Source organism: uncultured Nocardioides sp., from assembly GCF_947488025.1.
Taxonomy (GTDB): domain Bacteria; phylum Actinomycetota; class Actinomycetes; order Propionibacteriales; family Nocardioidaceae; genus Nocardioides.
On the sequence record NZ_CANKYS010000003.1, the window covers coordinates 1 to 226,159 of the forward strand.

A 226,159-nucleotide genomic window follows, 5' to 3' on the forward strand; every position below is an offset into this window, starting at 1 on the left:
CCGATTTTCCCAGCACGTAAGGGCATTCTCACTTCACGACGCGCTCACAACCCCAAGCCCATCGGTGGATCGAGGCTAAGGACTCCACCGTCGGACGGATACTACGCACACTCATGCCCGAACGTGTGGATGCGATCGTTACATGTCACCACGGATCGGTGTGCACCCAGTCGGTCGCGCCGCGGGAGTCGAGCAGGCGCTGGTCGGTCGTGCTGCCCTCGTGCACCTGGCCCCGGCGCTCGATGACAGGACCCGCCACGCGGTCGCCGTGCCGGTCGCGTCCTGGGGTGCTCATGCCAGCCACTCCTTGAGGATCCGCTCGCACCGCTCGATGTGCTCGACCGGCACGTGCTCGTCCTGCTTGTGGGCGAACATCGGGTCACCGGGGCCGAAGTTGACCGCCGGGATCCCGAGCTTGGTGAACTGCGCGACGTCGGTCCAGCCGAACTTCGGGGCCGGCTCACCGCCCACCGCATCGACGAACGCCTTGGCCGCGGGCCGGTCGAGGCCGGGCATCGCGCCGGCGGCCATGTCGGTCACCGTGACGTCGTAGCCGTCGAAGAAGTCGCGGACGAAGGCCTCGGCGTCGGCCTCGCTGCGGTCGGGGGCGAAGCGGAAGTTGACCTCGACGACGCACTCGTCGGGGATCACGTTGCCCGCGACCCCGCCGCGGATGCCGGTGGCGTTGAGCCCCTCGTGGAAGGTCAGGCCGTCGATCTCGGGCCGGCGGGCGACGTAGTCGTTGAGCCGGCCGAGCACCGGGCCGGCGAGGTGGATGGCGTTGACGCCCTTCCAGCTGCGAGCGCTGTGCGAGCGCTCGCCCGTGGTCCGTACGTCGACGCGCATGGTGCCCTGGCAGCCCGCCTCGATCGCGGCGTTGCTCGGCTCCATGAGGATCGCGAAGTCGGCCTCGAGCAGCTCGGGGTCGCTCTCGGTCAGCTTGCGCAGGCCGTTGTGGACCGAGTCGACCTCCTCGGCCTCGTAGAAGATGAAGGTCAGGTCGCGGTCGGGCTCGGTGAGGTCGGCGGCGAGCTTGAGCATCACCGCGTCGCCGCCCTTCATGTCGCAGGTGCCGAGACCGTGCAGGATCCCGCCCTCGAGCCGCGAGGGCAGGTTGTCGTTGAGCGGCACCGTGTCGATGTGGCCGGCGATCACCACCCGCTCACCGCGACCCAGTTCGGTGCGCGCCACGATCGTGTGACCGCGACGGGTCACCGCGAGGTGCGGGAGCGCCGCCAGGGCCGCCTCGACGGCGTCGGCGATCTCCTGCTCCTGGTGGCTGACGGAGAAGATGTCGACGAGCTGCTGGGTCAGGGTGACGACGTCGGCGGACAGGTCGAGTGAGGCCATGGCCCCATCCAACCAGCCCGCCGACCAGCCGTCGGCTCTCAGGCCCGGGCGACCTGCACGTCCACCTCAGCGGCGTCGGCGTACGTCACCGAGGTGGCGAGCGTCTCGTCGGCGATCATGGCCTCGTGGGTCCGGGCCGCGGCCAGGGTGGCCTCGGGACCGGTGATCGTGAGGCTGATCCGGTCGCTCACCTGCAGGCCGGCGTCCTTGCGGGCCTGCTGCACCGCGCGGACCAGGTCGCGCGCGGCGCCCTCGGCCTCGAGCTCGGGCGTGACGGCGGTGTCGAGGACGACGAAGCCGCCGCGCGGGAGCATGCCGATCGCGGTGGCCTCGTCCGACGACCCGGCCACCGTCTCGAGGGCGTACTCCCCCTCGACCAGCGCGAGCCCGCCGGCCGTCACGGTGCCGTCCTCGGCGACCGACCAGTCGCCGGACTTCGAGCCCTTGATGGCGAGCTGGACGTCCTTGCCCAGCCGCGGGCCGGCGGCGCGGGCGTTGACCGTGAGCCGCTGCGAGACGCCGTACGACGCCGCCTCGGGCGCGTCGGCCGCGAGGACCTCGACGGCCTTGAGGTTGAGCTCGTCGGCGACCAGCGACTCGAAGCCGGTGAGGTCGGCGTCGGTGACGACGGTCAGCTGCGAGAGCGGCAGGCGGTTGCGCAGGTTGGCGGCCTTGCGCAGCGCGGACCCGGCCGAGCAGACGTCACGGACGGTGTCCATGGAGGCGACCAGCGACTCGTCGGCCGGCAGGTCGTCGGCGGAGGGCCAGTCGGTCAGGTGGACCGACCGCTCGCCGGTCAGGCCGCGCCAGACCTCCTCGGTGGTCAGCGGCATCAACGGCGCCGTGGCACGACAGACGACCTCGAGCACCGTGTGCAGGGTGTCGAAGGCATCGGGGTCCTCGTCCCAGAAGCGCTCGCGCGAGCGCCGGATGTACCAGTTCGTCAGCACGTCGAGGAAGCCGCGCGTCGAGTCGCACGCCGCGGCCACCTCGTAGTTGTCGAGCTGGTCGGTCATCGCGGCGACGTAGTCGCGCAGCTTGGCCAGGATGTAGCGGTCCATCGGGTGCGCGCTGTCGGTGCGCCAGATGGCGTCGTAACCCTCGCCGCCCTTGGCCGCGTTGGCGTAGAGGCTGAGGAACGACCAGCTGTTCCACAGCGGGATCAGCACCTGCCGCACCGAGTCGCGGATCCCCTGCTCGGTGACGACGAGGTTGCCGCCGCGCAGGATCGGGCTCGACATGAGGAACCAGCGCATCGCGTCGGCGCCGTCGCGGTCGAAGACCTCGCGGACGTCCGGGTAGTTGCGCAGCGACTTCGACATCTTCTGGCCGTCGTTGCCGAGCACGATGCCGTGGCTCAGGCACGTCGAGAACGCCGGCCGGTCGAAGATCGCGCCCGCCAGGACGTGCATCGTGTAGAACCAGCCACGCGTCTGGCCGATGTACTCGACGATGAAGTCGCCCGGGAAGTGGTTGTCGAACCAGTCCTTGTTCTCGAACGGGTAGTGCACCTGCGCGAAGGACATCGAGCCGGAGTCGAACCACACGTCGAGGACGTCGGTGACGCGGCGCATCGTCGACTTCCCGGTCGGGTCGTCGGGGTTGGGACGCGTCAGCTCGTCGACGAACGGGCGGTGGAGGTCCGGGTTGCCGTCCTTGTCGCGCGGCAACGTGCCGAAGTCGCGCTCGATCTCCTCGAAGGAGCCGTAGACGTCGACGCGCGGGTGGTGCTCGTCGTCGGACTTCCACACCGGCACCGGGGAGCCCCAGAAGCGGTTGCGGGTGATCGACCAGTCGCGGGCGTTCTCCAGCCACTTGCCGAACTGGCCGTCCTTGATGTGCTCGGGCACCCAGCGGATGTCCTGGTTGAGCGCCATCAGGCGCTCCTTGACCTTGGTCACCTCGACGAACCACGACGAGACGCCCTTGTAGATCAGCGGCTGCCGGCAGCGCCAGCAGTGCGGGTAGGAGTGGTCGTACGTCTCGCGGCGCACCAGGACGGTCCCGGGGGTGACGCTTCCCGTCTCGCCCTCGGCCTTGGTGGCCGCCTTGAGGTGGTCGATGATCTGCAGGTTGGCGTCGAAGACCTGCAGGCCCTCGTAGTCGGTGACCGGGAACGTGAAGCGCCCGTCCTTGCCGACCGGCATGACCGCCTCGATGCCCTCGCGGTCGGTGACGACCTTGTCGTCCTCACCGAAGGCGCCGGCGGTGTGCACCAGCCCGGTGCCGTCCGTGGTCGTGACGAACTCGGCGGGCACGAGGCGGAAGGCGCGCTCGTGGCCGGCGTAGTAGGAGAACGGCGGGGCGTACTCGAGGCCGACGAGGTCGGCGCCCGTGCCGCGCCAGGTGACCTCCGGGCTCTCGCCGAGCTCGCGGGCGTACGACGCCAGGCGGGCCTCGGCGATCAGGTAGCGCTCCGGGCTGCCCGTGGGGCCGTCGGAGGTGACGACGACGTAGTCGATGTCCTCACCGACCATGACGGCGAGGTTGGACGGCAGGGTCCACGGGGTCGTCGTCCAGACGAGGACCTTGACGCCCTTCATCGGGCCGTCGGTGGTGACGTCGTAGCCGACGGTGACGGCCGGGTCCTGCCGCATCTGGTAGACGTCGTCGTCCATCCGCAGCTCGTGGTTGGACAGCGGCGTCTCGTCCTGCCAGCAGTAGGGCAGCACGCGGAAGCCCTCGTAGACCAGGCCCTTGTCGTGCAGCTGCTTGAAGGCCCAGATGACCGACTCCATGAACTCCGGGTTCATGGTGCGGTAGTCGTTGTCGAAGTCGACCCAGCGCGCCTGCCGGGTGACGTAGTCGCGCCACTCGCCGGTGTACTTCAGCACGCTCTGGCGGCACGCCTCGTTGAACTTCTCGATGCCCAGCTCGACGATCTCGTCGGTGGTCTTGATGCCGTTGAGCCGCATCGCCTCCAGCTCGGCGGGCAGGCCGTGGGTGTCCCAGCCGAAGCGGCGCTCGACCTTGTGCCCGCGCATCGTCTGGTAGCGCGGGATGAGGTCCTTGACGTAGCCGGTGAGCAGGTGGCCGTAGTGCGGCAGGCCGTTCGCGAAGGGCGGGCCGTCGTAGAAGACGAACTCGTTGGCGCCGTCCTGGCCGGCGTCGCGCTGCTCGACGCTCGCGCGGAACGTGTCGTCGGACTCCCAGTAGGCGAGCACCGCCTCCTCGATCTCCGGGAAGCGCGGGCTGCCGGCCACCGTGGTGGCTCCGGTGTGGCTGACCTTGGGGTAGGTCATCTGGGTGCTCCTCGCGGTGCGTCGTACGTCTCGGTCTCCTGACACGAGGACGACGTCTGCCGCGGTACCACCTCGCTTGGGATCCGGGGATCCCCGCTTCGTTGCGGCTGTGTCGGGCCGTACCCGTCGGGGTCTAGTGAGGTCGCGGCCGGATCGCCGTACCCGTTCTTCCCGAGGCTCGCCGCTGATGACGGCTCAGACGCCTGCGGCGATCGTACGGCGCTCGCGCGCGGGCGCGCCAATCGATTGCCCAGTATTCAGTGTTGCCAAGTACCAGTAGTCTGTGGCACAGTTTACTGGTACTCAGCAACACCGAATACCAGTGGCACCGACTACCGAGAGAGAGGGCGGCCACATGGGCAGCAAGCAGCTCACCGAGATGCTCAAGGGCACCCTCGAGGGGATCGTCCTCGCGGTCCTGGCGACCCGGCCGGCCTACGGCTACGAGATCACCGCCCGGCTCCGCGAGCAGGGCTTCACCGACATCGTCGAGGGCACGGTCTACGCCGTCCTCGTGCGCATCGAGCGGCGCGGGCTCGTCGACGTGGAGAAGGTCCCGTCGGAGAAGGGGCCGCCGCGCAAGGTCTACACGCTCAACGCCGAGGGCCGCACGGTCCTCGACGAGTTCTGGAGGAACTGGGAGTTCCTCGCCGCACGCATCCACCAGCTTCACGAGGAGAACTGACATGGCCGCCAGGTGGCTCGAGGCGATCACCGGATCGCTGGAGCAGAAGAAGCAGTACAAGCAGGCGAAGGCGCGCGTCGAGTCCCTGCCCCAGCCGTACGCCGCCGCCGCAGAGGCGGTCAACCGCTACCTGATGTACTTCGGCGGCGTCGTCGACGGGGACGTCATCGTGCAGATGTTCGTCGACCTCGCCGACCTCTGGGAGCGCGCGGCGCTCGACGGGACGCCGGTGCGGGAGATCGTCGGGGACGACCCGGTCGAGTTCGCCGAGAACTACGCCGAGTCCTACGGCGGCAAGCGCTGGATCGACAAGGAGCGCGCCCGCCTGGTCCGGGCCTTCGACGACCTCGAGAAGGGGGACCGGTCATGAGCACCGCGACCCCCGCCCCGGCGATCCGGGTGCAGGGCGTCGAGAAGGCCTACGGCGACGTGGCCGTGCTCCGCGGGGTCGACCTCGACGTCGCCCCGGGCAGCATCTTCGCCCTCCTCGGTTCCAACGGGGCCGGCAAGACGACGCTCGTGAAGATCCTCGCGACCCTGCTCCGCGCCGACACGGGAGCGGCCGAGGTCAACGGTTTCGACGTCCGGGAGCGCCCCGGCGACGTGCGCGAGTCGATCAGCCTCACCGGGCAGTTCGCCGCCGTGGACGAGGTGCTCACCGGACGCGAGAACCTCGTCCTGGTCGGCCGGCTGCGGCACGTGCGGGAGCCGGGCGCGGTGGCCGACCACCTGCTCGAGCGGTTCGACCTCGTCGACGCCGGCGATCGCAGGGCCGGTACCTACTCCGGCGGGATGCGCCGTCGTCTCGACATCGCGATGAGTCTCATCGGCGACCCGCCGGTCGTCGTCCTCGACGAGCCGACGACGGGGCTCGACCCGCAGGCACGCATCGAGGTCTGGAGGACCATCCGGCAGCTCGCCGAGTCGGGGACCACGGTGCTGCTGACCACCCAGTACCTCGACGAGGCCGAGCAGCTCGCCGACCGCATCGCGATCCTCCACGGGGGTCGCATCGTCCAGAACGGCACCCTCGACGAGCTCAAGAAGCTGTTGCCCCCGGCCCGGGTCGAGTACGTCGAGAAGCAACCAAGCCTCGAAGAGGTCTTCCTCGCCCTCGTCGGCGAGCAGGTCCCGTCCGCGGCAGGAGAGGAGTCCTGATGTCTGCCACCCACGCCGTCGCCGACACCGCCGTCCTCACCGGCAGGTCCCTGCGACACATCCTCCGCAGCCCCGACACGATCATCACCACGGCCGTCACCCCGATCGCCATGATGCTGCTGTTCGTCTACGTCCTGGGCGGAGCGATCGAGACCGGCTCGGACGAGCCCTACGTGACCTACCTGCTGCCCGGCATCCTGCTGATGACCATCGCATCCGGCGTCGCCTACACGTCGTACCGCCTCTTCCTCGACCTGCAGGGCGGCATCGTCGAGCGCTTCCAGTCGATGCCGATCGGCCGGTCCGCTGTGCTGTGGGGCCACGTGCTGACCTCGCTGGTGGCCAACGCCGTCTCCCTCGCCATCGTCGTGTCGGTCGCGCTGGCGATGGGCTTCCGGTCCGGTGCAGGCGTCCTCGCCTGGCTGGGCGCGGCGGGCATCCTGCTGCTCTTCACCGTCGCTCTCACCTGGCTGGCGGTCGTGGCCGGTCTGTCGGCGAAGACCGTGGACGGCGCGAGCGCGTTCAGCTACCCGCTGATCTTCCTGCCGTTCATCAGCTCCGCGTTCGTCCCGACCGACTCGATGCCGGGCCCGGTGGCGTGGTTCGCCGAGAACCAGCCCGTCACCTCGATCGTCAACGCGATCCGGGCCCTCCTCGACGGACATCCGGCCGGATCGGACCTGTGGGTCGCACTCGCCTGGTGCCTCGGCCTGCTCGTCCTCGCGTACGCCTGGGCGGTCGCGACGTACCGCAGACGCCTGCGCTGACCGAGCCCTCCGGCCAATCCGTTTGCGCCGTGGCGGCGTGGGCGGGTTGGCTGCTGCCATGGCGAACCCCGGGTACGACGGCATGTGGCTCCCGACCGACCAGGACCCGCGGATGCAGATGGGTCCGACGCGCGGGGAGCGCGAATGCCTCGTCGGCTACCTCGAGCACTACCGGCAGACGCTCGCGCTGAAGTGCGACGACCTGACCGCGGAGCAGCTGGCGACGAGGGCCGTGCCGCCGTCCAACATCTCGCTGCTCGGGCTGGTCCGGCACATGGCGCGGGTCGAGCAGAGCTGGTTCCGCCGAGTGATCGAGGCACGGATGGACATCCCTCGGCTCTTCCAGGACGAGGCCGAGGACGCCGGGTTCACCTTCCCCGGCGCCGACGACGACCTCGTACGCGCCAGCCACGCGCTGTGGCAGTCGGAGATCGCGTACGCCCGCGAGGTCCTCGACCGCACCGACCTCGACGCAGTCGTGGACGTGCACGGCGACCCGGTCGAGGTGCGCGACATCGTGGTGCACATGATCGAGGAGTACGCCCGCCACTGCGGGCACGCCGACCTGGTGCGGGAGTGCCTCGACGGCCGCGCCGGCCAGTAGGCCGCCACCCGGTCGGGTGGAACGCGCTCCGTAGGCTGTGCGCGTGACTGCTGCTTCCGGATACGGCCTGCTGACCCTGCACGGCGACACCGTCCTCGACGCCTGGTTCCCCTCCCCCGCCCTCGGCACGACGGAGGGCGACGCCCCGACGGAGCTGTCCGCGCTGGAGGGCGACGACGGGGTCCGCGGCGTACGACGTGAGGTGCGGCTGGTCGAGATCGCCGACCTCGACGACGCACCCGCGTCGACCCAGGACGTCTGGCTGCGGCTGCACCTGCTCTCCTCCCGCCTGGTCAGGCCCCACGGGCTGAACCTCGACGGGATCTTCGGCCTGCTCACCAACGTCGTGTGGACCTCCGCCGGCCCGTGCGCGGTCGAGGGCTTCGAGTCCACCCGCACCCGGATGCGCGCGAGCGGCCAGCACGTCACCGTCTTCGGCGTCGACAAGTTCCCGCGGATGGTCGACTACGTCGTGCCCAGCGGCGTACGCATCGGCGACGCCGACCGCGTCCGCCTCGGCGCCCACCTCGCCGAGGGCACCACGGTGATGCACGAGGGCTTCGTGAACTTCAACGCCGGCACGCTCGGCACCTCGATGGTCGAGGGTCGGATCTCCGGCGGCGTGGTCGTCGGCGACGGCTCCGACGTCGGCGGCGGCTCCTCGATCATGGGCACGCTGTCGGGCGGCGGCAAGGAGGTCATCTCCATCGGCGAGCGCTGCCTGCTCGGCGCCAACGCCGGCATCGGCATCTCGCTCGGCGACGACTGCGTCGTGGAGGCCGGCTGCTACGTCACGGCGGGCACCAAGGTGACCGTCAAGGACATGGACGGCAAGCCGGCCGTCGTGAAGGCCGCCACCCTCTCGGGCGTCGACAACGTCCTGTTCCGCCGCAACTCCGTGAGCGGCGCCATCGAGGCCGTGCCGTGGAAGGGCGAGGGCATCGCCCTCAACGCGGCGCTGCACGCCAACTAGGACTCCCTCGTGCCCTCCCTCCGCACGGCCGCCGTCGGCACGGTGGTCGCGCTCGGCGCCGTGGCGACCGCCGTGGTCCTCGTGGACCGCGGTGCGGTGCCGCCGCTGCTCGAGACCAGCGGGTGCACCGCCGAGGTCGACGGCCACACCGTCGAGGTGGACCTCGAGCAGGCCGAGAACGCCGCGCTGATCACCGCGATCTCCGCCGAGCGCGGCATGCCCGCGCGGGCGGCGAGCATCGCGCTCGCGACGGCCTACCAGGAGTCGAAGCTCTACAACATCGACTACGGCGACCGGGACTCCGTCGGGCTGTTCCAGCAGCGGCCGTCGCAGGGCTGGGGCAGCGTCGAGCAGCTGACCGACCCCGTCTACGCCACCAACGCCTTCTACGACGCCCTGCAGAAGGTCGACGGCTACGACTCGATGGAGATCACCGTCGCCGCGCAGGAGGTGCAGCGCTCCGGATTCCCCGATGCCTACGCCGACCACGAGAAGGACGGCCGCGCCCTCGCCTCCGCACTGACCGGCAACTCCCGCGCCGCGCTGTGGTGCGACGTCCCGGGCGACGCCGACGAGGCCGGTGACGTGCTCGACGAGGCCGGGCTCGTCGCCCGCGCAGCCGTCGTACGCCGTGACCTCGAGGAGCGGTTCGGCGCGCTGTCCCTCGGCGGGTTCGAGCCGGGAGGCGTGTCGAGCGGCCACATGGAGGGCTCGCCCCACTACGAGGGCCGGGCCATGGACGTGTTCTTCCGGCCGATCAACGACGAGAACAAGAAGCGCGGCTGGGCGATGGCGTCCTACCTCGTCGCCAACGCCGACCGGCTCGACGTGAGGACGATCATCTTCGACGACCGCATCTGGCGCGCCGGGTCGTGGGCGGGCGACGGCTGGCGCGACTACCGCGTGCCGTCGTCCTCAGCTGGCGACCGGGCGATCCTCGAGCACCGCGACCACGTCCACGTGGACGTCTTCGACTGACGCGGGTCGGCGTCCCTCGCGCCCGTCGAGTCCCCGCTCGAGCGGGGACTCCGTCACTTCGGGGCCTTTACAACCCCCACCAGGTGTCGGACTTCCCCAACAGGTCGGGGATCAGCCGGCGAGGCGCGCGACCGCGGCGGCGACCCGCTCGTCGGTGGCCGTGAAGGCGACGCGTACGTGCTCGCGTCCCGCCGCGCCGTAGAACTCCCCCGGCGCCACGAGGATGCCCTGCTCGGCGAGGTCGGCGACGGTCCGCCAGCAGTCCTGGCCCTTCGTCGCCCAGAGGTAGAGCGAGGCCTCCGAGTGGTCGATGCGGAAACCGGCCGCCTCGAGGGCGTCCTTCAGCTGCGAGCGGCGCGCGGCGTAGGTCGCGTGCTGCTGCTCCACGTGGGCGTCGTCGTCGAGGGCGGCGATCATGGCGCGCTGCTGGGGGCCGGGCATCTGGAGGCCGAGGTTCTTGCGGACGGCGAGCAGCTCGCCGACGAGGGCGGGGTCACCGGCCAGGAACGCACAGCGGTATCCGGCCAGGTTGGAACGCTTGGACAGTGAGTGGACGGCGAGGATGCCGTCGAGGGAGCCGCCGTTGACCTGCGGGTCGAGGATCGACAACGGCCGCTCGGCGGGGTCGTCGGACCATGCGCACTCGATGTAGCACTCGTCGGAGACCAGGACCGTGCCGCGCTCGCGGCACCAGTCGACGACCTTGCGGAGGTGCGGCAGCGGCAGCACCCGTCCGGTCGGGTTGGCCGGGCTGTTGAGCCACAGCAGGCGCGGGGTGCGCGGCCCGAAGGCGGTGAGCGAGTCGGTGGCCAGGCTGTCTGCGCCGGCCAGTGCCGCGCCGACCTCGTACGTCGGGTAGGCCAGGGCCGGGTAGCCGACCAGGTCGCCCGGACCGATGCCCAGGTGGAGCGCCATCGACCCGATGAGCTCCTTGGAGCCGGTCACCGGCAGCACGCCGTCGAGCCCGAGGCCGGTCACGCCGTGGCGCCGGGACAGCCAGTCGATCGCCGCCTGGCGCGTCGCCTCCAGCCCGATCGTGGTCGGGTAGCCCGGGGAGTCGGCCGCCGCCCGCAGCGCGTCCTGGACGACGGCGGGCGTCGGGTCGACAGGCGTGCCGACCGAGAGGTCGCAGACCCCGCCGGGGTGCACGCGCGCCGTCGCGGCGTACGTCGTGAGCTTGTCCCAGGGGAAGTCCGGGAGGCGCTGCGAAACCTTCCGGTGGTCTCGTGACGGTCGCTGCGCGACCTCCTCGACCAGCGGAAGGTCAGTCACTCGTCGTGCTCCTGCGGGGGCAGCGCGGCGACGAGCTCGTGGTCCTTGTCGATGACGCCCATCTTGGCGGCGCCACCGGGCGAGCCGAGGTCGTCGAAGAAGTGGACGTTGGCGTCGTAGTAGCCCTTCCACTCCTCCGGGGTGTCGTCCTCGTAGAAGATCGCCTCGACCGGGCAGACCGGCTCGCAGGCGCCGCAGTCGACGCACTCGTCGGGGTGGATGTAGAGCATCCGCTTGCCCTCGTAGATGCAGTCGACGGGACACTCGTCGACGCACGCGCGGTCCTTGAGGTCGACGCACGGCTGGGCGATGACGTAGGTCACCAGGTCCTCCTGAAGGCGGAAGGGATCGGGGGCTTGCAGTCCTCTCACTCTAGTATCCGGCGGGTGCCCGACACGCCAGAACCCCACCCCGGCGAGACGGACGAGGCGCGCGTGGGCCGACACCGCCTCGGCCCCCACGTCGTCGGCCAGCGCGTCGTCGTACGCCACCTGCTGCCCGACGGGCGCGCGAACGACGTCCTCGGCACGTGTACGTCGTGGGGTGCGGACTCGCTGACCATCGACCGGGACGGCCACGGGCCGGTCGTCGTGGCGCTGGCCGACATCGTGACCGGCAAGCCGGTGCCCCCGCGCGCGTCCGTGCGCTCGCGGGTGTCGCCGCGGGAGGCCGAGGGGCACGGGCTGGGCCTGTGGCCCGACATGGAACGGGTCGACCTCGGCGCGTGGGTCCTCCGGGCACGCCCTGCCGCTGGCGGCGACCGACCGCGCAAGCGCGCGAACTCCGCCCTGGCGATGGGCGACGCCGGCATCCCCCTCTCGCACGCCACCAACGAGGTACGCCGCTTCTACGCAGACCGCGGGCAGGCGGCCATGGTGCAGGTCGAGCTGCGCTCGAGCTACGCCCGCTGGTTCACCTCGCTGGGCTGGCAGCCCGTCCCGGGTGGCGACGCGCACTTCCAGGTCGCCTCCGTCTCCCGGGCTCTGCGTGCCGCCGGGCGCGGGCTCGATGACGCCCGGATCACCGAGACCGGCTCGTCCTGCCTGGTCGAGGTCGGCGGCGACACGGTGGTCGCCCGCGGAGAGGCGCACCTCGACGGCGACTGGGTGGGGTTGCACACCCTCGAGGTCGACCCGGCCCGGCGGCGCGAGGGCCTCGGCACGGCGGTCGTCGCCGACCTCCTCGACTGGGCCGCCTCGCTTGGCACGACCACGGCGTGGCTGCACGTCGAGGTCGACAACACGGCGGGCCTGGCGACGTACGACCGGCTCGGCTTCGTCACCCACCACACCAACCGCTACCTCGCGGCCCCGTAGCGCTCCTCGCGTCTCCGTCCTCACCTGGCGTCCTGTTGGATGGCGGCGTGAGCACCGCGCAGCGCACCGCCCCCGCCGCCACCGGAGCCGACCGCGGCCGCCAGGTGGTCGTGACCCTGGCCGAGGTCTTCTGCATCGTCGGCACGCTCGTCGGGGTCGGCGTCATCGGCACCCGCGTCGAGGAGTCCTCCGGCGGCGCGCTCGCCGCCGACGCGACCCTGCTGGCCCCGCTGGGCCCAGCCTTCTCGATCTGGTCGGTGGTCTACGCCGGGCTGGCCGCCTACACCGTGTGGCAGTGGCTGCCGCCTGCGACGACCGACCCGCGCGCCCGACGGACCGGCTGGCTCGCCGCAGCGTCGATGGTGCTGAACGCGGGCTGGCTGCTCGTCACCCAGCAGGGGTGGCTGTGGGCCAGCGTCGTGGTGATCCTCGCGCTGGTGGTCGTGCTGGGGGTGCTCGTGCAGCGCCTGGCGGACCTCGGTCCCGCGCCCTCGCTCGTGCAGCGCGTCGTGGTCGACGGCACCTTCGGGCTCTACCTGGGCTGGGTCGCGGTCGCCACCTGCGCCAACATCACCGCCACCCTCGTCGCCGACGGCGTCGAGACGTCCACGCTCGTGGGCGAGCTCGTCGCCGCGCTGGTGATCGCCGTGGTCGTCGTCGTCGCGGCGGTGGTCGTGGCGCGTACGGGCCCTCGGTGGAGCTTCGCCGTGGCTGCCGCCTGGGGACTGGCCTGGATCGCCGTCGGCCGGCTCACCGACGAGCCCGCCTCCACGCTGGTCGGTGTCGTCTCGGCGGTCGCCGCCGTCGCGGTGCTCGGGATCACGGCCCGCGCCGCTCTCCGTGACGGTCGAGTGCCGGGCCACGCGGCGACCACGACCGCGTAGGCACTCGACCCGCCGCGGATAACCGGTCGCGCATTGTCATCCGGCCCATCTAGGCTCGCCCCGACGACCGCGGGGCCTGACGAACCCCCTGCGCAGCAGAGCAGCGGCCGTCCGCGCGTCCGGCGTCACCGACGAGAGGCCGGCACCCTCCGGGGCCGCCGGCGAAGGTGTGGTGGCACCGCGATCTTGCCCCCGCCCACACCTCCAGGGCCGACACCCACTGGAGGACACATGCGAACGCTCTGCCACGACCTGCCCGCCTCGACGCCCGGCGAGGAGGTCACCCTCGAGGGCTGGGTGCACCGGCGCCGACACCTCTCCCGCGTCACCTTCCTCGTCCTGCGCGACCGGAGCGGGCTGGCGCAGGTCGTCCTGCCCGCGGGCACCGCGGTGCCGTCCGAGGAGACGACCGTGCGGGTCACCGGCACGGTGACCGCCAACGAGCAGGCGCCCGGGGGCACGGAGGTCACCGACGCCACCGTGGTGGCGTTGACCGACGAGGCGGCAACACCGCCGGCCGAGCTGTGGCGACCGGCCCTCGACGTCTCGCTGCCCACGCTGCTCGACCACGCCCCGGTGCTGTGGCGCCACCAGGCCCAGCGCGCTCGCTGGGAGCTCGCCGCCGCATCGCTGCGCGGCTTCCGGTCCACCCTCGACGGACTGGGCTTCACCGAGGTGGCCACGCCCAAGATCGTGGGTACGGCGACGGAGTCGGGCGCGAACGTGTTCCCGGTCGACTGGTTCGGGCGACCGGCGTACCTCGCCCAGAGCCCGCAGTTCTACAAGCAGCAGCTGGTCGGCGTCTTCGAGCGCGTCTACGAGGTCGGACCGGTCTTCCGTGCCGAGCCGCACGACACGGTGCGCCACCTGGCCGAGTACCGCTCGCTCGACGTCGAGCTCGGCTTCATCGAGGACCACCGCGACGTCCTGGCGGTGCTGCGCTCGGTGCTGGCCGGGATGGTCGCAGCGGTGGCGACCGAGGAGGCCGCCGTCGACCGCACCGGCGCGCGGCTGCCGGTCGTGCCTGAGGAGATCCCGGTCATCCACTTCCGCGACGCGCTGGCGCTCGTCGGGGCCCCCGCCGACGAGCCCGACCTGGCACCCGAGCACGAGCGCGCGCTCGGCGCGTGGGCGCTCGCCGAGCACGGCAGCGACTTCGTGGCGGTCGAGGGCTACCCGATGGCGAAGCGGCCGTTCTACACGCACCCGTGGCCCGGCGACGAGCAGTGCTCCCACAGCTTCGACCTGCTCTTCCGGGGCCTGGAGCTGGTGACCGGTGGCCAGCGCCTGCACCGTCCCTCGGACTACGAGCACAAGCTCCGGGCCCGCGGCGAGGACCCGGCTGCGTACGACTCCTACCTGCAGGCGTTCCGCCACGGGATGCCGCCGCACGGCGGGTTCGCGATCGGGTTGGAGCGCTGGGTCGCCCGGCTGGTCGAGACCGCGAACGTCCGCGAGGTGACGCTCTTCCCGCGCGACCTCCACCGGCTGACGCCGTAGGTGGGTTATTCGTCGACGGCGTCGGGATTGGTGCAGATCACCGTGTCGCTGGGGGTGTAGGTGGTGCTGAACACCTCGTCCGCGCGGTCCTCGGTGTTCTCGCCGACCGGCTCGAAGTAGCGCACCACGTCGATGTCGAAGCCGCCGAAGCCCTCGTTGGGGTGGCAGGTCAGCGAGTCGATGCGCCGGGTCTCGGGCTGGGTGAGGTTGTGGCGCTCGCCGGTGCTGGTCGTGATGTCCCACCACTTGGTGGAGTACATCGTCACGGTCACCGCACCGGACGACGACGGGGTCGAATTCGTGAACGAGGTGTCGATGAGCACGCCGTAGGGGGTGTCGTTGCGGAACCGCAGGTCGACGGCACCCCACGCGACGGTCGCCTCGCGCCCGATCGGGTAGCGGTCGATGTAGAACGAGTGCGGCTTGTGCTCGACGTCCTCGAGGCCGGCGAAGAACATGCCGTTGAACAACGTCGTGGCCATCTGCGAGACGCCGCCGCCGAGGTCCTGCACGAGGATCCCGTCGTTGATGACGTAGCCCTTGGTGAAGCCGTTGGCCTCGGTGCGCTCACCGACGGTGTCGTTGAGGGAGAAGGTCTCCCCCGGCTTGAGCAGGGTGCCGTCGACGATCTCCGCGGCGCGCCCGATGTTGACGTTGCGGTACTCCGCGTAGGGGAAGTAGGTCGTGAACGTCGAGACCTCTTCGCGGACCCGCAGGTCGCGGGCCTCCTTGGTGGTGAAGTCCGGCTTGGCCACCTGGGCGGTCAGGGCGAGGGTCCGCTCGCCCTGCGGCTGGGCCACGACGCCGAGGAAGCCGGCCTCGAGCTCGGCCGGGTCGAAGGTCACGCCCGGCTTGGCCGGCACGACCTGCGGACGGCCCCCGACCAGCGCGACGGTGGCGTCGACGGGAGCGCCCTGGGTGACCCGGGAGCCGACGACCTCCGACAGCTTCGCGCCGTCGAGCGTGGGCACCAGCTCGCCGTCGGTCGGGACGAGGGAGAGGGCGGTGGTGTAGTCGGCCGGGAACACCTTGACGGTCGACCCCTCGAACGTCAGCGTGACCGGAGCGGCGACCGCCGGGGACGCGAACTGGTCGAGCGCCTCCTGCACGTCGGAGCCGTCGATGGCGGGCTGCACCTCGGCCATCTCGAGGGCGACGACCTCGGGCGACTCCTCGAGGAACGCGCCCTCGAGGGCCGTCAGGGTGTCGCTCGGGTCGAGCGCCCGGCCGGGGCGCGGGTCGGTGGTCTCGATGCGTGCGCCGGCGAAGGTGATCGCCCCGTCGCGCGCAGTGGCGCCGTGCTGCTCGTCGAGGCCGGCCAGGAAGGCGTTGAAGGTGGGCTCGTCGACCTCGACCTCCGCCTCGGAGGTCTCTCCGCCGGTGAAGTAGCTCCAGAGCCGGACCGGGTCCCAGCTCTCCTCGCCGCCGGCCTCGGCGACGGACGCCTCGTAGTCGACCGAGAGGCCGGCCTGGGCGGGGTCGACGGCCACCTGCTCGCCGTCGACGGTGGTCGCGATGTCGCGCGCGACCCGGTCGGCGAGCCCCGCACGGAGCCGCTCGGCGGCCTCGTCCTGGGGGTGCCCGCCGATGCGGACACCGGCGACCGTCGTGTTGCGCGGGACCTTGTCGCCGGCGACGTAGTGCGCGGCGACGTAGAGCCCGCCGAACAGCACCACGAGCCCGAGGAGCAGCCACAGCACGACCTTGGCGCCCGCCTTCTCGCGGGGCTGCGCGTCACTGGTCTGGTTCTTCGGCACGCGGCGAGTCTAGGAGGGCAGACCCCGAACTCCCGGATCGTCGGCGTGTCCCCGGGCGTCCGGCCCGGGCGTACGACGTCCCGCTCCCGCGGTCGTCACCGCCGCCACCAGCAGCACCGCCGAGCCGGCCAGGAACGACCACCCGATCGCGTCGCCGCTGATCAGGAAGCCACCTCCCGGACGCTCCAGGGCGCCCCGCAGCACGGGCACGCACCAGCCCGCCGCGAACGCCAGCCGCACACCCCCTGCAGGCAGCCAGGCGAGCGTGGCGAGCGCGGCGCCGAGGGCCAGGGCGAGGCCCCACCAGCGCTGGTGCACGAGCGTGCCCGCGGCGCCGGACACCAGCCCGACGACGAGGGCCGCCAGCCCGAGTCCCGCTCTCACCGGGCCGCCCTCACAGACCCGCGAACAGGTCCTCCTCGAACCCGTCCGCACCGGCCGCGCCGGGGGTGCCCTTGGCCAGGCGGTAGTACTCGTCGGACCACCACGAGTGGCCGCTCTCGGCGCCGGCGAAGAAGTGCCCGTCCTGCTCGACCTGGGTGGCGTGCTTGGCCAGGGCGTCCATCTTGCGCTGGACGGTCGCGGCGCCGTCGACGCGGGCGCTGATGAGCTCGTCGGGGGTCACGAACGGCGGCAGCTTGCCGTCCGGCTCCATCCCGGCGAACGTCTCGGTGTCACCGGACTCGCGGAGCTGGCGCAGGCTCTCCCGCATGCGCGACTCGCTCATCGCGGTCCAGTAGATCTTCGCGACGTCGTGCGGCTCGCCGAGCTCGAGCCGGTAGGACGGCACGGCCGCCAGCTGGGCGGCGTACATCGCGACCCGGTGGGCCTGGATGTGGTCGGGGTGGCCGTAGCCGCCGAACTGGTCGTAGGTGACGAGCACCTGTGGGCGCACCTCGCGGATCACCTTCACCAGCTCGTCGGCGGCCTCGGTGAGGTCGGCGTTCCAGAAGGCGTTCTCGGGGATCTCCTCGGCCGCGATCGCGTGGCCCTCCTCGTGCCAGGCCATGCCGGAGTCGTGGTAGCGGCCGAAGCCGCCGAGGAAGCGGTGGTCGGTGACGCCGACGACCTTCATCGCCTCGTCGAGCTCGCCGCGGCGGTGCTCGCCCAGCCCACCCTTGTCCTCGTAGGCGAGGTAGGACAGCTCGGGCACGAGCACCTCCCCCATCTCTCCGGCGGTGCAGGTGACGAGGGTGACGCCGACACCGTCGTCGACGTAGCGCGCCATGGTGGCGCCGTTGTTGATGCACTCGTCGTCGGGGTGGGCGTGGACGAGGAGCATGCGGCGGTCGGGACGGTGCGTCATGGGTGTCAGCCTAGGTCTGGGCGCTTGATGCGCTTGGGCGCGGTCGGCAGGTGCAACGGCGGCGAGGGGGCGCCCTGTTCCCGAGGTGGCTCGGCGCCGTCGCCCTCGTCGAGCCAGCCGTCGTGCGTGTCGACGAGGACCTCGAGCATGAACGCCGGGGCATCGCTGAGGACCGCCCACGGGTGGTCCTCGTCGTCGTCCTCGCCCGCCAGCCGCTCGCGCTCGACGTGTGCCTCGAAGCCGTCCGCGCGGAGCCGGTCCACGACCGCCCGCGCGTCGTCCTCGTCGAAGAAAATCGCCCTCACGGGGGCCATTCTCCATCGGGCCGGGTCTCCCCCGACGCCGCTGGCTAGTGTCGTGGGATGACCACCGCCTCGGAGTCGCCGTACGTCGAAGGGGTGCACCTGCGCCGCACCGACGAGAACGTCCGCGAGATCGCGGCCCTCGCCTCGGTGCTCGGCGAACCGACGGGGCTCGACGGGCTGCTGGACGACCTCAAGTACGACGTCCGGCGGGCCCGGGTCGTGCCCCGGCTGCTCGGCCGGGCCGTGCGCGAGGCCTACCGCTGGGACGACTACGACGAGCGCGACGAGCAGTGGTACCCCCAGGGCATCTCGACCAGCGCCGACTCCTCCGACACCGAGGACATCGGGGGTCGACGGGTGGTGGTGACGACGTGGTACTCCACCGGCCGGGACGGCGTGAAGCGCGGCTCGCGGGTGACCTTCGTCGACCTCGACTCCGGGAAGTACCGCCACGTCCTGCTGGTCTCGCCGGTCTTCGACAAGACCGGCCGCCTCACCCTGCGGCCGATGAAGATCCACGCCGGCGGCATCGTGTGGGCCGGCCCCTACCTCCACGTCGCGGCGACCGGACGCGGCTTCGTGACCGCGCGCGTCGACGACATCATGCGGGTGGCCGGGGACGACGACCACCCGGACCGCTTCGGCATCGAGGGCTCGACCCTCTACTCCTACGGCCACCGCTACGTCCTGCCCGTGCGCTTCACCTACCAGGCCTTCGCCGACGAGGGGCACGAGAAGCTGCGCTACTCCTTCATGTCGCTCGACCGGCGCTCCGAGCCGCCGGCGCTGCTGGCGGGTGAGTACGCCCTCGACCCCGACGCCACGACCCGGCTCGCCCGCTACGAGCTCGACCCGGCGACGTGGCAGCTCGCCTCGGGCGACGACGGCTTCTCCCGACCGCTGGCGATCGACGAGGGCGGGGTCAGGCAGATGCAGGGTGCCGTCCTGGCCGGGGGCCGCTACCACGTCACGGTGTCGCACGGTCCGTGGATGCCGGGCAGCGTGTTCGCCGGCCGGCCCGGCTCGATGCGCGAGCGACGCTGGGCGCTGCCGATGGGCCCCGAGGACCTGACCTACTGGCCCTCCACCGACCGGATCTGGTCGCTCACCGAGCACCCGCGCCGGCGCTGGATCGTGTCGATGGACCGGCGCTTCTTCGACTGAGGTCAGGAGCGCGGCTGCATCGCCAGCTGGCGGCTCTGCGCGACGAGCCGGCCCGCGGAGTCCCAGACCTCGCAGTCCTCCTCGAACATCCCGCCGGCGACGTTGCGGGTGCGGTGGGAGACCTTGAGCCAGCCGGGCGCCGGGACGGCCCGGACGTGGACGGTGAGCTCGAGGGTCGGCGCCCAGCCCGGACGTCCGAGGTCGAAGGTGACCGGCGGCAGGGCGTCGCACACCATCAGCAGGCCGACCGCGTCGACGTCGTGGCCGTCGGCCATCCGGAACCACGCCTGGATGTGGCCGTTGCCGCTCGGCGCGCCCATCGCCCACCCGACGCAGGCGGGGTCGAAGCGCATGTCGAAGCGCTCGAGCAGCGGCGCCGTCCGGCGTACGTCGTCGGGCGCGAGGGAGGCCGCGACGCACTCCTCGATCGGCGGCAGGGTCGGCTCCTCGGCCGTGGTGGCCACGTCGGACGGCATCGACCGCAGGTCGCCGTAGGTCGCGAGGGCGGTGAGGCGGGTGTCACCCTCCTGGCCGAGCTCGGCCGCCACGGTCGCGACCGAGCCGCCCTCGCGGAGCACGCGGGTGGAGACCTGCGCGGGACCGGGGCGGGAGGCGGAGAGGTAGTAGGCGCTGACCGTGAGCGGGTGCGGCTTGGCCGGTACGGCCTCGGCGACCGCCCGGCCGACGACACCGAGGAGGTAGCCGCCGTTGACACCGCCCCCGACCACCCAGCCGGGGTCCAGGTCGGCGCCGAAGAGGCCGTCGCCGGCCGCGGTCACGGAGGTGTGGGTGTCCCACTCGGAGGCCATCCTCCGAGCCTAGGTCCGGCTCACCTCAGCGCGCGCGGAGCCACCTGGTGACCTGCGGCACACCGTCGAGCCAGCCCAGCTCGGCGGCGTACAGCGCCCGTCGCCCGCGCTGTCGCGGCTTGTGGTCCCACTTCCCGGTCCCGGAGCACGGGAGCGCGGTGCCGCGGCAGGTCCAGCCGTGGAGGAACATCGTCAGCTCGCCGTCGCGCCGCTCGACCAGGTCGGCGCCCCCCGGCCCGCACAGGCCGGTGGTCGTCGTGTCCAGGAACACCCCGCCCACGGCCGCCGTCCAGTCGAGCAGGGCGGTCGAGCGGCGCCAGGTCGTCGCGTAGCCGCAGCGCGTCCAGTCGCCCTCGGAGGACAGGAGCACGTAGCCCTCAGGCCGCAGGGTGAGCACGGGGTTCTCCAGGACGCCCTCGGAGCGCACCAGCTCGAGGCTCGTCGCCCCGGGCTTCACCGACTGCCCGTCGCGGGTCAGGGCGACGAGGCGGACGGTGGACGGGATCCGGTCGGTCTTGTAGAGCAGGTACGACGACCCGTCGGCGTCGCGGAAGAAGGACGGGTCGATCACCCCGGCGCGCGGCAGCGTCGGGTCGCGCGGCAGCAACGGGTCCTGCGCGGTCGGCGTGCCGGCGTACGACGGGCACACGAGCGGGGCGCTCCCCACGGGCCGGAACGGGCCGCGGGCGGCGCGCGAGCGGGCCACCCCGATGCAGCGGCCGTGCTCGCCCATCCCCTTGACCGGGGTGGCGTAGTAGAGGAGCCAGCGGCCGCGCACCCGCGCCACGTCGACCGCCCACACCCCGCCCTGGCGCGACCAGGACGGCTTGTGGGTCAGCAGGCCGGGTCCGCGCCGCCACGGGCCGTCGGCCTGGCGCGACCAGGCGTGCGGCACCAGGTCACCGGTGGCGTAGGCGACCAGCCCGCCGGGCGCGGCGACGACCGCCGGATCGGGGAAGTCGACGTTGAGCACCGGGCGCGGCACCCACTCCTCGGCCGACGCAGCCGACGCGGCGGACGCGGGACGGGCCAGCGTCAGCAGGGACGCGGCGAGCAGCAGCACGAGCAGGCGCGCTGCTCCTCGGTTCGGCACCGGGGGAACCTACCCCGGCGTCGGTTCACGCGGGCAACATCCGGCGCAGTGCCTCGATGCTCCAGCGGGGCGCGACCCCGTCGGCGGCCGCCAGGTAGCCGGCGCGGGCGTCGGCGTCCAGCCCGAACCCGTCCGTCAGGCCCTCGAGCATCGTGCGGACGTACGCCGCCGACGGGGCGGCGGCCGCCGGGACGCGCGTGCCGGTGAGGGTGAGGAGGCGGTGCCCGTCAAGCTCGCCCAGGTCGAGCAGGACGTCGTAGGTGCGGGAGAGCCCGTGGCGGGTCGGCCGGCCGTCGGCGGCGAGGACCAGGTCCGCGCCCACCGGTCGCCGCGCCTCCTGCGCGACGAGGTCGCCGAGCTGGTCGAGGCCCAGCAGGTAGGCACGCGCGTGGACGACGCCGTCACCACCGGGGACGAAGAAGGCCATCCCGCCTCCCCACACCCCCGACTCCCCCGCGAAGGACAGGCGACCGGGCAGCTTGACGGGCCGGTGGGCCCGGGGCGGGGACGGGTCGCGGCACCCGTCGTAGTCGCGGGCGGCTCCCGGGGGCCGCCCGCCGGAGAGGTAGCAGCCCAGCCGCGCGGGAGACAGGTTCGTCCCGTAGGCGGCGTACCAGACGTGGGTCCCGGGGTCGGTCACGTGGCCGTGGTCCCCGGCACGAGGGCCAGCGTGGCCTCCTCGAGCAGTGCCTCCGTGGCGTCCTGGTAGGTCTGCCAGGCCTGCTCGGGGCTGTCTCCGATCGCCGTCATGCCGAGCCTGCCGCACTCGGTGACGCAGCTGAGCATGTGGAACACCACGCCCGTCTTGCGGGAGTGGTCGAAGTGCAGCCGCTTGCGCACCACGACGTCGAACACGTCGCGCGGGGTGAGCGCCTTGAGCCGGTCGTCCTCGAGGTGGTCGGTCGCGACCAGGAACTTGGGGGTGCCGGACGCGTCCCGGTAGAGCCCGGCTGCGCCGTCGTACTCCCCTTCGACGAGGAACTGCAGGGTGAGGAAGGGGTGCGTGGTGCCGCCCTTGCGGAGGTTGAGCTCGATCGCGTGGGCGGTCCAGTCGCCGGCGCCGTCGCGGACGGTGACGAAGTCGACGGCGAAGCGCCCGAGCACGCCGCGCGCTGCGAGGTCGCGCCCGACGACCATGGCCGGCTCGGAGATCAGGCGGGAGTACGCCGGGTCGGCGGGGAACACGCAGCCGAGGTACTTCTGCCCGCTCGCTCCCCCGAGCAGCTGGTCGTGGGTCGACAGGAGCTCGACGGTCCGGTCGGGCAGCACCCGCATCTGGACGCTCGGGCTGGTGAGCGCCGTCCCCGTGATCCGCTCCTCGACCACGCCGCCGAGGCGCTCGAAGCCGGCGAGGAACTCGCTCACGGCCAGGTCCGCCGCCTCGGGCTGCAGCCCGCCGATGCGGCCGCGCACGGCGGGCTCCTCGTCGGGATCGCCGGGGGCGGGCAGCCCGGTGACGTCGACGAGCGCGTTGCCCGACCCGGACACGCCCTCGTTGATCTTCACGATGACCTCCGCCAGGGACGGCATCGCGGCCCGCATCCGCCTCGTCGCCGACACGAGGTCGTCCACCGTGCGGAGGCCCTCGGCCCCGGCGGGCGCACGGACGCCGGCCTCCGCGAACAGTCGGCGGCACCCGGACTTGCTGCCGAGCGACGCCAGCCGCGGGTCCGACCCGTACATCGGGATGCCGAGGCTGATCGCGACGTCGCGCTCGAGCTCGGTCGTCGTGTAGGGGATCAGGTGGCTGATCGATCGGTCGGGGACCAGGTCGCGGATGCGGTGCAGCACCCGCGGCCGGTCGAGCACCTTCTGGCTCAGCGGCCGCACCGACGCGTCGCCGACCGACACCAGCCGCAGCCGCCGGCGCGCGTTGCTGGGGATGACGCCGGGCAGCAGGCCGAGGTAGTAGTCGACGATCTCGTCGGCGATGGGCGAGGAGGTGACGTAGACGAGGGTCAGCATCGGCTGCCGCAGGAGCAGCAGCTGGAACAGCGCACGCTCCTCCATCGCCTGCATCAACGTCCCGCTCGTCGCCGTCGAGCTCTCGAGGCTGATCGACGGCACGACGACCGCCGACTCCTCGGGCCGGTCGGTCCGCATGGCGTCCCACACCTGCGGCAGGTGCTGCTGCAGGTCGTCGAAGACGGCGTAGCGCTGCTCCTCGTCCAGGTCCGCCAGGGTCGTCGCAGCGCCCGCCACCGTGTCCATCCGCCTACCTCCCGGTCGTCTCCAGCACGTCGTGGACCCGCACGGGCCGGCTGAAGCCCTTGGGCTGCACGTCGCCGACCACGTCGGCCGCGACCAGCTCCTCGACCTGCGCCAGCACGCGGTCGGTCACCAGCACCTGCCACGGACCGGCGTCGGAGCAGAGCCGGGCCGCGAGGTTGGTGACGCTGCCGATGGCCGCGTAGTCCGAGCGACCGGGATAGCCGATCCGGCCCAGCGTGGCGAACCCTTGCGCCACACCCACCCCGAGCGACAGGTCGTGCCCGCGGCGCGCCCAGCCGGACGCGAGACGTCGTACGTCCTCACGCACCGCGAGCGACATCGCGATCGCCGCCCCGGCCGGCTCGGGCACAGGGACGGGGTCGTTGAAGAACACCATCACGCCGTCACCGGTGAACCGCTCCAGCGTCCCGCCGTGCTCCTCGATCCGCGTCCCGAGCGCCAGGTGGAACTCGCCGAGGACGTGCATCACCTCCTCGGGCTCCGAGGCCTCGGCGAAGGAGGTGAAGCCGCGGAAGTCGCAGAAGACCACGACGATCTCGCGGCGGTGGCTGGCCAGGAGTCCCTCGTCGTTGACGACGACGTCGGCCAGCTGCGGGGACAGGAAGCGGCGCAGCCGGCCCATGCGCTCGATCTCCTCGACCTGGGCGGCCACCCGGGCCTCGAGCTCGCGGTTCCAGGTGGCGATCTCGGCCGCCTGGCGGCGGACGGTGTCGTGGTAGCCCTTGATCCGTGCGAGCGACCGGACCCGCGCGAGCAGCTCGGACTGGTCGAAGGGCTTGGTGATGAAGTCGTCGGCGCCGGCCTCGAGGCCCTCGAGCCGCTGCGCGCCGCCACCGGCGGTGATCATCACGACCGGGAGGAACTCGGTGCGGGGGTCCTGCCGGATCCGCCGGCAGACCTCGCACCCGTCCATGCCGGGCATCTGCACGTCGAGCAGGACGACGTCGACGGCGGTCGACGCGAGCAGGTCGAGGGCCTCCGGCCCGCTCGAGGCCGACAGGACCTCGAAGCCCCGCGGCGAGAGCACTGCGTCGAGGAGGCGGAGGTTCGTCGGCTGGTCGTCGACCGCGAGCACGGTCCGGCGGGGCAGGACCTGGCCGGTCACGACCCTCCTCCGGCCAGGAAGCGCTCCACGTGCCCGGGGAGCGATCGCGGACTGATCGGCTTCTCCAGGTAGCCGTCGAACCCCGCGCTCCGTGCCCGGTCGCGGTCCTCGGCCATCGCCAGGGCGGTCACGGCGACGACGGGCACGCCGTCTGGCAGGACGCCGTCACGCAGCCGGCGCAGCGTCTCGTGGCCGTCGATGCCCGGCAGCTGAAGGTCGAGCAGCACGAGGTCGGGCGGCTCGCTCGCCGCGGACGCCACCCCCAGCTCGCCCGTGGCCGCCGCTGCCACGTCGTAGCCGGCATGCTCGAGGACGTCGCGCACCAGCTTGAGGTTGAGCGCGTTGTCCTCGACCACCAGGACCTTGGGGCTCACGACACACCACCGCCTCGGGCCTTGTTCCATGGCACCGTCCTTGCAGCCCCCCGCTTGTCGAGTGTGCTCCCGCGGTGCGGCACCGGCAAGCCCCGAATTGGGGGAACGGCCGGGACGTCATGGACTTCCGGGGTTCGCACCGGCCCTTTCCATGACGTCCCGGGTCGGGGACGGTGGCCGATCAGGGCCGCAGCGTGGCCGGCAGCGTCTCGAAGCCGCGCAGGATGCGGGTCTCGCGGCGGCGGGCACCGGACTCGAGCCGCAGGTCGGGGAAGCGCTCCCAGATCGCCCGCAGCCCGACCTCGCCCTCCATCCGCGCGAGCTGGGCGCCGAGGCAGTGGTGGCGACCGGCGGAGAAGGAGATGTGGTCGCGCGCGTTGGGGCGGGCCACGTCGAAGCGCAGCGGGTCGGCGAAGACGTCGGGGTCGCGGTTGGCACCGCCGAGGATCGCGGTGACCATCGACCCGCCGCGCACCACCCGGCCCGCGACCTCCGTGTCGCGGACCGCCATGCGGCCGGTGAGCAGCACGGGCGGGTCGAGCCGCAGCGCCTCCTCGACGACGTTGGGCCACAGGGACGGGTCGGCCCTCACACGGGCGCGCTCGTCGGGGTGGTCGTGCAGCAGCGCGATGCCGTTGCCGAGGAGGTTGACGGTCGTCTCGAAGCCGGCGGCCAGGACCAGGCCGGCCGTCGCCTTCAGTTCGGTCTCGTCGAGCCCGCGGCCCTCCTCGCGGACCGCGACGAGCTGGCTGAGCAGGTCGTCGCCCGGCGTCCGGCGCAGCGTCTCGAGGTGCCGGCCGAGCCAGGCGTCGAACTGCGCGAGCGCCCGCGTGACGGACCGGTAGCGCCGGAAGCCCAGCCCGAGGTCGAGGCTCGGCGCGGCGGCCGAGCCGAAGTCGAGCACCTGGCCCCGCTCCTGCTCGGGCACCCCGAGGATCTCGGCGATGACGGTGACGGGCAGCACCGAGCAGTAGGTCTCGACGAGGTCCACGGGGTCGGACGCCCGCGCCTCCAGCGAGTCGAGCAGGTCGGCGGCGATCTCCTCGGTCCGCTCGCGCAGCCGCTCCACCGCCCGCATGGTGAAGACGCGGGTGACGAGCTTGCGGTAGCGGGTGTGGTCGGGCGGCTCGGTCACGAGCAGCGACGGCGGCTCGACCGGGTGGAGCGTGCTCGGCGCGGCCCACCGGGAGACCCGGCCGAGCGGACCCTGCGCCGTGGGCAGCCCGGTTCGGAAGTCGTCGCTGGTCAGCACGTGGCGTACGGCGGCGTGGCTGGTGGTGACGTGGCCGATGCGGGAGCGGTAGAGCGGGCCGTGCGACCGGATCTCCTCGACGAGGTCGAACACCTCGTAGGAACCGGTCGCGCCGAGCCGGATGAGCCGGGCCTGCAGGTCGCCCCGCGCAGCCGCGCGACGCAGGAACAGCGTCGGCAGGCCGTGCGCGACGCCCCAGTGCACCGCCGACCTGAGCTCACTGGTGGGCGCCGCCATGACCCGAGGGTAGTGCTGCCTAGGCTGGCGGCCATGTGGCTCGCGGTCGACCTCCTGCTCGTCGCCGTCTTCACTGCGATCGGGCGGTCGAACCACGACGAGTCGCTCACCGTCGCCGGCTGGTGGACGACGGCGTGGCCGTTCCTCGCCGGCACGCTCCTCGGCTGGGCGGTGCTCCTCGCCGCCCGGCGGCCGCCGGCCGCGGTGACCTCCGGCCTCGTCGTGTGGGCGGGAGCGCTCGTCGGGGGGATGGTGCTGCGTCAGGCGAGCGGGCAGGGAACCGCGACCGCGTTCGTCGTGGTGGCCACCCTCGTCCTGGGTGCGTTCCTGGTGCTGCCCAGGCTCGGTGCCAGGTTCCGCGCCAGGTTCGGCGCCCGTGGCTGACGCCGACGCCCGCCCCCGCGGCGCCGTACGCTCCACCGGCCTCGCGTTCGGCGTCCTCCTCGCCGCCGTGGCCCTGGTCTCGGTCAACCTGCGGCCCGGCGCGTCGTCGGTCGGACCCGTGCTCGAGGAGCTGCGGACCGGGCTCGGCATGAGTGCCGCGGTCGCCGGAGCCGTGACGGGCCTGCCCGGCCTGGTCTTCGGCCTCGTCGGTGCCGTGTCGGTGGCTTTCGCGCGCAGGGTCGGGATGACCGCCGGCATCACGCTCGGCCTCGTCGCGGCTGCCCTGGGCCTGCTCCTGCGCGTCACGGCGACCGACGTACCGGTGTTCCTGCTGCTCACCGTCGTCGGACTGGCCGGGATGGCCGTCGGCAACGTCCTCGTGCCCGCGTGGATCAAGGCCCACGGGCACACGGTCGCGCTGATGACCGTCTACGGCACCGGCCTCGTCGTCGGCGCCACCCTCAGCTCCGTGGCGACGGCGCCGGTCAGCGAGGCGGCCGGGTCGTGGCGGGCCGGCCTCGGCATGTGGGGCCTCCTGGCGGTGCTCGCCCTGCCGCTGTGGGCATGGCTCACCGTCCACGAGCGCCGCTCCCCCGCCGAGCACGAGGTCAGCGGCGACGCGGCCCCCAGCGGGCGCATCGTCCACTCGCCGACCGCGGTGGCCCTGACCGTCCTGTTCGGCGTGCAGTCGATGCACGCCTACGTCCAGTTCGGCTGGCTCCCACAGGTCTACCGCGACGCCGGGATCTCCGCCTCCCACGCCGGGGCGCTGCAGGCGCTGCTATCGAGCGTCGGCATCGCTGGCGCCCTCGTCCTGCCCACGATCATCGCCCGCGGACGCGGACTGCGGGCGATGGCGGTGTCGTTCGGGGTGCTCCTCGCCCTCGCCTACACCGGCCTGCTCCTCGCGCCGGCCACCCTCCCGTGGCTGTGGGCGCTGATGCTCGGCTACTCCGGGCTCGCCTTCCCGACCGCGATCGCCCTCATCGCCGCCCGGACCCGCCACCCCTCGGTGACCGCGCAGCTGTCCGGGTTCGTGCAGCCGGTCGGCTACGCCCTCGCCGCCGTCGGTCCGTTCCTCGTGGGCCTGGTCCACGAGGCCACCGGCGGCTGGACGCTCATCCTGGTGCTGCTCGCCCTCACCTCGGTGCCGCTGACCGTCGCGGGCGTGCGCGTCGCGCGACCGACGTACGTCGACGACGAGATCTGACCCGCGCGCCGCGCCCCTCTGTCAGGATCTGCGCGTGAGGCAGTGGGTGGTGGTCGTCGGCGGCACCAACATGGACGTCGTGGCCCGCACCTCGGCACCTCTCGTCCCGGCGACCAGCAACCCCGGGCACACCCGGATCTCCCCCGGCGGCGTCGGCCGCAACATCGCCGCCTGCCTCGGCCTGCTCGGCGCTCCGGTGCGGCTGGTGTCGGCCGTGGGCGACGACGCCTTCGGCGACGAGGCGCTGCGGGTGACGGCCGCGTGCGGTGCCGACGTGTCGGCCGTACGCCGCGCGACCGGCACGACCGGCACCTACACCGCCGTGCTCGACGACCGCGGCGAGCTCGTGGCGGCGGTGTCCGACATGGCGATCGTGGACGAGCTCGTGCTCGAGACCGTCCACCTCACCGACGCGGCGCTGGTCGTGCTCGACGGCAACCTCGCCCACGCCCAGGCGGCCCGGGTCGTCGCCGCGGCAGCGGACGCAGGCGTCCCGCTCGCCTTCGAGCCGGTCTCGGTGGCGAAGGCCGCTCGACTCGCCGACCTGGTGCACGACCTGTTCCTCGTCACGCCCAACACCGACGAGCTCGCCGCCCTGACCGGCCGGCCAGCCGCCGACTGGCGCGCGTCGGTCGGCGACCTGCACGACCGCGGCGTCGAGCACGTGTGGCTGCGGCAGGGCGCCAGCGGCTCATGGGTGTGCAGCCGCGGCGACGAGCCGACCCACCTGCCGGCCGCTGCGGCCACGGTCGTCGACGTGACCGGAGCGGGCGACGCGATGCTCGCCGCCTGGGTCGCGGCGTGGTTGCGCGGGGCCGATCCGGTCACCGCCGCCCACCTCGGGCACCGCGCCGCGGCAGCCACCGTCGAGAGTCCCCACACCGTCCGCCCCGACCTGGGCGACGTGCTCGCGCGACCCGAGGAGAGCCCCTGATGCTGACCGTCACCGACGAGGTCCGCGACGCGCTCGCGTCGGGGCAGCCCGTCGTCGCGCTGGAGAGCACGATCATCAGCCACGGCATGCCCTACCCGCAGAACGTGGCGATGGCCCGCACCGTCGAGGGCATCGTCCGCGACGGTGGCGCGGTGCCGGCGACGATCGCGGTGCTCCACGGCCGGCCGACCATCGGCCTGTCCGCCGACGACCTCGAGCTGCTGGCCTCGGACGCCTCGGTCATGAAGGTCTCGATCCGGGACCTGCCCTACGTCGTGTCGCGCGGCCTGCACGGCGCGACGACCGTCGCGTCGACGATGCGACTCGCGGCCCTCGCCGGCATCAGCGTCTTCGTGACCGGCGGGCTCGGCGGTGTGCACCGCGGTGCCGAGACGTCGTACGACGTGTCGGCCGACCTCACCGAGCTGTCGAAGACGTCGGTCGCGGTGGTCTGCGCCGGGGTGAAGAGCATCCTCGACATCGGGCTGACGCTGGAGAAGCTCGAGACCCTCGGGGTGCCGGTCCTGGGCTTCGGCACCGACGAGTTCCCGTCGTTCTACTCGCGCTCGTCGGGCTTCGGCGCCCCGATGCGCGTGGACTCCCCCGCCGAGGTCGCCGCGCTGATGCAGGCCAAGTGGGACCTCGGACTGGCCGGCGGCGTCGTCGTGGCCAACCCGATCCCCGCCGAGTCGGAGATCCCGGCCGAGGAGATCGGCGGCATCATCGAGCAGGCGCTCGCCGACATGGACTCCCTCGGCATCACCGGCAAGGACGCCACGCCCTACCTGCTGGGCCGCATCGTGGAGATCAGCGACGGCGCCTCGCTCACGGCCAACATCGCGCTCGTCGAGCACAACGCCCGGCTCGGCGCGGCCATCGCGCGCGAGCACGCCTCGCGCTAGCTCTGCTAGCGCCGCCGGTCGAACTCCCCGTCGCCGGTCGGCACGATGTCCTTGCCGAGCGGCGCCAGCGAGATCGGGATCAGCTTGAGGTCGGCCAGCGCGAGCGGGATGCCGATGATCGTGACCGCGAGCGCCACGGCCGACACGACGTGGGCGATCACCAGCCACCACCCGGCCAGGACGAACCAGATCACGTTGCCGACGAAGGACCCGACGCCGGCCGACGGCTTCGCGACGATCGTCCGGCCGAACGGCCACAGTGCGAAACCCGCGATCCGGAAGGACGCGATCGCCCACGGGATCGTGATGATCGGGATGCACAGCAGCACCCCGGCCAGCACGTAGCCGAGGAACAGCCAGAAGCCGCCGAAGACCAGCCAGATGACGTTGAGGAGCAGGCGCACGTGGCGATCCAACCAGACCGTCGGCTGCCCTGGCAGGCCCTCAGAGCGCGGCGACCACCGCGCGCGGCGGCGGGTTGGTGCGCGCAACACCGTCGATGACGACCGTCGGCACGACCTCGTCCCCGCCGTTCACGCTCCTGACGTACGCCGATGCGTCGGGGTCGGCCCACACGTCGACCCACACGACGTCGGCGACCCGCTTGCCGAGCACCAGCTGGAGCCGCTTGCAGAAGGGGCAACCCTTGCGCCAGTAGACGACCACCCGGCCGTCCCCAGCGGCGCGCGCACCCTCGGCGGCCGACACCGATGCGGGTCTCCGGTTGAACACGTGGGCCAGTATGCCTGGGCCCGGAACGCTGCTTGGATCGATGCATGGCCTCCCGACTGACCGAGATCTCCCTCGACTGCCACGACCCCGACCTGCTCGCGGACTTCTGGTGCGCCGTCCTGGGCTGGGTCGTCGTGCACCGCGAGCCGGGCCTCGTGGAGATCGGCCCCGAGCGGGTCGAGGACCAGGCCCTGCTGGACGCCGTACGTGCCGGACCGGTCTGCCCGACGATCTTCCTGGCGAAGGTGGACGAGCCCAAGGCGGTGAAGAACCGCTCGCACTTCGACGTCTCCCCCGTCGACGTGTCGCAGGAGGAGGAGGTCGAGCGCATCCTCGCCCTGGGTGCCACCCACGCCGACGTCGGCCAGACCGGCGAGGAGTCGTGGACCGTGCTCGCCGACCCGGAGGGCAACGAGTTCTGCGTGCTGCGCAGCCTCGCGCCCGGTCACTTCTCGCTGTGAGCGGGCTCGACGTCGTCCTGCCGATCGGCACGGAGCGGCTGCTGCTGCGCCCGCACCGGATGGACGACCTCGACGACCTCGTCGCCTTCCACTCCGACCCCGACGTGGTGCGCTACGTCCCGTGGCCGGTGCGCGACCGCGCGGCGACCGAGGAGGCGCTGCAGGTCAAGCTGACCCAGACCGAGCTCGTCGCCCACGGCCAATGGCTCGTGCTGGCCGTCGAGCTGCGGTCGACCGGCACCGTGATCGGCGAGGTGCTGCTCAAGTGGGCCTCGGACGGCCAGGGCGAGGTCGGCTTCGCCCTCGGCCGCGAGCACCAGGGGCACGGCTACGCCGCCGAGGCCGCCACGGCGATGCTGCGCCTCGGCTTCGACGACCTCGGCTTCCACCGCATCACGGCCGTCTGCATCGAGGACAACACCCCGTCCGCGCGGCTGCTGGCCCGGCTCGGCATGCGGCAGGAGGCCCGCCTGGTCGACAACGTCCACTTCAAGGGCGCGTGGACCACCCAGCTGGCCTTTGCGATGCTCGAGGACGAGTGGCGCTCGCGGACCGCCACGACCTGAGGCCACGTCGTACGCCTCAGCCCTGGGCCATGAAGTCCCGCAGCACCCGCGCGAAGCGGTCGGGATCGTCGAGGTGCGGGAAGTGGCCGGCGCCCTCGAAGAGCTCGACCCGGCACTGCGGCAGCGCCCGCTGCGCGCTCAGCGCGTGCCAGGCCGGGATCATCCGGTCCTTCGAGCCCCACACGATCAGTGTCGGCGGTGGCGTCACCCCGGCGAGGTGGTCGTGTGCGCTGATGCTCTGGCCGCCGATGTCGATCACGGCCCGGGTGGTCGCCAGGAACGCGCGGCGGCTCTCGCGGTCGCCGAGCGAGGTGAAGCCGCGCCAGATCGCGCCGATGTCGGCGCCCGGCTTCCAGCCGACCTTCTGCGCTCCCCGGCCGAGCGCCTCGACCCGCTCCAGGACGGGCCCGGAGGCGATCACGCCGAGCACCTGCTCGGCGCCCGGGAGCGTGGCCGAGCGCAGCACGAGGTTGACCTCCCGCCCGAGTCCGCCGCTGGCGACGAGCACGAGCCTGTCCACCCGCTCGGGGAAGAGGTAGTAGAACTGCATCGCGATGCCGCCGCCGAGCGAGTGGCCCACGAGGGTGACCCGCTCGACGCCGAGGTGGTCGAGCAGGTCGCGGAGGGTCGCGGCGTGCGAGCCGAGCGAGTAGTCCCCCGTCGGCTTGGCCGAGTCGCCGTGCCCGAACAGGTCGGGCACCACCACGCGGTGGTCCTCGTCGACCTCGTCGACGAGGTGGGACCACTGTCGCTGCGACCCGAGGATGCCGTGGATGAAGAGGACCACGGACCCCGAGCCGCTGTCGACGTACGACAGCTCGTGGCCGTGGAGCACGACCGTCTGTGGAGCCAGGGGGATCATCGTTCCTCCGCGGTCGTCGGTCGGTTACCCCACGGTAACCCCGAACTCGCCCGCAGCGGCGGCGCTGGGGCCAAGATCACGCCGTCGATCGCCGATCGGCCGGCGGAACATCGAGGCGACGGGGGGCGTTCGGGTCGTCATGACCACACTCGGAATCGTCGGAGCAGGACACATCGGCAGCACCGTCGCCCGCCTGGCGGTCGACGCAGGGGTGGACGTGGTGCTGGCGAACAGCCGCGGCCCGGAGACCCTCGCCGACCTCGTGGCCGACCTGGGGCCCCGTGCCAGGGCCGGGACCGCCACGGACGCGGCCTCCGCCGGCGACCTGGTCGTGCTCACCGTGCCGCTCAAGGCGCTGGGCGACCTTCCGGCGGACGCCTTCGACGGCCAGGTCGTGCTCGACACCGGCAACTACTACCCGCAGCGCGACGGCCGGATTCCCGATCTCGACGACGGCTCGAGCACCGCGAGCGAGCTCACCGCGCGTACGCTCCCCGGCGCCCGCGTCGTGAAGGTGTTCAACAACATCTTCTTCGAGCACCTCGGCGCGCTCGCCCGCCCCGAGGCGCCGGCCGGCAGCGACGAGCGCAGCGTGCTCGCCATCGCCGGCGACGACACCGCCGCCAAGCAGGCTGCGACCGAGCTTCTCGACACCATCGGGTACGACGTCGTCGACGCGGGGCCGCTCGCCGAGGGCTGGCGCTTCCAGCCCGACACCCCGGCGTACGGCCTCCCCTACGACGGCAGTTCCGACGGTACGTGGAGCGGTGCGACCGCGAAGCGGGTCGGTGCCCAGGAGCTGCGCGACGCGCTCACGGCCGCGACCCGGGGCTGACCGGGGAACCGACGGGTCGTACGGCTCGGGCTCCATCGACCCGACCGTTCCCCAGGCGGTCAGACGTTGAGGGGGAACGATGCGGACCGCTGGACGATCGGACTCCCTCCGGATCCGTCGGAATCCGGGGCCGGGCCATCGCGGGTCATTCGTCGCGGACGGCCGCCTCCCAGTCCTGACCGCCGTGGAAGACCCCGAGGACGTTCACCACGAGCTCTCCGGAGGACTCGTCGAGCTCGTAGGCGATCAGCGTCCGCTTCTTGAAGGTAGCTGTGCGCATCCCCGGGCGGACGTCGTCGCGTGCTCGGCCGGCACGAGGGAAGTCGCGGATGCCGTCAATGTGATCGAGGATCGCCGAGACGTAGCGCTGGGCGACGTCAGGCTAGGCCTTCTCGGTGATCCAGTCGTCGAGAGCGTTCAGCTGCTGCTGTGCCTCAGGGGTGTAGTTGATCCGGCCCGTCATGGACGGGCGGCCCACTTGGCCTCGAGACCGGCGCGGATGTTCTCAGCCGGGATCGCCGTGGATGGGTCCACCTTCAGCGCGTCGTAGGCGGCGGCAGCTTCGGAGTGCAGCCACGAATCCGAGGCAAGGTCGAACGCCTCCTGCGGGTCGACCGATTCGAGCAACCGGAGAGCGACGTGCTTGCGCACGTCGGGAGGCAGGGACATCCCGGCCTCGTAGAACTCCGATTCGCTCAGCGACACGACGTCAGGTTACTCCGAGCGCCGGGGTCAGCCCCAGAAGATCGGGTCGCTGCTGCTGCCGATGTGGTCCAACAGTGCTTGGACGTTCTTGGTCGGGCGCTTGCGCCTGTACTCGTGGAACTTGAGGTTGCGGTCGCGCCAGTAGATCGCCCACACGCCAGTCGACTTCGTGTAGCGCAGCCGCGCGATCGGGAACCGGGTGTGCTTGCCGACGCCGTCCCACGGTGGCCGCACCTCGACGATGTCGACGTGTCGGTCGGAGACGTCGGCCTCGACCTTGAGCTCTTCCCACAGGTGCTCGGGCACCCGCTCCCGCGCCCAGAGGCGGATGCGGTGCAGATCAGTCTCGGGAAGTGCCATCACAGCAGCATCCTTTGAGAGCTGCCCGGCTGGCCAGCGGTCGACGCGCTAGGGGGTGGACAACGGCCCCAGTCCTCGAACCTGCCTTCCCACAAGCGGATCGCTCAACGGAACGTTCAGATCAGCCAGATCGACGCCCGTCGCGCGCGAGGGCCCGTGCACGTGGACGGTGGTGCGTCAGCCGAGAAGTGCCTCGACGTCGGGGAGCCCCTCGAACCGGGAGAATGTTCCGGCCTCGGCGATCTCCCCGGCGGCCTTGAGGAACCCGTCCCACGCGGTACGGGCGACCGTGCCGCCCACGCTGATCCTCCGCACCCCGAGCTGCGCCGCTTCCGCGGCCGTCGTGAACGGGGCGTTTATCAGCAGGTTCACCGGCTTGGGCGACACCGCGGCCACGATCGCCGACACATGTTCGAGGTTGTCGATGCGGGGTGCGTAGAGGCAGTCCGCTCCGGCTTCGGCGTACGCCTGGAGCCGACGGATCGTCTCGTCGATATCGGGGCGTCCGTAGACGAAGCCCTCTGAGCGTCCCGTCAGGAGGACGTTGGTGCCACTCTGGTCGATGGCGCGTCGGGCGGCGACCATGCGTCGCACGGACAGGTCGAAGTCGAGGAGCGGGTCGCCGTCGTTCCCCGAGGAGTCCTCGATGGAGAGCCCCGCAATCCCCGTCTCGACAGCCATCGTGACGTTGGTCGCCACCCCCTCAGGGTCGACCGCGTAGCCGTCCCGGAAGTCGGCGTTGACCGGCACGTCCACCGCATCGGCTACGAGCCGGAGATGGGCCAGCGCCGCGTCCAGGGTGACCTCCGCGTCGCCGCAGCCCAACGACCAGGCCAGTCCGGCGCTCGTCGTGGCCAGGGCCTCGAACCCCAGCTGCTCCAGCACGCGCGCGCTGCCCACGTCCCACGGGTTCGGCATCACGAAGCATCCCGAGGTGTGCAGTCGGTGGAACTCGTCGACCCGATTCTCATGCGAGCTCATGCCACACCGTCACTCTCATCGGGAGCACTGGCGAGGAAGTACGAGGCACGACGTGCTCATGCGTAGACGCTTCGCAGTGACGACGTTCGGCGAATTACGGCACGGTTCCTCCGTGCCACGTCACGGGCGGTCGCCAACGTCAGGTCGTGGAGCGCCGCCGCCGCGGCGGCGGTCTCCCGCTCCATGGAGAGGTCGAGGGCGGCGACCATCTCCGCGACGTGTGCGGCGGCGTCGGTGACTGCTTGGGCGACGCGGGCTGCCGCCAGCTCGTCCGTCTCTGGCGGGCACCCCGCTCGGCCCCTGGCACGAGACCGCATCACCGCAGCGGCGCCGGCCGCCTCCGTGGCGACAAGCTGCGCTGCCGCAAAGGCGGCCCGCGCCCGGGTGCGCCGCGCCTTCGCCGCTGCCCAGGCCACCGTCCGGGCGGCCGCGACGACGGAAGCGGCGGTGTCGAGGACTGCCTCTGCTGCCGCGGCCTGTGCGTCCAGAGCGATGGCAACGGCTTCCGCGACGGCCTGGTCCACTGTTGCGCGCCCGACGTCACTGTCCTGGACCTGACCTTTGGGAAGGAGTGCCTCGACGTCGGAATGGCGGAATCGCCGGTGTCCCCCGGGCGTGCGGGTGGAGGGGATCTTGCCGGCGCTGGCCCAGCGGCTCACTGTCTTGGGGTGGACGAAGACGAGGGCGCCCACCTCCGCAGGCGTCAGGAGGTGCTCGTGCGGTACCTGCACTGCGGTCATGGGAACCCCCTACCGGATGGCTGCCGACCCTTGCTCCCCTCCCGGAAGCCGGTGGGCAGCCTTGTCACCCTGTGTCGACAGTAGCCCCGTGGGGTCCCTTTTGACCCGCACGAGTGGCGCGAACCTGGGTCATACCTCAAAGTGGACAACCGCGTGCCGGCCTCCCGAAGGTCGTCCCTTTACCGGTCCAGGGTGTCCTATTCCGAGCGGCTCCTTTCGGTTGAACCACGCGTAGCGTCGGAGGACAGGCACGTTGTCTCGCCGCCCAAGCTGCAAGCTCCAGTGTGCTCCGATCTAGGAGTTCCTCATGGAGCGCTTCGCCCGCCTCGTCATGCACCATCGCCGCATCGTCAGCGCTATCTGGTTCGTGCTGCTCGTCGGGGGCGTCGTCTCGACCGGCCCGTTGAACGACCGCTGGTCGGTGGACTTCTCGCTGCCCGGACAGCCCGGCGACGTCGCCGAGCAGCAGCTCATCGACACCTACGGCGTCAGCACCTACGACTCCTACATCGCCGTCGTGACGGTGCCGCAGGGCCAGACCGTCGAGGGGAGCTCCGAGGCCGTGGACGGCGTCATCACCACTGCCGTCGCGGCCGTCCCCGACGTCGAGCTGCGCGTCGTGGACTTCGCCAGCACCCAGGACCCGGGCTTCCTCACCGACGACGGGCGGACGACGTACGCCCTGATCCAGGCCCCGGTCCCCGTGACCTTCGGGGCGCAGATCGAGACACAGCTCGACCCCGCCTTGGCCGAAGCAGCCCAGGCAGCGGGCTTCGAGAGCGGACTGACGTCCTACACCCTGCTGTCCGCGGGCGGTGAGCCGGCGAGCTCCAGCGTCCTGGTCGAGACGTTGCTCGCCGGTGCGGCGGCACTGCTGGTGCTGCTCTTCGTGTATGCCTCGTTCCTGGCCCTGCTCCCTCTCCTCATCGCCGCGGTCTCCATCCTGACGACGTTCATGCTCGTGCTGGCGATGACGACGTTCACCGACGTCAACATGATCGTCCTGTTCCTCGTCGCGCTCATCGGGCTCGGGGTCGCGATCGACTACTCGCTGATCGTGGTCTCGCGATGGCGGGAGGAGCGGGCCCACGGCCGCACCAACGAGGAAGCGGTCGTGGTGGCGATGAAGACCGCTGGTCGTGCCGTCATGGCCTCGGGCGTCACCGTGGCGATCAGCCTGCTGGCGCTGCTGATCCTGCCCGTGCCGGCGCTGCGCAGCATGGGTCTGGCAGGCATGCTGATCCCGCTGGTCAGCGTGGCCGTCGTGCTGACCCTGCTTCCCGCGCTGCTCTCCAGCGTCGGACCGCGCATCGACTACCCCCGCATCCGCAAGGAGAACACCGCCTCCCGCGGCTGGTCCGCGTGGGCACGCCTCATCGTCCGGCACCGCATCATCGCCACCGTCTCGGCCGTCGTCATGCTCGGCCTCCTCATCGTGCCCGTGTCCGACCTCAAGATCGGCCCGGGCTCCAGCCTCGAGTCCCTCGCGGCCGACGGACCCCGCGTCGAGGCCCTCCAGACGCTCACCGACGGTGGCGTGGGGGCCGGAGTCCTCACCCCCATCACGGTGCTGGTGCCGGCCGCCGACGCGCCGGGGGCTGTCGAGGCAGCTCGCGGCGTCGACGGCGTCCAGACGGCCGTCGCCGGGACCGCTCGCGGCGACACTGCCGTCATCGACGTGTTCCCGACCGAGGCGACCCTCGACAGCGACACCTCCGCGATCGTCACCGACATCCGGACAGAGGTCGAGGCAGCCGTGGACGGCGAGGTCGCCATCACCGGTGTCGGTCCCACCATCGAGGACTACCTCACTGCCGTCTACGACAAGTTCCCCTACGTGCTGGGGCTGATCGCCCTGATCACCTACGTCCTGCTGGTCCGCACGTTCCGATCCGTGCTGCTCCCGCTCAAGGCCGTGCTGGTCAACCTGATCTCCCTGGCCGCCGTGTTCGGCTCGATCGTCTTCTTCTGGCAGCTCGGCCACGGCTCCGACGTGATCTTCGACGTCGCACCCAGCGGTGCGATCAACTTCTGGCTCCCGGTCGTGATCTTCGCCTTCCTCTTCGGACTGTCCATGGACTACGAAGTCTTCATCCTCAGCCGGATGCGTGAGGAGTACGACCGGACCGGCGACACCGCGATGGCGGTCATCACCGGCATCGGCCGGACCGGTCGACTCGTCACCTCGGCTGCGCTGATCCTCTTCTTCTCCTTCTCCGCCATCGCGACTGGTCCGGGCACCGACACGAAGGTCCTCGGGACTGCCCTCGGGGTCGGCATCCTCATCGACGCCACCATCGTCCGTGCGCTGTTCGTCCCGGCTCTGGTCAGCCTGTTCGGCAGGTGGAACTGGTGGTTGCCGGGCTGGGTGGCCCGCCTCCTGTTCGTGGAGCCATCTCCCCTGCACCCCGTCCGCGTCGTACCTCCCGACGTGCTTCCCGAGCCCGACAAGGTGCCCGCGGGCACCAGCTGACCCCACCTGACCCACAACGACCCGCAACGACCCGCAGGGAGCACGCCGTGATCGCCATCGAAGGACTCACCAAGAAGTACGGCACGACACTCGCCGTCGACGACGTCACCTTCACCGCCGAAGCCGGACGCGTCACTGGGTTCCTGGGACCGAACGGCGCCGGGAAGTCGACCACGCTCCGGATCATGGTCGGCCTCACCCGCCCCGACACCGGGAGCGCCACGATCTCCGGGCGGCGCTACGTCGACCTGCCCAACCCGGGGCTCGACGTCGGTGTGCTGCTGGACGCCTCCGCCCAGCACGCCGGGCGCACCGGTCGCGAGATCCTCACCCTCGCCCAGCAGTACATGGGCATCCCCCGGTCCCGGGTGGAGGAGATGCTCGAGGTCGTCAGCCTCACCCCGGCCGAGGCGTCGCGCCGGGTGGGCGACTACTCCCTCGGGATGCGGCAGCGACTTGGTATCGCAACCGCGTTGATCGGTGATCCCGAGGTGCTGATCCTCGACGAACCCGCCAATGGGCTCGACCCGGCCGGGATCCGGTGGATGCGCGACCTGCTCCGCGGCTACGCAGACCGCGGCGGCACCGTCCTCCTGTCCTCGCACCTGCTCCACGAGATCGAGGTCATCGCCGACGACATCGTGATGATCGGCCTCGGCCGGATCGTCTCCATGGGGACCAAGACCGCGCTGCTCCACGAAGCCGGCACCGTCGTCCGGGCGGTCGACCTGCTCGCGCTGGAGCTTGCTCTGGCCGCGAGCGGTCTGACCGCCGCCCCCGCGGACGGCGGTGTCCTGTACACCGATGCGGACGCCGCCCTCGTCGGGCGGGTCGCCCTCGATGCCGGAATCGCGCTCACCGAGCTGCGAGCGGCCACCGGCGCCGGGCTGGAAGAGATGTTCCTCGAGCTCACCGCCGCCACCCAACGAGAAGGAGCACCGGCATGAGCACCATCGCCGCCGACCACGTCCGCACTGTGCCCGTGACGACCACCAAGCGGATCCCGCTGACCCGCATCACCGCGGTAGAGCTCCGCAAGATGTTCGACACCCGCTCCGGCTTCTGGTTGATCGCCAGCATCGCGATCACCTCGGCCCTCGCCGCCGGCGGCGTCATCCTCTGGGCGCCGGAGGGCGAGCTCACCTACTCGACCTTCGCCACCGCCATACGGTTCCCCGTGGTCATCATCCTTCCTCTCATCGCGATCCTCTCGGTGACCAGCGAGTGGAGCCAGCGCACCGGCCTGACCACCTTCACCCTCGTCCCGCACCGCGGCCGGATCATCACCGCCAAGGCGATCTCCGCGGTCGCCATCGCCATCGCCGCGATGGTGCTCGCCTTCGCGGTCGGCGCACTGGGCAACGTGCTGGGTGCCGCCATCAGGGGCACCACCCTGGTGTGGGACGTCACCCTCACCCAATGCCTGTACTACGTCCTCGGCATGGTGCTGAGCCTGCTCGTCGGCTTCATGCTCGGCGTGCTCATCCGCTCCTCGACCGGCGCTATCGTCGCCTACTTCATCCTCACGTTCCTGCTGCCGACGATCTTCGGGCTGCTGGCCAGCAGCCAACAGTGGTTCTTCGACCTGCAGCCCTGGGTCGACATCCAGTTCGCCCAGGCCGGGCTGTTCGTCTTCGAGCACACGCTCACCGGTACCGAGTGGGCACACATCGCCGTCACCGGTGTCACCTGGCTAGTCATCCCCCTGCTCATCGGCCTCGCACTGGTGATGCGCTCCGAGGTGAAGTAGCCGCCCGGGAATCTGACACCATCCCCACATCAGATGGCCGACAACGGCCAGGTCGCGGTGATCATCGTGGTCGTCTTCGCAGGATTCGCCGCCACGGTGCAGGGATCTCGCCCTCTTGCTGGCGAGAGTGGGCCACCGCCTCCGGTGCCCCCAGTCCCATGGCCCTGACGGCCGCGGCGCGCGCCGCGGTCTTCACGCCGCGGTGCGGGGCCAATGACCCTCCCGCGATCCCTCCGATCGAGGCTGCGAAGACCGCGGCCGACGGGGTGGACACCCTCGCAACCTTGGTCCGATCCTGGACGGGCAGCCCCAAGCGGCCGAACATCCCTTCGCCCCGGGTCCCGAGCTGGGCCCCTGAGCGGCCAGATCGCGTCCATGGCACCAAACATGTGGCGGACTCTGTGCGGGACTGGAAGGGGACACGCCCCCTCTGACCTGCGGAACGCGCGGATTCAGACGTTGAAGCGGAACTCCACGACGTCGCCGTCGGCCATCACGTAGTCCTTGCCCTCCATGCGCACCTTGCCGGCCTCGCGGGCCTTGAGCATGGAGCCGGCGGCCATCAGGTCGTCGAAGGAGACGATCTCGGCCTTGATGAAGCCCTTCTGGAAGTCGGTGTGGATGACACCGGCGGCCTCGGGGGCGGTGGCGCCCTTCCTGATCGTCCAGGCCCGCGTCTCCTTGGGTCCGGCGGTCAGGTAGGTCTGCAGGCCGAGGGTGTCGAAGCCGACGCGGGCGAGCTGGTCGAGGCCGGACTCGGTGATGCCCATCTCGGCGAGCATCTCGTGCGCCATCTCGTCGTCGTCCATCTCCGCCAGGTCGGCCTCGAACTTGGCGTCGAGGAAGATCGCCTCGGCCGGCGCGATGATCTCGCGCATCTTGTCCTTGAGCGCCTCGTCGGCGAGCTCGTCGGCGTCGCAGTTGAAGACGTAGATGAACGGCTTGGCCGTCAGCAGCGACAGCTCGCGCAGCAGGGAGCGGTCGATGTCGGTGGCGATGATCGGGGTGCCGGACTCGAGTGCCTCCTTGGCGGCCCTGGCAGCCTCGAGGTTGGCGACGAGGTCCTTGACCTTGCGCGACTCCTTCTCGAGCCGGGCGATGGCCTTCTCAACGGTCTCGAGGTCGGCGAAGATCAGCTCGGTCTGGATGGTGGAGATGTCGTTGGCGGGGTTGACCTCGCCGTCGACGTGGGTGACGTCCTCGTCGCGGAAGACGCGGGTCACCTGGCAGATCGCAGCCGACTCGCGGATGTGGGCGAGGAACTTGTTGCCGAGGCCCTCACCCTGCGAGGCGCCGCGCACGATGCCGGCGATGTCGACGAACTCGACGGTGGCGGGCAGCTGCTTGGCGGACTCGAAGACCTCCGCGAGCTGCGGCAGCCGCTCGTCGGGGACGCCGACGACACCCACGTTGGGCTCGATGGTGGCGAACGGGTAGTTCGCCGCGAGGACGTCGTTTTTGGTCAGTGCGTTGAAGAGCGTCGACTTGCCCGCGTTGGGGAGACCGACGATGCCGATGGTGAGAGCCACGGGCGGGGAGTCTACGGCTGCGCGCGGCGCGCGAGCGATTCGCGGCCGGCTGGGAAAGGGGGACGGCAGAGGGCCCGACCGAAGCGGCCGGGCCCTCCCTCCTGCGCGCCGCGGCGTCCGTCAGGAGCCGTGGACCGACCGCACCCCCGCGCGATCAGCCCCCGGTCTTCGACGAGTCACTGGAGGACCCGTTGGCCCCGCCCACGAAACCGCCTGCGGCCCGTGACGGGGAAGGTGCGGGCAGGGTCAGGTGTGTGCACTGCACGAACCTGCAGAAGTCCTCCGCCCGGCCCACGCGGGCTCGCCGTTGCACGAGTTCGCGGCGTCCGGTCCCTCGGGGCGACCTGCAAGACTTCCGGTCATGACTGACGTGGGGGGTACGGCGGTGCTGCGCGAGCCGAGCCAGCAGGTGTCGCCGCGGGCGATCCCGTTCTGGACGGTCTCGGCGCTCATCGGCGACGCCGTCCTCGTGCTCGCCGCGACGGCCGCATACGTGCTGGTGCCAGGCGTCCCGGGGTGGGTCGGACTGCTCGTCGTGCTGCTGGCGCTCCTCGCGACCGTCCACGTGCTGGCGATGCCGCGCATCCGGTTCCGGGTGCACCGGTGGGAGGTCACCGACACGGCCGTCCACACGCGCGAGGGCTGGATCGGCCGCGAGACCCGCATCGCGCCGATCAGCCGCGTGCAGACGGTGGACTCCCGGCAGGGAGCCCTGATGCGGCTGTTCGGGCTCGCCTCGATCACCGTCACGACCGCGTCGGCCGCCGGACCGATCACGGTCGACTGCCTCGACCAGCACGTCGCTCGCGACGTGGTCGCCCGGCTCACCGCCATCACCGCGGCCACCGAGGACGACGCCACGTGATCCCCGAGCCCGGCGAGGGCTACGTCCGGCTCAGCCCGCGCAAGCTCCTGCTCGACCCCGTGAAGGCCGTCGGCCAGGCGATCGTGCCCGTGGTGATCGCGTTGGTCGGGATCAGCCGGAGCGACACCCAGTTCTGGCCGATCATCATCCCGCTCGCCATCATCGGCCCGCTCCTCCTCGGTGCCCTGCCGTGGCTGACCACCCACTACCGCCTCACCGCCACACAGATCCAGGTGCGCAGCGGCGTCCTCAACAAGACCACCTCGACCGCGCCGCTCGACCGGGTGCGCAGCGTCGACCTCGAGGCATCGCTGATGCACCGCATCCTCGGCCTGCAGAAGGTGCAGATCGGCACCGGCGTCGACGACGACCGCATCACCCTCGACGCCCTCGCCGCGCCCGACGCCCAGGCACTGCGTACGACGCTGCTGACGCGTCGCGCGGTTGCCGAGCAGGCCGCCGAGCACGCCGCCCGGTCCGACGACCTCGTGACCGAGCGGTCGGACGAGCCCGTCGCCCCGCCGCCTCCGGCTCCCGCGCCCGCGGTGCCGCTGGCGCAGATCGACTGGTCGTGGCTGCGCTTCGCGCCCTTCAGCCTCGGCCGGCTCGTCCTGGTGCTCGGCGGGCTCGGCGTGCTGTCGCAGTTCGCCGACGACCTGCCGATCTGGAACGAGGAGACGGCCACCTCGGTCTGGCAGTGGCTCACGCAGTTCGCCGTCGCCGCCATCGCGCTCGTGCTCTCCGTCGGCGCGCTGGTCCTCTGGCTGGTCGTGTCGGTCGCCGGCTACGTCCTGCAGTGGTGGGGCTTCCGCCTCGTGCGCGAGCACGGCTCGCTGCACCTCACCTCCGGTCTGGTGACCACCCGCTCGATCACGGTCGAGGAGGCGAAGGTCCGCGGCGTCGAGATCACCGAGCCGGTGCTGATGCGGCTGGTCGGCGGGGCCGAGCTGTCCACGCTGGCCACGGGCGTGGAGGACGGTGTCACCCAGGTCCTGCCGCCGTGCCCGCGCGACGTCGCCGTCGCGGTCGGCGAGGCGGTGCTCGACCGCCCCGGGCCGCTGGTCGAGCCGCTCGTGGAGCACGGGCCGAAGGCCCGCCGGCGCGCATGGTTCCGCCAGCTCCGCAACGCGCTGGACGTCATCGTGCTGCTGGCCGTCGGCTGGTGGTGGTTCGACCTCACGTGGTGGTGGCTCGCCGCGGTGGCAGTCGGGCTCCTCGTGCTCGCGGCGGCGGCGGGCGAGGCGACGTACCGCCACCTCGGGCACGCGCTCTCGGCGGACCACCTCGTCGCCGGTGGCGGCACGTTCGCCCGGATCCGCACGGTGCTCGAGACCGAGGGCATCATCGGCTGGGTGGTCTCGCAGTCGTGGTGGCAGCGCCGCATCGGGCTCGCCGACCTGACGGCCACGACGGCCGCGGGCGCCGAGCGGGTGCTGGTCCGCGACGTACGCCTCGACGTGGCCGTGGCGCTGGCCGACCGGGCCACGCCCGGGCTGCTCACCGACTTTCTGGCGCCAGCGAGGACCCCGCAACCGGCCCGGAGCCACGCCCGCAACTCGGCCTCGAACTCGGCCTAGAACCAGGCGTCGCGCATCTCCAGCGTGGTGGTGTCGCCCGAGGCCAGCAGGTCGAGCATCGGGCCCACCTTGGGCAGCTCCCAGCGGAAGAAGTAGCGCGCCGCCGCCCGCTTGCCGTCGTAGAAGTCACCCGTCTTCTCCCCCACCGCGACGAGCTGCTCGAGCCACATCCAGGCGACCACGACGTGGCCGGCGGCCTCGAGGTAGACCGTGGCGTTGGCCATCGTGCGCTCGGGATCGCCCAGCCCGGCGAGCGCGAGGGTGACCTCGCCCAGCCGGTCCACGGCCGCCTGCAGCGCGTCGGCGTGGACGGCGGGCTCGCCGCCGAGGTCGCGGGCCCGCCCGACGGTGTCGGCGATGCGGGCGGCGAGGGCCGTCAGCGAGGCGCCGCCACCGCCGAGGACCTTGCGGCCGAGGAGGTCGAGCGCCTGGATGCCGTGGGTGCCCTCGTGGATGGGGTTGAGCCGCTGGTCGCGCCAGTGGGCCTCGACGTCGTAGTCGCGGGTGTAGCCGGACCCGCCGAGCACCTGGATGGCCAGGCTGTTGCTCTCCTGGCCCCACTGCGAGGGCCACGACTTCGCGATCGGCGTGAGCAGGTCGAGCAGCCGGCTGCTCTCGGTGCGCTCCTCCTCGTCGCGCGCGGTCGCCTGGATGTCGAGCAGACGCGAGCAGTAGAGGTTGAGGGCCAGGGCGCCCTCGACGTAGGACTTCTGCGCGAGCAGCATGCGCCGCACGTCGGCGTGCTCGATGATCGGCACCTGCGGCGCGCCGGGGTCGGCGCCCGTCAGCCGGCGGCCCTGCGGGCGGGAGCGGGCGTACTCCAGCGACTTGAGGTAGGCGGTGTAGGCCGTGGTCGTGGCGGACATCCCGACCCCGAGCCGGGCCGCGTTCATCATGTGGAACATGTAGGACAGGCCCTTGCCGGGCTCGCCGACGAGGTAGCCGATCGCTCCGGGTGCGCCGCCGGGCGTGAAGGAGCCGCCGCCGAAGACCGGTGCGGTGTTGACCGTGCCGCGGCTGCCGAGCTTGTGGTTGATCCCGGCCAGCGCGACGTCGTTGCGCTCGCCGATGGAGCCGTCCTCGCCGACGAGGTGCTTGGGGACCACGAAGAGCGAGATGCCGCGGGTGCCGGGCGCAGCATCGGGCAGCTTGGCCAGGACGAGGTGGACGATGTTGTCGCCCATCTCGTGGTCGCCGCCGGAGATCCACATCTTGTTGCCGAAGATCCGGAACGTGCCGTCGTCGGCGGGGACCGCACGCGTGAGGACGTCACCGATGCTGGAGCCGGCGTGCGGCTCGGACAGCGTCATCGTGCCGAAGAAGCGTCCCTCCAGCATCGGGGTCACGTAGCGCTCGACCTGCTCGGGGGTGCCGTGGGCCAGCAGCAACCCGGCGTTGGCGACGGTGAGGAAGGAGTACGCCGCGGTGCCGATGTTGGCCGCGGTGAACCACGCCATGCACGCCGACGCGACCACGTGCGGGACCTGCTGACCGCCCACCTCCTCGTCGAGGCTCAGCGTGAGCAGGTCGGCCTTGGCGAAGGCCTCCAACGCCGTGGCGATCTCCGGGATGAGGTGCACCTTCTCGCCGTCGAACACCGGCTCCTCGGTGTCGCTGCGACGGTAGTGCGGCGCGAAGTGCTCGGTGGCCAGCTGCTCGCACAGCGCCAGGAGGGCGTCGTACGTCTCCCGGTCGTGCTCGGCGAACCGGGGCCGTTCGGCCAGCTGCTCGACGTCGAGCCACTCGAACAGCAGGAACTGCAGGTCGCGTGCGGAGAGGATCGTCGAGGGCGAGGAAGGGGTGGGCACACGCCGAGGTTACCCGGAAGTAGCCCGGGCGTCCCGACGGTCCGGACAGGCCGAACGCCCCTCCGCTCGGGACGGAAGGGGCGCTCGGGGCTGGGTGAGGAGGGTGCGTCAGGGGTAGGCGATGGCCGCGCCCTGGCGGTCGGTCGCCGTCATGCTGAGGTTGCTCGACGTGCCGTTGCACTGGGGGTAGTGCATGATCGACGAGGAGTCGTACGGCGTCAGCGAGACCCAGTTGTTGTCCTCGAAGCACGTGCCGGCCTCGGGCCGGGTGTGCTCGTGACGGAAGCCCAGCGTGTGGCCGAGCTCGTGGCCCATGATGTTGGCCGGGGTCCACGAACCGGAGGTCCAGATCGAGTCGTCCACCAGCACGTTGCGCGAGCGCTTGGGAGTGCTCGGGAAGAATGCGCGGGCGATGTACTGCGTGGTCTGCACCGGCTCGACCGAGAAGAGCACGCTCTTGTTGCGGGTGGTGCAGCTGCCGTCCTGCGAGGAGACGTGGACGTAGTTGATCCGCGGCGCGGCGCCCTCCCACAGGGCTGCACCGGCGGCCATCGCGTTGACCACGTCGGTGTAGCGCGAGCCGAACTTGGTGCTCACGCAGTAGGTCAGGTTGCCGACCTGCGCCGTGGACCACTTGTCCTGGACGCCGCCGACGGTGTTGACGACGAGCCCTTCCTCCATGGCCTCCTCGGAGCCGTGGACCATCCGGTCGTAGTAGTCCTTGAGGTCGCCGGTGGTGCTGACCGGCTCGTCGCCGTTGACGATGTACTGCTGGTCGACGTCCTTGTAGGACGACGACTGGAACTCCTGGAAGGACGGGATCTCCGAGTCCGTCATGGCCATTGCCGGTGAGGCGAGGGCCGCGCCGAGGAGTGCGGCGGAGCTGAGGGCGATCGCCCCGAGTCGACTGCGCTGCATGCTGTTTCTTCTCTCCTGATGGGGGGATTGGCACACGCCATCTCGGAGTCCTGAGCAGCGCCGGCGATGACCAGGTCAGCGTCCGACAGGGTGGAGCAGGTGGTGGCACGAGTTCCCGAGACAGGTGCGTGCCGATGAACCTCCCCCACGGAGCCCCGATCTGTAAAGAGTTTCCTGCGTAAAGACTTCCTCGCCCCACGGCGTACGGCCCGAACTGCCCTCCTTAGGGTGGAGGCGTGCGCATCGCGACCTGGAACGTCAACTCCCTCCGCTCCCGCATCGACCGCGTCGAGGCGTTCGTGCAGCGCCACGACATCGACGTGCTCGCCCTGCAGGAGACCAAGGCACGCGAGGACCAGCTGCCGCTGATGGGGCTGCAGGCGCTCGGGTACGACGTCGCCGTCGCCGGGCTCAACCAGTGGAACGGCGTCGCGCTGCTCTCGCGCGTCGGCCTCGAGGACGTCGAGGTCGGCTTCACCGACATGCCCGGCTGGGGCGACCCCCTGGCGGCCGAGTCGCGCGCCATCGGGGCGACCTGCGGCGGCGTGCGCATCTGGTCGCTCTACGTCCCCAACGGCCGCAAGCCCGACGACCCGCACTACACCTACAAGCTCGACTGGCTGGCCCGGCTGCGCGCGACCGCGAGCGGCTGGCTCGACGGCGAGACCGCGCTGGTCGGCGACTGGAACATCTGCCCGACCAACGACGACGTCTTCGACGTCAAGCAGTTCGCGAAGTCGACGCACGTGACGCCGCCCGAGCGCGCCGCCTTCCAGGGGTTCCTCGACGACGGGTACGCCGAGGTGACCCGCGCCCACGACGCCGGCTACACCTACTGGGACTACTACCGGCAGCGCTTCGAGCGCGACCGCGGCCTCAAGATCGACTTCGTCCTCGCCTCCCCCACCCTCGCGTCGCGGGTCAGCGGCGCCTTCGTCGACCGCGACGAGCGCGACCCCGCCCAGGGCTCGGGCTCGCCGTCCGACCACGCGCCGGTCGTCGTCGACCTGGACTGAGACCCAGCGCGGATGCTCCCCCACGCCGAGGAGGTCGCGGCGACCTTCGGGCTCGGGACCGTCCACTCCGCCGCACCGGTGGCGGGCGGGCTCTCCAACGACCTGTGGCGAGTGGACACCGACACCGATCGCTACGCCGTGAAGGTGATGCGCACCAACGCCGGCGCGCCCAACTTCACGGCCAACGTCGAGGCGGCGTACGCCGTCGAGCAGGCCGCGTTCGACGCCGGGGTCCCCTGCCCGGAGCCCGTGCCCGTCGACGGGCGCTGCCTCGTCGCGGTCGGGCCGGAGCTGGTGCGCGTGCACCTTTGGGTCGAGGGCCGGCCGGTGTCGCCGGCAGACTGGCTCGATCAGGCAGGTGCGCTGGCAGCCCACATCCACGCGGTGGCCGACCACGTCGAGGCCCCGCTCGACGACCGACCGCGGGGCGCCGACGGGTGGGCCGCCCTGGCCGGGCGCCCCGACGTCCCGACAACCCTCGCCGCCCGCCTGCACCGGCACGCCGGGGACCTCGCCGAGCTGGAGGAGCGCACCGCAGCCACCGGTCTCCACGTCACCCACGCCGGCACGCACGGCGACCTCGACCCCAAGAACACCCTCGCCCTCGGCACCACCCTGCTCGCGCTCGACTGGGACGCCGCAGGTCCGCGGTCGATCGTCCGGGAGGCCGTCGCGGTCGGGCTCGACTGGAGCACCGACGTCGCCGGGTTTGCGCGCGTGCTGACGGCGTACGCCGCAACCGGCGCCTCGGTGCCGGCCGAGCCCTGGGTCTTCGGCGGGTGGGTCGCGGCGACCACCGGCTGGCTCGCACACCAGGTGACGGCGCCCGTCGACACCCCGCACGGCGCCGCGCTCGGCGCCGCCGAGGCGACCCTCGCCCTCGACCGGCTGCTCCGCCTGCGCGCGTCGCTCCCCGAGCACCTCGCCGTCCTGGCCGACGCACGCTGAGCGACCGACGTCCGCGGGACTGTCGGTGCCCACCTCCATGCTGGTCACATGGACACCTTCCCCCTCGTGCTGACCCTGGCGGTCGTCCTCACCGTCGGGCTGGCCCTCGGTGCCGTGATCGGCGTGCTCTGGGCACGCAGCCGCCCGGCCGACGACACGGCGGTCGCCGCGCTGCAGCAGCGGGTCGCCGACCACGCCGTCGTCCAGGACGGGCTCGAGCGGCTCCAGGACCAGCTGAGCGACCTGGCCCACGACCGCACCGCGTGGCAGGCCCAGCTGCACCAGCAGGTGGCCGACGTCCGCCACTCCACCGACGTGCTGCGGCACGAGACCCACACCCTCGCGACGGCTCTGCGCAAGCCGCAGGTGCGGGGGCAGTGGGGCGAGCTCCACCTGCGCCGGACCGTCGAGCTGGCCGGCCTGGTCGACCACTGCGACTTCGCCGAGCAGACGCGGCTCGACGACGGGCGGCTGCGGCCCGACCTCGTCGTCACCCTCGCGGGCGGGCGCACCATCGCGGTCGACGCCAAGGCGCCGCTCGCCGCCTTCCTCGACCTCACCGGGGCCGACGACCCCGCCGAGCACGAGCGGGCGCTCGCCCGGCTCGGGGAGCACGTCCGCAAGCACGTCGCCGACCTCGGGTCGCGGCGCTACTGGGAGGCGCTGGCCGGGACCCCGGAGTTCGTCGTGCTGTTCCTCCCCGGCGAGGCGATCCTCCAGGCGGCCCTGCAGGCCGTGCCCGACCTCGTCGAGCAGGCGGCGGCCCGCAACGTCGTGCTGGCCACCCCGTCGACGCTGATCGCCCTGCTGCGCACGGTCGCCCAGGGCTGGCAGCACGAGGTGCTCAACGCCCAGGCCCAGGAGGTGCAACGGCTCGGGCAGGAGCTCCACGCGCGGCTGGGCTCGATGGCCGGGCACCTCGACAAGGTGGGCCGCTCCCTCAACGCCAGCGTCGTCGCCTACAACCAGGCGATGGGGTCGCTCGAGGGGCGCGTGCTGGTGTCCGCGCGCCGCTTCGCCGATCTCGGCGTCACCAACGACCAGCTGGAAGGCCCCCGCCAGGTGGAGACCGTGCCTCGCTCGGCCGCCGCCCCCGAGCTGGGTGTCCTCGACGGCGTACCTGGTGCCACCGGCGAGCCGACGCTCGACGACCTCCTCGACCAGCACTCCGGCACGGCACCCGCCGCGGCGCGCCGCGCGCAGGGCGCCTGAGATCGGTCCTAGGTTGGAGCTCGTGACGCGGGCCGGTGGGTTCTGGCAGGTCGGGCAGGAGCCGGGCCGTCAGGTGGTGCTGCTGGGAGTCGCCCTCACGCTCACCGCCGTCGCCGTCGACGTGCTCCTGGTGGGCAGCCTCTCGCTCTTCTTCGACCTCTGCTTCATGGCGCTCTGCCTGGGGCTGGCGGCGCTCGTGCGACGGCAGGACTTCTACCTCGTCGCGCTGCTCCCACCGGTGCTCATGGTGGTCGTGTTCGGGTTCATCGCCCTCGTCGCGCGCGACGCGGTCGCCGACCCCCGCGACAGCGTCCTGCAGGCCGTCGTCTCCGGGGTCGCCACCCACGGCGTCGCCCTGTTCATCGGCTACGCGCTGTGCCTGGGCTGGCTCGGCTGGCGGCTCCACCGCAAGGGCGACCTCGCCTCCGAGCTCGAGCGCGAGCTCGGCCAGCCCGCCGGCTGACCGCCTCAGGCCTCGAAGCGGGAGGGGTCGCCCGCGCCACGGCGTACGACGACCGGCTCGGCGTCGGACCAGTCGATCACCGTCGTGGGCTCGGCCGTCACCTCGCCCGACTCGACGACGATGTCCACGGCGTGGTCGAGGTCCTCCTTGATCTCCCACCCCATCGTCCGCGCCTCGGTCTCGCCGGGCAGGATCAGGGTGCTGGTGAGGATCGGCTCGCCGAGCTCCTCGAGCAATGCGCAGACGAGCGTGTGCTCCGGGATGCGGACGCCGACCGTGCGCTTCTTCGGGTGCATCAGCCGCTTGGGCACCTCGCCCGTCGCGGGGAGGATGAACGTGTAGGGCCCCGGGGTCGCTGCCTTGATCGCCCGGAACGCGTTGTTGTCGACGTGGACGAACTGCCCGAGCTGGGAGAAGTCCTTGCACATCAGCGTGAAGTGGTGACGGTCGTCCAGCTCACGGATCTTGAGGATCCGGTCGCGGCCCTCCCGGTTGCCGAGCCGCGCCCCGAGGGCGTAGCCGGAGTCGGTCGGGTAGGCGATGAGCTGGTCGGCGCGCAGGGCCTCGACGACCTGGGAGACGAGCCGCGGCTGCGGGTTTTCCGGGTGGATGTCCAGGTAGCGGGCCATCGTGCGCTCCTCCTCAGGCCTTCTGCGCGGCGCGCAGGTCTCGTCGCAGCTCCGGCGGCAGCGCGAAGATGAGGGACTCCTCGGCCGAGTGCACCGCGCGCGCGTCGGGATAGCCACGCTCGGAGAGGAACGCGAGCACGCCCTCGACGAGGTCCTCAGGCACCGAGGCGCCCGACGTGACGGACACGGTCTCGACACCCTCGAGCCAGGCCTCGTCGATCTCGGTGTGGTCGTCGACGAGGTAGGACGCCTTGGCGCCGGCCTCGAGAGCCACCTCGACCAACCGTACGGAGTTCGAGGAGTTGCGCGAGCCGACCACGATCACCAGGTCGGCGGCCGAGGAGATCTCCTTGACGGCGAGCTGACGGTTCTGGGTGGCGTAGCAGATGTCGTCGCTCGGCGGGTCGAGCAGCAGCGGGAACTTCTCCCGGATCGCCGCGACCGTCTCCAGCGTCTCGTCCACGCTCAACGTGGTCTGCGAGAGCCAGGCCACCTTGGCGGGGTCGCGGACCTCGATGCGGGCGACGTCGGCCGGGCTCTCGACGAGCTGGATGTGGTCGGGTGCCTCGCCCGCCGTGCCCTCGACCTCCTCGTGCCCGGCGTGGCCGATGAGCAGGATGTCGTAGTCGTCGGAGGCGAAGCGCTTGGCCTCGTGGTGCACCTTCGTCACCAGCGGGCAGGTGGCGTCGATGGTCTTCAGGCCGCGCTCGGCGGCCTGGGCGTGGACGGCCGGCGAGACACCGTGGGCGGAGAAGACCACGGTCCTGCCCTCGGGGACCTCGTCGAGCTCCTCGACGAAGATCGCGCCACGCGACTCGAGGTTGGCCACCACGTGCTTGTTGTGCACGATCTGCTTGCGCACGTAGACCGGTGCGCCGTAGAGGTCGAGCGCCTTCTCGACCGTGATCACTGCGCGGTCCACACCGGCGCAGTAGCCGCGGGGAGCCGCGAGCAGGACGTTCTTGGCGGTCTCGGGATCGAGGACCGGAGGAAGGCCGAGGTCGGTGCTCATGGCGCTGAGTCTACGGGCGTGTCCGTTGCCTCCCCTATCCTCGCCGCGTGCCCTCACTCCGCGACGCCACGGCAGAGTCGCCGGCCCCGGTGCGGGCCGTCGCCAACGCCGTCGCGCAATGGATCGACAAGCTCGGCGGCGTGTGGGTCGAGGGCCAGATCGCGCAGGTCAACCGACGCCCGGGCATGCAGACCGTCTTCATGACGCTGCGCGACACGGTCGCCGACATCTCGGTGACGCTGACCTGCTCGCGGTCACTGGTCGACTCGATGAACCCGCCCCTCGTCGAGGGCGCGAGCGTCGTCGTGCACGCCCGGCCCAGCTTCTACGCCAACCGGGGGTCGTTCTCCCTGGCCGCACGCGAGATCCGGATGGTCGGGATCGGCGAGCTGCTGGCCCGGCTCGAGCGCCGCCGCCAGCTCCTCGCCGCCGAGGGCCTGTTCGCCGCCGAGCTCAAGCGCGACCTGCCGTTCCTCCCCGGCCGCGTCGGCCTCGTGACCGCGCCCAACAGCGCCGCCGAGCGCGACGTCCTCGACAACGCGCGCCGCCGCTGGCCGGCCGTGCAGTTCGAGGTCGCCTACGCCGCCATGCAGGGCACGCGGTCGGCGGCCGAGGTGATGGAGGCACTCGACCGGCTCGAGCGCCACGCCGACGTCGACGTCGTGGTCGTGGCGCGCGGTGGCGGCTCGATCGAGGACCTGCTGCCGTTCTCCGACGAGGCGCTGATCCGCGCCGTGCACCGGATGCGTACGCCGGTGGTGTCGGCGATCGGTCACGAGCCCGACCAGCCGCTGCTCGACCTGGTCGCCGACGTCCGGGCCTCCACGCCCACCGATGCCGCCAAGCTGGTCGTGCCCGACATGGCCGAGGAGGTCCAAGGGGTCACCTGGGCCCGCGACCGGCTGCGCCAGGTGATCACCCATCGCATCGCCCGGGAGGAGGAGTGGCTCGCCCAGGCGCGCTCGCGTCCGGCCATGGCCGACCCGCGCAACCTGCTCACCGCCCGCTCCGACGAGCTCGACGAGCTGCTCGCGCGCGCCCGTCGTACGCTCTCCCACCGACTCGACCGGGCCGCCGACGACATCGGCCACCAGCGCGCCCGGGCACAGGCGCTCTCGCCGCTCGCCACCCTGCAGCGCGGCTATGCCGTGCTCCAGGACGCCGACGGCCACGTCGTCACGTCCGTCGCGCAGGCCGAGGTCGGCGCCGCGGTCTCCGTGCGGGTCGCCGACGGACGCATCCATGCCACGACAGACCGCATCGACACTGACCACACAGACATAGGCACGTTGGTCGAGGAGGACCCCGATGAGTGACGCCACCCCTGACCAGCCGAGCTATGAAGAGGCCCGCGAGGAGCTCATCGAGGTGGTGCGCACCCTCGAGGCCGGCGGCACGACCCTCGAGGAGTCCCTCGCCCTCTGGGAGCGCGGCGAAGCCCTCGCGAAGATCTGCCAGCAATGGCTCGACGGCGCCCGCAAGCGCCTCGACGACGCGATGGGCGCCGAGGACTCCTGACCTCGTGTCGTCCTGGGCTTTGCCCGCTCCGTCGGTCGAGCGGTGGCCCACCCACGTTCGGCGGCTGGGGACTGTGGGCCAGCCACCGCTGGAGCGCGGCGGTGAGCCACGCAGGTTCCGGAGCCCGAAAACCTGCCTCAGCCACCGCTCGTACGCCGACCCGCGGCCGGGCGGTGAGCCACGCAGGTTCCCCAGCCCGAAAACGTGCCTCAGCCACCGCTCGTACGCCGACACGCGTGCCGCGCCGACCAGCGGTGCTCCACCCCCATTCGACGGTTGAGGAATGTCGGTGGACCACCGCCACGCCGGGCGGTGAGCCACGCAGGTTCCCCAGCCCGAAAACCTGCCTCAGCCACCGCTCGTACGCCGACCCGCAGCCGGGCGGTGAGCCACGCAGGTTCCGGAGCCCCAGAAGCTGTCCCACCCACCGCTCGGCCGGCGGACGGGAGCGCGGGCTAGCGGGTCAGCAGCCCGAGGTAGGCCTCGATGTCCTCGGCGGGAGCCGAGCCGTAGACCAGGAGGGCCTCGTCGCCGAGCTCGGTGGAGTAGCCGATGTCGCCGCCCTCGTCGGACCAGGTCTGCCAGGTGTCGGCGATGTCGGAGTCGACGGTGACGTCCTCGCCGGCCACGGCGTCCTCGTCGACGTAGAGCTCGACGAGGTCGGCGACCGAGGTGCCTTGCTGCCGGATACCGACGAAGCGACCCTCGTCGTTCAGCACCCCGAGGCTCCAGCGCGGGTCGTCGCCCGCGGCCAGCTCGGTGCTCGTGGCCGTCCACCCGGCCGGCAGCTCGCGGGGGTGGACGACCGCGAGGTCGGCCTGCTGCGCCAGCTCGACCCGCGCCTGCCAGTCGACGGCCTCCGGCTCGTCGTCGACGTCGGTGCGCCAGAGCCCGCGCCACACGACGAACGCCAGCACGGCGATGACGGTGACGATGAGGGCGCCGGTCATCCCGCTGAACGAGCGCGTGTAACGGCTCGGCTGTCCCTGCCCACTCACGCCGGCCATCCTCCCAGCCCGCCCGAAGCGCTGTAACGCCGGGTTGGTGGCTGTACCGACCCTGATGCATCTGGGTGGGTAGTTGCAGCAACCCGGCGTTACAGCGGACGAGGGAAGTGGCGGCGAGAAACCGCAGGTGCGGGACGATCTGAGCAGACGATCCGCACGTGCGGCATACTCGCTGCGTGATCACCTACCGAATCGCGGAGGCGGCCGAGGTGCTGGCCGTCAGCGACGACACCGTACGTCGCTGGGTGGAGGCCGGTCGCCTCCCCTCCCACCGCGACGGTGGCCGCACGACGGTGGCCGGCCGCGACCTCGCCGAGCTGGCCGAGCACCTGGCCGAGTCGGGCGAGCTCGCCGAGCGCGACCGCACCCGCGCCGGCACCGTGAGCGCGCGCAACCGGATGAGCGGCATCGTCACCCGGGTCAAGCGCGACCCCGTGATGGCCCAGGTCGAGATGATCTGCGGCCCCTACCGCGTCGTGTCGCTGATGAGCACCGACGCCGCCGACGAGCTCGGCCTCGAGCCGGGCGTGCGGGCCATCGCCAGCGTGAAGTCCACCAACGTCGTCGTCGAGGTCCCGAGATGAGGCGGCTCGCCGCCCTGGCCCTGCTGCTCCCCCTCGCCGCCTGCGGCGGCGGCACCAGCGACGAAAGCGGCAGCGACGAGCTCACCGTGCTCGCCGCCGCGTCGCTGACCGACGCCTTCGAGGAGCTCGCGCCGCCGTTCGAGGAGGAGCACGGCGTCGACGTGACCTTCAGCCTCGGGTCCAGCACCGACCTCGCCGCGTCGGTCGCCGACGGCGCCCCCGGCGACGTGCTCGCCACCGCCGACGAGGCGTCGATGGCGCTCGCCGAGGAGGCCGGCGTCGCGTCCGACGTCGAGACCTTCGCGACCAACGTGCTCACGATCGTCGTACCGACGGGCAACCCCGCCGGCATCGAGTCGCTCGACGACCTCGCCGGTGCCACCTGGGTGCGCTGCGCCGACGAGGTGCCGTGCGGCAAGGTCGCCGCGGCCGTGCTGGACGCCAACGGCGTCACGGCCGAACCGGTGAGTCTCGAGGAGGACGTCCGCGCCACCCTCGACAAGGTCGTCTCGGGCGAGGCCGACGCCGGCCTGGTCTACGCGACCGACGCGGTCTCCGCGGCCGGTGACGTCGAGGCCGTCGCGATCCCCGGCGCGGAGGACGAGCCGACGTCCTACCTCGTGGCGACGCTGGAGCAGTCCGAGGACCCCGACCTCGCCGCCGACTGGGTCGCGTGGGTGACGTCACAGGAGGGCCGGGCGGTCCTCGCAGACGCCGGGTTCGGCGTCCCGTGAGGGACCGCCTCGGCCGGCCGCCGGCGCTCCTGGTGGTGCCGGCAGCCCTCGCCACGCTCCTGCTCCTCGTCCCGCTCGTGGCGATGGTCGCGGCCACCGACTGGCAGGCGCTGCCGGACCACCTGACCTCCCCCGCCGCGCTCGACGCCCTCCGGCTGTCGCTGGTCACCTCGACGGTGGCCATCGCCTTCTGCCTGCTGCTCGGCCTGCCCCTCGCCTGGCTGCTCGCGCGCGTCGACTTCCGTGGTCGCGGCGCCGTACGTGCCCTCGTCACCGTGCCGCTCGTGCTGCCGCCGGTCGTCGCGGGCATCGCGCTGCGCAGCGCCTTCGGGCGCACGGGCGTCATCGGCGAGCCCCTTCTCGAGCTGACCGGGTTCGCCTTCCCCTACACGACCTACGGCGTCGTGCTCGCGCACGTCTTCGTGTCGATGCCCTTCGTGGTGATCGCCATCGAGGGCGCCCTGCGCTCGGCCGACCCGAGGTACGACGAGGCTGCCGCGACGCTCGGCGCGACCCGCTGGACGACGTTCCGCAGGGTCACCGTGCCGCTCGCCCTGCCGGGCGTGGTCGCCGGCACCGTGCTCGGGTGGGCGCGCTCGTTCGGCGAGTTCGGCGCGACCATCACCTTCAACGGCAACTATCCCGGCACCACGCAGACCATGCCGACGCTGATCTACGTCACCCGGCAGGCCGACCAGGACGCCGCCCTCTCGCTGAGCCTGGTGATGCTGCTGGTCTCCGTCGGCATCCTCGTCGCCCTGCGTGACCACTGGCTGGGTACGCCGTGAGCGCGGCGCCGAGCAGACGGCTCGTCGCCGACCTGCGCGTCGCGGACCGGGTCGAGGCTGCCTTCACCGCCGAGCCGGGCGAGGTACTGGCGGTCATCGGTCCCAACGGGGCCGGCAAGAGCTCGCTGCTGCACGCCCTCGCCGGGCTCGTCGACGTGGAGGGCAGCGCCCGGCTGGGCGACGCCGACCTGCTCACCCTGCCCGTCCGCGAGCGACGGGTCGGACTGGTGTTCCAGGGGCAGCTGCTGTTCCCCCACCTCTCCGCCCTCGACAACATCGCCTTCGGCCTGCGCGCCCGCGGCGAGCGGCGGACGACGGCGGACGCCGTCGCGCGGGACTGGCTCGAGCGCTTCGGGATCGCCGACCTCGCCGACCGCCGCCCGCGCGAGCTCTCCGGCGGTCAGGCGCAGCGGGTCGCCATCGCGCGCGCCCTGGCGACCGAGCCCGACGTGCTGCTGCTCGACGAGCCCTTCACGGGCCTCGACGTGTCGGTCCAGATGGCGCTGCGGATCGAGCTCGGCCGCCACCTGCGCGACTTCCCGGGGATCGCCCTCCTCGTCACGCACGACGCGATCGACGCGCTGACGCTGGCCGACCGCGTGGTGGTGCTCGAGGACGGCCGCGTGGTCCAGGTCGGCCCTCCCGCCGAGGTCGCCGCCGAGCCCCGCACGTCGCACGTGGCGCGGCTCGTGGGGCTCAACCTGGTGGCCGACGGCGACGAGCTGATGGCGTTCACGCCCGACGCGGTCGTGGTCTCCCTGCACGAGCCCGAGGGGTCGACGCGGCTGCGCTGGCACGGCCCGATCGCGACGCTCGCACCGCACGGCGACGCCGTACGCCTGCTGGTGCACGCCTCCCCCGACCTGCTCGCCGACCTGACGCCCGCCGCGGCGACGGAGCTCGAGCTGGTGCCGGGCCGGGAGGTGTGGCTGTCGACCAAGGCGACCGCGGTGAGCCGCTACGCCGCGCGCCGCTAGCATGCGCGACATGAGCTCCAGCGCGCCCCAGCCCGAACGCAACCTCGCCCTCGAGCTGGTGCGCGTCACCGAGGCGGCCGCCATGGCGGCCGGTCGCTGGGTCGGGCGCGGCGACAAGAACGACGCCGACGGCGTCGCGGTCGAGGCGATGCGCGTGATGATCTCCACGGTCGAGATGCGCGGGACCGTGGTGATCGGCGAGGGCGAGAAGGACAACGCCCCGATGCTCTTCAACGGCGAGGAGGTCGGCGACGGCACCGGACCCGAGTGCGACGTCGCCGTCGACCCGATCGACGGCACGACGCTGACCGCCAAGGGCATGAGCAACGCGATCTCGGTGCTGGCCGTCTCACCGCGCGGCTCGATGTACGACCCCAGCGCGGTGTTCTACATGGACAAGCTCGCCACCGGGCCCGAGGCCGCCGACGTCGTCGACCTCCGGCTGCCGGTCAAGGAGAACATCGCCCGCGTCGCCAAGGCCAAGGGCATCTCGATCCACGACGTCACCGTCGTGCTGCTCGACCGACCGCGCCACGCCCGGCTCGTCGAGGACATCCGCGAGACGGGTGCGCGCATCAAGTACATCACCGACGGCGACGTCGCCGGCGCGATCATGGCCGCCCGCCCGGACACCGGCGTGGACCTGATGCTCGGCGTCGGCGGCACGCCCGAGGGGATCATCGCCGCATGCGCGATGAAGTGCATCGGCGGCAAGATCCAGGGCCAGCTCTGGCCACAGGACGACGACGAGCGACAGCGCGCCCTCGACGCCGGCCACAACCTCGACCGCGACTTCGTGCTCGGCACCGACGACCTGGTCACCGGTGACGACGCGTTCTTCGTGGCCACCGGCATCACCGACGGCGAGCTCATGCGAGGCGTGCGCTACCGCGGCAACGGCGTCACCACCGACTCGCTGGTGATGCGCTCGCGCAGCGGCACGGTGCGCTCGATCACCGCCGAGCACCAGCTCTCGAAGCTACGCGATCTCTCCACGATCGACTTCGACAACTGACGCTGAGACCGCCGGCCGCAGCGCGGCCGACACCGCGCTGATCACGACCGGGTCGAACGCCATCCCCACGTGGGACGAGCGCACCTCCACCGGCCGCGCGGCCGGGTCGACGCACGCACGCCAGTCGACGATGCCGTCACGGCGGGAGAAGATCGCGGTGAAGTCGACACCCTCCGGCAGCGCCGCGCGCGCCTGGTCGAAGCTCTCCTGGGCGCAGTGCCCGGCGACGCAGTCCTCCGCCATCAGCCCGCGCATCCCGGCCCGGTTGAGCCGGACGAGCAGGTCGACGCTGCGCGCCAGCGACACGTGGTGCGCTCCCGGCGCCAGCATCGGGCTGCCCATCGTCACGATGCCCGCGACGAGGTCGGGACGCCGGGCCGCGACGCCCCGGGCCAGCATGCCGCCGAGGCTGTGGCCCACGATCCGCACGCGTGAGCCGCGACGCTGCGCGATCCCCTCGAGCCGTTCCTCGAGCTGCGCGGCGGCCGAGAGCGTGCAGCCGACGTTGGCCCGGACGTCCGCACGGTAGGTGCGAAAGCCCTCGTGGCGCAGCGCCCGGCTCATCGGCCCGAGGGAGGAGTCGCCGGCCAGGAAGCCCGGCACCAGCAGCACCGGCTCGCCCATCCGCGGCGGGCGCGCGCCCAGCGGCGTACGACGACGCGCACCCCGCGAGCCCCACGCCGAGACCGCGTAGCGACCCGCCTCCGTGATGACCGAGCCCTCGCGCAGCACCGCCACCACGGAAGGCTGCGAGAAGCCCTCCGGCGTGAGGAATGCCGCCACTGTGCGCTGGGTCACAATGTTCGAACCTAGCCCAGAACCCGCGCCGGACCGGGGATGCGGGCCTCTTTGCGTGTAATTGGGGACGAGCGCGTTTATTTGGCGACGGCCTTCGTGTTCACTGGCTGCATGCCCGAGTCGCGCCCCGACCGCACCCAGCCGCCTGTCGCCTCCGACGAGCTCCGCGCGCCGGTCGGCAACGAGGTCGAGCTCTGCTACCAGACCTTCGGCGATCCCGACGACGATCCGCTGCTCCTCGTGATGGGCCTGAGCGGCCCGATGACCTGGTGGGACCAGGTGTTCTGCGAGCAGCTCGCGTCGACCGGGTTCCACGTCGTGCGCTACGACAACCGCGACGCCGGGAAGTCGTCGCGCATCGCGGCCCCGGCCCGTCCCGACCAGCTCGTCAAAGCCTTCGCGACGGGCCGCGCCAACGCCCCTTACACGATGTCGGACCTCGCCGGCGACGCCGTCGCGCTGCTCGACCACCTGGGCCTCGAGTCCGCGCACCTGGTCGGCGTCTCGATGGGCGGCATGATCTCCCAGACCGTCGCCGTCGAGCACCCGAGCCGGGTCCGGTCGCTCACCAGCATCAGCTCCACGACGGGTCGCCGCACCGTCGGCTGGCAGCACCCGTCCCTCCTGCCGCGGCTCATCGCGCCGCGCAGGGCCGGGCGGGACGCCTACGTCGAGACCAGCCTCGCGATGTGGTCACTGATCGGCTCCGCCGCCTACCCGTCGGACCCCGACGCCCTGCGCACCCGCGCGGAGACGACCTTCGACCGCGGCGTGAGCGCCAGCGGTGCGGTGCGGCAGATGCTCGCCATCCTGACCCAGGACGACCGCACGACGCGGCTGCGCAGCCTCCGCGTCCCGGCGCTCGTCATCCACGGCACCGCCGACAAGATGGTCCACGTCAGCGGCGGGCGCTCGACCGCCGCCGCCATCCCCGGCGCCGAGCTGGTGACCATCGACGGCATGGGCCACGACCTGCCGCCCGAGCTCTTCGGCACCTTCGTCGAGGCCATCCGGCGCACCGCCGACCGAGCCTCCTGACCCCGCGGGGAGAGCCCTAGCCCCGACCAGCGACGGGGTGGGCGCCCTGCGACGGCTCGGCCGTGAAGAGGTCGGGCTCGCCGAAGCCCGCGTCGGCGAAGGCACGGCGTACGGCGTCGCTCGCCGCGTCGACGGACCGCTCGGGCACCAGCCCGATCACGCAGCCGCCGAAGCCGCCGCCGGTCATCCGCGCCCCCAGCGCACCCGCCTCGAGCAGGGCGTCGACGGCCGTGTCGACCTCGGGCACGGTGATCCGGAAGTCGTCGCGCATGGACCGGTGCGAGGCGGTGAGCAGCGGGCCGATGTCGGCGAGGCGGCCCTCGTCGAGCAGCCGGACGACGGACAGCACGCGGTCGTCCTCGGTGACGACGTGCCGGACGTAGCGACGCAGCTCGTCGTCGTCGAGCCCGCCGAGCGCGGCGTCGAGATCGTCGGCGGTCACGTCGCGCAGCGCCGCGACACCCAGCCGACGCGCGGCCTCCTCGCAGCCCCGGCGCCGGGCGCCGTACTCGCCGTCGGAGTGGCGGTGGGGAGCGCGGGTGTCGGCGACCAGCACCGTCAGCCCGTTGCCGGCGAGGTCGAGCGGCACCGACCGCGTGTCGTGGCTGCGCATGTCGCAGAACAGCGCGTGTCCTGCCTCGCCGCGGAGGCTGACCAGCTGGTCCATCCCGCCCGTCGGCGCACCCACGGCGTCGTTCTCGACGTCGCGCGTCAGGGCGAAGAGCGCGTCATCGTCGAGCCCGAGCCCGAGGTGGTCGTCGACGGCCCGGGCGACCGAGCACACGAGCGCCGCCGACGACGACAGCCCGGCACCTGACGGCACGTCGGAGTCGACCTCGACCTGGAGGGGCGGGACGTCGACCCCGCGGTCGGTGAGCAGCCACAGCGCGCCCAGCACGTAGCGGGACCACTCGGGGACGACCTCGAGGTCGGCACCGGCCAGGCCGGAGCGGCGTACGACCACAGGATCGGGCTGCTGCACCGAACGCACGGTCCAGGCGTCCGAGCCCGCGGAGACCGTCGACACCGAGGCCGTGCACCCGACCTCGAGGGCGAAGGGGAGGACGAAGCCGTCGTTGTAGTCGGTGTGCTCACCGACCAGGTTGATCCGCCCGGGGGCACGCCAGACCGTCATCGAATTCCTACTCGTCTCCGCTGTGGGCCGCATACCCGTTGGAATGGGATGCATGTTGCCAAAAGGTGTCGAGGACCACTAGACCAGAGGCCCGAACCAAACAAGGAGGGCGCGGATGTCCCGAGCACCGTCGATCCGGCAACGAGGCCGGCCAAGGGGGCGACGGAGGGTGGCGCCGCTGGCCGCGCTCGCGCTCGCGAGCGGTCTCCTGTCCGCCTGTGGAGGCGACAGCGGTCCGCCCGAGCTCACCTGGTACATCAACCCCGACAGCGGGGGGCAGGACGCCGTCGCCGAGAAGTGCTCCACCGACGACTACACGATCTCCACCCAGGTGCTCCCGCAGGACGCCGGCCAGCAGCGCATCCAGCTCGCGCGCCGGCTCGCCGCGAAGGACCCGGAGATCGACCTGATGTCGATCGACCCGCCGTTCACCGCGGAGTTCGCGGACGCGGGATTCCTCGCCGAGGTGCCGCAGGACGCGCGCAGCCAGCTCGAGGAGCAGGGCACCTTCAAGGGCGCGATGGACGCGGCGACGTGGAAGGACAAGCTCGTCGTCTTCCCGTTCTGGTCCAACACCCAGGTCCTCTGGTACCGCAAGTCCTTCGTCGAGAAGGCAGGCATCGACATGTCGAAGCCCGTGACGTGGGACCAGATCATCGACGCGGCCAACGAGAACGACGCCAAGGTCGGCGTGCAGGCCAACAAGTACGAGGGCTACGTCGTGTGGATCAACGCCCTCGTGGAGGGCGCGGGCGGCCACATCCTCCAGGACGCGGACGCGGGCGTCGACGCCGACATCACCATCTCCGACGACGCCGGCAAGAAGGCCGCGGAGATCATCGAGAAGCTCGCCACGTCCGAGGCCGCTCCGGCCGACCTCAGCGTCTCCAACGAGGGCACGGCAGGGTCGACGTTCGGCTCCGATGCGGGCTCGTTCCTCGTCAACTGGACCTACATCTGGACCAACTACGACGAGACCGCGCCCGACGTGGCCGACGACATCGGCTACACCCGCTACCCGCAGACGGTCGAGGGCGAGGAGTCCCGACCCCCCTACGGCGGCATCGGCATCGGGGTGAGCGCCTACTCCGACGAGAAGGACCTCGCCCTCGAGGCGGCGCAGTGCCTGGTCAGCCCGGAGTCGCAGGGCATCAACGCCGACCTGACCGGCAACATGCCGGCCAGCACGGACGGCTACGACTACCCCAAGCTCAAGGAGACCTTCCCCGAGGACCTGCTGCAGCTCTTCCAGGAGAGCGTCGACGCCGCAGCACCCCGCACGGTGACGCCCTACTGGAGCGACGTGTCGGGATCCATCCAGAACATCTGGCACCCGCCGCGGTCCGTCGACACCGACACCCCGGAGCAGTCGAAGGTGTTCATCGAGGACGTCCTGAAGGGGGATGACCTGCTGTGAGCACCACGACCGCACCCGAGACCCCCACCCGGACCAAGGACAAGGCCAAGGCCATCGCCTCCGACCGCACCGCGGCGGAGAACAGGCTGGGGCTCAAGCTGGTCGCCCCGGCCGTCGTCCTGATGCTGCTGGTCACCGCCTGGCCGATGATCCAGGCGCTCTACCTCTCGCTCTTCCGCTACCGGCTCACCGCGCCGGACGACCGGGCGTTCGTCGGGGTCGACAACTACCTGACGATCCTCAGCGACGACCAGTTCTGGAAGAGCACGCTGACCACGCTGCTGATCATGGTCGTGACGGTGGCGGTCGAGCTGGTCATCGGGTTCGCGTTCGCGATGGTGATGCACCGCATCGTCTTCGCCCGCGGCCTGATGCGCACCTCGATCCTGATCCCCTACGGCATCATCACCGTCGTCTCCGCCTTCGCCTGGCAGTTCGCGTTCTCCCTCAACAACGGCTTCGTCAACGCGTGGTTCAGCTGGCTGCCGTGGATCGCGGAGGACACCAACTGGTTCGGCGACTACTGGCACGCGATGTTCGCGATCATGGTCTCCGAGATCTGGAAGACCACGCCGTTCATGGCGCTGCTGCTGCTGGCGGGCCTGGCCCAGGTCAGCGAGGACATGCTCGAGGCCGCCAAGGTCGACGGCGCGACGTGGTGGCAGCGCCTGACCAAGGTGATCCTGCCCAACATGCGTGCGGCGATCATGGTCGCGGTGCTGTTCCGCGCCCTCGACGCCTACCGCATCTTCGACAACATCTTCGTGATGACCAAGGGAGCCGAGGGGACGCAGTCGATCTCGTTCCTGACCTACCGACAGGTCATCGAGCAGATGCAGTTGGGCCTCGGCTCGGCCATGTCGGTGCTGCTGTTCCTGTCCGTGCTGCTGCTGGCATGGCTGATCGTGAAGTTGTTCCGCGTCGACCTGGCGCAGGCGAGGGGTGAGGGCTGATGGCCGGCAACCAGAGCGGCAAGACCGCTGTCGGCACGTGGATCGGGTTCGCCCTGATCATGCTGTGGTGCCTGTTCCCGGTGGCGTGGATCATCTCGCTGTCGTTCAAGTCCGAGGGCGAGACGGCCGCGGGCAGCGCGCAGTTCCTGCCCAAGGAGCCCACCTTCGACAACTACAAGGCGATCATCGACAACCCCGACTTCATGCGGGCGCTGATCAACTCGTTCGGCATCGCGCTGATCGCCACCTTGCTGTCGGTCATCTTCGCGACGCTGGCGGCGTACGCCATCGCGCGGCTGGAGTTCAAGGGCAAGCGCCTCGTGCTCTCGCTGGCGCTGGCGATCGCGATGTTCCCGGTGGTCGCGCTGGTCGGCCCGCTCTTCGACATGTGGACCACGTTCGGGCTGTTCAACACCTGGCCCGGCCTGATCATCCCCTACATGTCCTTCACGCTGCCGCTGGCGATCTGGACGCTCTCCGCCTTCTTCCGCGAGATCCCGTGGGAGATGGAGCAGGCGGCCCAGGTCGACGGCGCCACGTCGTGGCAGGCCTTCCGGAAGGTCATCGTCCCGCTCGCCGCACCCGGCGTGTTCACGGCGGCGATCCTGACCTTCTTCTTCGCGTGGAACGAGTTCGTGCTCGCGATCTCGTTGACCTCCACCACCGCCTCGCGGACCGTGCCGGCGCAGATGTCCTTCTTCGTCGGTCCCGACCCGTTCAACCCGCCGTACGCGCAGCTCGCGACGGCGTCGGTCATCGTCACTCTGCCGGTGATCGTCATCGTCCTGCTGTTCCAGCGCAAGATCGTCGCCGGCCTCACCTCCGGCGCAGTGAAGGGGTGATCAGCTCATGGCTGCCATCGAGATGAAGAACATCGTCAAGCAGTACGGCGACGGCTTCCCCGCCGTCAACGACGTGAGCATCGACGTGGAGGACGGCGAGTTCCTGATCCTCGTCGGGCCCTCGGGCTGCGGGAAGTCCACGCTCCTGCGGATGATCGTCGGGCTGGAGGACATCACCGACGGCGACATGATCATCGGGGGGAAGAAGGTCAACGACCTCGCGCCGCGCGACCGCAACCTGTCGATGGTCTTCCAGAACTACGCGCTCTACCCGCACCTGACGGTCTACGAGAACATCGCCTTCCCGCTCCGGCTGGCCGGCAAGTCGGACTCCGAGGTCGACGAGAAGGTGCGCGACGCGTCGAAGACGCTCGAGCTCGACGAGCACCTCGAGCGCAAGCCCGGCAACCTGTCGGGTGGCCAGCGCCAGCGCGTCGCGATGGGGCGCGCGATCGTCCGGGACGCCGAGGCGTTCCTCTTCGACGAGCCGCTGTCCAACCTCGACGCCAAGCTCCGCGGGCAGATGCGCACCGAGATCTCGCGCCTGCAGAAGCGGCTGGGCATCACCACGGTCTACGTCACCCACGACCAGACCGAGGCGATGACGCTGGGCGACCGCGTCGCGGTGATGAAGCGTGGCGTGCTCCAGCAGCACGCCACGCCGCGCGAGCTCTACGAGAACCCGGCCAACCTGTTCGTCGCCGGCTTCATCGGCTCCCCGCCGATGAACTTCCTGCCGGCGAAGGTCGACGGCAACCGCGTCGAGCTGCCGTTCGGCACAGTGACGATGCCGGAGGAGCGGGCGTCGAGGGCGCAGGGCAAGGACCTGCTGATCGCCGGCATCCGACCCGAGCACTTCGAGGACGCCTCGGTCGTCGACAGCGACAAGGTCACCGACGAAGCGACCTTCAAGGCCACCGTCGACGTGGTGGAGTGGCTCGGCAACGAGGCCTACGCCTACATCCCGTTCGAGGCGCCCGACGAGGTGCGCGAGCAGCTCACGCAGCTCGAGAAGGACCTCGACGGCGAGTCGCTGCGTACGCAGCTGGTGATCTCGCTCGACGGGGCCAGCCGGATCAGCGAGGGCGACGAGGCCACCATCTGGGTCGACGCCCGCAAGATCCACCTCTTCGACCCGAGCACCGGCGAGAACCTCACCATCGACGCCGACAGCGCCGGCATCATCCCCGACGGCAACGCGATGGCGAAGGCCGAGAAGGTCGGCGAGGAGCAGGACGGCGTCAAGCCGGGAGCCGACCAGGCGACCAGCTGACCGCAGCACGGATGTCCGACCCCGCTGGTCGGCGCGGAACCGAGGCCCCGGGAGCACCGCTCCCGGGGCCTCGCCGCGTCGCGGGAGGGGCGTCGTACGACCGCGCGCGTCGGTGCGGCAGGACTCGGCGGGGACTTGGTGGGGACTTGGCGGGGACTTGGCGGGGACTTGGTGGGGAACTCCGACACCTTGTGGGGGTTGTACGCCCCTCCCAGTGACGGACTCCCCGCTCGAGCGGGGACTCTGCGAGAGGGGTGGCCCGGAAGTCCGGTCCGGTCCCGGGACGACTCAGGCAGGCGAGGACGGCGCCGCGTGCAACCACGCGGCCGCGTAGGGCTCGAGCCGGACGGCGCCGTCGTGGAGCTCCGGCCGCTCGCCGGTGAGGGCGTCCACCAGGTCGTCGGTGTGCAGGCCGAGCCAGAGCAGGACGTCGGCGGACACCCACGCCTCCCGGTCGGTGACGTTGGCGGCGGCGAGGAGCGGGCCGTCCGGGTGCCGCCGGACGACGAGCAGGACGCCGGGGTCACGGGGGTCCCAGATCTCGGTGGGCGAGGCCGCGTGCAGCTGGGGGAGCGAGCGTCGTACGTCGACCAGGTGCCGCAGCCCGGACGTGATGCCGTGCGGGTCGTCGGCCACCGATGCCCACGGCATCACCGGCCGGTGCACCCACCGGTTGTCGGCGGCGTGGTCGGGGACGTCGGCCCACCCGATGTCGTTGAGCAGACCGACCTCGTCGCCCATCCAGATCACCGGCAGGCCGCCGAAGGACAGGATGATCGCGTGCGCGAGCAGGATGCGCGCGGCCGCTTGCGGGTCGCCCGCCTCGAGGCCGGCGAGCGAGGCCAGCGACCCGGAGATGCGCCGGTCCCCCGTCTGCTCGTTGTGCTGGAAGACCAGCCCGCGCGCCCACGAGCCGGGGAAGGACCCGGAGTACCAGTCCGACAGGAAGCGCCGGTGGGCGACGGGGTCGAGGCCGACCGCGCGGGCGTCCTCGTCGGAGATCGCCCAGCCGATGTCGTCGTGGCAGCGCACGTAGGTGATCCAGGCCGTCGTCGACGGCGGCTGCGGCAGCTGCTGGAGCGCGTACGTCGCCAGCCTGGCGTCGCGGGACGCGAGCATCGACCAGACCTGCACCATGAGGCCGTTGTGGTAGGCGAGGTCGCTGACCTTGCCGGCGTGCTCGCCCACGCCGAGGTAGGCCGGCAGGTCCGCCGGGCCGACGATCGCCTCGGCCTTGAAGAGCACGGCGGGTGCGGCGATGCGGGCCACCGTGCGCAGCGCGCGGGTGAGGAGGTGCACCTCGGGCTGGTTCTGGCAGTCGGTGCCGAGCCGCTTCCAGATGAAGGCGATCGCGTCGAGCCGGAACACCTCCACGCCCAGGTTGGCCAGCGACAGGATGAGGTCGGCGAACTCGCACAGGACGGCGGGGTTGGACCAGGCCAGGTCCCACTGGTAGTCGTTGAAGGTCGTCCAGACCCAGCCCGCCAGCTCGTCGTCCCAGGTGAAGCTGCCGGGCGCGAAGTCGGGGAAGACCTCCGGCAGGGTCGCCTCGTAGGCGTCCGGCACCTCGCGGTCGGGGTGGACGTGGAAGTAGGCCCGCTTGGCCTCGTCCCCCGCCCGCGCGGCGACCGCCCACTCGTGCTCGCGCGCCACGTGGTTGAGCACGAGGTCCAGGCACAGGCTGATGCCCTCGCCGCGCAGCGTGGTCGCGAGGTCGCGCAGGTCGTCGACCGTGCCGAGGTCGGGCCGCACGGAGCGGTAGTCCATGACCGCGTAGCCGCCGTCGTTGGGCGCCGGACGTGGCGTCAGGAGCGGCATCAGGTGCAGGTAGCCGACGCCCAGCCCCCGCAGGTACGCCGCCCGCTCACCCACCCCGCGCAGGGTGCCGGCGAAGCGGTCGGCGTAGGCGGCGTAGCCGACCATCGACGGCCGCTGGAACCAGTCGGGGTCTCGCAGCCGCTGCTCGTCGAGCGCCCGCAGCTCGGCCGGACGGGCGTCGTGCGCGGCGCGGGCGACCTCGACCAGGGCCCGGGTCACCTCCGGCGCGGCCTCGGCGCCGTAGACCCGCGACACCGTGTCGTGGAGGTCGGGCTCGAGGGTGGCGAGGCGCTCCTCGAAGTCGTTCACGCGCCCAGTATGGCGAAGTGCGGCGACCTACGCTGGGGTCGTGAGCCACGACCCGTCCCTGCGCCCACGCGACCACTTCACGCCGCGCCGGGGCTGGCTGAACGACCCCAACGGCCTCGTCCTGCACGACGGTGAGTACCACCTGTTCTTCCAGCACCTGCCCGACTCCCTGGTGCACGGGCCGATGTCGTGGGGCCACGCGGTGAGCGAGGACCTCCTCGACTGGACCGAGCTCCCGGTCGCCCTCGCCGCCACCGACACCGAGCACGTCTGGTCGGGCAGCGTGGTCCACGACGCGGCCGACACCTCCGGCCTCGGCGGGGACGGCGCCGGGCCGCTGGTGGCGTTGTGGACCGCCTTCGAGCCGGTCGGCGGGATGCAGCGCCAGTCCGTGTCGTGGAGCGTCGACCGCGGCCGCACGTGGACGTCGTACGCCGCCAACCCCGTGCTCGACATCGGCTCCACCGCGTTCCGCGACCCCAAGGTCCTGCGGGACGGGAACGAAGACGGGGCCGGCTGGCTGATGGTGCTCGTGCTGTCCGAGGAGCGCAGGGTCGAGACCTACCGGTCGCCAGACCTGCTGCACTGGGAGCACGCGTCGTCGTTCGGGCCGACGGGCTCGGTCGAGGGAATCTGGGAGTGCCCCGACCTGCTCCGCGTCCCGGTCGAGGGGCTCGACGAGACAGCGGTGGTGATGCTCGTCAGCGTCCAGGAGGGGGCCCCGGCCGGCGGGTCGGGGATGCAGTACTGGGTCGGCGAGCTCGACGGCGCCGACTTCCGCCCCACCCAGGACGCACGGTGGATGGACCACGGCGCCGACTTCTACGCCGCGGTGTCCTACGCCGACGCGCCGGAGCCCCTCGTGCAGGGCTGGATGAGCAACTGGCGGTACGCCGACCTGGTGCCCGCCGCGACCCACCGCGGCGCGATGACGCTGGCCCGCACCCTCGCGCTGCGCCCCCGCGACGGCGAGCTGGCCCTGGTGCAGCGGCCGGTCGTGCGCCACTCCCCCGTCGTGCACGAGCTCCGCGACGAGCCCCTGGCGGGCACCCGGGTGCTGCCCGTCGCGGCCCGCACGTGCCGGGTCGTCCTCGAGGTGGAGCCGGGCGACGCCGACCGGGTCGGGGTCCACGTCCGGACCGGCACCGGGACCGGGCACCGCACGACGGTGTGGGTCGAGCCGGGCTCCGGGACCGTCGGGCTCGACCGGCGCGCGTCGGGCGAGACCGGCTTCCACGAGGCGTTCGCGGCCGTGCACACCGCCCCGCTGGTCCGCGGTGACGGGCCGGTCCGCCTCGAGGTCGTGGTGGACGAGTCGTCGGTGGAGGTGTTCGTCGGCGGCGGCGAGGTCGCGCTCACCGACCTGGTGTTCCCCGACCCCGGGGACGACGGCCTCGCCGTCTTCGCCGAGGGCGGCACGGCGCTCGTGCGGCACCTCGTCGTGCACGCCTGAGCCCCCGGGAGCGGGGCTCCCGGGGGCTCGAGAGGCGGTCAGTCGGAGAGGCGCTCGCCCGTGTCGGTGTCGAAGACGTGCACGTGCTGCGGGTCGGTCGTGACGTAGAGCGTCTCGCCCTTGCGCGGCTGGGTGCGGCCCACGACGCGGATGATCACGTTGGACGGAACGCCCTCGACGTCGCTGGTGCCGTAGACGAAGCTGTCGGCACCGAGCTCCTCCACGACCGTGATGCGCACCGGGAGCCCGCCCTCGGAGTCGGAGACGAGGCGCCAGTTCTCCGGACGCACGCCGACGGTGACCTTGCCGGACATCTTCTTCTCCGCGGTCGGGTCGACGGGCACCTTGTAGCCCCCGACCTTGACCGTGCCGTCCTCGGCCGCGACACCCTCCAGCAGGTTCATCTGCGGGGAGCCGATGAAGCCGGCGACGAAGAGGTTGGCGGGCTTGTCGTAGAGCTTGAGCGGGGTGTCGACCTGCTGCAGCACGCCGAGCTTCATCACCGCGACCCGGTCGCCCATCGTCATCGCCTCGACCTGGTCGTGGGTGACGTAGACGGTCGTGACACCGAGGTCCTGCTGCAGGCGCGCGATGTCGGTGCGCGTCGCGACGCGCATCTTCGCGTCCAGGTTGGACAGCGGCTCGTCCATGCAGAACACCTGAGGCGCCCGCACGATCGCACGACCCATCGCGACCCGCTGGCGCTGACCACCCGAGAGCGCCTTCGGCTTGCGCTCGAGGTACTCGGTGAGCTGCAGGATCTCGGCCGCCTTCGCGACCCGCTCCTTGCGCTCGGCCGCCGGGACCTTGGCCATCTTCAGCGAGAACGCCATGTTCTCCTCCACCGACATGTGCGGGTAGAGCGCGTAGTTCTGGAACACCATCGCGATGTCACGGTCCTTGGGCGGGACGTTGGTGACGTCACGGTCACCGATGTAGATCTTCCCGTCGTTGACCTCTTCCAGCCCCGCGAGCATCCGCAGGGTCGTGGACTTGCCGCACCCCGAGGGCCCGACGAGGACCATGAACTCGCCGTCCTTGATCTCCAGGTCGATGCCGGGCACGGCCGGCTCATCGGCGCCGGGATACCACCGCTGCGCCTTCTCGAACGTCACTGATGCCATGTTCTGCTCCTTCACCGGCAGGTACGTGCCGGACGATCCGTAGTGAAGTGACAGGGGTCACAGTAGCGCGATTCATGCCGGGCGGACCGAACCGCCTGCGCGCACGCGCATCGGGACGGAGTCGGTGCCTCCGTGGTCCGCCGGGTCGAGGAGCCGGCGTACGGCGAGCGCGCCGAGCTCGGTGAAGGGGAGCTCGACCGACGTCAGCGCGGGTCGCAGCCAGCCCGCCAGCGCGGAGCCGTCGAAGGAGACCACACTGACGTCGTCGGGCACGCGCAGACCTGCCTCGGCGAGCGCCTGGTAGACGCCCATCGCGAGGCGGTCGTTCATGCAGACCAGGCCGTCGGCGCGGCCGCCGCCCGCGAGCCAGCGGCTGGTCGCCTCGAACCCCTCGGTCACCGACCAGTCGCAGCGCACCAGGCCTGCGACGTCGAGGCCGTGGGTGGCGAGCTCGGCGCGGATCCCGGCCATCCGGCGTGGACCCGCCGTCGCCTCCGGCACCGGGTCCTCGCCCACGACCCACACCTCCCGGGCGCCGGCGGCCAGCAGGGTGGCCACGGCGGCCCGGCCCCCGCCCTCGTCGTCGGGCACCACCGACGGGAGCCGCTCGTCGAGGTCCTCGCAGTTGAGCAGCACCGACCGCACGCCGCGCAGGCCCTGCGGCAGGTGGACGGTGCGGGCGGTGCGGGTGGCATAGACCACTCCGTCGACGTCGCGCTCGAGCATCTCCTCGATCAGCAGCCGCTCGAGCTCGGGGTCGCCCCCGCTCTCCCCCATCACGACGAGGTGGTCGAGCTCGCGTGCCGCCAGGCTCGCCCCGGTCAGCATGCTGCTGCCGTACTGCTCGCCGGCGATCTGGTCGGACACGAGCCCGACCGTCGCCGTACGCCGGGTGCGCAGGCTGCGTGCGCTGCGGTTGGGCCGGTAACCCAGGTCGGCCACGGCCGCCTGCACCTTGGCCACGGTGGCCGGCGCGATGCGCATCTCGTCGGCGCGGCCGTTGAGGATGTAGGAGGCGGTGGTGGGCGACACGCCCGCCTCGGCCGCCACGTCCGCGAGCATCACGCGCCGTCGTGTTCTCACTGCCACTCCCTCGTGTCCCGGTCGTCCCGTCGTCGCGGGTCCGTCGACGCGCGCCGAAGCATGCCGCAGCGGCTGTGCGCCTGCGGCGGGAACGTGTCCGAACCGTTGCTTGACACCGGTCCCGCCCGGCGCACATGATGCGGCTGATTCGATTCAGCAGTGGTACACGTCACACTACGACACACAGGCTGAGCGGGACAGACCCCGCCATCCGAGGAGGCACCCTCATGCGACTGACTGCGACACGGCGCCGGACGGCGTTCGCCGCGACGGCGGCGGCACTGGCCCTGACCACGACCGGCTGCCTCGGCAGCGACGACGACGGTGGGGGCGGGGGCGAGAGCGGCGGTGACGACGGCGTGGTCGAGATCCTCGCCACGACCGACCCGCTCGTCTTCGACGGGCTCAAGGCCAAGGTCGAGGAAGAGGCCGAGGCCGCGGGCATCGAGGTCAACATGGAACGCGTCGACAACATCAACCAGCTGATCCTCACCCGCATCCAGGCCGGCGACCCGCCGGACATCGCGGTCATCCCGCAGCCAGGCGTCATCAAGCAGATCGTCGACCGCGGCGAGGGCGTCGAGCTCACCGACGACATCGTCCCCGCAGACCTGATCGCCGACATGACGCCCGGCACGCTGGAGGCCGGCCAGATCGACGGCACCCAGTACGGCCTGATGATCAGCATGAACGTCAAGAGCCTGGTCTTCTACAACAAGCAGGCCTGGGAGGAGGCGGGCTACGAGGCTCCCGAGACCCTCGACGACCTGGCCGCGCTCACCGAGCAGATCAAGAGCGACGGGGGCACCCCGTGGTGCTTCGGCATCGAGTCCGGTGCCGCCACCGGCTGGCCGGCCACCGACTGGTTCGAGGACCTGATCATGCGCTACGGCGGTGCCGACGTCTACAACCAGTGGGTCACCAACGAGGTGAAGTTCGACTCCGACGTCGTGCGCCAGGCCGCCGACTACCTCGAGACCAACGTGCTCGCCGAGGGCAACGTCCCGGGCGGGCGTAGCTCCATCGCCAGCGTGGCGTTCGGCGACGCCGAGGACACCATGTGGGAGGACGAGCCGGGCTGCTGGATGTTCAAGCAGGGCAACTTCGTCGTCTCCGCCGACTTCATGCCGCAGGACGTCGTCGACAACGTCGACGAGCGGATCGGCGTCTTCGGGTTCCCGCCGGCCGAGGCCGGTGGCGAGAACCCGGTCCTGGGCGGCGGTGACCTGGCGACGCTGCTCGAGGACAACGACGACTCCCGCGCGATCATGGAGATCCTGGCCGACGTCGAGCTCGGCACCACGGCGGCACCCGAGAGCTCCTTCATCTCGCCTCACACGGAGTTCGACACCTCGCTCTACCCGAGCGACCTCACCCGGCAGATCGCCGACGTGGCCTACCAGGCCGACCCCTTCCTCTTCGACGGGTCGGACCAGATGCCCGGCGAGGTCGGTGCCGGCAGCTTCTGGAAGGAGATGACGGCGTGGATCAGCGAGCAGCAGGACCTCGACACCACGCTGACCAACATCGACGACAGCTGGCCCTCCAGCTGAGCGATGCCCGCGGGGAGGGGGCGGCCGCCGCAGCGGGCGGCCGTCCCCCCTCCCGGCACCCGTCCTCCCCCGTCACGTGCCCATCCAGGAGCGAGACACATGGTCCTGAAGATCCTCAACACCCTGATCACCGTCGGCGTGGGCATCCTGGCCGCGCTCGTCCTCTACTGGTTGCTCAACAAGCTCGCAGAGCTGCTGCCCGGTCCGTGGGAGGACCGGATCAAGCCCTACCTCTACATCCTCCCCGCCTACGCCGCCCTGGTGTTCTACCTCGTCTATCCCGCCGTCCAGACCGTCGTCTTCAGCTTCGCCAACCCCACAAGCACGGCATGGGTGGGATGGGACAACTACACGAAGCTCCTCCAGAGCGAGAACTTCCAGGACACGCTGTTCAACACGCTGCTCTGGATGATCGTCGTCCCGGTGGTCGTGGTGGCGCTCGGGCTGGCCATGGCCGTCCTCGCCGACCGGCTCAACCCGCGGTGGGAGAGCACGTCCAAGACGATCATCTTCCTGCCGATGGCGATCAGCGCCGTCGGCGCCGGCGTCGTGTGGGGGCTGGTCTACGACTACCGCCCGGAGGGACGCGAGCAGATCGGCCTGCAGAACGCCATCGTCACCGCGCTGGGCTTCGACCCCGTGGCGTGGCTGCAGCTCGACCAGCTCCACATCAACAGCTTCTTCCTGATGATCATGCTGATGTGGGCCCAGGTCGGCTTCTCGATGGTGCTGCTCTCCGCAGCGGTGAAGGGCGTCCCGGAGGACACCCTGGAGGCCGCCCGCATCGACGGGGCCAACGAGCGCGACATCTTCTTCCGGGTGGTCGTGCCGCAGATCTGGGGGACGGTGCTGACCGTCTACGTCACGACGCTCATCGGCGTGATGAAGATCTTCGACATCGTCTACGTCATGACCAACGGCGGCTTCAACACCAACGTGGTCGGCAACGAGTTCTTCAACCAGCTCTTCAGCAACTTCAACAACGGCGCGGCCGCGGCGATCGTCGTGATGCTGATGCTGGCCACCGTCCCGATCATGTTCTACCAGGTGCGCAACTTCCGTCGCGAGGAGATGATGGGATGACCTCGACACAGACCACGATGGCAGCAGCCACGCCGACGGAGAAGACGCGCAAGCGCGCCTCGCGCGAAGGACAGCCTCAGAAGGCGGGCTGGTTCGCCAGGATCGTCGTCCTCACCCTGTGCTTCCTGTGGATCGTGCCGGTGGTCGGGCTCTTCCTGACCTCCTTCCGGCCACGGGACGACGCCAACGAGACCGGCTGGTGGACGCTGTTCTGGACCCCGTCGGCATGGAGCCGGCTGAGCTTCGACAACTACGTCACCGCCTGGAACGACGCCGGGCTCGACATTGCGTTCGTGAACACCCTCGCGATCGCGCTGCCGGCGACCTTCATCCCGATCCTGGTCGCGGCCTTCGCGGCCTACGCGTTCGCCTTCATGGAGTTTCCGGGCCGCAACTTCCTGTTCCTGGCCGTGGTGAGCCTCCTGGTGGTGCCCAACTACATCGCGTTCGTGCCGATCCTGCGCATCTACAGCGACCTGGAGATCGCCGGCACGTTCCCGGCGGTGTGGCTGGCGCACATCGGCTTCGGCATGTCGCTGGCGATCTACATCCTGCGCAACTACATGGCGACCCTGCCCAAGAGCCTCATCGAGTCGGCGAAGATCGACGGCGCAAGCCACTTCCAGACGTTCTTCCGGCTCGTGCTGCCGATGTCGGTGCCGGCACTGGCGGCGTTCGCGATCTTCCAGTTCCTCTGGGTCTGGAACGACCTGCTGGTGGCGCTCATCTTCGTCGGTCCGGGCGACAACGCACCGATCACGGTGGCGCTGCGCAACAACCTGATGGGCCAGGCCGGGGCGGGCCAGCACCTGGTCACGGCCGGCGGCTTCATCTCGATGATCCTGCCGATCATCGTGTTCCTCTTCATGCAGCGGTTCTTCGTCCGCGGCCTCACCGCCGGCGCGGTCAAGGGCTGACCCGCACCCCGTACGTCGTCCGGCGCCGGTCGCCGGACGACGTACGGCGTGCGTGTGGCCGGGTGCGTCAGTAGGTGCCGAGGTACTTCTTCGGGGTGCCCGGCGCGGGCTGTCGCTGCACGGTGACCGAGCCCATGAGGGCCATCCCGCGGATGCGCACGACCGGCGACCCCGGGCCGATCTCGGCGGGCACCTTGTCCTTGGCCTGGGTGAACTCGCCCATGATCGGGGTGCCGTCCATGACGACGTGCATGTCGGCCGGCACGATCACCTTGACCTCACCCATGATCGAGCTGGCGTTGATGAGCGTCTCGTGGGCCGACAGCTGCGCCTGACGCAGGTCGATCACGACGCTGCCCATCATGGCGAACGCGCTGTGGTGCTCAGGCACCGACCAGACGCCCTGGCGCTTGCACTCGCTCATGATCGCGACCGACGAGTTGTGCCCGACCGCCGGCACCGACGACGGCGTACGACGCACGGGTGAGCCGGCCGGTGGCGCCACGGGCCCGCTGGGCTGCAGGTCGAGCGTGATCGGCACGAGCTCGCCGTAGGTCTTGGCCTGCCAGGTCAGCTCGAGCCGCTCCTCGAGCTCGTCGAGGTCGATGCGACCGTCTCCCGCGGCGTCGCGCAGCACGTCGGAGACGCGCTGGCGGTCGGCGTCGGAGATGCGCATCTGCGACGGGTCGTGCGGGCGGTTCTCGATCTCCCCCATGGCTCCAGCCTAGCGAGGAGCAGCGGCCGCGACCCGTGACGGGCGTCAGGGGGGCGACCCGCCTGCCCGCACTGGGTAAATCCGTGGACATGCGGGTCCGGTCGTCGGATTCTGGGAGGACGACGTCTCGGGCACTGCACCACTCGCTGCCGGAGGTGACATGGGCGCGCTACCCAGCCCGGACCTGCCGCCGGGCGCGCACCAGGACCTGGCCCGAGCGCTGCACGACCTGCACCACCGGGCCGGCTGGCCCAGCCTCCGCTCGCTGGCCCGCCGCACCGGCGTCTCCCACACCACGGTGTCCAAGGTCCTCTCCGGGAGGGGCCTCCCGCCTTGGGGGAACGTCGAGCTCCTCGTGGAGGCGATGGGTGGCGACCGGTCGGAGTTCCACGAGCTGTGGCTCGCCGCGTCGTCGACCGACGACGAGGCGCCTTGCCCTCCGCCACCCGCGATCGCGGGTCGTCGTGCCGAGCTCGCCGTCGTCCGCCACCACCTCGACGGCGACGGCGGCCTCCTGGTCGTGACCGGTGAGGCCGGCATCGGCAAGTCCACGCTCGTGGACGCTGCCGCGTCGCTGGCGGACGGCTACGTGGCGGTCGGGCGCTGCCTGTCGTTCTCCACCGAGGTCCCGCTCATGCCGGTGGTGGAGCTGATGCGGTCGATCCACGACTCGGACGACGGGCGATGGATCGACGACGCGCTGGCGGACTGTCCCGGCTACGCCCGCGAGGCGCTGGCCCGGTTGCTGCCGGAGCTCGGCGTGGACGCAGCGACCACCGACGACGTGGACTTCGCGCAGCAGCACCTGTACGCCGCCGTGGCGGCGGTGCTCGCCCGGCTCGCGGCGTCGCGACCTTTCGCCTTGGTGGTGGAGGACCTGCACGTGTCGGACGCCACCACCCTCGACCTGCTGGAGTACGTCCTGTCGCGCGGCCCGCACGTCCCGGTCGCGGTGACGTGGCGCGTCGACGACCCGAAGGTCCCGCAGTGGCGCAGCGAGTGGCTCGCACGCATGCAGGCCCTTCCCGGGACGCGGACCGTCGCCCTGGGCCCGCTCACCCTGGAGGAGACACGCGACCAGCTCCGGCTGGCCGGGTGGCCCGACGGCACCCCGGACCGCGCCCAGCGCATCCACCGGCGGTCGCGGGGACACCCCCTCTTCACCGCGCAGCTCGCCATCCAGGGGGACGACCCGAGCCTCCCGCCGCTCCTGGCCGACCTCCTCGACCGACGCCTCGGCGACCTCTCTCCGGACCAGGACCGGGTGACCACTGCGCTCGGCGTGGCCGACCGCCCGGTCGACGTCGAGCTGCTCTCGGACGCGACCGGCCTCGACGAGGACACCGTCCTGGTCACGCTGAGGCAGCTGGCGGCGCGGCACCTGGTGAGCGTGGGCCCGACCGACATGGTCCGGCTGGCGCACCCCCTGCTGGCCGAGGCCGCTCGTCGCCGGCTCCTCCCCGGCGAGGTACGGCGACTCCACCGCACGTTCGCCGAGCTGCTCGGACGCGCCGGCGGGGCGGACCCGGCCGTCGTCGCCGAGCACTGGCGGCTCTCGGGCGGGGCGTCGGAGGAGGCCCGGTGGCGAGCCGCCGCCGCCCGTCAGGCGCGCCGCCGTACCGACCCACGCTCGGAGGCCGAGCACTGGCTGCGGATCCTCGAGCTGGGCCGCCAGCACGTCGTGGCTCCCGAGGGCCTGGTGACCGCGTGGCTCTCCGCCTTCGACGCGCTGCAGCTCTCGGGCCGGCTCGAGGCGTGCGCGGCGCTGGTGGACGACGCCCAGCCGGACGTCGACGCGCTCCCCGACGAGCAGGCCGCCAGGGTGATCCGGCGCGCGGCGCAGGTCGTCTGGCTCGTCGGGGACGACCCGGAGGCCTCCGTCGTGCTGGCCGACCGGGCACTCGACCGCCTGGCCGGCCACCCGGTCGGCGCCGGCCTCGTCCACGTCCTGGACCAGCGCGCCGACGCCCTGATGGACCTCGCCCGCTACGACGAGGCGACGCGCGACCTGCAGAGCGCGCTCGACGCCTGCGCGGAGCTCGACGACGACGCGCTGTACTTCCAGACCGCCGCCACCCTGGCGTGGCACGTGGGCCACCTCGGCGACCTCGCCGCCGCGCTCGAGCTGTTCCGCCGGGCGCGGAGCCGGGTGGACGGCACGGCCGGCCCGTGGCGGGAGGCGCACCTCGCGATGATGCACACCGATGTGCTCCTGCAGCACCACCGCCCGCCCCACGAGGTCGAGGCGGCCGCCCAGCGGGCGCTGGACCTCGCGCGGGAGTGGCAGCTCGACTTCCACATGCTCACCTTGGTCAAGGCCAACGTCGTGGAGGCCTACCTCGACGCCGGCCGGGCGCGCGACGCCGCTTCGCGCCTGGTCGACGTGCCCCGCTCGCAGAGCTACGACGACTGGCCGGGGCAGTGGGTCGCGGCACGCCTCGACATCGTCCAGGGCCGGACGGCCGACGCGATCGGGACCATGCGCGGACTGATCAAGGTCGGCGGCAGTCCACGCAACCGGCTGAACCGGGCGGTGTGGGAGGCGACGGCGCTGTTGTGGCAGGAGGAGCCCGAGAAGGCATGGGTGGTCCTGCGCGATCCGCTCGAGGGGTTCGTCGACTCACCCGGGATCGTCGACTACTGGCTCGCCTTCCTGGTGCTCGCCCGCGCGGCGGCCGACATGCGCACCCCTGGAGGGCGGCCGTCGGAGCCCGTGCCGGCGCAGGAGGCGCTCGAGGTGCTGGAGGACCTGCGTCGGCGCGCCCGGCTCGACCCGCTGGACCCCCAGCGGTCGTCGGCCGGGGTCGCGGCCGGGACGTCCTGGGACGCCGAGCTCGACCGTGCCCGCGGCGTCGACACCGTGGACCAGTGGTCGCGCGCCGCGACCGCCTGGGGTCATCTCGGTCGACCGCACGCGGCGGCGTACTGCCGCTGGCGAGCGGCCCAGGTGGCGCTGCGCGAGGACCGGGGCGTCGTCGCCGCGCGGCTCCTGCGGCGCGCCGCGGGCGAGGCCCGCGAGCACGTCCCCCTGTCCCGGGCGATCGCGGAGACGTCCCGGTGAGGACGCGGACAGATCCCCGCTCCTGAGGAGCGGGGATCCATCGGGTGGACCCGGCCAAGGGACAAGGACCGGACGCCCCCCGACGGCGTCCGGCCGGCCTCCTCACAGGCCGTTGTCCCGGAAGTCCAACCGGTTCAGGTTCCGTTCGTCGGGCGGATCGGTCCTGCGGTCCTTCGCCGGCGCCTTGCCGTACTCGTCACCGAAGTCGAGGCGGTTGCCCGTGGTGTGGTCCGGCACGGTGACCGTGTCGGTCTTCTCGGCCTTGTTGCGGCTGATGTCCTGCGCCGGCGGGTCGATGTCGGCCCCGCAGGCGGCCAGGGCGGGGAGGACGACGGCCACCGCGGCCCAGGCAGCGAGACGGCGGCGGACGGCGTGCGAGTTCTCATTCATGTGGTGTCCCTTCGTGGTCCCGGACCTCGAGCGGTCCGGGGGTGTCCCTCCACGGTGGGACCGGTGGGCGGCCGGTTGACACGGGTTGACGAACGCTGACAGCTGGTCCGGCCCCGGTCTGGACCGGCCGCCCGGGACCCGTCTGGACAACCCCCCGCCCCGGGTCGATCCTGAAGGAGACCCTGGGAGGGCCGATGGGCCTGCTGCACCAGCCCGAGCTCGAGGCCGGACCGCACCGCGACCTCGTCGACGCACTGCACCGCCTGCACCACGAGGCAGGACGGCCCAGCGTCCGCGCCATCGCCCGCCGCGCGGGGTGCTCGCACACCACCGTGTTCCACCTCTTCACGCACCCGCGCCTGCCCGCGTGGTCGCTCGTCGAGGTGGTGGTGCCGGCGCTCGGGGGCGACCCGGCGGACTTCCGCGACCTCTGGCTGGCCGCGACGGCGGACGGCGTGCGACACCTGCCCCCTCCCGCCCGGAGCATCGCGGGGCGCCGCGCCGAGCTCCTCGTCGTACGCCGTCACCTCGAGGCCGGTGGCGGGCTGCTGGTCGTCACCGGCGAGCCGGGGATCGGCAAGACGACCCTCCTCGCCGCGGCCGCCCAGCAGGTGTCCACCTTCGTGGCCAGGAGCAGCGGGTTCCCCCTCCTGTCCGACGCACCCTTCGCGGTCGTGTCCGACGCGCTGCGCCAGGTCTGGCTCGCCGACGAGGGACGGTGGTTGGGCCAGGCACTGGCCCGCTGCCCCGACTTCGTGGCACCGGCGCTGGCGCGGGTCCTGCCGGAGATCGGGCTGCCCGGTCGCGACGTCGAGGACCGGTTCGCGACCGCCCGCCTCTTCGCCGCCGTCGAGTCCGCCCTGGCAGCCCTGACCGCGCTCCGTCCCCTGGCGCTCGTGGTCGAGGACCTCCACTGGGCCGATCCGAGCTCACGCGGCTTCATCGAGCGGCACGTCGTCGGCGGCCGGGGCGTCCCGATCGTCGGCAGCCTGCGCACGGGCGAGTCGCCCGGGGCCGACGCGTGGCTCGTCCGCACGCGTCGTGAGGCAGCGCTCGTGCTCAACCTGGCGCCCCTCACACGCAAGGAGACCCGGGAGCAGCTCCGGATGCTCCTCGGGCCGCGGCTGCGCCGCAGTGACGTCGAGCGGGTGCACCTGCTCGGGCAGGGGGTGCCACTGTTCACCGAGGAGCTGGCGCGCTCGACGACGGCCGACACGGTCCCGGAGCCGCTCGCCGACCTGCTCGCCCGACAGCTCGACCAGCTGGGCCCGAGCGCCCGGGCCGTGCTGCTCGTCGCGGCGCTGGCCGACCGTCCGCTGACCCCGCAGCTCCTCGCGGACGCGACATCGATGGACCAGCCCGAGCTCACCGACGCGCTGCGCGAGCTCGTGGCCCGCCACCTGCTCGCCGACCCCTACACCTCGACCGACGTCACCGTCCGGCACCCGTTGATGTCCGCCACGGTGCGCGCCCGGCTCGTGCCGGGCGAGGCTGCCCCGACCCATCGCCGGCTGGCATCCGCGCTGGCCGCGACCCCGCACCCCTCGGCCGCCGAGGTCGCCGAGCACTGGCGCCGCGCTGGGGACCCGCGCGAAGAGCTGCCGTGGCGCGTCGCCGCCGGCCGCGCGGCGTGCAGTGGGCTGGCGCGGGACGAGGAGGCCGCCCACTGGGAGCGGGCACTGGAGCTGTGGCCGGCGGACGGCCCGGCCCCCGCCGATGCCGGGATCGTGAGGTCCGAGCTGCTCCTGGAGCTCGTCCACGCCATGATCGGCTCGGGGCGCACCGAGCAGGCCGGGGACTGGGTGGCGGAGGCCCTGGCCCTCGCGCCGGCGCTCCCGGCGCCCGGCCACGCGCTCGCGCTGCGCCGGGCCAGCCAGGTGCTCGCGCACGTCGATCCCGACGCCGCCGTGCTCCTCGCCGACCAGGCCATCGCCGTGCTGGAGTCCCTCGGCGACCAGGCCTCCCTCGTGCGGGCCCTGGGCGACAAGTCGTGTGCCCTGCGCGGAGCCGGGCGCAACACCGAGGCGGACGCGGTCATCGACCACACGCTCCAGCTCAGCGCCCGGCTGGGCGATCCGGCGCTCCACCGCGACGCCCTCGCCGAGCGCGCCTGGCACGACGTCGCCCTGGGGCGCACCGCCGTCGGGCTGCGCGCGGTCCGCGAGGCGCGGTCGATCCTCGTCGAGGGAAACCCGTTCAGCGACGTGTGGCTCGGCACCTACCACACCGACCTGCTGCTGATGCTGTGCGCGCGAGCCGACGAGGTGGCCGACGCGGCGGACGCCGGGCTGGCCGCCGTGCGCGAGGCCGGGATCGACTCGTTCGTCCTGAGCACGATGCTGGTGTGCAACGTGGCCGAGGCGCGGATCCACGAGGGCGCCGTCGGCGCCGCCTCGAGGCTGGTCCGCCCCCGCACGAAGGACGACCCCCGGCACGCGACGCGCTTCCTGCACCTCACCCGCGCCTGGGTCGAGGTGCTGCACGGCGACCTCGAGGCCGCTGATCGGCGCCTGGAGAAGGTCGGCGCGCTCGACCTCGGCACCAGCGCCCACCGGCAGGCGTTGCTCCACGTCCAGGCATTGTGCGACCTGTGGCGCGGGCTCCCCGCGCAGGCGCTCGACCACATCGGCGAGGGCATCGCCGGTGAGACAGCCACGTCGTGGTCGCCCTACACCGGGTCGCTCCTCTGCCTCGCCGCCCGCGCGATCGCCGACGTCGCCGAGGTCGACCCGACCCGCCGGCGCGCCCTCGCCGCCCGGCTCGCCGCGTGGCAGCAGCAGTGGTCACCCGACCCGCTCGCCCCGGAGGCCGTCCATGCCGCGGCCCCTGCGGCCCGGAGCACGTGGCGTGCCGAGCTCGCCCGGCTCCACGGCATCGACCGGCTGGAGCACTGGGCCGGGGCGGCCGAGCAGTGGGACCTCGTCGGGCGACCGCACGAGGCGGCGTACTGCCGCTGGCGGGCGGGGGTGCTCGCGCTGCGCGAGGGCCGCGGCACGCTGGGCGGACGGCTGCTGCGACGTGCCCACGCCCAGGCGCGCGGGCACGTGCCGCTCCTCGGCCTGATCGACCGGACCCGAGCCGGGGTCAGCGCCCCCGCGGCGCCGCGACGTGCTGGTAGTCCTTCGACGACACCCAGTAGCCGCCCCACTCCCACCCGATCCGCCTGAAGGCGGCGACGACGACGTCGCCGCTGCGGATCACGCCCAGCCGGTCGGGTGCCCCACGGCTGCGGTCGGCCGCTGCGAAGCGCCGACCGTTCGGCGGGTCGACGCGCCCCGGACGGACGTAGGGGTTCTGCACGGGGTTGATGTCGATCGCCTCGCCGTAGGCGTGCTGCGACCAGCTCGTCTGTCCCGCGACGCGACGGCAGTTGAAGCCGGACGTGTTGTTCGCCGCCATCGAGAGGTCGTCGTCGGCGCGGTAGTCGTCCACGAGCCGCATCCGGGCGATCGGGAAGCCGGCGTGGTAGAGGCGTCCGAAGGCCTCGGTCACCTCGCGCGCCCACCGCCGGTGGACGACCATCTCGCCGGTGCGGGCGCGGCCGTCGAAGTCGCGGTGCGTCATCCTGAGGTGGCGCAGGTCGCGCAGCGGCACGGGGCACCCGGGTCGGTGGCTGCGGCGCATCCGGGCGGCGAGGTCGGCGTCGATGCGGCTGACCGTGGAGTCGTACGCCGGGTCGTCGGCCTGCGCCTCCCCCGGGTCGCCCGCCAGTCCGGTGCAGCGCTGCCGGGCCCGGAAGTCCGCGACGGCGCGGGCCCGGTCGGGGCCCGCGAGGGGGACGGGCCGGCCGTCGACCGGTGAGATGCGCGCCGGCGTCCACGACTTCTGCACGGCTCCCCCGCCGTCGAGGGTGACGGTCAGGACCCCGGTCGCCGCCTGCCGGTCGTGGTACCAGACGAAGTTGCCGAGTCCGTAGCCCACCACCGCGTCGCCCGCCCACCCCGCGCCGCCGAGCACGTGGGAGTGGCTTCCGACGACGACGTCCGCGCCGGCGTCGGCGAGGTCACGTGCGAGCAGGCGCTGCGACTGCGTCGGGCAGGACTGGTACTCCTTGCCCCAGTGCAGGTAGACGACGACGAGCTGGTCCTGTGCGGACGCCTCCTCGACCGCGGCGAGCAGGGCATCGGCGTTGCTGCCCCGCGCCGATGCCGTACCGAGGCGGCCCGGGCGCGCTGTCCACACGTCGCTGGCACCCTCGCGCTGGACACCGTCCGCGGCGAGGAAGGCGACCTCGAGGTCGCCGACCTCCACGACGTGCGGGGCGTACGCCGCCTCGCCCCGGCCGGCCCCGACCATCGCCACCCCGCGCTCGCGCCCGGCGGCCAGGGTGTCAGCCAGGCCCGTGGCGCCGTAGTCGCCCGCGTGGTTGTTGGCCACGCTGACCACGTCGACACCGGCGTCGGCCAGCACGTCGACGGCCCGGGGACCGGTGCGGAACCAGTAGCGGTCGCCGGCGTTCTCCAGCTCCTTGGGGTCGCGTTGTCCGCGCCGCGTCACCGGCGTCTCGAGGTTGACCATGGCCACGTCCGCGGCACGCAGCGTCCGGGAGATGCGGCCCAGGCCGCCGGGGCGCTCGAGCAGCTGCCCGGCGGCACCCTCGAAGTGGACGTCCCCGCCGAAGGCGAGGGTCACCTCGCCCTCCCCCAGCGGCATGGTCGTCGACGTGTCACCGGCGGCGGGTCGAGACGGTGCCGGTTCCCCGGCGGGGGCCGAGCTGCACCCCGAGAGCACCAGCGCGCAGGCGGCGACCCCGGGGAGGTGACGCACCCGAACGTCCATCCTCCGAGTGTGCCCCGGGGGTGGTTGAACCTTTGTCGAGCCTGCACCTCGATCTCGGTGGACACCGCCGCCGGAGGGGCCGATCCTTGAGGCACGACCTGGTGGAGGGAGGTCTCGTGAGCGCGCTCCCCCGCCCCGACCTGCCCCCTGGACCGCACCGCGGCCTCGTGGCCGAGCTCCACGGCCTCCACCACCGCGCCGGCTGGCCCTCCCTGCGCACCCTCGCTGCGCGGACGGGCGTCTCGCACACCACCGTCTCCAAGGTCTTCTCCGCTCCGGCACTCCCGACCTGGGGCACCCTCGAGCTGCTGGTCGAGGCCATGGACGGCGACACCGGTGAGTTCCACCGACTGTGGCTGACGGCGACCGACCCGTCCGATGTGGATCCCACGCCGGCGCCGAGGATCGCCGGCCGTCGGACCGAGCTCGACGTTGTACGCCGACACCTCGAGGAGGGCGCAGGCCTGCTCCTCGTCACCGGCGAGGCCGGGATGGGCAAGACCACGCTCGTCAACGCAGCTGCCGAGCGCAGCGACGCGTTCGTCGTCACTGGCCGCTGTCGCCCCCTGTCCACACCGGCCGCGCTGATGCCGGTGAGTGATGCCTTCCGTGAGCTGCGCGTCGTGGACGGTGGCTCGTGGTTCGACGACGCACTCGCGCACAGCCCCAGCTACGTCGGTCCTGCGCTGGGCACGCTGCTGCCCGAGCTCGCGGCGGCCCATCTGCCCTCGGGCGCTCCTGACTTCGCCCGGCACCGCCTGCTGAGCGCGGTGTCCGCCGTCCTGGGAGCGCTTGGCGCCGCGCGGCCCCTGGCTCTCGTGCTGGAGGACCTCCACTGGGCGGACTCCGCCACCCTCGATCTGGTCACCCTGCTGGAGGACGGTCGCGCGCGGGTCCCCCTCGTCGGAACATGGCGCACCGAGGACCCCGACGTCAGCGAGCACCACGCGGTGTGGCTGTCACGGACCACCCGTGAATCGGTGGAGGTGTGCCTGGCCGAGCTCAGCAAGGACGAGACCAACGAGCAGCTGACTCTGCTACGCGGGCACGCGCCGTCGTCCCAGGAGCTCGGACGAATCTTCGCCCGCAGCCGGGGACAGCCTCTCTTCACCGAACAGCTGACCACGCCCGGACCGACTCCGGGCACGCTGCCTGCCGGGCTCGACCGGCTCCTCGCCCAGCGTCTTGCGAGGTTGGACCAGGCGGACTGGCAGCTGGCCCGAGCCCTGGGCATCGCCGACCGACCGCTGACGGTCCTGGAGCTGACCCAGGTGATGGGCCTCGAGGTCCAGCCGACACGAGTGCTGCGCGGGCTGGTCGCGCAGCGGCTGGTCGCGACCGGTGACGACCGAGTGGAGCTCCGCCACCCGCTCATCGCAGAGGCCGTTCGCAACCGCCTCGTCCCGGGCGAGGCCGCGGAGGTCCACCGACGGGTCGCTGACATGCTCGCCGCGCTCCCCGAACCACCGGCCACCGAGATCGCCTCGCACTGGCGAGCGGCAGGCGATGCCGAGCGCGAGCTCACCTGGCGACTGACGGCAGGCACCGCGGCAGAGGAGCGGTTTGCCCGACGGGAGTCCTACCCCGAGTGGCTGCGCGCGCTCGAGCTCTGGCCCGTCAGCACGACGCCGGAGCGCGACCGCCCCCTGGGACTGGCGGAGCTCCACACGCGAACCATCGAGGCCGCGATCGGGGCCGGCGAGGATGTCGCGGTCGTGCGCCGTCACATCCAGCACGCCATGGTGGTCGACGTACCCGACCAGGGACGTGCGCAGATCCTGTTGCGCGCCGGCGACCTCGAGTGCGCATTCGGCGACGTCGATCTCGGCCTGCGCTTCCTGGACGAGGCCGTCGCGATCAGCGAGCGGTATCCGCCGTCCAGCGAGGCAGGGCACCTGCTCGAGGTCCGGGCCAACATCCTCGGCACACTCGGCCGCGATGCCGACGTGCGGGCCGACATCGCTCGCGGCCTGACGATGGCTGAGCTGATCGGCGACGTGAGGCTCGAGCGTCGGATGCTCGTCCTTTCCGCCTGGCAGCAGCTCGCACAGGGCGATCCGGAGCAAGCCAGATCCTCGGCGGAGAGGGCCCGAACGGCGATCGCGCCGTCTGCCGATCCGGACGGCTGCCTGCGCGTGGCCGCCGTGCATGCCGAGGTCCTCCTCGCGGCCGGCGCACCGGCCGACGACGTCGTCGCGGCAACACGTGACGCGGTGGAGCAGGCGGACCTCTGGGGCTTCGAGGGCCTCTTCGCCGACTTCGTCTTCGCGAGCCTCGCCGCTGCCCACTTGCGAGCGGGAGACGTGAAGGCCGCAGCCGACACGGTCACCGCCCGCGCGACGGGCCGACACGGACGCCACCTCACGTGGACACGCACCTATCTGTACGCCGTCCAGATCGCGCAAGGTGCGTTGAGCAGTGCCATCGATGGGCTGGCCGAGGTCGTGGCGGTCGGCAACTACGCGTCGGGCTCGGTGTTGAGGGACCACATCCGAGCAACGGCGCTGCTGTGGGCCGGACGCCCGGAAGAGGCGACGACCACCCTGGACCGGGCGATCGCCTTCGTGGCGGGCAACGACCTGGCCAGGGAGTCCGCCCACCTCCTGGCCACGCGGGCACGCGCCGCGGCTGACGTGGCCGACCGCTCCGGCAGGAGCAGTTCCGAGCGACGGGCCGAGCGGGAGCAGCTCGTCGACCTGGAGCGGGGCCTGCCCGTGGACCCCTTCGGCCCCGACGGCATCGGCGCGGACCGGGGTGCCCACCAGCTGGTCTGGGTCGCGGAGCTGGCCCGCTTGGACCGTCGCGACCCCGCGGAGGCCTGGGCGCGCGCGGCCACTGCCTGGGACACCCTCCATCGTCCGCAGGACGCGGCGTACTGCCAGTGGCGAGCCGCCCAGGCTGCGCTGCGCGAGGGTCAGGGGACGGTCGCCGCACGTCTGCTGCACAAGGCCGCCAAAGGCGCGGTGCAGCACGTCCCGCTGGCGCAGGCGATTGCCCGGACCGCAGCCCAGGGCGGCTGAGCACGATCGGAAGAGAGTCAGGCGGCGACCGCAGCGAGGTGCCGAGACACCGCGAGCGCAGCCTGGCGGCCGGCGCGCGAGGCGCCCACGGTGCTCGCCGACGGGCCGTAGCCCACCAGCTGCACGCGCGGGTCGCGCGCGGCGGTGGTCGCGCCCTGCACGTTGCCGCGCACCGGGACGAGAGCGATGCCACCCTCGGGCGACCGGAGGCCGAGGGGCGCGAGGTGCTCGACGGCGGGCCGGAAGCCGGTCGCCCAGAGGATCACGTCGACCGGCTCGAAGCGGCCATCGGCCCACCGCACGCCGTCGCGCTCGATCCGCTCGAACATCGGGAGCCGCCGCTCGTAGGCGCCGAGCCGGGCCGCCTCCTGCTCCTGCGGGCGCAGCGCCAGGCCGGTCACGCTGACCACGCTCGCCGGCGGCAGGCCGCGTCGTACGCGCTCCTCGACGGCCGTGACGGCGGCGAGGCCGGCGGCTGCGTCGAAGTCGTCCTCGCGCCACACCGGCGGGCGCCGGGTCACCCACAGCGTGTCGGTGAGGGGTGCGAGCTCGCCGAGGAGCTGCACCGCGGAGGCGCCGCCACCGACCACGAGCACGCGCTTGCCACGGAAGTGCTCGCGGCCCGGGTAGCCGGCGGTGTGCAGCTGCTCGCCGGCGAACGACGCGATGCCCGGGTAGTGCGGGACGAAGGGACGCGTCCAGGTGCCGGTGGCGTTCACCAGCGTCCGGGTGCGCCGGACCTGATCGCCGGCGTGCACGACGAGGAGGTCCCCCTCGCTCTCGACGCGGTCCACCCGCACCGGCCGGACGACGGGGAGGTGGTGCCACCGCTCGTAGCCGTCGAAGTAGTCGGGCACCACCAGGTTGGCGGCGCGGTCGCTGCCGTCGGGTGCGGTCGAGGCCGGCAGGTCCGCGACCCCGTGCACGTCGTCCATCCGCAGCGACGACCAGCGGTGCTGCCAGGCCCCGCCCGGCCCCGGGTTGGCGTCCAGGACGACGTGGTCGATGCCGCGCTGGCGCAGGAAGTACGACGCGGCGAGACCGGCCTGGCCGGCGCCGATCACCACGGAGTCGAGGACGTGCATGCCGTCCCAACGCCCACCTGCTCGCCTCTATGCCCGCGACCCGACGCGTGGCAGCCTCGGGACATGACCACTTCCGTCGCCGTCCTGGCCACCCGGCTCCTCGAGCTCCACCACACCGGCTCCACGCTGGTCCTGCCCAACGTCTGGGACGCCTGGTCCGCGAAGGTCGTCGCCGGCGCCGGCTTCGGTGCGCTCAGCATCGGCAGCCACCCGCTGGCCGACTCCCGCGGACAGGGCGACAACGAGGACATGACGCTCGACGACGCCCTCGACGGCGTACGCCGCATCTGCTCGGCCGTGCCCGAGGTCCCGGTCACCGCCGACATGGAGGCGGGCTACGGGGCCGCGCCCGACGAGCTGGTCGAGCGGCTGCTCGAGGCCGGTGCCGTCGGACTCAACGTCGAGGACACCGTGCACTCCGAGGGCGGGCGGATGCGGTCCGCGGCCGAGCACGCCGACTACGTCGGCGCGCTCCGTCAGGCCGCCGACGCGGCCGGCGTCGACCTCGTCGTCAACGCGCGCACCGACGTCTTCCTCAAGAAGGACCGGTTCGCCGACCCCGTGGACGAGGCGATCACGCGCCTGCGCGCGTGCGAGGAGGCAGGCGCGCGCTGCGTCTACCCCGTCGGCGTACCGGACGCCGCCGCCCTGCAGGCCCTGCTCGACGCCCTGTCCGGCCCGGTCAACGTGATCGCAAACCCGCGCACCGGCAGCGCCGCCGGGTCGCTGGAGGACCTGCAGGTGATGGGCGTGCACCGGGTGACCTTCGGTCCCAAGCTGATGCAGGAGCTGGCGCCCGACCTCGCCGCGCTGGTCGCCCCCTGGCGCTGACCGCCGTCAGGCGATGACCAGCACCGGCTCCGGCGCGACCTCGAGGCGTACGGAGTCCCCGGGCCGGAGGCGCAGCGCCTCGGTGCTCGCGAGCTGGGCGACGACGTCGGTCCCGTCGGACAGCCGGCACGTGACCCGCGACAGCGGTCCGAGGAACATCACGGTGGCCACCGTGGCCGGGCCGTCGGGGTCGGCGACGACGGAGACCGCCTCGGGACGCACGAGCGCGCGGCCCGCGCCGGTGGTCGAGCCGGGCAGCACCGGCACGTCGCGCCCCAGCACGGCGGCGGTGTCGCCCGTGACCTGGGCGGGCAGCCGGTTGCTGAGGCCGACGAACTCTCCGACGAACTGGCTGGCCGGGGCCGAGTAGAGCTCGGCCGGCGGGGCGACCTGCTCGAGCCGGCCGGCGTTCATGACGCCGACGCGGTCGGCGACGGCGAGCGCCTCCTCCTGGTCGTGGGTGACGAAGAGGGTCGTGGTGCCGACCTCGATCTGGACCCGGCGGATCTCGTCGCGCAGCTGCACGCGGACCTTGGCGTCGAGGGCCGAGAGCGGCTCGTCGAGCAGCAGGACCGAGGGCTCGATCGCCAGCGCCCGGGCGAGGGCGACGCGCTGCTGCTGACCGCCGGAGAGCTGGTGGGCGTAGCGGTCGGCGTGCTCGGCGAGACCGACGAGGTCGAGCATGTCACCCGCCCGCGCCCGTCGGGCGGCTCCGTCGCGACCGCGCATCTTGAGACCGAAGGCGACGTTGTCGGCGACCGTCATGTGCGGGAACAGGCTGTAGGCCTGGAAGACCATCCCCATGTCACGCTTGCTGGCCGGCACCCGGGTCAGGTCCTTGCCGCCGACCGAGACCCTCCCCGACGTGGCGGTGTCGAGGCCGGCCAGGATCCGCAGCGCGGTGGTCTTGCCGCAACCGGACGGTCCGAGGAGGGCCACGAGCTCCCCCGGCTCGATGTCCAGGGTGAGGCCGTCCAGCGCGCGGACCTGTCCGTAGACGCGGGTGAGGTCGGACAGCTCCACGGCGAGACCGCGCTCGGTCCTGAGGTCGGTCATGAGGAGGCTCCTTGCTTGTGCCGGTCACGGCTGAGGAAGGTGAGGCCGACCAGCAGCACGGCCACCAGGATCATCGAGGCGAGGGCCGCGGCCATGGCGGCCGGCCCGTTGCTCTTGTAGAGCGCCGCCATCGCCACCGGCAGGGTGTCGAAGTGCAGCAGGGAGGCGAAGACGTACTCGCCGAGCACGAGCGCGACCGCGATGAAGGCGGCGCCCAGGATCCCGCTGGTGATGTTGGGCATGATGATGCGCGCGATCACGGTGAACCAGCCGGCGCCCAGGGAGCGGGCCGCCTCCGACAGCGTCGCCGCGTCGATGGCCGACAGCGCCGCGTCGATGGCGCGGTAGGAGTAGGGCAGCACCAGCACGACGTAGGCGAAGGTGAGGACGAGCGCGCTGTCGCCCAGCAGGTAGGTCACCCAGGAGTAGACGTTGGTGATCCCGACGACGATGACCAGCGCGGGGATCGTCAGCGGGAGCAGGCACAGGGACTCGATCAGCCCGCGGGCCCTGGGCACCCGCAGCCGCACCCACACCATCGTCGGCACCAGCAGCGCCACCATCAGCACGACGGTGAAGAGGGCCAGCAGCAGCGACGCGACGATCGAGGAACGGAGGTCCTCGTCGGTCACCATGAACGCCCAGTTGTCCCACGTGCGCCCCTCGGCGCTGCCGCGGCGCTGCGTGGAGAAGTCGAACATCGCCAGCAACGGCACGAAGAAGTAGGCCGCGAACACCAGCAGCCCGACGACGCGGAAGACCTTGAAGCCCGTGGACGGGGTCATCGCATCCACCTCGCCGTACGCCGCAGCAGCAGGTTGTAGCCGACCATCACGACCGTGACCACCACGATCATCTCCAGCGCGAGGGCGAACCCCACGTTGGCCTGGCCCAGCAGGACCTCGCTCGTGATCGCCTGGCGGATCATCAGCGGCACGATGGGCTGGCCCTGGCTGACCAGCACGGCCGCGGTGGCGTAGGCCGCGAACGCGTTGGCGAACAGCAGCAGCAGCGCGCCGAGGAAGGCCGGCGTGAGGAGGGGCAGGGCGACGTGGCGCCAGTAGGTCCACGTGCTCGCCCCGAGGTTGACCGCCGCCTCGCGCCACTGCGGCCGCAGTCCGTCGAATGCCGGGGCGAAGACGATCACCATCAGGGGGATCTGGAAGTAGGAGTAGACGACGACCAGGCCGGGCAGGCCGAAGAGCCACCCGCTGCCGTAGATGTCCGCCCCGAACAGGTCGGACATCGCCTGGGTGAGGACGCCCACCGGACCGATCGTCGCGATCCACGCGAAGGCCAGCACGACGCCACCGAACTGGGCGAGCACCCCGCTCACGGCCAGTGTCGACCGCCGCAGGAGGCTCTGCGGGGACATCGACACGACCAGGTAGGCCAGCACCGCACCCAGGACCGCACCGATCACGGCGGTCGACGCCGACAGGACCAGCGACCCCCTCAGCGCAGTGAGCGCGGCCTCACTGGTCAGTGCCTCGAGGTTGCCCAGGGTCAGCGCGCCGTCCTCGTCCTGGAATGCGCCGACCACGACGGTGAGCGTCGGGACGACGAGGAACACCAGGACGAAGAGCAGGAACGGCAGGAGCGCGAGGGACGAGCCGACGGCGAACCGTCGGCCCGTGCCCCCGCTCGTCGTGGCGGTGCTCAGCGGATGGCCTTGGACCAGTTCTCGGCCAGGTACTCGCCGGCGGTCACCGTCTGGTCGTCGGTCGGGATGACCGGGTCGCCGGTGACCTCCGGCAGCGCGTCCCACAGCTCGGCGTCGATCGTGCCGGCCTCGGCCATCGCGTCACCGCGGACCGGACGGGCGCCGCCCTTGAGCCACAGGTTCTGCCCCTCGTCGCTGTAGAGGAACTCCTGCCACAGCCGTGCAGCGGCCGGGTTCGGCGCGTCGGCGTTGATCGCCTGGAAGTAGTAGCCCGCGACCACGGCCTCCTCGGGCACGACGGTCTTCCACGTGTCGACGTTGGCCGCAGCGGCCGAGCCGAGGTAGTCCCAGTCGATGACGACCGGCGTCGTGCCCTGCTCGATGGTGGTCGAGTCGGGGTCGACGGTGAGGAAGTTGCCGGCCTTCTTGAGCTCGGAGAAGAAGTCGACACCCGGGGCGATGTCGTCGGCGGAGCCACCGTTGGCGATGGACGCCATCATCACGCCGCTGAAGGCGGCGCCGGCCTGCGTCGGGTCGCCGTTGAGCGCGACCTTGCCCTTGAACTCCGGGCCGAGGAGGTCCTTCACCGAGGTCACGTCAGGCACCACGGCGGAGTCGTAGCCGATGGACATGTAGCCGCCGTAGTCGTTGACCCAGGCGCCGTCGGGGTCCTTGAACTCGTCGGGGATGTCGTCCCAGGTCTCGACCTGGTAGGGCGCGAACATGTCGGTGTTGGCCAGGGCGACCGACTGGCCGAGGTCGAACACGTCGGGCGCGCGGTCGGTGCCCTGGAGGTCGTTGGCCGCGTTGATCTCGTCCTGCGAGGCGGCGTCGGGCTGGTCGGAGTTCACCGTGATGTCGTAGGTGTCCTCGAACGTCGAGATGATCTCGCCGTAGTTGGCCCAGTCGGGCGGCAGCGCGATCACGTTGAGCTCGCCCTCGTCCTGGGCGGCCGCGATGAGCTCGTCCATGCTGCCGAAGTCCTCGACGGAGGTGGCCGACGCGGCGTCGACGCCGCTCTCGGTGGTGGTGTCGTTCTCCTTCTCGGGCGCCGCGCAGGCGGCGGCCGAGAGCAGGGTGGCCATCGCGGCGACGGAGACGAGCGTCTTGCGGGTGTTCACTGGACCTCCAGGGGGACATGGATCCGAGAGCGGCAGGTCTGCCGGGCGGAGCCTCGTCGGTCCCACCCGTTCGGAGGCTACTCCCGCGTGACCGCGTGGCATACGACCGATGAACACCGGTGTGGCCCCGCGTGGTGCGCGAGCCCGAGGGCGCGTCGGACGAGGGCACCGACCCCGCGTAGCATCACCAGCCGTGAACGCCGCTGAATTCCACTACTCCGACCTCCTCCCCACCGCCGGTTCCAACGGCGCTCCGGAGACGCCCTACCGGCTGGTCACCACCGAGGGCGTGTCGACGACCGAGGTCGACGGACGCACCTTCCTGAAGGTCGAGCCGGAGGCGATCCGACGGCTCACCGAGGAGGCGATGCACGACATCAGCCACTACCTCCGCCCCGGCCACCTCGCCCAGCTGCGCACGATCATCGACGACCCGGAGGCGTCGGGCAACGACCGATTCGTCGCGCTCGACCTGCTCAAGAACGTCAACATCTCCGCCGGCGGCGTGCTGCCGATGTGCCAGGACACCGGCACCGCGATCGTGATGGGCAAGAAGTCCGAGGGCGTGCTCACCGGCGCCGACGACGGCGAGGCCATCAGCCGCGGGGTGTACGACGCCTACACCAGGCTCAACCTGCGCTACTCCCAGCTCGCGCCGCTGACGACGTTCGAGGAGAAGAACACCGGCACCAACCTGCCCGCGCAGATCGAGCTCTACTCCACGCCGGCCAAGGTGGGGCCCGACGGCAGCCAGAGCCCCGAGTACAAGTTCCTCTTCATGGCCAAGGGCGGCGGGTCAGCCAACAAGTCGTTCCTCTTCCAGGAGACCAAGGCGGTCCTCAACCCGACGCGCCTGATGGAGTTCCTCGACGAGAAGATCCGTTCGCTCGGCACCGCCGCGTGCCCGCCCTACCACCTGGCCGTCGTCATCGGCGGCACCAGCGCGGAGTTCGCGCTCAAGACCGCGAAGTACGCCTCGGCGCACTACCTCGACGACCTGCCCACCGAGGGCTCGATGGCCGCGCACGGCATCCGCGACACGGAGCTCGAGGAGCAGGTCTTCGAGCTCACCCAGTCCTTCGGGATCGGCGCGCAGTTCGGCGGGAAGTACTTCTGCCACGACGTGCGCGTCATCCGGCTCCCGCGCCACGGCGCGTCGTGCCCCGTCGCGATCGCCGTCTCCTGCTCCGCCGACCGGCAGGCGCTGGGCAAGATCACGTCCGAGGGCGTCTTCCTCGAGCAGCTCGAGACCGACCCCGCCCACTACATGCCCGACGCCGGCGTCTCGGACGAGATCTCCGGCGGCGAGGTCGTGCAGATCGACCTCAACCGGCCGATGGCCGACATCCTTGCCGAGCTGTCGAAGCACCCGGTGAAGACCCGCCTGTCGCTGACCGGTCCGCTCGTCGTCGCGCGCGACATCGCGCACGCCAAGATCAAGGAGCGGCTCGACGCGGGCGAGGAGATGCCCGCCTACCTGAAGGACCACCCCGTCTACTACGCCGGTCCGGCCAAGACGCCGACCGGGATGGCGTCGGGCTCCTTCGGGCCGACGACGGCGGGCCGGATGGACTCCTACGTCGAGCAGTTCCAGGCGGCCGGCGGCTCGACGGTCATGCTCGCCAAGGGCAACCGGTCCAAGGCCGTGACCGAGGCGTGCGGCACCCACGGCGGGTTCTACCTCGGCTCGATCGGCGGCCCGGCCGCCCGCCTCGCGCAGGACTGCATCAGGTCCGTCGAGGTCGTGGAGTACGAGGAGCTCGGCATGGAGGCCGTGTGGAAGATCGAGGTCGAGGACTTCCCGGCCTTCATCGTCGTCGACGACAAGGGCAACGACTTCTTCACCGACCCCGCCGGCGCGGTGACGGTCCCGCTGAGCTCGCTGACGGGTGCGGGGATCCGGGTCCGCTCGGCCGAGTAGCGCTCAGGCGGCGGTGAGACGCGTGGCGAGGTCGGCCGCCGCCTCGCCGATCTGGTGGCCGAGCGCCTCGGCCCCCTCGACGCGCCCCTGGTGGGCACCGCCGAGCAGGACGGTGGCGATCGGCGTGATCGCCTGGACGGCCTCGCGCACGGCCGGGAGGTCCTCGACCGTCGGCACGGCGAGCACGACGGCGTCGGGCATGAGCACCCGCGCCGTGTCGACCCAGCTCTCGACGGGGAGGTCGGCGCCGAGGTAGGTGACGTTGACGCCGCGGCTGCGCAGCACCATCGCGAAGGCCATCACCCCCAGCTCGTGGCGCGACCCGCGGGCCAGTCCGGCCATCACGTGCGGCGCGCCGGGCTGGGGGTGCGGGAGCTGGTGGAAGGCCTGCGCGAGCCGACGCAGGACGGCCGCGCTGACGAAGTGCTCGCCGGCGACGCTGACGGCACCCTGCTGCCAGGCCTCCCCGAGCCGCACGAGCGACGGCATCAGCCACTCGTCGACGGCGTCCGCCAGGTCGCCCTCGGCGAACGCCTTGTCGAGCATGCTCTCCAGTCGTACGACGTCGAAGTCCTCGCCGCACGAGGCCAGGTCGTCGACCCGTGACAGCGGCGATCCGGGCCTGTGCTCGCTGGAGACGGAGCCGACCGGCTCGTCGAGCACCCGCCTGGCGGCGTCACGCGGGGCCCATCCCGAGTCGACGAGGTCGCGCATCACCGACAGCCGGCGGACCGCCTCGTCGTCGTAGAGGCGGTAGTTGCCCTCGGTGCGGGCCGGGGACACCACGCCGTAGCGCTGCTCCCACTTGCGCAGGGTCTCGCGCGGCACTCCGGTGAGCTGTGCGGTGCGTCCGACGGTGTACACACCCGACAGGGTAGCGAACTTTGGACAAAGTGTGGACAGGGACCTACTGTCCTCCTGTCCACCAACGGTGGACAAACTGTGGACAACCCGCAGGAGCCCTCCCCAGGAGACCTGATGACGACCATGACGGCGACGATGACAGCGCAGCCGACGACCGACCGCGACGGGCGCACCGATCGCCGGCTGCGCACCGCGGGAATCGCGGCTCTCGTCGCCGCCGCGATTTGCTCCGTGCTGGGGGCGTCGCCTGCGATGTCGGAGGCCCCTTCGACCGACCGCCACTGCCGGATGGACATCGTGGGCAGCCAGTGGTTCAGCAGCGGCTGCACCGACGAGCCGGCGGCGACCACCGCCCGCTGATCCGCTGACGGTCCGTCGGCGTCAGCTGACGGCGCCGAGGCGGGTGGCCAGGGCCGCTGCCGCCGCACCCGCGCGGTGGCCGAGGTGCACCGGGCCCTCGACGCGGTCCTGGTGGGCGCCACCCAGCAGCACCTCGGTCATCGGATCGAGCGCGCCGCTCACCTCGCGCACCGCCGGCAGGTCCTCGATCGTCGGGGCGGCGAGCACCACCGCCTCCGGCTGGATGAGCCGGACGGCGCCCACCCAGGCCTCGAGCGGCAGGTCGCCGCCGAGGTAGGTCACCGCGACGCCGCGCGAGCGAAGCACCAGCGCGAACGCCAGCACACCGATCTCGTGGCGCGAGCCGCGCGCGAGACCGACGACGACGCGCGGTCCCCCGCTCGGGGCGGGCGCCAGCGACTGGAAGGTGAGGGCGAGGCGCCGGTGCACGGCGCCGGTCACGAAGTGCTCGCCGGCGACCGAGACGAGCCCGCGCTGCCACGCCTTGCCGAGGTGGACCATCGAGGGCAGCAACCAGTCGTCGACCACCGACACGACGTCGATGTCTGCGAACCCCTCGGCGAGCAGTCGCTCGAGCCGGGGGACGTCGAAGTCCTGCGCGCAGGCGACGAGGGTCTCGAAACGTGCCTCGTAGGCCGGCTCCTCCGGTCGCTCGACCTCGGCCTCGGCGGCCGCGACGTCCTCGGCCACGTGGCGGGCCGCCTCCTGCGCCGTCCACCCCGCCTCGACGAGGCTGCGCATCACGCTGAGCCGGCGCACCGCGTCGTCGTCGTAGAGCCGGTAGTTGCCGGGTGAGCGCTGTGGGACGACCACCCCGTAGCGCTGCTCCCACTTGCGGAGGGTCCCGGAGGGCACGCCCGTGAGCTCAGCGGTGCGGCTCACGGTGTACACAGGTTTCACGGTAGACGCGCCACGCGCGTCTGGGCAGCCATTTCGCGACACCTTCTGGTGCGCGGCGACCTTGGACGAAGCTTCCCCGCGGGGCCGGGTCGACGTCGCGTACGGCGCCGGGCTTGGCAGGATGACGCCATGGTGAGCCCCGAGACCCCGACCGACGTCGGGACGAGCGCGGAGACGAGCGCGCAGACGAGCGCTGACGTCGCCCGCGCGGAGAGCCCGCGCGGCGAGGTGGTGCTGCGACAGCGTACGTCCGGGACCGGCGCCGACGTGCTCGAGCTCCGCGTGAACGGCGTCTTCGTGATGGACACCCTCGAGACGACGAGCGAGATCGAGCTCGCCGCGCAGGCGCTCGACCTCGTCGAGCAGCCCGCGGCCGTGCTCGTCGGCGGACTCGGGCTCGGCTTCACGCTCCAGCGGGTCCTGGCCGATCCGCGTGTCGAGCAAGCCGTCGTGGTGGAGATCGAGGAGGCGCTGATCCGGTGGATGCGCGACGGGACGGTGCCGCACGGGCCGGCCGTGCTCGCCGACACCCGCGCCAGCGTCGTCAACGCCGACATCGCGATGGCGATCGCCGAGGCGCGCTCGACGTACGACCTCGTGCTGCTCGACGTCGACAACGGCCCGGGCTACCTGGTGCACGAGCGCAACGAAGCGGTCTACGAGGAGGAGTTCCTCCGGCGCTGCCGGGACGTCCTGGGACCCGGAGGCGTCCTGGTGGTGTGGTCGGCCAGCGCCGCGCCGGACCTGCTGACCTCGCTCCGCACGGTGTTCGGGTCCGCGGAGGAGCAGGCGCACGACGTGCTGCTGCAGGACCGGCCGGAGCAGTACTTCCTCTACCTCGCCCGCCGCTGAGGCCCCCTCAGCGCAGGAAGGCCTCGAGCAGCGGGCCGGCGGTCTGCGACCCGGAGACGCCCGTCTCGACGAAGACCGCGACCGCGAGGTCGCCCCGTGTCGCGATCATCCACGCGTGTGTCGGGAGCGAGCCCGACGCGTCGGGCTGACCGTGCTCGGCGGTGCCGGTCTTGGCACCGACCTCGCCGGGGACGTCCTGGAGGAAGCGACCCGAGCCTGTGGTCACCACGGCCCGCATCAACCCGCGGAGGGTGCCGGACTCCGGCCCGGTCAGCGGCACCTGCGGCGGCACCTGCTCCACCGCGTGCTCCGGGAGCAGCACCGGCAGCACCGCCCGGCCGGACCGGACCGAGGCGGCGACCGTGGCCATCGCGAACGGGCTGGCCAGCACCGTGCCCTGGCCGATCATGTCGGCGGCGGCACCGGTCTCGGTCTCCGGCGGCGGCACCTGCCCGAAGTAGACCGGGAAGCCGAGGTCGTGGTCGGTGCCGAGCCCGAGGGCCTGGGCAGCGGCGGCGAGCTCGCCCTCGGCGAGCCGGTCGGCGTTGCCGATGAGGGCGGTGTTGCACGACTGGGCGATGGCCTGGGTGAGGGTGATGTCGCCGAGCGCGGACGCCGGGTAGTCGTCGTAGTTCTTGAACGAGCGCCCGTCCACGACCGTCGTGGCCGGGCACGACACGACGTCGTCGACGCCCATCCCGCTGCGCAGGAGCGCCAAGGAGGTGACGACCTTGAAGGTCGAGCCGGGGGCGTACTGCCCGGTCATCGCGAGGTCGGCGCCCTCCGCCCCGGCGCCGTTGGCGCTCGCCAGGACCGCGCCGTCGGAGGGGCGGATCGCCACGAGCGCGGCCGCCGGCGCACCGTCACCGAGGCCGGCGAGCACGTCCTCGGCCTTCTGCTGGAGCGCCGGGTCGAGGGTGGTGACGAGATCGGCACCGTCGGTCGCCGGGACCTCGGCGAGCGTGCGCAGCTGGTCGTCGGCGCCCCGGGCGACCACCGAAGTGCCGGGCGTCCCGCGCAGCTGCTCGTCGTAGCGCTCCTGGAGACCGGACAGCCCGACCTCGTCCCCGGCCGCGATCCGGCCCTCGGATGCCTCGACCACCTCGGCGGTGGCCGGGCCGACGCGGCCGAGCAGGGCCGCGGCGAACTCACGCGTCGGGGCGAGAGGCAGGGTGTCGCGCACGGCGAGCGCCCCGCGGATCTTCGCGAACCCGGGCAGCACGTCGAGGGCCTCGTCCTCGCGCAGGACCAGCGCCTCGACGAAGGCCTCCGCGCCCATCGCCTCCGCGCGCTCGACGTACGACGCCACGTCGACATCGAGCACCCGGGCGATCCGGCGGGCGCTGCGGGCGACCTGCGGACCCTCGACCTTGGTCTTGTCCAGCCCGTAGCGCAACACCGGCCGCTCGGTCACGAGGACGGCGCCCCCGGCGCCGGTGATGTCGCCGCGCACCGCCGGGAGCGTGCGCAGGCCGAGGGCGTCGCCCTCGGCGAGGTCGGGGACCAGCGCGTCGGGCACCCAGTCGACCTGCCACCCGGTGCCGTCCGGCACCAGCGCGACCGTGGTGTCGTACTCCCAGGGCGCCGCATCGATCAGGCCCCACCGCCACGCCAGCGCCGCCGTCGCCGACCCGGGCTCGTCGCCGGTGCCCTCGACCTCCTCGACCGAGGCGACCTCGACGGCGACCGGCACCTCCTCGAGGGGGGAGACCAGCTCGGCGAACGCGGCGCGGTCGGCCTCGTCGGTCAACGGCACGTCGCCGAGCGAGTGCTCGGACAGGGCAGCGGCGAGGTCGTCGGCCACTCCGGACGGCGGGGCGGTGTCGTCACCACCGAGCACGGAGCAGGCCGAGCTCACCCCCACGAGCAGAGCGGCGACCCCGAGACGGAGGGATCGCATGCGCCCATGCTCCCAGCCGACGGGCTCCCGGCCGCGGCACGACGCCGCGTCGGCGTGCCTCAGGCGAAGCGCTCGCGGTAGTGGGACGACCCGCCCGCATAGGCCTCCCAGTCGATGCCGTCCACGTCCTCGCCCGAGAGCGCCGCTCGCAGGCGGTCGAGGTAGTAGTCCCAGCCCGGGCCGACGCTCGCGGCCATCTCGACGCCCGTCGCGCCCGGCGCGAGCACCTGGACGAACCTGAGCGAGGTGATGCCGTCGGCCTCCTCGAGCTCGAGCTCCATCTCCCAGACCGCCGTCTCCCCCGCGCCGTCCTCGCTGAAGGGTTGCGGTTCACGACTGCGTACGACGAAGCGCCGCGGCGGCTCGCACGCCAGCACGTCCATCTCCTCGGCCGGGACGTCGTCACCCTCCGCGGTCATCCGGAAGGAGACCGACCCGGCCTCGGGGTCCCCGCTCCACGTGCCGATCCAGCGCTCCATGCGCGTCGGGTCGGTGCACGCCGCCCAGACGTCGTCCAGCGGAGCCCGGAGCTCCCGCTCGATCACGAGCAGGGTGCGGCCGTCGCGCTGCTCGCGCCGGCCGGTCATCAAGGTGGTGCTCATGCGGTCTCCTCCTGCGGTGGGGATGGGTGAGGTGTCGCGGGCTCGGCCTCTGCCCGGCGCTCGCGCCCGGTACGGCGCACCTCGAGGTCGAGGCCGTCGAAGGCCGACTCGGTGAAGCGCGGCCGGGGCGCAGCGGGGGCCTCGAGCGCCGCCAGCCAATCGGCGATGGCTGCCAGCCCGTCGCGCCGGAGGCGGTAGTGCCGTTCACGACCGTGGTCCTCGGCCTCGACGAGGCCCGCCTCGGCGAGCACGCGGAGGTGACGACTGATCGCCGGCCGGCTGATCGGGTGGTCGGCCGTCAGGTCGACCACCCGCGCCGGACCGCGCGCCAGCCGTACGACCAGGCCCCGGCGTACCGGGTCACCGAGGGCTGCGAACGGGTCCACCGTCCTATTGGTAACTACTTCGTTACCAATTGTCAAGGCCCACCGCTCCCCCGTTCCCCGCTCGAGGCGTACCCGTGCGTCAGTGGGTACGGTCGGTGCGTGAACGAGACACGCACCGAGCACGACTCCATGGGCGAGGTCGAAGTGCCTCGCGACGCTCTTTGGCGGGCCCAGACCCAGCGCGCGATCGAGAACTTCCCGATCAGCGGCCTGACCCTGCAGCCCCGGCACGTGCAGGCGCTGGCCCACGTCAAGGCGGCCGCCGCGACCGCCAACGCCGCGCTCGGTGTCGTACGCCACGAGCAGGCGCAGGCCATCGTCACCGCCGCCGACGCCATCGTCGAGGGGACGCACGACGGCGAGTTCCCGATCGACGTCTTCCAGACCGGGTCGGGCACGAGCTCCAACATGAACGCCAACGAGGTCATCGCGACCCTGGCCGCGCAAGCCGGCGTCGAGGTCCACCCCAACGACCACGTCAATGCCTCGCAGAGCAGCAACGACACCTTTCCCACCAGCATCCACGTCGCCGCCACGCTCGCCGTCGTCGACGACCTGCTGCCCGCGCTCGACCGGCTCGCGACGTCGTTCGAGGCCAAGGCGGAGGAGTTCGCCGACACGGTGAAGTCCGGGCGCACCCACCTGATGGACGCCACGCCCGTGACGCTCGGGCAGGAGATGGGGGCGTACGCCGCCACCCTGCGCCTCGGCGTCGAGCGGCTGGAGGCCGTGCTGCCGCGCGTGCGCGAGCTCCCCCTGGGTGGCACCGCGGTCGGCACCGGGATCAACACCCCGGCCGCCTTCGCCGAGCGGGCGATCGCCGCGCTGTCGGAGCGCACCGGGCAGCCCTTCACCGAGGCGCGCGACCACTTCGAGGCGCAGGGCACCCGCGACTCGCTCGTCGAGCTGTCGGGCGTGCTGCGCACGGTCGCGACCGGCCTCACCAAGATCTGCAACGACCTGCGCTGGATGTCGTCGGGACCCACGACAGGGCTCGCCGAGATCCACCTGCCCGACCTGCAGCCGGGGTCGAGCATCATGCCCGGCAAGGTCAACCCGGTGCTGCCCGAGGCGACGCTGATGGTGTGCGCCCGGGTCGTCGGCAACGACGCGACGATCGCCTGGGCGGGCGCGTCCGGCAGCTTCGAGCTCAACGTGATGATGCCCGTCATGGCACACGCGCTGCTCGAGTCGATCCACGTGCTGTCCACCTCGACGGTGCTGCTCGCCGACCGGTGCGTGGACGGGATCACCGCCGACGCCGATCGGATGCGCCGCTACGCCGAGTCCTCCCCGTCGGTGGTCACCCCCCTCAACGCCCACATCGGCTACGAGCAGGCCGCCAGGGTCGCGAAGAAGGCGCTCGCCGACGGCGCGACCATCCGCGAGACGGTGTTGGCGATGGGCTACGTCGAGCGGGGCGACCTGACCGAGGAGCAGCTCGACGCCGCCCTCGACGTCGACTCCATGACAGGCCGGGCATGAGCGACATCGACAGCCCCGAGCACGTGCGCGCCCAGTACGCGACGGAGGACCGGCTCGAGACCCGGCGCTCGGTCTGGCACCCGACCGACGACGGCCGCGACCCCGCCGACGAGGCGTTCAAGGCCGTCGACCGCGCCATGACCGGTGACTCCCGGGTCCTGGAGGTGGGCTGTGGGACCGGGGTGATGGCGGAGCGGATCAACGCGCTGCCGGGCGTCACGCTGGTCGCGGTCGACCACTCCGAGCGCTTCGTCGAGCTGACCGCGGCCCGCGGTGTCGACGCCCGCCAGGCCGACATCTGCTACCTCCCCTTCGACGACGACACCTTCGACGTCGTCTACGCCGGCTGGATGCTCTACCACGTGCGCGACCTCGACCGGGCGCTCGCCGAGGTCCGTCGCGTGCTGCGCCCGGGCGGCACGTTCGTCGCCGTCACCAACGGCGACGACAGCCTCGCCGACCTGCGCCGCGAGGCCGGCGGTCGTCGGGTGGTGACGCGCTTCTCGAGCGAGAACGGCGAGTTCACGCTCGGGCGGCGCTTCAGCGACGTACGCCGCCAGGACCTCGAGACGCGGGCGGTGTTCGCCGACCACGCCGAGGCGCAGGCCTACCTCGACTCCTCCGACGAGGGCCTCGTGCTGCCACCCTTCGAGGGCTCACGGACCTACGCCGGGCACGTCACGGTCTTCGAGGCCCGCTGAGGAGAAGGGCCGACGGGCAGGGGCTGCCGATCGTCCGGAACGCGTCCTAGCCTCGGGACATGGGGCGATCGCCTGGGCGGAGTACGGCACGCCGGCCGAGCTGCCCGGCATCCACCACCGCAAGCAGTACGACGCCGAGAAGGACGCCGACCCGGACTACCGGATCACCTGCGTCTTCGTCGACCGCCGCCACCGGCGGCGCGGTGTCACGGAGCTCGCGATCCAGGGCGCCCTGGCACTCATCGCCGAGGCGGGAGGTGGCGTCGTGGAGTCCTACCCCCACGACCTCACGGACCAGACGAAGAAGATGTCCTCGTCCTTCCTCTACAACGGCACCCGAAGCCTCTACGAGCGCCTCGGCTTCGCCTACGTGCGCCCCAAGGGGTTGAAGAACTGCGTCATGCGAAAAGTCGTCGACGCCCATTGACCTGTATACCCCCTGGGGGTATGTTCTGACGCATGGAACACCAGACCGAGCACCCCACGGCCCAGGGCGAGCACCACCACATGGGCAGCACCAACGCGATGGCGATCTCCGCCACCCTCCACTGCCTCACCGGCTGTGCCATCGGCGAGATCCTGGGCCTGATGATCGGCACCGCCCTCGGGCTCGGCACCCTCGCCACGATCGCGATCGCCGTCGGCCTGGCGTTCCTGTTCGGCTATGCCCTGTCGACGCTGCCGCTGCTGCGGGCCGGCCTCGGCCTGGGCGCCGCCCTGACGGTCGTCCTGGCGGCCGACACGCTGTCGATCGCGACCATGGAGCTGGTCGACAACCTGGTGATGGCCGTGATCCCGGGCGCGATGGAGGCGGGGCTGGTCAACCCGGTCTTCTGGCTGTCGATGATGCTCGCGCTCACGGTTGCCTTCTTCGCGGCCTGGCCGGTCAACCGCCACCTCCTGGCGCGCGGCAAGGGCCACGCCCTGACCCACGGCTTCCACGGCGCCGAGCCGGAGGGGGCGCGGCGGTTCATCCCGGACCTCGCGACCTCGACGCTCGTCGCTGCCATCGTGGCGTTCATGCTGGGCGGCCTGGTCGTCTCGATCGCCGACGAGCTCGAGGCACCGCCCGAGACCGGCCATGCAGCCGCCGAGCGCTGATCAGGAGATCAGTACCAGCCGTTGCCCTGCTTGAAGCTCCAGGCGCTGCACGGGGTGCCGTAGGTGTCCTGGATGTACTCCAGGCCCCACCTGATCTGCGACTCGGCGGAGGTCATGTAGTCCGCCGGCAGGTCGTGGAGCTGCGTCAGCGCCTGCGGGATGCCGTACGCCGACGAGGTCGGGTTGTCGGCGTCGACGCGCCAGTCCGACTCGCTGACGTAGAGCGAGTCGAGGCAGGAGAACTGGTCGGAGGAGAAGCCGTACGCCGGCAGCAGCGCGCGGGCGATGTCGCGCGGGTCGCCCTCGGACAGCTTCTCCGAACGCGTCACGGCCGAGCCGCCGGACATCTCGAGCGCGGTGGCCTTCGCCTTGTCGGTGCGCCGCGCTGAGCGCGACGCCACCTGCTGCGAGGACCGCTGCTCGTCGACGGCCGTGTCGGACGCCTCCGCGGCGGACTCGGAGGCGGTGGGCTCGGACGCGGTCGGGCCGCCCGGCGCGGTGGTGGCCACGTCCGCGGCGGCGGGGGCCAACGTGTCGGGATCGCTCGTGGCCAGCCCGCCGGTCACGCTCACACCGGTCACGGCGGCGGCGATGCCCGTCAGGGCGACGCCGGTGCGCAGGGCTCGACGGGGCGCGCGCGCAGCCTTGTGCTTGCCGGGCGCGCGGTGCTTCGGGGCGTACTTGTCGGACTTCGACACAGGAACTCACGGAGGGGTTGACGACAGGGGGTGTCGCGCCTGGTGGTGCACGACAGGCGCGGGTGTCGAGACGAGGACACGGTCCGGCCGGACGGGGCGGTGGTGCGGGGCTCCCGGCGTCCGGCCGACGACCGAGGTCACGAAACGATCACGGGCCACCTTGCATGAGGGTTCAACCACGTGCAAACCGAACGGCACAACTGACACCGCCCCTTGCGTCACACGGGTCACACCAGCTCACACCGGACCCACCCGTACCGAGGACGTGACCGCTGTAACGCCGGGTTGGTGGTTCTACCCACCGTGATGCATCGGGGTGGGTAGTCGCACCAACCCGGCGTTACAGCACTGGGTCGGACCGCGTAGCCGGTCGGTCAGAAGGTGACGTCCTCCAGCATCTCGGTCACGAGCGCGGCGATCGGCGAGCGCTCGGAGCGGGTGAGCGTCACGTGGGCGAAGAGCGGGTGGCCCTTGAGCTTCTCCACCACCGCGACGATGCCGTCGTGGCGCCCGACGCGGAGGTTGTCGCGCTGGGCCACGTCGTGGGTGAGCACGACCTTGGAGTTCGCGCCGATGCGCGAGAGGACGGTCAGCAGCACGTTGCGCTCGAGGGACTGGGCCTCGTCGACGATGACGAAGGCGTCGTGCAACGAACGGCCGCGGATGTGGGTCAGCGGCAGCACCTCGAGCATCCCGCGGTCCATCACCTCGTCGATGACGTCCTTGCCGGTCAGTGCGCCGAGCGTGTCGAACACCGCCTGGGCCCAGGGCGACATCTTCTCGTTCTCGGAGCCGGGCAGGTAGCCGAGCTCCTGGCCACCGACGGCGAAGAGCGGGCGGAAGACCACGACCTTCTTGTGCTGGCGACGCTCCATCACGGCCTCGAGGCCGGCACAGAGCGCCATGGCCGACTTGCCGGTGCCGGCGCGACCGCCGAGGGACACGATGCCGACCTCGGGGTCGAGCAGCATCTCCAGCGCCACCCGCTGCTCGGCGGACCGGCCGTGGATGCCGAAGGCGTCGCGGTCGCCGCGGACGAGGTGCACCCGCTTGTCGGCCCCCACGCGGCCCAGCGCCGTACCCCTGTCGGACAGCATGACGAGACCGTTGTGGCACGGCAGGTCGCGCGCCTCGGCGAGGTCGAGCACGCCGTCCTCGTAGAGCTCGTCGAGGTCGCTGGCGAGCACCTCGAGCTCGGCCATCCCGGTGTAGCCGGTGTCGGAGCTGCTGACGGCCTCGGCGCGGTACTCCTCCGCGTCCAGCCCGACGGCCGAGGCCTTGATCCGCAGCGGCAGGTCCTTGCTGACCAGGGTGACGCGGTGCCCCTCGTTGGCGAGGTTGCGGGCCACGGCCAGGATGCGGGTGTCGTTGTCGCCGAGGCGGAAGCCCGACGGCAGCGACTCGGGGTCGGTGTGGTTGAGCTCGACGCGGAGCGTGCCGCCCTCCGCGCCGACCGCGACGGGCTGGTCGAGGCGGCCGTGGACGACCCGCAGGTCGTCGAGGGCCCGCAGCGCGGAGCGGGCGAAGAACCCGAGCTCCGGGTGGTTGCGCTTGCCCTCGAGCTCGGTGATCACCACCACCGGGAGGACGACCTCGTGCTCGGCGAACCGCTTGATCGCGGCCGGGTCGGCGAGGAGGACGCTCGTGTCGAGGACGTACGTGCGGCGGCTGGCGCTGCTGGACGCTGCGGGCGGTGCGGAGCTGCTGGGTGAGGTCTTGCTGGCCACGACTAACCCCTTGCTGCGGGTCGGCGCGCGCACTCCTCGCCCGGCCCGATGTCATTCAACGGACCGGAGAGCTCCCATCTGAGTGCCCAAGGTTTCCTCCCGGTTCAGCAGGCTTCCCCACCTGCCGATACGGGCGAAAGTACGCCCGGCCGCACCCCGATCCGGGGCGACACGCCCGAACGCGAGGTGACGACGAGATGACGTCTGCGGGCAGCCGGGTCAGCCGCCGAAGCGGCGCTCACGCTCGGCGTACGCCCGGATCGCGCGCAGGAAGTCGACCCGGCGGAAGTCGGGCCACAGGGCCTCGCAGAAGTAGAACTCCGAGTTGGCCGACTGCCACAGCAGGAAGCCACCGAGGCGTTGCTCCCCCGACGTGCGGATCACCAGGTCCGGGTCGGGCTGGCCCTTGGTGTAGAGGTGCTCGGCGATGTGCTCGACGTCGATGATGTCGGCGAGCTCCTCCAGCGAGGTGCCCCTGGCGGCGTGGTCGGCGAGCAGGGCGCGTACGGCGTCGGCGATCTCGCGGCGACCGCCGTAGCCGACGGCGACGTTGACCAGCAGGCCGTCGATGTCGCGCGTGGCCTCCTCCGCAGCCTTGAGCCGCTCCGCGGTCTCGGTCGGCAGCAGGTCGAGCGCGCCGACGGGGTGGATCCGCCAGCGGCGGGCCTCGGCGAGCGACTCGACCGCGCCCTCGATGATCCTCAGCAGACCGGTGAGCTGCTCGGGCGGACGGTTGGTGAGGTTGTCGCTCGAGAGCAGCCACAGGGTGACGACCTCGACGCCCACCTCCTCGCACCAGCCGAGGAGCGGTCGGATGTTGTCGGCACCGGCCTGGTAGCCCTCCGCCGTGTTGAGCCCGACCGCCTTGGCCCAACGCCGGTTGCCGTCGAGCATCACCCCCACGTGCTGCGGGATCTGGTCGTGGGGCAGGAACTTCACCACCCGGGACTCGTAGGCCGGGTAGAGCACCCGTCGTACGGCGTCCTTCACGTTGACCATCCACCGATCGTAACGCCGCGACGCCGTGTGACCGGGCACTCGGGGCAGTCGGCTGCGCGCTTCACACCCGTCCGGGTATTTTCTTCGCATGGAGCCCCCAGCCACAACCCCTCGCGACCGTGTCGAGCACGCCGTCGAGCGCGCCGGCGAGGTGATGGCCGACAAGATGGCCGAGATCAAGCCCCACCTCCGCGGCTGGCTGCACGCCGCCACGGCCCCGATCGCGCTCGCCGCCGGCATCGTGCTGGTGGCGCTCTCCCCGACCGCGTCCACCCGCATCGGCTCGGCCGCCTTCGCGTTCTCGGCGTTGCTGGTCTTCACGGTCTCGGCGATCTACCACCGCGGCACCTGGTCGCCGCGCACCTGGGCGTTCCTGCGGCGCTTCGACCACGCCAACATCTTCGTGCTGATCGCCGGCACCTACACCCCCTACGCGCTGCTCTTCCTCGACGGCACCGCACGTACGACGCTGCTCGTCGTCGTGTGGGGCGCGGCGATCGCCGGCGTGGTGTTCCGGGTCTTCTGGACCGACGCGCCGCGCTGGCTCTACACGCCGATGTACATCGCCCTCGGCTGGGCGGCCGTCTTCTTCATCCCGCAGTTCATGGAGGGCGCCGACCGGTTCAGCAGCGGCATCGCGGTCACGACGCTGGTGCTCGTGGCGGTCGGTGGCGTGCTCTACACGCTCGGCGGCGTGGTCTACGGCCTCAAGCGCCCCAACCCCTCACCCCGCTGGTTCGGGTTCCACGAGGTGTTCCACTCGTTCACGATCCTCGCCTTCGCCGCCCACTACGTCGGCGTGTCGCTGGCGACCTACTCCCTGCGCTGAGCAGGTGAGGCTGCTCACGATCGGAAACGATCTGGCGGGGCGAGGCGTCGTACGGGGGAAGCCCTGTCCCCCACCCCCCGCCGAGAGATGCCTGACTCACCCACGGACCCGTCCGACCAGCCCGCCCGCCAGCCCTTCCTCGACCTGAGCCTCCCGCAGCTCGTCGCCGGCGCCACTGCCGCCGCGACGTCGGCGATCCTGATCAGCCGGCTCGACCTGCTCGGCACCGTGCTCGGTGCCGCCTTCGCCAGCGTGGTCTCCGCCATCGTCACCGCCGGCCTCGTGGGCGGGTGGCACCGCGTGCGGACGGTGCCGAGCCGGTTCCCGCGCAACGTCAACGGCATGGTGGTGACCGCCGTCGCCCTCGGACTGGTGGTCGTGGCCTCGCGGACGGGCCTCCAGCTCGTCACGCAGGACCTGCCGTCGGACACCTTCGCCGCGCGGTGGCTCGCGCAGATCGGCGTCAACCGAGGCTGAGCCCGGCGAACACCACGAGCGAGGCGGCCACGACGACGCCGCCCAGCGCCCACGCTGCGAGCGGTGCGCGGCGCGCCAGCCGCTCGAGGACGAGATAGGTCGCGGCGATGACGGCCAGGCCGACGGTCACGTGCAGGAGCACCGCCAGCATCACCCCGGCGATGGCGCCCGCCGCCCGGAGCCGTCCCCAGAGCAGGCTGAGCGCCAGCGGCAGCACGACGGCACCGGCGAACCCGCCCGCCAGCTCGGCCCACCACGGACGGTCACCCATCCACGGCACGTCGACGGCGCCCACCCACGACCGGTCGAACAGGTCGCTGGTCGCGCTCCAGCCGAGGTAGACGATCGAGGCGATCGTGAGGGCTGCGGCCACCCGGTAGGACCAGTGCTTCGCGCGCGACCACGGCACCGACCGGCCCACGAAGATCGTCGCGACGGTCACGGCGGACCAGACGATCCAGCGCCGGAGCACCCCCGTCCCGGTGTCGGCCATCGCGTCGCGGAAGACGCGGTCGGCCTCGACGCGGTCCACGACGTGCCCCTCGGTGGAGACGTACGACGTCGGGTCGCCGCGCCCCGCCACCAGCGCGTCGTGCAGCAGCGCGGCCGGCAGGTGCGCGCCGGTCTTGGGCACCAGCCACGTGAACAAGGCCGGCACCGAGGTCAGGTCGGTGCGGAAGTCGGCGCGCGAGGGCACGAGCAGCTCGCCGAGGTGCCGGTCGCGGTAGGCCAGCCGCCGCTCCAGCGCGAACGTCTCCACGCCCTCCTCGGTGTGCCGTTCGAGCACGATGCGGGGGTCGGAACCGGGGTCGGGGGGATCGCCCGCCCCCCCCGCGCTCGGCAGGGTGCCGCCGTCGTAGAACCGCCGCGGCTCCACCACCACCTGCCTGGCCATCGACCCCACGCGCTCCCGAGCCCTCATTCCCCCAGTCTGGCGCGGCCGACCGACAGCGTCACGCGCCATGAGCGACACCATGAAGGCAGTTCGCGGCTCCCGGAGGTCCGCCCACGCTCACGTCCGCCTGACGCTGCGCGAACTGCCTGCACCGTGCACCGGGCAGAGCCCCGATGCCCCGCCTAGGCTTCGTGCACCATGCGCATCCTCGTGACGTTCGTCGGCGGGCTCGGTCACCTGGCGCCGCTCCTCCCACTCGCCCGCGCGGCACGGGCAGCCGGCCACGAGGTCGCGATCGCCGGCTCCGGCGGCCTGGTCCCCCGCATCGAGGAGGCGGGTTTCCGTGCCTACGCCACGAGCGAGGCGCCGCACCACGGCGGAGCACCCGGCAGTCGCGACGTCGGGCCGCTCGAACCGGTCGACGCCCGGGCGACCGAGGTCGAGTTCGCCCAGAACTTCGCGTCGCGGGGCGCCCGACGGATGGCGAAGGCAGTGCCGCGTGCGATCGAGGACTTCCGGCCCGACGTCGTCGTCCGGGACGAGACCGACCTCGGCACGACGATCGCCGCGGAGCTGCTGGCCGTCCCGGTCGCCACCCACCTCGTGCTGGCCTCGGGCCTGCTGGTGCGGCCCGAGCTGGTCGCTCCCGAGCTCGACGCCGTACGAGCCGAGCACGGGCTGGCACCTGACCCCGACCTGACGCGGCTGACGTCGGGACTGGTGCTGTCCGACGCGGCTCCCTCCTTCCGCAGCCCGGAGTCGCCGTTGCAGGTGCACCCGACCTACTACCGGTCGACGGCGGCCGCCCGCCCGCGCCGCGGCACGGGCAGGAGACGCGTCTACGTCACGCTCGGCACCATCTTCAACAAGGGCTCGGGCGACCTCTTCGAGCGCTTGCTGGCCGGTCTCGGCGACCTCGACGTCGACGTGGTGGCCACGGTCGGTCGCGACCTCGACCCCGACGACCTCGGACCCCAGCCGCCGCACGTCCGGGTCGAACGGTTCGTGCCGCAGGCCGAGGTGCTGCCCGGCGTCGACCTGGTCGTCTCGCACGGCGGCTCGGGCAGCCTGATGGCCGCTCTGGCCCATGGGCTGCCCTCCCTGCTTCTCCCGCTCGGTGCCGACCAGCCCCACAACGCGATGCGGGCCGAGCAGCTCGGCGTCGCCGCGACGCTCGACGCCGCGACGTCGACCGCCGCGGTGGTCGCGCGGCAGGCGCGAGCGGTCCTGGCCGACGCGACGATGCTCCGACGCGCCAGGGAGGTCGCAGCCGAGATGCACGCCCTTCCTGACGTGGACGCCGCCGTCGCTGCCGTCGTGGAGGCAGCCGGTGCCGACCACGGACCGGGCCGCGGACCGGCGTCGGTGCCGCGGGGTGACGCGCCCTAGGGTGCGCCCATGACCACCGCGCGGACCGTCCCCGTCACCACCGAGATGGACGGTGACGAGCTGGACGCGCTCGACGCCTGGCACCTCGCGCGCCAGCACGGCCTGCGGAAGATCGTGGTCGAGTCGTTCGTACGGTTCCGCTACGGCGACGGGTTCACCAACTCGCGTGCCCTCGCGCTGCAGGCGTGCCTCGCCGTGGTCCCGTTCCTCCTCGCCCTGACCGGACTGGCCTCCGACATCGACCAGGAGCGCCCGGCCGCGGTCGTGGCCCACGTCGTCGACTCGCTCTCCCCCGGCTCCGGCGACGGCGACGCGCTCAGCTCGGCCGTCGACGAGTCGGACGCCTCCGAGGCGGCCGGTGAGATCGCCCTCGTCCTGGGCCTGGGCTTCGCGCTGGTCTCGATGACCACGGCGATGGCGCAGGTCGAGCGCGGCGCCAACCGCATCTACGGCATCCGCCGCGACCGCAAGGCGCTCCACAAGTACGGCCGGGCGGCAGTGCTGACGGCGGTTCTCGCCGGCCCGGTCGGCGTCGGGTTCGTGATGATCGTCGGCGGCGGAGCCCTCGGCGAGGCGATGGCGGAGAACTACGGCTGGTCCGACAGCGCGGTCGACTGGTGGAACGGCCTGCGCTGGCCGATCGGCATCGCACTGCTCGTCTTCGCGATCGCCGTGCTGCTCGACCACGCGCCGCGGCGCCGGCAGCCGGCGCTGTCCTGGCTCGCGCTCGGCTCGGGCATCGCCGTGGTGCTCAGCGCGATGGCCACCGCCGGGTTGGCGGCGTACGTCTCGTTCAGCGGGTCGTTCGGCACCGTCTACGGCCCCCTGGCCGGCATCTTCGCCCTGCTGCTCTGGGCGCTGCTCTCGTCGATCGCCTTCTTCTACGGCACCGCCGTGTGCGCCCAGCTCGAGGCGCTGAGGGCGGGCCAGGTCGAGCCGTCGTACGACGACCCCGGTCGCCCGCACGCGCGCACCGTGGGGGACCAGGTCAGCCCTTCGTCGAACCCAGGGTGAGGCCCGAGACGAACTGCTTCTGCAGCGCGAAGAACACCACCAGCACCGGCAGCGCCACGATGATCGAGCCCGCCGCGACGAGGTTGGTGTCGGTGAAGAACTGACCGCGCAGGTTGTTGAGCGCCGAGGTCACCGGCAGCTTGTTGCCCTGCTGGATGAGCACCGTCGCCCAGAAGAACTCGTTGTAGATCCAGGTGACCTGCAGCGTCGCGAGGGCGGCCAGCGCGGGACGGACGAGCGGCATGGTGAGCTGCCAGTACTGGCGCCACACGCTGGCGCCGTCGAGCTCGGCCGACTCGTAGATCTCGTGCGGCAGCGTCTTCATGTAGTTGCTCAGCACGAACGTGCAGAAGCCCATCTGGAACGCGGTGTTGACCAGGATCAGCGACCAGAAGCTGTTGAGCATCGAGCCTGAGTCGCTCATGAACAGCGGCAGCGGGATCTCGCGGAACATCCGAAACACCGGGATCAGCAGGGCCTGCGGCGGCAGCAGGTTGGCGGCGAGGAAGACGCCCAGCATGGTGAGGTTGAAGCGGTAGCTGAACCGGGCGAGGACGAACGCCACCATCGACGACAACCAGAGCGTGAGCAGCACGGCCGGGACGGTGACGAGGAGCGAGTTCCTCATGTGGAGCCCGAAGTTGCCGCGCGTCCAGGCCTCCTCGTAGTTGGCCGTGGTCCAGCCGCCGAAGGACAGGTAGCCGTTGGCCTGCGTGTAGTCGTAGTCGCGGAAGGAGTTGATCAACGCCCACACCAGCGGGAACAGCCAGGCGAGGGCGAGGAGGGCCATGATGATGGTCGCGACGGCTCCGCGACGACGGCTCAGCACGCCACCCTCGGCACGCGGCGGAGGGACGGCCTTGCTCGCCGGTGTCGTGGCCACCGGTGCCTGGGTGCTCATCCTCGACGCTCCTCACGGAAGACGTTGCGCAGGTAGATGGTGATGAAGACCGACGAGATGAGCATCATGATCACCGCGAGCGCGGATCCGAAGCCGTACCTCGTCGCCTCCCCGATGACGTTCTGCGCGACCAGGGCGCCGATGACCTCCAGGCCGTTGCGGCCCTTGTTGATCACCCAGACGAGGTCGAAGGCACGCAGCGACTCGATGACGACGATGACGATCACGACCATGTTGATCGGCCGCATGACCGGGAAGATCACGTGGAAGAACGTCTTCACCTCCCCCGCGCCGTCGACCGCCGCAGCCTCGCGCAGGCTCGCGTCGACACCCTTCAGGCCGGCCAGGTAGATCAGCATGATGTAGCCGGTGTGGCGCCAGGCGGTTGCGACGAGGACCGCCCAGAGGTTGATGTCCGGGTCGCCGTACCAGTCGATCTGCGTGCCGAACACGTCGTTGATCAGGCCCTGGTCGCGGGAGTAGAAGAGCTGCCAGATGAAGCCGATCAGCGCCAGTGACAGCACGACCGGCATGTAGAAGGCGGTCTGGTAGAAGCGGCTGCCGCGCATCTCCCGGTCCAGGACGACCGCGAGCAGCATGCCCAGGACCGTCGGGAAGAGGAACAGGAAGCCCAGCCAGATCAGGTTGTGCTGGATCGCCGGCCAGAACGGCGGGTAGATCGTGACGATGTCCTCGTAGTTCTGGAAGCCGACCCACTCGATGGTGTCGAGGTCGCCGAAGCCGTTCCACTTGCCGAAGGACAGCACGACCGAGCCCAGCGCCGGCACCCAGACCAGCCAGAGCACGAGGGCCAGCGGGACGGTCACCATCGTGATGACCACCAGGCGGTCGCGCCCGGAGAGCTTCTTCTCCCGGCCCTGGGGTGGGGCCGTCGCCCGGGGAACGGCCCCTGTGGGCGTCGGCGCCTCGTCGATGTGTGTCATGGGCTCAGCTGAAGATGGAGTCGGCCTGCTCCTGGATGCTGGCCGTGATGCCGTCGATGTCGTCAGGGTTCTTCAGGAAGTCCTGGATCGACGGGATCATCACCGTGTTGGCGAAGTCGGCGTTGGTGTCGCGGTCCATGAACTGGGCGATGTTGGCTGCGGCGCTCACGACCTCGACCGACTTCTTCTGCAGGTCGCTGTAGGTCGACGTGCTGGCGCCCGAGTTGGCGGCGATGAACGGCGCGTCGGCGGCATTGTTGCCCGCGTCGGCGGCCGCTGCGCTGCCGAGCCACTTCGCCATCGCCTTGCCGGCATCCGGGTTCTGCCCGGCAGCCGCCACGCAGAAGCCGTCGATCGGGGCGTCGAGGGAGTCGGCCGGGATCGACGAGTCGAGCTGGGGGAAGGTGAAGAAGTCGAGGTCCTCGCCGCTCTCGCCGAGGGCGTCCACGACGAAGGTGCCGAGGAGGTACATGCCGCACTCGCCCTTGTTCATGGCGGTCGCCGCCTCCTGCCACGTGCGGCCCAGCGGGTCGGCCTGGTGGTAGGGCAGCAGCTGGCGCCAGGTGTCGAAGACGAGCTTGACCTCGTCGCCGTCCCACGCCTCCTCACCGGCCATCAGGCTCATGTGGAAGTCGAAGCCGTTGAGGCGCATGTTGAGGATGTCGAAGGTGCCCATGGCGGGCCACCCGTCCTTGTCGCCGAAGGCGAAGGGAGTGATCCCCTTGCCCTGCATGTCGTCCATGAGGGCCATGAAGTCGTCGTTGGTCTCCGGCGGGGCCCACCCGTTGTCCTCGAAGACCGACTTGCGGTAGAAGACCGCCCACGGGTAGTAGCTGATCGGCACGAAGTACTGCTTGCCGTCGGGGGCAGTCGCCGCCTCCTTGAACGAGTCGCCGAGGCCGTCGATGGGCCACTGGTCGCTCAGGTCGGTGATCAGGCCGTTCTCGGCGAACTGCGCCATCCGGAAGCCGGCGAACCAGGTGAACACGTCGTCGGGCGTGCCCTGGAGGTAGGTGTTGATGCTCTCCTGGAAGGTGTTGTGGTCGACGGCGTTGAGCGAGACCTCGGTGCCGCTCTCCTTGGCATAGGCGTCGGCGATCGCCGCGAGTCGGTCGTACGCCGCGCCCGATCCCTCGGCCTCGTTGATGCCGAACTTCACCGACGCCCCGTCTCCGGTGGCCGGGCCCGAGTCGTCGCCCCCGCAGGCGGCGAGCAGGTTCGCCCCGCCGACGGCGAGGCCACTGAGCGCCAGACCACCCAGCACGGAGCGGCGCGAGGCGGCCATGGTGGTGAGCGCCGAGCGGGGGATGGCGCTGGAACGGGACAGTGACACGACGGCCTCCTGGGTAAGGCTTGGGCAGCCTGGGACAAAACCAAACAGGGATGCACAGCATGTGACGGCTGCCACAGCCCCGTCAACCCCTTTGGGCGGTCGACACGAACCAGATCAAACATTTCCGAACCCAAATCCTCGTTGAAGCGTTGACTTTCCACTGTGAGGGTGGACACAGTTGGCCGCATGCCGACCTCCCTGCCTGCGCTGGCCTTCGGCGGCGACTACAACCCCGAGCAGTGGCCGGCCGCGGCCCACCGCGAGGATCGTGACCTGATGCGCGAGGCCGGCGTCGACCTCGTCACGCTCGCGGTCTTCTCGTGGGCGTGGATCCAGCCGCGACCCGACGCGTGGGAGTTCGGCTGGCTCGACGAGCAGATGGACGACCTCCACGCGGCGGGCATCGCGGTCGACCTCGCCACGGCCACCGCCTCCCCTCCCCCGTGGCTGACCCACCGCCATCCCGAGATGCTGCCGGTGACCCAGGACGGGCGCACGCTGTGGCCGGGCGGGCGACAGTCGTTCTGCCCCAGCTCGCCGGTCTACCGGGAGCACGCCCTCGAGCTCTGCACCCGGATGGCCGAGCGCTACCGCGACCACCCGGCGCTCGCCCTGTGGCACGTGTCCAACGAGCTGGGCTGCCACAACGCCCGTTGCTACTGCGACACCAGCGCGTCGGCGTTCCGCTCGTGGCTGCGCCGCCGCTACGACGACGACGTGGCCCGCCTGAACGACGCCTGGGGCACCGCGTTCTGGTCCCAGCGCTACGACGACTTCGCGCAGGTGCTGCCGCCGCGCGTGGCACCGACCCACGCCAACCCCACCCAGCAGCTCGACTTCGCGCGCTTCTCCTCCGACCAGCTGCTCGACAACTTCGTGGTCGAGCGCGACGTACTTCACACGCTGTCTCCCGGCGTGCCGGTGACCACCAACTTCATGGTGATGCGCCAGACACCCGAGATGGACTACCTGCGCTGGGGCCGTGAGCTCGACGTCGTCTCCAACGACCACTACCTGATCGGCGCCGAGGACGGCGGCCACCGCGAGCTGGCGTTCAGCGCCGACCTCACCCGCGGCACGGCGGACGGCCGCCCGTGGCTGTTGATGGAGCACTCGACGAGCGCGGTCAACTGGCAGCCGCGCAACCGGGCGAAGCGCCCCGGCGAGATGATCCGCAACAGCCTGTCGCACGTCGCGCACGGCGCCGACGCGGTGCTGTTCTTCCAGTGGCGCGCCTCGCGTGCGGGCGCGGAGAAGTTCCACTCCGGGCTCCTCCCCCACGCCGGCACCGACACCCGCCAGTGGCGCGAGGTGGTCGAGCTGTCGCGGGTGCTCGACGCCGCCGAGGAGGCCGCCGGCAGCACCGCGCGCAACGACGCAGCGATCCTCTTCGACTACGAGGCCTGGTGGGGCTGCGAGCTCGACTCCCACCCCAGCATCGACGTCCGCTACCGCGACCGGGCCGAGGACCTCCACCGGTCGCTGTCGGCCCGGGGCGTGGGCGTCGACGTGGTCCACCCCTCCACCGACCTGTCGTCCTACCGGCTCGTCGTGGTGCCCACCCTCTACCTCGTCGACGACGCCACCGTCGCCGCCCTCACCGCGGCCGCGGAGGGCGGGGCGACGGTGGTGATCACCTACTTCAGCGGGATCGTCGACGAGCACGACCACGTACGCCTCGGTGGCTACCCCGGCGCGTTCCGCGACCTGCTCGGCGTCCGCACCACCGAGTTCCTCCCGCTGCTGACCGGCCAGTCGGTCCAGGTCGACGGGCTCGGCAGCGGCCCGGTCACCGCCGACACCTGGGCCGAGGACCTCGAGCTCGCCGGCGCCGAAGCGGTGGCGTCGTACGTCGACGGGCCGGCCGCGGGGCTCCCCGCCGTCACCCGACGGGAGGTCGGCGCAGGCACCGCGTGGTACGTCGCGACGCGCCTCGACGCCGGCGGCACCGACGGGCTCGTCGAGCGCCTGCTCGCCGAGACCGGTCTCGCGACGCTGCCCGGTGCCTCCGACCTCGTCGAGGTCACGCGGCGCGTGGGCCACGACGCGAGCTGGGTGTTCGTGATCAACCACGGGGAGGCACCCGCCCCGGTCGACGTGCACGGCGTCGAGCTGGTCACCGGTCGCGACGTCGCCGGGGACCTGCAGGTGCCGCCCGGCGGCGTGGCCGTGGTGCGGGAGTCCGCCCGACCGGCCGGGAGGGACGACTGATGCTCGCCGCCCAGCGCCGCGGGCGCATCCTCGCCGAGCTGAGTCGCGACGGGACGGTGCGCGTGACCGACCTCGTCGACCTGCTCGGCGTCTCCGACATGACCGTACGGCGCGACCTCGTCGCCCTGCACCGCGACGGCCTGCTCGAGAAGGTCCACGGCGGCGCGCTCGCGGTGGCCGAGCCGTCGGCGTCCGAGCCGGGCTTCGCCGCCAAGTCGGTGCAGCGCCGGCGCGAGAAGGAGGCGATCGCCGCCGCCGCCGCCGGGCTGGTGCACACCGGGATGGCCATCGCCGTCTCGGCCGGCACCACCACCCACGCCCTCACCGAGCACCTCGCCCGGATCCCCAACCTCACCGTCGTCACCAACTCGGTGTGGGTCGCCGACGTGCTGCATCGCACCGGCGACGCCACCACCTCGGTGCTCCTCACCGGCGGTCTGCGGACGCCGTCCGACGCCCTCGTGGGTCCGGTCGCGGTGTCGTCGCTGCGGAGCCTCCACGTCGACGCCTTCTTCATGGGGGTCCACGGCATGGACGTGCGGGCCGGCTTCAGCACCCCCAACCTGCTGGAGTCGGAGACCAACCGCGCGATGATCGAGCGCTCGCGACGCCTGATCGTGTGCGCCGACTCGAGCAAGTGGGGCGTCGTGGGCCTCAGCAGCATGGCCGGGTTGTCGGAGGCAGCGGTGCTGGTGACCGACTCCGGGCTCTCCGCCCAGGCGAGCGGCGCCCTCGCCGACCACGTCGGCGAGCTCGTCGTGGTGGACCCGCTCGACGGCGACGACGACCTCGAGATGGCAGGCGACGCATGAGCACCCCCGTGAGCAACGACCCCGTCCACCTGACCAACGACGGCGTCAGCCTCGTGCTGACCCGGGACGACCGGGGCATCCCGCGCATCGTGCACTGGGGCGCCGCACTCGGCGACCTCGGCGCGGCCGACCTGACCGGGCTGACCACGGCCCGGCGCCCCGGCGCCTCGCACTCGGCGTTCGACGGGCCGCGCGCGACGGGCCTGGTGCCCGACCCCACGCGCGGCTACGCCGGTACGCCGGCCCTGTCCGGCCACCGCATCGGCGGCAGCGCGCGCGCGGCGACCCCAAGCCTCGTGGCCTGGGAGCTGCACGGCGACGGCGACGCCAGCATCTCCTGCACGTCGAACGACGACGAGGCGGGCTGGTCCGTCCGGGTCGGGCTGTCGCTCGACGACGCCGGCCTGCTGCACGCGCGGACGTCGGTGACCAACACCGCCGACGGCGACCTCCACCTCGCCTCCGTCCTGACCGCCCTGCCCGTCGGCGCGCACGCCACCGAGCTGCTCGACCTGACCGGCCGGTGGTGCAAGGAGCGCACTCCCCAGCGGCACCCCTGGGTCCAGGGCACCCACCGACGCGACGCCCGCCACGGCCGTACCGGTCACGACGCCACGCTGGTGATGGTCGCCGGGACCCCAGGGTTCACCTTCGGCACCGGCGAGGTGTGGGCCCTGCACACTGCGTGGAGCGGCAACCACACCCACTACGCGGAGCGCACGCCCGAGGGCGAGTGCCTGCTCGGCGGGGGTGAGCTGCTCGGCCCCGGCGAGGTCGTCCTGGCCCCTGGTGAGACGTACGACGGGCCCCGGGTGCTCGGCTCCTGGTCGGGACGCGGCCTCGACGCGATGAGCCACCGGTTCCACGCCCACCTCCGCGCGCTCACCCCGCGGGCCCGCACCGAGCGGCCGGTCATCGCCAACTCGTGGGAGGCGGTCTACTTCGACCACTCCCTCGAGCGGCTCTCCGAGCTCGCCGACGCCGCGGCAGCCGTCGGGGTCGAGCGCTTCGTCCTCGACGACGGCTGGTTCCTCGGCCGCCGCGACGACACCGCCGGCCTCGGCGACTGGACGGTCGACCCCGACGTCTGGCCGCAGGGACTGGGCCCGCTCGTCGAGCACGTGAAGAGCCGCGGGATGGAGTTCGGCCTGTGGGTGGAGCCGGAGATGGTCAACCTCGACTCCGAGACCGCGCGCCGCCACCCCGAGCGCGTGCTGCGCGGCCGGGCCGCCGCCCCGCCGGAGTGGCGCCAGCAGCAGGTGCTCGACCTGCAGGACCCCGACGCGTACGACGATCTGCGCGCCGCCCTCCTCGCGCTGCTCGACGAGCTCGACATCGCCTACCTCAAGTGGGACCACAACCGCGACCTCACCGATGCCGTCCACGACGGCCACCCGGCCGTGCACGGGCAGACGCGGGCGTTCTACCGGCTGCTCGACGAGCTGCGAGAGGCGCACCGCGGGCTCGAGATCGAGTCGTGCGCCTCGGGCGGCGGACGCGTGGACGCCGAGGTGCTCGCCCGCACGGAACGCATCTGGCCCAGCGACACCATCGACGCCCTCGAGCGCCAGCACCTCCAGCGCTGGACCTCCCTGCTGGTGCCGCCGGAGCTGATCGGCTCGCACGTCGGCGGACCGACGGCGCACACCACCGGACGTACGCACACCCTGCGCTACCGCGCCGCGACCGCCCTGCTGCACTGGTTCGGCATCGAGTGGGACGTCTCGCGCCTCGACGAGGCCACCCTCGCCGAGCTGCGCGAGTGGATCGAGCTGCACAAGCGCGTCCGGCCGCTCATCGGCACCGGCACCCTGGTGCACCCCGACCACCCCGACCCCGCGGTCCTGGTGACCGGCATCGTGGCCGAGGACCGCTCGGAGGCGTGGTACGTCGTCGCGACCGTGGCCGCGACCTCGACCCAGCACCCGGCGCCCCTCAGGCTCACCGGCCTCGACCCGGACCGTCGCTACCGGCTCACCGAGGAGGTGCCGCGTGGTGTGGGCGCCGACCTGTCCGGCGGCTGGTCCGCCGACGGCGCCGAGCTGGGCGGCCGCGTGCTGGCTGCCTCGGGGATCGCGCTGCCGGTCATGCACCCGGAGGAGTCCCGCGTGCTCCACCTGGTGGCCATGGGCTGAGGGCACCTCCCGAGGCCTACCCTGCTGGGCATGGACGCACACGCCTGGGACGAGCGCTACGCCGCCAGCGAGCTGGTCTGGTCGCGCGAGCCCAACCAGTTCGTGGCCGCCGAGCTCACCGACCTGCCTCCGGGCACCGCGGTGGACCTCGCGGCCGGGGAGGGTCGCAACGCCATCTGGCTCGCCTCGCGCGGCTGGTCGGCGACAGCGGTGGACTTCTCGCAGGTCGCCCTCGACAAGGGCGCGCGGCTGGCCGCGGACGATCCTCGGGGCCTGGACGTGACCTGGGTGCGTGCCGACGCGACGACGTGGCGACCACCCGCGCCGGTCGACCTCGTCGTGGTCGCCTACCTGCAGGTGCCGGCCGCGGACCGACGCCGCGCGGTCCGCAACGCGGTCGAGATGCTGCGTCCGGGTGGGACGTTCCTGCTGGTCGCCCACGACGCGACCAACCTCACCGAGGGGACCGGCGGTCCGCAGGACCCCGAGGTGCTGATGTCCGCCGACGACGTCGTCGGCGACCTGGCCGACCTCGGCGTCGACGTGGTGCGTGCCGAGCGTGTCGCCCGCGAGGTCACCGCGGACGACGGCCACGGCGGTGAGCAGCGGCGTACGGCCTGGGACTGCCTGGTCCGCCTGGTCAGGCGCTGAGCCCGCACCCGGGACGTACGACGGCCCGCCCTCCGGTGGGAGGACGGGCCGTCGGGAACTACGTGGTGCGGATCAGCGCTTCAGGCGGACCTTCACTCGCTGGGTGCTGCCGTCCTCGAAGCGGACGACCAGCACCGCCTTGACCGACTTCTTGTCACCGAGCAGCTTGCGAGCCTGCTTGGTGAGCTTGATCGTCACCGTGTCCTTGTCGCGGGCGTCGAGGTCGAAGGAACCTGCGCCGAGGCGCTTGCCGAGCTTGCCCTTCTTCCCCTTCTTGCCCATCTCACGGAGCACGACCTTGCCCTCGCAGTCCACCCGACCGCAACGGAGCGTGAGCTTCGCCTTGCGTCGGTTGGCCGTCGCGTCGACCTTTCCGCCCTTCGCCACGCCCACCGCGGGGGTGTCGACCGGCGGCACCGGCGGCACCGGCGGGCCGGGCGGGGTCGTCGGCGGGCCAGGCGGGGTGGTCGGCGGACCGGGCGGGGTCGTCGGCGGACCCGGCGGGGTCGTCGGCGCCTCCACCACCTTCAGCTGAGCAGTGCCCTGACCCGGGTCGGTGGCCACGTCGCCGGCATAGTCAGCCACCAGCTCCACGGTCCCCGCCGCCTCGAACGGGCCGACCTCGAAGGTCGCCTTCCCGTCCTCGAGCTCCACCGCGGGCAGGTCGGTGCCGTCGACCGACAGCACCACCTCACCCGTCGGCGCCGCCTCAGCAGCCGAACCGACCTCGACCACGACCTGCGCAGTCTCACCCGTCTCGACCTGCTCCGGAGCGGTGACGGTCACCTCGGCCGGCACGTTCTCCGGGTCGGCGAGCTCCTTGACCTGGACGTCGCGGTAGAAGACGTTCTCGCCGCCGCCGTGGGCCTGCAGCCCGATGTAGCTGGGCCACTTCAGCCGGTTGTCGTCGGTGCTGGTGAAGTCGTTGACCAGCTCGTCGTTGAGGAAGACGCGGATCCGCTTGCCCTCGACCCGGATCTCGTAGTGGTTCCACTCCCCGACCGGGTTGAGGGCCGCGTCGCGGGCCTCGAGGTCGGCCGACTGGAAGTTGTAGACCGCGCCGGTGGTGCTGTCGGGGTCGTCCGTGGCGTCGATCTGGATCTCGTAGCCGTTGTCGACCGCGACCCACGGGTCGTTGCCCGGGTCAGGGAAGCCGACGAAGACGCCACCGTTGTCATCCTTGGTGAGCTTCCAGTCCAGCTGCAGGGAGTAGTCGCCCTCCAGCGGCTGGGAGTGCCACAGCAGGCCGAGGCCGCCGTGCGTCATGAGGCTGCAGTCGGCCTCGCGGGTGAACAGGCCGGGGCCGGCCATGTTCCAGTCCTCGAGGCTCTCGGCAGTGCCGTCGAACAGCGTCCGGTAGCCCGGGTCGGCCGTGGTGGCCTCGCAGGTGTCGGGCTCGATGACCGGGTCGCCGCTCACGCGGAACCAGTCGAACGCGCCGACCTGGCTGCCGGTGCCGTTGTAGGCGGCGACGCCGATCTTGGGCTCGACCAGACCGGTGGCGGGGTAGCCCGCCCCCATCGAGGTCCACGTCTCACCCTGGTCGACCGACCAGCGGCCCTGGATCGCGGTGCCGGTCGAGACCATCTGCAGCTGCAGGTCGTCGGGAGCGGCCCCCTCGGGCAGGTCGGCGTTGGTGTAGACCATCTCGCCGTTGATCCGGCGACCCAGCTCGAGCACCCAGTTGCCCTCGGGCCGCTCCATCGCCACGAACTTGGCGTAGTTGCTGGAGTCGGTCCACGCGACCAGACCACCCTGGAGGTAGTCGTCGGTGCCGGTCATCGTGAGCTGCGTGGTGGCGGCCCAGGGGCCCTCGGCGGGCGAGTCCTGGAGGACCATGTTCTTCGCGTCGACCGCACCACCCGACAGGTCGCCGGCCTGGGCGTTGATGCGCAGCTGGCCGTCCGCCACCGCGACGCCGTTGGACGTCTTGTTGAGGATCGTGCTCCAGCGGCAGGTGTCGAGCGCGTCACCGACGAACTCGTCGTCCGCGGTCGGCGTCTCGCCCGGCGCACAGGCCGAGCGGTCCCCGAGGTCGAGGTAGTCGAGGTTGACGTTGCCGTTGTCACCCGCGTCACGGGCGATCTTGATGACATTGGCCCCAGCCTCGAGCTCGACCTGGTCCTGGATCGAGAGCCAGGTCTTCCACGAGTCGGCCGGCGGCAGCGCCAGCTTCTTGACGAAGACGTCGTTGACGTAGAGCGACATCGCCTTGGTCTGGTTCGCCTGCGGGTTGGGACCGTTGGCGTAGCCGAGCGTGATCGCGTGGAACCCGGCCTCTGCCGTGGTCACGTCGAAGGTCACCGCGGTGCCGTCGTTCTCGAAGCCGCCGACGTAACCGGTGCCGCTGTATCCGGCGTGCTCGGTCTGCACGCGGTTGCCCTCACCGGTGATCGTGCCGTCCTCGGCCTCGGTGCGACCCGCGGTCGGGTCGACGAGCTTGACGTGGTCGAGGTTGACGTTGCCGTCGTCGCCCTGCTCGTAGACGATCTCGACGCGGGTGGCACCGGCTGGCAGCGTGACGGGGACGGTGAACGTGCCCCACGTCTTCCAGTCGGCGAACGGCGGCAGCTCGATCTGCTGGCGCTCCTCACCGATGTAGAGGCTCATCTTCTTGGTCTGGTCGGGCTGCGGGTTCGGGCCGTTGGCGTAGCGGATCTGCAGGTCGTACGACCCGGCCTTCGGCGCGACCACCTCGACGGTGGTGCCCGAGCCGACGGTCTGGATGCCGTCGACGAAGCCGGAGCCGGTGTAGCCGGCGTGCTCGGTGTCGATGCCGGCGGTGCCGGTCAGCTCACCGTCCTCGAGCTCATAGATCCCGTCCGGAGCGGGCTCCGGGTCCTCGGCGACGTAGCCGGGGTAGCTGTTGAGGGTGTACCACGCCTCGGTGCTCCACAGCGTCTCGTTCGAGGCGGACTCGAACGGGCGCGGGGAGCGCACGTGGACGACCCGGTCGGGCTTCATGCCGTCGATCTGGAGGGTGACCGTACGGCCGTCCTCGCTGGCCGTCGCGCTGGCGACCGTGAGACTCTCCTCGTCGAGCTTGGGGCCGCCGTACTGCGCGGTCGCGCGGTAGCGCCACTGCTCGACCTGGTACTTGGACGCGAGGTCCTCCAGCGTCGCAGCCGACAGCGGCTGCGTGTAGGTGATCTCGAAGCCGCCCTCGACGACGTCCATCGACGCCATGTCGAACGGGGTCTCGCCGGTGAGGTCCAGCTTCTGCAGGCCGAAGCGGAGCTTGCCCGTCTGGCCCCAGTTGCCGCCGGCGCCGAGGCCACCGACGATCAGCGAGCCGTCGGGACCGGCGAGGACGCGGCTGACGCCTGCCTCGAGGCCCTGGGTCATCCGGAAGAGCGCGCCCTGCTTGGCGCCGTCGACCTCTTCGAGGTCGGCGCGCTGCAGGCCGCCGTAGGTCACGTCGCCGATGAACAGCTGGCCCGCGTAGGGACCCTCCTCGACGACGATCGGGGTGCTCGGGGAGTTGGCGATCTCGTTCTGCGGCATCCACAGCACCGGCTTGGTCACCGGCTCGTCGTCGAAGCGGCCCGGGGTGCCGTCGGGCTCGGTGGTGAAGTGGTTGTAGAACTCGCCGGGCTTGATCTCGATGAGCTTGTTGGCCGGCAGCCACCCGCCCTGGTTGTCGGTCACGAAGATCTCGCCCTCGGGACCCCAGCCCATGCCGTGGGGAGTGCGCAGACCACCGGCGATGTACTCGATCTCGCCGGTCTCCTTGTCGATGGAGATGTGCGTGCCGCGGTCGGGACTGCCCTGCGGCACGGTGGTGGCGCCGCCGAGGTTGATCGAGACCGACAGGTTCACGTAGAACTTGCCGTCCCGGTAGAGCATGCCGAAGCCGAACTCGTGGAAGTTCCCGTCGAACGGGTACTTCGCGATCTCCTCCTGGCTCTGGAACACGCCCTGGGCGTCCTCACCGGTCAGCTTGATCAGCCCGGTCTTCTCGGAGATGTAGATCTCGCCGTCGACCACCTTGATGCCCTGGGGCTCCTTGAGGCCGCTGGCGATCCTGGTGCGGGTGACGTCCGCGGGCGACGCCGCGTCCTTCACGCCGCTGAGGCGGTGGAGCTCGCCGAGCTCGACGTTGCCCTGGTCGTTGCCGTTGCCGCCCCAGGTGAGGACGAGCAGGTCGTCGCCGTCCCACTCCAGGCCGGTGACCTGCGGCTCGAAGCCGTCGGGACGCAGGTCGACGAGGTCGTAGGCCGGGTTGACGGAGTCGAGCTGCAGCCCGTCGCCGGCCGAGTCCTCCTGACCCTCGCACTGCTTGAAGCCGGGCGCTGTCACGCGCGTGACGTCGGCCTCGGTGCTGAGCGCGGAGGTCGGGACGACCGAGAAGGAGGTCGCGCCGGGCGGCATCCACTGCAGCAGGAGACGCTCGCCGCCACCGGCCTCGAAGTAGTCGACGCGGAGGTCGTGGACCTCGCCGGCGGTCAGCGTGACGCTGCCCTCCTGCGCCTCGGTGCCGTGCAGGCCGTCGTTGTCCACGACGACCTGGTCGTCGACCGTCAGGCGCGAGCCGTCGTCGCTGGTGAGCCGGAACTGGTAGGTGCCGGTGGCCTCCACGCTGAGGTTGGCCAGCGCCTCGACGACGAAGTTGTCCTGGAGACCGCCGAAGTCGTCCGGCGCGTCCCAGTCGATGACCTGCTTGAGCTGGTCGACGTTGGGAGTCTGCCCCGCCTTCAGCGTGCAGAGCTCCGAGATGCCCTGGCCGAGCTGGAAGGCCCGCATCGTGAGGCCGGGCTCGTCACCGGCGGGGACCGCGGACGCGCTGGGCGCCACGGCGGCGAGGCTGGCGGCCACTACGGTGGCCAGCACCGCCGCGCCCATGCGGGACCTGCGGCGAGACCGCGCGTCGCCTGCGCGCGGTCGGGGGTTGGACAAGGACTTCGACACCTGAACCTCCTGGTGACCCGACGGCAGGGACGCGCGCCGGGGGTGATGTGACGCCACTCACCCTAGGTCGCATCCGCCAGTTTGTGAACAACTTTTGTCTGCCATTCGGCAAAAGAGGTGACCCCCGTTACAGTCACGCCTGTGCTCGACAACCTGGGACGGCTGCTGCACCGGTGGCGACGCCCGGTCCTGGCGGCGTGGGCGGTGCTCGTCGTGCTCGGCGCTGTGCTGGGCGGCTCGGTCTTCGACGTGGCCGAGGCCCCCGATCCGCTGCGCGACGACGCCGAGTCGGCCCAGGTGGCCCAGCTCCTCGAGGACGCCGACCCGGAGGGCGAGCTGGTGGTCGCCGTGCTCTCCGGGGCCGACATCTACAACATCGACCTGATCGACCAGGCCACTCGGGTGCTGCACGACGTGCGCGACCTGCCCGACGTCGTCGAGGTGCGCGACCCGTGGACCACCGGGGCCCAGGACCTGGTGAAGCCGGACCGCACCGGCACCATCGTCACCGTCGAGATCGACCACACCGTGGACCGCGACCGTGCCCTCGCCGCGGCGGCCGAGATCGAGGAGGCCCTGCAGCTGGTCGGGATGCCGGAGGTGCTGGTCGGGGGCCCGCTCCTCGCCGAGGAGGCGTTCGGGGAGCAGGCCGTGCAGGACGCCGCCCGCGGAGAGGGCATCGCGGTCCTCGTGCTGGTCGTCGTCCTGGCCCTCGCTCTGGGCGGCCTCGTCGTCGGGCTGCTGCCCGTCGCCACGGCGCTCGGCTCCGTGAGCGTGGCCCTGCTGGCCCTGGCCGGCATGGCGCGGCTGACCGCGGTGAGCGAGTACGCCGTCAACGTCGTCACGCTCCTCGGCCTGGGCCTCGCCGTCGACTACGCGCTGCTGGTCCTCGGCCGCTTCCGCGAGGAGCGGGCAGCGGCGCCGCGCGGCACCGACGTCGGCGAGGTGCTGGGCCGGACGCTGGCCACCTCGGGGCGTACGGTCCTCGTCTCGGGCCTCACGGTCGCGACGGCGCTCGCAGGTCTGCTCGTGCTCCGCGACCCCGTGCTCTCACCGATGGCGGTCGGTGGTCTCGTCGCGGTGGCGGGCGCGACGCTGACCGGCCTCACCCTCGCCCCGGCGCTGGTCGCGGTCTCTCACGCCCGGATCCCCGCCCCTGCGCCGCGACGGCTGCTGGGGGGCACCCCCAGCGCCCACGCGTTGCTGCCGCGACTGGCGCGGCTCGCCCAGCGCCGCCCGTGGCCGGTCCTGCTCGGGTGCACGGCCCTGCTGCTGCTGCTCAGCACGCCCCTGCTGGCCCTCGACCTGCGCAACTCCGACGCCCGCACCCTGCCCCGCGACAGCGAGCCACGGCTCACGCAGGCCGCCATCGAGGCGGGCTTCCCCGACCAGGACGAGACCCCGATCACGGTGCTGGTCGAGGCGGAGTTTTCCTCGCAGGAGACCGCCGATGCGATGGCCGCCCTCGCCGGCATCCCGGGCGTGGTCGACGTGCTGCTCTTCGACCCCGTGCCCGGTGAGCTCAGCCAGCTGCTGGTCGAGCCCGAGCCCGACGCCGCCGGCGACTACGACGGCCCGAAGGTGCAGGACCTCGTACGCCGGATGCGCGCCGCCGACCTCGGGGTGGACGTGCTGGTCGGCGGGCCCACCGCCGAGCTGGTCGACACCCGTGACGCCCTCGCCGACCGGGCGCCCTGGGCGATCCTGGTCGTCGCGGTGCTCACCGCCCTGCTCCTGGGCCGCCTGACCCGCTCCGTCGTCGTACCGATCAAGGCCGTCGCCCTCAACATGCTCTCCCTCTGCGCCACGCTCGGTGTCGTCGTGGCGGTCTTCCAGTGGGGCTGGGGATCCTCGCTGCTCGGGTTCGACTCGTGGGGCGCCCTCGACGTCACCACTCCCCTGCTGCTGTTCATGTTCGCCTTCGGGCTGTCGATGGACTACCACGTCTTCCTCGTCGCGCGGATCCGCGAGGCGTGGGACGAGGGCCTGGCGCGACCGCGGCGCAAGCGTGAGGGACCCGCCGACCTGCGGGTGCTGAACGACGAGGCCGTGCTCACCGGCATCACCGCCTCGGGACCGGTCGTGACACTCGCCGCCGTCGCGATCGGGATCGTCTTCCTCGGCTTCGCCCTCGGCGAGCTCATCGCGGTCAAGGAGATCGGCGTCGGCATGACCGTGGCCGTGCTGCTCGACGTCACCATCGTGCGCGGCCTGCTCCTGCCGGCGTCGATGACGCTGCTGGGCCAGTGGAACTGGTGGCTGCCCGGGCGGTCGGCGACCGACTGACCCGCGCGACCGACTGACCCGCTGGGCTCAGCGCTCGTCGGTCGTGGCCGAGGCGTCGGTCTCCTCGGTGCGCTGCACCGGCTCGTCGCCGTAGAGGCCGGCGTCCTTGGCCGCCTGGGCCTTGCGCAGCTGCTTGACCAGGCTGAACCCGATCACGACGACCGCGAGGATCATGAAGATCCACACCGCGAAGCCCAGCGGCCCGGCCTTGACCTCGGTCGGGTCGGGGGTCTTGTCTGCGAGGTGGACGATCAGCAGGTCGAGCATGGCTCCATCATCCCACTGACCTGTCCAGGAGCAGGCGTCGGGCCCGTCAAGGGGCGGGCGTCGGGATCCCTGCGAACAGGTCGTCCTCGGGCAGCGTGCTCTCGACCGTCGACTCGACCAGCTCGTAGTCCTCGGTCGGCCAGGTCTTCTGCTGGATCTCACGCGGGATCGCGAACCACATGCCATCGGGGTCGATCTGCGTGGCGTGGGCCAGCAGGGCCTGGTCGCGCACCCCGAAGTAGTCGCCGCACGGCACCTTGGTGGTGATGCGGTCGTCCCACCCGGGCTCGCGCTCCCACTTCGCGAGGCGCTCGGTGTAGGGCGACTCGAGGTCGTGGGCCAGCATCGCCTCGTGGAGGGCGTTGGTCTTCGCCCAGCTCCAGCCGTGGTGGTAGTAGAGCTTCATCGGCTGCCACGGCTCCCCGGCCTCGGGGAACCGCTCGGGGTCGCCCGCCGCGTGGTAGGCCGCGACCGACACCTCATGGCAGCGGATGTGGTCGGGGTGCGGATAGCCGCCCCGCTCGTCGTACGTCGTCAGCACGTGGGGGCGGAACGAGCGGATCAGCCGGACCAGGCGCTCGGTCGCCTCCTCGAGCGGAACGAGCGCGAAGCAGCCCTCCGGGAGCGGCGGCAGCGGGTCGCCCTCGGGCCAGCCGGAGTCGATGAACCCGAGCCAGTCCTGGCGGATGCCGAGGATGTCGCGCGCACGGTGCATCTCCTCGCGGCGGATCTCGGTGATGTTCTCCCAGACCTCGGGGCGGTCCATCTTGGCGTTGAGCACCGAGCCGCGCTCGCCGCCGGTGCAGGTGGCGACGTGGACGTCGACGCCCTCGGCGACGTACTTCGCCGTCGACGCCGCGCCCTTGCTCGACTCGTCGTCGGGGTGGGCGTGGACGTGCATGAGTCGGAGGCCGGCGCGGGGTCGGTCTGCGGAGGGCTGGGGCATGGTCGGCAGTCTAGGAGTCACCGCTTAGGCTTCAGAGCGTGACCACCGACCTCGCCGACCGCTACGGCGCACCCGCCCGGTGGCGGCGTCCCGCAGCCATCGGGCTGTCGGCCGTCCTGGCCGTCATCGGGCTCACCTGGCTGGGCTGGACCGCGTGGTTCCACGGCAGCCCCGACGTGCGCTCCGAGGTCGTCACCTTCGACGTGACCGACGACCACCAGGTCGAGGCACGCGTCGACGTGCGGCTCGCCGAAGACGTCGAGGCCAGCTGTCGCGTGCGGGCCCTGGCCGAGGACAAGACGGCCGTCGGGGAGCTCGCCTTCACTCCCGTCAATGGGGTCAACGAGGTGGTCATCCGCACCGAGCGCCGGGCGACGACCGTCGAGAAGCTGGGGTGCACGGCACCGGGCCAGCCGCGCCCGCGCTGAGCCGTCGGCCTGCGCTTTTGCCGCAGGCTTGCTAACCTGATCGTTCTGCCCGTCCGGGTGCGCTGGCCGACGTCCGTCGCCGCGCCGACTCCGATCGGACGGAAGACACCACCGACCCGATGCGGGTGCGCTGAAGCACACCCGTATCCAGTACCACGTGAGCAGGAGCACCGACATGACCGACCAGGGCACCATCTGGCTGACCCAGGAGGCCTACGACAAGCTGCGGGCCGAGCTCGACGACCTCAAGGGCCCCAAGCGCCAGGAGATCATCGAGAAGATCGCCTCCGCGCGCGACGAGGGCGACCTCAAGGAGAACAGCGGCTACCACGCCGCCAAGGAGGACCAGGGCAAGCAGGAGGCCCGGATCCGCCAGCTCGAGGACATGCTCCGTCGCGCCGAGGTCGGCGAGACGCCGCCCGACGACGGCGTCGTCGAGCCCGGCATGGTCGTCACGATCGACTTCGGCGGTGGCGACACCGAGAAGTTCCTCCTCGGCGCCCGGGAGAACCTCTCCGAGGGCGACACCCTCGACGTCTACTCCCCCGAGTCGGCCATGGGGGCAGCGATCAACGGCAAGTCGAAGGGCGACGAGGTCACCTACACCGCGCCGAACGGCAAGGAGCTGACCGTCACGATCGTCGACGCGGAGCCCTACAAGGCCTGAGCATCACCTGGACCACCGCCGGAGCGGTGAGTGAGGCAGGTTCTGCAGCCGCAGAACATGTCTGGCTCACCTCTCCTCGGCGCTTCCGGGTGCCCCGTGGACGTACGCCGCTCAGGTGTCGACGCGGTAGCCCCGCTCGCGCAGGCGCTCCATCAGGTGCTCGGCGTGTGCCTCGCCGCGCGTCTCGAGCTGGATGCGCACCTCGACCTCGTTGAGGGTCAGCGACGGCGAGATCCGCTCGTGCGCGACCTCCAGCACGTTGGCGCCCTCGGCGCCGACCTCGGCGAGCAGCGAGGCCAGGCCGCCGGGGAGGTCGGGGATGCACACGCGCAGGTAGAGGTAGCGCCCCGCGGCGGCCAGGCCGTGGCGGATGACCTTGCTCAGCAGCAGCGGGTCGATGTTGCCACCCGAGAGCACGGCGACGGCCGGGGTCTCGAAGCCGGTCGGGTTGTCGAGCATGGCCGCGACCGCGGCCGCGCCGGCGGGTTCGACGACCTGCTTGGCACGCTCGATCAGCGCGAGCAGCGCGCGGGAGAGCGACTCCTCGGACACCGTGACGATCTCGTCGACGTGGTCGCGCACCGCCGCGAAGGTGATGTCGCCGGGCCGGCCGACCGCGATGCCGTCGGCCATCGTGCTCATCGACTCGAGCGCCACGGGCTGTCCGGCCGCGAGCGACCCGGGGTAGGCGGCGGCGCCCTCGGCCTGCACGCCCACCACGCGGACGTCGGGACGCAGCGCCTTGATCGCGATCGCCACCCCGGCCAGCAGCCCGCCACCGCCGGTGGGCACCAGCACCGTGCGTACGTCGGGCTCCTGCTCGAGGACCTCGAGGCCCAGCGTCCCTTGGCCCGCGACGATGTCGACGTGGTCGAAGGGGTGGATCAGCACGGCCCCGGTCTCCTCGGCGAACCGCCGCGCTGCCGCGAGCGAGTCCTCGAGGTAGCGGCCCTCGAACACGACGTGCGCGCCGTAGCCGCGGGTCGCCTTCTCCTTGGGGATCGGCGCGCCCTCGGGCATGAAGACGGTGGAGGTGATGCCGAGGGTCGTGGCCGCGAGCGCGACGCCCTGCGCGTGGTTGCCGGCCGAGGCGGCGACGACACCGCGGGCCCGCTCCTCCTCGGAGAGCCGGGCGATGCGGACGTAGGCGCCACGGGACTTGAAGGAGCCGGTGCGCTGGAGGTTCTCGCACTTGAGCGAGACCGGTCCGCCGACCAGCGCGGAGAGCCAGCGCGACTCCTCCATCGGCGTGGTCACCGTGATGCCTTCGAGCATCTCGCGCGCGGCGACGATGTCGGCCAGGGAGCATTCGGTCAAGACGGGTCCTTGTCGTGGTCGTCGTGGTCGTCGGGGTCTGCCGGGGACGCGAGCGGGCCGTCGTCGTGGATCTGGTCGCCCTCGTTGGGCGGTGGAGCGATGTCCTCGTCGAGCGCGTCGTCGGGGTCGTCGTCACCGACCTCGGTGTAGGAGGCGAGGTGCTGCGCAACGGCGTTGCCCGCCGCGGCGAGGGGTACGGCGACGAGTGCCCCCGCGATGCCGGCCACGAGGACGCCGCAGCCGATCGCCACGATGACGCCGAGCGGGTGCAGCGAGACGAAGCGGCCCATCAGGAACGGCTGGAGGATGTGGCCCTCGATCTGCTGGACCAGGATCACGCCGCCGAGCATGAGCAGCGCGGTCCACGGCCCCTGGTCGACCAGCGCGACGAGGATCGCGACCAGGCCGGCGATCGTGGCACCGATCATCGGCACGAACGCGCCGAGGAAGACCAGCACGCCGATGGCGACGACGAACGGCACGCCGAGGAACCAGGCGACGAGCATGATGCCGATCGCGTCCGCGAGGGCCACCAGGACCGTGGCCCGCACGAACTGGGTCAGCGACACCCAGGCGACGCGACCCGAGGCGTCGACGCGCTCGCGTGCGGCGCGGGGGGCGATGCGCACGAGCCACGACCAGATGCGCTCGCCGTCGGCGAGGAAGAAGTAGGTGGAGAACAGCACGATGAAGAAGCCCGCCACTCCGTGCCCGACGGCGGTGCCGACCTCGGTGGCGCGGGTGAGCATGCCGTCGGCGCCCGTGCTGCCGGAGACGGCGGACTGGACCTGCTGGATGTAGCCGTCGAGCTGGGAGTCCGAGACGTGGAACGGGCCAGTGCGCAGCCACTCCCGGACCTGGTCCAGGCCGGTGACCACCGAGTCGGCGAGGTCGCTCGCCCCCTGGGCGACCTGCTGGCCCACGAAGGTGAGCAGCAGCGCCACCGTGCTGATGCCGAGGAGCATGACGACGCCGGTCGCGAGACCGCGGGGCACCCCGATCCGCCGGAGCCAGATGACCATCGGCGTGGCCAGCGCGCTGAGGAGCAGCGAGACGGCGATCGGCAGGGTGATCACCGCGAAGAAGCGCATCGTCCACAGCAGGCCGAGCATCGCGACCACGATGACGATCAACCGCCAGGACCAGGCCGCGGCCAGGTCAAGACCCCACGGCACCTGCGCGCGGCTGAAGTTGGAGGGCCCGGTGGCGAACGCCGGCTCGCTCCGCCGGTCGGCCCGCCCCTGGGCCCACTGGGCGACGATGCGCTCGGCCAGACCGTCCTCCTCGCGGGCGAGGGCGGCGAAGAGTCGCCGACGACCCGTCTCCGCGTCGGTCTCGCCCGGCACGTCGGACGATGGCCTGTCCTGGTCGCTCACGTCCGCCACGCTACCGATCCCCCGCGGCCCGGAGACCACCCAGCAGACGGTGTGCGGCGACCGGGTGCTCCTCGGCCAGCAGGCCGGCGGCCGCGAGCACGTAGTCGTGGTCCACGACCACCCGCGGATCGCGCGGGAGCTGCCAGCCCCCTTCGAAGGCGTCGCCGGTCGCCGGCGCCAGGACACGGCGTACGGCGTCGGGGCCTCCGTGGCGCAGCACGCCGCCCGAGCCGACCAGCAGGTCGACCTCGCGGAGGTCCTTGCCGCTGCGCTCGATCACGCGGCCCTCGGGGCTCACCACCACTCTGCTCCGGCCGGCGTGGCGCTCGAGGGCGATGCGGACGGCAGCGGCGGCGATGTCGAGGTCGGCGTCCTGCTCGGCAGCCGGGTCGGGGCAGCTGTCAGGGAGCAGGTCGGGCCGCGCGCGACGTCGTACGGCGGCGGCGTGCAGGTCGTGGCGGCCCGCGGCCTCGACGGTCGAGACCGCCGACCAGCGCATGCCGAGGTCGCCCTCGACCGTGCGCGTCACGGGCGTGGTGGCGACGACCTCGCGGGCGAGCCCGCTGTCCTCCGGGTCGAGCTCGACGACGCTGTGCACGTCGGTGGTCGCGCCGCCGACGTCGACGACCACGACGTCACCGGCCCCGAGGTGCTGGTCGTCGAGGCCACGGGCGAGGAGCTCGACGCCGGTGAGCACGATGTCGGGCGTCGCGCCGCGCACCATGGCGGTGAAGGTGCGGCCGCGGGCGTCGGTGCGGCTGCTCAGGTGCTTGCCCCCGATGACGTGGCTGAGGAAGATCTCGCGGATCGCCCGGCGCGCGCCGTCGGGCGCCAGCACGCCGATGCGGGGCACGACGTTGTCGGCGAGGACGTGCGGGGTGCCGGAGCCGGTGAGCAGCTCGGCGACCAGGGGCTGCGACTCGACGTTGCCGGCCACGACGACCGGGCCCGGCCACGGCACCTCGGCCAGGAAGCGGGCGTCGCCCTCGAGCACCTCGGCGTTGCCGCCGTCGGTGCCGCCCACCAGGAGCACGACGTCGGGCTCGGCGGCGCGCAGCTCGTCGTGCTTGGCGGCGTCGAGGCCGCCGTGCAGCACGAGCACGACCTTGCCGCCGCTCGACAGCGCAACCCGGCGTCCGGCTTCGGCCGTCACCAGCTCCTCGTTGCCGACGACCGCGATCCGCAGCCCGCCGCCGGCGCTGGAGCAGGCGAGCACGGCGGCGTCGAGGGCGCGCCGGTCCTGCTCGGCGAGTGCGGCCAGGCAGGCGTCGTACCCGTCGAGGACGTCGCCGACCCCGGCGGCGTCAGGGAGCGTGGTCGGGTGGCTCGCGGTCGCGAGGAGCTCCCCGGTCCCACCGTCGACCAGGGCGGCCTTGGTGAACGTCGAGCCGAAGTCCACGCAGACGACCGCGGTCACACCAGCACCGTCAGGGCGGCCACCACGATGATCGCGATGACGGCGAGGACGACGGCCTGCAGGCCGACACCCGTCGGAAGGTCGGTGCCCGTCCGGATCGCCCGCTCGGCCTGGCGGTAGCGGTGCCACCCGACGACAGCCGTCAACGCTGACGCGAGCAGGAGGGCGACGCCCAGGGCGACGTTGGGCCAGGTCCCCTCCAGCAGGTTGAGGGCGCCGACGGCCGCCACGACGAGACCGATCGCGGTGCGTTCGTAGGCGAGGAGGGTCCGCTCGTTGGCCAGGAGGTAGCGCGGGTCGGGTGCCTCGTCCACGCGTCAGCCCAAGGACCTGTCGAGGTCGGCGACGAGGTCGTCGGCGGTCTCGATGCCGACGCTGAGCCGGACCAGGTCGGCGGGGACCTCGAGGTCGGTGCCGGCCACGCTGGCGTGGGTCATCCGGCCGGGGTGCTCGATGAGGGACTCGACGCCGCCGAGGGACTCACCGAGGGTGAAGACCTGGGCGCGCTCGCACACCGCGAGGGCCCGCTCCTCCCCGCCGGCGACGCGGAAGGAGATCATGCCGCCGAAGCGCTTCATCTGGCGCGCGGCCACCTCGTGGCCGGGGTGGGCAGCCAGGCCGGGGTAGATCACCTCGGCGACCCGCGGGTCGCCGTCGAGGAACTCCACGATGCGCTCGGCGTTGTCGCAGTGGCGATCCATGCGTACGCCGAGAGTCTTGAGGCCGCGGTGCGTGAGGAAGGCGTCGAACGGGCCGGCGACGGCGCCCATGGCGTTCTGGTGGAAGCCGACCTTCTCGGCGAGCTCGAGGTCGCGCACGACGACCGCTCCCCCGACGACGTCGCTGTGCCCGCCGACGTACTTCGTCGTCGAGTGCACCACGACGTCGGCGCCGAGCGTGAGCGGCTGCTGGAGGTAGGGCGAGGCGAAGGTGTTGTCGACCACGAGCAGCGCGCCGGCGTCGTGGGCGACCGTGGCGAGCGCCTCGATGTCGCCGATCGTGAGCATCGGGTTGGTGGGCGTCTCGACCCAGACCAGCTTGGTGCGGCCGGGCTCGATCGCCGCGGCCACCGCGTCGGTGTCGGCGACGGACGCCGAGCTGTGGTCGGTGCCCCAGACCTTGGCGACCTTGTCGAAGAGGCGGTGCGTGCCGCCGTAGGCGTCGTCGGGGATGACGACGTGGTCGCCCGGCCGGGTCAGCGCCCGGATGATGGTGTCCTCGGCGGCCAGGCCGGAAGCGAAGGCGAAGCCCTTCTCGCCGTCCTCGACCGCGGCGAGCGCACCCTCCAGCGCCGTACGCGTGGGGTTCGCGGACCGGCTGTACTCGTAGCCGCCGCGCAGCCCGCCCACCCCGTCCTGCTTGTAGGTGCTGCTGGCGTAGATGGGCGGGTTGACCGCCCCGGTCATCGCGTCGGGCTCGTAGCCGGCGTGGATCGCACGCGTCTCGAACCCTGCCTTGTTGGCACGTTCCTGGGTCACATGCCGAGGGTAGACCCCGCGCTCCCCCGGTGGGACAGCGGAACGGCCGCCGCATCCCCCGATGCGGCGACCGTTCGTCGTCAGGTCACGGCCTCCCGGCGTCGCCCGAGCCGGTCGGCTCGGGGGCAACGCGTGCGCCGGTCGCGAAACCAGCAGCAGACGGACGAAGAGCGTAGGTGCCGGTCACGAAGGCAGTCGCGCCCGTGGCCTGTGCCCACATCGTCGTGCCGAAGGCGGTGGCGGTCGGCGGAGTCGCTCCGAACTGCGGGATCGTCACGGTCAGCGGCCCCATGCTGTTGCGTGCGCTCTCGAAGACGCACAGGAAGCCCGGCGAGGCGTCGGGTGCAGCGGCACTGCCTGCGCAACCGGCGGGAAGCGCTCCACCGACAGGGATCACCCTGACAGTCGGTGCGGTCGCGAGCTGGGGATACGTGATCTCCGAGAAGCCGGCTTCGCTTGCGCTGTCAGAGCTGATGGCCCAGACCCCTCGGACGACGACCGGCGTAGGCACGTACTTCCCGTCGCTCTCGGCCTTGGTGTACGACGAGCCGTTGAGTGCGTAGTTGCCCTTGGGCTGGTACTTCGCGTCGGCCTCGGCCTTGGAGTAGGTCTCGGCCTTGGTGTAGCCCGAGCCGGCGGTCTCGTAGGAGCCCTTCGGCTGGAACCTCTTGTCGCTCTTCTTCTTGGTGTAGTAGCGCTTGTCGGCCTGCGGCTTGAGCTCCTTGTTCCAGATCTTCTTCCAGTTGGTGGCCACGGCACTGCTGATCTCGGCTCCGGCCGGCGTGACGGCCATGAGGCCGCCCCCGACCAGGACCCCGGCGAGGACGGCAACCAGGAGGTGCCGAACCGTTCGACGTGAAGACATGACGATTCCCTTCGGAGAGTGTTGCTGATCCCCTCACCGTCCTCCCGTCGTCGCGCGGGCGCATCGGTGACAGCACGACGTCTAGACCGCGTAGTCCTACGTAGGCCGACTTGCGCGGCGCGCGACAATGGACCCATGTTCGGATTCGGCAAGCCCACCACCCTGCCCACCCCCGACCAGGCGCTCCCGGGGCGCGAGCAGCAGCCGTGGACCCTGGGCGAGCACGTGGTCCTGCGCACCCCCGTCGTCAGCGACGACATCCCCGACGGCCACGAGGTCGCGATCCTCGGCCTCGGCTGCTTCTGGGGCGCCGAGGAGATCTACTGGCAGGTCCCCGGCGTCTGGTCGACGTCCGTCGGCTACGCCGGTGGCAGCACGCCCCACCCCACCTACGACGAGGTGTGCAGCGGCCACACCGGCCACACCGAGGCCGTCCGCGTCGTCTTCGACCCCGCGCAGGTGTCGTACGCCGACCTGGTGAAGAAGTTCTTCGAGATCCACGACCCGACGCAGGGCATGCGGCAGGGCAACGACGTCGGCACGCAGTACCGCTCGGCGATCTACTGGACCACTCCCGAGCAGGAGCAGACCGCCCGCGAGCTGACCAAGGTCTACGGCGAGGAGCTCGCCCGCCGCGGTCTCGGCGAGATCACCACCGAGATCCGCCCGGCCGCCGAGACCCCGTACTACTACGCCGAGGACCCCCACCAGCAGTACCTCGCGAAGAACCCCTTCGGCTACCGCTGCCACGCCAACACCGGGGTGTCCTTCCCGGCCTGATCGCTTGCGCGGTGGCCGTGGTCCACCCGGTGGACCAGGATCACCGCACTACCTACCGCCGAGCGGTGGCTGTCGATCCGGGCCCCGCTCGTCCGTCAGAGTGGTGACGGGCCGCACGGGGCGGCCGCGAGGAGGAGCGACATGACGCAGTACGCCATCTACTTCCACCAGCAGTGGGTCGGCGACCACCCGGCCGAGTGGTTCCAGACCCGCGTGGAGCCGAGCAAGGCCGTGGTCAGGGAGATGGAGGAGGCCGGCATCCTGGTGTTCGCCGGCGGGCTCGAGGAGGACATGAGCGACGCCTTCAGCGCCGACGCCACGAGCGGGACCGTGACGATCACCGACGGCCCCTACACCGAGACCACGGAGCAGCTCGGCGGGATCACGGTCATCGACGTCCCCGACATCGAGACCGCGCGCTACTGGGCGGGACGGGTCGCCGAGGGATGCGGGTGGCCCCAGGAGGTTCGCGTCGTCAGGTAGTCGCTCCCGTCACTGCGCGACCCAGTCGGTGAAGCTGCGGGGCGCCCCGAGCCAGTCGCGGCGGGTGTTGCTGCCGTTCGGCCGCGTGCCGGCGACGCGTACGGCGACACGGACCTCGTCGGGCGAGCCGATGGCCTCCCGCGAGATCCGCATGCGGACGTGCTCGGTGTCGTAGTCGATGCGCATCCGGTAGGACCCCTCGACCGGCTCGCCCCACGCCTTGTCGGAGAAGCCGTCGACCTCGAGCAGCTGGTAGTCGGTGCCCATGAAGTAGCCACCGACGAACGCGTACTCCGGGCCGCGGTCGGCCGGGTCGGTGTCGAGGAAGACCGCACCCGACGACCCCGTCGTGTACGACGGCCGCAGGTCGGTGTGGGTCGTGGTGACCACGACGTTGCCGCGCTTGTGCTCGACCTCCACCGACCGCAGGTCGGCGCCGTGGTCGAGGTCCTTCGGGTCGGTGACGCCGATGCTGTCGGCGCTGGCCGGGAGCTGGGTCAGGGCGAGGGCTGCGACCGCCAGGGTCGCGGCGCTCAGGATGGTCCTACGCATGGTGCTGGTCCGTTCTCGTGTCGGGCCCCCGGACGGGGTCGTACCCACAGAGACGCGAGAGCGCGCGCGGAGGTTGCCTCCGAACGCACCTCCGTCTGGCATGATCCGCCTTCCCCGCACGATCCGCCCGACCGAGGAGCCGCGTGGCTGCCCTGACGCAGCGCCGACGCACCGCCGCCGCCTGGCTGGTGCACGCCTACACGGCCTCCGGTGTCGTCCTGGCGTTCCTGATGTTCGTGGCGGTCATGGAGGGCGACACGGTCCGGGCGCTGTGGCTCTTCCTGGTCGCCATGGTGGTGGACGGCACCGACGGGATGCTTGCGCGGTGGGTCCAGGTCAAGCGGCACGCCCCGTCGTTCGACGGAGCGCTCCTGGACAACATCGTCGACTACATCACCTACGCCTTCATGCCGATGCTGCTGCTGTGGAGCGCGGGCTACCTCGGTGAGGGCACCCCGGCGACGATCCTCGCGGTGATCCCGCTGGTCGCCTCGGCCTACCAGTTCTGCCGGGTGGACGCCAAGACCGACGACCACCTCTTCCTCGGGTTCCCGAGCTACTGGAACATCGCAGCGTTCTACATCGTCGTCCTCGACCTGCAGACCACGGCCGTCGCCGTCGTCCTGCTCGTGTGCGCGGTGCTCGTCTTCGTCCCGGTCGGCTACGTCTACCCGTCCCGCACCTCCACGCTGCAGTCGACCACGCTCGCCCTCACCTGCCTCTGGCTGGTGGGCTACGCCGTGCTGGTCGCCCAGCTCCCCGACCCCAGCACCCTGTGGCTGACGGTGTCCGTGGCCTACGTCGTCTACTACGTCGCGCTCAGCCTCTACCTCACGCTCCGGCGCCCCCGCGTGGTGCCGGCCGTCGTCTGACCACCGGCCGAGCCTGACTACCGGCCGACGGAGAGCCGCACCTCGACGACCTGACCGAGGTCGACGTCCTCGGCGCGCCGCACGGCCACCTTGAGCGGCAGGAACCACGTGTCCTCGCGGGGGAACATGGCCGTGGTGAACTCCGTGCCACCGATCCACGCACGGACGGGCACCACGCCCCAGTAGACGACGTCGGCCTTCACCTCCTCGACGAGGTCGGCCGCGTCGGGCGGGAGCACCACGAAGACGTACGGCGCCGGGCCGCGCCACTCGACCACCTCGCCGGCGAACTCGATCTCCATGCCCCCACCTTCCCAGCAACCGGTGACCGTCGAGACGGTCACCGAGGCGGGCGGAAGACCCCACGGCCTCCGCCCGCCTCGCACCGTCGCACGCCTGTTGCGCGACGGCCCTCCTCGGAGGGTCTGGTTCAGCCCAGCGCCGCGACTGCCGCCACGACGTCGACGAGGCCGTGACCCTTGTCGTACGACGTGGTGCCGGCCGGGCCGGACTCGTAGGCGGCCCCGTCGGCGAACGGGTGGGCCGAGACCTTGAGCGCCCGCTCGATGTCCGCGGGCGTCGCCGTCGGGTCGGCCTGGAACAGCTGCGCGACGATGCCGGCGACGTGCGGCGCCGCCATCGACGTACCGCTGATGGTGTTGAACGTGCCGAGGTCGAGGGCGCCGGGTCCGTTGCGGGCGTCGAGGCCGGTCGAGCAGATCGCGAGGTGGAGGCGGCACGAGGACGTGATGTTCTCCCCCGGCGCCGAGATGTCGGGCCACGTCGAGGCGTCCGTGGCGAGGCCGCGTGAGCTGTAGTCGGAGACGACTCCCTCACGCGTGCCGGTGTCCTGGTCGTAGTAGGAGGCGACCGAGAGGATGCCGCCGGTGGGGTCCTGGCCGGGCGGGTTGGTCAGGCTCGTCGATCCGTCGCCGCCGTCGTTGCCGGCCGCCCAGACGGTGACCACACCCTCGGCCGCGAGGGCACGCTGGAGCTTGACCGTCGCCGACTCGGGCTCGAATGCTCCGCCGCCGGAGGGACCGTACGAGTTGTTGGTGACCTTGATCGGCGGGCACGTCGAGGCAGGTACGCCGGCCCCGCACGGCGCCTCGTGGTTCTCGAGCACCCAGTTGAGGGCGGAGTCGGCGCCGAGGATCACGACGCCGGCACCGGTCGAGATCGAGACGAGCTTGGCGCCGGGGGCCGCGCCCTGGAGCCGACCGCCGTCGGTCAGCGTGGTCGGACGACCGGCCACGATGCCGCTGACGTGGGTGCCGTGGCCACCGACCGAGAGGGTGTCGGTGTCGACGAGAGCGGGAACACGCTGCACCGAGCAGGTCTCGGTGAGCGGCTCGCACAGCGCCTTGAGGTTGGCGACGACGGCGCTCGAGCCGTCGGCCTCCTTGAAGTAGGGGTGGGTCGGGTCGACGCCGGAGTCGATGACCGCGACGCTCACGCCACGACCGGTCAGCGGCGTGCCGTCGGCACCGGTGAGGGTGGCGGCCGCCTCGGCGCCCCGGGTCGCGGTGTTGGACGTCTCCTGGAAGAACTCGATCGGCTGAGCACCACCCTCGACGTACGTCACTCCGCTCCGGGCGCGGACCGCCTCGACCTGGCTGCGGGTGGCGTCGGCGATGACGACCCCGATGCGGGTGAACTCGCCGGTCTGGCGCATCCCGGTCGCCGCGACGGCCTCACGGGCCGCGGTGATGGAGGTGCCGTGCACCATCACGGTCGTCGCGCCGCTGAGCCCGGTCAGCTGCTGGGCGAGGAAGTCGGAGACGTCGGCCTGCTCGGCGGGTGCCGATGCCTGGCCTGCGGCCGGCGCGGTCGCGCCGACCCCGAAGGTCGCAGTGGCGGCCAGCATGCTCGCCGCACAGGCGAGAAGGGTCTTGGGTCGCACGGGTGGTCCTCCCGAGTGTCGGTGTTCGTTGCCTTCTCCAACGAGGCGGCTCGCGCGAGGTCACGCGTGCCTCACCGGGCATCGGTGATGATGGGAGGCATGACCGACCTCCCGCGCAAGGCCGCCGCCCGCACGGCCCGCCTGGCCGCGCTCCCGTTGGGGTACGCCGGGCGTCAGGCGGTCGGGCTGGGCAAGCGGCTCGGCGGCAAGCCCGCCGACGCAGTGCTCACCGAGGTGCAGCAGCGCACCGCCGAACAGCTGTTCCGCACCCTGGGCGAGCTCAAGGGCGGAGCGATGAAGTTCGGCCAGGCGCTCAGCGTGCTGGAGTCGGCCCTGCCGGAGGAGGTCAGCGCGCCCTACCGGGAGCACCTCACGGCGCTGCAGGACTCCGCTCCCCCGATGCCGACCGCGACGGTGCGCGAGCAGCTGGCCGCGCACCTCGGCGACGACTGGTCCGAGCGGCTCGTCTGGCTCGACGGCGCTCCCACCGCGGCCGCGTCCATCGGCCAGGTGCACCGGGGGCGCTGGCGCGACCTCGCGGTCGACTCCGCCGAGGACCGGGATGTCGCGGTGAAGGTGCAGTACCCCGGCGCCGGCGACGCGCTGATGTCCGACCTGCGCCAGATCGCCCGCGTCGCGCGCGGGGTCGCGCCGGTCTTCCCCGGCATCGACATCAAGCCGCTCGTGGCCGAGCTGCAGGAGCGCGCGGCCGACGAGCTCGACTACCACCTCGAGGCGGAGGCGCAGGCGGCGTACGCCGAGGCCTTCGCGGACCACCCCGCCATCGTGGTCCCCGCCGTGGTCGCGGTGGGCGCGGAGGTGCTCGTGACCGAGTGGATGGACTCCGCCTACTCCCTCGCGCAGGTCATCCGCGACGGCACGCCGGAGGAGCGCGACCACTACGGCGAGCTGTTCGTCCGCTTCCTCTTCGAGGGGCCGCGGCGCACCGGCATGCTCCACGCCGACCCCCACCCGGGCAACTTCCGCGTCATCCCCGGCCCCGACGGGGGGCTCGGCCGGCTGGGCGTCCTCGACTTCGGTGCCGTCGCGCGGCTGCCCCAGGGCCAGCTGCCCGAGGCGATGGGCCGGCTCATCCGCATCGCGCTGGAGTCGGACGAGGAGTCGCTGGTCGCCGGGCTCCGCGAGGAGGGCTTCATCAAGGACCGCATCGACGTCGACCCGGCCCTGCTGCTCGCCTACCTCGCTCCCTTCGTCGAGCCCGCCGACCAGGAGCGCTTCACCTTCACCCGCGAGTGGATGCGCGAGCAGTTCGAGCGGGTCAACGACCCCCGCTCCGAGACCTTCACCCTCGCCACCAAGCTCAACCTCCCGTCGTCCTACCTCCTGATCCACCGCACCTGGCTCGGGGCCGTGGGCCTGCTCAGCCAGCTCGGTGCCAGCGTGCCCTTCCGCGAGATCCTCGAGGAGTCGCTGCCGGGGTTCGCCGAGGACTGATGACGCGCATGGATGCAGCCGCCGCCCTCGCCCGCTGGCACGCCGTCGTCGAGAGCCGCGACCCCGCCGGCCTGCAGGGCCTCATCGCCGAGGACGCGGTCTTCCGGAGCCCCGCGGTGCACACGCCGCAGGTGGGTCGCGACACCGTCGTCGGCTACCTCACCGCCGCGTTCACGGTGCTCGGGCCGCAGCTGTCCTACGAGCGCGAGTGGCTCGGTGACGACTCGGCCGTGCTCCAGTTCCGCACCGAGGTGGGTGGCCTCGACGTCTCCGGGATCGACATGATCACGTGGGACGAGGACGGGCAGATCGTCGACTTCACCGTGATGGTGCGTCCGAAGAAGGCCCTCGACGTCGTCATCGAGCACATGGGAGCCGAGCTGCTGCGGATGCTGGAGGCAGCGGGCTCCTAGACCCAGGAGCCCCGCCCGCCGCCGTACCAGTCGCCGAAGTGCTCGCGGTACGACGAGGCGGGACCGCGCGAGCCGAGGTAGGACCCGACCACCGCGGCACCGAGGTCGTCGAGCTCGGGGCTCACCATCCGGCCGTCGACCCGGCGCGCCATCGAGTCGATGAAGCGCGCCAGCCCGGGGTCCTCGCCGAGCCGGAAGAACGTCGTCTGAGCCCCCAGCCGGGCCGCGGCGTCGAGCTCGCGGACGGAGTGGGCGATCGTCAGCGGGTGCGGCGGGTAGGAGAACCACACGTCGCCGTCGGGCTCGAGGTGCGCCGTCGGCTCACCGTCGGTGACGACGAGCAGCACGGGCTGGGCGTTGGGGTGCTTGCGGAAGAACCGGTTGGCGAGCAGCAGCCCGTGGTGGAGGTTGGTCCCCTTGTCCCACCGGGCGTCCAGGGCGGTCAGCTCCTCGATCTCCATCACCTGGGCGTGCCGGCCGAACGCGATCAGCTGGATGTCGTCGCCGCGGAAGCGGGAGCGCACCAGCTGGTGCAGCGCCAGCGCGGTGCGCTTCATCGGCACCCAGCGGCCGTCCATCGCCATCGAGAAGGACGTGTCCACCAGCAGCGCGACCGCGGCCTGGGTGCGGGCCTCGGTCTCGACGACCTCGATGTCGTCGACCTGGATGCGCACCGGCGACGCGCCTCCCCGGAGCACCGAGTTGGTGATCGTGCGAGGGACGTCCCACGGCTCGGTGGAGCCGAACTCCCACCGCCGGGTGGCGCCGGACGGCTCTCCGGCGAGTCCCGTCGTACGCGTCTCGCGCGCGCCGGCGCGTCCGCTCATCCGCTCCGCCACGTCACGCAGCAGCGCCTTGCCGAGCTGGCGCATCGCCTTGGGCGAGAGCCGCAGCTCGCCGTCGGAGCCCCGCTTGAGGTAGCCGCTGTCGCGCAGCGCCCGCTCGAGCTCCTGCAGGGTCTTCGCGGCGACGGCCGCGTCCGGGCCGAGCTGCCCCGCCAGCGCGTCGAGGTCGACGTCGTCCATCCGCGCACCGTGGTGGGACTGGGCGAGCTGGTCGGCGAGCGCGTCGAGCTGGGCGAGGTCCTGCAGCGCCCCGGTGCCGTCGCCCAGACCCATGCCCTGATCGCCCTCGAAGCTCTCCGAGCCCGACCAGTCCTCACCGGGCCGCAGGGCCTGGAGGTTGGCGTCCATCCGGGCCAGCTGCTCCATCAGCTGGGGCGACCCGAAGGCCTGCTGGGAGAGCTCCATCAGCTCCTGGCGCTGTTCGGGCGTCATCGAGTTGAGCATCCGCTGGGCGGCGGCAGCACGCTGGGCGAGGGAGTCGAGCAGCTCGTCCATGTCCTTCGGCTGCTCGGGGAAGAAGTCACCGTGCTTGTCCATGAAGTCGGCGAACTCCTCGTCCGTGACCCCACCGGCGGCATGCTTCTCGAGCAGGTCGTTGAGGTCGGACAACATCTCCGAGACCGCCTGACGGTCCTCCTCGGTGGCACCCTCGAGCGCCTGCTTCATGCCGGCGAAGCGCTGGTCGAGCAGCTCGCGGCCGAGGAGATCCTTGATCTCCTCATAGGCCTCACGCGCCTCCGAGGACTGCCAGTCGTACGACGACAGCTCGCTCACCGCGGCCGGCGTGGAGGTGGGGAGGTTGTCGAGCATGAGCTCGCGGAACGCGCGGTCGCCGTCGTCCAACGTGATGTCGCGGGCCAGCTGCCCGCGCTCGGCCAGCACGGCCCGGTCGAGCAGCTCCCGGACCTCGCGCATGGTGCCGTCGAGGTCGTTGCGCTGCAGGATCTCGCGCCGTCGCTCGGCCACCCGGCGGGCCAGCTCGTCGAGCCCGGCCTGGTCGGTGCCCCCGCGCCGCAGGAACTCGCGCATCGCGCGCTCGGGCGAGTAACCGGCCATGACGTCCTGCCCGATGGCGTCGAGCGCCTCGGCCAGGTCGACCGGCGGGGCGAGCGGGTCGCCCCCGTCGTACTTGCGGAACCTGCTCATCGCAGCGCCCCCCTGCAGCGATCAGCCATAGACGGTCTCACCGGCATCGGTGTCCTTGCCGATCCGACGGGCGAGGTAGAGCCCCTCCAGCGCGAGCTCGAGCGCAGCGGCCCGCTCGCCGTCGTTGGTGGCGCCGAGCCGGTCGCACACCTCGTCGTAGAGGTCGGACTCGCCCGGACCGGTGGGCGGCAGCGCCGGCAGGCCGGCCAGGAAGTCACGGGCGCCGACGCGGGCGCCCGTGCTGACCATCGCGCCCTCCTCGATGGCCTCGACCAGCAGCCGCAGGTCGATGCCGGCGAGGTGCGCGCGCACCGTCTCGGCGACGGCGGTGCGCAGCAGGTGCGTGAGGATCTCGCTCTCGCGTCCCTCCTCGCCCGTCTCGAACTCGATCTTGCCGCCGAGCACGTCGACGGCGGTCTCGAGGTCGACGACGCGTGCGACGGCCTCGTCCTCGCCCTGGGTGGTGGCGCGGTGCAGGGCAGCGGCCGCGATCGTCTCGGCCCCGGCGATCGCGAAGCGCGCGCTGACGCCCGAGCGCTGGTCGACCGATTGGGAGTCGCGCAGGTGGCGGGTGAAGCGTGCCAGCACCTCGAGGAGGTAGTCGGGCACCTCGGCGACGAGGTCGGCCTCCTGCTCGATGACGGCGATCTCCTGCTCGACCTCACGCGGGTAGTGGGTGCGGATCTCGGCGCCGAAGCGGTCCTTGAGCGGGGTGATGATGCGGCCGCGGTTTGTGTAGTCCTCGGGGTTCGCGCTCGCCACGACGAGGACGTCGAGCGGGAGCCGCAGCACGTAGCCGCGGATCTGGATGTCGCGCTCCTCCATCACGTTGAGCATCGCCACCTGGATGCGCTCGGCCAGGTCGGGCAGCTCGTTGATCGCGACGATGCCGCGGTGGCTGCGCGGGATGAGCCCGAAGTGGATGGTCTCCGGGTCGCCGAGGTGACGCCCCTCGGCCACCTTCATCGGGTCGACGTCGCCGATGAGGTCGGCGACCGAGGTGTCCGGCGTCGCCAGCTTCTCGGCGTAGCGCTCGTCGCGGTGGCGCCACGAGATGCGCAGGTCGTCGCCGTAGGCCGCGACCGCCTGCTGGGAGGTGACGGTGACCGGCTCGTAGGGGTGCTCGCCGAGCTCGGAGCCGGAGATGACCGGCGTCCACTCGTCGAGCAGCGCGACCAGCGAACGCAGGAGGCGGGTCTTGCCCTGGCCGCGCTCGCCCAGCAGCACGATGTCGTGGCCCGCGATCAGCGCCCGCTCCACCTGGGGGATCACGGTGTCGGCGAAGCCGTGCAGCCCGGGCCACGGGTCCTCGCCGTCCCGCAGCCGTGCGAGCAGGTTGTCGCGGAGCTCCTGGCGCAGGGGCTTGAGCTGGTGGCCGCTCTCCCGGAGCTGGCCGAGGGTGCTGGGGGCTGGGTGCTTCTGGTCCACGTCCGTCACGCCTTCCACGCTAGACCGGCCCGTCAACGTCGAGTGCGCTCGAAGTCCGGCGGCCCCGTCGATCACGCGACTCCGGACCCTGCCGCGCGGGACCTTCGGCCCTGCTGCCGGATGTACGCCGGGGTGAGGCTTGGAGACGAGCTGAAGGAGGCTTCCATGCACACCACCCACGACCTCTCCCGGGAGGACTGCGCGCGCCTGCTCAACGCCGGCGTCGCGGGCCGGGTCGCGGTCGGGACCCCCACGGGACCGCACATCGTGCCGGTGAACTACGCCGTGGACGGGGAGTCGATCCTCATCCGCACCACCGCCTACAGCCTGCTCGGCACCTACGGCCGTGGCGCGCAGCTGTGCTTCGAGGTCGACCAGTTCGACTACGAGCTCAAGCGTGGCTGGAGCGTCGTGGTGCGGGGTCGCGGGTCCTTCGTCGACGACCAGGACGAGCTCGGGGAGATCGCCCGGCACTGGGAGCCGCGCCCCTGGGCGACCGGGCAGCGCAACCTCGTCGTCCGCATCCCGTGGACCGAGGTGACCGGCCGCCAGCTCGGCGGCGGGTGGGACCCGTGGGAGCACCTCCCCGTGCAGAGGCTCGCCTAGCGGCACACTGGTGCGCGTGACGCACCCCTCGCCCTCCCCACTCGACGCCGACGCCCGCTCCCTGCTCGAGGCCGTCACGGCCATCTCGAGCGACCTCGACCTCGCCAGCGTGCTGACGCGGATCGTCGAGGCGGCGACCGCGCTGACCGGTGCGACCTACGGCGCACTGGGCGTGCTGGGCAGCGACGGCGAGCTGGTCGAGTTCGTCACGACCGGTGTCGACGAGCGGACCCGCGCGCTCATCGGCGACCTGCCCAGAGGACGCGGCATCCTCGGCGTCATCATCGAGGACCCCTCGGGCCTGCGGCTCGCCGACCTGAGCGCCCATCCCTCGTCGGTGGGGTTCCCGCCCAACCACCCGCCGATGAGGTCGTTCCTCGGCATGCCGGTGCGGATCCGGGGCACCGTCTTCGGCAACCTCTACCTGACCGAGAAGGCCGGCGGAGGCCCGTTCACCGAGGCCGACGAGCAGCTCGTCGAGGAGCTGGCCCGCACGGCGGGCTACGTCATCAGCAACGCGCGCTCGTTCGCGCTGAGCGAGCGACGGCGGCAGTGGCTCGAGGCGTCGGCCGAGCTCGCCGAGCTGCTCCAGCCGCCGGTCGACCTCGACGAGGTGCTCCCCCTGATCGTCTCCACGGCGCGCCAGGTCGCCCACGCGCGGGCCGTGGCGCTCTGGTCCTCGCTCGGTCCCGAGCACGACACGCTCAGCGTCGCCCCGGACCTCGCCGCGGACGACGCCCGGGTTGCCGCCCTCCTCGCCGACGCGCGCCCCGGTCTCGAGGCGGGCGGCGGGGCGGTGGTGGTGACGACCTCCGGTGGTGACGACCTCCCCCTCGTCGTCGTACCGCTGAGGTCGCACCTCGCGCCGGTCTCCGCGCTGGTCGCCGTGGCCCAGCCCGGGTCGGGCCTGCTCGACGTCGAGGAGCGCGACCTCTTCGCCGGGTTCGCCGACCAGCTGGCGCTCTCCCTCGACCGCACCCAGGCGCTGGCCGACCGCCAGGAGCTGGCGCTCATCTCGGACCGCGAGCGGATCGCGCGCGACCTGCACGACATCGTGATCCAGCGGCTCTTCGCGACGGGCCTGCAGCTGCAGGGCGTCGCGGCGATGACCGGCGGCAGCGCTCTCGCGGAGCGCCTCGACAAGGCGGTGGCAGACCTCGACGACACGATCAAGGCGATCCGCGGCACGATCTTCGAGCTCCAGGACCGCCGCGGCGACTCGCTCCGCGCCGCGATCCGCAAGCTCGTCAAGGAGTACGTCCCGGTGCTGGGGTTCACGCCGGTCGTGCGCACCTCCGGGCCGGTGGACACCGCCGTCCCGCCCGCACTGGGCGCCCAGCTGCTCGCGGTGCTCCGGGAGGCCGTGTCCAACGTCGCCCGCCACGCCCTCGCCGACGGCGCCGAGGTCGACGTCGGGGTGGTGGGCGACCGCCTCGAGCTGCGGGTGGCCGACGACGGCGTCGGCATGCCGGACGAGGTCTCCGAGAGCGGCCTGCGCAACGCGCGCCGACGCGCCGACGACCTCGGCGGGACGCTCGAGGTCTCCCGGGTCGGCGAGCGGGGCACCGTGCTCGTGTGGCGGGCCCCGCTGCACTGAGCCCGGCGGGGGCGGCCAGTCAGGGGGCGGACACGCCAGAGGACCCGGCGCCGGGAGGGCGCCGGGTCCGGTGAGGGCCTGGTGTCATCGCAGGACGGGGTACTTCCGTACCAGTCCGGTGCGGTTCCACCAGTGACCCAGCCCCCACGTGGTGCCGGCAGCGCCGAGGGCGAGGACGACCATCACGATCACGCCGATGAGGTGGTCATCGACGACCGGGTTGTTCTCCAGCGGGAGCACGGCGGCGTACATGAAGGCGTACATGAGAGCGCCGGCTGCGGTGCCGATCCGCATCCCGACCCCCAGCAGGAGGGTCACGCCGATGCCGAGCAGGCCGATCATGAAGAGCCAGTCGACCCACGCCTGACCGGCGAGCGAGGTGAAGAAGGAGTGGAAGGGGTTGTCCACGGGGACACCGAAGGTGAGGAACCCCTCGGTCGGGCTGCCTCCGTTGAGCCAGGCGGCGTCCTGGGCCATGAAGTCGATCCCGGCGCGGGAGCCGTCCTCGGCGTACTGCGCTCCGGTGCTGAAGCCCAGGGCGAAGGTCTTGTCGAGGAAAGCCCACAGGAAGGTGAATCCGAAGGCGATCCGCAGGGTGGCGAGGGCGCGGGTGAAGCCGGGGCGGGCGACTTCCTCGGTCTCCGAGGTGGTGACGCCCTCGGCGCTGATGTGGTGCTGGCGGTGGATGACGTTCATCGTCATCTCCTCCTCGGTGAGTGGGGTTTCTGGGTCACCACCAGAGTCCCGCGGCCACGCTGGCGGCAGCAGGGTCGCCGGTCACCGCGTCGCCGGGACCTAGGTCCCTAACCCGAGGGACGGCTCAGCGAGACGCCCCGCCGAGGAGCTTGGAGGCCAGCACGGCCGCCTGCGTGCGCCGCTCGAGCCCGAGCTTGGCGAGGATGCTCGAGACGTAGTTCTTCACCGTCTTCTCGGCGAGGAACATCTGCTCGGCGATCTGCCGGTTGGTCAGGCCCTCGGCGATGTGGCCCAGCAGGATCCGCTCCTGGTCGGTGAGCGCTGCCAGCTCGTCCGGCGTCTCGGGACCGTTGCGGATCCGCTCCAGCACGGTCGCGGTCATCGCGGGGTCGATGAGGGAACGACCGGACGCGACGTGGCGCACCGCGGTGACCAGGTCGGAGCTGCGGATCTCCTTGAGCACGTAGCCCGACGCCCCGGCCATGATCGCGGCGAACAGCGCCTCGTCGTCGTCGTACGACGTCAGGATGAGCGCGTTGATCGAGGGGTCGACCGCCCGGACGGCACGGCAGACCTCGATGCCCGAGCCGTCCGGCAGCCGCGCGTCGAGCACGGCGACGTCGGGGCGCATGGCGGGGATGCGGGCGGTGGCCTCGGTCGCCGTCGCGGACTGACCGACGACGACGATGTCCTCCTGCTGCTCGAGCAGGAACTTCAGGCCCTCACGCACGACGTCGTGGTCGTCGAGGAGGTAGACGCGGATCGGGTCGGCCATGAGGGCCATTCCACCAGACGCGAGCCCGAATGCGCCGCATCCGGCAGGGATCAGCCCAGGTCGAGGTACATCACGTGCAGGCCGACCCGGCCGTGCTGCGCGCTCTCGAAGGCCCCGGGCACCGTTCCGACGATCGCGAATCCGAGGTCCTGCCACAGCCGGACCGCGGCGGTGTTGGTCTCGACGACCGCGTTGAACTGGATGCCGGCGAACCCCTGCTCGCGGTGCCAGGCGACCATGTCGTCGGCCAGGCGCCGACCGACGCCGCGACCCCGTGCACCCGCGTCGACCATGAACGACGCCGTGCCGACGTGGGCGCCACGGCCCGGGCGGTTGGGCCCCATCTTGGCGGAGCCGAGGACGCGGCCCTCCTCCTCGAGGACGGTCACCCGGCTGCCGTCGAACCACCAGCCGCGGGCCTGGTCCGAGGTCGCACCGAGCGGGTAGGCGTAGGTCTCGCCCGCCTCGACGATGTCGCGCCAGAAGGGCCAGATCGCCGGCCAGTCAGCCTCGGTCGCCGCCCTGATCCCCATCTCGTGCTCCTGTCCGTCCGACCGGTCTGGAGCAGTCTCCCGACCCCGCCTCGGCAGGCGCACACTGGGGGTGACCAGCCGAGAGGGAGGCACCCCATGTCACTCACGCACCGCCCGGTCGCGATGATGATGCCGGTCACCGACGTCGACCGCGCCCGCACCTTCTACACCGAGTCCCTGGGGCTCGACTACACCGGGAGCAACGACGAGGGCAGCGCCCTCTACGCCCTGGACGGCGGCTCCACGCTCGTCCTGCTCCCCCGTCCCGAGAGCCGTCCGTCGGAGAGCACCGCGATGAGCTTCGAGGTCGACGACATCACCGGCGAGATCGGCGACCTCGAGCGGCGCGGCGTCGTCTTCGAGGACTACGACCTGCCGGACCTCACGACCGTCGACCACGTGTGCGTGATGGGCGCCGAGAAGGCGGCGTGGTTCAAGGATCCGGACGGCAACATGCTCTGCCTGCACCAAGAGAACTAGAGGACTAGACGTCGGTCGCGCCGTCGATGGACTGGCGGACGAGGTCCGCGTGACCGGCGTGGCGGGCGTACTCCTCGACCATGTGGACCAGCACCCAGCGCAGGGTGGCGGTCTCGCCCTTCTCGGGCGGTCGCGGGCGCGCGACGAGCCGGCCGAGGTCAGGGTCCTCGGCCAGGGCGGCGTCGAGGCATGCATCGGAGCGCTCGATCGCCGCGACGAGCAGGGCGTCGAGCTCGGCGTGGGACCGACCGGCGGCCATGTGCCAGTCCCAGTCGGCGTCGTCGGCCCACGGGGCGGTGTCCCACGGCGGCGACGGGTCGTGGGCGGGCGAGTGACGCGCCCGCCGGACGGACCGAACGTCGCCCGTACGCCGCTCGCTGAGCGTGCCGCGTACGGCCGCCGCGTCCATCGGTCCGTTCGACGGGCCGGGTGGGTCAGAGGGTCGGACCCTCGCCGCGCAGCTTGTCGACCTCCGCCATCGCGTCGCGCAGCTGGCCGAGCCACTCGTCGGCGTGCTGCCCGACCAGGCGCACCGACCACGCGAGGGCGTCGGAGCGCGACCGGGCGACGCCGGCGTCGACCAGGGTGTCGAGCACGCGACGCTCGGGCTGGCGCAGCCGGGTCATCACCGGTGCGGCGACATGGGTGAACAGCGCCTCGGTGTCGCCGAGCCGCACCCCCCACGACACCTTGCGCTCGTAGCGCGCCTGGGCCTCGCGGGCGATCTGGATGCGCTCGGTCTTGGTCTCGGAGCGGAAGCGGCCGATGCGGCCCTCGGCCTCGGCTGCGCTGACGTCGTCGGCCGAGCTGTCCACCACCAAGGTGCCGACGACCAGGATCTCCTCGCGGTCGACGGTGACGTCGACCGCGCTGAACCATGCCTCGGGCAGGCGCCCGTGGAACCACTCGGACGCGTCGGAGGCGTCCGGCAGGTCGGCGACCTGCCACCCGCCGCGGCGACCGCGACGGCTCTCGTCTGTCTTCATGTATTACATGATTACACCGCAACACAAACGGCGCCAGATATCGTCGCCCCGTGCTCACCACTCCGTGCCCCTGCGGGATCGGCGAGGCGTACGACGCCTGCTGCGGACCGCTGCTCGCCAACGTCGCGCAGGCCACCTCGCCGGAGCAGCTGATGCGCTCGCGCTACACCGCCTTCGTCACCGGGGACGCCGACCACCTCTTCCGCACCTGGCACCCGCGAACCCGGCCCGACGACGTACGCCCGGACCCCGCCACCCGCTGGACCGGGCTCCGGGTCCTGGCCGCGGAGGGCGACACCGTCGAGTTCGTCGCGACCTGGGAGGGCGGGGAGATGCACGAGGTGAGCAGGTTCGAGCAACGTGCCGGTCGGTGGTGCTACGTCGACGGCACGTGAGCGAACAGGCCTGCGTCAGCTGACCGAGTCGGTCCAGCGCTCCCCGACGCTCTCGAGGTGGCCGTGCCCCGCAGTTGCGGCCGCGACCGCCGCCCCCACCCGGCCCACCTCGTCGGGCGCCGCCGCGAGCAGCAGCCGCACGCGGGCGTCGTACGCCACGTCGAGGACGACGACGCCGCGTGAGCGCAGCTCCCCCTCCACCCGGCCGGCGTCGGCGTGGTTGAGCTCCAGGGCGAGCTCGGTGAGCAGCGTGCGACGCAGCAGCCCGGCCTGTGCCACGGCCGCGCGCACCGCGTCGCCGTAGGCGCGCACCAGGCCGCCGGCACCGAGCAGGGTGCCGCCGAACCAGCGGGTGACGACGGCGGCCACGTCGCTCACCCCGGCGCCGCGCAGGACGTCCAGCATCGGTGCACCCGCGGTGCCCGCAGGCTCACCGTCGTCGGACGAGCGCTGGACCGCCCCGTCCGGGCCCAGCACGAAGGCCGAGCAGTGGTGGCGGGCGTCCGCGTGCTCACGGCGGAGCGCGGCGACGAGGGCGCGGGCGTCCTCCTCGGTCTCGACCCGCCGCAGCGTGCACAGGAAGCGGGAGCCGCGGTCCTCGACCTCGGCGGTCACGTCGCGGGCGACGGTGAGGTAGGACGTCACGCCGGTCGCTGCGACTCGGCTGGGTCCTCGGCCGGTTCCTCGGCTGCGTCTTCCGCTGGACGCTCCGCCGGACCGGGGTCCCACTGGACCATCACCTTCTCGAAGCCCTTGTGCCGCTGCATGCGGGCATAGAGGGCGTAGGCCTCCCGGTCGGCCTCGGTCAGCTGGACGTTGTCGGTGAAGGGCGTGAGCAGCGCCCGCGGCCACAGTCGTCGCGCCAGCACCACGTTGACCTCGGTGGCCAGCACGGCCATGACGGCGCCGATCCACAGGAAGCCGATCAGGCCGAGGACGAGCCCGAAGGTCTTGGTCATCGAGGACGTGTTGACCAGCACGCGGTCGACGTACGCCGCGCCGCCGATCTGCAGCAGCTGCCACAGGACGGCGAGCGTGAAACCGCCCGGCGCCGCCCGCCAGAAGGAGTGCTGGCCGGTGGCGGCGAAGCGGAAGAGGTAGGTCAACCCGGTGCCGACCACCAGCACCGTCAGGACCGGGAGCAGCGCCTTGAGGCCGCCGCCGATCAGCTCGGTGAAGACGTCCGTCGTGGTCGCGATCGTCGAGACCACCGTCACCGCGAGCAGGGAGAGGCCCGCGGTGAGGAGCAGCAGCAGGGTCTTGACGCGCGCGTAGAACGGGTTGGGGCGGCTGTTGCGCGGCACCGACCACGCCACGTGCTGGGTGTTCTGCAGCGCCTGGCCGAGGCCCATCGCGCCGTAGAGGGCTGCGAGCGCACCGATGACCACACCACCGACCGACCCCTGGAGCCCGTCGGGACGGCCGAGCTCGTCGCCGATGATGGGGAACTGCGCCAGGGCCGAGTTGAGGATGCTCTCCTGCCACTGGGGCTCACCCCGCAGGAACAGGCCCAGGATCGAGGTGCCGAGCAGCATCAGCGGGAAGATCGCGATGAAGGCGTAGTAGGCCAGCGCAGCCGCGAGGTAGGGGCCCTGGTCGTCGAAGTACTTGTAGACGACGGCGATCGGGAAGCCGAGCACCCGGTGCCGCCGCTGGAACCCGTCGACTGCCGAGACCGCTCCCACGAGGTGGAGGCTACCGTCACCACCAGCCGAGCAGCTGGCCGCCGAGCCGTACGACGAACCCGGCGACGACGACGAGGAAGAACACGCGCACGAAGCGGGCGCCCCGCGCCATCGCGGTCCGGGCGCCGACGTAGCCGCCCGTCACGTTGGCGGCGGCCATCACCAGGGCGAGGTCCCAGATGACCGCACCCTGCGGGATGAAGACGGCGAGCGCGGCCAGGTTGGTCGCCCAGTTGGCGAGCTTGGCCTTGGCGGAGGCCTCGAGGAAGTTGTAGCCGAGCAGGCCCACCAGCGCGAAGACGAAGAACGATCCCGTCCCCGGCCCGATCGCACCGTCGTAGAAGCCGATTGCCAGCCCGGTGACCACGACGGCGCTGAGGTGCTGACCGCCCTGGAACCGCAGGTTGGTGAGCTCGCCGACGCTCGGCTTGAACCACACGTAGGCACCGACGAGCACCAGCACGACCAGGATGATCGGGTCGAAAGCGCTGCGCGGCAGCTGTGATGCGACGAGGGCGCCGCCGGCCGACCCGAGCCCTGCAGCGACCATCAGCGGCAGGAACGTGCGGGGGTCGGGACGGATGCGCCGGACGTACGTCGCCGCGCTGATCGAGGTGCCGCAGAACGAGGAGAGCTTGTTGGTCGCCGCGATCTGCACCACCGACGCGCCCGGCAGGCCGAGCAGCAGGGCGGGCAGCTGGATCAGGCCGCCGCCACCGACCACCGCGTCGACGAAGCCCGCGGCCAGCGCCGCGAGCACCAGGAAGAGGATGACCTCGACGGAGAGGTCACCCATGTCGGGGCCCCACGTCAGCTGGAGGTGGTGTCTCGGCCGTACTCCTGCACCACGACCGCGTCGTAGTCCTCGGGCATGGTGGCGCTGAGTCCGGGGCAGACGAACTGCTGCGACTGGTCGGGGAGCATCTTGCGGGCCGAGCAGTTGACCGTCGCCAGCTCGGAGCCGTCGGCGGAGAACACCATCTCGAACAGCGCGGCCCGCTCCTCGTCGGAGGTGTTCTTGATCGTGCCCTTGACCTCCGGGGTGACCACCTCCTCCATGCTGACCGAGCGCTCGATCGCCGTGAGCTCCCAGCCGTCCTCGACCGCGAAGCCGTTCCAGGTGAAGGCCTTGCCGACCTCCACCTCGACCGGATCGGTGCTCGCGCCGTCGCTGCCGTCGTCGCCGCAGGCGCCGAGCGCACCGAGGCAGGCGAGGACGGCCAGCACGGTCGCGGTGCGCCTCACGCCGAGGCGCCTCACGAGGCGGCCACGAAGGTGAGCAGGTCCTGCCGGGTCAGCACGCCGATGGGCTTGCCGTCCTCGTGGACGAGCACGGCGTCGGCCTTCTCGAGCAGGTGCACGGCGTCGGCAGCGGCCTCGGTCGAGCCGATCGTCGGCAGAGCCGGCGACATGTGGTCCTCGACCTGGTCGGTCAGCTTCGCGGTGCCGGCGAAGAGGGCGTCCAGCAGGGTGCGCTCGGACACCGACCCCGCGACCTCCGCCGCCACGATCGGCGGCTCGGCGCGGACGACGGGCATCTGGCTGACGCCGTACTCCTGCAGGATGTGGACGGCCTCGGCGATCGTCTCGCCCGGGTGGGTGTGGACCAGGTCGGGCAGCTGGCCCGACTTGCCGCGCAGCACCTCACCGACGGTGCGGTGGTCGGCCCGCGCGCCGGTGGCGAAGCCGTACTGGGCGAGCCAGTCGTCGTTGAAGACCTTGGTCAGGTAGCCGCGACCGGAGTCGGGCAGCAGGACGACGACGACGGCGTCGGTGCGTCCCTCGGCGGCGAGCTCGTGGGCGACCTGGCGGGCGGCGAAGGCGGCCATGCCCGCGGAGCCGCCGACCAGCATGGCCTCCTCGCGCGCGAGGCGGCGCGTGAAGGCGAAGGAGTCGGCGTCGGAGACCTCGATGACGCGGTCGGCCACGCCCCGGTCGTAGGTCTCGGGCCAGAAGTCCTCACCGACGCCCTCGACGAGGTAGGGCCGACCGGTGCCGCCGGAGTAGACCGAGCCGGCCGGGTCGGCGCCGATGACCTGGATGTCAGGGTTCTGCTCCTTGAGGTAGCGCCCGACCCCGCTGATCGTGCCGCCGGTGCCCATGCCCGTGACGAAGTGGGTGATCTTCCCCTCCGTCTGCTCCCAGATCTCCGGACCGGTGGTCTCGTAGTGGGAGCGGGGGTTGTGCGGGTTGGAGTACTGGTCGGGCTTCCAGGCGCCGGGCTGCTTGGAGAGCCGGTCGCTCACGTTGTAGTAGGAGTCGGGGTGCTCCGGCGCGACGGCGGTCGGGCAGACCACGACCTCGGCGCCGTAGGCCTTGAGCACGTTGCGCTTGTCCTCGCTGACCTTGTCGGGGCACACGAAGATGCAGGAGTAGCCCTTCTGCTGGGCCACCATCGCGAGCCCGACGCCGGTGTTGCCGGAGGTCGGCTCGACGATCGTGCCGCCGGGCTGCAGCTCGCCCGAGGCCTCGGCGGCCTCGATCATCCGCGACGCGATGCGGTCCTTCACCGACCCGCCGGGGTTGAGGTACTCCACCTTCGCCAGGACCAGCGGGCCGTCGGCGTCGCCGCCTGCGTCTGCTCCGGGGAGGTCGAGGGTCCGGCTGAGCCGGACGAGCGGGGTGTTGCCGATCAGGTCGAGGAGCGAGTTCACGTACTGCACCCGGTCAATCTAGCCGTCTACTCGTCCGTAGCCGTCACTGCCGGTTGCGTAGCATCGGGGCCGTGGGGGCAACTGGAGCAGCACGCAAGCTGGCATCGGCCGCCGCCCTGGGCGGCGGCGGACTCTCCGTGCTCGGCGCCGGGCTCTACGGGGTCCTGGTCGCCGAGGCGAAGATCGCGCGGCGGCTGATCGGCAACGCGACCGACGTACCTCCGCAGGCGACGGGCTGGTACGGCCGCGGCCGGCCGGGCCCGGCGATCCGGATCGCCCTGCTCGGCGACTCCTCCGCGGCCGGCTACGGCGTCGACCGCGTCGAGGACACCACCGGCGCCCACCTCGCCACCGGGGTCGCGGCCCAGGCCGACCGGCGGGTGCACCTGCGCTCCTTCGCGGTCGTCGGCGCCCAGTCGAGCGCGCTGGCCGAGCAGGTCGACGCCGCCCTCGGCACCCACCCCGACCTCGCTGTCGTCCTCATCGGCGCCAACGACGTCACCCACACCGTGCTGCCGTCCGCGTCGGTGCGCCACCTCGCCGAGGGCGTACGCCGCCTGCGCGAGGAGGGCATCGCGGTGGTCGTCGGCACCTGCCCCGACCTCGGCACGATCCGGCCCATCCCCCAGCCGCTCAAGCAGGTGGCGCGCGAGTGGTCGCGCCGGCTCGCGGCCGCGCAGACCATCACCGTCGTGGAGAACGGCGGCCGGTCGGTGTCCGTCGGCGACATCCTCGGCCCGGAGTTCGACGCCGCCCCCGCCCTGCTGTTCGGTCCCGACCGCTTCCACCCGTCCGCCGACGGCTACAAGCAGCTCTCGTCGGTGCTCATCCCCTCCTGCCTCGCAGCCCTCGACCTCCTGCCCGCCGACGAGGCCGTCCCGGAGCCGCGCCGCCGCGAGGGCATCCTCCCGGTCGCGGCCGCTGCCGTGCGCGCCGCCCGTACGCCCGGCACCGAGGTCGACGGCACCGAGGTCGGCGGCACCCAGCGCGGCCTCCGCGGACGCTGGGTCGAGCTGCGCCACCGTCGCCGCCGTCCCTCCACCGACGCCGAGTCGCCCGGTGAGCACGAGGAGACCGGCGACGACGCCTCCGCCTCGGCCGCCGCCCCCGTCGGCGGTGAGTGAGGCGGGTTCTGCCCGCCCACAACCCGCTTGGCTCACCGCTGGCACCGGCCTGGCACGGCTGCCTTGAAATGCCGTCGGCCCGCCCGAGCTGAGCTCGAGCGGGCCGACGGGGTGGTGCGGTGTGGCTTGTGGGTCAGTCGCCACGCATGATCGCGAGGATCCGCAGCAGGTTGGTGTAGATCCAGACCAGGCTGACGGTCAGGCCGAAGGCCGCGCGCCACGACTCGCGCTCGGGGAGGCCGGCGGCGACGCCGTTCTCCACGAAGTCGAAGTCGAGGATCAGCATGAACACACCGAGCACGAGGCCGGCGAGGGCGAAGAGGAAGCCGATCGGGCCGTTGCCGTAGAGCGGCGACTGGATGCCGAAGAGGCTGAGCACCAGCGACAGCAGGCCGAGGCCCACCATGCCGAACATGCCGGCGATGACGCCGCGACGGAACTTGTCGCCGACCTTGATGTTGAGGAACTTGTAGGCCGCGAGGGTGCCGGCGAAGGCAGCGAACGTGCCGAGGACGGCACTCATCACGATGCCGGGGTACTGGGCCTCGAACAGCGCGCTGATCGCGCCGAGCGCCACACCCTCGGCCAGGGCGAACGCCATCACCAGGGCGGGGCTGATCATCCGCTTGAACGAGTTCACCAGCGAGAGCAGGAATGCGCCGCCGGCACCGAGCATCGCCAGCATGCCGACCTGTCCGAGGTCGGCGTTGTCGGTGACGTCACCGATCCACCACCACGTGGCGAAGGCCGCGGCGAAGACGAGGGCGACCGAGATCGCGGTCTTCTGGACGACCGAGTCGACCGTCATCCGGCCCTGGTCCACCTGCCCGGGCGTGCCGGTGCCCCACTGCGAGGGGTCGGTGCCGGTGTCGCCGTATCCGGGGTAGGACGACCCACCGGCGGGGTAGGTCTGGTTGCCGTAGGCGTTGGAGGAGGCTCGGTTGAACTCCTCGGAACGGGCAAAGACAGGGTTGTTGCTTCTCATGGTCTCTCCTTGGAGGCCGCCTCCGGAACCTCCGGAGGGTCGACGCCGTCAGTGACGGCGCCCGGGTGCGTCACCTCACTCTAGCCGGGGTGACACCACTTCAAACGTGGGCCGACGGCACGCTGTTCCCGTCACAGGAACTTCTCAGGATGTACGCAGGGCTGGCCCGCGGTGCCCCGGCTGGGGTTCGAACCCAGACTGTGCGGTTTTTAAGACCGCTTCCTCTACCGGTTGGGATACCGGGGCGACGACCTGTGAGCCAGGTCAGAGGTAGGTCTTCCGAGCGTAGACGGCGTGCGCCCCGGCCGCGCGGTCGAGGAAGAGCATGCCGTCGCAGTGGTCGATCTCGTGCTGCAGCGCCCGCGCCTCGAACGCCTCGGTCTCGAGCTCGACCTGCTCTCCGGTGCCGGGCAGCTGGCCTCGTACGACGATCCGGCTCGGGCGCTTGACGTCGCCCGTGAAGTCGGGGACCGACATGCACCCCTCGCGTGCCTTCTCGTTGCGGCTGCCGGAGACGACCTCGGCGTTGCAGAGCACGAAGGTGCCGTGGTGCCCGCGGGTCTTGGGGTGCTCGGAGACGTCGACGCAGAACACCTTGGCGCCCACCCCGACCTGGGGCGCGGCCAGGCCGACGCAGCCGGGCGAGACCCGCATCGTGGCGACGAGGTCGGCGGCGAGGCGTACGACGTCGGGCGAGGTCGGGTCGACCGTCTCGCCGACGGCGGAGAGCACGGCCGCGGGTGCGCGGACGACCTCGCGCTGCTCCCCGGCCACGCCGAGGTCGGTCTCGGTCCACTCCAGGACCCGGGTGTTGACGGCCATGACGGTGGCGCTCAGAGCTCGTCGGTGTCGGCCGGGCGGAGCGTGACGCCCACACCGAGGTCCCCGGCGACGCGTGCCAGCTCGTCCTCGACGGCGGCCACGTCGGCGTCCGCCGGCAGGTCGACCTCGGCGACGAGCAGGTAGAGGTCACCGGCGAGCCGGGTGGTGAGGTCGGTGATGTTGCCGCCGACGCCGGCGATCACCGCGACGACGGCCGACACGATCCCGGGACGGTCCCCGCCGTGGACCGACAGCACCCACGAGGTCCCGGCACCGGCCTCCGCGTGCTCGGCGGGGACCTCCCGGACGGTCACGGTGAGGCTGCCGTCAGCGGTGAGGGGCGCCAGGGCCTGCTCGATCTCGGCGTCGGGCGCCGCACCCTCGCACACGAGCATCATCGCGAAGTGGCCGCGCAGCAGGGTCATCGTCGAGTCCTCGAGGTTGAGGCCCAGCCCGGCGAGCTTGTCGGTGGTCTCGGCGATGATGCCGGGACGGTCGTGGCCGAGGACGGTGATGGCGTGGAGGGTCACCCCTCCATTGTGGCAGCGCCCGTGTCAGCGCCCCGGCCCGGCCAGCGCCCGCGCCCGCACGAAGACCTCGTCGGTCATCTCGCGGGTGAGCCGACGGGTGTAGGTGTTGTGGGGCGAGGGGTGGTAGCAGCCGAGGAGGGTGACGTCACCCAGCACCACCTCCGCGCCGTGGGCGAACTTCGGCCGCCTGGGCGGCGCGGGCGCCCCGGCCGCGACCAGCGAGCGCACGGCACCGTCCCACCCGAACGCTCCGAGCGCCACGACCGCGCGAACGGTGGGCAGCAGCGCCAGCTCGGCGGCGATCCACGGCGCGCAGGTGTCACGCTCGACCGCGGTCGGCTTGTTGTCCGGAGGTGCGCACCTCACGGTGGCCACCATGCGGGCCCCGATCAGCTGCTGCCCGTCGCCGGCGTGCTCGCTGGTGTCCTGCACCGCCCACCCGGTGCGGTGCAGGCTCGCGAACAGCCAGTCGGCGCTCGGGTCGCCGGTGAAGATCCGGCCGGTCCGGTTGCCGCCGTTGGCCGCCGGGGCCAGCCCGACGACGAGCAGCGACGGCTCGGGGTCGCCCCAGCCCGGGATCGGACGCCCCCAGTAGGGCTGGTCGGCGAACGACGCCCGCTTCTCGACCGCGACACCCTCGCGCCACGCCACCAGCCGCGGGCACGCCGAGCACACGCTCACCCGGGCGTCGAGCTCGGCCAGCGGGGCGTCGTGGGCGAGACGGCGTACGTCGTCGGCGTCGCGTGCCACGGGCGTGTCGGGGGCGCCGGGGTCGTCGGGCCACCCGGCACCCGGGGCGACCGGGCTGGTGAACGCCCCGCCGACGACCGGGTGCGGAAGGAGGACCGGCCCCGTCATCGCGCGATCGCGGCAGCGATGCCGTGCAGGATGTCGGCCTCGGAGACGACGTGGTCGATGCCCGGCACCCGGTCGAGGATGCGGGCCCAGATCAGGGCTCCCGCACCGATGACGTCGGCGCGGCCGGGGTGCATGTAGGGCAGGGCCCGTCGCTCCTCGACCGTCATGGCGAGCAGGTCGGCGACGTAGGAGGCGGTGGCGGCGTTGGGCAGGACGGCACCGTCGAAGGCCTCGCGGTCGTAGGAGGCCAGACCGAGCACGCCGCACGCGAGGGTCTTGATCGTGCCCGAGGTGCCGACGACGGTCCGGGCCCGCCCGAGCGGGATGCCGGAGTCGTCGAGGTGCCGGTCGATGTCGGCGACGCAGGCCGCGACCTCCTCGGCGGTCGGCGGGTCACCGTGCAGGTGGCGCTCGTGGAGCCGGACGGAGCCGATGTCCATGGACACCGCCCGCCGGTCGTCACCGTGGCCCAGCACCAGCTCGGTCGACCCGCCGCCGATGTCGACGACGAGCACCGGCTCGGGCGGCATCGGGACCTGCGCGGCGATGGCGCCGGCGTAGACCAGCGCGGCCTCCTTGTCGCCGGACAGCACCTCCGGCTCGATGCCCAGCCGACGGCGTACGCCCTCGGCGAAGACGGCTGAGTTGCTGGCGTCGCGGGTGGCGGACGTGGCGCAGAAGCGCAGCCGCTCGGGCGGGACGCCGTGGTCGCGGAGCACCTCGGCGAACTCGTCGATCGCCGCGAAGGTGCGCTCCAGCGCCTCCTCGGCCAGCACGCCGGTGCGGTCGACGCCCTGCCCGAGGCGTACGACGCGGGAGTCGCGCAGCGCGACGTCGAGCTGTCCGTCCTCGCGCACGACCCCGATCAGGACCTTGATGGAGTTGGTCCCGCAGTCGATGGCCGCGACGGTCGTCTCGGAAGTGCTCATCGGGTCATGGTGCAGCGCGTGATGGAGCAGGGGGACGCTCGACGCACGGCCCCGACGCCCACCAGTCGCCGAGCCGGTCGAGGACCTCGTCGCCGAGCGGGTTGACCCCGCGCCCCATGGCGAGCGACTGGCCGGCGAGGACGTGGAGGCACTTGACCCGGTCGGGCATGCCACCCGCGCTGATGCCGTCGATCTCGGGAACGTCGAGCCCGGCCCGCTCCCCCACCTCGGCGCGGAACTCCAGGTAGCGCTCGTGCGCCGTGCGATAGGCCGCCGCGAGCTCCTCGTCGGTGCCGAGCCGCTCCTGCATCTCCTTCATCACATGGGTGCCCTCGAGGGTGCCGATGCGGGACGCCGCCCGCGGGCAGGTGAGGTAGAAGGTCGTCGGGAACGGCGTGCCGTTGGGCAACCGCGGCTCGGTGGTCACCACGTCCGGGTTGCCGCAGGGGCACCGGTGCCCGACCGAGTCGATGCCGCGGGGTCGCCGCTTGAGCTGGGCGCGGATCACGGCCTCGTCGGCTGCGTCGATGCGTGGGTTGTCGCGGGGGGTCTCGTCGTCGCTCACTGCTTCTTCGTCCCGTCGATGAGGTCGACCGGCTCCTGGTCGGGCGGGGGCGGGTTGCCGGCCAGCTCCATCGACTCCCAGGCCGCGGTCCACCAGGCCTTGGGCACGGTCTTGATCACGTCGTCCGGGTCGTTGAGCGAGGCCTGCGCCTCGAGGGGCTTGCCGTCGGGGCCGATGACCTCGAACCCTGCCTCACCCGGCATCAGGTAGCCGAACCTCGCACGAGCCTGCGCCTTGACGTAGGCCGGGTCGTCCCAACGCCTCTTCTCCCGCTCGAGGTCGTTGATGCTGGCCTCGCGCTCGGCGATCTGCGCCTTGAGGTCGCCGATGTGGGAGCGCTGCTGGAGGTAGGCCCGCAGCGACGACGCGTAGGACACCGTCAGCACTGCCAGGACCAGGACCAGCACCGCAGCGCGCCCCGTGAACCGCGGTCGACGCGTCGTGCTGCGTGGGGCGGCCGGACGCACGGACGCGGCGACCGGTGCCGCGGTGCGGGAGGACGTCGTACGCGTCCCGGCCCCCCGCGGCCGTGAGCCGCGGGAGCCGGGGTGCGTGCTGGAGCCCTGCCTCGGACCGCGCGACCCTCCGGGCCCGCCCCGAGGCGTACGGCGCTGGGAAGGCATGCCGCCCAGTCTGCCTGCTTCAGCCGCCGAATCGCGGGAAGGCACCCCGTCCGGCGTAGCGAGCCGCGTCACCCAGCTCGTCCTCGATGCGGAGCAGCTGGTTGTACTTCGCGACGCGGTCCGAGCGCGCCGGTGCACCGGTCTTGATCTGGCCGCAGTTGGTGGCCACGGCGAGGTCGGCGATGGTGGTGTCCTCGGTCTCGCCGGAGCGGTGGCTCATCATGTTGCGGAAGCCCGCGCGGTGGGCGAGCTCGACGGCGTCGAGGGTCTCGGTGAGCGACCCGATCTGGTTGACCTTGACCAGCATGGCGTTGGCCTGGCCGCCGTCGATGCCGCGCTGGAGGCGCTCGACGTTGGTGACGAACAGGTCGTCGCCGACGATCTGGGTCAGGTCGCCCAGGTTCTCGGTGATGGCCTTCCAGCCGTCCCAGTCCTCCTCGTCGAGCGGGTCCTCGAGGGAGACGATCGGGTAGCTGGCGACGAGGTCGGCGTAGTAGGCGACCATGTCGTCGCTCTTCAGCTTCTTGCCCTCGAAGGTGTAGGACTTCTTGTCGAAGAACTCGCTGGCGGCGACGTCCATCGCGAGCGCGATGTCCTTGCCCAGGGCGAAGCCGGCGGACTTGACCGCCTCGGCGATCAGGTCGAGCGCGGCACGGTTGCTCTCGAGGTTCGGGGCGAAGCCGCCCTCGTCGCCGAGACCGGTCGAGAGGCCCTTCTTCTTCAGCACGGCCTTGAGGGCGTGGTAGACCTCCGCGCCCTGCTGGAGCGCCTCGCGGAAGGTCGCCGCGCCGATCGGGGCGATCATGAACTCCTGCACGTCGACGTTGGAGTCGGCGTGCGAGCCACCGTTGAGGATGTTCATCATCGGCACCGGCAGCAGGTGGGCGTTGGGTCCGCCGACGTAGCGGAACAGCGGCAGCCCGGCCGACTCGGCGGCCGCCTTCGCGGTGGCGAGGGAGACGCCGAGGATCGCGTTGGCCCCCAGCTTGGCCTTGTTGGCGGTGCCGTCGAGGTCGAGCATCGTCTGGTCGATCAGGCGCTGGTCGTCGGCGTCGAGGCCGACGACCGCGCCGGCGATCGTGTCGATGACGCCGTCGACGGCCTTCTGCACGCCCTTGCCGAGGTAGCGCTTGCCACCGTCGCGCAGCTCCACCGCCTCGAAGGCGCCGGTCGAGGCGCCGCTGGGCACGGCCGCGCGTCCGAACGCTCCGTCCTCGAGCAACACCTCCACCTCGACGGTGGGGTTGCCGCGCGAATCGAGGATTTCGCGGGCACCGACTGCAGCGATGATCGACATGGCAGAGCTCCTGAAGAGGGGACGTCCTGGGTCAGCGCCAGCCTAGCCACGTCGTACGCCGACGTCGCCGGGGTGTCCGCGGCCACCGCTAGCGTGCGTCGCGTGCCGACTCCCGCCGACCACCTCCGCGACCTCGTCGAGCGAGCCGTCCGGGACGACGCGGGCGACACGGCCGACACGACCGACACGACCGACACGACCGCCCAGCGGTTGCGTCGGGCGATGGCCGGCGAGTCCCCCGCCAGGTTCGTCGACCGCCTCGTCCTCGAGCGGGCGGCCCACCTGGTGGCCACGACCGACCGCACCCTCCACGACATCGCGACCGAGGCCGGCTTCCGCGGCTACGACGTCTTCGCGCGCGCCTTCCGGCGCGAGCTCGGCGCGCTGCCGTCGCAGTGGCGCGCCGACCCGACGTCCCACCTGATCGACGCCCCCGGTGACGCCCACGTTCACCCACCCGACGGCCTGCGGCTGCCCGCACGGTGGAGGATGGACTCCGTGGACCTGGTCGTCGACATGGCAGGACGCCACGTGCGCATCGTGACCGGCCTCGTCGACGCGGCCGGGCAGGTGCCCGACCCCGAGCTCGACCGACCCGTCGACGGCGCCACCCTGCGCTCGGCGCTCACGTCGGCGGTCGCAGACCTGGCAGCACTCACCGCCCTGGTCCGCGAGACCGGCGTCGACGACCCGGCCGACGACGAGCCGCTCGCCTCGTTGCGCGAGCAGGTGGCCCGGGTGGGCCCCGACTTCGTCGACGCCGTCGCCCTGCTGGGCGCGACCGGGCGCTTCGACGAGGCGTTCGTCGACGCCTTCCGACCCGAGCCGACCGCGACGTCGTTCGGCACAATGGTCGCCCGGACGCTCACCGACGCCGACGGCACGCTCCTGCTGGCCCGCGCCCGGCTCCGTGCGTGCGGTGTCGAGTGGCAGGTGCCGGCGTGAGCGCCCAGCCCGAGCTCGCCCGTCGACTCGGCACCACCGACGCGGTGGTGGTCGGGCTGAGCGCGATGCTCGGAGCGGGCGTCTTCGTCGCCTTCGCCCCGGCCGCCGAGGCCGCCGGACGCGGGCTCCTCGCCGGGCTCGCGGTCGCGGCCGTGATCGCGTTCTGCAACGCCGTGGCGTCGGCCCAGCTCGCCTCGTCCTACCCCGCATCGGGCGGCACCTACCTCTTCGGACGCGAGGTCCTCGGCCCCTGGTGGGGCTTCCTGGCGGGCTGGGGCTTCGTCGTCGGCAAGACCGCCTCGTGCGCCGCGATGGCGATGACCTTCGCGGCCTACGCCGCCCCCGGTGCCGGGGCGTGGCAGCGCGCGCTGGCAGCGCTCGCGGTGGTGGCGTTCACGGTCCTCAACCTGCGCGGCGTCACCCGCACCGCGACGGCCGCCAAGGTGCTGCTGGCGGCGACGCTGCTGGTCCTCGTCGGTTTCCTCGCGCTGGCCGCGACGGGCGAGGCCGAGCCGGTCGGCGCACTGACCGCCACCGGTGGGGCCTGGGGCGTCCTTCAGGCAGCCGGGCTGCTCTTCTTCGCCTTCGCCGGCTACGCCAGGATCGCCACCCTGGCCGAGGAGGTCCGCCGCCCCGAGGTCCTCGGACGCGCCATCCTCGTGGCGCTCGGCACCGCCGTCGTCCTCTACCTCCTCGTCGCGCTGGCCCTGGTGCAGGTCCTCGGCGACGACCTCCCCGGCTCCACCGTCCCGGTCGCCGATGCGACGGCGGCGCTCGGCGCCGACTGGGCGGTCCCGCTCGTCCGGGTCGGGGCGGCCGCGGCCGCCCTTGGCGCCCTGCTGGCCCTGCTCGCCGGCGTCGGGCGTACGACGCTCGCGATGGCGCGCGAGCGCGACCTGCCGGGCCCCCTCGCCTCCGTCGACGAGCGGCACCGGGTCCCCGACACCGCCCAGGTCGTCATCGGCGTCGCCGTGGTGGCGCTGGTGCTGCTCGCCGACCTGCGCGGTGCGATCGGCTTCTCGTCGTTCGGGGTGCTCGTCTACTACGCCGTCGCCAACCTCTCCGCCCTGCGCCAGCCCGCCGAGCAGCGGCGGTGGCCGCGGGCGCTGCAGGTGCTGGGCCTGGTCGGCTGCCTGGCGATGGCAGCCGCGCTGCCCACCGCTTCGGTGCTCGCCGGGCTCGTGGTCCTCGCGGTCGGGATCCTCGGTCGTGCGGCGGCGCTGCGACGTCGTACCTGACCGGTCGCTGAGGTCATGGGAAACGGCGGTTCGAACCGACGATTCTCATGACGTCCGGTCGGGGCCCTCCGACGTGTCCGCCTTCTCCGCCTTCTCGGCGGCCTTGGCGGCGTTCCACAGCTCCATCACCTCGGCCACGTCGGTGGCGACCGCGTCGCCGAAGACGTGGGGGTTGCGCCGCTCCATCTTGGCGATCACGCCGCGCGCGACGTCGTCGAGGGTGAACTCCCCCGCCTCCTCGGCGATCACCGCGTGGATGACCACCTGCAGCAGCAGGTCGCCCAGCTCGTCGCAGAGCGCGGCCGGGTCACCGGACTCGATCGCCTCGACGACCTCCTCGGCCTCCTCCCGGACGTACGGGATGAGCGAGGTGTGGGTCTGCTCCCGCTTCCACGCGCACTCGCGCTGCAGGACCCGCATCTGGTCGGCGAACTCCTCCAGGGCCGAGCCCCCGGGCGTGGCGGTCACCGGCTCAGCCGCAGCGGTGGCTGACCGGCAGCGTCTCGGCGAAGGCCGGGTCGGGCTCGGTCGCCATGCCGGACCTGGCGGTCTCGCCGACCGCCACGGACGTGTTGGTGTCCACCGGGGACAGCACGCCGTCGACGTTGCGGAGGCCGAAGCGCGGGTCGATCTCGAGGTCGTGGGTGTTGGGCCACTGGTTGAACACGTCGATGCCGGCCTGGGTGGTCTGCTCGGCGGTCGGGTCGGCGACGCCCTGCTCCTCCAGGATGATGCGACCGACCTGGTCGAGGATGTCCTGGGCGTAGGCCGAGGTGGACGCCAGCTCGACGTAGTCGTCGCGGACCTCCTCGGGCTGGGTCTCCGCGGTGGCCTGGCGCTGCGCGACGTCGTTGTAGTAGGTCGAGCCCGGCTCCACGCCGTAGTCGTCGGCGATCTGCGAGGCCTGCGAGCGCAGCGTGAGCAGCTGGACGACGTACTGACGCACGAAGCCCATCGGCACCGCCGACTCCAGCTCGCCCACCGCCGTGCAGTAGTTGGCCGTCACCTCGTTCACGTGGCGCGTCGAGATCTGCTCGTCGCCGACCTTGACCGCGACACCGGGGCTGGCGCTGCCGCAACCGGTCAGCAGCAGTCCTGCGAGGGCCACCATCACCCAGGTGGGCGCGGCCGTCATCCGGCGGGTCTTGCTCACGGGGTCACTCCTTGGTCGGGACGGTCGAGGCGGCGACGGGCGCCGCGGCGATCACGTCGTCGATCACGCCGCGGGCCCATTCAAGCAGGGCCACGCCCGCCACGGGGCGTACGGGGAAGCCGGTCGGCTGCGGACGCGGCACCAGGATCGTGCTCGTCGGTGCCTTGACGACGCTCTTGGGGTGCAGCCGCTGGAGGCGTACGACGCGCGACTCGGGCAGGTCGACCGGGGCGAACCGGACGTACTTGCCGGCCAGCGTCACCTCCTTCACGCCGACCTGGCGGCACCGCGCGCGGAAGCGGGCGACGACGAGCAGCGACTCCACGACCTCGGGAGGGTTGCCGTAGCGGTCGAGCAGCTCGGCGCGGACCTCGTCGACGTCGGCGTCGGTGCGCACCTCGGCCAGCCGCTTGTAGATCTCGAGCCGCAGCCGCTCGCTGGGGATGTAGTCGTGGGGCAGGTGGGCGTCGACCGGCAGCTCGATGCGGACCTCCTGGAGCTGGTCGTCCTCGCCGCCGCCCTTGAAGTCGGCGACCGCCTCGCCGACGAGCCGGACGTAGAGGTCGAAGCCGACGTCGGCGATGTGGCCGGACTGCTCGCCGCCGAGCAGGTTGCCCGCACCGCGGATCTCGAGGTCCTTCATCGCGATCGCCATGCCGCCGCCGAGGTCCGAGTGCTGGGCCAGCGTCGCCAGCCGCTCGTGGGCGGTCTCGGTCAGCGGCTTCTCCGCCGGGTAGAGGAAGTAGGCGTAGGCGCGCTCACGGGAGCGGCCGACGCGACCGCGCAGCTGGTGCAGCTGGGAGAGGCCGAGGGTGTCGGAGCGCTCGATGATCATCGTGTTGGCGTTGGAGACGTCGAGGCCCGACTCGACGAGGGTCGTGCAGACGAGCACGTCGAAGCGCTTCTCCCAGAAGTCGAGCATCACCTGCTCGAGCTGGCGCTCGTTCATCTGGCCGTGGGCGGTCGCCACGCGCGCCTCGGGCACGAGCTCCTTGATCCGGGCGGCGGCCTTCTCGATCGACTGCACCCGGTTGTGGATGTAGAAGACCTGGCCCTCGCGGAGCAGCTCGCGGCGCACCGCCGCGACGACCTGACGGTCCTCGTAGGCGCCGACGTAGGTGAGGACGGGGTGCCGCTCCTCGGGCGGGGTGGTGATGGTCGACATCTCGCGGATGCCGGTCACCGCCATCTCGAGCGTGCGCGGGATCGGCGTCGCGCTCATCGACAGCACGTCGACCGACGTGCGCATCCGCTTCATCTGCTCCTTGTGCTCGACACCGAAGCGCTGCTCCTCGTCGACGATGATCAGGCCGAGGTCCTTGACCTTGATCTCGGGGTTGAGCAGGCGGTGGGTGCCCACGACGATGTCGATCGAGCCGTCGGCCAGGCCGGCGACGACCTCCTTGGCCTCCTTGTCGGTCTGGAAGCGCGAGAGGCCCTTGATGACGACCGGGAAGCCGCTCATCCGCTCCGAGAACGTCGACAGGTGCTGGGTGACGAGCAGGGTGGTCGGCACCAGCACGGCCACCTGCTTGCCGTCCTGCACGGCCTTGAACGCGGCGCGGACCGCGATCTCGGTCTTGCCGTAGCCGACGTCACCGCACACGAGCCGGTCCATCGGGACGACCTGGCGCATGTCGGCCTTGACCTCGTCCACCGTCGTCAGCTGGTCGACGGTCTCGGTGAAGGGGAACGCGTCCTCGAGCTCGCGCTGCCAGGGGGTGTCGGGACCGTAGGCGTGGCCCTTCGTCGCCTGCCGGGCGGCGTAGAGCTTGATCAGCTCGGCCGCGATCTCGCGGACCGCGCGGCGGGCCTTGTTCTTGCGCTTGGTCCAGTCGCCGCCGCCGAGGCGGTCGAGGCTGGGGTTCTCCCCGCCGACGTAGCGGGTGACCTGGTCGAGGGTGTCGGCCGGGACGTAGAGCATGTCGTTGGGTCCGCCGCGCTTGCTGGGGCCGTACTCCAGCACGAGGTACTCGCGCACCGCGCCGCCGATCTCGCGCTGCTTCATCTCCACGAAGCGGCCGACGCCGTGCTGCTCGTGCACGACGTAGTCGCCGGCCGAGAGCTCCAGCGGGTCGATCTGCTTCTTGCGCCGCGCGGGCATCTTCCGCATGTCGCGGGTCGAGGCCTTCTGGCCCGACAGGTCATCGCCGGTGACGACGGCGACCTTCGCCTCGTCGTCGACGACGCCGTGCACCAGGTGGCCGCACGTCACGGTCACGACGTTGGCCCCGGCGCTCTCGCCCTCCTCGACGAGCCGGGCGGCGACGTCGTTCTCGCCCAGCAGCTCGACGAAGCGCTGGGCCGGTCCGTGGCCGGCGTGCACGACCACGACGTCGACGCCGTCGGTGACCCAGCCGCGGATGTCGTCCACCGCCTGCTGCAGGTCGCCGCGGTAGGCCTCGGCGGGGTGCGTCGGCAACGTGCGGCTCGGCACCGCGCTGCTTTCGGTGGTCGAGTGGCCGTCGCGAGGGACGAGCGCGGTTGTATCGAGACCCGCGTCGGCAGGCACGTCGGCGGTGTCGATGCCGAAGGGGCTGACCGTCCACCACGCCAGACCGCGACCGAGCGCGTGGAGGCGGACGTCGGCGATCTCGCGGTAGGACGCGGCGCCGAGGTCGATCGGCGCGGTGCCACCGCCGGCCGCCGCGGCCCACGACGCGCCGAGGAACTCCTCGCTGGTCGCGACGAGGTCGTGCGCGCGGGTGCGGGCGCGCTCGGGGTCGAGGACGAGGACGGTGGTGTCCGCCGGCACGAGGTCGACGAGCAGCTCCATCGAGTCGACCAGGGCGGGCGCGAGCGACTCCATGCCCTCCACGGCGATGCCGGCGGCCATCTTGTCGGTGAGCTCGAGCAGCTGCGGGTGCGCCTGGCCGAGCTCGGCGGCGCGGCGTCGTACGTCGTCGGTGAGCAGCAGCTCGCGGCACGGCGGCGCCCAGAGCCGCTCGACGCTCTCGAGGGTGCGCTGGTCGGCGACGGAGAAGGCGCGGATCTCCTCCACGTCGTCACCCCAGAACTCCACGCGCAGCGGGTGCTCCTCGGTCGGCGGGAAGACGTCGACGATGCCGCCGCGGACCGCGAACTCACCCCGGCGCTCGACCATGTCGACGCGGGAGTACGCCGCCTCGGCCAGCCCGCGCACGACCTCGTCGAGCGGCCGCGTGTCGCCCGGTGCCAGCTCGACCGGCTCGATGTCGGCGAGCCCGGTGACCTGGGGCTGCAGGAGGCTGCGGATCGGGGCGACGACCACCTTCAGCGGGCCGTTGGCGGCGTCGGTGCCGGGGTGGCGCAGGCGCCGCAGGACGGCGAGCCGGCGACCGACGGTGTCGCTGCGGGGGCTGAGGCGCTCGTGGGGCAGCGTCTCCCAGCTCGGGTAGTAGGCGACCGCGTCGGGGTCGACGAGGTCGGCTAGCTCCTCCACGAGGTCCTCGGCCTCGCGCGAGGTCGCGGTGACCGCGAGGACCGTGCGCCCGCGCTCGACGAGTCCGTGGACCACGAAGGGACGGACCGCGCCCGGCCCGGTCAGGTCGAGCGAGGACTGCACCGCGGCGTCGGCGAGGGCGCCGCCCAGGGTGGGGGCGGCGACGATGCGCCGAGCGACGGCGGCGAGGGGCGTGGACGGCACCGGGGATCCCTTCGAGAGCACGCGGAAGAGCCCCCACATCAGGCGGGGGTGGGGGAGGATGAAAGTCTACGGGGGCTGCCCGGACGGGGTTCGTGGGGACAGGGGGTTTGTCCCGTGCGCCACAGGGGTAGCAACCACCTCAACGCCCGGCGTTGCCGGGCGGCCAGAACTTCTCCTGAGAGGAACAACGGGGACATGCGCACCACTCGTCTCATCGCGGGCACCGTCAGTGCCGGACTGCTCGGCCTCACGCCGATCGCCATCGCCGCGCCCAGCCAGGCGGCCGACACCTGGTCGACCACCACCACCGCCACGCCGAGCACCGACAAGGTGGAGTACGGCGACGACTTCTACGTCTCCGTCGACGTCCCGAGCTCCGACGGCTCGTCCGCCTACCGCGGCACCTCGACGCTCTACGTGATGGAGGCCGGCTCGTCCGCCTGGGTCCCGGTCGCGACCAACACCTCGGCCGGCGCCGACTTCTTCGACGTGAAGCCCCAGATGAACTCCAGCTACAAGGTGGTCTACAGCGGTTACACCGCCGCCACCCAGTACGAGGACACCTACACGCCGAGCGAGTCCGCCCCCTTCACGATCGGCGTCGCCCGCAAGATCACCGCGCCCAGCTCGGGCTTCGTGATCAAGGGCAAGGTCACCCCCAAGTACGCCAAGAAGAAGATCGTCATCAAGGTCTCCAAGAAGGAGAAGAAGGGCTACAAGAAGTGGAAGACGATCAAGACCAACAAGAAGGGCAAGTACAAGGTGCGGCTGCCCCGCCGCGGCGGCACCTGGTACTGGACCTTCACCACCAAGGGTGACTCCAAGTACCTCGCCAACGGCTTCGGTTGGCGCACCTGGGTCTCCTGACCCACACGCACCTCACGCACGGCCCGGCAGAGCATCGCTCTGCCGGGCCGTCGTACGTCAGGCGTCGACCTCCGCCTGCGAGCGGAGGATGCAGAACTGGTTGCCCTCCGGGTCGGCGAAGACGACCCACCCGGTGCCGGGCCCGTACTGGCCGCGCTGGTCGCCGACCTCGGTGGCGCCGAGCCCGCGGACCCGCTCGACCTCGTCGTCGCGGGTGCCCTCGCGCGGGCGCAGGTCGAAGTGGATGCGCTTGGCCGGCAGGTCCGCGTCGGGCACCTCGATGAACAGGATGCTGTGGCCGGTGTCGCGGTCGAGGATCATGCACTCCTCGTGCCCCGGCTCGTTGGGGTCGCCCTCGACGTCGACGTAGCCGAGCAGGGCCTTCCACCACTCGGAGAGCGCGTAGGCGTCGTGGCAGTCGACGGTCGTGTGCGAGACGAAGGAGGTCATGGGCCCACGCTCGCAAGGCGCGACGCCACCCGCAACCGGATAGGGTCGGACCTGCCCCGCACCGGGGCCACCTGACGAGGGAGCCGTACCAGGACAGCGACAAGACGGCCGTCGAGGAGATGGCCATGTCGTGGATCGTGCTCGTCCTGTCGGGAGTGCTGGAGGCCGTGTGGGCCACCGCCCTCGGCCGTTCCGAAGGACTCACCCGACCCGTCCCGACCGCGACCTTCCTGGTCGCCCTGGCGCTCAGCATGGGCGGGCTCGGCTACGCCATGCGCACCCTGCCGGTCGGGACGTCGTACGCCGTCTGGGTCGGCATCGGTGCCGTGCTGACCGTGGTGGTCGCGATGGTGACCGGCACCGAGGCGTTCTCGGTCGTCAAGGCCCTGCTGCTGACCGGCCTCGTCGGCTGCATCATCGGGCTCAAGCTCGTCCACTGACGAGCCGGCTCAGGCGGTCCCGTGGCGCCTGACGAAGTCGACGATCTGCTCGGCGAGCTCGGGACGGCACACGATGAGGTCGGGGAGCGAGGTGTCGTCCTCGTTGTAGACCAGCGGTGAGCCGTCGACGCGGCTGCAGTGCAGGCCGGCGGCGCGGGCGACCGCGACCGGGGCGGCGTTGTCCCACTGGTACTGCCCACCGGCGTGGACGTAGGCGTCGGCGAGGTCACGCACCACGCTCATCACCTTCACCCCTGCGCTGCCCATCGGCACGAGCTCGGCGTCGAGCTCGGCGGCGAGGGCCTCGACGAAGGCCGGCGGACGGCTGCGCGAGACCGCGATGCGGGGGCGCTGCGAGGTCCGCGGCGGCACCGCGCTGGGGCGTCCGGTGCTGAAGGTCTCCCCCAGGGCGGGCTGGGCGACCGCACCGGCGACGAGCTCGCCGTCCGCCCACAGGGCCACGTGCACCGCCCAGTCGTCGCGGGGCGGCTCGGAGAACTCCCGCGTGCCGTCGAGGGGGTCGATGATCCACACCCGACGGGCGGTCAGCCTCGACTTGTCGTCGGCCGCCTCCTCGGAGAGCACGGCGTCGTCGGGGCGGTGCTGGGTGAGGATCCGGTCGAGCTCGGCCTGGGCGGCGGCGTCGCCGGCGTCCTTCAGTGCCTTGCCCTCCAGGCCGTCGGCCTCCGCCCCCGCGCGTACGTCGAGGAGCACCGAGCCGGCCCGTTCGGCCGCCCAGACGGCGAAGGAGTGGTCGTCGAGCGTGGTGGGATCCATCATGGGCGCAGCCTATCGACGGCCGGCGCCCACCTCCTCGCCGCGCCGGTCGCGGCCGGGGTGCTCCCCCGGGTCGTCGCCCGGGTCCTCACCCGCCCCCCGGGGTCGTGGCACCAGGTCGGCGCCCCCCGTCGCCTCGTAGGCCTGGTGGAACAGCGCGACGGCCTTGAGCTGCGTCGAGGCGCCCAGCTTGGCGCGCAGCGCCTTGACGTGGCTGCGGACCGTGCCCTCGGCGACCCCCATCTCGACCCCGACCTCCGAGACCCGCCGCCCCGACGCCAGGAGCTCGAGCACCCGTCGTTGCTGCGGGGACAGCGAGTCGAGCTGGTCGCGCACGTGGCGGCGCCGGTCCCGGTCCAGGGCCCAGGAGGTGCGCAGGGCGAGTCGTTCCTCCGGATCCATCGACGAGACGCCGCTGATGAGGCGCTGGACCACGTCGGCGAGCTGCGAGACCGAGGTCGTCACGGTCACCACGTCGACGGCGTCGTTGGCCAGGAGCCCTCCCCACCGGGTGGCGGCATCGGGCGAGCTGACCACGACCACGCGTACGTCGCCGGGCTGGGCGAGCGCCTCGACATGACCGACGACCGTCGAGTTGTCAACCCCGTCCACGATCGCGACGACCACCGCCGGTCGCGTCGGTGCGGACACCCCCGAGCCGTCCTCGTCGACCACGGACTCCCACCTGCGGGTCTCGGCCGGCACCCCGGCCGAGCGCAGCGCGGCCGTGACCGCCTGGGCGACCAAGAGGTGCGGGGACAGCACCCACACAGGACCTGCCACGCTCATGAGCCCTCCCTCCGCCTGTTGGCGTGAGCAAGCCTCTCCGCCACACGCCACCGCGCGTCGACCCTTTGGCGAACGTGCACCTATTTGGGGACGCGACCCGACCTCGCCTGCCCCGGCCAGCCCCACGAGGACCCGTGCATACCCCCTTGAGGGGAAATCGCCCCGCGCTGACACCGCGCTGAAGGCGACCTGAGGGGCTCCTTGACGAAGCCTCCACGAGTCCTGCGAACGGCGGACCAGACCGCCTTTGCCCCATATGGGGTACGACCACACAATCATTGGACCCCCCGCACCGTGAGTTGCACTCTCAGCCGAGAGCCGTGCTCACACCACGAACGGCACGACGCACCACACGCACGACGGAGAGCACGACGGGATCGGCAGCTTTGGGAGGCAGCCGACACGTCTCGACGACACGAGAGCTGCACCGCAGGGGGGACAGAGGGATGCTGGGGTTCTGCAAGGGGGAACTGCGCCACCGGTGCCGGACGGGGATCACGGGGCTCGCCTCGTTCCTGGTCCTGGTCTGGATCGGTTCGGGGACAGAGGGGGCGTGGTGGGCACCGCCGACGGCGTCGACGGTCCCCACGCTCGGGGAGGGCGTCGTGAGCGGGGTCTTCGTCGCCGCCGCCGGGTGCACTGCGCTGGTCATGTGGCGCAAGCACGCCGGCGCGGTGGCGGGGTGGACGGTCGCGACCGGGGCACTCGTGGCCGCGCAGGCGCTCGTCGTCACGCTCATCGCGCTGCACAGCGAGCCACCTCGAGGTTCGCTCACCCAGGCGCTGCTCCTCTCGGTGGGGATGCTCGGGATGATCGGCGTGGTGGTCCCGCTGCTCGCACCGGAGCGCGCTCGACGCGTCGTCGACGAGACCTTCGTCATCGGGCTCGGGCTCGGCCTGGTGGCGGCAGGCCACCTCCTGCTGCAGTTCCCACGGGTGCACCCGCCGTCCCCGGCAATGCAGCTGCTCGTCGGGGTGCTCCTCTCGACCCATCTGCTGGCCGCGGTCCTGGTGCTGCAGCAGCGCACGGCGTCGCGTCCGATCAGCGCGTTGCTCCTCGCCACGGTGGGCGTGGTCGTCCTGGGCCAGCTGGTCCCGCCGACCGGCCTCGCCGGCGGCGGCATCGACGCCGGCCTGTGGCTGGCGCGCACGGCCGTCGGAGCCGCGTGGCTCGGCATGGCCTGGGCGGCCCTGCGCCGCACCCTCGAGGAGGAGCGGCAGCGCATCGACTCCTTCGAGCACGTGCTCGTCGACGCCACCCGCGAGCAGCGCGAGCGGCTCCACGAGCTGCGCAGCACGATCTCCGGCCTGGTCACCGGTTCGTCGCTGCTCGACCGCGACGACCTCACCAGCGAGGCGCGCGAGCGACTGTGGGCCTCGATGCGCCGCGAGCTCGACCGCATGGAGCGGATGCTCGCCGGTGCCGGTCCGCAGGTCGCGGACCTGCGCCTCGACGACGCGCTGGGCCAGATCCTCGACCTGCAGCGGCTCAAGGGCCGTCGCGTCGAGCTGCACTCCACCGGTGACGTCGTCCGGGCTCCCTTCGACGCCCTGGCCGAGGTGCTCAACATCCTCGTGGACAACGCCGCCAAGCACGGAGGCACCGACGAGAGCCTGGTGGAGGTGATGCGGCGCGACGAGGAGACGGTCGACATCACGGTGACCGACTTCGGGCGCGGCATCCCCCACGAGCAGCGGCCACAGATCTTCGAGTGGGGCAAGCGCGGCACCGAGTCGCGCGGTGAGGGCATCGGCCTCAACGTCGCCCGGCGCCTCGTGACCGAGGCCGGCGGGTCGCTGCGGCTCGCCGACCGCGACGGTGCGGGGTCGTCGTTCGTGATCTCCCTGCCCGCGGCCCGCCGCTCGCCGGAGAACGACCCGGAACCGCCGCGGCTCGTGAAGCCCGGCCTGGTCACGCCCCGCCTGACGATGGAGGACGGCCGTGCCTGGCGCGTCACGGGGTGAGCACCGCGTCCTGATCATCGACGACCACGTGCTCTTCGCGGAGTCGCTCGAGCTCGCCCTCTCCCTGGAGGGCTACGACGTACGACGTCTGGAGGCGCCCGACGAGGGCGGGTCGATGGCCACGCTGAGGTCGCTGGCGCTGCGGGCCAACCCCCGCACGGTGCTCCTCGACCTCGACCTCGGCCGCTTCGGCGACGGGATGAACCTCGTCGCGCCCCTCGCCCGGGCCAACGCCAACGTGGTCGTGCTGACCGCGTCGGAGGACGTCGGCCGCTGGGGCGCGTGCATGCGGCTGGGCGCGCGCAAGGTGCTGTCCAAGACTGGCGCACTCCAGCAGGCGCTCGCCACGGTGCGGCGGCTGCACCAGGGGTTGCCCGTCGTCACCCGCGAGGAGCTGGAGTCGCTGCTCGAGGCGTGGGCCCGCGACCGCCAGGCCCACGACGACGTACGCCGTCGGCTCGACCTGCTCACCCCGCGCGAGCGCCAGGTCCTCGGCGCGCTCATCGAGGGCCGCACGGTGCGTGCGATCGCCCAGGACAGCGTGGTGTCCGAGGCCACGGTCCGGACGCAGGTGAAGTCGATCCTCGGCAAGCTCGAGGTGTCCTCGCAGCTCGCTGCCGTCGGCATGGCCAACCAGGTCGGCTGGAAGGTCGGCGCCTGAGCCGACCGGCTCGCCAGCTCCGTCAGCTCCCTGGCGCGGCGCCCGCCCCTGCGCGAACCCGGACCGTCGTGGACGTCGTGCGCGCACGGAACGCGGCGGTCGAGGAGGGGGACCTCGACCGCCGCCCACTGGTTCACATCGGTTCCGGGTGACGAAGCGTGGGGTTCCGCGTCACGCCAGCGGCCACCAGGAGGCGGCCAGTGCGGGGCTGGCCCGAGAAGAGCGAACCAGTGTGTGGTGCACCTCTTCGAGAGTAGGTCCGCCCGACCTGACCTGCCCATCCCTTCGAATGGGTATCTCCCGGGCCTGCACGGCTTTCGCTCATTTGCGGCATGCCCGCACGGACGGGCGTTCCTAGGCTCGCTGCAAGGTCAGCAACGGGGTGCCTTGGGCGGTGTCCCGGAGGGGGGTTGATGAGATGACGCAGGTCGTGAGCGACAGGGTCGCCGAGGTGGTCTCCGAGGTGGCGGCCGGGCTGGTGCCCGACATCGTCGCCGAGGCGGCCACCGCGGAAGGCGGCCTGCTCGACAGGCAGGTTCCCCGCCCACGTGGGGTCACCACGCTGCCGCTCGTGGCACCCGTCGCGCTCGCGCCCGAGCCGGTCCTCGCTCCCGTCCCCGCCCCCGTCCTCGAGCCGGTGGTGGAGCCGGTCCCTGCCGAGCCGCGAGCGCGTCAGACCGTCGCCCGGCCGGCCCCGACGTGGCCGGCGCCCGCGCTCGACCTGCTGCTCGCGCTGGCGCTCGCCGCCGGCTCGGTCGCACAGGGGTGGCTCGAGCTCCCTGTCGCCCTCGCGACCGCCCTGGCGTGGCCGCCGCTGCTCGCGGTGTCCGGTCGCTACCGCCGACAGGCCCTGGGCCAGTCCCGGGCGGCCCGGGCCGCCGTGGTGCTCCGCGCCGGCGCCCGCACGGCGGTGCTCACGCTCGCGGTCTCGCCCCTGCTGTGGCACGCCGACCCGCTGCCGCTCGCTGCTTTCGTGGCCGCCCTGACCGTCACGAGCGGCCTGCCGTTCGTCGCCGGCGTACGTCGTCCGCGTCCCCGGGTGGTCCTGGCCGGCCGGCCGCGCGACGTGCGTGATGCCGTGGCGCAGCTCCGGGCCAGCGGGTCCCACGAGGTGGTGGCCGCGTGCCTCACCCGCTCCTCCAAGACCCCGGTCGAGGGCGACGTCCCGGTCTACGTCGGGCTCGAGGCGTCCTCGACCGCGGCCCACGACCACGGCGCCGACGCGCTCGTCGTGCTGCCCGGGGCGAAGCTCTCGCCCGTCGAGGTGCGGCGACTGCACTGGTCGCTGTCCGGGATGGGCACCGAGCTCTTCCTCGGCACGGGGCTGCTGGACGTGGAGCCGCAGCGGACCCGGGTGATGTCGACGGCCGGTCTCGGCGTGCTGCACGTCGGCAAGCCCGCCCTCCGCGGACCGCGCCGCCTCCTGAAGGACCTCGTGGAGCGTGCCCTCGCCCTCGTCGCACTCGTCATGGCCCTGCCGGTCCTCGCCGCGCTCGCCGTGGCCGTCCGGATGGAGACCCCCGGCCCCGCGTTCTTCCGCCAGGAGCGCATCGGCCGTGACGGCGTCCCGTTCACGATGCTCAAGCTGCGCTCGATGGGCGTCGACGCCGAGACGGCACGGCTGGGGCTGACCGACGAGAACGAGAAGGACGGCGTCCTGTTCAAGATCGCGCAGGACCCGCGGATCACGCCGCTGGGCAGCAAGCTGCGCCGCTACTCGCTCGACGAGCTGCCGCAGCTGTGGAACGTGGTCCGGGGCGACATGTCCCTCGTCGGCCCCCGTCCGGCCCTGCCGTGCGAGGTCGCCCGCTACGACGTCGACCCGCGCCGGCGGCTCGTGGTCAAGCCGGGGGTGACCGGCCTGTGGCAGGTGTCGGGCCGCTCCGACCTCACCTGGGCCGAGTCGGTCCGCCTGGACCTCAAGTACGTCGAGAACTGGTCGCTGCGCTCCGACGTCTCGATCCTCTTCCGCACGGTGCGTGCCGTGCTCAGCCACCGCGGCGCGTACTGAGCGCGCAGCACCAGTCTCGTCGACGACCGTGGGGGTCGAGCACCTGATGAACACCAGACCTGTGACGGTCGCCGTGATCGGCGTCGTGGCCAGCCTTCTCCTCGGCGGTTGCGGCGCCGACGGGGCGTCCCCGGACACCGCACCACCGGGTGCTGCGCCGCCGGAGTCCGCTGCCGCGTCGCCATCCGCCTCGGAGCAGGCGAAGGACCGCAAGGGCCGCGGCGGCGAGGATCGTGCCGCCGGTCGGGGCCAGACCTCCGACCGGACCGACGACGAGCCCGACGCCCCGACCGACTCGACCGAGGAGCCGGCGCCCGCGGCGGGTGCCTCGCCGAGCCCCGGCTCGGCTCCCGCGCTCGAGATGCCGGAGGCCCCCGAGGCCACGGTCAGCAGCCTCTCGGAGCTCCTCTCGCCGTCCAACCCCGCTCCGCTCGTCGCGACGCCGCTCCCCCGTGCCGCGAGCGCGCAGGGTCGGCTCCTGAGCGGGTTCCCCGCCGCGCTGCGCCCGACCCGGGCCACGCGGGTGCAGAGCAGCAGCGTCTCGCCGTCGGACGACCGGTTGCAGGTCGGGCTGGTGGCGACGTCGTCCCAGTCGCCGGCGCAGGTGCTGCTCGCCTACCGCACCCGCCTGGCCCGTCGGGGCATGACGGAGACGGCGACCCCGCCGAGCGTCGCGGGCTCCCAGGCGGCCGCCTTCCGGCGGGACGGCAGCGTCGTGACCGTCACGGTCACCCCGCGAGGCTCCGGGACGAGCTACTCCGTCCACGCCTCGCTGCGCGCCGAGCGCGGGTGAGCGCGGGTGTACATCTCCGTCCGCGACCGGCCCGCCGGCGGCACCACCGCGCACGGCTCGACCTCGACCCGGCCCCCCGTCGGGCGGGTCGTCCTCACGCTCGGCGTGGTGTCGCTCCTGACCGACGTCTCGTCGGAGTCGGTCTCCGCGATCCTGCCGCTCTACCTCACCGCGGTCGTCGGCCTCACGCCGGTGGCGTACGGCCTCATCGACGGCCTCTACCAAGGGGTCAGCGCCCTGGTCCGCCTCGGCGGCGGGTGGCTGGCCGACGCCTCGGACCGCCCCAAGTGGGTGGCGTTCCTCGGCTACGGGCTGTCGGCCGTCGCGCGCGTGTTCCTGCTCTTCGCCTCCGGCGCCGCCGGGATCGCCGCCGTGGTCACCGCCGACCGGATCGGCAAGGGCATCCGGACGGCCCCGCGCGACGCGATGATCAGCACCGCGACACCCACCGAGCACCTCGGCCGCGCCTTCGGCGTGCACCGGATGCTCGACACGATCGGTGCCGCCCTCGGTCCGCTGATCGCCTTCGGCCTGCTGTGGCTCGTGCCCGGTGGCTACTCCGTCGTGCTCGTGGTCTCGCTCGCCTTCGCGATCGCCGGGGTGGCCCTCCTCGGCCTGCTCGGGCCGGACGTGCGGGCCCGGCGCGAGGCAGCGGCCCGGAGCGGACCCACGCCCCCACCGTTCCGCTGGCGCGACCTGACCGACGCGCGGCTGCGACCGCTGCTCGTCGTGGCGGGCGTGCTCGGCCTGTTGACCATCGGCGACGGGTTCATCTACCTCGCCCTGCTCGACCACGGTGGCGTCAACGTGACCTGGTTCCCCCTCTTCTACGTCGGCACCAACGTCGCCTACCTGGTCCTGGCGGTGCCGGTCGGTCGTCTGGCCGACCGGGTCGGGCGGGCGCGCACCCTGGTCGTGGGCCACCTGGCGCTCGTCGGCGCCTACCTGTGTGCCGTGCTCCCGACCTCGACGGCCGCAGCCACCGTCGGCACGCTGCTCCTGCTGGGCACCTTCTACGCCGCGACCGACGGCGTGATCGCCGCCATCGCCGGCCGCCTCGTGCCGGCGCAGGCCCGCTCCAGCGGCATCGCCGCCGCGCAGACGGTGGTGGCGCTCGCGCGGATGCTCGCGTCGGCGGGGTTCGGCGTGCTGTGGCTGCTGCTCGGGCCCACGACGGCCATGGCCACCGTCGCTGCGCTCCTCGTGATCGCGGTCCTCGTGGCCGCGACCCGGATCGCGCGCCTCGACGGCACCGCGGTCACGTCATGAGCAGCCAGTGAGCAGCCGCGCCCGGGTCCTGGCCTTCGTCGCGGTGGTCGTGGCGATCGCCGTCGCAGCGACCACCTACGTCGTCACCGAGCGTCGCGAGGTGCGCGCCGAGCGGGCCGCCGAGCCGGCTGCCGAGCAGGCGCCCATCACGGAAGTGACCGACGGGCCTCGCATCGTGTTCCGGCACACCGGGCTCGACAGCGAGTACGGCGTCGTGGCCGTGGTGCCGCTCGACGACCCGGGCGGACCCAGGGCGTTCACCGGCGTGACCTGCGACCGCGTCGCGGCCCGCGCCGAGGGCGCCTCCTGCCTGGTCAGCGACCTCGGCGTCGCGGCGTCGTACGAGGGAGTCGAGCTCGACGCCGACTGGCAGCAGGTCGACAGCGTCGACCTCCCGGGCATCCCGAGCCGCACGCGGCTGAGCCCGGACGGGACGCTCGCGGCCACGACCGTCTTCGTGGCCGGCCACTCCTACATGTCCACCGGCTTCTCCACCGCGACCGAGGTGCACGAGTTCGGCGGCGGCGAGCGGTGGGGCAACCTCGAGAAGTTCCAGCTCGTCATCGACGGCCGCGAGGTGAACCCGGTCGACCGCAACGTGTGGGGGGTGACCTTCGTCGACGACGAGACCTTCTACGCCACCGTCGCCACCGGGGACCGCACGTGGCTGGTCGAGGGCGACCTCACCGAGCGCACCCTCACCTCGGTGTCCCCCGACGCCGAGTGCCCGGCCCTGTCACCCGACGGCACCCGCGTCGCCTTCAAGGTCGACGTCGATCCCGGACGCCGCATCGTGTGGCAGGTCGCCGTGCAGGACCTCGCGACGGGAGACCGCACGCTGCTCGAGGCCGGTCCGCGCGGGATCGACGACCAGGTCGAGTGGCTCGACGACGACACGCTGATCTACGGGTTGCCGCGGGCCGACGAGCCCGGCGTGACCGACACCTGGGCGGTCGACACCACCCCGGAGGCGACGCCGCGCCTGCTCATCGAGCAGGCGTGGTCGGCGACCGTCGTGCGCTGAGCCGTAGCCCGAGGTGTTACGGCACATTTTGGGGATGTTGCTCCGTTCGCTTGTCGACGCGCGAGCGCCTGTGGAGGATGCCGGAGACCGCGCGCACCCCCACCCCCACCCCCCTCCCCCCCGCGCGGTCTCGTCCCTGCCCCCGTGTCATCGAGGTTCCGCCATGTCGTCCCCGTCGAGTCCCGTCATCTCCCGAGGCCGCAGACGCCTCATCCCCGTCTTCGTCCTCGCAGCCGTCCTCACCGCCCTCGCGCTCGTCGAGCGCCCCACCCCGTCCGCCCACGGCGAGACCGCCGAGCGGGCGCGGGCCACCGAGGTCGGGCTGCTCCCCCGGCGCGCCCCGGACGCGGCCGTGCGCCGCGGGCCGGAACGCGAGGTCGGCATGCGCTTCAAGGCCAAGGTCGCCGGCACGGCGGTCGGCGTGCGCTACTTCAAGCCGCGCAAGTCCAGGTCCTCCACCCCTGAGTCCGCCACCCTGTGGTCGAAGGGCGGCAAGCTCCTGGCCCGGACGACGCTGGACCGGGTCAAGGGCACGGGCTGGAAGAAGGTCGGCTTCGACTCCGGCGTGCAGCTCGCCGCGGGCAGGAGCTACGTGGTCTCGGTGCACACCGGCCCCAAGGGGATCCACCCCGCCACCCCGGGCGGCTTCAGCAAGGCCAGGAGCAACGCCCATCTGCGTGCCCCGGCCGGCCGCAACGGCATGACGCGACCCGGCAGCAAGGCGCGGTTCCCGCGCTACGAGGCTCCGCGCAACACCAACTACTGGGTCGACGTGCGCTTCGTCCCGGCGGACGCAGAGACCGCGCCCACCCCGACCCCGACCCCGACCCCGACCGCGACGCCCACCACGCCGCCGCCCGGCGGGTGGCCCGGCCCCGACAACACCGGCGTACCGGCCGGCACCGCCCTCACGCCCTACACCGGTCCGTGCACGATCACCTCACCCCGCACGCTGTCCGCCGTGGACGCCACGGCTCGCTGCGGCGAGCTGGTCGTCAACACGATGGGTGTCACCATCGAGAAGTCCCTGGTGCCGAGGGTGCAGTCGATCTACGGCGACGGCGACAGCTCGGTGACCATCACCGACTCGGACGTGCGAGCCGGCGCCACGTCGACGGGGGCGCTGTGGGGCTACAACATCACCGCCCGCCGCGTCGACGTCACCGGTGGGCAGCACAGCTTCCACTGCAACGACGACTGCGAGGTCACCGACTCGTGGCTGCACGACCAGTACAACCCCGACGGCGGGAGCTACCACAACAACGCCTTCATCTCGAACGGCGGCAGCAACATGGTGGTGCGACGCAACACGCTCCACTGCACGGCGACCCTCAACAGCACCGACGGTGGCTGCACGGCCGACGTCTCCCTCTTCGGCGACTTCGGTCCCATCGACAACGTCACGATCGACAACAATTTCCTGCGCGCCAACAACTCGTCGATCTCCTACTGCGCCTACGGCGGTGACTCCGACTCCAAGCCCTACACGGCCACCAACGTGCGCTTCACCAACAACGTCTTCGAGCGCGGCCCCAACCGCAGGTGCGGCGTCTACGGACCGGTGACGTCGTTCGACCGCAACGCGGCCGGCAACGTGTGGACCGGCAACGTGTGGGACTCCGGCGAGGCGGTGAACCCCTAGGACAGGGCCCCGCCCGCGACCGCCACGAGCGACTTCGTCAGGCCGGCGACGCGCTCGTGGTGGACGTGGGAGCCGGGGAAGTACGAGCGGAGCTCGGCGACCCCGACCAGCTCGGTCCACTGCACCTCCGACATCGCGTCCTCGGGTGAGTCCGGGCGGCTGTGCGCGAGCGGCCAGGCGGCGGCGAGCCGCGCGCGGGCGGCCATCGGCATGAACTGCAGGCCCGGGAAGAGCCAGTGCGGCTCGAGCGGGAAGTAGCGGTAGGGCGTCTGCACCCAGTGGCGCGGCGCGAGCGCGCGGACCTCGCGCGCGAGCGCCGCCCGCTGGGCGTGCCCGCCGACGTGCTCGAGCAGCGAGTTGCTGAACACCACGTCGTACGACGTCGACGCCCCCGCCGCCGTGAGCGCCTCGCGGGCGCGGCATGCGTCGCCGGTCACGGGGAGCATCGACGCGTCGTCGGACTCACCGGGCTCGAAGAGGTTGAGGACGGTCACGTCCTTGGGGCGCACGGGTGCCCGGCGCCACCACTCCACGGTGCCGCCGAGGTCGAGGACCGACATCGTCGCCAGGTCGGGGAAGGCCAGCTCGACCAGCTCCCAGCGGCGGGCCCGCATCCGCGCGCCCGCCGACCCGGGTGCGTCCACCAGGGTGTGTCGCAGCCGCCCTGCGACTCCGCCGTTCGCCGTCATGAGAGGTCCCTTCGTCGTCGGCGTGCCGCTCACCACGGCACGCAGGTCAGCTCGCTGTAGAGGTAGTCGACCGAGCGCGGCTCGAGCGCAGCACTGCGGAACATGCGTGGCCGCGGCGCGGACTGCATCCGCGACAGCCGCGGGGGTCGGCCCGCCACGCGCCGCTCGGCGAGCGTCACCAGCGCGCGGTGGCGCAGCAGCAGGTGGCGGTAGGGCGCGTGCCCCGCGCGTGCCAGGACCGCCGGATCGGAGACGTGGACCAGCGAGGCGAAGAGCGGCAGGCCCTTGCGCCGGTCACGGCGGGCGATCACGTAGCACGAGTCCGGCCCGACGCGCACCACGAAGTGCAGCGCGGCCGCGGCGTCACGGTGGTCCCGGTAGACACGCAGGTCGGCCCCGGTCAGCGTCGCCTCGATCTCGGCCGGCGCGGTGAGCACCCGGACACCGCGGCGCGACGGCAGCGGGAGGTTCGGCACCAGCGCGGTGGCGGTGTCGAGGCTCGTGAACCCCAGGCGTTCGTTGAGGCTGACCACGTTGCCGCTGGGCGAGAGGTCGACGAAGTCGTAGTCGCGCTGGCGCAGCATCGCCCGCGCCAGGCGTACGCCGTGCGCGCGGTGCTCCTCGAGCACGCACCACGCGGCGAGGTTGCAGCGGCGGCGCAGCGCGCCGTCCACCTCTCGCTCGGAGTAAAAAGCGAGGTAGGCGCCGACCACCTCCTCACCCTGCCGCAGCAGGAACCCGTGGTTGGGGGCGTCGACGCTCCACGGGGGCACGGCGCACCGGGCCCACTCGTCGGCACTCAACCTGGCGTTGAGGTGCTGGTGCAGGAACGCGGCGACCGCACCGACGTCCTCGTCGGTGATCGGTGCCAGGTCCACCCCCACGGATCCCCCTGACATGCGCCCACCGTAGGAAGCGGGGTCGGGCCGAGCGGGCGGCACCGGGGCACATACCCATATTTTGTGAGCCTTCGACGGACGCCCGGAGCCGTGGAAGGGCCCGCCCCTACGGTTCGAGGCATGCGCGTGGTGAATGTCTGCTTCCATGGCATCGGCGCGCCGCAGCGCCGACTCGAGCCCGGCGAGGACGCCTACTGGATCAGCCGGGACGTGTTCCTCGGCGTGCTCGACCGGGTGGTCGGGCGGGGCGACGTGCGCCTGAGCTTCGACGACGGGAACTCCTCGGACGTGGAGATCGCGCTTCCGGCGCTCCTCGAGCGGGGCCTGCGCGCGAGCTTCTTCGTGGTGGCCGGCCGGCTGGACCGCCCGGGCAGCCTCAGTCGCGACGACGTACGTCGGCTGCACGACGCCGGCATGACGATCGGCAACCACGGCATGTCGCACCGACCCTGGCGCGGACTGGACCCGGCCCGCCGCCGCGAGGAGCTCGTCACGGCGCGCACGGTGCTGCAGGACGTGACCGGCAGCCGCGTGCACGACGCCGCCCTGCCGCTGGGTCGCTACGACCGCGCCGTCCTGCACGAGCTGCGCCCCCTGGGGTACCGCTCCGTCCAGACGAGCGACCGCCGCTGGGCGCACACCGACCGCTGGCTCCAGCCCCGCTACAGCATCCGCAACGGGGACACGGTCGAGTCGGTGGAGCGTGACGTGCTCCGTCGTCCCCCGGTCGCCTCCCGCGCCCGCGGCGCTCTCGTCGGCACGGTCAAGCGGTTGCGCTGACGGGTGCCTCCTCAGCGGACCAGCAGCCCGTCACTCGGGCACGAGCTCGCTGCCGTCGTCCCAGGTGTTGTCGCGCCAGAGGTTGCCCTTGGCATCGGGCTGGAAGGAGGTGATCGGGCCGTAGACCCCGCACGTCCCGTTGGTGCCGCGCTCGAACACGTTGCCGGCGAAGACCACGCCCGTGGCCTCGGGGAACGGCTTGCCCGGGGCGTCGCCGCCGTAGGCGCAGTAGGAGGCCGACGAGTCGTTGGCCTTGAGCAGGTTGTCCTCGACCAGCACGTCGCGGATGGGCTCGAAGTCGCCGAAGAGCGAGAGGTCGGCGGTGCACCCGCCGCCCGTGGCGTTGAGCGTCGCGGTGCAGTGGAGCGTGTTGCGCCGCACGACCATGTCGGTGCCGCCGTTGGAGATGAAGGCGTTGTTGTGGGCTGCCTCGCCCTCGGGGCTGAACTGGTCGTGCAGCCAGGAGTCCTCGACCAGGCAGTGGCTGCCGCAGTGCACGCTGTGCTGCCCGCCGGTGACCTCGCTGCGGCGCACCGTGAGGTTGCTGCCCCACACCGCGCCGCCGATCCACTTGCCGGCGGCCACCTCGGAGTCGACGACCTCGACGGAGTACGTCGGGTCGACCTGGGTGGCCGTGGACTCCACCCGCGGCACGCGCGACGCCTCGATCCGCACCCCCGGCGCCTGCACCACGATCGCCGGGCACACCCCGGTGGCGTCGACCCCCGAGAGCACTGCGGTCTCCACGAGGGTGCAGGGTCCCGTGTAGGGGACGAGCTCGGTGCCCGGTGGGACGCCGGTGCTGTCCGCGTCCGGGTGGCCCTCGGACATGACGCGGTCCTCGCCGACCGACGGCGACTCGCCCGTCGTGGAGTCGCCGGTCGCGTCGGCGGTCGGGGCCTCGTCGTCGAGCATCCGGACGGCGACCACCGCGAGGACGGCCACGAGCAGGACGACAGCGGCGGCCAGCACCGCACGCGACCAGGTGCCTGCCATCGGCGCCCCTCCCCCGTCGACCGGCCGTCGATCCTCCGTCGGCTCCTCGGCCACCCCCATCATCGCTCCGCGTGCGACGCAGCGCGTACCCCAACCGGGGGATGTCGAGGCGCACCGTCCGGCGATCAGCGACCGTGCGTGGTCGACTCGCGCCGTGGGGATGACGATCGCATGCGTGTACAACGACCCTGCCGTCAGGCGGCACTGCCTCGACCGCTCGATCCAGGCGTACGACGGCCCGGTGGAGGTGGAGTACCTGCCGGTGGACAACACCGAGCACGCCCACACGTCCGCCGGCGCGGCGCTCAACCACGCGGTCCGGCAGGCCAGCCACGACGTCGTGGTGCTCGTGCACCAGGACGTCTACCTGCACGACCTCGACCGGCTGGCCGCCTGCGCCACCGCGTTGGACGACGAGCGCTGGGGCATCCTCGGCGCCAACGGCGTCACGGCCGACAACACGTCCGTGGGCCGACTGCGCGACCGCGTCATCCTCATCGGGGAGTCCGCACCCGACCCGGTGCCCGTCGACACCCTCGACGAGGTGCTCCTGATCGCCCGGCGGGACGACCTGCTGCGCGAGCCGCTCAGCGAGGACCCGGAGCTGGCCTGGCACGCCTACGCGGTGGAGTACTCGCTGCGGGTGCGGAGCGCGGGACTGCTCGCCGGCGCGATCGACGCCGCCATCACGCACAACAGCATGACGACCAACCTGGCGCGCCTCGACGAGGCCCACCGCCACGTCGGCGACCTCCACCCGGCGCTGGTCCCGATCCACACCACGTGCGGAACGGTCGCCCCCGGCGCGCGGGACTGGGGGAACCTCCCGCTCATCCGCGACCACGGCTGGCGGCGCCGGTGGCTGCAGCAGTCCCGGATCGCGGCCCGCGTGCGGTCGGAGATCGGCGTCCAGGTCGTGCTCGCCGACATCGCCCACGAGGTGGACCTCCTCGGCTACTCACCCGCGGAGCCGCTCCACCTCCTCAACGCCGACCGCCGCGGTGGCTTCGCCGCCGAGGCCGGCGCCTCCGTCGTGATCGAGCGTGCCGGCCGTCCGGTCGTGATGTCCGCCGTCGCGCCTCGGCACCTGCGCGAGGCGTTGCACTCCCTCGACCGGGCCCCGCACGTCCTGGTCACCGGGCTGGCGGTGGGCGACCTCGCCGACCTCGGACTCGACGTCAGCGGTGGCGACTGGCTCGCGGGCGTGCAGTGGGACGAGGTCTGGCTCGTGCGCGGGCAGTCGGCCCGGCAGCGACCGGCGGAGTGGACGCGTCCGCGGGCGGTCCCGCTGGGCGCGAGCCTGTCCCGCGGCTGAGCGAGGAGACGCCTCGGTCGCTCAGCTGCGTGCCGCGTCCGCGACCGCCACCGCCACGGCGTACTCGTCGCAGTGGGACAGCGACACGTGGATCGGCCCCGCCCCGCGGTGCTCGGCGAGGGCGCGGACGTCGCCGCCGAGGTGCACGCTGGGCGCCCCATCGGCGTCACGGCCGATCTCGATCGAGCGCCACGCCAGCGGCGCGTCGCCCGTCGGGCGCAACGCCTTGAGGACCGCCTCCTTGGCCGCCATGCGCGCGGCGAGGTGCAGCTCCGGACGGGCGCGCGAGGTGCAGTAGGCGATCTCGTCCTCGGTGAACCAGCGCTGGAGGAACCGGTCGCCGGCCGTCCGCACCAGCGCGTCGATGCGAGCCACCGACACGATGTCGGTGCCCGTGCCGACCGTTCCCGACTCCTGTGCGCTGGCGCCCGTCCTCACGACTCCGACAGTAGGGACCCGGCCCGCGTCGGAGGGGGCCTCACCGGGGCCCTCACCACTATTGGGGAGTGTGCCCGTCCCGCGGCTCCGCGACCTCCGGCCTCTCCCACACTCAGGGGTGGGTCGACGGGGGTGTGCGGCCCGCGAAACGGCCAGGGGAGGCACACATGCACGACCAGATCAGGAACGACCTGCGTGAGTTCATCGGCGACAACTACCTCTTCGGCGACCACGACAGGTTGCCCGAGGACGAGGCGTCCTTGCTCGAGGAGGGCATCGTGGACTCCACGGGCGTCCTCGAGCTGATCGAGTTCCTCGAGGACCACTTCGGGATCGTCGTCGGTGAGTCCGAGACGGTGTTCGACAACCTCGGGAGCATCGGCGGTCTCACCCGGTTCGTCGCCGGCAAGACCATGGCCGGCCAGCCCGTGGGCTGAGGCCCGCGCGTCGGGGGACATGGTCATGGGGGACATCCGCGACCGGGTCGACGAGGACCCAGACGTCCGTCCGTTCCGCACGGACGTCGACAAGTACTACACGATCTCGGCCGAGGGCCGGCGCGGCCCGGCGCAGCGACTTCGCCTGTGGCTGTGGAACGCCGACTTCCGGGTCGTCGCGTGCTATCGCTTCGATCGCGCCGCGCGGCGCTACCAGGCCGAGCACCGGCTCGCCGGTCTGCCGCCCCGCGTCTTCGCCGCCATCTGGCGCCGCCGGGTGATGAACGTCCACCACGCCGACATCGACCACCGCGCCGAGATCGGGCCGGGGCTGTTCCTGATGCACCACACCGGCGTGTTCATCGGGCCGGTCACGATCGGGGACAACTGCGTGCTGCACCACAACGTCACCATCGGCCAACGGGTCGCCTCGGGCGACCACGGCGTGCCCAGGCTCGGTGACGACGTGTGGATCGGGCCGGGCGCGACGATCACCGGCGACGTGACGATCGGGGACGGCGCGACCATCTCCGCCGGCAGCGTCGTCTCGCGTGACGTACCCGCGCGCGCGCTCGTGGCCGGCAACCCGGGTCGCGTCATCGCCTCCGACTACGACAACGCCTCGATGCTCAACTACCGCGTACGCCGCCCGGCGCGGGCGCCGGAGGCCGCCGCGCCCGACCTCGAGCCGGAGCCCGAGCCCGAGCCCGAGCAGCCTGATTCCGGGCACGCCGACGCCGCCCAGGTGGACCGCGCCCTGAGCGAGTACGCGCGGCTGCGCGACCCGCACGGCGACCGGCACCTGGAGGCGGTCAAGGCCGCGATCTTCCTCGAGGACGTCTTCCACGTCGTGCTGCGCGAGGAGCAGATCGACCCCGCCCTGCTCGGCACCGCCGAGGGCATGCGTGCGGTCCTCGCCCAGGCCGGCGGGACGGCCTGATGTGCGGCATCTGCGGCGTCGTCGTCCTCGACGGCCCGCCGCCGGACCGCGAGCTGGTGACCCGGATGATCGGGAGGCTGCGCCACCGCGGTCCCGACGGCAGCGGTCTCTACCGCGACGACCACGCCGCGCTCGGGCACACCCGGCTGGCCATCATCGACACCGAGGGTGGCGCGCAGCCGCTGTGCAACGAGGACGAGACGCTCTGGGTCTCGTTCAACGGCGAGATCTTCAACTACGTCGAGCTCGGGGAGGAGCTGCGCCGCTGCGGCCACCGCTTCCGCACCGCCAGCGACACCGAGGTCGTCGTGCACGCCTGGGAGGAGTGGGGCGAGCAGTGCTTCACCCGGTTCAACGGGCAGTGGGCGGTGGCCCTGTGGGACGCCCGCCGGCGTCGGCTCGTGCTCTCGCGCGACCGGATGGGCGTGCGCCCGCTCTTCTACACGCGTGACCGGCGACGGATCGCCTTCGCCTCCGAGGTCAAGTCGCTGATGGCCGACCCCACCGTGCCGCGCGCCCTCGATCCCGTCGGGCTCGACGAGGTGCTGACCTACTGGTCGACGGTGGCGCCCCGCACGGTCTTCCGCGGCATCGAGCAGCTCGAGCCGGGGTACGTCGCCGTGCTGGACCGCGACGGCTTCCGCCGCCACCCCTACTTCAGCATCGACTTCCCCGACCGCGGCACCGAGCCCGGTCAGGACATCGAGGCCAACGCCGTCGAGCTGCGCGAGCGACTCGTCGAGGCGGCCAGGTTGCGCTTCGTGCGCAGCGACGTGCCCGTCGGGGCCTACCTGTCCGGCGGCATCGACTCCTCGATCACCGCCGCGGTCCTCGCGAGGTACACCGACGCACCGCTGCACACCTTCTCGCTCCGGTTCACCGACGCGGAGTTCGACGAGGGCGTCCACCAGCACAAGATGGTGGCCGAGCTCGGCGCCCAGCACGAGGAGGTCGTCGTCTCCGCCGCCGATGTCGCCGAGGTCTTCCCCGAGGTGGTGCGGCACACCGAGACGCCCGTGCTGCGCACCGCTCCCGCACCGTTGTTCCTGCTGTCCCGGCTCGTGCGCGACAACGGCTACAAGGTCGTCGTGACGGGCGAGGGAGCCGACGAGGTGCTCGGCGGCTACGACATCTTCCGCGAGGGTCGGGTCCGTGCGTTCTGGGCCCGCGACCCGGGCTCGGCCACGCGTGATCGCGCCGTCGAGCTGCTCTACCCGTGGATGGAGCGCAACCCCGGCACCGCCCCGGCATTCGCGCGCAGCTTCTTCGGCCAGGACCTCGACGCCGACGACCCCGCGATCTCGCACCGGCCGCGGTGGGCCTCCACCAGTGCCGTCAAGACACTGCTGTCCCCCGACGTCAGGGCCGAGCTCGACCGCGGCCCGGACGTGGTCACCCGGATGCCGGCCGGCAGCGAGGCCTGGGACCCGCTGTCGCGCGCCCAGTGGCTCGAGATGACGACCCTGCTGCCGGGCTACATCCTCTCCAGCCAGGGCGACCGGATGCTGATGGCCAACTCGGTGGAGGGACGCTTCCCGTTCCTGGACAAGGACGTCGTCGAGCTCGCCAACCGGCTCCCGGCGCGCCACAAGCTGTGCGGCCTCGACGAGAAGCACCTGCTCAAGATCGCCTTCGCCGACCTCGTCCCTGAGCAGATCCGCTCCCGGCCCAAGCAGCCCTATCGCTCCCCCGACACCGCCAGCTTCTTCAGCGGCCCGCCGCCGGAGTGGCTCACCGAGGTCACCTCGCCCGCGGCCCTCGCCGACGCCGGCGTCTTCGAGCCGCGCCCGGTCGCCGGGCTGCTCGCGAAGGCCGCCCGCACCGGCGGCGTACGAGCCGGCAACACCGACAACATGCGCCTGCTAGCGGTCCTCTCGACCCAGCTGCTCCACCAGCAGCTCGTGGTCGACGGGGGCGCCGCGAGCGACGCCCCACCACCCGCGCCGATGACCGTCATCGACCGGGTCCAGCACGTGAGGAGCACCGTATGACCACCGTCCAGAGCGACACCCAGACCGACGTGCTCGCGATCGACCTCGAGGCAGAGGTCGCCCGGATCAGCGCGTCGCTGCGCGGCTACCTCACCCGTGCCCGACGCAAGGGGGCGGTCGTCGCGCTGTCGGGTGGGATCGACTCCAGCGTGGTCGCAGCGCTGTGCGTCGCCGCGCTGGGCAAGGAGCGCGTCTTCGGCCTGCACATGCCCGAGCGCGACTCCTCCGAGGACACGCTCGCGTTCAGCACGCTGGTCTCCGACTCGCTCGGCATCGACTCGGTCGTGGAGGACATCACTCCCGTGCTCGAGGCGGTCCGCTGCTACGAGCGCCGCGACGACGCGATCCGCATGGTGTGCCCCGACTACGGCCCTGACCACAAGTCCAAGATCGTGCTGCCCAGCGTGGTGGAGTCGGAGAGCCTGCGGCTCTACTCCGTCGTCGTGCAGGCACCCGACGGCACCACCACCCGGCACCGGCTGACGACCGAGTCCTACCTCGGCATCGTGGCGGCGACGAACTTCAAGCAGCGCGCCCGCCGGATGACGGAGTACTACCACGCCGACCGGCTCAACTACGTCGTCACCGGCACGCCCAACCGCCTGGAGTACGACCAGGGGTTCTTCGTCAAGCTCGGTGACGGAGCGGCCGACGTGAAGCCGATCGCCCACCTCTACAAGACCCAGGTCTACGCGCTGGCCGACTTCCTCGGTGTGCCCGAGGAGGTCCGGACCCGTCCGTCCACGACCGACACCTACTCGCTGCCGCAGTCGCAGGAGGAGTTCTACTTCTCGCTGCCCTGGAACCTGATGGACCTGTGCCTGCACGGCAAGAACACCGGCACCCCGATCGAGCAGGTCGCGGAGGCCACCGGCCTCACGACCGCCCAGGTCGAGCGGGTCTACGGCGACATCGACCAGAAGCGCAAGACGACCGCCTACCTGCACCTGCCGCCGCAGCTGGTCGAGCCCGTGGAGGAGATCGGTTGAGACACCCCGCGAAGGGCGTGCGATGACCGCACGCGACCTCCTCGCAGCAGCACTGCGCCGCTGGTACGTCGTGGTGCTCGGCGCCGCGCTCACGCTCGGGGCGTTCGCGGTCGTGCAGCGCCAGGCGCCGGTGTACTTCACGCAGTACAACATCGTGCTGGTCGGGCCCCAGGGAGTCAGGGACGGAAACCTGCTGGACAACCCGCTGTACGGACTGCAGCCGATGGCCGGTGTGGTGGCCAACGACATCAACGCCGGTCACGGGCCCCTCCTGACCGGCGACGTCGCCGCCACGATCGTCGGAATGGGACAGCGCGACGGGGTCCAGGTGCGGGTGCCCAACCTCGGCACGCAGTGGCGGCCGTCCTTCCCCGCCCACCACCTCGACGTCCAGGTCGCCGGCCCCGACGCGCAGACGGTGCAGGACGCTGCTCGCGAGACGGTGGACCGGGTGGAACAGGTGCTGACCGAACGTCAGGACGAGAGAGCGGTGCACCCGCGGCTCCGGGTCCACGCAGTCCCCTCCTCGGCGGACCCGATCGTCTACCCCATCACCGGCAGCCGGTCCCGGGCGCTCGGCGCCACCGGCCTGACCGGTATCGCCCTCACGGCGACCGCGGTCTTCTGGCTGGAGCGCTGGCGCCCGCGGCGGCGTCCTGCCGAGGGCCCGGCGTCGGCGCCCGCGCGCCGGGGGCTCGCGCGCCGGCGTACGCGCTCGGTTGAGGTGCTCGCATGACCACCGGGATGAGCGCCCCGACGGGACCGGTGACGATCGCCGTCGTCACCTGGAACAGCGCCGACGTGCTGCCCGGACTGGTGGCGTCGCTGCCCGCGGGTGCCGGTGGCGTGCCCTGGCGCCTGGTCGTGGTCGACAACGACTCGTCCGACGACACCGTCGCGGTGGCGCGGCGCCTGTGCCCCGACGCCACGGTCGTGCAGACCGGGCGCAACGCGGGCTACGCGGCGGGCGTCAACGCCGCACTGGCGGCCACCCCGGACGCGCCGGCGGTGCTGGTGCTCAACCCCGACGTACGGCTGCGGCCGGGCTGCCTGCCCGCGCTGCTGGCCGCGCTCGACCGCCCCGGCACCGGGATCACGGTGCCGCGGCTCACCGACAGTGACGGTGCACTGATCCACTCGATGCGCCGACGCCCCACCCTCCTGCGGGCCTTCGCCGACGCGCTCGTCGGCGCCACCCTGGCCGGTCGCTGGGCCCTGACGGGAGAGGTCGTGAGCGACCCGGCGCCCTATGCGGGCGACGCGTCCCCGGACTGGGCCGAGGGGTCGACCCAGCTCGTGAGCCGCGCCTGCCTCGACGTGTGCGGGCCGTGGGACGAGTCCTACTTCCTCTACTCCGAGGAGACGGAGTTCCACCTGCGCGCCGGGGCTCTCGGGTTCGGTGTCCGCTACGTCGCCGACGCAGGCGCCGTGCACCTCGAGGGCGACTCGGGCACGTCACCGCGCCTGTGGGCGCTCCTCACGGCCAACCGGTTACGGCTGTTCTCGCGGCTTTCCTCGCGACCCCGGACTGCTGCGTACTGGCTCGCCCTGGTCCTGCGCGAGTCGAGCCGGGCGGCGCGGGGCGACGCGATCGCCCGCGCGGCCGTGCGCGTGCTTGTCCGTCCCGACCTGCTGCGCGCCCCCCGCGGTCCGGCGTGGCTCGACCTCGCTACCCCAAATCCGGTACTCCGCCCCGACGCGGCCCACGCCGCGGCCGCCCGTCCGTAGCGTGGTTCCCGGGACGACGAGTGGGAAGCGCGTCGCTCCCGAGCCGGTCGCCGGGGGGCGGCTCCGGCAACGGAACGAGGGGGCACTGACCTGATGCGGACGCACCTGCACCACCTGCTCGAGGAGGGCGCGGTCCGCTTCGGCGACCGCCCGGCCCTGAGCCACCAGGAGGCGACGCTCGACTACGCCTCGGCCTGGGAGCAGGCATGGCGCACGGGCGCCGTGCTGGCCGGCCTCGGCGTCGGGCGCGGGGACCGCGTGGCGCTCTACCTCGACAAGCGGCCCGAGACCGTCGGCGGGATCTTCGGCGCCTCGGTGGCGGCCGCCGTGTTCGTGCCGGTCAACCCCGCGCTCAAGGGGCCCCAGGTGTCCTACATCCTCGGCGACTGCGAGGTGCGGGTGCTCATCACGACGCGCCAGCGCTGGGAATCGGTCCGCGACGACGCCAAGGGCTGCCGCGAGCTCGGGCACGTGCTCCTCGTCGACGCCGAGCCGGGCGAGGTGCCCGACGAGGACGAGGTACGGGTCCACGACCTGCCGACCCTCCTGGGCGACGTGGTGGAGCCGCCTCCTCCGAGCCGGGCGGTCGACGTCGACACCGCCGCGATCCTCTACACCTCCGGCAGCACGGGCCGCCCCAAGGGCGTCGTGCTGTCGCACCGCAACCTGCTCGTCGGGGCCGAGAGCGTGTCGAGCTACCTCGGCAACGACGGGGACGACGTCATCCTGGCCGCGCTGCCGCTGAGCTTCGACGCCGGGCTGAGCCAGGTCACGACCGCGTTCGCCGCGGGCGCCCACGTCGTGCTGGTGAACTACCTCCTGGCCCGCGACGTCGTACGACTGTGCGCGCGCCACGGTGTCACCGGGCTCACCTGCGTGCCACCGCTGTGGATCCAGCTCGCCGCCGCCGACTGGCCGCCCGAGGCCACGGCGTCCCTGCGCTACTTCGCCAACACCGGCGGACGGATGCCCCGCTCGACCCTCACCCGGTTGCGCGAGATCTTCCCGCAGGCGAGCCCGTTCCTGATGTACGGACTGACCGAGGCCTTCCGCTCGACCTACCTCGACCCGGCGGAGGTCGACCGGCGCCCCGACTCGATCGGCAAGGCCATCCCCAACGCCGAGATCCTGGTCCTGCGGCCGGACGGCACGCCGTGCGCGCCCGGCGAGGAGGGCGAGCTCGTCCACCGCGGCGCCCTCGTCGCCCAGGGCTACTGGGGTGACGCCGCCCGCACCGGCGAGCGGTTCCGACCGATCCCGGGCGGCCACGACTGGCGCGCCCCTGAGCTGGCCGTGTGGTCGGGTGACCGGGTCGTCGCCGACGAGGAGGGGTTCCTCTACTTCGTCGGACGCACCGACGACATGATCAAGACGTCGGGCTACCGGGTGAGCCCGACCGAGATCGAGGAGGTCGCCTACGACAGCGGCCTGGTCCGCGACGCCGCCGCGCTCGGCCTGCCCGACGAGGCCCTGGGCCACCGGGTCGTGGTCGTGGTCAGCCCCGCCGCCGCGGACTTCGAGACCGAGGCGCTGCTCGCGGCCTTCCGACGGCAGCTGCCTCGCTACATGGTGCCGGCGGAGATCGTGGTCCGCGCCGAGCTGCCCCGCTCCCCGAACGGCAAGTTCGACCGGGTGCTGCTGCGCGAGGAGCTGACGGCATGAGGACCAGCGAGCACGTGGGCGCCCACGGCACCGCCGACGGGACGCTGCTGGTGGGCGGGATACCGGTCGACCGCCTCGCCGAACGGGTCGGCGCCACGCCGTTCTTCGCCTACGACCGCGCGATGATCACCGATCGGGTGGCAGCGGTGAAGGCCGCGCTGCCGGAGCGGATGCGACTCGGCTACGCCGTCAAGGCCAACCCGATGCCCGCCGTCGTCCAGCACCTCGCAGGGCTCGTGGACCACCTCGACGTCGCCTCCGCCGGCGAGCTCGCCGTGGCGCTCGACACCGGGCAGGACCCGGCCGCCATCAGCTTCGCCGGGCCCGGCAAGAGCGACGCCGAGCTGCGCCGGGCGGTGGCCGCAGGCGTGACGGTCGAGGTCGAGTCGCGCACGGAGCTGCAGCGCCTCGTGCGCACCGGCAAGGAGCTCGCCCTGCGCCCGCGCGCCGCCGTACGCGTCAACCCGCCGTTCGCGGTCAAGGGCTCCGGCATGCGGATGGGCGGCGGCCCGCAGCAGTTCGGCGTCGACGCCGAGGCCGTGCCGTCACTGCTCGGCGAGGTGAGCGAGAACGACGTCGACGTCGTCGGCTTCCACGTCTTCGCGGGGTCGCAGAACCTCAGCGCGGCGATCCTCGCGGACGCGCAGGAGCGCACGGTCGAGCTCGTCCTCGAGCTGTCCGAGCACCTGCCCGGCACCGTGGAGTACGTCAACCTCGGCGGCGGCTTCGGGATCCCCTACTTCGAGAAGGACGAGCGCCTCGACCTCGACGTCGTCGGGCGACGGCTCACCGAGCTCGTCGACAGCCGGCTCTCCCCTGCGCTGCCGGACGCCACCGTGGTGGTCGAGCTGGGCCGCTTCCTCGTGGGAGAGGCGGGCGTCTACGTCACCCGCGTCGTCGACGTGAAGGAGTCGCGCGGGCGCAGCTACGCCGTGGTGGACGGCGGCATGCACCACCAGCTCGCCGCCTCGGGCAACTTCGGCCAGGTCATCCGGCGCAACTACCCGCTGGCCCTCGCCACCCGGGCCCTCGACGAGCCCACCGGGCCCGTCACCGTCGTCGGCTGCCTGTGCACGCCGCTCGACCTGCTCGGCGACGAGGTCGCCCTGCCCGGCGTCGAGCTCGGCGACCTCGTCGTCGTCTTCCAGGCCGGCGCCTACGGCCTCACCGCCAGTCCCACGGCCTTCCTCGGCCACCCCTCACCATCGGAGGTCCTCGTATGACCCAGCCAGCAGACACGCTCGCCGGCACGCCCGCTGACACCCTCTCCGGAGTGGTCGAGGTGCTCACCCGCACCCTCGGCATCGAGGACCGGGCGGGCGCGATCACCCGCGACACGCGGCTCTTCGGCGAGCTGCCGGAGCTCGACTCGCTCGGCGTGGTGGAGCTTGCGGCCGCGCTCGAGGACCGCTTCGGCATCGCCATCGAGGACGAGGACTTCACCGGTGAGGTGTTCGAGAGCGTGGGCACGCTGGCCGACTTCATCGACTCCCGCCGCACCGGCGGCTGAGGCACCCCCAGAGCACCGGAAGGAGAGCTGTCGTGGAGATGCGGGTCGTGTGGCGGGCACTGCGCCGCCGCTGGTACCTCGTCCTCGCACTGGCGGTGCTGACCGTCGGCGCGACGTTCCTGGTCGCGCAACGCACCGGTGAGACGTATGAGGCGACGGGCACCGTCCTGGTCTTCCCGCCCTTGCAGGCCCAGGACCCGACGGGAGCGATGACGCAGGACAACCCCTACCTCGCGCTGGGTGGGGTCAGCCAGGCCCGCGACGTCGTGGTGCGGGCGCTGACGTCCAAGAAGGTCGCGGACACGTTCGGCGAGACCTACCCCACCGGGACGACGTTCGAGATCACGCCCGACTTCACCAACAGCGCACCGATCATCGTGTTCACGGTGGAGGCACCCGCACCCGACGTGGCCGTCGAAGCCCTGGGGACGCTCACCGACCGCGTTCCGGTGGAGCTGGAGAAGATGCAGAGCGAGCTGGACCTCCCGGCGGGGCAGCAGGTGACGTCGGTGGTGCTCACCCGCGACGAGGTGCCCGCGACCACCCGGAAGGCGATGATCCGCGCCGCGCTGATGACCATGGCGGCCATCGGCGGGCTGGGCCTGCTCCTGATCGCCCTCGTCGACGGATGGCTCATCGGCCGGCGCAGTCCGAGCCCGGAGGACTTGGTCGCCGAGGACGTCGCAGGCGCGCCGGCCCCGGTCTCGCTGCACCCCGTCCACGTGGACGCGCCAGTCGCTGACGGGCGCGACCCCGATCGCGCTGCCCCGGTCGAGGTGACGGCACGCCTGCTCAAGCGGCGCGGGAGGCGCGACCAGCGCGGCGAGGCATCGTGACGCTCGCGGTCCAGGAGCGCACCGGCATCGCCCGCAGCGGCGGGGTCGACGCCGCCGCGCTCCTGACCGCCTACGTGTGCCTGCTGTGGTTCATCCCGTCCCCGATGGTCGTCAACGCCCTGGGGAGCGCGGGCAGCCCCGCGACCCTCTTCGGCATCGGGATCTTCCTCTACTGGGCGTGGCACACGGTCCGCCGCTCGGAGCCCTCCGACGGACGTGCCCGTCCCGTCCGGGCGGCGATGCTCGGCCTGGTCCTGGTGCTGCTGGTGGCCTACGCCCACGCCATGGCCGGACCGCTGCCCGGCGACGAGATCAGCACAGCCGACTCGGGCCTGCTGCGGCTGATCAGCCTGGCCGGGGTCGTGCTGCTCGCCTGCGACGGGATCAGCGACTTCGACCGACTCGTGGTCCTCCTGCGCAGACTGGCGTTCGCCGCGGGGCTGGTCGCCCTGCTCGGCCTGGCGCAGTACGTCACGGGCGAGCTCTTCGTCGACCGCATCCGGATCCCCGGTCTCACCGCAGGAACCGAGGGGTGGAGCCTCGGCACGCGCTCCGGTCGCATCCGGCCGAGCGGCACGTCGATGAGCCCGATCGAGTACGGCGTCGTGCTCGGGATGGCCCTCCCGCTCGTCACGGTGTGCGCCTCCGTGCAGTCGCGCTACCGGTGGCTGTTCCGCGCGATGCTGGTCGCGATGATCGCCTCGATCTTCTTCTCCATGTCACGCTCGGCCTACATCTGCGCGCTGGCAGGTGCGGTCGTGCTCGCCTTGTCCTGGAACCTGCAGCAGCGGCTCCGGGCGCTGGGCTTCCTGGCTGTTGTCAGCACGGTCCTGTACGTCACCGTCCCGGGGCTGCTCGGTGCGATCCAAGGCCTGTTCTCCAACGCCGACCAGGACCCGAGCATCTCCTCGCGGACCGGCAGCTATGACATCGCCGGCGCGTTCATCGCCGAATCCCCCCTCGTCGGCAAGGGATTCGGCACGTTCCTGCCGAAGTACTGGATCCTGGACAACGCCTACCTCGGCATGACGATCGAGGCCGGTCTCCTCGGCCTCCTGTCGCTCCTCGCGCTCATCATCTGCGGCCTGGTCAGCGCCCGAACGGCCCGCAGGACCCTCCAGCTCGAGGGCGGTCGCGAGGAGCACGCGCAGTACGCCCAGGCCGTGCTCGCCTCCGTCGCGGCCGGCGGGTTCGGGCTGGCCTTCTTCGACGCGTTCGCATTCCCGCAGACCGCCGGGTGCCTCTTCCTCTTCATCGGCCTCGCCGGCGCGATGCGGCGCATCACCCAGGAGTCGGTCCGCTCGCGTTGACCAGCCGGGGAGGCGCGTCCTCGAGGAGGTCAGCGACACCTGCCTCGAACTTCTCCCAGGAGAAGAGCGATCGCGCCCGGGCCGCGGCCTGCGTGCCGAGCCGCGCACGCAGCGCTTCGTCGAGCACGAGTCGGCGCACCTCCTGGGCGAACGCGGTGACGTCACCCGCGTCGACCACGAGTCCGGTGTCGCCGAGCTGGTGAGCCACGCCACCGACGTCGAACGCCACGACCGGCTTGCCGAGGAGCATGGCCTCCATCACCACCAGGGGGAACGGGTCGTCGCGCGAGGGCAGCGTCATGATGTCGAAGTCGGCCATCGCGCTCGACGGATCGGCCTGCGGGCCGGTGAAGGTCACCCAGGGCAGGGCCGCTGCCTCCGGGGGCGGTTCACCGGCACCTACCCAGACGAAGCGCACCTGTCCCTCCGGAAGCGACCGGACCAGCGCTGCTGCCGCAGCCAACCAGAGATCGACGCCCTTCCGGGACTCGACTGCACCGCAGCAGCCGACGACGATCGGCGTCGATCGGTGCGACGTGCGGGCACTCGCTCCCGCCAGCACGCGATCAGCGTCGGGAATGGACGGGATGAGGACGATGTCGTCGGGTGGCGTCCCCAACAGCGCGAGATCGTCCGCGACGCTCGGGGAGCAGGCGACGAGTCGAGCGCCCGTCCCGGTCACGTCCTCGATGCCGACCCGCGCGAGGAAGTGGCTCAGCACGGGCCCGGACTCGTGGACGTGCAGCACCGAGCGGCGGCCGAGCAGCTGGGCAGCCCGCACGAAGGCAGCCGACGAGCTCGAGTTCACGTAGACCAGGTCGGGGCGCCGCAGCGCGACGACGACCACAGCGGTCAGGAGCTCGAGGAGGGCGGCAGCGCGGGACCGCACGACCCCGGGGTGGGCCCACAACCACCGCGACACCCGCCAGAACCGCGCCACTCGCGTGGGCGCGACCTCGGCGAACTCCTCGCCGAGTGGCCCGGGCCTCTGGAGGAGGATGTCGACCTCGCATCCCCTGCCGACCAGTGCCCGGCCGACGAGGGCCGCGATACGCGGGGCACCTGTCAGTGAGGCCTCGTGCGAGACCAGCAGCACCCTGGTCACGACCGTGCTCGCAGTCTCTGCGCGAGCCGCCGCCGGAGGCTGCCGAGGAGGCTCCGCCCGGCGAGATGTCCCATGTCACCGAGACGCTCGAACCAGGAGTCGTCGTGGGCCAGGCTGTCGCGGTAGATCGTCTCCAGCCGATCGGCCCCGGCCTCCAATCCGTACCTCTCGGTCACGAAGTCGAGGCCCCAGTCTCCCAACCGGCGCCGAGCGACCGGGTCGGCCAGGGAGTCGAGGTGGCCGAGGAGCTCGGCCACCGGCCGACCCGGGGCCCGCGTGCCGTAGTAGCCGTCGCCGAGGAACTGGTCCACGGTGGCGGGCGAGCAGAGCTGGCTGAAGCCGGCGGCACCCAGCACCACCAGAGGCTTGGCGTGGGCCATCACGCGCAGGGCCGAGCCGCCCATCCCCAGGCCGATGTCGGCGGCCGCGTAGGCCGGGTGGGGGTCGGCCAGCGCACCGGTGAGCACCACGGCCGACCGGCCGAGCGAGGCGTTGACCTGCTCAGCACGCTCGCGCACCTGCGCCATCCCGCTGCCGTCGCCGACCACGACGAGGCGCAGCGACGGGTCGTCGCGCTCGAGGAGCGCGTCCATCGCGAGCAGGATCCCGGGCAGCTTCGCGACTCCGTGAACCTCCTGGGCGGCCGTCAGCACGTCGACTCGTCCGACGAGCACCAGGAGGATGTCATCGGTGGCGAGGTCATGGGCACGGCGGAACACCGTCGCCGCCTTCTGGTCGGGACGGTCACGGGCCAGGTCGACCGGCGGTTCGAGGAGGTACGAGCGAGGGCCGTGCCGGTCGAGCGCGTCCGCGTGCAGACTGCCGGTCCCCACCACCAGGGACGTACGACCCGTGGTGGGGAACTCGCTGTCCATCAACCAGTTCAGCACGACGACCGCGCGGCGCCGACTCGGGCCGCAGGCGAGGACCGCACTGCGACCCAGCCAGGCCGCGAACACGTGGAGGATGTCGAGGTCGTGACGGCGTACCTCGCGACGCAGGTGGAGCGCACGCCGGAACAGGCCACCGCCGGCCGGAATGCGTACGACATCGAACCCGGCCGCCTCGGCGTAGGGCAACACCGACACCTGCACCACCTCATCCACCGCGATGACGACCACGTGGTGACCGCGCGAGCGGAGCGTGCGTGCAAGGTCGATGGCGTTGATGGGGCACCCGCCCAATGCGAGCCCTTCCAGGGCGATCCCCACGCGGAGCGGGCGCTCGGACGCGTCAAGAGACGCGAACCCCCGTCGGCCAGGGAGCACCTTGCGCACCAACCTCCCCACCTCCGGTAGGTCCTGCTCGATCATCGACCAGGCCGCGACGAGGTAGACCACCACCGCCACGACGCCTCCAGCGAGGAAGCCGAGCACGACGCCGCCGATCCACCTGTCCACGATCCAGGCGGACCCGCCCGCCAGTGCGGCCGCGCCGACTGGCCGCAGCAGCGTCGTCCCGAGGGTGGCCGGCAGCGGCCCCAGGTGGGAACGCAGGGCCCACAGGTAGCCAGGGAGCGAGACCACGAGCACGACGACCACGTGCGCCCATGCAGCCCCGACCAGACCTCCGACCTGGATGCCCCAGACCATGGCTGGCACCAGGGCGCTCACCCAGGCGACCTGCACCACGAGGAGCTTGGTCGTCGCACCGATGGCGACCAGCACGTTGACGTAGAGAAGGGTGAAGGCGAAGGAGGCGCCGTAGACGGCCAGGACCGCCAGCACGGGCGCTGCTCCGGCCCACGTCTCGCCGAAGACCGTGCGGACCAGTCCTGGGGCGAGGGCCACGGTGGTCGCTGCCATCGGGAGGGCGACGAGTCCCACCAGCCGGGTGGCGGACACGAGCGACTCCACCAATCGCTCCGTGTCGTGGCTGACCCGACCGAAGGCAGGCAGCACGACCCCGTTGAGGACCGAGCCCAGCACGGCGGTGGACCAGTTGGCCACGGTGAAGGCGATCATGTAGACGCCGATCTGCTCGGCGCTCACCATGCGGCCCATGACGAGGTAGTCGGCGTTCAGCAAGGTCCAGTTGATGAGGTTCGCCAGCGACAGCGGCAGGCCGAAGCGGAGAAGCGGACCGACCAGCTCGCGCCGCCACTGGGGCCGGTAGCGCCGGTTGACGCAGGCCACGAAGACGAGTCCGGTGACGACCTGGCCGACGACGCGCGACCACGAGAACGCCATCGCACCCTGACCGGCCAGGGCCATCACGATGAGCACCACGTTGGCCGGAACGAATCCGGCGACGGTGCCCAGGAGGATCCGGTCCTGCCGGAAGTTGCGCACGAGCTGAGCTCCCGGGACGGCGAAGATGCCGGTCAGCACCAGGCAGATCGACATCACCCGGATCGGACCGGCCGCCTCCGGCACGCCGAGCACAGTCGCCAGGGGGCCGGCCGAGAGGGCCATCAGGATCGCCAGACTCGTGCTGACGATCAGCGAGATGGACGTGACGGTGCCGGCGATGTCGTCGGGCTCCAGGACCGAGCGGGCCACCGCTGACGCCATGCCGAGCTCGGCCAGGCTGGTCACCACGACGAAGACAGCGAGGGCGATGGCGAAGACGCCGAACTCCTCGGGTGACAGGATCCTCGCCACCACGGCGGTGACGCTGATGCCACCGATCCGCATCAGGATGTTGCTGGCCGCTGCCCAGATCACACCACGGCCGATGTCGCGGCGCAGTGCCTGCGCGTCGGTCCGCTGCTCCGGCCCCCCGGCGTGCGGTTCTGCTCCGACAGCCGTCGGCGGCGCCCCCTGCACCGTCATGTGCTTCCGTCCTCCTAGGGCGATGCCGCGAACACGACGTCGACGAAGTAGTTGGTGGAGTTCCACGACCCGTTGGGGAACCCGCCGCCGCTGCCGTACCGGTAGCGACCGTTGTTCCCTGACGGGGCTGTCAGGGGACCGACCGCCCGTGGCGCGCTGAAGTAGGACGGCGTCGCCGCGTAGCGACCGTTGGGCGCGTAGTAGGACACGACGTACGTCGTCCCCGCCACGGCCGGGACGGGCGCGTCGAAGGTCGCGGCCTGCCAACCGTTCGCCGTCTCGTTGGTGAAGGTGACCTGCGCGAGCCGTGTGCCGTCGGCGCTCCACAGAGAACCGGTGTGGATGCCGGTGTTGCCGGAGCCCTTCCAGAACCGCACGCCCCGCACCGTTCCGGCGGTCGACGGGGTGAAGGCCATGCCCAGCTCGATGGCGTCGGGGTCGTTCACGGACGCGGTGCCCGGAACCTCGCCGTCCAGCAGCGAGTACGTGTTCGCCACCGCCGTGCGGAAGGTCCACGTGTGGGTCGGCAGCACCGCACCCTCGGTCGACGTCGCGCCGTTGAGCGTCACGGTGTGTTCCGAGTCCGGCGCGAGGGCCGAGCTCGGCGTGAACGTGAGGGTCCTGCCGTCGGCAGAGAGCTCCGAGGTGCCCGGCACTGCGGCCCCGCCCTGCTGCAGGCCCATCGACCACCCCGGTGCGAGCGGTGCGGTGAGGGTGATCGAGGGCCGCACGGTGGTCGTGACCTCGGTCGCCCCGGCGCCCGGGGCCCGGGAGTCGACGGCGATGGTGGCCGGCTCACGCTGGAAGACGACGTCGACGAAGTAGTTCGCGCTGCCCCACGAGTACGTCGGGAAGCCGCCCGCCGCGCCGTAGAGATACCGCCCGTTCCCGGCAGCCGGGGCCGTGAGGTCACCGGCGGTCCACGGGCCGGTGAAGAACTCCGGCGTGTAGGAGTAGTGACCGGTCGGCGCGAGGTAGGAGGCGACGTACCGCTGTCCTGCCTGGACGGCGACGGGCGTCGACAGCACGGCCGTCTGCCAGCCGGAGGCCGTCTCGTCCGTGAAGGTCACCTCGGCCAGGCGGGCACCGGTGGCGCTCCACAGCGAGCCGGTGTGGGTACCGGCGTTGCCGGGCCCCTTGTAGAAGCGGATCGCGGTGACGAGCCCGTTGCGGCTGGGCTCCAGGACGATCCCGAGCTCCACCGGCGCACCGTCGTCCGCCGACTCGATCCGGGGCACGATGTCCCCGAAGAGGGTCTGCTGGTCCACGGTCTCCGGACCCCTGGTCCGGAACGTCCATGTCTGGGTGGGCAGCGTGGCGCCGTCCTCGGAGACCACGCCGGACGCGGTCACGGTGACATCGGTGTCGGGCGGCAGCAGCGTCGGCGAGGTCCACACCAGCGACGTGCCGTCACCGCTGAGCGAGGCCGTGCCCGTGACTGCGGAGCCGTTGGCGGCGACCTCGAGTGACCAGCCAGGTGCGACCGGGGCGGTGAAGCCGACGCGGACCGTGGTGCCGCGCGGCACGCCGATGGCTCCCGGCGCCGGCGTGCGGCTCGCGACGGCGATCGTCGGGGACACCTTCTCGAAGACCACGTCCACGAGGTAGCTGGTCGATGTCGAGGTGTTCGGGAAGCCGGTGCCGTAGGTGTACGCGCCTGCCGTCGAGGTCACCCGCAGCGGGGGCCGCGAGAGGTCGGCGATCGCGAAGGCGCCCGGAGAGGCGGAGTAGCGACCCACGGTCGTGCGGTAGGACGCGACGTACGTGATGTCCTTGCGGACCGTCACCGGCGTCGGGAAGGTCAGCGTCTGCCAGCCCGTCGTCGACTCGTCGGTGAAGGTGCCAGTGGCCAGCACCGTGCCGTCCGCGGCCCACAGGGTGCCCGTGTGGCTTCCGGTGTTGTTGACGCCCTTGTAAAACCGGATGCCGGTCACCTGGCCGTTGGTGTCCGGGGTGACGCGCACGCCCAGCGTCACCGCATCCCGGTCCGCCGCCTCGACGACGGCGGGAACGAGCGAGTCGTCGAACAGCGTGCACGGGCAGACCCCGGGCGCGTTCGGCGGCTTGACGGTCGTGAACGACCAGGTGCCGCCGTTCGCCACCGGGTTGCCGCTGGTGTCCCGGCCGGTGACCGTCGCGGTGTGCTTCACGAAGGCCGCGAGCGACGCGCTCGGGGTGAAGGTCACCGTGCGGGTGGTGGCGTCGTACGACGTGGCTCCGGCCACGACCGCGCCGTTGACGTCCTTCAGGGTGATCGCGGCGGTGCCCGGCTCCAGCGGCTTGGAGTAGCGCGCGCTCACCGTGGTCGTCGTCGGCACGCTCGAGGAGCCCGGCAGCGGCGACTGGCCCATCGCGATCAGCTCGGAGCTGTCGGTGGTCGTGAAGGAGACGTCGACGAAGTAGTTGGCGTTCTGGTTCGAGGAGCTCGGGAACGTGCCCGGGTTGGCGAACAGGCCGCCGGCCGGGGCTCCGAATCCGCCCTCGACCATCAGCGGGCCGGACTCCTTCGCCGCCGCCGCGAAGCCCCACCTCTCGAGCGCGTAGTTCCCGTTGGGCGCGGTGTACGACGCGACGTACGGCTGTCCGGCCGCGACCGCGACGGGCGTGGCGAACGCGACGTTCTGCCAACCCGTGGCCGACTCGTTGACGAAGGTCGCCTGGGCCAGGCGCTCACCACTCGGGCTCCACAGTGAGCCGACATGGGTACCGGTGTTGCCGGTCCCCTTGTAGAAGCGCACGCCCGTCACGAAGCCGTCGTTGAGGGGGACGAACCTGACCCCGAGCTCGACGCCGAAGGGATCGTTCGCAGCCGCGATCGGCGGCGTGGTGCTCCCGAAGATGCTGCACGGGCAGGCCACGTCGAAGGAGCGAGTCACGACGTTGCCGATGTTGGCGGAGTCGTCCATGGCCCGTACCCGCACGGGTGTCGAGCCGAGCCCGTCCTGCATGAACGAGTAGGTCCACGACGTCGTGCCGGTGGCGGCGCTCCAGCTCTCGCCGCCGTCGGTGGAGACCTCGACGCCGGCCACGCGGCCGCCGCCGGCGTCGGTGGCCGTGCCGGTCACCGTGACCGACTGGCCGTTGGGCTGGTCGGCCCCTGCTGCGGGACTCGTGATGGTCACGGTCGGGCCGGTCGTGTCGCTCGTCCTCGTGGCGGTCACGAGGCCGCTCATCAGCGTGCTCGGCTGCACGCCCATGTCCGCGAAGAGGTTGACCTGCGCCTGCTGCATGCGGGCGTCGGCGGGCTCTTCCGCGTAGGCCGAGTCGTGCACCTCGTCGAGGCCCCACGCCCATTGGACCGATCCCGCACTGAAGACGAGCGCGCCACTGGGCGCCTTGTACATCGTCAGGTTGTGCCGGGTGACCCCGGTGGTCACGGTGTTGCCGAAGTCCTGGAGGTACTCGGGAACCGCACCGACCGTGGTGGACAGGCGCACCAGGCCGTCGGGACGCTGCCCGTTGTCGACGTCCTCGTTCGACTCGTAGCCGACGGTGTGCGGCGCCAGCGTGGCGGTCCCGCCGGTCATCGTCGCGAGGGACGTGTTCCGCCACAGGCGCAGCTTGCCCTCGTCGGCACTGACCTGGAGGGCGAGATCGCTGAAGTTGACCTGGTACTGCGTGCCGATCAGGGCGTTCTCCGGAACGCCCGCGCCCCGCGAAGTCGGGGCGAACCGCGGGTCGCGCCACGTGCCGGTCCACTCCGGGTCGGGGTCGACCTTGATGTTGCTCCACGTCTCCTTGTAGGAGGTCAGGGTGCGGTAGGCGGTGCTGGTGCCGTCGATGGACGGCTCGTAGCGGGCCTTCCAGTAACCCTCGTTGCCAGCCAGGAACTGCAGGTGCACCCCGGCGTCGCGGGCGGCTTCCATGTTGGCCCGCTGGGCCTTGCTCCAGTACTCGTCGTGACCCACGGAGAGGAACACCTTGTGCCTCGTGATCAGGTCGCCGCGCCGGTCGGTGTCGACGCCGGCGATGTAGGAGACGTCATAACCGTTGCGCTCCATGAAGCGGACCATGGCGTACTCGGCCGACATGAAGAAGTCGCGGCCGTTCTCGCGGCCTCGCGTGAGCACTGGCCGGTTGTAGCTGACCTTGTACGCCCGGCCGTTCGCCCCGCCCCCGTAGAAGTAGGCGCCACCGTAGGTGTTGTAGGCCTGCCAGGTCGGGTCGGATGTCTGGAAGACCACGTCGGACGTGCTCGCGTCGTCCCGGACGATGAACGTGATGTGGCTGCCGTCGCCCGTCGAGCGCTTGATGTGGGCGATGTAGACGCCGGAGACCGCGGTGGCGGGCACGTTCCAGGAGGCTGAGACGCCCCAGTTGCCGCAGTCGTAGAGGTCGGTCTGCACGTCGGTGATGCAGTTGGGCTGGGTCTGGGGCAGCTGGGCGCTGGGTGTCACCGAGGTGATCCTGCGGGCGCCGAGGCCCTGGTAGTAGCCCATGCGGTAGATGTCGATGGTGTACGACGACGCGGCCGTGTCGATCTTGAAGTCGATCCGCTGGCCGACGTTGACCGAGATGTCGGTCGCGAACCCCTGGATCTCGGGGTCGCCCGCGCCGCTGATCTCCCAGACCTCCGGGCCGGTGCCGGGCTTGGAGTTCTCGCACGCCACCTTGTTGCCCGTCGGGCCGCACGGGTCGGCGGCGTTGGCCGCCGACGGGCCGCCCAGGAGCACCGGTCCCACCAGCGCGTTGAGCGCGGCGACGAGAGCCAGCACCACGACCTTCAACGTCCACGCGCGCCCGAGACCTCGCCTGCGGTTTCCAGCAGTGCTGGCCATCTCCACCCCACCCTTCACGGAGCGCCACGGGGCGCCACGGTCCTGATCCTGTTGCCGCGGCACCGCGAGCGGGCAGCGAGGGGGCGATATCCCCCATTTGGAATACGACGTCAGAGCTCCGCGGCCACCGCACCCGCTCCCAGTGCGTTGCGCGAGCGCTGGCGCGGGATCCGCACCCCGCTGATGTGCAACGGCGGCGGGTCGGTGACCTTGGTGACCGTGCGGCTGGCCGCGGTCACGAGGTCGCGCGCCTTGAGGCTGTCGGCGTCACGGGAGACGCAGAGGTCGCGCAGCGCGAGCTCGAGCGCGATCGTCAGCTGGTGGTCGTCGACGTGCTCGCCGTGCATCGCGCGACGGGGCACCAGGATCGGGCACTTGCCGTTCTCCAGCGCCATCAGCGCGATGCCGGTTCCGGCGTGCGCGACGACGACGTCGGCCGCCCGGATCGCGGCCGCCATCTCCTCCGACGGCACCCGCACGCGACCCTCGATGCCGAGGCCGGTGGTGTCGGTGCCGCCGGTCTGCCACATCACCTCGGCGTCCGCCGGGACCAGGGGCACGAGCCGGTCGAGCAGCCGGCGGAACCCGTAGCCGTCCTGGGTGCCGAGGCTCACCACCATCGACCGGATCGGCCGGTCGATGGTCGGAGCCGTCTCGTAGAGCTCCCAGGGTGAGGCGAGGAACTGCCAGTGCCCCCGCGCGAGCGCGCTGGACTGGCTGAAGGTGGTGATGCCCGGGACCATCGACAGCGCGCGGCCGGACAGGGACGGTGCGTCGAGCCGGGTGGCGCTCTCGATGTAGACCGTCTCGATGCCGCGCAGGCGCGCCTGCGGAAGCACCGCCAGCGCGAGCGCCGCGCCGGTGCTGACCACCAGGGACACGTCGTGGTCGGTGAACAACGTGCGGCACGCCATCGCGTTGCGCGCGAGCGCCCGGGTGTCGCGCGGCGGGCACGGCTGCGCCCAGTGGACCCGCTCCCCCGCCAGCAGCGACTCGGTCTGCGGGGTGCGGGGGGTCACCCACACCACGTCGTCGCCCACGCCGAGCCGCGGCCGCAGGGTGTGCAGCTGCATCAGGTGGCCGCCGTCGTTGGCGACGAGGAGCGTGGTCACGACCGGCCACCCGCCACCGCGTCGGCGAGCACCTCGACCACGCGGTCCTGCTGCTCCTCGGTCAGGTGCGGGTGCATCGGCAGGGAGAGGATCTCCCCGGCGGCGGTCTCGGCGACGGGCGCCGCTCCGGGGCCGAGCCCGAGGTGCGCGTAGGCGCCGGTCCGGTGGACCGGGTAGGGGTAGTGGATGCCCGCACCGACCCCGGCTCGTCCGAGCTCGGCCAGCACCCTATCGCGCTCGGCGACGCGGACGACGTAGAGGTGCCACACGTGCTGCCCCTCCGCACCGAGGAGCGGGCGACGTACGCCGTCCACGTCGGCCAGCAGCCGGTCGTAGCGGGTGGCGGCGCGCACCCGCAGCTCGTTCCACTTCTCGAGGCGGTCGAGCTTGGCGCGCAGGTAGACCGCCTGCACGGTGTCGAGCCGGGAGTTCATCCCGATCACGTCGTGCACGTAGCGCGTCGAGGAGCCGTGGTTGCGCAGGCGCCGCACCTCGGCCGCGATCGTCGCGTCGTCGGTGGTGACCGCCCCGGCGTCGCCGGCTGCGCCGAGGTTCTTGCCGGGGTAGAAGCTGGTCGCCGCGACCGTGCCGAGCGCACCGGCGCCGCGACCGCCGAGCCGGGCACCCTGGGACTGGGCGGCGTCCTCGACGAGCGGGACCCCTGCGTCACCGCAGATCCGTGCGAGCCGCTCCATCGGCGCGAGCTGGCCGAAGAGGTGCACGGCCACCACGGCCTGGGTGCGGTCGGTGATCGCGTCCTCGACCTGGTCGGGGTCGATGAGGAGCCGCTCGTCGTCGCAGTCCACGAGCACCGGCACGGCACCGATCCGCGAGACCGCCTCGGCGGTCGCGATGAAGGTGTTGGCCGGGATGACGACCTCGCCCCCCGGCGCGACCCCCACCGCTCGCAGCGCGAGCTCGAGCGCGTCGGTGCCGTTGGCGACGCCGACGCAGTGGTCCACGCCGACGAACGAGGCGTACTGGTGCTCGAAGTCGGCGACGGGCGGGCCGTCGACGAACGCCGTGGCCGAGAAGACCGCGGCGATCCCGGCCTCCACCTCGGCCGCGATCTCCGCGTGCTGCGAGCCGAGGTCGACGAAGGGGACCTGGGTGTTCTTCGGGCTGCTCATGCATGGACTCCTGTCCGGATGGGTCGGGCGGGGACTCCCACCCAGGTCTCTCCTGCGGGTACGTCGTCGAGGACCACCGAGCCCATCCCGACGGTGGCGTCGGCCCCGATGCGCACGCCCTCGCGCACGGAGGCGTTCATGCCGAGGTAGGCGGCCTCGCCGACCTCGACGTCGCCGCCGAGGGACACCCCGGCGCAGAGCGTGGCGTAGTCGGCGACGGTGCAGCCGTGCGTGAGCGTCACCTGGGGCATCAGGACCACGTGCTCGCCGACCTCCACGTCCGCGGTCAGCACGACCCCGTCGAGGGCGACCGAGCCACGACCGACGTGGCAGCTGCCGGGCAGCACCAGGCGCGGGTGGAGCAGGGTGGCGTAGCGCGACGCGTCGAGGCCGAGCATCGACAGGCGCGTCGCGACCCGGCGGCGGATCCGTCCCTTGCCGAGCGTGAGGACGACCTCGTGGTCGACCAGCCCGGGGACCAGGTCGACGCCCCCGAGCACCGGCGCGAGGCCGTGCAGGGTGCCCCAGCGCGCGTGGTCGTCGTCGACGACCTGGACGGGCCCGTCGTGCTGGACGAGGACGGCGACCGCGGTCGCCTCCCGGGCCAGACCGCTGGCGCCGACCAGGACGAGCCCGCTCACGGCCGCCACGCCGACCCGAGCGCGTCGCACACCCGCTGGTGCTCGGCGTCGCTCATCTGGTGGAACAGCGGCAGCACCAGCGTCGTGTCGGTGAGCCGTTCGGTGACCGGGAGCGGGGCGTGGGGACGCTCGGCGTGCGCCGGCTGGCGGTGGGCCGCCATGATCCCGCGTCGCGCCGAGATGCCGGCGGCGGCGAGGTGCTCCATCACCTGCTCGCGGTCCAGAGGGTGCTCGGGAAGGACCTCGACCCAGCAGGACTGGAAGTTGGTGGTCCCCCAGGCCGGGTCCCCGACCAGCCGGAGGCCGGGCAGGTCGGCCACCGCGTCGGCGTACCTCGCCGCGAGCTCGCGGCGACGCGCGACCATCGCAGGGAGCCGGCCCAGCTGGACCAGCCCGACCGCGGCCTGCAGGTCGGTCATCCGGAAGTTGAACCCGACCTCGTCGAAGCTCTCGGGCGGCGCGAGGACGCTCGCGTGCCGGTCGGCGGCCGAGACGCTCATCGCGTGCTCCCGCAGGCGGCGGGCGCGGTCGGCCCAGTCGGCCCGTGAGGTGGTGAGCATCCCGCCCTCACCGGTGGTGAGCAGCTTGCGGGGGTGGAAGGACCAGGTGGCGATCTCCGCCTCCGCCCCGACCGGTCGGCCGTGCGCCGTGGACCCGGCCGCGCAGGCCGCGTCTTCGACGACCGTGATGCCGAGCGGGTCACACCAGGCACGGATCGCCCGCAGGTCGAGGGGGACGCCGCCCTGGTCCACGGCGATCACCGCGCGCGTCCGCGGGGTGACCACCGTGGCGATGGTGGCGGGCGTGAGGTTGCCGGTGACGGGATCGACGTCGGCGAAGACCGGCGTGGCTCCGACGTAGGTCGGCGCGTTGGTGGTGGCGACGAAGGAGAACGACGGCACGACGACCTCGTCTCCGGGACCGATGCCGGCGACGACGAGGGCCAGGTGCAGCGCCGTCGTGCAGCTGCTCAGCGCGACCGCGTGGGAGACCTGCTGGGACTCGGCGAAGGCGGCTTCGAACTCGGCCACCCGCGGTCCCTGCGCGACCCAGCCGGAGCGCAGCACCTCGGAGACGGCCGCGACCTCCTCCTCACCGAGCCACGGCTGCATCACGTTGATGCGCGTGAGCTGCTGCTCCGTCCGGTGGTCGATGCTCATCGCGCCACCGCCACGGAACGCCCCGCGGCGATCTGCTCGCGCTGCGGCCGCCACCACTCCACGAGCCGGCGCAGGCCGTCCTCGAGGCCGGTGGTGGCGGTGAAGCCGAGGTCGCGCTCGGCGGCGCGCGTGTCGGCGAGGCGGCGTACGACGCCGTTGACGCCCCGCTCGGGCCCGTGCTCGACCGGCAGGTCGGAGCCCATCACCCGCAGCAGGGTCTCGGCGAGCCCCAGCAGGCTGGTCTCCTCGCCACGGGCGACGTTGTAGGTGCCCTCGACCACGCCGCTCGACGCCGCCAGCACGTTGGCGCGGGCGATGTCGGTGGTGAAGACGAAGTCCATGGTCTGGCGGCCGTCGCCGAAGATCAGCGGCGGCAGGCCGTCGTCGATCCGCTCCATCCACCGGACCAGGACCTCGGTGTAGAGGCCGTGCACGTCCATCCGGGGGCCGTAGACGTTGAAGTAGCGCAGCGCGACGTAGTCGAGGCCGTTCATCGCCCGGAAGCTGCGCAGCATGCCCTCGTTGAAGGTCTTGGCGGCGCCGTAGAACGTGTCGTTGTCGTAGGGGTGCTGGCGCTCCGGGGTCGGGAACTCCTCGGCCAGCCCGTAGACCGACGCTGAGGACGCCGCCACCACCTTGTCGACGCCGGACGTCGTCGCCGCGGCCTCGATGACGTTGAAGGTCCCGTCCACGAGCACCTCCAGGGCCAGCCGGGGCTCCTCGGCGCACTGGGTGATCCGGATCGCGGCCTGGTGGAAGACGACGTCGCAGCCGCTGGTCAGGTCGTGCACCAGGTCGCGGTCGCGGATGTCGCCGCGCACGAGGACCAGGTCGGCCCCGTCGCGCCCGAGGGCGTCGGCGAGGTTGGCCTCGCGCCCGCGGACGAAGTTGTCGAGGACCCGCACCTGGGCGGCCCCGGCGTCGAAGAGCTGGTCGACCAGCGTCGAGCCGATCGTGCCCGCACCGCCGGTCACCAACGCGGTGGCTCCGGCCAGCGCGGTCATCGCGCGCCCTCCATCACGGCTGCAGCCGCCTGGCGCGGCACCGGCGGCGGGCCGGCCGGGACCGGCAGCGGGGCGTCGTACGACGTCGGGGTGCGGTCGGCGAGCCGCTGCGAGGCGGCCTCGAGCACCTCGAGGACGCGCAGCCCGGAGCGACCGTCGGTCAGCGCCGGACGGCCCTCGCGGATCGCCCCGGCGAACTCGGTGGCCATCGACCCGAGCGCCTCGCGCTCGGGCAGCGCCGGGGACCAGGTGTCGCCGAGCCGGTAGGAGACGGTGGACGCGGCGCGGTCGGCTCCGGCGACCGACGTGCGCGCCAGGTCGACGCCGCGGTCGTAGATGCTGAGCCGCTGCTGCGGGTTGAGGTCGTCCCACACGAGGGTGCGGCGTGAGCCGCCGATCACCATCTGGCGGATCTTGGTCGGGCTGAGCCAGTTGACGTGCACGTGCGCGAGCCCGTCGTCCGGGAGCGGCAGGGTCAGGTGGCCGACACAGGCGCGGCCGGCGCCGATGGGGTCGGCGCCGGTCGCGCCGATGCCCGTGGTCGGGAGACCACCCGGCAGCACGAAGTCGAGGATCGCGAGGTCGTGCGGCGCCAGGTCCCAGAGCACGTCGATGTCGGGCTGCACCAGCCCGAGGTTGATGCGCACCGAGTCGACGAAGTGCACCTGGCCGAGCTCGCCGCTGCCGACGAGGTCGCGCATCCTCTGCACGGCCGGCGTGTAGCAGTAGGTGTGGTCGGTCATCAGGACCAGGCCCTGCGCGTCCGCGAGGTCCACCATGGTGCGGCCGCGGGTCACGCTGTCGGCCAGCGGCTTCTCGACGAGCACGTGCTTGCCCGCGCTCAGCGCCTGCAGCGCCAGGCCGTGGTGCGTCCGGGCCGGGGTGGCGATGGCGACCGCGTCGATCCGCGGGTCGTCGAGGACCCGCTCCACGCTGTCGGTGACCTCGACGTGCGGCCCGGCCACGCGGCGCGCCCGCTCGAGGTCGAGGTCGCAGACCAGCTCGAGGCTCCAGTCGGGGGACCCCCCGAAGTTGCGGACCAGGTTGGGGCCCCAGTAGCCGGCGCCGATCACGGCGATGCCCAGCGGGCCGGGAGTGCGGGTGCTCATCGTGCTTCCTCCAGTCGGCCGTCGGCCTCCACGTAGATCTCCCCGGTGACCGGGCAGATCCACCGGTCGCGGTTGTCCGAGACGAGCGGGACGCCGCTGCGGCCCACCCAGCCGATCCGCCGGGCGGGCGAGCCGACGACGAGGGCGTGCGCGGGCACGTCACGGGTGACGACCGAGCCCGCTCCCACGCTGGCCCACCGGCCGATCCGCACCGGGGCGACGCACACCGCGCGTGCCCCGACGGACGCCCCCTCCTCGATGGTCACCCCGACGGGTTCCCAGTCCTCGGCGCCCTTGCGCCGGCCGTCGGTCGTGACGGCGCGGGGGTAGGTGTCGTTGGTGAGCACGACCGCGGGGCCGATGAACACGCCGTCGCCGAGGACGGCCGGCTCGTAGACCAGCGCCTGGTTCTGCACCTTGCAGCGCTCGCCGATGCGCGCGCCCGGGCCGACGTAGACGCCGCGTCCGAGGATCGTGCCGTCGCCGACCTGCGCGCCCGCGCGGACGACGGTCTGGTCCCACACCTGCGCGCCGGGACCGACGTGGGCGCCGTCCTCGACGGTCGCCGTGGGAGCGACGAGGGCGCGGTCCTTGGACCTGGGACGTGCGTTGGACACTGAGGTCATGTGCGTGAGCTTTCGTCTCGTTGCCAGGTGGTGAAGTCCCCGGACCTCAGCGCCTTCCGGGCGCCGAGCCGGGCGGCGACGTGGACTGCCACGAACACCGGGAGTCGGAGGGCCAGGCCGGGCCGGGTGACGGCGAGGCCGAGCAGGGTGCGCGCGCCGGTGCGCGAGGCGGGTCGTCGTACGCCGAGCTGGGCGGCCTGGGTGTTGCCGGTCGCGATGCGGATGCGCCGGCGTACGAGGTCGCGCACGGTGCGCGGCGGGTGCACGACCGCGACGGCGCTCGGCACCACGCGACGCTCGTCGTGGCTGAACGAGTCGGACATGCCGAGGTCGTCGCTCATCAGCTGCGGGAGCGCGGTGACCCGCGCCTGCCCCTGCTCGGAGAGCACGACGACGCCGCGGCCGAAGAGACCGGCCTCGACCTGGGGCAGCGCCTCCCAGACGTCGTAGTACCACCGCACCCAGCGCGAGCACCCCGCGCGGGGCACGTCGCGACGCGGTGCGGTGGCGAGGACCTCCTCGCGGGCGATCGGTTCGATGAGCCGGAGCGCGGCAGCGCCGTCGAGCTCGATGTCGGCGTCGAGGTGGATGCGCGGGAAGACGTCGGTGGCGGCGTTGCCGACGCGGACGGCCTCGACCTTCGAGGGCTGCGGGATCTCGATGACGCGGGCACCGGGATCGGCGGCACGGGCCACGTCGGCGGTGCGGTCGGTGCAGCCGTTGCAGACCACGACCACGTCGAGGTCGTCCCCGGTGCCCTGGCGCAGCGCACGGAGGTTGCGCCCGATCGTGGCCGCCTCGTTGTGGGCGGGTATGACGACGCTGGCGACAGCCATCTCACTCCCCCGGCTCGCGTGTGGGCCCCACGCCCGACACGCTCCGATCTTGTGGACCGCGACCGCCCGGGCGGACCGTGCACGGGGGCTTTCGCCCATTTTGGGGAGCCCGCGGGGAGCCCTACCGGGCGGCCGCGGCGAAGCTGATGTCGGCGGAGCGCAGGTCGCGCAGGCGGAGGACCAGGAGGTCGAGCTCGGCCACCGACCAGGTGTCGTCGATCGCCACGCCGGAGGCGGTGGTGCGCAGGGCGCGGTAGAGCGCGAGGGGCTGCTTGCGCAGCTCGGCGTGCAACGTGCCCTCCAGGACCAGGCGGAGGTAGTCGTGCTGGGCCACGGGCCCGGACCCGTAGCGGTAGGTGGCGTCGACGTCGTTCTCGGCGGCCAGCTCGGCGAAGGTCTGCCAGTCGATCGCCAGCACGTGGTCGACGTGGCGGCCCGCGGTCGCCTCCGCCGCCGCCACCGCGGCGCTCGCCGGTCGGGCACCCAGCTCCGCCAGGTCGTCGTACGGCACCGGGACCGACTCCACCCGCGCGCTGCGCCCGTCGGGGTCCACCTCGACGAGCATCACCGACTCGACCGACTGCTGCCCCGGCAGCCACGACACGTCCCCGCTGCCCCCGGGGCGGGTGCCGACCATCAGGATCGTCTCACCCGGCGCCGGGGGTGGTCGCTCATCCAGGCCGTCGAAGGCGCCGTCGATGCGCCCCATCCCGCTGGCGAGGTGGAGGTTGAGCCCGACGGCCGCGGCCACGCCGAGCACGCCCAGCAGCGCGGCGACCGCCAGCAGGCGGCGCAACCGCGGGCGTCGGCCTCGACCGGTTGGTCCGGCACGTGCCATCGAAGTCCCCCGTCCGTCCCGTGCTCCGACGCTAGGCGGCCTCGGGGGGCGACCTCATGCCCCAAACGGGGGACGGTGCAGCCGGGTCGTCGCTAGGAGTTGAAGCGCTGCTGGGTCTTCTCGAGGCCGTCGGTGATGAGCGACTCGACCGCGTCGGCGGCGTCGGAGACCTGGAACGGCAGCTCCTTGCGCTCGACGGTCGAGTAGTTGGACAGCACGAAGTCGGCGACGTCCTGGCGCCCGGGCGGCCGGCCGATGCCGGCGCGCACGCGGTAGAAGTCGCCGGTGCCGAGCGAGGACCGCATCGACTTCAGGCCGTTGTGGCCGTTGTCGCCGCCGCCGAGCTTGATCCGCAGCGTGCCGAAGGCGATGTCGAGCTCGTCGTGGATCGCGATGACGTGCGCCGGGTCGACCTTGTAGAAGGTGGCGAGGGCCTTGACCGGACCACCCAGCTCGTTCATGTAGCCGCGGCCACGGGCCAGCACGACGCGCGGGCCGCCGAGCGACAGCCGACCCTCGACGACGTCGGCGCGGCCGGTCTTGTGGGCGCGGAACTTCGAGCCCATCCGGGCCGCCAGCTCGTCGGCGACCAGGTAGCCGATGTTGTGCCGGTGACCGGCGTAGGCCGGACCGGGGTTGCCGAGGCCCACGACCAGCCACACGTCGCTCGGCCCGCCGGTCTGGTCTGTCGTCACGTCCTCATCCTTCCATCGCCGATCGGGCGCTTCCTGCCCGTCACGCGCATCGACCGGGCGGTTCCTGCCCGTGTATCGGGCAGGAACCGCCCGGTCGGCGGTGGAGACGGGCAGGAAGTGCCCGCTCAGGTGGTCTTGCTCAGGTGGTCTCGCTCAGGGGGTCACTCGGAGTCGGAGCCCTCGGCAGCGGCGTCCTCGGCCTTGGCCTCCTCCTGCGCCTCGGCGATCTCCTCGTCGGAGACGTCGTGCTCGATGCCGGCCTCGGCCTCGGCCTCCTCCAGCTCGGCCTCGAGGGCCTCGGCGGACATCTGCTCGGTCACGTTGACGATGAGCAGCTCCTCGTCGGCGAGCAGCGTCGTGCCCGACGGGAGGTCGAGGTCCTTGGCGTGGATCTGGGTGCCGGCGGCTGCGCCCTCGACGGAGACCTCGAAGAACTCGGGGATGTGGGTGGCCTCGGCCTCGACGGAGACGACGGCGTTCTCGGTGACGACGAGGGTCTCGGGAGCGGCGTCGCCCACGACGTGGATCGGGACGTCGACGGTGACCTTCTCGCCGCGCTTGACCGCCACGAAGTCGACGTGCTCGATGACGCGGCGGATCGGGTCGATCTGCACGTCCTTGGTGAGGGCGAGCTGCTCGGAGCCCTCGACGTCGAGCGCGAGGAGCGCGTTGGCGCCGCCGTGCTTGAGGGCCATCATCGTCTGGTGGCCGGGGAGGATGACGTGGACGGGCTCGTTGCCGTGGCCGTAGATGACGGCGGGGATCTTGTCCTCGCGGCGGATGCGGCGGGCGGCACCCTTGCCGAACTCGGTGCGGGACTCGGCGGTGATCTTCTCGGGGGCAGACATGATTTTCTCCGTACGTGGTGGGGTTCGGGGGCCTCGGGCCGGAGACGACGAACGCCGCGCTCCGGATCGGGGGCGCGGCGCAGCGGGTGCGGTCCGGCCCAGTCGATCACGGAGTCCCGTCGTGCGGGCTCCCTCGCCGAGGCAACCCGTGAACTCTAGACCGGGTGGCGCGCGAGGTCGAATCTGCGCAGCCGGGCGGCACGGAGGGGGCAACTAGGGTGTCCCGGTGCCCCTGATGCTCCCCGAGGCGCGCGAGCGCGCCGTCCTGCTGACCGACGTCCACACCGAGCTCCACCTCGACCTGACCTCGACCGAGGACTTCGGCGTCGAGGCGACGATCTCCTTCGGCTGCACGCAACCCGGGGCGGCGACGTTCCTCGAGCTCAACGGCGGCACCGACGTGACGCTCGACGGCACGCCGGCGCCGTACGCCGACGGGCGGATCGCGCTGACCGACCTGGGCGAGAGCAACACGGTCCGCGTCACGGCCCGGATGCCCTACGTCACCGACGGCGACGGCATGACCGTGACCGTCGACCCGGCCGACGGCGAGCGCTACGTCTGCGCCCACACCTCGATGGACATCGCGCAGAAGGTCGTGCCGTGCTTCGACCAGCCCGACATCAAGACGACCTTCACCGTGCGCGTCACGGCACCGTCACACTGGACGGTCCTGGCCAACGGGCCGCTCGAGGGGCGTACGTCGGGTGACGGCGCCGACACCTGGGCCTTCGGCACCACCCCGCCGTTCTCGTCGTACCTCTTCACCCTCGTCGGCGGCCCCTGGGTCTCGGTCACGTGGGACGAGCCCTACGCCCCCGCGCCGGGCGGCACGCTGCCGTTCGGCTGGCACGCGCGGGCCTCGCAGGGCCGCGAGCTGCAGCGCGACGCCGAGGAGCTCAGGCGCATCACCAGCGCCTGCTTCCAGCACTACACGACGATCTTCGAGCCGGAGTACCCCTACGCCGACTACCAGCAGGTCTTCGCTCCCGGCCTCAACTGGGGCGCGATGGAGTTCCCCGGGTGCGTGGTCTTCCGCGACCAGGCGCTCACGCAGGGCACGCCGACCGAGCTCGAGCGCCAGTGGCTGGCCTCGACGATCGCCCACGAGATGGCGCACATGTGGTTCGGCGACCTGGTGACGATGAGGTGGTGGGAGGACTCGTGGCTCAACGAGTCGTTCGCCGACTTCATGGGCTACGACGTCGCCGGCGTCGCGGCGGGCTACACCGACGCCTGGACCTCGGCGGCCATCACCCGCAAACCTGCCGGCTACCGCGCCGACCGCCGTCGCTCGACGCACCCGGTCGCGGAGGACACCGACAAGATCGTCGACGTCGACACCGCCTTCGCCAACTTCGACATGATCACCTACGCCAAGGGCAACGCCGCGCTCGCGCAGCTCGGCCACTGGCTCGGCGACGAGGACTTCCTGGCCGGCGTCAACAAGCACCTCACCACCCACGCCTTCGGCAACGCCGACCTGGCCGCCTTCCTCGACTCCCTCGACGCGGCCACCGACAAGGACGTGCGCGGCTGGGCCGAGGCGTGGCTGCGCTCGACCGGCTTCGACACCCTGCGCGTGACGCGCGACGACGACGGCGTGCCCGTCCTGTCGCGCGAGGGCTCGCGGTCGCACCGCCTCACCGTGTCGGCGTACGACGACGCGATGCGGCTCGTGGACTCCCGCGACGTGCACCTCGGCGACGAGCCGGTGCGGCTCGAGGAGCTCGCCGGCAGGGTCGTGGTGCCCAACTCCGGTGACGAGACCTTCGCGGTCGTCCGGCCCGACGAGCAGTCGTGGGCCGCGATCACGGCCGGTCTCTCGGCGGTCGAGTCGCAGCTGACCCGGGCGATGCTGTGGTGGACCGCGATCGACCTCTGCGAGTCGCAGGTCATCGGCGTCGACGAGCTCGTCGACCTCGCCGACCGGCACCTGCGCCCGGAGACCCACCCGCTGGTCTTCGAGGGCGTGATGCGCGGGCTGCAGTCGGTCACCCGCCGCTACGCCTCCCCCGCCGACGCGGCCGCCCACCTCGCCGTCGTCGCGGACATCGCCCGCGGCGCGGTCGAGGGTGGGGACCCGGTGCTGGCACCCGGCGCCTCCCGGGTGCTCGCCCGGACCAGCGCGGACCGCGACTTCCTGGTCGGCTGGCTCGGTCGGGACGACGTCGACCAGGCCGTCCGGTGGGCGGCGGTTCACCGGCTCGCCGAGCTCGGGGACGACTCGTGGATCGGCCCCGAGGAGCAGCGCGACAGGTCGGTCTCCGGCCACCACGCCGCGCTCACCGCACGCGCCGCCGTCCCCACGCCGGAGGCCAAGGCCGCCGCCTGGGCGCAGCTGATGGGCGGCGAGCTGGGCAGCCACGAGTTCGACGCGGTCGGCGCCGGGTTCTGGGGCTGGGGCCAGGCCGACCTCGTCCGCCCCTACCTGCAGCGCTACGTCACCGACGGCCTCGACCTCGCCCGCCACTCCGGCCAGGCGATGGGCGACGTGATCGGCGACGCGTTCCCGGTGCTGCCGCTCCCGGCCGACGTACGCCGCGAGCTGCGCGCCGCGGTTGCCACCGCCCTCGAGGGCGACGTCCCGACGGTCCTCGCCCGCTCGTGGAACGACTCGCTCGACGACCTCGACCGGACGCTCTGGACTCCCTGACACCTTCGGCGATCCCCGGCTGGCCGGAGATCGCTGAACACGTCAGGCCGTGCACGGGCCGACATGTTCAGGAACCGCCGGATGGCCGGGATTCCTGAAGTTGTCAGGCTCTTCCTCGGCGCACACCCGCTTGCGTGCGGACCACGCCGTATCAGCGTCGTCCGGCGCGCGTAATGGCAAGGCGGAGGAGGGAAGGCGGCCTTTGAGCGGAGCGGGCCGTCGACCGACGACAACGCAGCCAGTGTGCGTGACGGGCGGCGCTGGTCAGGCGTGGCCGTCGAACATGGAGGTAACCGAGCCGTCCTCGAAGACCTCGCGGATCGCGCGGGCGATGAGCGGGGCGATCGAGAGCGTGGTCAGCTTGTCGAACTGCTTGTCGGCCGGGACCGGGAGCGTGTTGGTGACGACGACCTCGACGGCGGAGGAGTTCTTCAGCCGGTCGACGGCGGGGTCGGACAGGATCGGGTGGGTGGCCGCGATGATGACGCCCGCGGCTCCTGCCTCCACGCACGCCTCGGCGGCCTTCACGATCGTGCCGCCGGTGTCGACCATGTCGTCGGTCAGGATGCAGATCTTGCCCTCGACCTCGCCGACGACGCGGTTGGCGACGACCTCGTTGGCGACGTCGGTGCGTCGCGTCTTGTGGATGAAGGCCAGCGGGACGCCGCCGAGGCGGGCGGACCAGCGCTCGGCGACCTTGATCCGGCCGGCGTCGGGCGAGACGACGGCGAGCTGCTGGTCGCCGTACTTCTGCTTGACGTAGTCGGTGAGGATCGGCAGCGCCATCAGGTGGTCGACGGGGCCGTCGAAGAAGCCCTGGATCTGGTCGGCGTGCAGGTCGACGGTGATCAGCCGGTCGGCGCCGGCGGTCTTGAACAGGTCGGCGACGAGGCGGGCCGAGATCGGCTCGCGGCCGCGGTGCTTCTTGTCCTGGCGGGCGTAGCCGTAGAACGGCATGACCACGGTGATCCGCTTGGCGGACGCGCGCTTGAGCGCGTCGACCATGATCAGGTGCTCCATGATCCACTCGTTGATCGGAGCGGTGTGGCTCTGGATCACGAAGGCGTCGCACCCCCGGACGGACTCCTCGTAGCGCACGTAGAGCTCGCCGTTGGCGAACGCCCGCGCGTCCTGGGGCACGAGCCCGCACTCGAGGAGGTCGGCGACCTCCGTGGCGAGGTCGGGGTGCGCCCGGCCGCTGAAGACCATCAGGTTCTTCTCGGTGGTCCGCTTCATTCCGGTCACGCGACGCGACTCCTCGCTGTCCTGGTCAAGCCTCGGGGGGTGGCTCGTTCGGAGGTGCTGACTGAAGTCTGACCCACAACCCGGCCACCACCAACCCCGGGGTCACACCTCGGGCGTCTGCTGCTGTTCACGCGCCGTTCGCGCGGCCTCCGCCTGGGCGGTGCCGGCCCGCTTCGACTCCGTCCAGCCCTCGAGGTTGCGCTGCGGGGAGCTGCTGACCGCGAGCGCGCCGGCCGGCACGTTGCGGCGTACGACGGTGCCGCCCGCGGTGCCCGCCCCGTCCCCCACCGACACCGGAGCGACGAAGGTGTTGTTGGAGCCGGTCTTGGCGTGGCGGCCGATGACCGTGCGGTGCTTGGCGACGCCGTCGTAGTTGGCGAAGATCGTGCCGGCACCGATGTTGGTGCCGTCGCCGATCTCGGCGTCGCCGACGTAGGACAGGTGGGGCACCTTGGCGCCGTCGCCGATCGTCGAGTTCTTGGTCTCCACGAAGGTGCCGATCTTGCCGCCGACCCCGAGCCGGGTGCCGGGGCGGAGGTAGGCGAACGGCCCGACCGAGGCCTGGTCGCCGACGACGGCCAGCTCGCCGTGGGTGCGGACGACACGCGCGCCGGCGCCGACCTCGCAGTCCTTCAGCGTCGTGTCGGGGCCGACCACGGCGTCCTCGTGCACGACGGTCGCGCCGAGGAGCTGGGTGCCGGGCAGGATCGTGGCGTCGGGCTCGAGGACCACGTCGGCCTCGATCCAGGTGGTCGCCGGGTCCATGACCGTCACGCCCTCCTTCATCCAGCGGGTGACGATGCGACGGTTGAGCTCGCGTCCGAGCTCGGCCAGCTGGGCGCGGTCGTTGGCGCCGGCGGTCTGGGCGACGTCGTCGATGAGGTGGGCGCCGACGGTGAGCCCGTCCTCGCGCGCCAGCCCGACGGCGTCGGTGAGGTAGTACTCGCCCTTGGCGTTGTCGTTGGTGATCCGGGCCAGCGCCGAGACGAGGAACTCGGCGTCGAACGCGAGGATGCCGGAGCTGATCTCGTCGATCTCGCGCTGCTCGGGCGTCGCGTCCTTCTCCTCCACGATGGCCTCGACGTCGCCCTCGTGGTTGCGCACGATCCGGCCGTAGCCGAACGGGTCGGCCAGCCGGCCGCTCAGGATGCTCACGGCCCGTTGCGCGGCGTGGTGCTCCTCGGCGAAGGCGCGCAGCGACTCCCCCTCGAGCAGCGGGGTGTCACCAGCGGCCACGATCACGGTGCCGCTCGTCGTGCCGGAGGCCTCCATCGCGACGCGTACGGCGTGACCGGTGCCCTCCTGCGTCTCCTGGACCGCCAGCACCGCGGACGGCAGCAGCCCGGTGATGTGCGGCCCCACCTGCTCGCGCTGGTGGCCGACCACCGCGACGACGCTGGTCGGCTCGACGGCCTGCACGGCGTGGAGCACGTGGCCGATCATGGAGCGCCCGCCGATCGGGTGCAGCACCTTCATGGTCTTCGACTTCATGCGGGTGCCGCCGCCGGCGGCGAGGACGATGACGGTGAGGTTGTCCATGGCCGCAGTGTGTCACCGGTCCCTCGTCGGTCGACAACCGCGGCGAGGGCCGTTGGGCCCTACCGACGTGCGCCCGCGAGCGGTCGACTGGCGCCGAGGAGGGCGCCATGACCGTTCGCCCGAGCAGCCCGGGCACCCTGCGACCACCGGAGGGACGCGTGCTGCGGCGCGACGTGGTCGCCGGCATCACGGTGGCGGCCTACCTGGTGCCGCAGGTCCTCGCGTATGCCGGGCTGGCGCGGGTGCCGCCCGAGGCGGGGCTGTGGGCGGCGTTCGTCGCCCTCGCGGTCTACTTCCTGCTCGGTTCGTCACCGCAGCTGTCGGTGGGCCCGGAGTCCACGACGGCGCTGATGACGGGCGCGGCCCTCGCGACGATCACGGTCCCCGGCGAGTCCGCCCGGGACACGGCGGCGCTGTTGGCCCTCGCCGTCGGAGCCGTGTGCGTGCTCGCCTGGGCCGGC

General features: G+C 72.1%; 212 protein-coding genes, 1 tRNA gene, 2 pseudogenes and 1 riboswitch (1 of these 216 cut by a window edge). Of the genes and pseudogenes, 101 read left to right on the forward strand and 114 right to left on the reverse strand.

All coding sequences use genetic code 11. From position 1 onward, the window contains the following. Positions 1 to 145: 145 nt before the first annotated feature. The 3 genes from Q1B24_RS06575 to ileS are packed head-to-tail and all read right to left on the reverse strand — an operon-like array spanning position 146 to position 4,592. Entirely contained in the window at positions 146 to 295 is a 150-nt protein-coding gene (locus tag Q1B24_RS06575) for a hypothetical protein (protein WP_299926435.1), read from the reverse strand. Continuing rightward, positions 292 to 1,350 carry a succinyl-diaminopimelate desuccinylase gene (gene dapE, locus Q1B24_RS06580; RefSeq protein WP_299925148.1) on the reverse strand — a complete coding sequence of 353 codons (1,059 nt, stop codon included), beginning with the start codon at positions 1,348 to 1,350 and terminating at the stop codon, positions 292 to 294. The genes Q1B24_RS06575 and dapE overlap by 4 nt, the downstream gene beginning before the upstream one ends. 38 nt (positions 1,351 to 1,388) lie before the next feature. Continuing rightward, positions 1,389 to 4,592, reverse strand: a complete 3,204-nt coding sequence (gene ileS / locus Q1B24_RS06585; RefSeq protein ID WP_299925151.1) for an isoleucine--tRNA ligase — start codon at positions 4,590 to 4,592, stop codon at positions 1,389 to 1,391. Positions 4,593 to 4,947: 355 nt separating this feature from the next. Here ileS and Q1B24_RS06590 point away from each other — a divergent pair, with 355 nt between their 5' ends. The 7 genes from Q1B24_RS06590 to Q1B24_RS06620 are packed head-to-tail and all read left to right on the forward strand — an operon-like array spanning position 4,948 to position 9,757. Then, positions 4,948 to 5,277 carry a PadR family transcriptional regulator gene (locus tag Q1B24_RS06590; protein ID WP_299925154.1) on the forward strand — a complete coding sequence of 110 codons (330 nt, stop codon included), beginning with the start codon at positions 4,948 to 4,950 and terminating at the stop codon, positions 5,275 to 5,277. Between the two features lies 1 nt (position 5,278). Beyond that, positions 5,279 to 5,647 carry a DUF1048 domain-containing protein gene (locus Q1B24_RS06595; protein ID WP_299925157.1) on the forward strand — a complete coding sequence of 123 codons (369 nt, stop codon included), beginning with the start codon at positions 5,279 to 5,281 and terminating at the stop codon, positions 5,645 to 5,647. Then, on the forward strand, positions 5,644 to 6,435 hold the full coding sequence (locus Q1B24_RS06600; protein ID WP_299925160.1) for an ATP-binding cassette domain-containing protein: 792 nt from the start codon (positions 5,644 to 5,646) through the stop codon (positions 6,433 to 6,435). The genes Q1B24_RS06595 and Q1B24_RS06600 overlap by 4 nt, the downstream gene beginning before the upstream one ends. After that, a complete protein-coding gene (locus tag Q1B24_RS06605) occupies positions 6,435 to 7,202 on the forward strand; it encodes an ABC transporter permease (RefSeq protein WP_299925163.1) in 768 nt (255 codons plus the stop codon). Before Q1B24_RS06600 ends, Q1B24_RS06605 begins: the two co-directional genes overlap by 1 nt. A gap of 58 nt (positions 7,203 to 7,260) precedes the next feature. Further along, positions 7,261 to 7,806 (forward strand): DinB family protein, encoded by a 546-nt coding sequence (locus Q1B24_RS06610; RefSeq protein ID WP_299925167.1) that lies wholly within the window; start codon positions 7,261 to 7,263, stop codon positions 7,804 to 7,806. A gap of 43 nt (positions 7,807 to 7,849) precedes the next feature. Next, positions 7,850 to 8,779, forward strand: coding sequence for a 2,3,4,5-tetrahydropyridine-2,6-dicarboxylate N-succinyltransferase (dapD, locus tag Q1B24_RS06615; protein ID WP_299925170.1), 930 nt, complete (start codon positions 7,850 to 7,852; stop codon positions 8,777 to 8,779). 9 nt (positions 8,780 to 8,788) lie between these two features. Next, positions 8,789 to 9,757 (forward strand): hypothetical protein, encoded by a 969-nt coding sequence (locus tag Q1B24_RS06620; RefSeq protein WP_299925173.1) that lies wholly within the window; start codon positions 8,789 to 8,791, stop codon positions 9,755 to 9,757. 111 nt (positions 9,758 to 9,868) lie between these two features. Here the strand turns inward: Q1B24_RS06620 and dapC are convergent, their stop codons facing one another. Both dapC and fdxA read right to left on the reverse strand, forming a co-directional pair. Continuing rightward, a complete protein-coding gene (gene dapC / locus Q1B24_RS06625) occupies positions 9,869 to 11,029 on the reverse strand; it encodes a succinyldiaminopimelate transaminase (protein WP_299925176.1) in 1,161 nt (386 codons plus the stop codon). Then, positions 11,026 to 11,352, reverse strand: a complete 327-nt coding sequence (gene fdxA / locus Q1B24_RS06630) for a ferredoxin (RefSeq protein ID WP_056604759.1) — start codon at positions 11,350 to 11,352, stop codon at positions 11,026 to 11,028. The genes dapC and fdxA overlap by 4 nt, the downstream gene beginning before the upstream one ends. A 63-nt stretch (positions 11,353 to 11,415) precedes the next feature. Between fdxA and Q1B24_RS06635 the strand changes: the two genes are divergently transcribed. The 3 genes from Q1B24_RS06635 to aspS all read left to right on the forward strand — a co-directional run bounded on the left by Q1B24_RS06635 (position 11,416) and on the right by aspS (position 14,729). After that, positions 11,416 to 12,345: a GNAT family N-acetyltransferase gene (locus Q1B24_RS06635; protein ID WP_299925198.1), complete on the forward strand. Its 930-nt coding sequence runs from the start codon at positions 11,416 to 11,418 to the stop codon at positions 12,343 to 12,345. Positions 12,346 to 12,392: 47 nt separating this feature from the next. Then, positions 12,393 to 13,229, forward strand: a complete 837-nt coding sequence (locus Q1B24_RS06640; RefSeq protein WP_299925200.1) for a hypothetical protein — start codon at positions 12,393 to 12,395, stop codon at positions 13,227 to 13,229. Positions 13,230 to 13,460: 231 nt separating this feature from the next. Further along, complete coding sequence (gene aspS / locus Q1B24_RS06645) at positions 13,461 to 14,729, forward strand: aspartate--tRNA(Asn) ligase (RefSeq protein WP_299925203.1); 1,269 nt, start codon at positions 13,461 to 13,463, stop codon at positions 14,727 to 14,729. Positions 14,730 to 14,734: 5 nt separating this feature from the next. On the opposite strand, the gene Q1B24_RS06650 is transcribed toward aspS, so the two are convergent. From Q1B24_RS06650 to Q1B24_RS06665, 4 genes are read right to left on the reverse strand one after another with little or no spacing between them, the layout of a single operon-like run. Beyond that, positions 14,735 to 16,486: a VanW family protein gene (locus Q1B24_RS06650; protein ID WP_299925206.1), complete on the reverse strand. Its 1,752-nt coding sequence runs from the start codon at positions 16,484 to 16,486 to the stop codon at positions 14,735 to 14,737. Positions 16,487 to 16,495: 9 nt separating this feature from the next. Further along, the gene (locus Q1B24_RS06655; protein WP_299925209.1) at positions 16,496 to 16,870 is read right to left on the reverse strand and encodes a hypothetical protein; all 375 of its coding nucleotides are present in this window, start codon (positions 16,868 to 16,870) and stop codon (positions 16,496 to 16,498) included. A 10-nt stretch (positions 16,871 to 16,880) separates the two neighbouring features. Further along, on the reverse strand, positions 16,881 to 17,792 hold the full coding sequence (mshB, locus tag Q1B24_RS06660; RefSeq protein WP_299925212.1) for an N-acetyl-1-D-myo-inositol-2-amino-2-deoxy-alpha-D-glucopyranoside deacetylase: 912 nt from the start codon (positions 17,790 to 17,792) through the stop codon (positions 16,881 to 16,883). A gap of 5 nt (positions 17,793 to 17,797) precedes the next feature. Then, entirely contained in the window at positions 17,798 to 18,097 is a 300-nt protein-coding gene (locus Q1B24_RS06665; protein ID WP_299925215.1) for a hypothetical protein, read from the reverse strand. Positions 18,098 to 18,154: 57 nt separating this feature from the next. Between Q1B24_RS06665 and Q1B24_RS06670 the strand changes: the two genes are divergently transcribed. After that, complete coding sequence (locus Q1B24_RS06670; RefSeq protein ID WP_299925218.1) at positions 18,155 to 19,261, forward strand: hypothetical protein; 1,107 nt, start codon at positions 18,155 to 18,157, stop codon at positions 19,259 to 19,261. A gap of 2 nt (positions 19,262 to 19,263) precedes the next feature. On the opposite strand, the gene Q1B24_RS06675 is transcribed toward Q1B24_RS06670, so the two are convergent. The 7 genes from Q1B24_RS06675 to Q1B24_RS06705 all read right to left on the reverse strand — a co-directional run bounded on the left by Q1B24_RS06675 (position 19,264) and on the right by Q1B24_RS06705 (position 26,363). Beyond that, entirely contained in the window at positions 19,264 to 20,070 is an 807-nt protein-coding gene (locus tag Q1B24_RS06675) for a thioesterase family protein (protein ID WP_299925221.1), read from the reverse strand. A 25-nt stretch (positions 20,071 to 20,095) separates the two neighbouring features. Continuing rightward, a complete protein-coding gene (locus tag Q1B24_RS06680; RefSeq protein ID WP_299925224.1) occupies positions 20,096 to 21,163 on the reverse strand; it encodes a family 43 glycosylhydrolase in 1,068 nt (355 codons plus the stop codon). 25 nt (positions 21,164 to 21,188) lie between these two features. Then, entirely contained in the window at positions 21,189 to 21,803 is a 615-nt protein-coding gene (locus tag Q1B24_RS06685) for a histone deacetylase (RefSeq protein WP_299925227.1), read from the reverse strand. Further along, entirely contained in the window at positions 21,800 to 23,374 is a 1,575-nt protein-coding gene (locus Q1B24_RS06690; protein ID WP_299925230.1) for a peptide ligase PGM1-related protein, read from the reverse strand. Before Q1B24_RS06690 ends, Q1B24_RS06685 begins: the two co-directional genes overlap by 4 nt. 4 nt (positions 23,375 to 23,378) lie before the next feature. Continuing rightward, positions 23,379 to 24,500 carry an adenylate/guanylate cyclase domain-containing response regulator gene (locus Q1B24_RS06695; protein WP_299925233.1) on the reverse strand — a complete coding sequence of 374 codons (1,122 nt, stop codon included), beginning with the start codon at positions 24,498 to 24,500 and terminating at the stop codon, positions 23,379 to 23,381. Next, positions 24,497 to 24,874 (reverse strand): response regulator, encoded by a 378-nt coding sequence (locus Q1B24_RS06700; protein WP_299925236.1) that lies wholly within the window; start codon positions 24,872 to 24,874, stop codon positions 24,497 to 24,499. The genes Q1B24_RS06695 and Q1B24_RS06700 overlap by 4 nt, the downstream gene beginning before the upstream one ends. Positions 24,875 to 25,055: 181 nt before the next feature. Continuing rightward, complete coding sequence (locus tag Q1B24_RS06705; protein WP_299925239.1) at positions 25,056 to 26,363, reverse strand: cytochrome P450; 1,308 nt, start codon at positions 26,361 to 26,363, stop codon at positions 25,056 to 25,058. A 33-nt stretch (positions 26,364 to 26,396) separates the two neighbouring features. On the opposite strand from Q1B24_RS06705, the gene Q1B24_RS06710 reads away from it, so the two are divergent. The 4 genes from Q1B24_RS06710 to Q1B24_RS06725 are packed head-to-tail and all read left to right on the forward strand — an operon-like array spanning position 26,397 to position 29,793. Beyond that, complete coding sequence (locus Q1B24_RS06710) at positions 26,397 to 26,747, forward strand: DUF3054 domain-containing protein (protein ID WP_299925242.1); 351 nt, start codon at positions 26,397 to 26,399, stop codon at positions 26,745 to 26,747. Continuing rightward, entirely contained in the window at positions 26,740 to 27,957 is a 1,218-nt protein-coding gene (locus Q1B24_RS06715) for an MFS transporter (RefSeq protein WP_299925245.1), read from the forward strand. Before Q1B24_RS06710 ends, Q1B24_RS06715 begins: the two co-directional genes overlap by 8 nt. Before the next feature lie 34 nt (positions 27,958 to 27,991). Next, positions 27,992 to 28,891: a carbohydrate kinase family protein gene (locus Q1B24_RS06720; RefSeq protein ID WP_299925248.1), complete on the forward strand. Its 900-nt coding sequence runs from the start codon at positions 27,992 to 27,994 to the stop codon at positions 28,889 to 28,891. Beyond that, a complete protein-coding gene (locus Q1B24_RS06725; RefSeq protein WP_299925251.1) occupies positions 28,891 to 29,793 on the forward strand; it encodes a pseudouridine-5'-phosphate glycosidase in 903 nt (300 codons plus the stop codon). Before Q1B24_RS06720 ends, Q1B24_RS06725 begins: the two co-directional genes overlap by 1 nt. Positions 29,794 to 29,798: 5 nt before the next feature. On the opposite strand, the gene Q1B24_RS06730 is transcribed toward Q1B24_RS06725, so the two are convergent. Then, the gene (locus Q1B24_RS06730) at positions 29,799 to 30,197 is read right to left on the reverse strand and encodes a YccF domain-containing protein (RefSeq protein WP_299925254.1); all 399 of its coding nucleotides are present in this window, start codon (positions 30,195 to 30,197) and stop codon (positions 29,799 to 29,801) included. Positions 30,198 to 30,237: 40 nt separating this feature from the next. Then, entirely contained in the window at positions 30,238 to 30,525 is a 288-nt protein-coding gene (locus Q1B24_RS06735; RefSeq protein WP_299925257.1) for a glutaredoxin domain-containing protein, read from the reverse strand. Between the two features lie 44 nt (positions 30,526 to 30,569). Here Q1B24_RS06735 and Q1B24_RS06740 point away from each other — a divergent pair, with 44 nt between their 5' ends. Continuing rightward, positions 30,570 to 30,986, forward strand: a complete 417-nt coding sequence (locus Q1B24_RS06740) for a VOC family protein (RefSeq protein WP_299925260.1) — start codon at positions 30,570 to 30,572, stop codon at positions 30,984 to 30,986. Then, complete coding sequence (locus Q1B24_RS06745) at positions 30,983 to 31,552, forward strand: GNAT family protein (protein ID WP_299925263.1); 570 nt, start codon at positions 30,983 to 30,985, stop codon at positions 31,550 to 31,552. The genes Q1B24_RS06740 and Q1B24_RS06745 overlap by 4 nt, the downstream gene beginning before the upstream one ends. 16 nt (positions 31,553 to 31,568) lie before the next feature. Here Q1B24_RS06745 and Q1B24_RS06750 read toward each other — a convergent pair whose 3' ends face one another. After that, on the reverse strand, positions 31,569 to 32,414 hold the full coding sequence (locus Q1B24_RS06750) for an alpha/beta fold hydrolase (RefSeq protein ID WP_299925266.1): 846 nt from the start codon (positions 32,412 to 32,414) through the stop codon (positions 31,569 to 31,571). Here Q1B24_RS06750 and Q1B24_RS06755 point away from each other — a divergent pair. Further along, the gene (locus tag Q1B24_RS06755; RefSeq protein ID WP_299925269.1) at positions 32,326 to 33,249 is read left to right on the forward strand and encodes an NAD(P)-binding domain-containing protein; all 924 of its coding nucleotides are present in this window, start codon (positions 32,326 to 32,328) and stop codon (positions 33,247 to 33,249) included. The genes Q1B24_RS06750 and Q1B24_RS06755 overlap by 89 nt on opposite strands. A 145-nt stretch (positions 33,250 to 33,394) precedes the next feature. Here the strand turns inward: Q1B24_RS06755 and Q1B24_RS06760 are convergent. The 5 genes and pseudogenes from Q1B24_RS06760 to Q1B24_RS21835 all read right to left on the reverse strand — a co-directional run. Beyond that, a pseudogene (locus Q1B24_RS06760) lies at positions 33,395 to 33,613 on the reverse strand (type II toxin-antitoxin system RelE/ParE family toxin); the annotation flags it as partial. A gap of 95 nt (positions 33,614 to 33,708) precedes the next feature. Next, positions 33,709 to 33,954 (reverse strand): hypothetical protein, encoded by a 246-nt coding sequence (locus Q1B24_RS06765; protein WP_299925272.1) that lies wholly within the window; start codon positions 33,952 to 33,954, stop codon positions 33,709 to 33,711. A gap of 27 nt (positions 33,955 to 33,981) precedes the next feature. Continuing rightward, a complete protein-coding gene (locus tag Q1B24_RS06770; protein ID WP_299925275.1) occupies positions 33,982 to 34,314 on the reverse strand; it encodes a DUF3024 domain-containing protein in 333 nt (110 codons plus the stop codon). Between the two features lie 177 nt (positions 34,315 to 34,491). Then, positions 34,492 to 35,295, reverse strand: a complete 804-nt coding sequence (locus Q1B24_RS06775; RefSeq protein WP_299925278.1) for an isocitrate lyase/phosphoenolpyruvate mutase family protein — start codon at positions 35,293 to 35,295, stop codon at positions 34,492 to 34,494. Between the two features lie 551 nt (positions 35,296 to 35,846). After that, a pseudogene (locus Q1B24_RS21835) lies at positions 35,847 to 36,035 on the reverse strand (BldC family transcriptional regulator); the annotation flags it as partial. 307 nt (positions 36,036 to 36,342) lie between these two features. Between Q1B24_RS21835 and Q1B24_RS06785 the strand changes: the two are divergent. From Q1B24_RS06785 to Q1B24_RS06795, 3 genes are read left to right on the forward strand one after another with little or no spacing between them, the layout of a single operon-like run. Then, positions 36,343 to 38,508: an MMPL family transporter gene (locus Q1B24_RS06785; protein ID WP_299925284.1), complete on the forward strand. Its 2,166-nt coding sequence runs from the start codon at positions 36,343 to 36,345 to the stop codon at positions 38,506 to 38,508. 47 nt (positions 38,509 to 38,555) lie between these two features. Further along, a complete protein-coding gene (locus tag Q1B24_RS06790) occupies positions 38,556 to 39,455 on the forward strand; it encodes an ATP-binding cassette domain-containing protein (RefSeq protein ID WP_299925287.1) in 900 nt (299 codons plus the stop codon). Continuing rightward, the gene (locus Q1B24_RS06795) at positions 39,452 to 40,258 is read left to right on the forward strand and encodes an ABC transporter permease subunit (RefSeq protein ID WP_299925290.1); all 807 of its coding nucleotides are present in this window, start codon (positions 39,452 to 39,454) and stop codon (positions 40,256 to 40,258) included. Before Q1B24_RS06790 ends, Q1B24_RS06795 begins: the two co-directional genes overlap by 4 nt. Before the next feature lie 452 nt (positions 40,259 to 40,710). On the opposite strand, the gene ychF is transcribed toward Q1B24_RS06795, so the two are convergent. Continuing rightward, on the reverse strand, positions 40,711 to 41,787 hold the full coding sequence (gene ychF / locus Q1B24_RS06800; protein ID WP_299925292.1) for a redox-regulated ATPase YchF: 1,077 nt from the start codon (positions 41,785 to 41,787) through the stop codon (positions 40,711 to 40,713). Positions 41,788 to 42,148: 361 nt separating this feature from the next. On the opposite strand from ychF, the gene Q1B24_RS06805 reads away from it, so the two are divergent. Further along, a complete protein-coding gene (locus tag Q1B24_RS06805) occupies positions 42,149 to 42,652 on the forward strand; it encodes a PH domain-containing protein (protein ID WP_299925294.1) in 504 nt (167 codons plus the stop codon). After that, positions 42,649 to 44,229, forward strand: a complete 1,581-nt coding sequence (locus tag Q1B24_RS06810; protein WP_299925297.1) for a PH domain-containing protein — start codon at positions 42,649 to 42,651, stop codon at positions 44,227 to 44,229. The genes Q1B24_RS06805 and Q1B24_RS06810 overlap by 4 nt, the downstream gene beginning before the upstream one ends. On the opposite strand, the gene Q1B24_RS06815 is transcribed toward Q1B24_RS06810, so the two are convergent. Both Q1B24_RS06815 and Q1B24_RS06820 read right to left on the reverse strand, forming a co-directional pair. Then, positions 44,226 to 46,037, reverse strand: coding sequence for an acyl-CoA dehydrogenase (locus tag Q1B24_RS06815; protein WP_299925300.1), 1,812 nt, complete (start codon positions 46,035 to 46,037; stop codon positions 44,226 to 44,228). The genes Q1B24_RS06810 and Q1B24_RS06815 overlap by 4 nt on opposite strands. 108 nt (positions 46,038 to 46,145) lie before the next feature. Continuing rightward, positions 46,146 to 46,955: a M57 family metalloprotease gene (locus Q1B24_RS06820; RefSeq protein WP_299925303.1), complete on the reverse strand. Its 810-nt coding sequence runs from the start codon at positions 46,953 to 46,955 to the stop codon at positions 46,146 to 46,148. Between the two features lie 236 nt (positions 46,956 to 47,191). On the opposite strand from Q1B24_RS06820, the gene Q1B24_RS06825 reads away from it, so the two are divergent. From Q1B24_RS06825 to Q1B24_RS06840, 4 genes are read left to right on the forward strand one after another with little or no spacing between them, the layout of a single operon-like run. Beyond that, positions 47,192 to 47,971 carry an exodeoxyribonuclease III gene (locus Q1B24_RS06825; protein WP_299925306.1) on the forward strand — a complete coding sequence of 260 codons (780 nt, stop codon included), beginning with the start codon at positions 47,192 to 47,194 and terminating at the stop codon, positions 47,969 to 47,971. A gap of 12 nt (positions 47,972 to 47,983) precedes the next feature. Continuing rightward, on the forward strand, positions 47,984 to 48,919 hold the full coding sequence (locus Q1B24_RS06830) for a phosphotransferase (RefSeq protein WP_299925309.1): 936 nt from the start codon (positions 47,984 to 47,986) through the stop codon (positions 48,917 to 48,919). Positions 48,920 to 48,967: 48 nt separating this feature from the next. Next, positions 48,968 to 50,131, forward strand: coding sequence for a DNA recombination protein RmuC (locus Q1B24_RS06835; protein WP_299925312.1), 1,164 nt, complete (start codon positions 48,968 to 48,970; stop codon positions 50,129 to 50,131). 22 nt (positions 50,132 to 50,153) lie between these two features. Continuing rightward, positions 50,154 to 50,594, forward strand: a complete 441-nt coding sequence (locus Q1B24_RS06840) for a DUF6542 domain-containing protein (RefSeq protein WP_299925315.1) — start codon at positions 50,154 to 50,156, stop codon at positions 50,592 to 50,594. A 5-nt stretch (positions 50,595 to 50,599) separates the two neighbouring features. Here Q1B24_RS06840 and Q1B24_RS06845 read toward each other — a convergent pair whose 3' ends face one another. Together Q1B24_RS06845 and Q1B24_RS06850 are read right to left on the reverse strand one after the other, a co-directional pair. Beyond that, complete coding sequence (locus Q1B24_RS06845; protein ID WP_299925322.1) at positions 50,600 to 51,223, reverse strand: L-threonylcarbamoyladenylate synthase; 624 nt, start codon at positions 51,221 to 51,223, stop codon at positions 50,600 to 50,602. A gap of 13 nt (positions 51,224 to 51,236) precedes the next feature. Next, on the reverse strand, positions 51,237 to 52,235 hold the full coding sequence (locus Q1B24_RS06850) for a 4-hydroxy-3-methylbut-2-enyl diphosphate reductase (protein ID WP_299925325.1): 999 nt from the start codon (positions 52,233 to 52,235) through the stop codon (positions 51,237 to 51,239). A gap of 47 nt (positions 52,236 to 52,282) precedes the next feature. Here Q1B24_RS06850 and xseA point away from each other — a divergent pair, with 47 nt between their 5' ends. Next, positions 52,283 to 53,551 carry an exodeoxyribonuclease VII large subunit gene (gene xseA, locus Q1B24_RS06855; RefSeq protein ID WP_299925328.1) on the forward strand — a complete coding sequence of 423 codons (1,269 nt, stop codon included), beginning with the start codon at positions 52,283 to 52,285 and terminating at the stop codon, positions 53,549 to 53,551. Continuing rightward, positions 53,544 to 53,753, forward strand: a complete 210-nt coding sequence (locus Q1B24_RS06860; protein WP_299925331.1) for an exodeoxyribonuclease VII small subunit — start codon at positions 53,544 to 53,546, stop codon at positions 53,751 to 53,753. Before xseA ends, Q1B24_RS06860 begins: the two co-directional genes overlap by 8 nt. 455 nt (positions 53,754 to 54,208) lie before the next feature. On the opposite strand, the gene Q1B24_RS06865 is transcribed toward Q1B24_RS06860, so the two are convergent. Beyond that, complete coding sequence (locus Q1B24_RS06865; RefSeq protein WP_299925334.1) at positions 54,209 to 54,751, reverse strand: DUF4245 domain-containing protein; 543 nt, start codon at positions 54,749 to 54,751, stop codon at positions 54,209 to 54,211. A gap of 185 nt (positions 54,752 to 54,936) precedes the next feature. Between Q1B24_RS06865 and Q1B24_RS06870 the strand changes: the two genes are divergently transcribed. Genes Q1B24_RS06870 through glpX form a run of 5 tightly spaced genes read left to right on the forward strand, consistent with a single transcriptional unit; the run spans position 54,937 to position 58,858 of the window. Further along, positions 54,937 to 55,344, forward strand: coding sequence for a helix-turn-helix domain-containing protein (locus Q1B24_RS06870; protein WP_299925337.1), 408 nt, complete (start codon positions 54,937 to 54,939; stop codon positions 55,342 to 55,344). Beyond that, the gene (gene modA, locus Q1B24_RS06875) at positions 55,341 to 56,078 is read left to right on the forward strand and encodes a molybdate ABC transporter substrate-binding protein (RefSeq protein ID WP_299925340.1); all 738 of its coding nucleotides are present in this window, start codon (positions 55,341 to 55,343) and stop codon (positions 56,076 to 56,078) included. The genes Q1B24_RS06870 and modA overlap by 4 nt, the downstream gene beginning before the upstream one ends. Beyond that, positions 56,075 to 56,866, forward strand: coding sequence for an ABC transporter permease (locus Q1B24_RS06880; RefSeq protein ID WP_299925344.1), 792 nt, complete (start codon positions 56,075 to 56,077; stop codon positions 56,864 to 56,866). Before modA ends, Q1B24_RS06880 begins: the two co-directional genes overlap by 4 nt. Continuing rightward, a complete protein-coding gene (locus Q1B24_RS06885) occupies positions 56,863 to 57,843 on the forward strand; it encodes an ATP-binding cassette domain-containing protein (RefSeq protein WP_299925347.1) in 981 nt (326 codons plus the stop codon). The genes Q1B24_RS06880 and Q1B24_RS06885 overlap by 4 nt, the downstream gene beginning before the upstream one ends. Positions 57,844 to 57,853: 10 nt before the next feature. After that, on the forward strand, positions 57,854 to 58,858 hold the full coding sequence (gene glpX, locus Q1B24_RS06890) for a class II fructose-bisphosphatase (protein WP_299925350.1): 1,005 nt from the start codon (positions 57,854 to 57,856) through the stop codon (positions 58,856 to 58,858). On the opposite strand, the gene Q1B24_RS06895 is transcribed toward glpX, so the two are convergent. Beyond that, positions 58,823 to 59,656, reverse strand: coding sequence for an alpha/beta fold hydrolase (locus tag Q1B24_RS06895; protein ID WP_299925353.1), 834 nt, complete (start codon positions 59,654 to 59,656; stop codon positions 58,823 to 58,825). The genes glpX and Q1B24_RS06895 overlap by 36 nt on opposite strands. A 111-nt stretch (positions 59,657 to 59,767) precedes the next feature. Here Q1B24_RS06895 and Q1B24_RS06900 point away from each other — a divergent pair, with 111 nt between their 5' ends. Beyond that, the gene (locus Q1B24_RS06900; protein WP_299925356.1) at positions 59,768 to 60,694 is read left to right on the forward strand and encodes an alpha/beta fold hydrolase; all 927 of its coding nucleotides are present in this window, start codon (positions 59,768 to 59,770) and stop codon (positions 60,692 to 60,694) included. Between the two features lie 16 nt (positions 60,695 to 60,710). Here the strand turns inward: Q1B24_RS06900 and galK are convergent, their stop codons facing one another. Then, entirely contained in the window at positions 60,711 to 61,829 is a 1,119-nt protein-coding gene (gene galK, locus Q1B24_RS06905) for a galactokinase (protein ID WP_299925359.1), read from the reverse strand. Positions 61,830 to 61,998: 169 nt separating this feature from the next. On the opposite strand from galK, the gene Q1B24_RS06910 reads away from it, so the two are divergent. From Q1B24_RS06910 to ugpC (Q1B24_RS06925), 4 genes are read left to right on the forward strand one after another with little or no spacing between them, the layout of a single operon-like run. Continuing rightward, positions 61,999 to 63,246, forward strand: coding sequence for an extracellular solute-binding protein (locus Q1B24_RS06910; protein ID WP_299925362.1), 1,248 nt, complete (start codon positions 61,999 to 62,001; stop codon positions 63,244 to 63,246). Continuing rightward, complete coding sequence (locus Q1B24_RS06915; protein WP_299925365.1) at positions 63,243 to 64,199, forward strand: carbohydrate ABC transporter permease; 957 nt, start codon at positions 63,243 to 63,245, stop codon at positions 64,197 to 64,199. The genes Q1B24_RS06910 and Q1B24_RS06915 overlap by 4 nt, the downstream gene beginning before the upstream one ends. Further along, positions 64,199 to 65,041, forward strand: a complete 843-nt coding sequence (locus Q1B24_RS06920) for a carbohydrate ABC transporter permease (protein ID WP_299925368.1) — start codon at positions 64,199 to 64,201, stop codon at positions 65,039 to 65,041. Before Q1B24_RS06915 ends, Q1B24_RS06920 begins: the two co-directional genes overlap by 1 nt. Positions 65,042 to 65,048: 7 nt before the next feature. After that, positions 65,049 to 66,314, forward strand: coding sequence for a sn-glycerol-3-phosphate ABC transporter ATP-binding protein UgpC (gene ugpC, locus Q1B24_RS06925; protein WP_299925371.1), 1,266 nt, complete (start codon positions 65,049 to 65,051; stop codon positions 66,312 to 66,314). Positions 66,315 to 66,602: 288 nt separating this feature from the next. Here the strand turns inward: ugpC (Q1B24_RS06925) and Q1B24_RS06930 are convergent, their stop codons facing one another. Next, positions 66,603 to 68,441 carry an amylosucrase gene (locus Q1B24_RS06930; RefSeq protein WP_299925374.1) on the reverse strand — a complete coding sequence of 613 codons (1,839 nt, stop codon included), beginning with the start codon at positions 68,439 to 68,441 and terminating at the stop codon, positions 66,603 to 66,605. A 40-nt stretch (positions 68,442 to 68,481) separates the two neighbouring features. Between Q1B24_RS06930 and Q1B24_RS06935 the strand changes: the two genes are divergently transcribed. Then, positions 68,482 to 69,894: a glycoside hydrolase family 32 protein gene (locus tag Q1B24_RS06935; RefSeq protein ID WP_299925377.1), complete on the forward strand. Its 1,413-nt coding sequence runs from the start codon at positions 68,482 to 68,484 to the stop codon at positions 69,892 to 69,894. Between the two features lie 38 nt (positions 69,895 to 69,932). Here Q1B24_RS06935 and ugpC (Q1B24_RS06940) read toward each other — a convergent pair whose 3' ends face one another. Together ugpC (Q1B24_RS06940) and Q1B24_RS06945 are read right to left on the reverse strand one after the other, a co-directional pair. Continuing rightward, positions 69,933 to 71,018 (reverse strand): sn-glycerol-3-phosphate ABC transporter ATP-binding protein UgpC, encoded by a 1,086-nt coding sequence (gene ugpC, locus Q1B24_RS06940; protein ID WP_299925380.1) that lies wholly within the window; start codon positions 71,016 to 71,018, stop codon positions 69,933 to 69,935. Positions 71,019 to 71,090: 72 nt separating this feature from the next. After that, entirely contained in the window at positions 71,091 to 72,101 is a 1,011-nt protein-coding gene (locus Q1B24_RS06945; protein WP_299925383.1) for a LacI family DNA-binding transcriptional regulator, read from the reverse strand. Positions 72,102 to 72,328: 227 nt separating this feature from the next. On the opposite strand from Q1B24_RS06945, the gene Q1B24_RS06950 reads away from it, so the two are divergent. From Q1B24_RS06950 to Q1B24_RS06960, 3 genes are all read left to right on the forward strand, one after another. Then, on the forward strand, positions 72,329 to 73,654 hold the full coding sequence (locus Q1B24_RS06950; protein WP_299925386.1) for an ABC transporter substrate-binding protein: 1,326 nt from the start codon (positions 72,329 to 72,331) through the stop codon (positions 73,652 to 73,654). A gap of 99 nt (positions 73,655 to 73,753) precedes the next feature. Next, entirely contained in the window at positions 73,754 to 74,737 is a 984-nt protein-coding gene (locus tag Q1B24_RS06955; protein WP_299925389.1) for a carbohydrate ABC transporter permease, read from the forward strand. Then, positions 74,734 to 75,654 (forward strand): carbohydrate ABC transporter permease, encoded by a 921-nt coding sequence (locus Q1B24_RS06960; protein WP_299925392.1) that lies wholly within the window; start codon positions 74,734 to 74,736, stop codon positions 75,652 to 75,654. The genes Q1B24_RS06955 and Q1B24_RS06960 overlap by 4 nt, the downstream gene beginning before the upstream one ends. Positions 75,655 to 75,721: 67 nt before the next feature. On the opposite strand, the gene Q1B24_RS06965 is transcribed toward Q1B24_RS06960, so the two are convergent. Further along, positions 75,722 to 76,369 carry a DUF1707 domain-containing protein gene (locus Q1B24_RS06965; RefSeq protein WP_299925394.1) on the reverse strand — a complete coding sequence of 216 codons (648 nt, stop codon included), beginning with the start codon at positions 76,367 to 76,369 and terminating at the stop codon, positions 75,722 to 75,724. 160 nt (positions 76,370 to 76,529) lie between these two features. Here Q1B24_RS06965 and Q1B24_RS06970 point away from each other — a divergent pair, with 160 nt between their 5' ends. Then, positions 76,530 to 79,430, forward strand: coding sequence for an AAA family ATPase (locus tag Q1B24_RS06970; protein WP_299925397.1), 2,901 nt, complete (start codon positions 76,530 to 76,532; stop codon positions 79,428 to 79,430). A gap of 102 nt (positions 79,431 to 79,532) precedes the next feature. On the opposite strand, the gene Q1B24_RS06975 is transcribed toward Q1B24_RS06970, so the two are convergent. Beyond that, the gene (locus Q1B24_RS06975) at positions 79,533 to 79,820 is read right to left on the reverse strand and encodes a hypothetical protein (RefSeq protein ID WP_299925400.1); all 288 of its coding nucleotides are present in this window, start codon (positions 79,818 to 79,820) and stop codon (positions 79,533 to 79,535) included. Between the two features lie 194 nt (positions 79,821 to 80,014). On the opposite strand from Q1B24_RS06975, the gene Q1B24_RS06980 reads away from it, so the two are divergent. Continuing rightward, positions 80,015 to 82,987: an AAA family ATPase gene (locus Q1B24_RS06980; RefSeq protein WP_299925403.1), complete on the forward strand. Its 2,973-nt coding sequence runs from the start codon at positions 80,015 to 80,017 to the stop codon at positions 82,985 to 82,987. Here the strand turns inward: Q1B24_RS06980 and Q1B24_RS06985 are convergent. Beyond that, entirely contained in the window at positions 82,905 to 84,599 is a 1,695-nt protein-coding gene (locus tag Q1B24_RS06985) for a CapA family protein (RefSeq protein ID WP_299925405.1), read from the reverse strand. The two genes, Q1B24_RS06980 and Q1B24_RS06985, sit on opposite strands and share 83 nt — an antisense overlap. Positions 84,600 to 84,715: 116 nt before the next feature. Here Q1B24_RS06985 and Q1B24_RS06990 point away from each other — a divergent pair, with 116 nt between their 5' ends. After that, positions 84,716 to 87,619, forward strand: coding sequence for an AAA family ATPase (locus Q1B24_RS06990; protein WP_299925407.1), 2,904 nt, complete (start codon positions 84,716 to 84,718; stop codon positions 87,617 to 87,619). A 17-nt stretch (positions 87,620 to 87,636) separates the two neighbouring features. Here Q1B24_RS06990 and Q1B24_RS06995 read toward each other — a convergent pair whose 3' ends face one another. Then, positions 87,637 to 88,704 (reverse strand): NAD(P)-binding domain-containing protein, encoded by a 1,068-nt coding sequence (locus Q1B24_RS06995; protein WP_299925409.1) that lies wholly within the window; start codon positions 88,702 to 88,704, stop codon positions 87,637 to 87,639. 63 nt (positions 88,705 to 88,767) lie between these two features. On the opposite strand from Q1B24_RS06995, the gene Q1B24_RS07000 reads away from it, so the two are divergent. Further along, on the forward strand, positions 88,768 to 89,535 hold the full coding sequence (locus tag Q1B24_RS07000) for an isocitrate lyase/phosphoenolpyruvate mutase family protein (protein WP_299925411.1): 768 nt from the start codon (positions 88,768 to 88,770) through the stop codon (positions 89,533 to 89,535). Positions 89,536 to 89,541: 6 nt separating this feature from the next. Here the strand turns inward: Q1B24_RS07000 and Q1B24_RS07005 are convergent, their stop codons facing one another. The 4 genes from Q1B24_RS07005 to Q1B24_RS07020 all read right to left on the reverse strand — a co-directional run bounded on the left by Q1B24_RS07005 (position 89,542) and on the right by Q1B24_RS07020 (position 93,375). Continuing rightward, positions 89,542 to 90,591, reverse strand: coding sequence for an ABC transporter ATP-binding protein (locus tag Q1B24_RS07005; protein ID WP_299925414.1), 1,050 nt, complete (start codon positions 90,589 to 90,591; stop codon positions 89,542 to 89,544). Then, entirely contained in the window at positions 90,588 to 91,376 is a 789-nt protein-coding gene (locus Q1B24_RS07010) for an ABC transporter permease subunit (protein WP_299925417.1), read from the reverse strand. The genes Q1B24_RS07005 and Q1B24_RS07010 overlap by 4 nt, the downstream gene beginning before the upstream one ends. Next, positions 91,373 to 92,164, reverse strand: a complete 792-nt coding sequence (locus Q1B24_RS07015; protein WP_299925420.1) for an ABC transporter permease subunit — start codon at positions 92,162 to 92,164, stop codon at positions 91,373 to 91,375. The genes Q1B24_RS07010 and Q1B24_RS07015 overlap by 4 nt, the downstream gene beginning before the upstream one ends. Positions 92,165 to 92,250: 86 nt before the next feature. Next, positions 92,251 to 93,375, reverse strand: coding sequence for an ABC transporter substrate-binding protein (locus tag Q1B24_RS07020; RefSeq protein ID WP_299925423.1), 1,125 nt, complete (start codon positions 93,373 to 93,375; stop codon positions 92,251 to 92,253). A gap of 193 nt (positions 93,376 to 93,568) precedes the next feature. Between Q1B24_RS07020 and Q1B24_RS07025 the strand changes: the two genes are divergently transcribed. Next, positions 93,569 to 95,296, forward strand: a complete 1,728-nt coding sequence (locus Q1B24_RS07025; RefSeq protein WP_299925426.1) for a fumarate hydratase — start codon at positions 93,569 to 93,571, stop codon at positions 95,294 to 95,296. A gap of 3 nt (positions 95,297 to 95,299) precedes the next feature. Here the strand turns inward: Q1B24_RS07025 and Q1B24_RS07030 are convergent, their stop codons facing one another. Continuing rightward, the gene (locus Q1B24_RS07030; RefSeq protein WP_299925428.1) at positions 95,300 to 96,160 is read right to left on the reverse strand and encodes a MerR family transcriptional regulator; all 861 of its coding nucleotides are present in this window, start codon (positions 96,158 to 96,160) and stop codon (positions 95,300 to 95,302) included. A gap of 114 nt (positions 96,161 to 96,274) precedes the next feature. Between Q1B24_RS07030 and Q1B24_RS07035 the strand changes: the two genes are divergently transcribed. Beyond that, positions 96,275 to 96,520 (forward strand): hypothetical protein, encoded by a 246-nt coding sequence (locus tag Q1B24_RS07035; RefSeq protein ID WP_299925431.1) that lies wholly within the window; start codon positions 96,275 to 96,277, stop codon positions 96,518 to 96,520. 21 nt (positions 96,521 to 96,541) lie between these two features. Here the strand turns inward: Q1B24_RS07035 and Q1B24_RS07040 are convergent, their stop codons facing one another. After that, positions 96,542 to 97,411, reverse strand: coding sequence for a MerR family transcriptional regulator (locus tag Q1B24_RS07040; protein WP_299925434.1), 870 nt, complete (start codon positions 97,409 to 97,411; stop codon positions 96,542 to 96,544). 138 nt (positions 97,412 to 97,549) lie between these two features. Here Q1B24_RS07040 and Q1B24_RS07045 point away from each other — a divergent pair, with 138 nt between their 5' ends. After that, positions 97,550 to 98,272: a hypothetical protein gene (locus Q1B24_RS07045; RefSeq protein WP_299925437.1), complete on the forward strand. Its 723-nt coding sequence runs from the start codon at positions 97,550 to 97,552 to the stop codon at positions 98,270 to 98,272. A gap of 7 nt (positions 98,273 to 98,279) precedes the next feature. Here the strand turns inward: Q1B24_RS07045 and Q1B24_RS07050 are convergent, their stop codons facing one another. The 3 genes from Q1B24_RS07050 to Q1B24_RS07060 are packed head-to-tail and all read right to left on the reverse strand — an operon-like array spanning position 98,280 to position 101,160. Then, positions 98,280 to 100,172 carry a penicillin-binding transpeptidase domain-containing protein gene (locus Q1B24_RS07050; RefSeq protein WP_299925440.1) on the reverse strand — a complete coding sequence of 631 codons (1,893 nt, stop codon included), beginning with the start codon at positions 100,170 to 100,172 and terminating at the stop codon, positions 98,280 to 98,282. 59 nt (positions 100,173 to 100,231) lie between these two features. Next, complete coding sequence (locus tag Q1B24_RS07055) at positions 100,232 to 100,774, reverse strand: SRPBCC family protein (protein WP_299925442.1); 543 nt, start codon at positions 100,772 to 100,774, stop codon at positions 100,232 to 100,234. Further along, entirely contained in the window at positions 100,771 to 101,160 is a 390-nt protein-coding gene (locus Q1B24_RS07060) for a metalloregulator ArsR/SmtB family transcription factor (RefSeq protein WP_299925445.1), read from the reverse strand. Before Q1B24_RS07060 ends, Q1B24_RS07055 begins: the two co-directional genes overlap by 4 nt. 99 nt (positions 101,161 to 101,259) lie before the next feature. Between Q1B24_RS07060 and Q1B24_RS07065 the strand changes: the two genes are divergently transcribed. The 4 genes from Q1B24_RS07065 to Q1B24_RS07080 all read left to right on the forward strand — a co-directional run bounded on the left by Q1B24_RS07065 (position 101,260) and on the right by Q1B24_RS07080 (position 104,447). Continuing rightward, positions 101,260 to 102,645: a class II fumarate hydratase gene (locus Q1B24_RS07065; RefSeq protein ID WP_299925448.1), complete on the forward strand. Its 1,386-nt coding sequence runs from the start codon at positions 101,260 to 101,262 to the stop codon at positions 102,643 to 102,645. Next, positions 102,642 to 103,346 (forward strand): class I SAM-dependent methyltransferase, encoded by a 705-nt coding sequence (locus Q1B24_RS07070; protein WP_299925451.1) that lies wholly within the window; start codon positions 102,642 to 102,644, stop codon positions 103,344 to 103,346. The genes Q1B24_RS07065 and Q1B24_RS07070 overlap by 4 nt, the downstream gene beginning before the upstream one ends. 265 nt (positions 103,347 to 103,611) lie before the next feature. Next, positions 103,612 to 103,773: a hypothetical protein gene (locus Q1B24_RS07075; protein ID WP_299925454.1), complete on the forward strand. Its 162-nt coding sequence runs from the start codon at positions 103,612 to 103,614 to the stop codon at positions 103,771 to 103,773. A 32-nt stretch (positions 103,774 to 103,805) separates the two neighbouring features. Beyond that, complete coding sequence (locus Q1B24_RS07080) at positions 103,806 to 104,447, forward strand: DUF4396 domain-containing protein (RefSeq protein WP_299925457.1); 642 nt, start codon at positions 103,806 to 103,808, stop codon at positions 104,445 to 104,447. A gap of 8 nt (positions 104,448 to 104,455) precedes the next feature. Here Q1B24_RS07080 and Q1B24_RS07085 read toward each other — a convergent pair whose 3' ends face one another. The 3 genes from Q1B24_RS07085 to Q1B24_RS07095 all read right to left on the reverse strand — a co-directional run bounded on the left by Q1B24_RS07085 (position 104,456) and on the right by Q1B24_RS07095 (position 107,871). Then, positions 104,456 to 105,145: a lytic transglycosylase domain-containing protein gene (locus Q1B24_RS07085; protein WP_299925460.1), complete on the reverse strand. Its 690-nt coding sequence runs from the start codon at positions 105,143 to 105,145 to the stop codon at positions 104,456 to 104,458. A 374-nt stretch (positions 105,146 to 105,519) separates the two neighbouring features. After that, positions 105,520 to 106,872, reverse strand: a complete 1,353-nt coding sequence (locus Q1B24_RS07090; RefSeq protein WP_299925463.1) for a PhoH family protein — start codon at positions 106,870 to 106,872, stop codon at positions 105,520 to 105,522. Positions 106,873 to 107,091: 219 nt separating this feature from the next. Beyond that, positions 107,092 to 107,871, reverse strand: a complete 780-nt coding sequence (locus tag Q1B24_RS07095) for an isoprenyl transferase (RefSeq protein WP_299925466.1) — start codon at positions 107,869 to 107,871, stop codon at positions 107,092 to 107,094. Positions 107,872 to 107,959: 88 nt separating this feature from the next. On the opposite strand from Q1B24_RS07095, the gene Q1B24_RS07100 reads away from it, so the two are divergent. Then, positions 107,960 to 108,700 carry a hemolysin III family protein gene (locus Q1B24_RS07100; RefSeq protein WP_299925469.1) on the forward strand — a complete coding sequence of 247 codons (741 nt, stop codon included), beginning with the start codon at positions 107,960 to 107,962 and terminating at the stop codon, positions 108,698 to 108,700. Between the two features lie 87 nt (positions 108,701 to 108,787). Beyond that, entirely contained in the window at positions 108,788 to 109,177 is a 390-nt protein-coding gene (locus Q1B24_RS07105; RefSeq protein ID WP_299925472.1) for a hypothetical protein, read from the forward strand. Here the strand turns inward: Q1B24_RS07105 and Q1B24_RS07110 are convergent. Next, positions 109,164 to 110,099, reverse strand: coding sequence for a DUF1353 domain-containing protein (locus Q1B24_RS07110; RefSeq protein ID WP_299925475.1), 936 nt, complete (start codon positions 110,097 to 110,099; stop codon positions 109,164 to 109,166). The two genes, Q1B24_RS07105 and Q1B24_RS07110, sit on opposite strands and share 14 nt — an antisense overlap. 171 nt (positions 110,100 to 110,270) lie before the next feature. Between Q1B24_RS07110 and Q1B24_RS07115 the strand changes: the two genes are divergently transcribed. Both Q1B24_RS07115 and Q1B24_RS07120 read left to right on the forward strand, forming a co-directional pair. Further along, a complete protein-coding gene (locus tag Q1B24_RS07115) occupies positions 110,271 to 111,461 on the forward strand; it encodes a nucleotide disphospho-sugar-binding domain-containing protein (RefSeq protein WP_299925478.1) in 1,191 nt (396 codons plus the stop codon). Between the two features lie 9 nt (positions 111,462 to 111,470). Further along, positions 111,471 to 112,475: a YihY/virulence factor BrkB family protein gene (locus Q1B24_RS07120; RefSeq protein ID WP_299925481.1), complete on the forward strand. Its 1,005-nt coding sequence runs from the start codon at positions 111,471 to 111,473 to the stop codon at positions 112,473 to 112,475. Here Q1B24_RS07120 and Q1B24_RS07125 read toward each other — a convergent pair. The 3 genes from Q1B24_RS07125 to Q1B24_RS07135 are packed head-to-tail and all read right to left on the reverse strand — an operon-like array spanning position 112,450 to position 115,653. Further along, on the reverse strand, positions 112,450 to 113,376 hold the full coding sequence (locus Q1B24_RS07125; RefSeq protein ID WP_299925484.1) for a carbohydrate ABC transporter permease: 927 nt from the start codon (positions 113,374 to 113,376) through the stop codon (positions 112,450 to 112,452). The genes Q1B24_RS07120 and Q1B24_RS07125 overlap by 26 nt on opposite strands. Further along, on the reverse strand, positions 113,373 to 114,320 hold the full coding sequence (locus tag Q1B24_RS07130; protein WP_299925487.1) for a carbohydrate ABC transporter permease: 948 nt from the start codon (positions 114,318 to 114,320) through the stop codon (positions 113,373 to 113,375). Before Q1B24_RS07130 ends, Q1B24_RS07125 begins: the two co-directional genes overlap by 4 nt. Before the next feature lie 4 nt (positions 114,321 to 114,324). Beyond that, on the reverse strand, positions 114,325 to 115,653 hold the full coding sequence (locus Q1B24_RS07135) for an ABC transporter substrate-binding protein (RefSeq protein WP_299925491.1): 1,329 nt from the start codon (positions 115,651 to 115,653) through the stop codon (positions 114,325 to 114,327). 186 nt (positions 115,654 to 115,839) lie between these two features. Between Q1B24_RS07135 and Q1B24_RS07140 the strand changes: the two genes are divergently transcribed. From Q1B24_RS07140 to Q1B24_RS07155, 4 genes are read left to right on the forward strand one after another with little or no spacing between them, the layout of a single operon-like run. Beyond that, positions 115,840 to 117,864 carry a beta-galactosidase gene (locus Q1B24_RS07140; protein WP_299925493.1) on the forward strand — a complete coding sequence of 675 codons (2,025 nt, stop codon included), beginning with the start codon at positions 115,840 to 115,842 and terminating at the stop codon, positions 117,862 to 117,864. Next, on the forward strand, positions 117,864 to 118,676 hold the full coding sequence (locus Q1B24_RS07145) for a DeoR/GlpR family DNA-binding transcription regulator (protein ID WP_299925495.1): 813 nt from the start codon (positions 117,864 to 117,866) through the stop codon (positions 118,674 to 118,676). Before Q1B24_RS07140 ends, Q1B24_RS07145 begins: the two co-directional genes overlap by 1 nt. Beyond that, a complete protein-coding gene (locus Q1B24_RS07150) occupies positions 118,673 to 120,811 on the forward strand; it encodes an alpha-galactosidase (protein ID WP_299925498.1) in 2,139 nt (712 codons plus the stop codon). Before Q1B24_RS07145 ends, Q1B24_RS07150 begins: the two co-directional genes overlap by 4 nt. A gap of 30 nt (positions 120,812 to 120,841) precedes the next feature. Next, complete coding sequence (locus Q1B24_RS07155; protein ID WP_299925501.1) at positions 120,842 to 121,462, forward strand: class I SAM-dependent methyltransferase; 621 nt, start codon at positions 120,842 to 120,844, stop codon at positions 121,460 to 121,462. 72 nt (positions 121,463 to 121,534) lie between these two features. On the opposite strand, the gene Q1B24_RS07160 is transcribed toward Q1B24_RS07155, so the two are convergent. Then, positions 121,535 to 126,292 carry a family 16 glycoside hydrolase gene (locus tag Q1B24_RS07160; protein ID WP_299925504.1) on the reverse strand — a complete coding sequence of 1,586 codons (4,758 nt, stop codon included), beginning with the start codon at positions 126,290 to 126,292 and terminating at the stop codon, positions 121,535 to 121,537. Between the two features lie 219 nt (positions 126,293 to 126,511). Here Q1B24_RS07160 and Q1B24_RS07165 point away from each other — a divergent pair, with 219 nt between their 5' ends. After that, positions 126,512 to 128,656 (forward strand): MMPL family transporter, encoded by a 2,145-nt coding sequence (locus tag Q1B24_RS07165; protein ID WP_299925507.1) that lies wholly within the window; start codon positions 126,512 to 126,514, stop codon positions 128,654 to 128,656. A gap of 27 nt (positions 128,657 to 128,683) precedes the next feature. On the opposite strand, the gene Q1B24_RS07170 is transcribed toward Q1B24_RS07165, so the two are convergent. Beyond that, positions 128,684 to 128,923 (reverse strand): hypothetical protein, encoded by a 240-nt coding sequence (locus Q1B24_RS07170; RefSeq protein WP_299925509.1) that lies wholly within the window; start codon positions 128,921 to 128,923, stop codon positions 128,684 to 128,686. Positions 128,924 to 128,969: 46 nt separating this feature from the next. After that, positions 128,970 to 129,869, reverse strand: a complete 900-nt coding sequence (gene mca / locus Q1B24_RS07175; protein WP_299925512.1) for a mycothiol conjugate amidase Mca — start codon at positions 129,867 to 129,869, stop codon at positions 128,970 to 128,972. Between the two features lie 38 nt (positions 129,870 to 129,907). Between mca and Q1B24_RS07180 the strand changes: the two genes are divergently transcribed. Continuing rightward, positions 129,908 to 130,297, forward strand: coding sequence for a DUF4307 domain-containing protein (locus tag Q1B24_RS07180; RefSeq protein WP_299925514.1), 390 nt, complete (start codon positions 129,908 to 129,910; stop codon positions 130,295 to 130,297). Between the two features lie 175 nt (positions 130,298 to 130,472). Beyond that, positions 130,473 to 130,964, forward strand: a complete 492-nt coding sequence (greA, locus tag Q1B24_RS07185) for a transcription elongation factor GreA (RefSeq protein WP_299926413.1) — start codon at positions 130,473 to 130,475, stop codon at positions 130,962 to 130,964. Between the two features lie 111 nt (positions 130,965 to 131,075). Here greA and ilvA read toward each other — a convergent pair whose 3' ends face one another. The 6 genes from ilvA to Q1B24_RS07215 form a co-directional block, all read right to left on the reverse strand. Then, positions 131,076 to 132,239: a threonine ammonia-lyase gene (gene ilvA / locus Q1B24_RS07190; protein ID WP_299926416.1), complete on the reverse strand. Its 1,164-nt coding sequence runs from the start codon at positions 132,237 to 132,239 to the stop codon at positions 131,076 to 131,078. 38 nt (positions 132,240 to 132,277) lie between these two features. Next, entirely contained in the window at positions 132,278 to 133,657 is a 1,380-nt protein-coding gene (locus Q1B24_RS07195; protein WP_299925515.1) for an AI-2E family transporter, read from the reverse strand. Positions 133,658 to 133,667: 10 nt separating this feature from the next. After that, complete coding sequence (locus Q1B24_RS07200) at positions 133,668 to 135,074, reverse strand: glutamate mutase L (protein WP_299925517.1); 1,407 nt, start codon at positions 135,072 to 135,074, stop codon at positions 133,668 to 133,670. Further along, positions 135,071 to 135,388 (reverse strand): DUF202 domain-containing protein, encoded by a 318-nt coding sequence (locus Q1B24_RS07205; protein ID WP_299925520.1) that lies wholly within the window; start codon positions 135,386 to 135,388, stop codon positions 135,071 to 135,073. The genes Q1B24_RS07200 and Q1B24_RS07205 overlap by 4 nt, the downstream gene beginning before the upstream one ends. 3 nt (positions 135,389 to 135,391) lie before the next feature. Then, positions 135,392 to 136,552, reverse strand: a complete 1,161-nt coding sequence (locus Q1B24_RS07210; protein ID WP_299925523.1) for a cystathionine gamma-synthase — start codon at positions 136,550 to 136,552, stop codon at positions 135,392 to 135,394. Between the two features lie 85 nt (positions 136,553 to 136,637). Then, positions 136,638 to 137,417 carry a hypothetical protein gene (locus Q1B24_RS07215; RefSeq protein ID WP_299925526.1) on the reverse strand — a complete coding sequence of 260 codons (780 nt, stop codon included), beginning with the start codon at positions 137,415 to 137,417 and terminating at the stop codon, positions 136,638 to 136,640. A gap of 135 nt (positions 137,418 to 137,552) precedes the next feature. Between Q1B24_RS07215 and msrA the strand changes: the two genes are divergently transcribed. After that, entirely contained in the window at positions 137,553 to 138,197 is a 645-nt protein-coding gene (gene msrA, locus Q1B24_RS07220; protein WP_299925529.1) for a peptide-methionine (S)-S-oxide reductase MsrA, read from the forward strand. 141 nt (positions 138,198 to 138,338) lie between these two features. Continuing rightward, positions 138,339 to 138,680, forward strand: coding sequence for a YciI family protein (locus tag Q1B24_RS07225; protein WP_299925532.1), 342 nt, complete (start codon positions 138,339 to 138,341; stop codon positions 138,678 to 138,680). 9 nt (positions 138,681 to 138,689) lie between these two features. On the opposite strand, the gene Q1B24_RS07230 is transcribed toward Q1B24_RS07225, so the two are convergent. Beyond that, positions 138,690 to 139,232: a hypothetical protein gene (locus Q1B24_RS07230; RefSeq protein ID WP_299925535.1), complete on the reverse strand. Its 543-nt coding sequence runs from the start codon at positions 139,230 to 139,232 to the stop codon at positions 138,690 to 138,692. Positions 139,233 to 139,375: 143 nt separating this feature from the next. Between Q1B24_RS07230 and Q1B24_RS07235 the strand changes: the two genes are divergently transcribed. Then, positions 139,376 to 140,104: a CDP-alcohol phosphatidyltransferase family protein gene (locus tag Q1B24_RS07235; protein ID WP_299925538.1), complete on the forward strand. Its 729-nt coding sequence runs from the start codon at positions 139,376 to 139,378 to the stop codon at positions 140,102 to 140,104. A 17-nt stretch (positions 140,105 to 140,121) separates the two neighbouring features. Here Q1B24_RS07235 and Q1B24_RS07240 read toward each other — a convergent pair whose 3' ends face one another. After that, on the reverse strand, positions 140,122 to 140,406 hold the full coding sequence (locus Q1B24_RS07240) for a DUF1905 domain-containing protein (protein WP_299925541.1): 285 nt from the start codon (positions 140,404 to 140,406) through the stop codon (positions 140,122 to 140,124). Positions 140,407 to 140,534: 128 nt separating this feature from the next. After that, on the reverse strand, positions 140,535 to 142,007 hold the full coding sequence (locus Q1B24_RS07245) for a S8 family serine peptidase (RefSeq protein WP_299925544.1): 1,473 nt from the start codon (positions 142,005 to 142,007) through the stop codon (positions 140,535 to 140,537). Between the two features lie 99 nt (positions 142,008 to 142,106). Here Q1B24_RS07245 and Q1B24_RS07250 point away from each other — a divergent pair, with 99 nt between their 5' ends. After that, positions 142,107 to 143,462, forward strand: a complete 1,356-nt coding sequence (locus Q1B24_RS07250) for an AarF/UbiB family protein (protein WP_299925547.1) — start codon at positions 142,107 to 142,109, stop codon at positions 143,460 to 143,462. An 8-nt stretch (positions 143,463 to 143,470) separates the two neighbouring features. Then, a complete protein-coding gene (locus Q1B24_RS07255) occupies positions 143,471 to 143,875 on the forward strand; it encodes a nuclear transport factor 2 family protein (RefSeq protein WP_299925550.1) in 405 nt (134 codons plus the stop codon). Here the strand turns inward: Q1B24_RS07255 and Q1B24_RS07260 are convergent. Next, positions 143,872 to 145,866, reverse strand: coding sequence for a VWA domain-containing protein (locus tag Q1B24_RS07260; RefSeq protein ID WP_299925553.1), 1,995 nt, complete (start codon positions 145,864 to 145,866; stop codon positions 143,872 to 143,874). The genes Q1B24_RS07255 and Q1B24_RS07260 overlap by 4 nt on opposite strands. Positions 145,867 to 145,887: 21 nt before the next feature. After that, on the reverse strand, positions 145,888 to 147,303 hold the full coding sequence (locus Q1B24_RS07265; protein ID WP_299925556.1) for a sigma 54-interacting transcriptional regulator: 1,416 nt from the start codon (positions 147,301 to 147,303) through the stop codon (positions 145,888 to 145,890). 156 nt (positions 147,304 to 147,459) lie between these two features. Here Q1B24_RS07265 and Q1B24_RS07270 point away from each other — a divergent pair, with 156 nt between their 5' ends. Continuing rightward, positions 147,460 to 147,900 (forward strand): pyridoxamine 5'-phosphate oxidase family protein, encoded by a 441-nt coding sequence (locus tag Q1B24_RS07270; protein ID WP_299925559.1) that lies wholly within the window; start codon positions 147,460 to 147,462, stop codon positions 147,898 to 147,900. 16 nt (positions 147,901 to 147,916) lie between these two features. Further along, a complete protein-coding gene (locus tag Q1B24_RS07275) occupies positions 147,917 to 149,497 on the forward strand; it encodes a GAF domain-containing sensor histidine kinase (protein ID WP_299925563.1) in 1,581 nt (526 codons plus the stop codon). A gap of 84 nt (positions 149,498 to 149,581) precedes the next feature. Here Q1B24_RS07275 and Q1B24_RS07280 read toward each other — a convergent pair whose 3' ends face one another. From Q1B24_RS07280 to Q1B24_RS07290, 3 genes are all read right to left on the reverse strand, one after another. Next, entirely contained in the window at positions 149,582 to 150,193 is a 612-nt protein-coding gene (locus Q1B24_RS07280) for a hypothetical protein (RefSeq protein WP_299925566.1), read from the reverse strand. A 124-nt stretch (positions 150,194 to 150,317) separates the two neighbouring features. After that, entirely contained in the window at positions 150,318 to 150,968 is a 651-nt protein-coding gene (locus Q1B24_RS07285; RefSeq protein WP_299925569.1) for a response regulator transcription factor, read from the reverse strand. A gap of 50 nt (positions 150,969 to 151,018) precedes the next feature. Beyond that, positions 151,019 to 151,501 (reverse strand): GNAT family N-acetyltransferase, encoded by a 483-nt coding sequence (locus tag Q1B24_RS07290; protein ID WP_299925573.1) that lies wholly within the window; start codon positions 151,499 to 151,501, stop codon positions 151,019 to 151,021. Between the two features lie 96 nt (positions 151,502 to 151,597). Here Q1B24_RS07290 and Q1B24_RS07295 point away from each other — a divergent pair, with 96 nt between their 5' ends. Further along, positions 151,598 to 151,981: a VOC family protein gene (locus Q1B24_RS07295; protein ID WP_299925577.1), complete on the forward strand. Its 384-nt coding sequence runs from the start codon at positions 151,598 to 151,600 to the stop codon at positions 151,979 to 151,981. Between the two features lie 4 nt (positions 151,982 to 151,985). Here Q1B24_RS07295 and Q1B24_RS07300 read toward each other — a convergent pair whose 3' ends face one another. Both Q1B24_RS07300 and Q1B24_RS07305 read right to left on the reverse strand, forming a co-directional pair. Next, positions 151,986 to 152,390, reverse strand: a complete 405-nt coding sequence (locus Q1B24_RS07300; RefSeq protein ID WP_299925580.1) for a DUF664 domain-containing protein — start codon at positions 152,388 to 152,390, stop codon at positions 151,986 to 151,988. A gap of 25 nt (positions 152,391 to 152,415) precedes the next feature. After that, positions 152,416 to 152,967 carry a hypothetical protein gene (locus Q1B24_RS07305; RefSeq protein WP_299925583.1) on the reverse strand — a complete coding sequence of 184 codons (552 nt, stop codon included), beginning with the start codon at positions 152,965 to 152,967 and terminating at the stop codon, positions 152,416 to 152,418. A gap of 50 nt (positions 152,968 to 153,017) precedes the next feature. Between Q1B24_RS07305 and Q1B24_RS07310 the strand changes: the two genes are divergently transcribed. Further along, complete coding sequence (locus Q1B24_RS07310) at positions 153,018 to 153,362, forward strand: YchJ family metal-binding protein (protein ID WP_299925586.1); 345 nt, start codon at positions 153,018 to 153,020, stop codon at positions 153,360 to 153,362. Between the two features lie 15 nt (positions 153,363 to 153,377). Here Q1B24_RS07310 and Q1B24_RS07315 read toward each other — a convergent pair whose 3' ends face one another. Genes Q1B24_RS07315 through Q1B24_RS07335 form a run of 5 tightly spaced genes read right to left on the reverse strand, consistent with a single transcriptional unit; the run spans position 153,378 to position 157,710 of the window. Then, positions 153,378 to 154,007, reverse strand: a complete 630-nt coding sequence (locus Q1B24_RS07315) for a YigZ family protein (protein WP_299925590.1) — start codon at positions 154,005 to 154,007, stop codon at positions 153,378 to 153,380. Continuing rightward, a complete protein-coding gene (locus tag Q1B24_RS07320) occupies positions 154,004 to 155,047 on the reverse strand; it encodes a YhjD/YihY/BrkB family envelope integrity protein (RefSeq protein ID WP_299925593.1) in 1,044 nt (347 codons plus the stop codon). The genes Q1B24_RS07315 and Q1B24_RS07320 overlap by 4 nt, the downstream gene beginning before the upstream one ends. A gap of 16 nt (positions 155,048 to 155,063) precedes the next feature. Next, on the reverse strand, positions 155,064 to 155,843 hold the full coding sequence (locus tag Q1B24_RS07325) for a TSUP family transporter (protein WP_299925596.1): 780 nt from the start codon (positions 155,841 to 155,843) through the stop codon (positions 155,064 to 155,066). 14 nt (positions 155,844 to 155,857) lie between these two features. Continuing rightward, complete coding sequence (locus Q1B24_RS07330) at positions 155,858 to 156,292, reverse strand: hypothetical protein (RefSeq protein ID WP_299925599.1); 435 nt, start codon at positions 156,290 to 156,292, stop codon at positions 155,858 to 155,860. An 11-nt stretch (positions 156,293 to 156,303) separates the two neighbouring features. Further along, positions 156,304 to 157,710 carry a cystathionine beta-synthase gene (locus Q1B24_RS07335; RefSeq protein WP_299925602.1) on the reverse strand — a complete coding sequence of 469 codons (1,407 nt, stop codon included), beginning with the start codon at positions 157,708 to 157,710 and terminating at the stop codon, positions 156,304 to 156,306. Positions 157,711 to 157,772: 62 nt separating this feature from the next. Here Q1B24_RS07335 and Q1B24_RS07340 point away from each other — a divergent pair, with 62 nt between their 5' ends. Further along, positions 157,773 to 158,825 (forward strand): SGNH/GDSL hydrolase family protein, encoded by a 1,053-nt coding sequence (locus tag Q1B24_RS07340; protein WP_299925605.1) that lies wholly within the window; start codon positions 157,773 to 157,775, stop codon positions 158,823 to 158,825. Between the two features lie 133 nt (positions 158,826 to 158,958). Here Q1B24_RS07340 and Q1B24_RS07345 read toward each other — a convergent pair whose 3' ends face one another. From Q1B24_RS07345 to eno, 9 genes are all read right to left on the reverse strand, one after another. Next, positions 158,959 to 159,810, reverse strand: coding sequence for a Bax inhibitor-1/YccA family protein (locus Q1B24_RS07345; RefSeq protein ID WP_299925608.1), 852 nt, complete (start codon positions 159,808 to 159,810; stop codon positions 158,959 to 158,961). 172 nt (positions 159,811 to 159,982) lie between these two features. Continuing rightward, positions 159,983 to 160,056 (reverse strand) — tRNA-Leu (locus Q1B24_RS07350). 18 nt (positions 160,057 to 160,074) lie between these two features. Continuing rightward, positions 160,075 to 160,632 carry a peptide deformylase gene (def, locus tag Q1B24_RS07355; protein WP_299925611.1) on the reverse strand — a complete coding sequence of 186 codons (558 nt, stop codon included), beginning with the start codon at positions 160,630 to 160,632 and terminating at the stop codon, positions 160,075 to 160,077. An 11-nt stretch (positions 160,633 to 160,643) separates the two neighbouring features. Beyond that, positions 160,644 to 161,162 (reverse strand): ACT domain-containing protein, encoded by a 519-nt coding sequence (locus Q1B24_RS07360; RefSeq protein WP_299925613.1) that lies wholly within the window; start codon positions 161,160 to 161,162, stop codon positions 160,644 to 160,646. 24 nt (positions 161,163 to 161,186) lie between these two features. Next, positions 161,187 to 162,020, reverse strand: a complete 834-nt coding sequence (locus tag Q1B24_RS07365; protein ID WP_299925615.1) for a uracil-DNA glycosylase — start codon at positions 162,018 to 162,020, stop codon at positions 161,187 to 161,189. Next, complete coding sequence (locus Q1B24_RS07370) at positions 162,017 to 162,949, reverse strand: exopolyphosphatase (protein WP_299925617.1); 933 nt, start codon at positions 162,947 to 162,949, stop codon at positions 162,017 to 162,019. Before Q1B24_RS07370 ends, Q1B24_RS07365 begins: the two co-directional genes overlap by 4 nt. 4 nt (positions 162,950 to 162,953) lie before the next feature. Next, a complete protein-coding gene (locus tag Q1B24_RS07375; RefSeq protein WP_299926418.1) occupies positions 162,954 to 163,478 on the reverse strand; it encodes a DUF501 domain-containing protein in 525 nt (174 codons plus the stop codon). A gap of 32 nt (positions 163,479 to 163,510) precedes the next feature. Beyond that, positions 163,511 to 164,137 carry a septum formation initiator family protein gene (locus tag Q1B24_RS07380; RefSeq protein WP_299925619.1) on the reverse strand — a complete coding sequence of 209 codons (627 nt, stop codon included), beginning with the start codon at positions 164,135 to 164,137 and terminating at the stop codon, positions 163,511 to 163,513. Between the two features lie 19 nt (positions 164,138 to 164,156). After that, complete coding sequence (gene eno / locus Q1B24_RS07385) at positions 164,157 to 165,434, reverse strand: phosphopyruvate hydratase (RefSeq protein ID WP_299925621.1); 1,278 nt, start codon at positions 165,432 to 165,434, stop codon at positions 164,157 to 164,159. Between the two features lie 102 nt (positions 165,435 to 165,536). On the opposite strand from eno, the gene Q1B24_RS07390 reads away from it, so the two are divergent. Together Q1B24_RS07390 and Q1B24_RS07395 are read left to right on the forward strand one after the other, a co-directional pair. Further along, positions 165,537 to 166,379, forward strand: a complete 843-nt coding sequence (locus Q1B24_RS07390; protein WP_299925623.1) for a helix-turn-helix domain-containing protein — start codon at positions 165,537 to 165,539, stop codon at positions 166,377 to 166,379. Then, positions 166,376 to 167,617 (forward strand): APC family permease, encoded by a 1,242-nt coding sequence (locus tag Q1B24_RS07395; protein ID WP_299925625.1) that lies wholly within the window; start codon positions 166,376 to 166,378, stop codon positions 167,615 to 167,617. The genes Q1B24_RS07390 and Q1B24_RS07395 overlap by 4 nt, the downstream gene beginning before the upstream one ends. Positions 167,618 to 167,662: 45 nt before the next feature. Here Q1B24_RS07395 and Q1B24_RS07400 read toward each other — a convergent pair whose 3' ends face one another. The 3 genes from Q1B24_RS07400 to mfd are packed head-to-tail and all read right to left on the reverse strand — an operon-like array spanning position 167,663 to position 172,434. Next, positions 167,663 to 168,085 (reverse strand): MazG nucleotide pyrophosphohydrolase domain-containing protein, encoded by a 423-nt coding sequence (locus Q1B24_RS07400; RefSeq protein WP_299925627.1) that lies wholly within the window; start codon positions 168,083 to 168,085, stop codon positions 167,663 to 167,665. A 4-nt stretch (positions 168,086 to 168,089) separates the two neighbouring features. Beyond that, a complete protein-coding gene (locus Q1B24_RS07405) occupies positions 168,090 to 168,770 on the reverse strand; it encodes a hypothetical protein (protein ID WP_299925630.1) in 681 nt (226 codons plus the stop codon). Between the two features lie 4 nt (positions 168,771 to 168,774). After that, entirely contained in the window at positions 168,775 to 172,434 is a 3,660-nt protein-coding gene (gene mfd, locus Q1B24_RS07410) for a transcription-repair coupling factor (protein ID WP_299925633.1), read from the reverse strand. A 156-nt stretch (positions 172,435 to 172,590) separates the two neighbouring features. Here mfd and Q1B24_RS07415 point away from each other — a divergent pair, with 156 nt between their 5' ends. Then, entirely contained in the window at positions 172,591 to 173,262 is a 672-nt protein-coding gene (locus tag Q1B24_RS07415) for a hypothetical protein (RefSeq protein ID WP_299925636.1), read from the forward strand. Between the two features lie 57 nt (positions 173,263 to 173,319). Here Q1B24_RS07415 and Q1B24_RS07420 read toward each other — a convergent pair whose 3' ends face one another. Continuing rightward, positions 173,320 to 173,712: a VOC family protein gene (locus Q1B24_RS07420; protein WP_299925639.1), complete on the reverse strand. Its 393-nt coding sequence runs from the start codon at positions 173,710 to 173,712 to the stop codon at positions 173,320 to 173,322. Positions 173,713 to 173,760: 48 nt separating this feature from the next. Continuing rightward, positions 173,761 to 173,825, forward strand: a riboswitch (guanidine-III (ykkC-III) riboswitch). Positions 173,826 to 173,837: 12 nt separating this feature from the next. Between Q1B24_RS07420 and Q1B24_RS07425 the strand changes: the two genes are divergently transcribed. Beyond that, positions 173,838 to 174,152, forward strand: a complete 315-nt coding sequence (locus tag Q1B24_RS07425) for a multidrug efflux SMR transporter (protein ID WP_299925642.1) — start codon at positions 173,838 to 173,840, stop codon at positions 174,150 to 174,152. Between the two features lie 9 nt (positions 174,153 to 174,161). Here Q1B24_RS07425 and Q1B24_RS07430 read toward each other — a convergent pair whose 3' ends face one another. After that, positions 174,162 to 174,932 (reverse strand): 3'(2'),5'-bisphosphate nucleotidase CysQ, encoded by a 771-nt coding sequence (locus Q1B24_RS07430; RefSeq protein WP_299925645.1) that lies wholly within the window; start codon positions 174,930 to 174,932, stop codon positions 174,162 to 174,164. Between the two features lie 9 nt (positions 174,933 to 174,941). After that, positions 174,942 to 175,718, reverse strand: coding sequence for a LuxR C-terminal-related transcriptional regulator (locus tag Q1B24_RS07435; RefSeq protein ID WP_299925648.1), 777 nt, complete (start codon positions 175,716 to 175,718; stop codon positions 174,942 to 174,944). Positions 175,719 to 176,323: 605 nt separating this feature from the next. Between Q1B24_RS07435 and Q1B24_RS07440 the strand changes: the two genes are divergently transcribed. From Q1B24_RS07440 to Q1B24_RS07470, 7 genes are all read left to right on the forward strand, one after another. Continuing rightward, positions 176,324 to 177,682, forward strand: a complete 1,359-nt coding sequence (locus tag Q1B24_RS07440) for a HAMP domain-containing sensor histidine kinase (protein ID WP_299925651.1) — start codon at positions 176,324 to 176,326, stop codon at positions 177,680 to 177,682. Next, entirely contained in the window at positions 177,660 to 178,343 is a 684-nt protein-coding gene (locus Q1B24_RS07445; protein WP_299925654.1) for a response regulator transcription factor, read from the forward strand. Before Q1B24_RS07440 ends, Q1B24_RS07445 begins: the two co-directional genes overlap by 23 nt. A 430-nt stretch (positions 178,344 to 178,773) precedes the next feature. Next, entirely contained in the window at positions 178,774 to 180,354 is a 1,581-nt protein-coding gene (locus tag Q1B24_RS07450) for an exopolysaccharide biosynthesis polyprenyl glycosylphosphotransferase (RefSeq protein ID WP_299925658.1), read from the forward strand. 46 nt (positions 180,355 to 180,400) lie between these two features. Further along, positions 180,401 to 181,147 carry a hypothetical protein gene (locus Q1B24_RS07455; RefSeq protein ID WP_299925661.1) on the forward strand — a complete coding sequence of 249 codons (747 nt, stop codon included), beginning with the start codon at positions 180,401 to 180,403 and terminating at the stop codon, positions 181,145 to 181,147. Positions 181,148 to 181,153: 6 nt separating this feature from the next. Next, a complete protein-coding gene (locus Q1B24_RS07460; RefSeq protein ID WP_299925664.1) occupies positions 181,154 to 182,416 on the forward strand; it encodes an MFS transporter in 1,263 nt (420 codons plus the stop codon). Positions 182,417 to 182,423: 7 nt separating this feature from the next. Then, positions 182,424 to 183,440: a hypothetical protein gene (locus Q1B24_RS07465; protein WP_299925667.1), complete on the forward strand. Its 1,017-nt coding sequence runs from the start codon at positions 182,424 to 182,426 to the stop codon at positions 183,438 to 183,440. Between the two features lie 163 nt (positions 183,441 to 183,603). Then, positions 183,604 to 185,082 (forward strand): DUF4082 domain-containing protein, encoded by a 1,479-nt coding sequence (locus Q1B24_RS07470; protein ID WP_299925670.1) that lies wholly within the window; start codon positions 183,604 to 183,606, stop codon positions 185,080 to 185,082. Here Q1B24_RS07470 and Q1B24_RS07475 read toward each other — a convergent pair. Then, the gene (locus Q1B24_RS07475) at positions 185,079 to 185,771 is read right to left on the reverse strand and encodes a hypothetical protein (protein WP_299925673.1); all 693 of its coding nucleotides are present in this window, start codon (positions 185,769 to 185,771) and stop codon (positions 185,079 to 185,081) included. The two genes, Q1B24_RS07470 and Q1B24_RS07475, sit on opposite strands and share 4 nt — an antisense overlap. 29 nt (positions 185,772 to 185,800) lie before the next feature. Continuing rightward, positions 185,801 to 186,670, reverse strand: a complete 870-nt coding sequence (locus Q1B24_RS07480; protein WP_299925676.1) for a hypothetical protein — start codon at positions 186,668 to 186,670, stop codon at positions 185,801 to 185,803. A 120-nt stretch (positions 186,671 to 186,790) separates the two neighbouring features. On the opposite strand from Q1B24_RS07480, the gene Q1B24_RS07485 reads away from it, so the two are divergent. Next, complete coding sequence (locus tag Q1B24_RS07485; protein WP_299925678.1) at positions 186,791 to 187,450, forward strand: polysaccharide deacetylase family protein; 660 nt, start codon at positions 186,791 to 186,793, stop codon at positions 187,448 to 187,450. 30 nt (positions 187,451 to 187,480) lie between these two features. Here Q1B24_RS07485 and Q1B24_RS07490 read toward each other — a convergent pair whose 3' ends face one another. Next, positions 187,481 to 188,446: a hypothetical protein gene (locus Q1B24_RS07490; RefSeq protein WP_299925681.1), complete on the reverse strand. Its 966-nt coding sequence runs from the start codon at positions 188,444 to 188,446 to the stop codon at positions 187,481 to 187,483. Between the two features lie 175 nt (positions 188,447 to 188,621). Here Q1B24_RS07490 and Q1B24_RS07495 point away from each other — a divergent pair, with 175 nt between their 5' ends. After that, the gene (locus Q1B24_RS07495; RefSeq protein WP_299925684.1) at positions 188,622 to 189,761 is read left to right on the forward strand and encodes a glycosyltransferase; all 1,140 of its coding nucleotides are present in this window, start codon (positions 188,622 to 188,624) and stop codon (positions 189,759 to 189,761) included. Between the two features lie 21 nt (positions 189,762 to 189,782). Here Q1B24_RS07495 and acpS read toward each other — a convergent pair whose 3' ends face one another. Further along, entirely contained in the window at positions 189,783 to 190,199 is a 417-nt protein-coding gene (gene acpS / locus Q1B24_RS07500) for a holo-ACP synthase (protein ID WP_299925687.1), read from the reverse strand. Between the two features lie 167 nt (positions 190,200 to 190,366). On the opposite strand from acpS, the gene Q1B24_RS07505 reads away from it, so the two are divergent. The 11 genes from Q1B24_RS07505 (at position 190,367) to Q1B24_RS07555 (ending at position 201,602) form a co-directional block, all read left to right on the forward strand. Continuing rightward, a complete protein-coding gene (locus Q1B24_RS07505) occupies positions 190,367 to 190,636 on the forward strand; it encodes an acyl carrier protein (RefSeq protein WP_299925690.1) in 270 nt (89 codons plus the stop codon). Between the two features lie 25 nt (positions 190,637 to 190,661). After that, the gene (locus Q1B24_RS07510; protein ID WP_299925693.1) at positions 190,662 to 191,576 is read left to right on the forward strand and encodes a serine O-acetyltransferase; all 915 of its coding nucleotides are present in this window, start codon (positions 190,662 to 190,664) and stop codon (positions 191,574 to 191,576) included. Then, complete coding sequence (gene asnB / locus Q1B24_RS07515; RefSeq protein ID WP_299925696.1) at positions 191,576 to 193,567, forward strand: asparagine synthase (glutamine-hydrolyzing); 1,992 nt, start codon at positions 191,576 to 191,578, stop codon at positions 193,565 to 193,567. Before Q1B24_RS07510 ends, asnB begins: the two co-directional genes overlap by 1 nt. Beyond that, the gene (gene nadE, locus Q1B24_RS07520; protein ID WP_299925699.1) at positions 193,564 to 194,556 is read left to right on the forward strand and encodes an NAD(+) synthase; all 993 of its coding nucleotides are present in this window, start codon (positions 193,564 to 193,566) and stop codon (positions 194,554 to 194,556) included. Before asnB ends, nadE begins: the two co-directional genes overlap by 4 nt. A 22-nt stretch (positions 194,557 to 194,578) precedes the next feature. Beyond that, positions 194,579 to 195,292 carry a hypothetical protein gene (locus tag Q1B24_RS07525; RefSeq protein WP_299925702.1) on the forward strand — a complete coding sequence of 238 codons (714 nt, stop codon included), beginning with the start codon at positions 194,579 to 194,581 and terminating at the stop codon, positions 195,290 to 195,292. After that, positions 195,289 to 196,284: a glycosyltransferase family 2 protein gene (locus Q1B24_RS07530; protein ID WP_299925705.1), complete on the forward strand. Its 996-nt coding sequence runs from the start codon at positions 195,289 to 195,291 to the stop codon at positions 196,282 to 196,284. The genes Q1B24_RS07525 and Q1B24_RS07530 overlap by 4 nt, the downstream gene beginning before the upstream one ends. 93 nt (positions 196,285 to 196,377) lie before the next feature. After that, positions 196,378 to 197,946, forward strand: coding sequence for an acyl-CoA ligase (AMP-forming), exosortase A system-associated (locus Q1B24_RS07535; protein ID WP_299925708.1), 1,569 nt, complete (start codon positions 196,378 to 196,380; stop codon positions 197,944 to 197,946). After that, the gene (locus Q1B24_RS07540; protein ID WP_299925713.1) at positions 197,943 to 199,169 is read left to right on the forward strand and encodes a pyridoxal-dependent decarboxylase, exosortase A system-associated; all 1,227 of its coding nucleotides are present in this window, start codon (positions 197,943 to 197,945) and stop codon (positions 199,167 to 199,169) included. Before Q1B24_RS07535 ends, Q1B24_RS07540 begins: the two co-directional genes overlap by 4 nt. Continuing rightward, positions 199,166 to 199,456 carry an acyl carrier protein gene (locus tag Q1B24_RS07545; RefSeq protein WP_299925716.1) on the forward strand — a complete coding sequence of 97 codons (291 nt, stop codon included), beginning with the start codon at positions 199,166 to 199,168 and terminating at the stop codon, positions 199,454 to 199,456. The genes Q1B24_RS07540 and Q1B24_RS07545 overlap by 4 nt, the downstream gene beginning before the upstream one ends. Positions 199,457 to 199,488: 32 nt before the next feature. Next, a complete protein-coding gene (locus Q1B24_RS07550; protein ID WP_299925719.1) occupies positions 199,489 to 200,292 on the forward strand; it encodes a hypothetical protein in 804 nt (267 codons plus the stop codon). Then, on the forward strand, positions 200,289 to 201,602 hold the full coding sequence (locus Q1B24_RS07555) for an O-antigen ligase family protein (RefSeq protein WP_299925722.1): 1,314 nt from the start codon (positions 200,289 to 200,291) through the stop codon (positions 201,600 to 201,602). Before Q1B24_RS07550 ends, Q1B24_RS07555 begins: the two co-directional genes overlap by 4 nt. Here Q1B24_RS07555 and Q1B24_RS07560 read toward each other — a convergent pair. The 14 genes from Q1B24_RS07560 to Q1B24_RS07625 form a co-directional block, all read right to left on the reverse strand. Beyond that, positions 201,574 to 202,707 carry a glycosyltransferase family 4 protein gene (locus Q1B24_RS07560; RefSeq protein ID WP_299925724.1) on the reverse strand — a complete coding sequence of 378 codons (1,134 nt, stop codon included), beginning with the start codon at positions 202,705 to 202,707 and terminating at the stop codon, positions 201,574 to 201,576. The genes Q1B24_RS07555 and Q1B24_RS07560 overlap by 29 nt on opposite strands. Then, positions 202,704 to 205,481, reverse strand: a complete 2,778-nt coding sequence (locus Q1B24_RS07565) for an oligosaccharide flippase family protein (RefSeq protein WP_299925727.1) — start codon at positions 205,479 to 205,481, stop codon at positions 202,704 to 202,706. Before Q1B24_RS07565 ends, Q1B24_RS07560 begins: the two co-directional genes overlap by 4 nt. Positions 205,482 to 205,495: 14 nt before the next feature. Continuing rightward, on the reverse strand, positions 205,496 to 210,259 hold the full coding sequence (locus Q1B24_RS07570) for a DUF4082 domain-containing protein (RefSeq protein WP_299925730.1): 4,764 nt from the start codon (positions 210,257 to 210,259) through the stop codon (positions 205,496 to 205,498). 110 nt (positions 210,260 to 210,369) lie between these two features. Next, positions 210,370 to 211,371: a glycosyltransferase gene (locus Q1B24_RS07575; RefSeq protein ID WP_299925733.1), complete on the reverse strand. Its 1,002-nt coding sequence runs from the start codon at positions 211,369 to 211,371 to the stop codon at positions 210,370 to 210,372. Then, entirely contained in the window at positions 211,368 to 212,501 is a 1,134-nt protein-coding gene (locus Q1B24_RS07580; RefSeq protein ID WP_299925736.1) for a DegT/DnrJ/EryC1/StrS family aminotransferase, read from the reverse strand. The genes Q1B24_RS07575 and Q1B24_RS07580 overlap by 4 nt, the downstream gene beginning before the upstream one ends. Beyond that, a complete protein-coding gene (locus tag Q1B24_RS07585; protein WP_299925739.1) occupies positions 212,498 to 213,142 on the reverse strand; it encodes a NeuD/PglB/VioB family sugar acetyltransferase in 645 nt (214 codons plus the stop codon). Before Q1B24_RS07585 ends, Q1B24_RS07580 begins: the two co-directional genes overlap by 4 nt. After that, complete coding sequence (locus Q1B24_RS07590; protein ID WP_299925742.1) at positions 213,139 to 214,302, reverse strand: DegT/DnrJ/EryC1/StrS family aminotransferase; 1,164 nt, start codon at positions 214,300 to 214,302, stop codon at positions 213,139 to 213,141. Before Q1B24_RS07590 ends, Q1B24_RS07585 begins: the two co-directional genes overlap by 4 nt. After that, the gene (locus Q1B24_RS07595) at positions 214,299 to 215,306 is read right to left on the reverse strand and encodes an NAD-dependent epimerase/dehydratase family protein (RefSeq protein ID WP_299925745.1); all 1,008 of its coding nucleotides are present in this window, start codon (positions 215,304 to 215,306) and stop codon (positions 214,299 to 214,301) included. The genes Q1B24_RS07590 and Q1B24_RS07595 overlap by 4 nt, the downstream gene beginning before the upstream one ends. Further along, positions 215,303 to 216,415, reverse strand: a complete 1,113-nt coding sequence (locus Q1B24_RS07600) for a Gfo/Idh/MocA family oxidoreductase (RefSeq protein ID WP_299925748.1) — start codon at positions 216,413 to 216,415, stop codon at positions 215,303 to 215,305. Before Q1B24_RS07600 ends, Q1B24_RS07595 begins: the two co-directional genes overlap by 4 nt. Beyond that, positions 216,412 to 217,041 (reverse strand): acyltransferase, encoded by a 630-nt coding sequence (locus tag Q1B24_RS07605; RefSeq protein WP_299925751.1) that lies wholly within the window; start codon positions 217,039 to 217,041, stop codon positions 216,412 to 216,414. Before Q1B24_RS07605 ends, Q1B24_RS07600 begins: the two co-directional genes overlap by 4 nt. After that, complete coding sequence (locus tag Q1B24_RS07610; RefSeq protein ID WP_299925758.1) at positions 217,038 to 217,877, reverse strand: glycosyltransferase; 840 nt, start codon at positions 217,875 to 217,877, stop codon at positions 217,038 to 217,040. The genes Q1B24_RS07605 and Q1B24_RS07610 overlap by 4 nt, the downstream gene beginning before the upstream one ends. Positions 217,878 to 217,998: 121 nt before the next feature. Further along, positions 217,999 to 218,673 (reverse strand): hypothetical protein, encoded by a 675-nt coding sequence (locus Q1B24_RS07615; protein WP_299925762.1) that lies wholly within the window; start codon positions 218,671 to 218,673, stop codon positions 217,999 to 218,001. 134 nt (positions 218,674 to 218,807) lie between these two features. After that, entirely contained in the window at positions 218,808 to 219,410 is a 603-nt protein-coding gene (gene pth / locus Q1B24_RS07620) for an aminoacyl-tRNA hydrolase (RefSeq protein ID WP_299925765.1), read from the reverse strand. A gap of 161 nt (positions 219,411 to 219,571) precedes the next feature. After that, positions 219,572 to 220,258, reverse strand: a complete 687-nt coding sequence (locus Q1B24_RS07625) for a 50S ribosomal protein L25/general stress protein Ctc (protein ID WP_299925768.1) — start codon at positions 220,256 to 220,258, stop codon at positions 219,572 to 219,574. A 235-nt stretch (positions 220,259 to 220,493) separates the two neighbouring features. On the opposite strand from Q1B24_RS07625, the gene pepN reads away from it, so the two are divergent. Continuing rightward, positions 220,494 to 222,914 carry an aminopeptidase N gene (gene pepN, locus Q1B24_RS07630; protein WP_299926421.1) on the forward strand — a complete coding sequence of 807 codons (2,421 nt, stop codon included), beginning with the start codon at positions 220,494 to 220,496 and terminating at the stop codon, positions 222,912 to 222,914. A gap of 264 nt (positions 222,915 to 223,178) precedes the next feature. Here pepN and Q1B24_RS07635 read toward each other — a convergent pair whose 3' ends face one another. Together Q1B24_RS07635 and glmU are read right to left on the reverse strand one after the other, a co-directional pair. Then, complete coding sequence (locus tag Q1B24_RS07635; protein ID WP_299925771.1) at positions 223,179 to 224,150, reverse strand: ribose-phosphate diphosphokinase; 972 nt, start codon at positions 224,148 to 224,150, stop codon at positions 223,179 to 223,181. Between the two features lie 111 nt (positions 224,151 to 224,261). Further along, entirely contained in the window at positions 224,262 to 225,698 is a 1,437-nt protein-coding gene (gene glmU, locus Q1B24_RS07640; protein ID WP_299925774.1) for a bifunctional UDP-N-acetylglucosamine diphosphorylase/glucosamine-1-phosphate N-acetyltransferase GlmU, read from the reverse strand. A 107-nt stretch (positions 225,699 to 225,805) separates the two neighbouring features. On the opposite strand from glmU, the gene Q1B24_RS07645 reads away from it, so the two are divergent. Beyond that, positions 225,806 to 226,159: the 5' end (the start) of a SulP family inorganic anion transporter gene (locus Q1B24_RS07645; protein WP_299925777.1), read on the forward strand. The gene runs 1,314 nt beyond the window's last position; 354 of the gene's 1,668 nt are visible here — the first part of the coding sequence; its start codon is at positions 225,806 to 225,808; the stop codon falls past the right edge of the window.

What these genes read in the sequence shown, in the direction of transcription:
- Q1B24_RS06575 (WP_299926435.1), bottom strand. Translation starts at nt 295, where the DNA reads ATGAGCACCCCAGGACGCGACCGGCACGGCGACCGCGTGGCGGGTCCT.
- dapE (WP_299925148.1), bottom strand. Translation starts at nt 1,350, where the DNA reads ATGGCCTCACTCGACCTGTCCGCCGACGTCGTCACCCTGACCCAGCAG.
- ileS (WP_299925151.1), bottom strand. Translation starts at nt 4,592, where the DNA reads ATGACCTACCCCAAGGTCAGCCACACCGGAGCCACCACGGTGGCCGGC.
- Q1B24_RS06590 (WP_299925154.1), top strand. Translation starts at nt 4,948, where the DNA reads ATGGGCAGCAAGCAGCTCACCGAGATGCTCAAGGGCACCCTCGAGGGG.
- Q1B24_RS06595 (WP_299925157.1), top strand. Translation starts at nt 5,279, where the DNA reads ATGGCCGCCAGGTGGCTCGAGGCGATCACCGGATCGCTGGAGCAGAAG.
- Q1B24_RS06600 (WP_299925160.1), top strand. Translation starts at nt 5,644, where the DNA reads ATGAGCACCGCGACCCCCGCCCCGGCGATCCGGGTGCAGGGCGTCGAG.
- Q1B24_RS06605 (WP_299925163.1), top strand. Translation starts at nt 6,435, where the DNA reads ATGTCTGCCACCCACGCCGTCGCCGACACCGCCGTCCTCACCGGCAGG.
- Q1B24_RS06610 (WP_299925167.1), top strand. Translation starts at nt 7,261, where the DNA reads ATGGCGAACCCCGGGTACGACGGCATGTGGCTCCCGACCGACCAGGAC.
- aspS (WP_299925203.1), top strand. Translation starts at nt 13,461, where the DNA reads ATGCGAACGCTCTGCCACGACCTGCCCGCCTCGACGCCCGGCGAGGAG.
- mshB (WP_299925212.1), bottom strand. Translation starts at nt 17,792, where the DNA reads ATGACGCACCGTCCCGACCGCCGCATGCTCCTCGTCCACGCCCACCCC.
- Q1B24_RS06670 (WP_299925218.1), top strand. Translation starts at nt 18,155, where the DNA reads ATGACCACCGCCTCGGAGTCGCCGTACGTCGAAGGGGTGCACCTGCGC.
- Q1B24_RS06675 (WP_299925221.1), bottom strand. Translation starts at nt 20,070, where the DNA reads ATGGCCTCCGAGTGGGACACCCACACCTCCGTGACCGCGGCCGGCGAC.
- Q1B24_RS06690 (WP_299925230.1), bottom strand. Translation starts at nt 23,374, where the DNA reads ATGGACACGGTGGCGGGCGCTGCGACGACCCTGGCGGACCTGGACGAG.
- Q1B24_RS06705 (WP_299925239.1), bottom strand. Translation starts at nt 26,363, where the DNA reads ATGGCGGCGCCCACCAGTGAGCTCAGGTCGGCGGTGCACTGGGGCGTC.
- Q1B24_RS06710 (WP_299925242.1), top strand. Translation starts at nt 26,397, where the DNA reads ATGTGGCTCGCGGTCGACCTCCTGCTCGTCGCCGTCTTCACTGCGATC.
- Q1B24_RS06725 (WP_299925251.1), top strand. Translation starts at nt 28,891, where the DNA reads ATGCTGACCGTCACCGACGAGGTCCGCGACGCGCTCGCGTCGGGGCAG.
- Q1B24_RS06740 (WP_299925260.1), top strand. Translation starts at nt 30,570, where the DNA reads ATGGCCTCCCGACTGACCGAGATCTCCCTCGACTGCCACGACCCCGAC.
- Q1B24_RS06755 (WP_299925269.1), top strand. Translation starts at nt 32,326, where the DNA reads ATGAAGAGGACCACGGACCCCGAGCCGCTGTCGACGTACGACAGCTCG.
- Q1B24_RS06750 (WP_299925266.1), bottom strand. Translation starts at nt 32,414, where the DNA reads ATGATCCCCCTGGCTCCACAGACGGTCGTGCTCCACGGCCACGAGCTG.
- Q1B24_RS06770 (WP_299925275.1), bottom strand. Translation starts at nt 34,314, where the DNA reads ATGGCACTTCCCGAGACTGATCTGCACCGCATCCGCCTCTGGGCGCGG.
- Q1B24_RS06775 (WP_299925278.1), bottom strand. Translation starts at nt 35,295, where the DNA reads ATGAGCTCGCATGAGAATCGGGTCGACGAGTTCCACCGACTGCACACC.
- Q1B24_RS06785 (WP_299925284.1), top strand. Translation starts at nt 36,343, where the DNA reads ATGGAGCGCTTCGCCCGCCTCGTCATGCACCATCGCCGCATCGTCAGC.
- Q1B24_RS06795 (WP_299925290.1), top strand. Translation starts at nt 39,452, where the DNA reads ATGAGCACCATCGCCGCCGACCACGTCCGCACTGTGCCCGTGACGACC.
- Q1B24_RS06805 (WP_299925294.1), top strand. Translation starts at nt 42,149, where the DNA reads ATGACTGACGTGGGGGGTACGGCGGTGCTGCGCGAGCCGAGCCAGCAG.
- Q1B24_RS06820 (WP_299925303.1), bottom strand. Translation starts at nt 46,955, where the DNA reads ATGCAGCGCAGTCGACTCGGGGCGATCGCCCTCAGCTCCGCCGCACTC.
- Q1B24_RS06830 (WP_299925309.1), top strand. Translation starts at nt 47,984, where the DNA reads ATGCTCCCCCACGCCGAGGAGGTCGCGGCGACCTTCGGGCTCGGGACC.
- Q1B24_RS06835 (WP_299925312.1), top strand. Translation starts at nt 48,968, where the DNA reads ATGGACACCTTCCCCCTCGTGCTGACCCTGGCGGTCGTCCTCACCGTC.
- Q1B24_RS06845 (WP_299925322.1), bottom strand. Translation starts at nt 51,223, where the DNA reads ATGGCCCGCTACCTGGACATCCACCCGGAAAACCCGCAGCCGCGGCTC.
- Q1B24_RS06850 (WP_299925325.1), bottom strand. Translation starts at nt 52,235, where the DNA reads ATGAGCACCGACCTCGGCCTTCCTCCGGTCCTCGATCCCGAGACCGCC.
- Q1B24_RS06860 (WP_299925331.1), top strand. Translation starts at nt 53,544, where the DNA reads ATGAGTGACGCCACCCCTGACCAGCCGAGCTATGAAGAGGCCCGCGAG.
- modA (WP_299925340.1), top strand. Translation starts at nt 55,341, where the DNA reads ATGAGGCGGCTCGCCGCCCTGGCCCTGCTGCTCCCCCTCGCCGCCTGC.
- glpX (WP_299925350.1), top strand. Translation starts at nt 57,854, where the DNA reads ATGAGCTCCAGCGCGCCCCAGCCCGAACGCAACCTCGCCCTCGAGCTG.
- Q1B24_RS06900 (WP_299925356.1), top strand. Translation starts at nt 59,768, where the DNA reads ATGCCCGAGTCGCGCCCCGACCGCACCCAGCCGCCTGTCGCCTCCGAC.
- galK (WP_299925359.1), bottom strand. Translation starts at nt 61,829, where the DNA reads ATGACGGTCTGGCGTGCCCCCGGGCGGATCAACCTGGTCGGTGAGCAC.
- Q1B24_RS06920 (WP_299925368.1), top strand. Translation starts at nt 64,199, where the DNA reads ATGGCCGGCAACCAGAGCGGCAAGACCGCTGTCGGCACGTGGATCGGG.
- ugpC (WP_299925371.1), top strand. Translation starts at nt 65,049, where the DNA reads ATGGCTGCCATCGAGATGAAGAACATCGTCAAGCAGTACGGCGACGGC.
- ugpC (WP_299925380.1), bottom strand. Translation starts at nt 71,018, where the DNA reads ATGGCATCAGTGACGTTCGAGAAGGCGCAGCGGTGGTATCCCGGCGCC.
- Q1B24_RS06950 (WP_299925386.1), top strand. Translation starts at nt 72,329, where the DNA reads ATGCGACTGACTGCGACACGGCGCCGGACGGCGTTCGCCGCGACGGCG.
- Q1B24_RS06955 (WP_299925389.1), top strand. Translation starts at nt 73,754, where the DNA reads ATGGTCCTGAAGATCCTCAACACCCTGATCACCGTCGGCGTGGGCATC.
- Q1B24_RS06960 (WP_299925392.1), top strand. Translation starts at nt 74,734, where the DNA reads ATGACCTCGACACAGACCACGATGGCAGCAGCCACGCCGACGGAGAAG.
- Q1B24_RS06965 (WP_299925394.1), bottom strand. Translation starts at nt 76,369, where the DNA reads ATGGGGGAGATCGAGAACCGCCCGCACGACCCGTCGCAGATGCGCATC.
- Q1B24_RS06970 (WP_299925397.1), top strand. Translation starts at nt 76,530, where the DNA reads ATGGGCGCGCTACCCAGCCCGGACCTGCCGCCGGGCGCGCACCAGGAC.
- Q1B24_RS06975 (WP_299925400.1), bottom strand. Translation starts at nt 79,820, where the DNA reads ATGAATGAGAACTCGCACGCCGTCCGCCGCCGTCTCGCTGCCTGGGCC.
- Q1B24_RS06980 (WP_299925403.1), top strand. Translation starts at nt 80,015, where the DNA reads ATGGGCCTGCTGCACCAGCCCGAGCTCGAGGCCGGACCGCACCGCGAC.
- Q1B24_RS06985 (WP_299925405.1), bottom strand. Translation starts at nt 84,599, where the DNA reads ATGGACGTTCGGGTGCGTCACCTCCCCGGGGTCGCCGCCTGCGCGCTG.
- Q1B24_RS06995 (WP_299925409.1), bottom strand. Translation starts at nt 88,704, where the DNA reads ATGCACGTCCTCGACTCCGTGGTGATCGGCGCCGGCCAGGCCGGTCTC.
- Q1B24_RS07000 (WP_299925411.1), top strand. Translation starts at nt 88,768, where the DNA reads ATGACCACTTCCGTCGCCGTCCTGGCCACCCGGCTCCTCGAGCTCCAC.
- Q1B24_RS07005 (WP_299925414.1), bottom strand. Translation starts at nt 90,591, where the DNA reads ATGACCGACCTCAGGACCGAGCGCGGTCTCGCCGTGGAGCTGTCCGAC.
- Q1B24_RS07010 (WP_299925417.1), bottom strand. Translation starts at nt 91,376, where the DNA reads ATGACCCCGTCCACGGGCTTCAAGGTCTTCCGCGTCGTCGGGCTGCTG.
- Q1B24_RS07035 (WP_299925431.1), top strand. Translation starts at nt 96,275, where the DNA reads ATGACGACCATGACGGCGACGATGACAGCGCAGCCGACGACCGACCGC.
- Q1B24_RS07045 (WP_299925437.1), top strand. Translation starts at nt 97,550, where the DNA reads ATGGTGAGCCCCGAGACCCCGACCGACGTCGGGACGAGCGCGGAGACG.
- Q1B24_RS07050 (WP_299925440.1), bottom strand. Translation starts at nt 100,172, where the DNA reads ATGCGATCCCTCCGTCTCGGGGTCGCCGCTCTGCTCGTGGGGGTGAGC.
- Q1B24_RS07055 (WP_299925442.1), bottom strand. Translation starts at nt 100,774, where the DNA reads ATGAGCACCACCTTGATGACCGGCCGGCGCGAGCAGCGCGACGGCCGC.
- Q1B24_RS07070 (WP_299925451.1), top strand. Translation starts at nt 102,642, where the DNA reads ATGAGCGACATCGACAGCCCCGAGCACGTGCGCGCCCAGTACGCGACG.
- Q1B24_RS07080 (WP_299925457.1), top strand. Translation starts at nt 103,806, where the DNA reads ATGGAACACCAGACCGAGCACCCCACGGCCCAGGGCGAGCACCACCAC.
- Q1B24_RS07095 (WP_299925466.1), bottom strand. Translation starts at nt 107,871, where the DNA reads ATGGTCAACGTGAAGGACGCCGTACGACGGGTGCTCTACCCGGCCTAC.
- Q1B24_RS07100 (WP_299925469.1), top strand. Translation starts at nt 107,960, where the DNA reads ATGGAGCCCCCAGCCACAACCCCTCGCGACCGTGTCGAGCACGCCGTC.
- Q1B24_RS07105 (WP_299925472.1), top strand. Translation starts at nt 108,788, where the DNA reads ATGCCTGACTCACCCACGGACCCGTCCGACCAGCCCGCCCGCCAGCCC.
- Q1B24_RS07110 (WP_299925475.1), bottom strand. Translation starts at nt 110,099, where the DNA reads ATGAGGGCTCGGGAGCGCGTGGGGTCGATGGCCAGGCAGGTGGTGGTG.
- Q1B24_RS07115 (WP_299925478.1), top strand. Translation starts at nt 110,271, where the DNA reads ATGCGCATCCTCGTGACGTTCGTCGGCGGGCTCGGTCACCTGGCGCCG.
- Q1B24_RS07120 (WP_299925481.1), top strand. Translation starts at nt 111,471, where the DNA reads ATGACCACCGCGCGGACCGTCCCCGTCACCACCGAGATGGACGGTGAC.
- Q1B24_RS07125 (WP_299925484.1), bottom strand. Translation starts at nt 113,376, where the DNA reads ATGAGCACCCAGGCACCGGTGGCCACGACACCGGCGAGCAAGGCCGTC.
- Q1B24_RS07130 (WP_299925487.1), bottom strand. Translation starts at nt 114,320, where the DNA reads ATGACACACATCGACGAGGCGCCGACGCCCACAGGGGCCGTTCCCCGG.
- Q1B24_RS07140 (WP_299925493.1), top strand. Translation starts at nt 115,840, where the DNA reads ATGCCGACCTCCCTGCCTGCGCTGGCCTTCGGCGGCGACTACAACCCC.
- Q1B24_RS07145 (WP_299925495.1), top strand. Translation starts at nt 117,864, where the DNA reads ATGCTCGCCGCCCAGCGCCGCGGGCGCATCCTCGCCGAGCTGAGTCGC.
- Q1B24_RS07150 (WP_299925498.1), top strand. Translation starts at nt 118,673, where the DNA reads ATGAGCACCCCCGTGAGCAACGACCCCGTCCACCTGACCAACGACGGC.
- Q1B24_RS07155 (WP_299925501.1), top strand. Translation starts at nt 120,842, where the DNA reads ATGGACGCACACGCCTGGGACGAGCGCTACGCCGCCAGCGAGCTGGTC.
- Q1B24_RS07170 (WP_299925509.1), bottom strand. Translation starts at nt 128,923, where the DNA reads ATGCTCGACCTGCTGATCGTCCACCTCGCAGACAAGACCCCCGACCCG.
- mca (WP_299925512.1), bottom strand. Translation starts at nt 129,869, where the DNA reads ATGCCCCAGCCCTCCGCAGACCGACCCCGCGCCGGCCTCCGACTCATG.
- greA (WP_299926413.1), top strand. Translation starts at nt 130,473, where the DNA reads ATGACCGACCAGGGCACCATCTGGCTGACCCAGGAGGCCTACGACAAG.
- ilvA (WP_299926416.1), bottom strand. Translation starts at nt 132,239, where the DNA reads ATGCTCGAAGGCATCACGGTGACCACGCCGATGGAGGAGTCGCGCTGG.
- Q1B24_RS07215 (WP_299925526.1), bottom strand. Translation starts at nt 137,417, where the DNA reads ATGTCTTCACGTCGAACGGTTCGGCACCTCCTGGTTGCCGTCCTCGCC.
- msrA (WP_299925529.1), top strand. Translation starts at nt 137,553, where the DNA reads ATGTTCGGATTCGGCAAGCCCACCACCCTGCCCACCCCCGACCAGGCG.
- Q1B24_RS07225 (WP_299925532.1), top strand. Translation starts at nt 138,339, where the DNA reads ATGACGCAGTACGCCATCTACTTCCACCAGCAGTGGGTCGGCGACCAC.
- Q1B24_RS07230 (WP_299925535.1), bottom strand. Translation starts at nt 139,232, where the DNA reads ATGCGTAGGACCATCCTGAGCGCCGCGACCCTGGCGGTCGCAGCCCTC.
- Q1B24_RS07240 (WP_299925541.1), bottom strand. Translation starts at nt 140,406, where the DNA reads ATGGAGATCGAGTTCGCCGGCGAGGTGGTCGAGTGGCGCGGCCCGGCG.
- Q1B24_RS07250 (WP_299925547.1), top strand. Translation starts at nt 142,107, where the DNA reads ATGACCGACCTCCCGCGCAAGGCCGCCGCCCGCACGGCCCGCCTGGCC.
- Q1B24_RS07255 (WP_299925550.1), top strand. Translation starts at nt 143,471, where the DNA reads ATGGATGCAGCCGCCGCCCTCGCCCGCTGGCACGCCGTCGTCGAGAGC.
- Q1B24_RS07260 (WP_299925553.1), bottom strand. Translation starts at nt 145,866, where the DNA reads ATGAGCAGGTTCCGCAAGTACGACGGGGGCGACCCGCTCGCCCCGCCG.
- Q1B24_RS07270 (WP_299925559.1), top strand. Translation starts at nt 147,460, where the DNA reads ATGCACACCACCCACGACCTCTCCCGGGAGGACTGCGCGCGCCTGCTC.
- Q1B24_RS07280 (WP_299925566.1), bottom strand. Translation starts at nt 150,193, where the DNA reads ATGAACGTCATCCACCGCCAGCACCACATCAGCGCCGAGGGCGTCACC.
- Q1B24_RS07285 (WP_299925569.1), bottom strand. Translation starts at nt 150,968, where the DNA reads ATGGCCGACCCGATCCGCGTCTACCTCCTCGACGACCACGACGTCGTG.
- Q1B24_RS07290 (WP_299925573.1), bottom strand. Translation starts at nt 151,501, where the DNA reads ATGGGGATCAGGGCGGCGACCGAGGCTGACTGGCCGGCGATCTGGCCC.
- Q1B24_RS07295 (WP_299925577.1), top strand. Translation starts at nt 151,598, where the DNA reads ATGTCACTCACGCACCGCCCGGTCGCGATGATGATGCCGGTCACCGAC.
- Q1B24_RS07300 (WP_299925580.1), bottom strand. Translation starts at nt 152,390, where the DNA reads ATGGACGCGGCGGCCGTACGCGGCACGCTCAGCGAGCGGCGTACGGGC.
- Q1B24_RS07305 (WP_299925583.1), bottom strand. Translation starts at nt 152,967, where the DNA reads ATGAAGACAGACGAGAGCCGTCGCGGTCGCCGCGGCGGGTGGCAGGTC.
- Q1B24_RS07325 (WP_299925596.1), bottom strand. Translation starts at nt 155,843, where the DNA reads ATGGGTGACCTCTCCGTCGAGGTCATCCTCTTCCTGGTGCTCGCGGCG.
- Q1B24_RS07345 (WP_299925608.1), bottom strand. Translation starts at nt 159,810, where the DNA reads ATGAGAAGCAACAACCCTGTCTTTGCCCGTTCCGAGGAGTTCAACCGA.
- def (WP_299925611.1), bottom strand. Translation starts at nt 160,632, where the DNA reads ATGGCCGTCAACACCCGGGTCCTGGAGTGGACCGAGACCGACCTCGGC.
- Q1B24_RS07365 (WP_299925615.1), bottom strand. Translation starts at nt 162,020, where the DNA reads ATGACGGGGCCGGTCCTCCTTCCGCACCCGGTCGTCGGCGGGGCGTTC.
- Q1B24_RS07370 (WP_299925617.1), bottom strand. Translation starts at nt 162,949, where the DNA reads ATGAGCACTTCCGAGACGACCGTCGCGGCCATCGACTGCGGGACCAAC.
- Q1B24_RS07380 (WP_299925619.1), bottom strand. Translation starts at nt 164,137, where the DNA reads ATGCCTTCCCAGCGCCGTACGCCTCGGGGCGGGCCCGGAGGGTCGCGC.
- eno (WP_299925621.1), bottom strand. Translation starts at nt 165,434, where the DNA reads ATGTCGATCATCGCTGCAGTCGGTGCCCGCGAAATCCTCGATTCGCGC.
- mfd (WP_299925633.1), bottom strand. Translation starts at nt 172,434, where the DNA reads ATGTGGGGGCTCTTCCGCGTGCTCTCGAAGGGATCCCCGGTGCCGTCC.
- Q1B24_RS07415 (WP_299925636.1), top strand. Translation starts at nt 172,591, where the DNA reads ATGCGCACCACTCGTCTCATCGCGGGCACCGTCAGTGCCGGACTGCTC.
- Q1B24_RS07420 (WP_299925639.1), bottom strand. Translation starts at nt 173,712, where the DNA reads ATGACCTCCTTCGTCTCGCACACGACCGTCGACTGCCACGACGCCTAC.
- Q1B24_RS07425 (WP_299925642.1), top strand. Translation starts at nt 173,838, where the DNA reads ATGTCGTGGATCGTGCTCGTCCTGTCGGGAGTGCTGGAGGCCGTGTGG.
- Q1B24_RS07430 (WP_299925645.1), bottom strand. Translation starts at nt 174,932, where the DNA reads ATGATGGATCCCACCACGCTCGACGACCACTCCTTCGCCGTCTGGGCG.
- Q1B24_RS07435 (WP_299925648.1), bottom strand. Translation starts at nt 175,718, where the DNA reads ATGAGCGTGGCAGGTCCTGTGTGGGTGCTGTCCCCGCACCTCTTGGTC.
- Q1B24_RS07455 (WP_299925661.1), top strand. Translation starts at nt 180,401, where the DNA reads ATGAACACCAGACCTGTGACGGTCGCCGTGATCGGCGTCGTGGCCAGC.
- Q1B24_RS07470 (WP_299925670.1), top strand. Translation starts at nt 183,604, where the DNA reads ATGTCGTCCCCGTCGAGTCCCGTCATCTCCCGAGGCCGCAGACGCCTC.
- Q1B24_RS07475 (WP_299925673.1), bottom strand. Translation starts at nt 185,771, where the DNA reads ATGACGGCGAACGGCGGAGTCGCAGGGCGGCTGCGACACACCCTGGTG.
- Q1B24_RS07480 (WP_299925676.1), bottom strand. Translation starts at nt 186,670, where the DNA reads ATGTCAGGGGGATCCGTGGGGGTGGACCTGGCACCGATCACCGACGAG.
- Q1B24_RS07485 (WP_299925678.1), top strand. Translation starts at nt 186,791, where the DNA reads ATGCGCGTGGTGAATGTCTGCTTCCATGGCATCGGCGCGCCGCAGCGC.
- Q1B24_RS07490 (WP_299925681.1), bottom strand. Translation starts at nt 188,446, where the DNA reads ATGGCAGGCACCTGGTCGCGTGCGGTGCTGGCCGCCGCTGTCGTCCTG.
- Q1B24_RS07505 (WP_299925690.1), top strand. Translation starts at nt 190,367, where the DNA reads ATGCACGACCAGATCAGGAACGACCTGCGTGAGTTCATCGGCGACAAC.
- Q1B24_RS07510 (WP_299925693.1), top strand. Translation starts at nt 190,662, where the DNA reads ATGGGGGACATCCGCGACCGGGTCGACGAGGACCCAGACGTCCGTCCG.
- asnB (WP_299925696.1), top strand. Translation starts at nt 191,576, where the DNA reads ATGTGCGGCATCTGCGGCGTCGTCGTCCTCGACGGCCCGCCGCCGGAC.
- nadE (WP_299925699.1), top strand. Translation starts at nt 193,564, where the DNA reads ATGACCACCGTCCAGAGCGACACCCAGACCGACGTGCTCGCGATCGAC.
- Q1B24_RS07525 (WP_299925702.1), top strand. Translation starts at nt 194,579, where the DNA reads ATGACCGCACGCGACCTCCTCGCAGCAGCACTGCGCCGCTGGTACGTC.
- Q1B24_RS07530 (WP_299925705.1), top strand. Translation starts at nt 195,289, where the DNA reads ATGACCACCGGGATGAGCGCCCCGACGGGACCGGTGACGATCGCCGTC.
- Q1B24_RS07535 (WP_299925708.1), top strand. Translation starts at nt 196,378, where the DNA reads ATGCGGACGCACCTGCACCACCTGCTCGAGGAGGGCGCGGTCCGCTTC.
- Q1B24_RS07540 (WP_299925713.1), top strand. Translation starts at nt 197,943, where the DNA reads ATGAGGACCAGCGAGCACGTGGGCGCCCACGGCACCGCCGACGGGACG.
- Q1B24_RS07545 (WP_299925716.1), top strand. Translation starts at nt 199,166, where the DNA reads ATGACCCAGCCAGCAGACACGCTCGCCGGCACGCCCGCTGACACCCTC.
- Q1B24_RS07565 (WP_299925727.1), bottom strand. Translation starts at nt 205,481, where the DNA reads ATGACGGTGCAGGGGGCGCCGCCGACGGCTGTCGGAGCAGAACCGCAC.
- Q1B24_RS07570 (WP_299925730.1), bottom strand. Translation starts at nt 210,259, where the DNA reads ATGGCCAGCACTGCTGGAAACCGCAGGCGAGGTCTCGGGCGCGCGTGG.
- Q1B24_RS07580 (WP_299925736.1), bottom strand. Translation starts at nt 212,501, where the DNA reads ATGAGCAGCCCGAAGAACACCCAGGTCCCCTTCGTCGACCTCGGCTCG.
- Q1B24_RS07590 (WP_299925742.1), bottom strand. Translation starts at nt 214,302, where the DNA reads ATGAGCATCGACCACCGGACGGAGCAGCAGCTCACGCGCATCAACGTG.
- Q1B24_RS07595 (WP_299925745.1), bottom strand. Translation starts at nt 215,306, where the DNA reads ATGACCGCGCTGGCCGGAGCCACCGCGTTGGTGACCGGCGGTGCGGGC.
- Q1B24_RS07600 (WP_299925748.1), bottom strand. Translation starts at nt 216,415, where the DNA reads ATGAGCACCCGCACTCCCGGCCCGCTGGGCATCGCCGTGATCGGCGCC.
- Q1B24_RS07605 (WP_299925751.1), bottom strand. Translation starts at nt 217,041, where the DNA reads ATGACCTCAGTGTCCAACGCACGTCCCAGGTCCAAGGACCGCGCCCTC.
- Q1B24_RS07610 (WP_299925758.1), bottom strand. Translation starts at nt 217,877, where the DNA reads ATGGCTGTCGCCAGCGTCGTCATACCCGCCCACAACGAGGCGGCCACG.
- Q1B24_RS07625 (WP_299925768.1), bottom strand. Translation starts at nt 220,258, where the DNA reads ATGTCTGCCCCCGAGAAGATCACCGCCGAGTCCCGCACCGAGTTCGGC.
- pepN (WP_299926421.1), top strand. Translation starts at nt 220,494, where the DNA reads ATGCTCCCCGAGGCGCGCGAGCGCGCCGTCCTGCTGACCGACGTCCAC.
- Q1B24_RS07635 (WP_299925771.1), bottom strand. Translation starts at nt 224,150, where the DNA reads ATGAAGCGGACCACCGAGAAGAACCTGATGGTCTTCAGCGGCCGGGCG.
- glmU (WP_299925774.1), bottom strand. Translation starts at nt 225,698, where the DNA reads ATGGACAACCTCACCGTCATCGTCCTCGCCGCCGGCGGCGGCACCCGC.